Here is a 230,686-nt window from a genome sequence, read left to right on the forward strand (position 1 = left end):
TTATTTTGTGTTGGCGCTGTTTACCGGGGAAGTCCCATCGGGCCCGGATACGGGGACAAAGGCTGTTTTGCCGGCTTCGGGTGCCACAAACGGCTCGAAAGGAACAGACGTTAACGCTGACGTTCCTGCGGCAGGCAAGAGCGCCACAGGGACAACGGATCAACCGTCCGGCAGCAGTAACGGCGCAAAGACCGGCAGCGCTCCGGCAAAAACGGAGGGGACGGCCGCGGCAGGAGCTGCAAAAATCAAGGCGGACATACCGGCTGTTTCTTATTTTATGCTGCAATATGGCGTATTCAGCAATCAGGAAGGAATGGATGAGGCTGTAAAGGGACTGACGGCACAAGGTTTGGCCGCAACCACCTATGAGAGCGGGGAAGATTATCGAGTTTATGTCGGGATGGCTTCAGAACGTGGGGAAGCAACAGAGCTGGGCAAAAGCATGACTGGAATGGAAGTTTACGTGAAACAAATTGACAGGCCAGGGCTTTCCGCGATCCCCTATACAGGTGATTCAGCAGAAATTGTGAGTTTTTTCAAACAAACCGACGAACTCATTCGTCTAATGAATGCCGCAACATTAGAAAAGCTTAATAAGTCTTCCAAAAGCACTTCGGCTGACTGGGAAAATCTTCATCAGAAGTGGATTAAAACGGCTGCGGCAGCGGAGCAGGGAATGACGGACAAACAGCAAAAGACAGCGCTGTTAAAGGTAATTCAGCAAGTCAATAAAGCTGCAGTTGCTTACGGGGAATATGCCAAAAAACCATCCGATGCCCATTTGTGGTCCATTCAAAACACATTGATGGAAGCGGTGTTCATTCAAAAATCCTGGTTTGCTTCTATCGATGCATTGTAAAGAGAAACGTTGGAGCGTATAATAGAGCGAACGTGTCAAAAAATGGCGAGGGACGATGGAAGATGAAGAAAAATGGTTGGATCTTGCTGTTATTCATCATAATCGGATTACTGGCAGGCACCTTGGTGTCGCGCTGGCTCGCCCCCGTCCCTGGACTTTCGTTCCTGACTACAACCTCCGAAGTTCTATGGTCGCCCGCTGCGGATTTAATTGTTCTCAGCTATGACCTCACAATCCGCTTAAAGGTAAGCCTGCTCAGCATCATCGGGCTAATTGCAGCCATTTGGCTGTACCGCAAAATGTGAACATGCATAAGTAACCAATAGGAGTGCTACAAAGATGGATGCATCCCTTCCAACTCACTCGTTCCAAGTTCGCCAGCTTGTGCTGGCTTCATCATCTCCACGCCGGCGGGATCTGGTCGAATCGCTTGACCTGTCCTTGCCGGTTCTCATTTTGTCTACCGATGCGGATGAACAGACTCCAGCAGACTGGTCGCCGTCCCATATTGTCGAACAACTCTCGCTGCGTAAAGCAAGAGCGGCTGTTTCCATGCTGAGCGGCCAGGATGCGGACCGGTCTCTTATTGTCGGAGCGGATACGATTGTTGTAGTAGACGGGAACGTTTTGGGGAAACCTGCCAATGAGCGGGAAGCGCATGCGATGCTGTCCCTGTTACAAGGGAAGGAACATCAGGTATATACCGGGGTTGCCTGCCTGGAGACGGCTACGGGCCGGGAGCTTATTGCCCACCGAATGACCCGTGTCACGATGAAACCGCTTGATCCGGAACGGATCAAGCGCTACATTGCGACAGGCGAACCAATGGACAAGGCAGGAAGTTATGCGATCCAAGGGTTGGGAGCAGCGCTTGTGGACAGGCTGGACGGCTGTTATTTCAATGTAGTCGGACTGCCGGTCTCCCTGTTGTCGGATATGCTATCCTCCTTCGGCGTAGAAGTCATCTGATTCTGATGAGCTAAGAACTGATAATTTGCCACAAGAAAGCGGGAACTGGACATGGAAGCACGGCAATATGTGCTCAAGGATGTCCCTAACGAAGACCGACCAAGAGAACGCCTGATGACTGTTGGGGCAGAAGCGTTAAGTCATGCCGAATTACTTGCTATTTTGCTGCGGACCGGAACGCGAAGCGAATCCGCTGTGCTGCTGGCTTCACGTATTTTGAAAGAATGCGGCAGTCTGTACGGTCTGGTTGATATGAGCATTGACGAGCTTACGGCTATACGCGGCATAGGACCGGCCAAAGCCGTTCAGCTGCGTGCAGGCATAGAGCTGGGAAGACGTCTGGCGCGCAGTCAACAGAATGAAACATTTACCATTCGCAAGCCTTCTGATGCAGCGAACTTTATGATGGAGGAGCTCCGTTATTTAAAGAAGGAGCACTTCGTCTGTTTATTTTTGAATACCAAAAATCATGTCATTCATCATGAAACTCTGTCAGTTGGAACATTAAATGCGTCGCTCGTGCATCCCCGGGAAGTGTTCCGGGCAGCTATCAAGTGCAGCAGCGCGTCGATTATATGCATGCACAACCATCCCAGCGGCGATCCTACGCCGAGTCCGGAGGATATTACCCTGACGCGCAGGCTGGTGGAAGCAGGCGAGCTGGTTGGCATCGATGTGCTTGATCATCTGGTAATAGGTGACAATCGGTTTATCAGTTTGAAGGAGCAAGGTTGTATGTAATATAATAGGATGGATTGCCTTAAGAAGAGAAAGGAAGATTATCATGTTCGGTGGCACAAAGGATTTGGGGATTGACCTTGGAACGGCTAATACGCTTGTTTATTTAAAAGGCAAAGGGATTGTCGTAAGAGAACCCTCTGTGGTTGCTCTGCGTACAGATACAAAAACGATTGAAGCCGTGGGCGAGCAAGCCAAAAAAATGATTGGTCGTACGCCGGGCAACATTCGGGCAATAAGGCCGATGAAAGACGGTGTGATCGCGGATTTCGAAACAACCGCGACCATGATTAAATACTTTATTCGCCAGGCGCAGAAGCAGCGTTCATTTTTTCCGCGTCATCCGAATGTTATGGTATGCGTGCCATCGGGTATTACGGCGGTGGAGCAGCGGGCCGTGAAAGAAGCGACGGAGCAGGCGGGAGCGAAAGAAGCTTTCACGATTGAGGAGCCGTTTGCTGCTGCGATCGGGGCAGACCTTCCGGTTTGGGAACCCACAGGAAGCATGGTCGTCGATATTGGCGGCGGTACGACTGAAGTAGCGGTTATTTCGCTAGGCGGCATCGTAACGAGCCGTTCGATCCGGATTGCCGGTGACGACATGGACGAGGCGGTCATTCAATATATTAAACGCATGTACAACTTGATGATCGGTGAGCGTACTTCAGAGCAGCTCAAGATGGAAATTGGCTCTGCGCTGCCGTTGGACAAGCCGGAGACCATTGAAATCCGGGGCCGCGATCTTGTATCCGGTCTGCCCAAAACGCTGCCGATCTCTTCCGGAGAAATAACAGAAGCCTTATTGGACACCATTAATTCTATTGTGGAAGCTGTAAAAGTAACACTGGAGAAATGCCCGCCGGAGCTTTCCTCTGATATTATGGATCGTGGAATTGTGTTGACCGGTGGCGGCGCTTTGCTGCGCAACCTGGATAAATTGTTGGCCCGTGAAACGGGGATGCCGGTTATTGTGGCGGAAAATCCGCTGGATTGTGTTGCGATTGGAACTGGACGTGCGCTTGATAATATTGACTTATTTAAAACGCGGGGCGGCCCGGTTTCTCGTTCCAAACGATAAAGTCCGGATAGGAATCGGATGAGCGGAATGGACGGGTGATCATAATTGTTTAATTGGATGCGTAAAAGACGCATGTTTGTTCTGATGATTGGATTTATCGTTTTTGTTGCCGTGATGGGTTTCTCTATTGGCGACCGTAAGAAGCTCACCTGGCCGGAAAACTTTGTGCTTGATTCAAGCGCTTTTGTGCAGCAGTGGTTTTACAGGCCCGCAGGTTATATCGCGGGCTTGTTTGAAGATTTGGCCAACCTGCGGGATGTTTACCGGGAGAACGAAATCCTGCGCGTGAATGCGGCCAATTACGCCAGAGATTCGGTCAAATTCAATATAATCAAGGAACAAAATGAATCCTTGAAGGAGGATCTCGGTTTTACCGAGCGGCAGAAAGGCCTATATGAATATGAATACATAATCGCCCAGGTCGTTTCCGCCAGCAATGATCCTTACGACCAAACGATCCGTATTGATTTGGGATCCAAAGACGGCATTGAACTGAATATGGTTGTGATCACGACCAAAGGTCTGGTCGGGTTGATCAGCCGGGTGGATCCGTTCTATTCCTCGGTCATGCCGATTACGGATCTGGATGCCAATTCGCTGGATGCCAGTACCAAGCAAATACCGGCAACCGCGGAGAATAAGAAAAAGTCCTTTGGCATGATTGAAAGCTACCGCAAGGACACAGGCAAATTGGTTATGAGCAAAATACCCGAAAACGATCCCATTGCCAAAGGCGATACCGTGATCACGTCGGGGCTTGCGAATGTATTTCCACGCGGCCTGATCGTCGGAACCGTGGACTCTGTTCAGGTTGGCGATTTTGGTCTGACCAACACCGCAACAATAACGCCGGCGGCGGATTTTAATCATCTGACGGAAGTATTTGTGGTGAAAGTTCCCAATCCGGGAGAAGAGACGAAATGAGCATTCAACGAATCATTCTTGTGATGCTGCTTTTCTTTTTTTCGGAAGGAACTCTTTTTTACTGGCTGCTCCCGGATAATCTGGTAGGCCGCGTGGTCCCGCATTTCGTATTGGCGTTTGTGCTTTTGGCCGGGATGTACAGGGGCCGACATTCGGCGCTCCTTCTTGGCTTTTTCTTCGGCCTGCTGCATGATATTGCGTTTTACGGGCGGATTATCGGTCTTGATTCGTTTACATTTGCGCTTGTCGGGTATTTGTGCGGCTTGCTGCTGGAAGGCAGAAGGAGCACTCTCCTGATGGCTTTGACCATGATTGCTTTCTTTACTTTTTTGTATGAGACGATCATCCATTATATCTATCGCGTCTTCAAGCTCACTACCTTGTCTTATGAATGGGCCATCTTCCATCATATCCTCCCAAGTCTGTTTCTTCAGCTGTTGTTTGCATTGCTTATGTATGTGCCGGCAAGGCGATGGTTCGAGGGAAGTTTGAAAAAGAAGAAAGAAGATGAAGAGGAATAACCGGTCTAGGCAGGAATCGGGAGGTTCGGAAAAGAATCGTTAACTAGAGGTTGTTCAAAACGTCCGGTTCGCGTCTCATTCCATGTCTATTCAACCTTCTCGGTACTTAATTACGTACTTGTTGAACTCACATTCATATTCTGACAGAGAAGGAGGGACGAGCGTGACCGAGAAGCAGCATATTACAATAAAAGGTGTTAAAGAAGGGTTAGTATTCCTTCTCGACGACCAATGCGAATTTTCCTTGCTGCTTCAAGAACTGCAATATAAATTGGAAAAGTCGCATCAACAGCTGCTGACCGGTCCGATCGTTCATGTTCATGTGAAGCTGGGCACACGTCTGGCCAATGAGGAAGAGAAGGATCAGATTAAATCCGTTATTCGCAAGCAGGGCAATCTTATTGTCCAGTCGGTGGAAAGCGACGCGCAGGAGAAGCCGGAGATTGATGAAGGAAATAATCTTCGTGTATTGACGGGCATTATCCGATCCGGTCAAACAGTTGAGCATCATGGCAATTTGCTGCTAATGGGCGATTTGAATCCTGGGGGCTCGCTTCTTTGTACGGGCGATATATATGTTCTCGGATCACTCCGGGGATTGGCGCATGCCGGCACGGCAGGCAAGACGGAAGCCATCATTGCGGCTTCCCTGCTCAGACCCACCCAACTGCGGATCAGCGAAGTGATCAGCAGACCCCCGGATGAATGGATGACGGGCGATGCCGCGATGGAATTTGCCTATTTAAATGACGGCATGATGAAGATTGACAAAATGACGCAGCTGTATCGTATTCGCAATCAATCTTTTATTTTTAAAGCATAGAATGGCCGGATCCATAGAAGAGGGAAGAATCTTGTTACACCGCCATGTGAAATTCCCAGGTGCGAATTGGCATCGCGGGTCCTGTGCGGAGTATATGCCGTATCTTCTGGTACAACGTTACTTAGACTGCCAATTGAAGCGTCGCCTCCAGGGGAAGCTTTAATGGTTGCAGCGGGGGAGTGTTAAGCTTGGGAGAAGCGATCGTGGTAACATCGGGAAAAGGCGGGGTCGGAAAAACAACGACTTCAGCCAATTTGGGCACGGCACTTGCTTTGGTAGGGAAAAAAGTCTGTATGGTCGATACGGATATCGGGTTGCGCAACCTGGATGTGGTAATGGGGCTGGAGAACCGGATTATTTATGACCTGCTTGATGTTTCCGAGGGACGCTGCAGACTGAATCAGGCGCTGGTCAAGGACAAGCGTTTCGACGAGCTCTACATGCTGCCTGCGGCCCAAACCAAGGATAAGAACGATATCACCCCGGAACAGGTCAAAGATATTGTGCTGGAGTTGAAAAAAGAATTCGATTATATTGTCATCGACTGTCCTGCCGGAATTGAGCAGGGCTTCCGCAATGCCATTGCCGGAGCCGACCGCGCAATAATTGTTACAACTCCGGAGAACGCCGCTGTCCGGGATGCAGACCGGGTAATCGGCCTGCTGGAGCAGAACCAGATTTCCTCCAGGCTGATCATAAACCGGATTCGCGCCAATATGGTCCGCACGGGTGATATGCTGGATATTGATGAGATCTGCCAGGTGCTGGCTATCGATCTGCTGGGAATCGTTCCGGATGACGAGAAAGTCATCCGTTCAGCCAATGCAGGGGAGCCGACTGTAATGGATCCTACCTCCCGTGCAGCAATCGCTTACCGGAATATCGCCCGCCGTATGCTGGGCGATATGGTGCCGCTCATGCCGCTTGAAGAAAAGACCGGCGTTATGAAGCGTTTCCGCAAGTTTCTCGGGCTGGGCTGAATGCTGATCACCTGGAAGGCATACGGAAAATACGGTGCCGGGAAGCGATTGGTAGATGTGAGCATTCGAAATGGAAGAAGAACCGTTCAGCTGCCGGCTGAATGGTTCTTTTTAGGTTTGGCGCGTACAACGCCACTCCCAACATAAACAAGCCTTCGATCTCATATATATGAATGAACAAGCCTTGATGAGATGGAGGGATGGGCCATGGATACGAACAATGGCATCCGTCAACGCCGACAGGAGCGGATACGGCGGATTATGGAGCAGGAGCAGAACCAGAAGCTGGGCCAGACGGTGATACCGGTCCGCAGCTTTAAGGAGAAACAGCCGCTGTCTGTCAAGCCGCTTCCTGATCCCCACAGCGAGGAAAGAAAAGGAAAGTCCGATTTACACTTTCAGGAACAAGGCCCGGATCCGGAACAAATGTGGAAGGCGCAAGCCAATCCTTGGGAAAGCGTAGGCTGGGAGCTTGCCCCCAAACCCCACACCAAACTTCGAAACGTCCCGGCAAATCCCGGAGTGGATCACCCCCGCAAGCCATTTGTCATCCAGGGACTTTTTATTCAGAGCGCTGTCGCGGCTGCCATCTTCGTTATCGTGTTTGCGATGTTCCGTCTTGATACGCCGATTGCAAAACGCGGACAAGCGATGGTCACCTCAGCGCTGACGGAACAGATCGATTTCGGACAGGCCGCATCCTGGTATAACCGGATGTTCGCCGGAGCCCCTTCCTTTATCCCCTGGTTTCGGGACGGACATGAGGGAGAGTCCAGGCTCGCCGAAGGTGAAGTCGCGCTGGCAGTGGTTGCACCTCTTCCACAAGGAACAATTGTCCGCTCGTTTGCGGAAACGCTGAGCGGAGTGGAGCTGGCCGGGAGCTCCGCGGCTCCGGTTCTGTCGGCCGAAACCGGGCGGGTTCTGCTCGTGTCCGAAGAGCAGGATACAGGTAAAACCATTGTCATTCAGCATGCCACTGGGCGGATGACGGTGTATGGGCGGCTTGGACAGGTGAATGTAGCGGTGAATGACTGGGTTGAAGCCGGGCAATCTTTAGGAGAGCTGCCGGCAGCTCTGGAGGGCGGACAAAGCTTGTTATTTTTTGCGGTGAAGGAGAAAGGCCGGTACGTCGATCCCGCCGACATTATCCCGTTTGATTAGGTTGTACGGCATAAACTGGTCGGTTCACCCGCTATTTGTGCTGGTCATGCTGGCGTCCATTGCTACAGGTTATTTTGTCGAGCTGATTACCTTGTTTGCCATTGTGCTCGTCCACGAAATTGGGCATGTCTTGGCCGCGAAAGGGTTTGGCTGGACGGTCCATGAGGTGAAGCTGCTGCCTTTCGGCGGTGTGGCCGAGGTCGAGGAGGGCGCGAACCTGCCAGCCAGAGAGGACGCTATCGTAGCCATTGCCGGCCCGCTGCAAAATGTGTGGATGGGGGCATTGGCTTGGGCTTTTGGCGAAACGGGATTGTGGAATCAGGAATGGTCCCTCTATGTCATGCATGCAAATATAATGATCGGGTTGTTTAATCTGCTGCCAATTTTGCCGCTGGATGGCGGCAAGCTGCTGCAGGCTGCATTAAGCCGGATGATGCCCCATAGACAGACGCTTGTGTGGATGGGAAGGATCAGTCTGGTTCTTAGCTGTATGATGATCATTTTCGCCGTTATTCCCGCATTCCATGAACCTGGCGGAGGGATCCAGGCGAATTTGCTGGCGGTCGGGTTATTTCTGCTGCTGACAAACTGGACAGCCTACCGGCATATCCCGTTTCTCTTTATCCGCTTTCTGACACACCGTGCGGACGTCTCCTCCCGTTCGATGGCACTCGGCGGCTGGGCGCTGCCGATTGTGGTCTCGAAGCGTCATTCCATCGCCTCCGCGCTGCGTCTGTTCCGACGCGACAGCTATCATCTGATTGTTGTGATGGAAGAGCCGGGAAACATCGTCGCCGTGCTTCCGGAGCAGCAGTTGGTGAACGGTTATTTGGCGGAAGGAAAGGCTGACCGTGCAGTTTTGGAGCTTTTCATGTAAAATAAGACCCAGAACACCTACTGGGCAGGTGAAAATAAAAGATGAAGCAGATGCTTGTGCATAAAGAAAAGGACAGGCTGCAAATCGCAATTCTAGACAATGGCCGATTAGCTGAGTTCTATATGGAAACGGCAGACAAGGCCAATCAGCTTGTGGGCAGTATTTTTAAAGGAAGAATCGTGAATGTTCTCCCTGGCATGCAAGCGGCGTTTGTAGATATCGGACTGGCCAAGAATGCTTTTCTTTATATTGATGATGTGCTTCATCCCCATTTGGAGCAGCAGCCCAAAGAGAAGCCGGCCATTACCCAGCTACTGCGGGCAGGACAGGGAATTCTCGTGCAAGTCGTAAAGGAACCATTAGGCGGCAAAGGCGCTCGAGTGACCACGCATTTCTCGTTGCCGGGCAGATTTCTTGTGTATATGCCCCATGCCGCTTATGTCGGCGTATCCAAAAAAGTAAAAACGGAGCAGGAGCGTGCAAGGCTGCGCTCGCTTGGGGAACGGCACCGGGAGGCGGAAGAGGGCATCATATTGCGGACTGCGGCGGAGAGTGAAAACAGTGATGCCCTATTGGCGGATGTACGTTTTCTGCGCGAGCTGTGGCAGGGAATCCAAGCCCGAGCGACGGACGCGGCAGTACCTGCAGAGCTTCACCGGGAAGCCGGCCTTTCCCACCGCCTTGTGCGGGATTTGCTCTCCGTGGAGCTGGATGAGTTATGGATTGACGATCAGGACTTCTATACGGAAACGGAAGCCCTCATCAAACAAATGGCGCCAACCATGCAATCTCGTTTGAGGCTTTATGATCAAGCACATGCAAGTCACTCTTCGGTCGGACTTTTGAACCGCTATCAGGTTAACCATCAGTTGCAGGAGGCCTTCGATCGCCGCATCCGACTGGTCTGCGGCGGGGATCTGGTATGGGATCAGACGGAAGCCCTTACCGTAATCGATGTCAATACGGGCAGATTTGTCGGGTCGCGGGATCTGGAGGATACCGTTTTCCGGACCAATATGGAAGCAGCAGAGCAAATTGCCAGACTGCTCCGGCTGCGTGATATCGGCGGAATAATTATTATTGATTTTATAGATATGGAGCAGGAAACGCATCGCGAGCAGATCGCCCGCCTGCTGGAGGGGCTGCTGAGGCATGACCGCACCAAATGCCAAGTGGTTGGCTGGACCCGCCTCGGATTGCTGGAGCTGACCCGCAAGAAGGTCCGGGAGCATGCGATGAGCCAACTCCTGGAGATTTGCCCGGTATGCAAGGGTAGAGGAAGAGTGAATGCTGCAAAAGTGACGGGCAGCAAAACATTTTAATCGCATCCAAAACTTAATAATATAGTTGCTATTGTCTCTGTTCCTGTGATAATATATTATGGTGCCTGTGGATTAGGGATTTCCTTCTACAGCCATTTACCGCACAGAACAGGTTCACAAGTCCATCCGGTCCGCCGGAGGCACCTGCATCAGGCGAGTCTTCGACAATAAGGAGGTGCACTACATGTTCGCGATTATTGAAACGGGTGGTAAACAATACAAGGTTCAAGAAGGCGATGTTCTTTACATCGAGAAATTGAACGCCGGTGATGGCGAGAACGTAACGTTCGACCGCGTACTGGCTGTTTCCAATAAAGACGGTCTCGTAACCGGAACTCCGGTTGTGGCTGGAGCTACTGTTACAGCTACAGTTGAGAGACACGGCAAAGGTCAAAAAATTATCGTTTATAAATACAAGGCGAAGAAAAACTACCGTCGTAAGCAAGGTCATCGTCAGCCGTATACGAAAGTAACGATTGGCGCGATTAAGTCTTAAGTGAGGTCTGAGCAATGATTACGATCACTATTTTGCGGCATTCCGCCGAGAATTCACGAATCGTATCATTTGCGATTGAAGGACATGCCCAGTTTAAGAAGCCCGGCAAGGATATCGTTTGTGCAGGGGTTTCCGCCATTTCGGTCGGTACCGTCAACGCAATTGAAGAGCTTGCAGGCTTGGAGCTCCCGGCTTCTATGGACAACGGGTGGCTGCAGTCGGACATTCCGGAGCAGAGTGATCCCGCTGTGAACGAAAGGGTTCAGCTGCTGCTGGAATCGATGATTGTCATGCTCTCCACAATCGTGGCCTCATACGGGAAGTTCGTTCAGATCCGTCAACAAATTCGTTAACAAAGGAGGGTACAACCATGTTGAAACTGAATCTTCAGTTGTTTGCATCGAAGAAGGGTGTAGGTTCCACAAGAAATGGTCGCGACAGCCAATCGAAACGTCTCGGCGCTAAACGCGCGGACGGTCAAGTGGTAACAGCGGGCAGCATCTTGTTCCGCCAACGCGGAACTAAAATCCACCCGGGCAATAATGTAGGAATCGGCAAAGATGACACATTATTCGCATTGATCGAAGGCGTTGTGAAGTTCGAACGCTGGGGACGTGAACGCAAGAAAGTCAGCGTATACTCGGTCGAAGCTGCTCCGGTAGCTGCGGCAGTCGAAGTGCAATAATCAAGCTCGCCCCGGTCTGTACGCAGGCCGGGGCTTCCTTTTTTCCTTTAGCGTCTGCCGGGAAGCATGTGCTATACTGGTAAAGGTAAGGAAAGAATAGGAAAGTAGGATCGGTCCATGAGTCGCTATAAACTGATCAGGATTTGTGCAGCCGCATCGCTGCTGTTCCCAGCCGCTGCCGTTCTCATCTGGCGGTCTGAGCTTTGGCTTTTGGCCTGTTTCGTTGTCTGGTTTCTGGCTGCCGGATTGCTCTGGCTATGGTGTGATCGAAAAGAACAGGCTTGCCGTGAAGCCCGACTGATTCGTGAACTGCAAACATTATCCATCTCCACCTTAAATCATCACCGTCATGACTGGATGAACGATTTGCAGGTGCTTTATGGTTACATTCGGATGAAGAAAGCTGAGAAAGCTGCTGAGTGTGTGGAACAGATAAGGGAACGGATGATGATTGAGAGCAAGATCGCCAAACTGGGCGTTCCCTCGCTTGTCGTCTACCTCCAGTCCTTTCGTACGAGAATGCATGCTGTTGAACTGGATCTTGAAATCGACGGCGACCTGAATTTGGCCGAGCGTGGATTGGATGGACAACGCGCGGCTAGGACCCTTCAGGATATATTGGATGCCTACCGGCACGCGGTAGCCACAGGCTCAGGAGAAGTGGCCAAGCTGATGGTCGATCTGTCGCTCAACGAGAATACAATGACCGCTTCGTTTCATTATGACGGCGGAATGAATGATAAAGAGGAATGGAAGCATAAATGCAAGCGTGCGATAATCAATTCGCCGCTGAAAGCAGCCGGCACGGATGTCGAGCCGGATAACCTGACGCTCCATGCGGAGCTTGTGAAATAAACGGAGGCTGGGGCATGTTTGTCGATAAAGCGAAGATATTTGTAAAAGGCGGGGACGGCGGGAACGGAATCGTATCCTACCGCCGTGAGAAATATGTACCCGAGGGCGGACCGGCTGGCGGTGACGGCGGACGGGGAGCAAACGTTATTTTTCGTGTGGATGAAGGGCTTCGTACCCTGATGGATTTTCGGTACCAGAAGCATTTCAAAGCGGAAAAAGGCGAGCGCGGCAAAGTGAAAAGCATGCATGGAGCCAATGCGGAGCATATGATTGTCCGGATACCTCCAGGCACCATTATCATTAATGACGATACCCAGGAAGTAATAGCCGATATGACCCAGCATGGGCAAGAGATTGTTGTGGCTCGCGGCGGACGCGGCGGACGCGGCAACTGCCGTTTTGCTACGGTTAGCAATCCGGCGCCGGATTTTGCCGAGAATGGGGAAGAAGGCGAGGAGCGCTGGATTGTTCTGGAGCTCAAGGTGATGGCCGATGTGGGGCTGGTCGGTTTTCCAAGCGTAGGCAAGTCTACGCTCCTTTCCGTTGTTTCGGGAGCGAAGCCAAAAATCGGCGCTTATCATTTCACGACATTATCGCCAAATCTTGGCGTAGTCGAAGTTGGCGATGGACGCAGCTTCGTCATGGCGGATTTGCCGGGACTGATCGAAGGCGCCCATGAAGGCGTCGGACTCGGGCATGATTTTCTCCGACATGTTGAGCGGACCCGCGTCATCGTACATGTCATCGATATGTCCGGTTCCGAGGGTAGAGATCCTTTTGAGGACTGGAACAAAATAAATGAAGAACTGGCACTCTACAATCCCGTTCTGGCCGATCGCCCGCAAATTATTGCCGCCAACAAGATGGACATGCCGGACGCGCCGGATCAGCTGGAGCTGTTCCGCGAGCAGTTGGCTGAACGGGACGGAGGCATGAATTACGAAATTCTGCCGATGTCGTCTTTGACCAGGCAGGGCGTACAGGAGCTGCTGTACAAAGCAGCTGATCTGCTCGAAACGGTACCGGAAATGCCGCTTATCGATGAGGTAAAAGATGTGGCCGAACGTAAGGTTTATACCTTGGAGAAACAGGAAGACGAGTCCTTTACCGTCGGCAAGGAAAATGAAGGGTTCGTGGTACGGAGCGCTGCTATCGAGAAATTTATGAAACGCGTTAACCTGAACACGCATGACGCGGTCTTGCGGTTCGCCCGTACGTTGCGCAAGATGGGCGTCGACGCTGAGCTGCGGAAAATCGGAGCGAAGGACGGGGATTCGGTCCGGATCGGCGATTTCACGTTCGAGTTTTTTGAGGGCAGTGATTATTTTTACGAATAATACCTGCGCCACGATGGGATGGGCCGGAAGGATACCGGTTCATCTTTTTTTTTTTGATCCTTATAATATCATTCTCAAAATTGATTCAGGTATAATAGGCATTATGGTTTACATGGAATTGCCTATTGCCGCAACGCCGGATATTCGCTATAATGTCCACTATAGACGAACAGATGTCTTTCTTAGGAGGACTATCAGTGGCGGAACGATTTTTTATCGTCCGGGAGGACATTTTGCCTGAGGCGATTGTCAAGACGATTCAGGTTAAAGAGATGCTCCAGCGCGGGGAAGCGGCTACTGTTCACGAAGCGACTGAGCGCGCCGGCATCAGCAGGAGCGCTTTCTATAAGTACAAGGATGGCGTACATATGCTGAATCAGCTGGAGCGTGAACGCATTGTTACCATATCGATGGATCTGGATCACCGCTCCGGTGTTTTATCCAAAGTGCTTGGACTTGTCGCAAGCTCGGAGGGCAATGTGCTGACGATTCATCAGACCATTCCTCTTCAAGGTTTGGCCAATGTGGTCATTTCGGTGGATACTTCGCAAATGGGCAGCACACTGACGGAGCTGATGGAAGCCATCCGCAGGCAGGACGGCGTCCGCAAGGCGTCTGTGATCGGACAAGGATAGAACGAGTTGATGGAGGAGAAATCATGAAACCGGTAAAAGTTGGACTGCTTGGTCTTGGAACGGTAGGAACGGGTGTTGTCCGGATTGTCGAGGGACACCAGGAGGATTTGCAGAATCAGACAGGTTCTCCAATCGTGATTGATAAAATATTGGTGCAGGATGCCAGCAAGAGCCGTGCCGTGAACATTGATCCCGGCAAGCTGACAGAAGATCCCTGGGATATCATTCATGATCCCGATATTTCCGTTATTGTGGAAGTTATGGGCGGCATCGAGCTGACTAAAGGGTATATCCTGGAGGCGTTGGCCAGGGGCAAGCATGTCATTACCGCCAATAAAGATTTAATGGCCCTTCACGGACCAGAAATTTTGGCTGCTGCACAGGAGCATGGATGCGATGTCCTCTACGAAGCAAGCGTAGCCGGAGGCATTCCCATTATCCGTACGCTGGTTGAAGGTTTCTCATCAGACCGGATTACGAAAATTATGGGCATCGTCAATGGTACGACCAATTATATTCTGACGAAAATGACCCAGGAGGGAACGGTTTATTCGGAAGCGCTGGCAGAGGCCCAGCAGTTGGGGTATGCCGAAGCCGATCCGACCTCCGATGTCGAGGGACTGGACGCAGCCCGCAAAATGACCATTCTTTCCACATTGGGCTTCCGTTCGAATGTTGCTCTGGAAGATGTGGATGTGAAGGGGATTTCGTCGGTCAGCAGAGAGGATATCTTGTATGCCGGCCGGCTCGGTTATGTCGTGAAGCTGCTCGGTATCGCAGAGAGCCAGGATGACTTTATCAGTGTCAGCGTTCAACCGACAATGGTTAAGCATTCCCATCCGCTCGCCTCGGTCAACGGGGTGTTTAACGCGGTTTATGTATTTGGCGAAGCAGTCGGCGAGACTATGTTCTACGGTGCGGGGGCAGGAGAGATGCCGACGGCAACCTCTATCGTTGCAGATCTGGTAGCTGTGGTCAAAAATTTGAAGCTGGGCGTTAACGGCAAACAGGCTCTGCTTACCTACAAGTTGAAGAAACTTAAAACAGATGAGCAGATTTCGTCAAAATATTTTATGCTGCTTCATGTTGATGACCGCGCAGGTGTGCTGGCGAAAATCACGCAGGCCTTTGCCGAGTGCGAGGTGAGCCTGGAATCCGTTCTACAGCAGCCCAATGCGAGCATAACCGAAGCTGAAATCATTATTATTACCCATGACGCCAGTAAAGCGGCTGTAACCAAAGTATTGGACGCGTTCAAGCAGATGGACGTCGTCAAAAACATCAGAAGCGTTTACCGTGTGGAAGGCTGATAATAGGCCGCTTAAAGGTAACCCTTTTTTTAAGGAGCTTGGACAAGATGAGAGATCGTGAAGGGCTGAACCCTACCGGTTCATCCAAAGACTGCGTAACAAACAACCGCAGGATCATAGTAAAGGTTCCGGCAAGCACGGCTAATCTTGGTCCCGGATTTGATACACTGGGAATGGCGTTGTCCCTCTACTCCTGGATCGAAATGTCGGTTCCCCGCACCGGTGAAACGGTCATTGATCTGGTGGGTGATGGATGGGCAGGCATTCCACTGGATAAATCCAATCTTATCTACAAAGTAGCTCAGTTGGTATTTGCCGAAGCAGGCGTTGAGGTTCGTGAGCTGTATATTGCCATGTACAGCGATATTCCGCTCACCAGGGGGCTGGGGAGCAGCGCTACAGCGATTGTAGGAGCTTTGGCAGCTGCGAATGCGCTTATCGGCAGCCCACTGTCTGATGACCGGCTCTTCCAGATTGCCACGAAGCTGGAAGGACATCCTGATAATGTGGGAGCTTCGCTTTTTGGCGGAATCGTCGTTTCGGCGTGGGACGGCAAGCGGGCGGAAATGGTGCGACTTGAACCACACTCTGATCTGGAGGTGCTGGTGGCCATACCGGCTTTTCAATTGTCCACGGAGAAAGCCCGCGATGCTCTTCCTTCACAGATTGTGCGTACGGATGCTGTCTTCAATGTCGCCAGCAGCTCACTGCTGGTCGCCGCACTGGCAAGCGGCAATCTTGAACTGCTTGGCTATGCCATGCGCGACCGGATCCATCAGCCTTACCGTGCTGCGCTTATCCCGGGAATGACGGAAATACTGGACAAGGCTACCGACTATGGCGCCTTGGGCGCTGCTCTAAGCGGAGCGGGTCCAACGCTGCTGGCTCTGGTCGATACGAACAGTCTGCGCAAAGCGGAGCTGGAGCGGTTTCTAGTCCGGACGCTCGCCAAAGAGGGGATTCAGGCGGAAACGATGTGGCTGAAGCCATGCGGTGCCGGTCCGCAAATATCGGTTCTGCAGGATAGAGAAACTGGCGGATCTCTGCTGGAGCGAATTAAAGGAGAAGTTAAGGCATGATACGAGTAGCATGTTTGACACAGGGGTCGGTATCGGACGAGGCGGCAAGGTATTTGTTTTCCGGAACCGAGGTCGATTACAAGTATTATCGGATTATCGGGGATGTGTTCCTCGCAACGGCGGAAGGCACGACCGATTACAGTATCATACCGATCGAGAATACAATTGACGGATCCGTCAGCTTGCATACCGATTGGCTGATTGATGAGGTTAACCTTCCCATCCAGGCGGAATGGGTGTATCCTTCTATTCAGAACCTGATCGGCCCGCTTTCCGAATTGTCGGGAGACGATGGTGTGCTGGATTATAGCCGGATTACCAAAGTGATGAGCCATCCTGTTGCGATGGCGCAGTGTCTGCAATATTTGCGCAAGCATCTTGCGCATGCAAAGCTGGAACATGTCGGCAGTACGGCTGAAGCCGTAACCATTGTAAAAGATAATCCATTAAGCGGCTGGGCTGCTATCGGTCAGATTACGGCAGCCTGGAACAATGGTCTTGATGTGCTGGAGCGCGGAGTAACCGACCACGACAACAATTTTACCCGTTTTCTGCTTATTGGGCCCGAGCCGTTTTCCAGCAGACAGTCGGGTACCTATAAGACAAGCATCCTGATTACACTGCCGGAGGATTACCCTGGAGCGCTTCATCAAGTGCTTTCGGCCTTCGCCTGGCGCAAAATCAATTTATCGCGGATTGAGTCGCGTCCGACCAAGAAAAAGCTCGGCAATTACTATTTTCTGATTGATATCGAGATGTCACTGGATACGGTACTGCTCCCTTCCGCGCTCAGCGAAATCGAGGCGATCGGCTGTCAAGTCCGTACATTGGGCAGTTATCCCAGTTTTACTTACGAAGGTTAATATTTCTGGAGGTGTACTCACAAACATGGCAGAGCAGGTTATTTATTTAAACGGAGAATACGTCACCAAGGAAAATGCGAAAGTATCGGTCTACGATCACGGTTTTCTATATGGAGACGGTATTTTTGAAGGCATCCGCGTGTATAACGGCAATATTTTCAAATGCAAAGAACATTTGGACAGGCTGTACGATTCGGCGAAATCTATCATGCTGGACATTCCTCTTTCTTATGAAGAAATGGAGCAAGCGCTCGCTGAAACGATCCGACGCAATGAATTCCGTGACGGCTACATCCGTCTGGTTGTTTCGCGCGGTCCCGGCAATCTTGGACTGGACCCGAAACGCTGCCCGTCCGCATGGGTCATCATTATTGTCGAACAGCTGGCGATATACCCGCCTGAAGCTTACCGAGATGGACTGGTTTCCGTTTCGGTATCGCAGCGCCGCAATATTCCGGATGCCCTGAATCCGAAGATCAAATCACTCAATTACCTGAATAATATTCTGGTTAAAATTCAGGCAAACCTGGCCGGTGTTGGCGAAGCGATTATGCTCAATGCCCAGGGTTATGTAGCGGAAGGCTCCAGTGATAATATTTTCATTATCAAAAAAGGAATCGTCTACACGCCACCTTGCTATATTGGGGCGCTTGAAGGCATTACCCGCGGAGCGATCATCGAGCTATGCGATAAATTGGGCTATAAGCTCAAGGAAGAGCCATTCACGCTGCATGATGTTTTTATCGCTGACGAGGTTTTCTTTACAGGAACGGCGGCTGAGGTTATTGCCGTTCGCGAAGTGGATGGACGGACGATCGGTACGGGCAAGGCGGGGCCGATTACGACTCATTTACTTGAGGAATTCCGCAAAATCGTTGAGGTTGACGGCTATAAGGTATACGAGTAAACCTATTTACGGCTGGCCCGCTGCAGGGATTTCGTCCTGCGGCGGGCCATTTTTTTTTTTGAAGAAGAGGGTGGCAACCGCCTACCTTCCGCATAGGATGTAGGGATTGGTGGATGGGCGTTTGCCGTGATAGCCCATTAACTACAGACCGTGACAGGAGGTAAGTGGCAAGTGAAAATTCATATTGTGAAAAAAGGCGATACATTATACATGATCGCTCAAAAGTATGGCGTATCGTTGGAAGAGGTTGTTGAGCTCAATCCATCCATAACGAATGTTGATATGCTGGAGGTGGGGATGAAGATTAAAATTCCTGCCTCAAAGCCCGCGGATATGGACATTATGCATCAGCATGAGGTGAAGCAAGGGGATACGCTCTGGAAGCTGTCGAAAGCATGGGGTGTTCCTTTGAGCGACATGATTAAAGCAAATCCGCAGCTAAAAAATCCGAATGTGCTGCTGACAGGTGAAGTGGTCAACATTCCTAAAGCCAGCTCGCCGAGCCAAGTGCCGCAGATGCATCAGGAGCATCACGGAACAAATATTCAGCATGAGATGAACGAACAGCATGAGATGAATGAACAGCATGAAATGAACAAACAGCATGAAAATAATGAACAGCATCATGCTGCCGGTCATCATCTGCTTCATCCTGCTACGGTTATGCACGGCATGCAAGGGCTGATGGGCAAAATGTCGACAGCGCCTTTTTCAGGCAAAAAAAATACAGGACAAAAACCGAGCACGATGCCGATTGCTCAGGCGCCTATCCCGACCCCGGTACCCATGCCGCTTCCCGAGCCTGCCCCGGTACCCATGCCAATAGCAGAAAAACCGGTTGCGGAAAAACCGATAGCGGAAAAACCGATAGCAGAAAAACCGATAGAGAAAAAGACGTACCCGATCCATATCGAATACGAGAAGCACATCGATCTTTTCCAGCAATACGGAGTACCGGCTACAGAAGTGATGTCATTATACGAAATGCCCAATATGCCTGAGAATATGGCTCCTGTCATGCAGTCTCACGGCTACGGACATACCATGACATCACCGGAAATGACCGGAGGTTACGGCTATCCTATGCCGGTGAACGTAAGCCCTGCTGCGCAGGCGCCTGCCAACTGGTGTCCGCCGGGACAGGTGATGGGCTCATCAACATTGCCTTGGGGGGCACCGGTTTCTCCTATGCCGCAAACTCCGATGCACGGTTATTATGGAATGGAGAACGAAATGCTCTCTCCGGCAAGTAGTGGACCGCAAGGCGGCTACGGGTATTCCAATCCGACAGCGATATCTCCGTCCAATATGGCCCCGCAGGGAAGCGGCTACGGGAACTACGAACCGATGGCAGTTTCGCCAGAAATGACAGGTCCTTATGGAGGCGGCTACGGGTATTCCAATCCGACAGCGGTATCACCGGCCAATATGGCCCCGCAGGGAAGCGGCTACGGGAACTACGAACCGATGGCAGTTTCGCCTGAAATGACAGGTCCTTATGGAGGCGGCTACGGGTATTCCCATTCGACAGCGGTATCTCCGGCTAATATGGCTCCGCAAGGAGGCGGCTATGGGAACTACGAACCGATGGCAGTATCTCCATCAATGACAGGCGGTTACAGCTATTACAATCAGCCTGGCGTATCCCCTGCATCTGCGGACCCTTACAGTGCTTATGGCTACGGCGGTTACCCAAATGTCCAGTCCGCGATGGTCAGCGAGTCCGCATCTCCATACCCGTCCTACCATTATATCGGGAACGGTCAGGTTTCCACGCAACAACTGCCCGCTTCCGAAAAAAAACCATGCAGCTGCGGTTGTCATGATCGCGATAAAGAGAAGGAAGAAGAGAGCTTCGGCGAACAGATTCAGCCTGTCAAGCAGGCTAAGATCCGTAAGCCTGCTGCCAAAGCGTCCGTCCGTGTATCCCGCAATACCCGGTCGCAATCAAAAGCGAATCGTCGCGGCAACGCCCCTTGGATTAACCGATAGGATAAGGTATAACCGGCTCCACTCTCGTCAGCAAGCTTCGGGAGTGAGCCGGATTTTTACGGATGAAATGCCTGAATAACCATAATAAAACAAATAACGCATATTTCCTCCAGGCTGAAGGAATACTAGCAAAAAAGAATAAAGGGGAGTTCCTTCATGATGGAATTCAGCCTGTGGAAACAGTTGAAGAAGAGGATTCGCCGCCGTCGAAGATCTTTGTGGACATTGGGCACTATGCTGGTCCTGCTGGGTTTGTCACCCGCATTCGATGTTCCTGCCGCATCAGCGGCGGCCCATGATCAGAACGTTTCCGGCGCCCATACGGCGGTTCACGGTATATCCCCACAGACCGGGGTGGACAGCCAGTCCGGGGCTGACAGCGGAAGTGTCATCAAGCTATTGGCTGAATACAAAGGTCCAGTTAAGGTTATGCTGCACCGGACCTATGTCTGCGGCGAAGAAACCTCATCCCTGGGAACGGTGGACACCAGGGAAGTTTTGCAAATGCTCAAGCATCACCCGGAATGGACAGCTGTAAGGGGCGGGGATCATGAGGTGATCATGGAGCAACGGATGGATGATCTGTCAGAGGCCTGCAAAAGAAGAGCCTACATTGGCATGGATAAGGACGGAAATCTGTCCTTGTTTGATGGTCCGCCAAAAAAAGAAAAGGTTATGCGGACCTTTTTTCAGCTCGATGTTCATTATATGGAAAGCAGCCTGTCCAAGGATCGGATGGACGAGCTGTTGAACGGCATACGCATTAGCGATTTAGACGACTATAACAGCGTAATTTCCACCTTTAGCGACTATGCGAAAGACAAAAGCGAAAAGGTCATGAAAACTACGTATTGATGAACAGGAGCGGGGCGGCGAGCATAAATCGCGTGCCCCGTTTTTTGCTGTGCACAACAATTTTCTGACTCAAAATAACACCGGCGTATCTCAAAGCTTGGCACCGCCAATTTTCAACGCTGTGCGTTTTTTGTCATATCCCCATTAACAGTCCCGTGAAAGACAAAACGCGTGTTCTCATACTCCACTTCATTTGGTATAATGGGTGGTAGGCAAAAAAGGCCAATTGACTGAATAAGGAGAGATTAGGCCTTGCGAGTATTAGGAATCGATCCGGGAATTGCCATTGTAGGGTTCGGATTCATAGATAAAATCGGACATAAACTGGTTCCCGTTCAGTATGGATCAATTGAAACCAAAGCTCATACACCCCAGGAGGAACGGTTAATGCAGGTCTATGAATCGGCATGCTCTCTTCTTGATAAATACAAGCCGGATACCGTCGCGGTAGAGAAACTTTTCTTTAATCGCAATGTTACGACAGCGTTTGCGGTGGGGCAGGCCCGTGGCGTTATTATTTTGGCGGCCGCCCAGCGAGGGCTTCCGGTAGCCGAATATACGCCTCTGCAGGTAAAGCAGGCGGTAGTCGGCTACGGAAAAGCGGAGAAGCGCCAGGTTCAGGAAATGGTCAAGATGCTGTTGAAACTAAGCGCCATCCCAAAGCCGGATGATGTTGCGGATGCGCTGGCGATCGGTATCTGTCATGCCCATTCTGCCGTACTCACAGAGAAGATTAATGAGGTGACGCGTCGATGATCGATTTTGTGAAAGGCCGCGTTGTCCATTTGGATGCAGAATATGTAGTCGTTGATGTCCGGGATATCGGGTACCGGGTCTTTACCCCTAATCCTTATGCGTTTGCGGCAAGCGAAGAAGCGGTAACGATTTATACCCATCATCATGTCAGAGAAGATGCAACCTTGCTGTTCGGGTTTCAAAGTCGTGAGGAACAGTCGATGTTCCGCAGACTTCTGGAGGTATCCGGAATCGGACCGCGGGTAGCTTTGGGAATACTTGCGGGCGGCCGGCCGGAAACCATTATTGCCGCCATCCAGCAGGAAAACGTAGCTTTTCTGATGAAGCTGCCGGGGATCGGCAAGAAGACGGCGCAGCGGATGATTCTGGATCTCAAAGACAAGCTCGCCGCCGTCTCGACAGGAATTGGAAACAATGGAGCGTGGAGTCCGGAGGATGAGCTTGTCGCTGCCGGATCAGCTGAAGGCGGAGCTGTATGGCAGGAAGCGCGGGAAGCTCTTGGCGCCCTTGGCTATACACCGGCTGAGCTGGATCGCGCCTGGCACGGGCTGCAGGGTACTGTCGCTGCGGATGAGACAGTGGATGCGCTTATGAAACGCGCGCTGCAGCAGTTGTTCAAAGGCTGAGAAAAAGGAGGCAGGCGTGAATGGATGATCGGATTATTTCCGCTAACCTCATGATGGAAGACCAGGCGGTGGAGCTCAGTTTGCGCCCCCGTTACCTGGCTGAATATATCGGTCAAACGCAGGTGAAGGAAAATCTGAAGGTTTTTATTGAGGCAGCGAAGCTGCGTAAGGAAGCGCTGGATCATGTGCTGTTGTATGGCCCTCCCGGACTGGGGAAAACAACGCTTTCCAATATTATCGCCAATGAGCTCGGTGTAAATCTGCGCACTACAAGTGGACCCGCTATTGAAAGGCCTGGCGATCTTGCCGCCCTGCTGACGAATTTGCAGGAAGGCGATGTGCTGTTCATCGACGAGATTCACCGTCTCCACCGCAGCGTGGAGGAAGTGCTGTATCCGGCGATGGAGGATTTCTGCCTGGATATTATGATCGGCAAAGGACCCAGCGCACGATCCGTCAGGCTGGAGCTTCCGCCATTCACTTTAATTGGCGCCACGACCAGGGCAGGCCTGCTGTCGGCCCCTTTGCGCGACCGTTTTGGGGTAGTCAGCCGCTTGGAGTTTTATAATGTGGATGAGCTTGCTTATATTGTTACACGGGCGGCGGAAATTCTGGGCGTAGGCGTCATCGGCGAAGCAGCCGGTGAGATCGCCACCCGTTCACGGGGAACGCCGCGGATTGCCAACAGATTGCTGAAGCGGGTTCGCGATTTTGCCCAGGTGCGGGGAGACGGCATCGTTACTCATGATTTGGCGCAGTCTGCGCTTGGTCTGATTCAGGTTGACCCGCTTGGGCTGGATCAGATCGATCACAAAATGCTCCGTGCCATGATTTCCAACTACCGCGGGGGACCGGTGGGATTGGATACAATAGCTGCTACGATCGGTGAAGAAAGCCAAACAATCGAAGATGTATATGAGCCTTATCTGATGCAAATCGGGTTTCTCCAGCGTTCCCCCCGCGGCCGCATCGTTACTCCGCTTGCATATCACCATCTTGGCTTGCCGGTACCTCAGCGTTTAATCGGGGATGAAGAAAGCTAAGGGCTGATGATGACCCGTTTCATGTTCATTTGCCGGCAACGGCTGCAACAATAAGGAGGCGGTCTTCTCAAATGGGGAAGCGCGTGAAAGAAGACGTAGGCGAAAGGCTTACCGTTTTGTATGACGACATCTGCAATTTGTGTCTGACCACTGTAAGAAGGCTGAAGGAGCTTCGTTCCACAGCCGATTTGAGGTTTGTGTCGATTCAATCGCTGGAAGAAAACGAAGAGGAAATTCCGGGGATTCAAGGTTATTCCCGGGAACAGCTGTTAGCCAAGCTTCATGTTGTGGATCAAAGCGGAGCGGTTTATGCGGGAGCGGACGGCGTGATCCGGATTCTCCGGACGGTTCGTGGTTTGAAATGGCTGGCGTTCTTCTACCGCATACCCGGCATGCGGGGGCTGGCTGATATTTTATACCGTTATATAGCCGCTAGACGCTATGACTGGTTCGGTAAAGCAGACGATGGCTGTGCCAATGGGGCATGCACCCTGCCGAGGCGCGAATAAGCATAAGGGGATGGGCGGTTTGATCAAAGTCTTACGTGCAATAACGCGTTGGAAGAAAAATGAAGAACCCGTTCGCGGGAAGTTGCGTTACAAAAGAACACTCGCAGCAATGCTCGCGGCAGTAGTTGTCTTCTCTGTGGCGGCTGCGACGCCGTCACAAGGAGCTGTTCCTGCCCTGGATACGATCCGGGTAGGATTGTTTATGGATGTGCCCGGCAAATATACGCTGAATACGGCCACTGCTACGGTAACGGCTGCTGCACCTATTCAGGTGGGTCTCCGGCAGCCTTCCGGCGTTATTCCTTTATTTCAATCGTCTGCTGCGGAAACCATTCGTTTCACTCTGGACGACTACAAGCCGAAGGTGCTGGAGAGCAGTGAGTTCAAAGCGGCTTTAAGCGCCGCAAAACGGGTAAAGGCATTGGGAGGCACCGCCCTTCTGACCTCGGTATTCAAAAACAACGGAACGGTCTATCAGGTCCTCGAAGGTTCCTATGGAACGGCTGCGGAAGCCAAAGCAGCCGGCGATAAATGGCAGAAAGATGCAACAATCGCATCCCTTGGTGGACAAACTGAGATTACCGGCCCGTTACATTATGAAGCAGGATCATTCAAGACTCAGGCCGAAGCGTTGGCCGCTGCCAAATCCTTTGGTAATACAGGTGTGGATGCGTTCGCCGCTGTTAAATCAACCGGCGGGGCGGAAGCTTCTTACACTGTAATCGTTGGGGCTGCTGCCGAGCCGGCGGGTCTGAATGCCATCAAGTCACAAGCTGAACAAGCGGACAACGGACTGCCGCTCATCGCAGCCGATGCGGCAGCGACGTATATGGTGCTGCGCGGCGACCATACGTTGACAGAAACTCCAGACTCCGCTCAGATCCTATATTCCGTCCCTCAGTCAGAATCCAAGCTATGGTTGTCCACAACAGCCGCCAGTGGCCTGAAATTGACAGAACGGTATAGCCGTAGCTACCGGGGGCAAATCGAGCTTAGCGGGGTCAACAAGAAGCTGACCGTTATTAATGAGCTCCCCTTTGAACAATATCTTTATGCGGTTGTAGGTGCGGAAATGCCCGCCTCCTGGCCGGCTGAGGCGCTCAAGTCGCAAGCGGTAGCCGCCCGTACTTATGCGCTTTATCAAGGATTTAAGTTTCAAATCGCCCATGTCGTGGATACAACTCTCAGTCAGGTATACGGGGGAATCGGTTCCGAGAAGCCGACGACGGTCGCGGCGGTGGATGCGACCAAAGGCGAAATAATTATGTACAACGGGAAGCCGATCGAAGCGGTTTTCTCTTCCAGCGCAGGCGGACAAGCAGCTGACGCAGTGGAGATCTGGGGCAGTGAGGTCGGATATCTCAAAACGGTAGCAAGTCCTGATGAATCCTCGGAGAAAGGGCTCAAACGCTGGCATCGCGCCGTTCTGGCCAACGGTACCGCCGGTTATATCCGTGAAGATCTTCTGGAAGACAGCGGGCAGAAGAATGCGGCCGGCAAGCCGCAGATGCGGGTGAAATCCGACTCTGTCCAGGTAAGACCCGCTCCTCAGGTGGAGGAAAAGGTAAGTCCTCTGGCAACACTCTCGAAGGGAACTCTGGTGACCGTCATTGAAACGGTCACGGAATCCAATCAAATGTCCTGGATCCGTGGCCCCTACACCTCGGATGCGCTTCTAGCGCTTATGAAGGGAAAGACCTCGACCGCAGTTAGCGGTCCGGTCCAGACGCTGGAAGTAACCCAGAAGGGACCTTCCGGCCGTCCGACTGAGTTAAAGGCTAATGGTCAGAAGGTAGAGGTCAAAACACCGGATTCACTCCGCGGCGTTTTTGGCAGCCTGCCCAGTACTTTGTTCACAATTGATCAAACGGCCCGTTTGACGATTGTGGGAGCAGGAGAAAAGGTTAGCCAGCGGCCTGCCGACAGCGGCAAACTGATGGCTGCGGGAAGTGGTCAAACAAGCGAGCTTGGAGCAAATATGTATATTATGAGCGGCGACGGCACCGTTAGAGCCGCCACCAAAGAGCCGACATTCCGTTTTGTCGGTCATGGCTATGGCCACGGCGTCGGTTTATCCCAGTACGGAGCTCTTGGTCTTGCGGGGTCAGGGTATGACTATAAATATATTTTGAAATACTACTATAAAGATGTAACCATCGAGAAGGAATGACGAACTCCATCATGAATGTTGACGATTTTGATTTTGACCTGCCGGAATCACTGATTGCCCAGACTCCGCTTGCGGACCGAACCTCATCGCGCCTGCTCACCCTCTCTGCCAGAACCGGTGAGGTGGAGCATCGCCATTTCACGGATTTACTGTCGATGTTAAGCAGCGGGGATCTGGTCGTGCTGAACGACACGCGCGTCATGCCGGCCCGATTAGTTGGAGCCAAGGCGGATACCGGGGCGAAGGCAGAATTGCTGCTGCTTAAACAACTGGAAGGCGACCGCTGGGAAACATTAGCCAAACCCGGAAAAAGGCTGAAGACGGGAGCCGAGCTTGTTTTTGGCGAAGATCAGGACGGGGGGCCTTTGCTGAGAGCGGTTGTGGTGGCAGAAGGCGAGATGGGCGCGAGAATCGTTGAATTTCACTACAAGGGCATTTTCAATGAACTGTTGGACCGCTTGGGAGAGATGCCTCTCCCGCCTTATATCAAGGAAAGGCTTGACGACCGGGAACGGTATCAGACCGTTTATGCCAAACACGAGGGTTCAGCCGCTGCTCCGACTGCGGGGCTTCATTTTACGCAATCGCTGCTGGAGCAGATGCAGGCAAAAGGAATTCAGCTTGCTTATGTGACCCTGCATGTGGGACTGGGGACGTTTCGTCCCATGTCTGTCGGGCAGATTGAAGAGCATACCATGCATTCGGAATATTATGAATTGAGCGAAGAAACTGCAGCTGCGCTCCAGGCAGCGCGCGCACGCGGCAGCCGTATTATAGCGGTTGGAACAACTTCGGCAAGAACACTCGAAACGGTGGCAAACAAGTTTGCGGACGGACTGGTTCGGGGCTGCAGCGGGTGGACGGATATTTTTATCTATCCGGGTTATGACTTTAAGCTTGTCGATGCCCTGCTGACCAATTTTCATCTGCCGAAATCGACACTTGTCATGCTGGTGAGTGCCCTTGCCGGACGTGAAGCGATTATTAAGGCTTACCAGGAAGCCATAAATCGAGAATATCGTTTTTTCAGCTTCGGCGATGCGATGTTCATCTACTAGGATTGGAAGAGAGCAAATTGGCGATTACTTATGAATTGATAAAAACCTGCAAACAATCCGGAGCCCGACTGGGCAGAGTACATACTCCTCACGGGATTATTGAAACACCGGCCTTTATGCCGGTCGGTACCCAAGCGACGGTAAAGACGATGAGTCCGGAAGAATTAAAGCAGATGGATGCGCATATTATTTTGAGTAACACCTATCATTTGTTTATCCGCCCTGGACATGAAATAGTCAGGCAGGCAGGCGGACTGCACAAGTTTATGAACTGGGACCGGCCGATCCTTACGGACAGCGGCGGTTTTCAAGTTTTCAGTCTGAGCAATATGCGTAAAATCAAGGAAGAGGGTGTGGAGTTTCGCTCTCACCTGAACGGGGACAAGCTATTTCTTTCTCCCGAGAAAGCGATGGAAATACAAAATGCTCTGGGGTCGGATATTATGATGGCCTTCGATGAATGTGCGCCTTATCCGGCTGAATACGATTATGTGAAGAAGTCGCTGGAAAGAACCACACGCTGGGCGGAACGATGCCTGCAGTCTCATGCGAGGCCGCACGACCAGGGACTGTTCGCTATTGTACAGGGAGGCATGTTCGAGGATTTGCGGCGCCAAAGCGCGTCCGAGTTGACTTCCATGGATTTCCCGGGGTATGCTATTGGTGGACTAAGTGTAGGAGAACCGAAGGATCTAATGTACAACGTGCTTGAATGTACGGTTCCGCTGCTTCCAGCCGATAAGCCACGCTATCTGATGGGAGTCGGATCGCCTGACGCTCTGCTTGACGGCTCAATCCGCGGTATCGATATGTTCGACTGTGTTCTGCCGACCCGGATCGCCCGCAACGGCACCACCATGACAAGCAGTGGGAGACTCGTCATTCGAAATGCCAAATATGCTGAGGATTTTGGCCCACTTGATCCGGAATGCTCCTGCTATACGTGCAAGAACTATTCCCGCGCCTATATCCGCCATTTGATCAAGGCGGATGAAAGTTTCGGAATCCGGCTGACGACGATTCACAATTTGCATTTTTTACTGCAGCTCATGCGGAACGTTCGCAAAGCGATTTTGGAAGACCGGCTGCTTGATTTCCGGGATGCCTTCTTTGCTCAATACGGTCTATTTGAAAATACCAAGGGATTTTAGGGAAAGGGGTGAAACGATAATGACAGGAATCGCTTCTATTCTGCCATTCGTACTGATGTTTGCGGTGTTTTATTTTCTGCTTATTCGTCCGCAGCAGCGCAAATCGAAACAACGCAGCCTTATGTTGAACCAATTAAAGAAAGGCGATAAAATCGTCACAATTGGCGGAATGCACGGTACAATTTTGGAAATCACCGATGATATCGTGGTTTTGCGTGTAAATGACGCAACGAAAATCACGTTTGATCGCAGTGCTGTAAATAACATTACGTCAGCAAGCGCTGCCGTTTCTCTGGATAAGAAAGAAGAGCCAATTACATAATAAACAGGCTTATTGCAGGACAGGGCCGTTATCCGAAGTTGGATAACGGCTTTTTTCTTGCCCTGTATGTTCCAAGTAACGGAAGACTTTATTCCATTGTAACAAAATACCAATCGCTTTCCCGTAGAAGCGGCATCTGGGAAACAATACTGAGTCCGTTAGCAGCGGCCATATTAGCCAGCTCTTTCTCGCTTGGAAACGGGAATGGTTTTTTCTGAACAGGTGTGAAGCTGTTGAAATCATCGGTCAAAAAGGTATCGCCACTTTTTCTTCGAATCGGCGTAATAATGGAAACTGAACCTTTTTTAGAGAGGAATTCCCTCGCTTTTTTCAGTAACAGCTCGCGTTCCTGTGGTTTCACATCATGGAGAATATTGTTCAGCATGATCAGATCGACCGGTTCCTTAGGCCCTTTCCATGAACGGATATCGCCATGAACCAATTCAATCCGTCCGCCATGATAACGGCAAGCAGCTTTACTGGCTCTCTTGACCAGGGCCAAGTTCTGTTCTATGCCAATCAGCTTGAGCTTTCTGTACCTTCGGGCTAACCGGATCAAATTGACGGCTCGGCCGCAACCCAGATCGAGAATGGTTTTGGCGCCCTTTCGCCGCACCCATTGCGAAATTTTCGGATAAGCCAAAGTCTCAAGCATAACATCAGAAGGTGTTAAACGGGGAGACAAGCTGCTATTCCGGGGTTGTGCTTTCAATAGCTCTGGAAAGCGCAACAAAGTGGGAATATACACTTCCATCATTTCCTTCAACAGGTTTCCATTTTCTTCATCATTATCTGATGAGAAGTATTGCCTCATAATAGAGCTTGTCATAAATATTTCTCCACTCTTGTGAAGATGCCCGACTTCGACGCCCACTTCAGCCCATTGCTGCAGTAGAAAAGGGTCCAGTTCATACCGCTGCGCGATATGGGCAACCGTTCCTCCCTGGGAAAACCGTTCGAAGAGCATGGCCTTGTAACCTACATATGCATGCCAACTTGAAATGAAGGATGCGTTCTGTTTTTTCCATTTTTTGGCCTGAAAATATCGATTCCATTCAACAATGTGCTCTAACATGAGAGCACCTCCAATTTATGCGTATTAATCGGAACCAGTCTGGTCCTGTGATGTCAGGGCTATATCCTTGTGGCTGGCCTTTGTAATCTCTGGGTCAATATTGCCAGCAGGCAAGATTTAAATCTCGCGTTCTCGTACTTTGGTCTGATATCCCTGACATTATTAAATAAATACCGCCAATTCCAAGAGTTGAAACCTTGTCGTTTTTTTAAATCGGGGGAACAGCGCAGAGGGCGGAGAAACGCAAAAAAAACACGCTTTGGCGTAAACCAAAACGTGCGATAGGAAGTTTAATCGTCGTGGCCCTTCGGATTAATTCCGCTCCTTGCCAACAAAGCTGACATTGGCGGAGGAAGAACCCGATGTTACTTTACTGCGGCCTTTAGCAGAACCCTTGAGGGCACTCAGCTTCAAGCCTATTGTGGAAGCTGCGAGCCCGAGCAGCAGGCCTCCGGCCATATCAATCAGCCAGTGGATGCCCAGATAGAAAATCGCAAAGATAACGATTGCCGCGGTGATGGAGCAGAACCATGCCCAGCGTTTATTCCCTGAGCGTAGAGCGAGCACAGCAAGCGTCACCGATATGGAAGTGTGCAAACTGGGGAAACAGTTGTTAATGCCGGATAATGCCCGGTATTCAGTCTCGAAACTGGGAAAAGCGTCCAACATGAGAAACTGGACATTGGGATCATGCGCCCACACTTCATTAACCGGGAAAAATAAATAAAACGGAATAGCAACGAGATAATTTATCATGATGGCATAACATAACGCATAAAACATGCGGCGGGATTTATCCTGATGTGTATACAAACCGACTGAAGCTATGAGCATGGCCTGGAAAACGACTACATACATCATCGCCAAAAAAGTCGTCAGTATATCATTTTTGAAAAAAAGCTGCAGGTTTTCCACAAACTTGCCTTCAATCGACTGAAAAAAAGCTGTGAAATCGTATTGGATGTTCATGTTCTCTTCGATGGAAAGCTCATATTTATTGAAGAATAAAATCAGCATCAAGGCTACAAAATGAAGCAGGTACTTGCGGTTTGTGGCCAATTCCTTTACGAACAGACCGCCTATGCGAAGCGGGTTGACAAAAGAACCGTACCATAATAGTAATCCAACCGCTATTGTCGTATAAATGGCTACGGTTGTCATATTGTTAAACAGGATCATGGTCGTGCTTTCCCCCTAAAACAGTTTCTATGGCTGCGACTTAGTATAGCATATTTTAAAGGGAAGACTACAATTTCAAAAACTGTTCACGAATTGTCAATTATTTCGATTACATCCTTTTGGTATTTACACCCACCATACCGCCCAGCATCCCGCATAAGAGCGTCTCAACCAGCATAATGAAGGTTCGGCCACTAATCCCGGTATTGGTAGCCATAAAGCTGATGAACAGCACCAGCACGGCATAAAAAAGGCCGAGCATGCCACCGGAGTACCACCCGCGGCGTCCGGATCTTCGTCCGGATACGAAGCCTCCGGCAAGGGCTGCGCAGCCGTGCACAATCAGACTGTAGGAAGGCAGGTCGCTTTCCTGCATATTACCCCACCGTAACATGGCCGAGAGCAGAAGGGCTCCGGCAGCCAGCCATACCCCGGCATACAATAGTCCCGAAAGCATGGGCGCTTTCATATGCACATTAGGAACATTTTTCATCGGATTCATTCCTTGCAGCCTCCTCATGGAATTAAATTCTTAGCGGTACTCACTTCAGCCTTCTTCATGTGAAATTCGATTTATGGGGATGTACCGTCAAAAAAGAAATGGATTAGTACAACATATGGTCAAGCATTGCGAAATAGTACAAGTTGTGCCATCCTGATTCACTGCGGCGCGTTGCCGTGAAAATGTTTGTACTCCCATAATTTCGAAAGCCGGTTCTTCGTATGACGCCGGGCGCGGAGGGTGAGAATAGACCTTACGAACGGCTGATGCGCAACATAAGGTATCGGCTTGAAATCTTTGGGAGGACGTGATCTGGTGGACCTCTGGGAAATTACACTCCGCACCGTATTCATTTATTTCATGGTGTTCCTTACGCTTCGGTTTATGGGGAAAAGGGAAATCGGCAGGCTGTCCGTGTTTGACCTGGTCATTTCTGTCATGATTGCGGAAATTGCAGTCATCGTCATTGAGGACACCAAAAGACCGCTGCTTGATGGCCTCCTGCCTATGGCGGTGCTGGTCGCGATCCAGATCTGTACAGCCCTGCTGACATTGAAAAGCCAAACCATGCGATCCTGGTTCGACGGCAAACCATCCGTTGTCATTCAAGGTGGCAAGCTGGACCGTAAAGAGATGCGCAAGCAGCGGTATAATCTTGACGACTTGATGCTGCAGCTCCGCGAGAATAAAATCGGTACGGTTGCCGATGTGGAATTTGCTTTGCTCGAAACAAGCGGGAAATTATCTGTTATTGAAAAGCCCAGGTCATCGCCTTCTCTTGACGAAGCGGAGCAAGGAGAGCAGCAACCGGGAAGATCCAAGCGCTCGCAAGCACCTGATCCTTTTCCGAAAAATTTCAGGTTTGAGTCGCTTCCAGTTGCCTTGATTATGGACGGTAAACTGCAAAAGGATAATTTGGAGCTTCTCGGCAAAGACCGCTTCTGGTTAAATAATCAGCTTCGGCAGAACGGTGTGTATGATGTGAAAAAAGTATTCCTCTGCACAATCGACCATAAAGGTAAAATTTATATCGATGACGGGCTTAAATAGGAACGGTTCTTCCTCTTGTAAAGGAGGAGAAAGAACGGTTCTTTTATTTTCGCAACAAAAACTTACCGGAAAAATCTCCCAATTACAGGAAGGCGTGCCGCGTCATTGCGGTCGATGATCCGCAGCATGACCATCAGCAGCAAATAAACAAGAACCCCCGCGGTACAGGCGGCGAGCAGGTTCTGCCATAGGGCGGGAAGCACCTGCCGATTCATTGTCCACATCGCAACGGATCCCATAATTACCATGGCTGTTCCTACTTTCAGAAAGTCGAAAAGATTCATCCGGAAACGCACAAAGCGCATGACGCTGTATCCATGCAATGTCGTAACCATGGCGATATTGATATTGATCGCAATTAATGCGCCGTATATGCCAAGATCGGGATTAGAAGCCAGCTGCATGATCAGCAGCAGCTTCACAACTGCGCCAATGAAAGTATTCATCAAAGCTGTACCAGGTTTGTCCAGCGCCTGCAGGGCAGCCTGGAGCGGAGCCTGCAGGTAGATAAACAGCCCGATGGGAGCCATCCATTTCAGCATGGGAGCAATCTCCACATGATTGTACAACAAAAGGCAGATAGGTTCGGCGAACAGCGCCATGACGACAACGAACGGGGCGCCAGTGACAAGAGCCAAACGCATCGATTGATGAAGCCTTTTATGGATGGTCCCCCAGTCGCCTTTGGCTGCAGCTTCGGAAAGCGAAGGCACCAGCGATACCGCCAAAGAGTATGTAAGCGCCGTTGGCAGAAGCAGAATCGGGATGATCATTCCCTGAAGAGCGCCGTATTGGGCTGTTGCAATGCCTGTTGCAATTCCGGCAACGGCAAGTGCGCGGGCAATAAATATGGACTCCAGCAAGTAGGAGAAGGATCCAATCATCCGGCTTGCTGTAACCGGCAAGGACAGATTGATCAGTCTGCGCAGGATGGGCTTGCGGTAATCCGCTCCAAGGAGCTGCAGTTCAGTTTCATTCGTCAGCAAAACCCCGCTGGGTGCAGCAGCTTCTTCTTCAACCGGCAGCTTCTTCTGGCGGACATACTGCCACACGAGGACCAGGAGTCCGGCGATTTCACCGGCAACAACGCCGATCATCGCCCCGGCGGCAGCCCAAGCCAGCCCGTATGGAAGAAGGATTTTTGCAAACAGGAGGACAAAAACAATACGGAAAATCGTTTCGACGGTGGTTGAAACAGCGGTCGGAATCATATTTTGCTTGCCTTGAAAATAACCTCTGTATACGGAAGAGACACCGATAATCACAAGCAATGGACTCATCATGAGGAAGGTCTCGTAGACACGCTTGTCCGTCATCAGATGCTGGGTCATCCAGGGCGTAAGCAGAACGAAGGCAACCGTGAGCAAACAGGAGAGCACCAGAACAAGCCCCATGGCAGTCCGGAAGATTTGCTTCACCCGGCGATGGTCCCCAACCGACTCCGCCTCCGCAATCCATTTGGCGACCGCAAGCGGAATTCCTCCCGTAATCAGGGTGAGCAGCACAATCAGGAACGGATAACCGAGCTGATAGAGTCCTACACCTTCAGCGCCGATGATTCGAGGAAGCGCAATACGAGGGACAAAAGCAAGTATACGATTAATGATTCCTGCCGCAAGCAGGATCAGAGCGCCTTTAATAAACGTTTGCTTGGTCACGTTCTTCCCTCTTTCCTCGGAAATGGATTCAGTTTATATGTAGGCATGCGGACTAATGCCCGATTGTTGTCCTGTTTCATGTTTATGCGGAGCATGTCCGGTTCCATGCTGCCAATTTTTGGAGCGCAGCAGGAATGGCAGAGGAGGATAGCGAATAACTTACAGGATGCTGAAAAGCAATGAAGGAGATGAGCCAATGACAATAGAGAACGAAACGCCGATGACAAATGAGGAATGGGTAAGTACGATAGAATCTCTTTGTCAGAGCAAGGCTGAGGAGTTCAGGCTTGTTGGCTACGAATATGTCTCAGGCAAGGATATATGGGAATGCGTCAGCGAGAAGTATGCCAAGACCGGGGAGCCGATGATGCATCAGGTGGTCAATGATATTTTGTCGCTAAAAGTGATAAAATTTATGAATTTCATGACGATCAGCGCCTACAAGGGGACCCATTTTTAGAAGCGGGTCTCTTTTTTTTTGACTCGTTTTTATGGCATCGGTATAATAGGAATATTGACATGAGAAATTAAGGGGGAACTAAGGGGATTATGAACCGTCGTCTGCTAGCTTTTGTGCTCATCGTCGTGGTTTCTGTCGGCGTGGTAGCAGCTACAAGCCCGATGATCGTAGACAAGGTCAGGCTGGGCCTTGATCTGAAGGGTGGATTTGAAATTCTGTATGAAGCACAGCCGGTTGAAGCAGGTGGGAAGATTACCAAAGAGTCCTTGCTTGAGACCGCCAGAAGTCTCGAGGTGCGTGCCAACGCGACAGGCGTTGCCGAGCCGGATGTAACGACGGAAGGATCCAACCGGATCCGCGTCAAGATCGCCGGCGTCACCGATGAGAATAAAGTGCGTGATATTCTCAAGAAGCCAGCCGAGTTGACATTCCGCAGTGCCCGCGGCTGCGCGGAGGATGCAGGCTATTGCAAGGTGGAATTGCAGGGAAACGACTTCAAGCAGAATGGAGCGGATGTACGCCAAACCAATCTGAATGAATATGAAATATCCATTAAGCTGAAAGACAAAGACAAATTTGCCGAGATTACGCGGGAAGTTGCGAAATTATCGCCCAAGAATCAATTGGCGATCTATCTCGATGATAAAGAGCTCTCTGCTCCTAATGTTTCTTATGAAATCCCCAGCGATGAAGCCGTCATTTCCGGTAATTATACCCGTGAATCGGCTAATGAACTGAAGAATACGATCAATTTGGGCGCTCTGCCGCTCAAGCTGACTGAGAAATACACCCAGAGCGTAGGCGCGACATTGGGTAAGCTTTCACTTCAGGAAACATTGTTTGCCGGTGCACTGGCCACCGTCCTAATTTTACTGTTTATGATGATTTTCTATCGCCTGCCGGGCATAATCGCCAGCTTGTCCATCGTGGTGTTTATCTGGCTGCTGTTGTTATGTTTCAATCTGCTCAATGCTACCTTGACACTTCCGGGTATAGCGGCGTTCATATTGGGAATCGGGATGGCCGTCGACGCCAATATTATTATGGCGGAACGGATCAAAGAGGAAATGCGCAGCGGCAAAAGCATCATGTCCTCGCATAAAGCGGGTTCGAAAAACTCGTTCCGTACGATCATCGACTCCCATGTCACGACCGCTATTGCGGGAACGGTGCTGTATTTCCTTGGGACAGGCGCTGTAAAAGGCTTCGCGGTTATTCTCATTCTGACCATCATTGTTAGTATATTGAGCAATGTGTTCATTTCCCGCTTCCTCCTGTCCCTGCTTATTCGCAGTAATTTGGTGAAGAAACCGGGAAGTTTCGGAGTCAAGGAGGATGAGATCCGTGCGCTTTAATAAATTTGGTCATGACAGTTCCATTAAGTTCGATTTTGTCAAAAAAGCCCGTTACTTTTTCATTTTTTCGATTGCCATCACCGTATTGGGGATTGCATCGCTGGGAATTTTCGGAATGCATTACGGCGTTGATTTTCGCTCCGGATCAAGCGTAGATATCTCGGTTAAGAAAGATATGAGCGGTCAAAAAGAAGCCATCGAGAAATATTTGGCTGATAATGACTTCGGCAAGCCAAACCTGACTGTAGGTTCAAGCCGGGTAACGATCCGTTTTGACGACGTTCTTGATCCTGCCAAGGAGAAGGAGCTTAAAGCAGGCTTCGCCGAAAATTTTGACAAAGATGCATCTGCTGAAGTTAATACGGTCGATGTTGAAATTGCCAAAGAGCTGGAGCGCAATGCTTTGATCGCTATGCTTGTCGCAAGTATTGGTATTATGCTTTATGTCAGTATACGGTTCGAGTGGCGTTTTGCGCTTGCGGCTATTGTATCGCTTGTACATGATGCCTTCATCGTTATCAGCGTGTTCTCCATCTTCCAGCTGGAAGTGAATCTGCCTTTTATCGTTGCGGTGCTGACCATCATTGGTTACTCGATTAACGATACGATTGTTATTTTTGACCGGGTACGCGAGAATTTGCGGTTTTCCAAAATCAAAAAGCCGGCCGATCTGGATGATCTTGTAAATGCGAGCGTCGGACAAACCCTGGTGCGTTCCATTAATACCGTTTTAACGGTTGTTGTCGCAGCGGTGTGTCTGCTGATATTCGGCTCCGAAGCGATTAAATTGTTCTCGCTGGCCATTCTGATCGGACTTGTTTCCGGCGCTTACTCTTCAATTTTTATCGCAAGTCCGCTTTGGCTCGTGCTTAAAAAGAAACAAAAACCAAAAACGGCTGTAAAAACGCCAGCCGCTTCATAAGACTCATGGATTCAAATTACGATGGTTTAGGAGGCCCCCATGATAGCGAAGCAACGTTACGCTAAAGCGGAATCTGCGGCATGGACCGGACTTCTCGGAAATGTCTGCATCGCGGCGGTGAAAGGTGGAATTGGGGCGCAGACTGGCAGTAAAACATTGCTTGCCGATGCCTGCCGCTCCGCCTCCGAGGCTGCCTCATCGTTTGTCTCCCTCACCGGCATCAAACGCAGCCGGAGACTTGGCGCTCCTGATGCTCCTGTACCTGCGTTTAAGGGACGTACGGAAGCGGCTTCCGGGGTGATGGCTTCCATTCTTTTGATGATAGTCGGACTGGAAATCGGGATATCCGCTATCAAGTCGATTGCTGATGGCGTGAATAAAGGACCCGGCTGGCTGGCAGTTACAGTCGTCGTGATCGCTTTTGTAGTCAAGGAGCTGCTCTTTTCCGTTAAAGAACGGCGGACCGACTTTTATGCATCCCTGGCCGCTTTCGTTGGAACCGGTGCAGCTGCACTGGGCAAGCCGCTCGATCTGCCGGTACTTTATTATTTTGATCCTGCGGCCTCCCTGATTATTGTGGTCATCGTGTTTTCCAGCGGCTACCGGGTAGCCTCGGCTTCCGTGCTGAAGAACCGTTCCTGTGAGGTTGAGCCTGCAGACCTCAATGAATTCAAAGCAGCTATTCAGCGGATTGAAGGTGTTATCGCCGTTGAAGAGCTTCGCGTACGCGAGCATGGACATTATGTTGTCGGCGATATCGTGATCAGCGTTAATCCGCGGATCTCGGTGCTGGAGGGCAACGAGATTGCCAAGCGGGTCAAATATTTTCTGATGAAGCGGTTCAGTCATGTGACTGATGTATCCATTCATGTGGAGCCGTACGATCCGGGTTATCCTTACAAAACGAATCATGATCCGAATCAAGAACATATTCCTACGCTGTTGCAGTAGCAGCAGCGTTTTTTTTAATGAATGCCGGATGGAATCCGTGACTGTCCATGCCTGTCAAGGAAGGCGGGCCAATATAGTTAGGGAACGGTTTGGAGAAGGAGGGGGTCGTCTTTGATCAGATCGAAAACACGCTGGACTGTCGCATCTCTGGATGCCGCTGGCGAGGAGCAGGCTGTGAATCTTGCACGTGAACTGTCACTGTCAGCTTTGGTAGCCAGATTGCTGGTACAAAGAGGGTTTGGTGAGGTTGACAAGGCGCGGCGGTTTCTGCATGGGGGCGCCGAAGGCCTTTATGATCCCTTTCAGTTGAAAGGCATGAAGGAAGCCGTCATGCGCATCAGGTTGGCGCAGGAACGCCGAGAGATGATCCGTATCTTCGGTGATTATGATGCGGATGGCGTTTCTTCCACGGCGTTGATGACTTTTTTGTTCCGGCGGATGGGATTGATATTTGATTCGTACATACCGCATCGTACTCTGGAAGGGTACGGTCTGAATATTAATGCAATTGATCTTGCCGCTGAAGCCGGCGTTAAACTGATTGTAACGGTGGATACGGGTGTCAGTGCGGTGGATCAAATCGCTCATGCGAATGAATTGGGAATTGATGTGATTGTTACCGATCATCACGAACCTCCGCATACACTGCCGGATGCTTTGGCATTAATTAATCCCAAACAGGAGGATTGTCCGTATCCATTCAAAGGTTTGGCAGGCGTGGGAGTAGCCTTCAAGCTTGCCCAGGCGCTGCTCGGCGAACCGCCGCTGGAATGGTGCGATGTAGTCGCGCTTGGCACCATAGCGGACCTGATGCCGCTTACCGATGAGAATCGCGTTCTGGTTCGACTGGGACTGGAAGAGCTGCGCAAAGGGGACAAGCCTGGATTTCGTGCTCTGGCCGAGGTGACCGGAATAAAACTGGCCCAGATGAATTCGACGGGAATTGGATTTGGCATGGCTCCGCGGATTAACGCTGCCGGACGGCTGGATCATGCGAAGCGGGCTTTGGACCTGTTGACGTCATCGGATGATGAAACGGCCGCCGAATCTGCTTTTATGCTGGACACTTTAAACCGGGAAAGACAGCTTGTCGTAGAGACGATTGTGAAGGAAGCCGAGAAACAATGGTTGGACAAATGCCTTGCCTGTGCCGAGTCTGGCATCAAAGAGCCTTCTGTGATTGTGCTTGCTGCGGAAGGCTGGAATGTCGGCGTGGTCGGCATTGTCGCTTCTAAAATGATTGAGAAATGCTACAAGCCTACACTTATCCTCAGTATCGACAAGGAAAGCGGCCAATGCAAGGGATCGGCCAGATCCATCGCCGGGTTCGATCTGCATGCCGCCTTGACGGAATGCGAAGCGCTGCTGGATCATTATGGAGGTCACCAGGCTGCAGCAGGCATGAGCCTTCATGTGGATCATCTGCAGCAGCTGGAAGCCTCGCTGGGCCGGTTAGCCGATGAATGGCTTACGGACGATGACTGGATTCCGGGGACAATCATTGATTTGGAATGCAGGTTGAGTGATGCGTCATTAGAAGTATTGGAACAGCTGGAAAAGCTCGAGCCTTTCGGAAACGGCAATACGTCCCCCAAGCTTCTGCTTCAAGGAGCTGCTCTTGCCGACCGGCGTACCATGGGCAAGGAAAACAAGCATTTGAAACTATCGCTCAGAGGCGACGGAAAACTGCTTGACGCGGTCGGCTTCGGTTTCGGCTCTCTTTCGGACAAGCTGTCCGATGGAGCTGATCTTGAGCTGGTAGGCGAGCTGTCGATCAATGAATGGAACGGTCAGCGGCGTGTTCAATTTATGGTGGGGGACCTAAGAGTGCCCCATATTCAACTCTTTGACCGGCGGGATGCAGCTGGCAGCGATTCGCTGACTTCCCTGCAGAAACTGATCCGCAAGGAAGAAGCGGATACGGTTCTTGTGCTTGTGCCTTCACCGGTATGGCTGGATGCTGCGAGGAATTCTGAAACTTTTGCCTTGCTCGAAGAAATCCGTATGGTCACGTATGAAGAAGCGGCGACGGAGGAGCAGACGTGCACGAAACTGGTTCTTCTCGGGAGGCCGCCGTCCACAGACAAGCTGGCGGCTGTCTTGCGATTCTGTCCAGGCATTGAAGCGTTGTATGCCATGTATGGAGAGTCTTCTTATCCAGTGGATAAATCCGAGAAACCGCGGGCCGCTTCCAGGCAGGATAACCAAAAGCATACATCCGAGGCGCCATTATCGCGCACGGACCGCAAGCATTTTGGCCACTTATATCAGACTCTTCGCCGCGTTTGCCCGATACAGGAGGAAGGCGCTGCCGAACGTCTGGCCGTTATGATGGGCTGGAAGAAGGAAACGGTATCCTTCATGTTCAGCGTATTTCTGGAGCTGGAGCTGATAGTGGCTAATGGCAATGAGCTGGAGCTGCCGGCTAACCCTGTCAAAAAAGAACTCATTCATTCACAAGCCTATCGTGAGGCGCAGCGGCGCGAGGAAACCGAACAGATCTTGTTCGCCGACACTCAAACATTCGCCGGCTGGATCAATCAGCAGATGGACAAAACACAAACGTTAACTAGCCAAAGAGGAGTGGAGATTTCATGAATTTCAAGGATTATATTCGCATCATCCCGGATTTTCCGCAGCCGGGGATCCGGTTTAAGGATATTACGACGCTCATTAATAACGGACCTGTCTATCGAGCCGTAATTGATGCGTTGAGGGAAGCTGTCGCCGATAAACAGATTGATCTGATTGCCGGGCCCGAAGCGCGCGGGTTTATTGTCGGAGCTCCGCTTGCCATCGCCCTTGGCACCGGTTTTGTGCCCATCCGCAAAAGCGGCAAGCTGCCGGGCGAAGTGGTGGAAGCCAATTATGACCTGGAGTACGGCAAAGACAAGCTTGCGATTCACAAAGATGCCATCAAGCCAGGCCAGAAAGTGCTCATTGCCGACGATCTGCTTGCTACAGGCGGAACGATCGCGACGACGATTAATTTGATCAACCAGTTGGGCGGAGAAGTAGTCGGTGCAGCTTTCCTGATTGAGCTTGGTTATTTGGACGGCCGCAGCAAGCTTGGCGACGTGGATATTTTCTCACTGATTACGTACTGATTCTTTCCGGCTGGAAACTTTAACAGAATGTTCAAAAATACAGCAAGTCATTCACTAAAAGTTCGGAACGTCAATTTTAGCCACCCCACGCGGGAGGCGGAATATCTAAAAAAACACCGGAAACATCCTGTTCTGGTGTTTTTTTAAAATTTCAGAAAGTATTTTGGCCTATTCTTTTCTGATATTTCAATGGGAAGAAACTTATTGCGCCACTAAAGACGGTGTCAGCCGTTTCTTCTTGGTAGTGGGTTTATCGTAGCGGCCACTGACCTGCTGTAAAGTCACTTGTCAAAAACCTGTAACCAAGCCGCCATAGTTGACGCTGGGCCCTGACAGGGGGCATAATGAAGGGAAATAGAAATCGGGAAGGGACGTTTCATGGGCATCGAGCAGTTACTCAAACAAGCTTCCACCTATATGAAGGAACAGGATTTGCAAAAAATTCAGGAAGCTTATGATTTTGCAGATCAGGCCCATCACGGCCAAGTTCGTAAATCAGGAGAGCCCTATATCCTGCATCCTGTTGCTGTCGCGGAGATTCTCGTCCATATGCAGATGGATGTATTGTCGATTATCGCGGCTCTTCTTCATGATGTGGTCGAGGATACGACCGTTCCGTTGGAAGAGGTCCGTTCCCGGTTCGGGGAACCATGCGCTGCGGTTGTGGACGGACTGACCAAGCTGGAAAAAATCCAGTTCCGCTCCAAGGAAGAACAGCAGAACGAAAATTATCGTAAAATGTTTGTCGCGATGGCACAGGACATTCGCGTCATTTTGATCAAGCTGGCCGACAGGCTTCATAATATGCGCACGCTCAAATACCAGTCGGAGGAAGCGCAGCGACGGATTGCCTATGAGACGCTGGAGATTTTTTGTCCCATTGCAAACCGACTCGGTATTTCTGCGATCAAGTGGGAAATGGAAGATATCGCCTTGCGTTATCTGAACCCGCAGCAGTATTACCGGATCGCCAACCTGATGAAGAAGAAACGGACGGAACGGGAGCAGTACATCTCCGATGTCATCGGACGGATTACCGAGAAGCTGGAAGAGATGAATATCGAAGGCGATATTTCCGGCAGGCCGAAACATATCTATAGCATCTACAAAAAAATGACGACCCGGAGCAAGCAGTTTAATGAAATTTACGATTTGCTCGCCATCCGGATCATTGTGGACAATATTAAGGATTGTTACGCTACACTTGGCATCATTCACACGCTTTGGAAGCCGATGCCTGGCAGATTCAAGGATTACATCGCGATGCCCAAAGCGAATATGTATCAATCGCTCCATACAACGGTGATCGGACCGACAGGCGAACCTACAGAGGTGCAGATCCGGACTTGGGACATGCACCGGACATCCGAATACGGTATTGCCGCCCACTGGGCGTACAAAGAAGGCGCCGTCGTGCCGGGCGGTTATTTCGAGGATAAAATGACTCTCTTCCGCGAAATTATCGAACTTCAGCATGAAGCCAGCGATGCCTCCGAATTTGTGGAATCGCTCAAAATGGATTTCTTCTCGGATTTGGTTTTTGTATTTACGCCCAAAGGGGAAGTATTCGAGCTGCCTGCCGGTGCGGTCCCGCTGGATTTTGCCTATCGGGTTCATACGGAAGTTGGCAACCGTACCATAGGCGCCAAGGTAAATGGCCGTATCGTGCCGCTGGATTACAAGCTCAAGACAGGCGATATTGTTGAGATTCTTACCTCCAAGCACTCTTACGGCCCCAGTCAGGATTGGATTAAAATCGCCCAGTCCTCCCATGCGAGGAGCAAAATCAAACAGTGGTTCAAGAAAGAGCGCCGCGAAGAGAATGTGGAGAAAGGCCGCGACATGCTCGAGCGTGAGCTGAAGCGTCTGGGACTTGAGCCTTCGGCATGGCTCAGTGATGCGCAGCTGCTGGAGGCTGCAGGCAAATTCACGTTCAATGATATCGATGATATGTTGTCTGCGATCGGCTTTGGCGGCATCACCGCTGCTCAGATTTGTACCAAGCTGACGGAAAAGATGCGCAGGGAAGCCGAGGAAGCCAACCAGATCGAGCTGACCAATGAGAAGAAGGAAGTCAAGACTGCTCCTACTACGCGCAAGACGCGTCCCACTCACGGAGTCACCGTCAAAGGCCTTGATAATCTGCTTGTTCGTTTTGCACGCTGCTGCAATCCGATTCCCGGCGATGAGATTATTGGCTATATTACAAGGGGACGGGGCGTCTCGGTTCACCGGTCCGATTGCCAGAATATTCCCCTTGGGGAAGGCGGCGAAGAGGCGGGCCGGGTTATTGAAGTAGAGTGGGAGCAATCCATTGAAGCCAACTACAGCGTAGATATCGAAATAACCGGTCATGACCGCCGCGGATTGCTAAATGAAGTGCTGCAGGCCGTTTCGGAAAGCAAGACCAACATCTCCGCCGTATCCGGACGTTCGGACAAAAACAAACTGGCCATGATTCATATGACCATCCTGATCCGTAATCTTGAGCATCTGCAGTCCGTTGTGGAGAAAATCAAGCGAGTCAAGGATGTTTATTCGGTTCAACGGATCATGCAATAGACGAAAAAGAAGGGTTTAGACTTATGAGAGTAGTTGTGCAGCGAAGCAAACAGGCATCCGTAGCCGTCGATGGCGAAACTGTCGGTTCCATTGACAAAGGTCTGGTTCTGCTAGTGGGTCTTACACACGAGGATACCCAAGAGGATACCCGCTGGATGGCGGATAAAATTGCAAATTTGCGTATATTCGAGGACAACAGCGAGAAAATGAATTTATCGGTGCTTGACACCGGTGGGGACATTCTGTCCATCTCCCAATTCACCTTGTACGGTGACTGCCGGAAAGGCAGACGACCCAACTTTATGTCAGCCGCCAAACCGGACCAGGCGCAAATGCTCTACGAGCTGTTCAATGACGCGCTGAAGAACGCAGGACTTCAAGTGGAAACGGGACGCTTCGGAGCGATGATGGAAGTATCCCTGGTCAATTGGGGGCCTGTTACCCTTATTCTTGACAGCAGGCAGAAGGAATAAAGGCTGTGAGAGACAAATGGTTCCAATTCTGCAGGATGGGGCTTAAATTTGCAGCGCGTGGGCAACACTAGAAACCATATTGAGCAGGTCCCGACTTCCTGCGATACACTTCATGGTGAAAGGGGTTTATCCACAATGCACCAGTCCCGAAAGGAACAGGGAATCGAGCGGACCTCAAGGAGTCTGCTTCATCCCGACAGGCGGGAAGCCTTGATTTTCTCCGAGCTTGAAGCGGATACCGAAACCGCCGCGGAATGGATGAGCGGTGCACCGGTTCGCCGCCGCTCCCCGGGTGAGCACGGGCGTTAAAGAGGCGAAAAAGAGAACCATAAGCTTAGCTAAAGGTCAGTCCCTGTAAGCGATTTGGGCTCTTTTTTCGTTTCCATCCCATTCGCGAACCTTTATCTGCACGATGAAATGAAGGAAACGCTTTTATTTTTGTAATGAAACTGTAACTTGTTTTCAATGTTCCCATAACATGCTCCGCCTATAATAAAAGTCGACCCCCTTTTTTGAATATATTATTGATGGACCTACAACTCGTTTGTAGGTTTTTTTCTGTCCATTTTAAGGCCCTCCCTAAATTGTAGAGCCCTCCCTAAATCCCTCCCGAGGAGGGACCCCAAGGGTCTCCGACCCTCTGGACACCCGGAATGGTATAACGTTAGGCGCTCCAGAGAATCGGTTGTGTGTCACTTGCCTGCTAAGATCGTTTTTCGTCCCTTACGGGACACACTACACTATTGCGCTCCCGAGTCGCCCGTGGACTCCGTCCCAGAATAACGTTGGAGATACAGAGAGCGCTTGTAAAGGACAGTGGCGTTGGGATCGTTTTTCGTCCCTTACGGGACCCACTTCACCGTAGCGCTCCCGAGTCTCCCGTGGACTTCGTCCCAGAATAACGTTGGAGTTACAGAGAGTCTCCTGAAGGACAGCAGCGTTGGGATCGTTTTTCGTCCCTTACGGGACCCACTTCACTGTCGCGCTCCCGAGTCGCCTGTGGACTTCGTCCCAGAATAACGTTGGAGTTACAGAGAGCGCTTGTAAAGAACAGTGGCGTTGGGATCGTTTTTCGTCCCCTCCGGGACCCACTTCACTATTTGCGCTCCCGAGTCGCCCTTGGACTTCGTCCACTTAGGACGGGATTGACATATCAAAGTGCTGCTTCAACAGCGCGGGGAATGAACTTTTTTCAATATTTATTTTTGTGACGGTACCATGCTGCCATTGGGTTAAGGAACTGTCCGTCAACGTTATACTGCCGGCGTTTGTAAGTTTTGTCACTAAAGGTTTTTTATTAAAGGTAGACTCCGGGTGCTCCGAAATAATCTGTTTGATCGTACTACCCTCCGATATTTCAGTTGTTGTCTGCGCGGAATCGAATGCATAACCGAGTTTCCAATCCGTATCTTTATGTTTTAAGATCATCTCAAGGGTATAATCGCCATGCTCGTTGTTTATTTTTTTGACCCTGAATTGACCGTTTGCCGAAGATGTGACTTCCCCTGTTAGCGGTACAGGTCTGAGCGGCAGGTTCCCTCCAAATCCTGTATCGATTAGATATATTTGATCCTCATGCGTGAGAAGAATGGTGAAATGCGTTCTTCCGGTACCTGAATACTGCTGGGCCTCCTGGTTAAAAACAATTCCGCACGTTAGAACCGCGTTAAATCCATTTTCGATCAGGAAGAGGCACAATAACGGATTAAGTTCGTAACAGAGACCGCCTTCGTGGTTGATCAATATTTTTTCCATCAAATAATTTTTGGAAATAGCGTCCGTATTGTTTTTCAAGATGCGCAAATTTTCAAATGGAACAGTCTTTGCCATGTTTTCAAGAACATGATCCAGGTTTTCGAAGGTGATTTTTTCGCTAGCTGAAATACCGATTCTTTGACGAAATAAAACATTGAACTCACTCATTAATTATTCCTCCATTCATCCCGGATGATCGTCACGATCGGAAAACACTCGTCCTTCTTCTCGTATGCAAGCCGCGTCGTGCTGGCGAACAACAATCCTTTATTACAAGGATAAGTCCGAATCCCTTCTTCTACAATGACACAATATCGAAACTGTATCGATACAGTTGGCCTTTGTCCGGTATAATAAGTCAGAGGGGTGGAGGAAAGAAGCATGAAAAAATATCTGGATATTGTAAATGCGATAGAGCAGAACATCAGGGAAGGTACCTATCGTCCGGGACAAAAGCTGCCTTCCATTCGCAGTGCATCCAAGGAGTATAAGTGCAGCACCAGTACGGTTGTGCATGCTTATGCAGAATTGGGGAAGCGGCACGTCATTTATTCCATTTCGCAAAGCGGTTATTATGTCGTTGAAAAACCGGAGGATCAGGAAGGAGATGAAATACAGACCATCATTGATTTCGCTTCCGTGCTCCCGGATGTGAATGTGTTTCCGTATTTGGATTTTCAACGCTGTCTGAACAAGGCGATTGATTTATATAAGCATCAATTATTCACTTATGGTGATTCGAAGGGACTGGAGAGTCTTCGGCATACGCTTTCCTCCCATTTGGCACGGGATCAGGTATTTGCCAAGACGGAACAGATCATGGTTACTTCAGGTGCACAGCAGGCATTGGAAATTTTGGCGAAAATGTCGTTCCCAAATGGGAACTCGGCTGTTCTGGTGGAGCAGCCGGGCTATGATATTTATTTGCGGTATCTAGAGGCAGAGGGCATCCCGGTCAGTAGAATAACCCGTACTTCAGCGGGTATTGATCTAGATGATTTGGAGTTGAAGTTCAAGCAAGGCGGAATTAAGTTCTTTTATACAATGCCAAGATATCACAACCCGCTGGGCACATCGTACAGCGCAAATGAGAGGAAAGCGATATCCAGGCTGGCCAGCAAATACGATGTGTACGTAGTGGAGGATGATTATATGGCCGACTTGGGTGAAGAACGGGGATGGGATCCTATTTTTTCCCACAACAGAACGGCACACATCATCTATGTCAAAAGCTTCTCAAAGGTCATTTTTCCGGGTCTGCGGCTTGGTGCTGCGGTATTGCCGGAACATCTTGCGGAGAAGTTCCACTCTTTCAAAGCATACGGGGACACCTCGCTTCTGTCGCAGGCTGCTTTGGAGGTCTACATTAAGAATGGCATGTACGAACGGCACAAACGCATCATTGCGCCTCAATACGCAGCGAGGATTCGTGCCTTGAATGAAGCGGTCGAACAATACAATCATGCTGGATTGCTGCAAACATCGGATGTACGCTCAGGGATTTATGTACAGTTCAAGCTGCCGCAAACGGTTAACCTGGACCGGCTCATAAAAAGTCTGGAGAGCAGGAAGATCAGGGTGGTCTCGGGGAAAGGATTTTATTTAACGGACAATCCGGATCGGGAAAAATTTTTGCGGATCAGTATCTCCCGTGTCCATCCTGAACAAATCGAGGAAGGAATCAAGACGATCATCGAAGAAACGGAGCGGTTCTCCAAAGGATATCATGTAACCCCGTCCTAATATCCCAGATCCACTAACATTATGCTGGGACGAAGTCCACAGGCGACTCGGGAGCACAACAGTAAAGTGGGTCCCGCAAGGGACGAAAAACGATCATTGCAGGCTAATTCTCACACGCGCACTCTGTCCCGCCGACGTTATTCTAGGACGAAGTCCACAGGGCGACTCGGGAGCACAATAGGTGAAGTGGGTCCCGCAAGGGGCGAAAAACGATCATTGCAGGCAGTATCTGAGGGGCGATTCTGTGTAACTCCAACGTTATTCCATTCCGGGTGTCCAGAGGGTCGGAGACCCTTGGGGTCCCTCCTCGGGAGGGATTTAGGGAGGGCCTTAGGCATTCCCCCTTGACAGCCCCCATTCCCACCGCTACAATGATTGTTATATTGTGTCGATCCAGCGATGGGACCGCGCCGTTCAACCCGCACCGATTCAGAGAGGGATTCCTTGGCTGCAAGAATCCTTGGCGTGCATGAACGGACTTGACTTCCCGGAGGACAATCGGTGAACCTTGAATGAGCGATTTGCCCATTCTTCATTAGCCGGTCTGCGTAGTCGGGCGTTAACCGAATGAAGCGAATCTTTTCCGTTTATTGCAGCGGTCCGGATTCGAAATGTGGGTGGTACCACGGCAGCTTCGCCTAGCGCAGCTCTCGTCCCTTTTGCCTTTTTAGGCAGGGACGGGAGCTTTTTTGGTCTTCATGGATGAACGCAAACGCCGGTTTTTCAAAAAAGAGGTTTGGAATCGAAAACGATAACTAGGGGCTAAAGACAAAGGAGGCGCTGACCATGGCTTTTCAGAAACCGCCTGGCACACAGGATTTTCTGCCTGGTTCTGTAGAGAGATGGCAATTTGTAGAGAGCAAAGCGCGCGATATCTGCCGGCGGTTTAATTTCCGCGAGATCCGTACGCCGATATTTGAATTCACGGAACTGTTTCAGCGGGGTGTGGGCGAAGCAACGGATATCGTGGAGAAAGAAATGTATACCTTCACGGACCGCGGCGACCGCAGCATTACGCTTCGTCCGGAAGGGACCGCTGGCGCTGTAAGGGCCTTTGTGGAGAACAAGCTTTATGGCGAACCGGATCTGACCAAGCTGTATTATATCGGTCCTATGTTCCGGTATGAACGCCAGCAAGCCGGCCGTTACCGCCAGTTTCACCAGTTTGGCGTCGAAGCGCTGGGTTCAGTCTCTCCTTCGCTGGATGCCGAAGTGATTGCGCTTGGATACTTGTTTTACAAGGAAATTGGCCTTAGCGGCGTCCATGTGGAGATCAATTCGGTCGGAACCCCTGCGGTCCGTGCGGTGTTCCGCGAACAACTGCTCGGTTTTCTGAATCCAATCCGCGAGAAGCTCTGCAAGGACTGCCAGTCGCGGATAGACCGCAATCCACTGCGCGTGCTGGACTGCAAGGTCGACCAGCATCATTTTGAAGGAGCTCCTTCCATATTGGACAGCCTGGATGAGGAGTGCCGGAACCATTTCGATGCTGTGCAGCGCCACTTGAGCGATATGGACATTCCATTCTCGATTAATTCAAGGCTCGTACGTGGTCTCGATTATTATTCGCACACCGCATTTGAGTATAAGGCAAAAGGAATCGGAGCTATCGATACGATAGGGGGCGGCGGCCGCTATAATGGCCTTGTTGCCGATATCGGCGGTCCGGACCAGCCGGGCGTCGGACTCGGACTTGGCCTGGAGCGCGCCGTAATTCTGCTGGAAGCACAGGAAGTTCAGCTCGAACGTCTGAATGCCGTCGATGTCTATCTGATCGCCCTTGGCGAAGCGGCTGACCAGGAGCTGACGAAGGTGCTGCACCAGCTCCGGCAGCGGGGCATCGCGGCTGAACGCGATTACCAGGGACGCAAGATGAAAGCGCAGATGAAGTCTGCGGACCGTCTTTCCGTGAGGTACACGGCGATCCTGGGGGATGACGAATTGGCGAAAGGCGAAATCGCCCTGAAAGATATGACGAGCGGCGAGCAGCGGTTTGTCCCGCTTGACCGGCTTGCAGATGAGATTTTGAGCTAACAGGCAGTGCTAAATTATCGAACACAAAATAAAGGAGTCGACTCTAATTATGATGTTGAAAACTCATTCCTGCGGATTGTTAACGAAAAAAGAAGTAGGTCAAACTGTTACGTTGAATGGCTGGGTGCAGCGCCGCCGCGATCTTGGAGGCGTATTGTTCATTGACTTGCGCGACCGTACAGGCATTATGCAAATCGTATTCAATCCGGACTTCTCCGGAGATGCGCTGGCAATCGCAGACCGCGCGCGCAATGAATTCGTGTTGGCGGTCAAAGGCGAGGTTGTCGAGCGCGATGCCGAAACGGTCAACAAAAATATCGCTACGGGCGAGATCGAAATCCGCGTGACGGAAATCGAAATTATAAATGCCGCCAAAACCCCGCCATTCCCAATTGAGGATGGATTGGAAGTGGATGAGTCGATCCGTCTGAAATACCGCTATCTGGATCTTCGTCGTCCTGAAATGCAAAGAACGCTTCAGCTTCGCTCCAAAGCGGCCAAGATATTCCGCGATTTTCTGGACGAGGAAGGCTTCATTGATGTAGAAACGCCCATTCTGACGAAAAGCACGCCGGAAGGCGCCCGCGATTACTTGGTACCAAGCCGCGTCCACGCAGGAGAGTTTTTCGCGCTCCCGCAATCGCCGCAAATTTTCAAACAACTGCTGATGGTCAGCGGATTGGAACGTTATTACCAGATTGCCCGCTGCTTCCGCGATGAGGATCTGCGTGCAGATCGTCAGCCGGAATTTACTCAGGTCGATATCGAGACCTCATTCCTGTCCCAGGAACAGCTCCTTGAACTGATGGAAAAACTGGTGGTCCGTCTGCTTAAGGAAACGGTCCAGGTTGATATTCAGGCACCATTCCAGCAAATTACGTATGCCGATGCGATGAACAAATATGGCTCCGACAAGCCGGACCTGCGTTTTGGCCTGGAGATGGAAGACATCACCGATATCGTCAGTACAAGCGATGTGAAGGTGTTCGCAAGCGTAGCTGCAGGCGGCGGGGTAGTCAAGGCGCTCAATGCCAAGGGCTGCGCCAACTGGAGCCGCAAGGAGCTGGATGACCTGCAGCCGTTTGCTTCGCGTTATGGCGGCAAAGGATTGGCCTGGGTAACAGTGAAGGAAGGCGAATGGCGCGGACCGATCGTGAAGTTCTTCAAGCCCGAGGAAATTGCTTCGCTCACCGAGCGGTTGGGCGTGGAAGAAGGCGACTTGCTGCTGTTCTCGGCTGACAAGAAGAAGGTAGTTGCGGACGTTCTGGGTAATCTGCGCCTGAAGATCGGCAAGGATCTGGGTCTGATCGATGAATCAGCTTTCAAATTCGCGTGGGTTGTTGATTTCCCGCTGCTCGGCTGGGATGAGGATGCCAAACGTTTCGTGGCGGAACATCATCCGTTCACGCGTCCGAACGAAGAAGATCTGGCGCTGTTTGAATCCGACCCCGGACAAATCCGCGCACAAGCCTATGACCTCGTGCTTAACGGTTACGAAGTAGGCGGGGGATCGATGCGGATTTACAAACGCGAAGTGCAGGAAATGATGTTCAAAGCACTTGGCTTCACTCCCGAGGAATCGTATGAAAAATTCGGATTCCTGCTGGATGCATTTGATTATGGAACTCCGCCGCATGGAGGAATCGCATTTGGTTTCGACCGTTTGGTGATGCTGTTGACCGGCCGCACGAATCTGCGTGAAACGATCGCATTCCCGAAAACAGCCAGTGCGACGGACCTGATGGTCGATGCCCCGTCTGAAGTTGATATCAGCCAGCTTCAACAGCTGCATATCCGTACGCTTCCGAAGCCCGTCAAACAACCGGAAGCCGCGGCTGCCGCAGCGGGAACCGGAACCTCAGCCGAGTAGAATCGTCCGCAGGACAGGATTCGCTCTAAAAATGGCTTCAAAAATGATCGGAGCGGATTGTCTCTCTTAACGGCTTGCGGTTGTTGAAATGACAGATCAATGCCATTTAGGTATCTGCCCTGGCATCTCAACAGCAAGCCGCTAAGGGTGGAGGGCTGCTCTTTCTTTTGCAGGATTTAGGAGGTGCTGTACAGCATGCTACACCAATTTTCACGTACGGAGCTGGCGATTGGCCCCGAGGGGCTGGATATCATGAAGCGGAGTACCATTGCCGTGCTGGGCATCGGCGGTGTCGGCTCGATAGCCGCTGAAGCATTGGCGAGAACAGGCGTGGGCCGTATTATTCTGATTGACAAGGATGTCGTGGACATTACGAACATCAATCGTCAGATCCATGCGCTTACAACCACGGTTGGCCATCCCAAAGCGGATCTCATGCGCGACCGGATCAAGCTGATCAATCCTGACTGCGATGCGATTTCACTGCGGATGTTTTATACCGAGGAAACCTATGAGAAGCTGTTCGAGTTCGACCTGGATTATGTGGTGGACGCGTCCGACACGATTTCTTACAAAATCCATCTCATCAAGCAATGTCTGGAACGAAAGATTCCGATCATCTCGAGCATGGGCGCGGCCAATAAGATGGATCCTACAAAATTTCAGGTAGCGGATATCTCCAAAACCAGTATGGATCCGATTGCGCGTGTCGTACGCACCAAGCTTCGGAAGGATGGGATCAAGAAAGGCGTGAAGGTGGTTTTCTCAACCGAGGAGCCGCAAAAGCCGCGCGTGGATGTTACCCAAAGGATCGTGCCGGAGAACGCGCCGGAGATCCGCAAAGCGCAGCAGCCGCCAGCAAGCAATGCATTTGTCCCACCGGTCGCAGGTCTGATCATGGTAAGTGTCGTTGTAAAAGATTTGCTACATGCAGGAGGACAATAACCATGAACGCAGCATTAGTTAATAAATTGCGCCTTTCTCTGGATATGCGTGCCTTAATTCTTGAACCGCCTTCCGAGGAATATCTGGAGGAGCTCAGTATCAGCGGTGAAGCGGTGGCTTATGATGCGAAGCTTGCCGGCACGTATGGCTTTGTACTGCTCTTTGCTGCCAGCATCGCCGATCTGAATGAGCATGCTCCCATCGTGATGGAAGCGGCCGCGGACGATGCGATGATCTGGATCTGTTACCCCAAAGGCACTTCAAATATCAAGTCTGATTTAAACCGGGACCGCGGCTGGAATGTGCTCAAAGCCGCAGGCTGGGAAGGGGTTGCCCTCGTGTCGCTGGACGATACGTGGACGGCGATGCGTTTTCGCTCGCCCATCAAACCCAAAAGCTCCAAACGTCCGGCGAAGAAAAAAGCCGGTTCCGCTCCGGTTAAGGAACAGCCTCCGGCAGACAAGCAGGATTAACAAAAAAACGAGAATAAGAAACCGTTTCAGTGAAATCATGAGAAATGATGACATTGAGACGGTTTTTTTGCGTTAATCAACAAAAGTTGCTTTTGACAAACTTTTTTGTGGGTATACAATATAAAAAGGGAACAACGACAAGGTTCGGGCATACAGGTAAGGAGTAGATCAAGCATGCAATTTAGAGGTGAAGGCAAAATGAAAGAATCGGCACCGAAAATCAATAATAGCGGTTGGCGAAATGAACGTGCATCATCCTCTCTGCCGGAAGTATACAGGTCGATGAAAATCCCCAAAAACGGATCGTGGTTCCGGAAATTTCTCGCTTTTGCAGGGCCTGGTTACCTGGTTGCCGTAGGGTATATGGATCCAGGAAACTGGGCAACGGATATTGCCGGTGGTTCCATGTTCGGCTATACGTTATTATCCGTCATTTTTTTATCGAATCTGATGGCTATTGTCCTTCAGGCGCTTGCCGGCAAACTGGGCATTGTAACAGGGCGGGATCTGGCTCAGGCTTGCAAAGACCACTACAGCAAACCGGTTTCGATGATACTCTGGATTTTATGTGAGCTGGCGATTGCCGCTTGTGATCTGGCCGAAGTCATCGGCTCGGCAATTGCGCTCAATTTGTTGTTTGGCATTCCACTCATTGCGGGGATTATCATTACGGTCGTAGATGTGCTGCTTGTTCTGCTTCTGCAGAATAAAGGCTTCCGTTATATCGAAGCGCTGGTTATTACCTTGATTGTAACGATTGGCGGCTGTTTTTTCGTTGAACTTTTTCTGTCCAGACCCGAAATCGGCGGCGTGCTGAAGGGGTTCGTTCCTAGTGCAGAAATTGTTACGGATCCGAAAATGCTGTACATCGCAATCGGAATCCTGGGGGCAACGGTTATGCCTCATAATTTATATCTGCATTCTTCCATCGTTCAGACCCGTCAGTTCGAGCAAACAACATTGGGCAAACGCCAAGCAATCAAATACTCGACCTGGGACTCCACAATCGCTTTATTTTTCGCCTTGTTTATTAATGCCGCGATCCTGATCGTATCCGCTGCGACATTCCATACGACTGGGAATACGGGAGTAGCTGAAATAGACGATGCCTATCATATGCTGGCTCCTCTGCTTGGCACTGCCGCAGCGAGCATTCTGTTCGGGGTAGCGCTTCTGGCCGCAGGGCAGAATTCCACGCTGACCGGAACGCTTGCCGGCCAGATTGTGATGGAAGGGTTCCTCAACATACGCCTCAAACCTTGGCTGCGCCGGTTAATTACCCGGCTGATTGCCATAATTCCGGCAGTTATCGTCACCATGATATATGGTGAAGAAGGAACATTGGATCTTCTGATCCTCAGCCAGGTGATTCTGTCGCTGCAGTTGTCCTTTGCAGTCATTCCGCTGGTGCAATTCACCAGCGACAAGCTGAAGATGGGGGAATTCGCCAACCCGCTGTGGCTCAAAATTTTAGCATGGGTAGTGGCGGTTATTATCGCGGTGTTGAATATCTATCTTCTTGTCCAGACATTCAGCGGAGTATAAAGCGGGATGGAGACAGCAGCCCTCTATGGAATACGGCATCCGAAGTTTATCGGCGCCTTCTCTGTAGAGCGGCTGCTTTTTTGCTTCTAACCTGTTAAGCCCATTGCGATTAGTCGCTGGCGAACATTTGTGCTTGTATGGTATGATGACAGTATTATACAGACATCGGGGATTGAATTCGGATCTTAGTAAAGGTAGTGTTGCGAAATGGATTTATTCAGTTATCAGGAAACAGCCGACTCCTCCAAGGCCAGATTATTGGCGGACCGGATGCGTCCGCAGACCATAGATGAATATATTGGCCAGGAGCAGATTGTCGGCCAGGGCAAGCTGCTCAGACGGGCCATTGAAGCGGACCAGGTCTCTTCGATCCTGTTTTACGGCCCGCCAGGCTGCGGCAAAACAACGCTTGCCCATATTATATCCCGGAGAACGCAGGGAGAATTCGTGAAGCTCAACGCTGTGGATGCGTCGGTCAAGGACGTCCGCGCCGTTATCGAGGAAGCCAAACTGAACAAGTCCATGTACGGACGTAAAACCATCTTGTTCCTGGACGAGGTACACCGCTTTAACTCTTCCCGGCAGGATGCACTGCTGCCGGCAGTCGAGCAGGGCATCATAATTTTTATCGGGGCCACAACAGAGAATCCGTTCCATTATGTAAATGGCGCGCTGCTGTCGCGTTCGACGCTGTTTCAATTGGAGGCGCTGACGCGCGAGGATGCGCTTGAAGCGATGCGCCGGGCTCTGGCGGACAAGGAGAAAGGGCTTGGCTTCATGGATCTGCATGCCGAAGAAGAAGCGCTGCAGCATATCGCCGGCAAAGCCGGAGGGGATATCCGAAGAGCGCTTAACGCGCTTGAACTGGCGGCTGTGACCACGCCCTCCGAGCAGGACGGTTCGGTCCGGATCACGCTTGAGGTGGCGGAGGAATCAATTCGCATGCCTACCATCCGTGCGGATGAATCGACGCAATACGATGTACTCTCGGCTTTTCACAAAAGCGTCCGGGGCTCAAGCGATGCGGCGCTGTTCTGGTTTCTATATGCCGTAGAGAAGCTGGGAATGGATCCCATGACCTTCATCCGCCGTCTGATTGTCGCATGCAGTGAGGATATCGGTCTTGCCAATCCGCAAGCTATGGTTCAGGCGGTTACGGCTATGGATGCTTATCACAAAATCGGTTGGCCTGAGGCGAAATATAATATTGCTCAAGCCATTTTGTTTGCGGTGGAGAGCCCCAAATCCAATGCTTCAGCAGTGGCAATCGGCAATGTGATGAATACCATCGAAGCCATGGGGTCGGCCGAGGTACCGCTTCATTTGCGTGATACCCACTATAGCGGCGCGCAGCAATTGGGGCATGCCGGTTATCAATATCCCCATAACTTCCCCGGGCATTATGTGAAACAGCAGTATTTGCCCGATAAGATCCGCAGCAAATCGTTCTATGAGGCAACCGAGCAGGGGATGGAAGACAAGATCCGCTATAATCAGCAGCGTCGGAATGGGCGATAAACGTCGTCTTTCTTTATAAAAGTAAGCAATAGCCAGCAAAACGTGCATAAAGGGCAACCTTTACCGAATAATCATTACTACACACTCGAAAATGACGACATGCAGCGATCAGATGGTTTGACGTAAAGTTCGCATTCGTCTAATCTTAGATTATAAACTTTTATTATAATTTTCATGGCCAGAAGGAGGTGCACCTGTCGTTGCTACCGTCGTTTATACGGGCGACAAGCGGCAGACAGGGAATCGTTGAATAGTGACCCGTTACCCATATTGTGGAGTGGTATTCTGATTTTGTTGCTTGTTTTTTTGAACGGTTTTTTCGTAGCTGCAGAATTTGCAATGGTGAAGGTAAGGAGCACCCGGATCGACACACTTGTCCAGGACGGCAACCGCCGTGCTCGTTTTGCCTCCATGCTGACAAACAATCTGGATGCTTATCTGTCCGCCTGTCAGCTCGGCATAACGTTGGCCTCTCTAGGCCTTGGGTGGCTCGGAGAACCGGCGCTGAAGCACTTTATCGAACCTATACTGCTCAAGCTGGGTTCCAATGACACGGTAATCTCTACGGTATCATTTGCAATCGCATTCTCCATCATCACGTTTTTGCATATCGTGCTTGGTGAGCTGGCACCGAAAACAATCGCAATACGCAAGTCGGAAGAAGTGACGATGTGGACAGCCGCGCCGCTCATCTTATTCCGCAAAATTATGTTTCCCTTCATATGGTTCTTAAATGGCACCGCTAACTGGATGCTTACAAAAATCGGAATCGAACCGGCTTCCGAGCATACATCGGCGCATACGGAGGAAGAAATCCGTATTTTGATGAAAGAAAGCCATAAATCCGGACTCATTGACAACACAGAGCTCGCACTCGTGGATAATATATTCGATTTTGCGGAGACCAACGCCCGGGAAATCATGATTCCAAGGACCGAGATGGTTTGTCTGTACGCCAATCTCTCCTTTGATGAGAATCAGGCCATCGCGCTTAAGGAAATGCATACCCGCTATCCGGTATGTGATGGTGATAAAGACAATATTATCGGATTCGTCCATATAAAAGATATGCTGAAAGTGACGACGGCGCCGGGCATTTCCGATCTGCGGCAAATAACCCGGCCGATGACGACCGTCCCCGAATCGATGCAGATTAGTACGCTGCTGAAACTGATGCAGAAGAAGAAGACGCAGATTTCCATCCTGATCGACGAGTATGGGGGCACATCAGGCCTTGTGACGCTGGAAGATATCATGGAAGAAATCGTCGGAGAAATACAGGATGAATTTGATGAAGAACGTCCCGATGTGGAACGAAAGGATGAGTTTTCCCACTCCATTAACGGAATGATGCTCATCGAAGAAGTAAACAGCTATTTCGGCATCGACATTGAGAGCGATGATTATGATACGATTGGCGGCTGGATGTATGCCCAGATCGAGATTCCGCCTTCGCGGGACCAGATGGTGATTCACCCAGATGGCTATGAGTTTGTCATTGAGGAAACCGATCATTTGCGAATTTCCCGCATTCTCATCCGCAAGCGGTCTGAAGAGCAGTTCGATCCCATACATGAGCTTCAAGCCGGTACTGGCTAATCAAATATAATGACCAAAAGGGATTGTCCCCATCGTCGTTCATGATGGAGACAATCCCTTTTGTGCTGCCATATTCCGCGGTGCGGTCCTTTGGTTGGAATAGGTTACTCCTGTTGAACAGCATCTATGGTGCCGCCGCCCAAACAAACATCGCCAGCATAGAAAACTGCAGCCTGTCCGGGCGTGATCGCTTTTTGCGGCACATCAAATTGGACTTTCCCGGTCAATCCGCTGCCATCCAGCGTCAGGGTAACACCTTGATCCGGCTGGCGGTAACGGAATTTGGCGGTGCAGCGGAAGGCGCCTTCAGGCCTGGACGGAGAAATCCAATTGATGCCAGACGCTGTCAGCCCGGTCGAATACAAGCTTGGATGCTTGTCGCCCTGTACAACATAAAGAATATTTTCCTTCAAATCCTTGGCCGCTACGAACCAAGGCTCGCCATTTCCGGAGCCGCCGATGCCCAAACCCTGCCTTTGGCCCAGCGTGTAATACATCAGCCCGTCATGTCTGCCTTTTGTCTCGCCGCTTTCGATATCGACCATGGTGCCGGGTTTAGCCGGCAGGTAACCGCTCAGAAATTCTTTGAAATTGCGTTCCCCAATAAAGCATACGCCAGTACTGTCCTTCTTCTTGGCGGTTGCGAGGCCGAATTCTTCCGCGATTCTTCTCACTTCAGGTTTTGGTAAATGACCGATTGGGAACATGGCTTTAGCGAGCTGCTGCTGACTCAGTGCATGCAGGAAATAGGTCTGATCTTTATTGCCGTCCACACCGCGCAGCAATTGGGATTCGCCGCTTGGAAGCTGTTCCAGCCGCGCATAATGCCCGGTTGCCAGGAAGCTCGCTCCCAAATCCAGCGCTTTCTGAAGAAACTCGCCAAACTTGATTTCACGGTTGCACATGACATCGGGATTTGGCGTGCGTCCACGGCGGTATTCGTCAAGAAAATAGGCAAAAACCTTATCCTGATAGGCTTGCTCGAAATTGACGGTATAATAAGGAATACCGATCTGATCACAGACGCGGCGGACATCCTCGGCATCGTCCTCCGCGGTGCAGTGGCCGAACTCATCTGTATCGTCCCAGTTTTTCATAAATATGCCAATCACATCATAACCTTGCTGCTTCAGCAGAAGGGCAGTGACAGATGAATCCACACCGCCGGACATACCGACAACAACGCGAGTTTGACTGTTGCTCATTCCAGTTCCACCACCTTGATTATTACAATGGGTAGCCATTCTGTTATAGTAATAGAAGGTTGCCTCATAAGTTTCTTTATTGTAGCACAAAATAATAAACTTTTTCATGAAGAAGTCAAGCTTTTCTCCCCTAAAGCGCATTGCGTATGTTAACATATATATGTTATGGGAATACCATGATTTATAGGCCTTCAGCGTAACCAACATATTACGAAAAGATAGATCTCAAACAAAGAAGAGGTGTCGAAGTTGAAAATATCAACAAAAGGACGTTATGGACTTACGATTATGATGGAACTTTCCGCCAAATTCGGGGAAGGTCCAACTTCATTGAAAAGCATTGCGGAACGAAATAATTTATCAGAACATTATTTGGAGCAGCTGATTGCGCCCCTTCGAAATGCGGGGCTGGTCAAAAGTATCCGCGGGGCTTATGGCGGCTATATTTTGTCAAAGGAACCGGAATCCATTACATCGGGCGATGTGATCCGGATCCTGGAAGGGCCGATTTCACCGGTTGATTTCACCGAAGAAGACGACCCGGCCAAAAGAGATCTGTGGCTTCGTATCCGCGACAGCATTGCGGAGGTGCTGGATTCAACGACTCTTGCGGATCTGATCTCGTATAAAGAGAATGGAGAATTGGATTCGTATATGTTTTACATCTAAAGAAACATAAGCTTCACTCCTGGAATCAATAAGGATTAGAAGCGGGTAAGGGTGAAGAAAAAATGGCATATATATATCTGGACCACGCTGCAACAACGCCGCTTCTTCCGGAAGCGGCAAAGGCGATGATGGAGATCTATACGGGAGAACCCGGCAATGCTTCGAGCATCCATCATCTTGGACGGGCTGCGCGCCAGCGGATGAATGACGCCAGAGACACCATAGCTGAGGCGGTCGGATGCCAGCCATCGGAACTCATGTTCACTTCCGGCGGCACCGAAAGCGACAATGCGGCAATCACGGGCGCGGCCCGAGCAGGTAAGCTTAAAGGGAAGACACATATTATTACGTCGGCTGTGGAACATCACGCTGTGCTGCATACCTGCGAAGCGCTTGCCAAGGAAGGCTTCCGGACAACGATATTGCCTGTGGATGAAACAGGCCGCATTTCACCTTCTGATGTGGAGAAAGCCATCACCCCGGAAACGGCTCTTATTAGTGTGATGTATGCCAATAATGAGACGGGAACGGTTCAACCGATTGAGGAGATCGGTGATATTGCCCGCCTGCACGGGGTTCTTTTTCATGTGGATGCCGTACAGGCGCTTTCTATGCTGCCGATTGACCTCAAGCGGATGCCTGTTGATCTCATGAGCTTCTCTGCACATAAGATCAACGGACCGCAAGGAATCGGCGCTTTGTATATATCGAAACGCACCGCTATACTGCCGCTGCTTTACGGCGGATCGCAGGAAAGAAAACGGCGCGGCGGTACAGAAAATGTAGCCGGAATTGTCGGTTTCGCCAAATCGGTTGAACATTCTGTGAATTCATGGCCAGATAAGAAACTTTTTATGGACAAGCTTCGTTATAAATGGGTAGAGAGTATGCGGGCGATTGCCGGATCAGACCAACTGATCCTCAATGGTCACCACACCCAAAGAGTGCCGCATATTGTTAATTTGAGCTTCATCGGGATAAACAGGGAAACAATGCTGATGAATCTTGATCTCGAAGGAATCGCGGCTTCAAGCGCATCGGCCTGTACGGCTGGCGCACTGGAGAAGTCGCATGTGTTGGAAGCCATGGGTCTGCCGCCGCAGAGATTGTCTTCCGCTGTACGTTTTAGCTTTGGTTTGGGGAATACTTTGGAGGAGCTAGAAATCGCGGCGAAAAAAGTTGAAACTTTTTATAACCGGATTCGTACTAATGCCTAGGAGGCCTCCAAACCCTTTGATCCGACTACAGCATATGATTGGACTTCCTGTTATTGAAATCAGCAGAGGAAAACGTGTTGGTTATGTGAAAGACGTCTGGTTTAACGAACATTGGCAGCTTGATGGAATTGTACTCGAAGCAGGCAGGCGGTTCTTGACCGCAATGAAAACCGTCCGGTGGATGGATGTTCTAATATGCGGCGGAGACGCTGTTCTTATTATGAGTGAGGCCTCGGTCCGCAAGATGGAAGTCATTGAGGTCCTGCGAACTTTCCATTCCGGTCTCGTGCATCTGAAGGATTTGCCAATTGTTACGGATCGCGGCGAGCAGCTTGGCCGGGTATCGGATGTTTATTTTGAGGATTTACTGGGTACACAAATAGTAGGCTTTGAGTTGACAGATGGTTTCATAGCGGATTTAATGGAAGGCCGCAAGTGGCTGCCCATTCCGCAAGATTCCGATTTGGTCCTGCTCGGGGAAAATGCGATAATCGTTCCGGCCGGCATTGAAGCGTTTATGGAGCCGGTCGCCGCTTCTGATTCGGATATAGGGAGAAATGAAATATGAGATGCCCAAATTGCAACTCGAAAGATATCGGGAAAATCGGATCCCACCAGTATTACTGCTGGGGCTGCTTCATTGAATTGACAGTCAACGGCGACAAAATGTCCGTCTTTCAAGTGGAAGAGGATGGAACGTTAAGCTCCCTCGACGATTTGTTTTTTGAAGAGGAAATGCCGCAAATTCACGCAAACTAAAAATGGGAATATAAAAATAGACGAGCCTCCGGCCGTCTTTTTTTGTTTTGTAAAGCTCACAGTGATCAAGAAGCTCTCATAATCCCAAAGGATGATTTGTCCGCCTTGTACATATACTGTATGGAAGAAAAACTTTCGGACAGGTTTTCATAAAATGGGTGCAGGGGGACGCCGGATGGAGCGTTTTACGAAGAACCGTTTATTTGTTTGGCTCGTATATCTGATTCTGGGACTGATTTCCCTTTATTTATTGTTGCTGTTAAAACCCATTATTGTGCATATATACGGTTTTCTCAAAGCGGTGTTGACTCCTTTTCTGATTGCGATGATTGTGTCGTATGTGCTTAATCCCGTTGTCAATCTGCTCAATGAGCGGAAAATGCCCCGGACGATGGCGGTACTGCTGATCTATGCGGTATTCTGTGCATCGCTTACCGTCGTTCTGATCAACACGATCCCGATGTTCCTGGAACAGCTGCAGGAGCTGAACGAGCATATGCCTGACTTGACGATCCGTGCCCAAAATCTGGTCAATGATTTGAACAACACATCCTTTCTGCCCGAGAGCATCCGCAGCGGGATCAACAATTCTATTTACAAGCTGGAAAAAAAGGCTTCTGACGCCATCTTTGATTTTGTCAATAACATCGGCGCGATGATTAATGTGATCTTCATTGCTTTCATCATTCCGTTTCTGGCCTTTTATATTATGAAGGATTTTAATGTGTTTGAGCGGACGGTACTGACCTATGTGCCCAAAACGCACCGCAATCATGCCGTCAGATTGATTAAGGATATCGACAATGCGCTGGGCAGCTATATCCGCGGGCAGTTTCTCGTATGTCTCATTGTAGGCGTGCTGGCGTATCTCGGTTATTGGATGATCGGCATGCCCTATCCACTGCTGCTGGCAAGCGTGGTCGCGGTTACAAATATTATTCCATACCTGGGTCCTTTCTTTGGCGCGGCTCCTGCTTTGATCATGGCTTCGACAATCTCCATGAAAATGGTGCTCATGGTGGTTATCGTCAATACCGCCTGTCAGATACTCGAGAGCAATGTCGTTTCGCCTCAGGTTGTCGGCAGAACCTTGCATATACACCCGTTATCGATTATTTTTGCCCTTCTGGTCGGCGGCGAGCTGGCAGGTATGGTGGGTATGATTTTAGCAGTACCGATATTCGCTGCATTGAAAGTGGTTTTGCAGCATATGTTCGCTTATTATGTCAGACGAAAGACAATTTGACAGCAGGCCCGCTCTGTCGCTATACTAAATGCAAATAGTTAATTGCATCCTTGCCCAAAACGTGGATGAAACTTTAGTAGGCTGCAGCCCGTCAATCAGAGAAAGAATTCCTTCGCAGAGATCGTCTGCGCTGGCTGAGAGAATTCTTTGGCGAAGATCAGCTGAATGCTGGTTTCGGAGTGTGAACGAACTTCACCGGTTGGACCCGTTAGCGTCTGTTTGAGGAGATTGCCTTTATAGGAGATCAGCGGTATTTTGCACAGCTGGCATCCATGGGCAATAACCAGGGTGGTACCGCGAATGATTCGTCCCTGATTTTAGGGGCGTTTTTTTTATTTTCACTAATCGATGGAGGTTGAACCTTATGAAAGCCAGTGAAATTCGTTCCAAGTGGCTTGCTTTCTTTGAAAGCAAAGGCCACAAAATCGAACCAAGCGCATCGCTCGTTCCGCATAACGATCCTTCGTTATTATGGATCAATGCCGGGATGGCGCCGCTCAAGTCCTATTTCGACGGACGCGTGATTCCCGACAACCCGAGAATTGCCAATTCCCAGAAATGCATCCGCACGAACGACATTGAGAACGTCGGCAAAACACGGCGGCATCATACGTTTTTTGAAATGCTGGGAAACTTCTCGATCGGGGATTATTTCAAGGAAGAGGTTATCGCCTGGGCTTGGGAATTTCTGACCTCTCCGGAGTGGATCGGCTTCGAGCCCGACCGCCTGTCGGTTACCGTGTACCCTGAGGATGAAGAGGCTTTCCGCTATTGGAATGAGAAGATCGGACTACCGGCGGAGCGCATTTACAAGCTTGAGGAGAATTTCTGGGATATCGGGGAAGGGCCGTGCGGTCCCTGTACGGAGATATTCTACGACCGCGGCGACAAATACGGGGATTTGAGCGATCCCGAATGCTGGCCGGGGGGAGAGAATGAACGTTTCCTTGAAGTCTGGAACCTGGTATTCTCCCAGTTTAATCACAATAAAGACGGAAGCTACACACCGCTTCCGAATAAAAATATCGATACCGGAGCGGGACTCGAGCGTTTTGCTTCCATCCTCCAGGATGTGGATTCCAACTTCGATACCGATCTGTTCCGTCCCATCATTGATCGGACCTGTCAAATTGCGGGCGCTCACGTTACCTATGGCGTGAACACGGAACATGACATCGCCTTGAAGGTCATTGCCGATCACATCCGCACGGTGGCTTTTGCAGTCGGCGACGGCGTTCTTCCTTCGAATGAAGGGCGCGGTTATATTATCCGCCGCTTGCTCCGACGTGCGGTCCGCTATGGCAAATCGCTGGGTGTTGACCGTCCCTTCCTGCATGAATTGGTTCAGGTAGTGGGCGATATTATGGGCGTTTATTATCCGGAGATCGTAGAGAAGCGCGAGTTTATCGAGAAGGTTATCCGCACCGAGGAGGAGCGCTTCCATGAAACGCTGTCGGACGGACTTGCGCTGTTGGATGAGCTGGTTCAGTCTGCCAAGACGACGGGCGGGGAGGAAATCAGCGGTCCCGATGCGTTCAAGCTATACGATACGTACGGTTTTCCTTTTGATTTGACGGAGGATTATGCGGCAGAGCACGGCCTCCGAGTGGACCGCGATGGTTTTGATACCTCCATGGAAGCCCAGCGTGACCGTGCCCGGTCAGCGCGGCAGGATACGGGCAGCATGAACGTGCAGGGTGGTCCGCTTGCAACTATGACGGATAAATCGGAATTTATCGGATATGATGAACTTACGGCCGAAGGCGCCTCGGTCATCGCTATTATAAAAGATCAGGAGTCCGTGAACGAAGCTTCTGAAGGCAGCCGTGTTATGGTGCTTCTGGACAAAACGCCGTTCTATGCGGAAAGCGGAGGACAAATTGGCGATCGGGGTACGATTTCAGGAAGCGACTTTACGCTGCAGGTTGAGGATGTGACCAAAGCGCCCCACGGACAACCGGTCCATCATGCGATTGTCACAAGCGGATCCCTTCGTGTCGGTGATCGCGTACAAGCCGCCGTCAGCCGGCAAGCGCGTGAGGCGACGGTGAAGAATCACACAGCGACCCATTTGCTGCACCGGGCGCTCAAGGATGTGCTGGGCGAGCATGTCAACCAGGCCGGATCGTTAGTTGAGCCTGATCGCCTACGCTTCGACTTCTCCCACTTCGGCACGATCAGCGCCGAAGAGCTTAGTGACATTGAACGCCGGGTCAATGAGCAAATCTGGACCGGGACACCGCTTCAAATCGGTTACAAATCTTTGGCGGAAGCCAAAGCGATGGGAGCCATGGCGCTTTTCGGCGAAAAATACGGAGATGTTGTCCGTGTTGTGCAAGTGGGGGATTACAGTCTCGAACTCTGCGGCGGCTGTCATGTTGCCAATACAGCGCAAATCGGACTCTTCAAACTGGTCGGAGAAAGCGGAATTGGTTCCGGTGTACGGCGGATCGAAGCTGTAACCGGCCGCCATGCTTATCTTTATATGGAGAGCCAGCTGGACCTGCTGAAGCAGTCAGCAGGATTGCTAAAATCCAATCTAAGCGAAGTTCCAAGACGCATCGAAGCGCTGAACGGGCAGATCAAAGAACTCGCCCGGGAAAACGAATCGCTGCAAGGCAAACTGGGACGCATAGAAGCAGGTTCGCTGGAATCACAGGCGAAGACCGTCAATGGCGTGACCGTTCTGGCCAGTCAGGTCAGCGCACCATCCATGGATGCACTGCGAGGTATTGTGGATGAACTTAGAGCAAAGCTTGGCGAAGCGGTGATCATTCTCGGTGCTGTGGCGGATGACAAAGTCAATTTGGTAGCTGCCGTATCTCCCGAGCTTGTCAAGCAAGGCTATAACGCCGGAAAAATCATTAAAGCGGCTGCTGCTGCATGCGGCGGCGGGGGCGGCGGACGCCCGGATATGGCTCAGGCGGGCGGGAAAGATCCTTCAAAAATAGACGAAGCACTGCAAATTGCACAAGAACTGGTTCTATCCCAGTCAAATGTGATATGATGAGCTATATTACCGTTTTTAAGCGACTTGGAAAGTGAGGTGCTGGCGATGAGTTCCATGGACAAGACAATGAAATTCGACGTGAAGGCGGAGGGACCCGAGACTTCTTCTGAGGAGATACTGCTATCGGTATACGATGCGCTGCTGGAGAAGGATTATAATCCGATCAACCAAATTGTCGGTTATCTGTTGTCCGGAGATCCCGCGTACATTCCGCGGCATAACAACGCCAGAAGTCTAATTCGCCGTAAAGAAAGAGACGAGCTTATTGAAGAACTCGTACGCTCGTATTTAAGTCAGCACCGTACGTAATCTTCGAGTGAAAGAGGTTATCTGTCGTATGCGTCTAATGGGTTTGGATTACGGCGACCGCAGAATCGGTGTTGCCGTCAGTGACGCATTCGGCTGGACTGCCCAGGGACTCGGTATTGTCGAGAAGCGTCGTGACAACAGCGAAATGGATGCCATTGAACAACTGGTCCGTGAGCATGAAGTAAGCGAAATTGTGGTCGGTTTACCGAAAAACATGAATGGCACCATCGGTCCGCGTGGCGAAATTTGCATCGCATTCGCACAAACATTGCAGCAAAAGCTAAATGTACCCGTTCACCTATGGGACGAACGTCTGACAACCGTTGCGGCAGAGCGTACTTTGCTTGAAGCGGATGTTAGCCGGAAGAAGCGAAAGTTAGTGGTGGACAAAATGGCGGCAGCGCTCATTTTGCAAAATTATCTCGATTCTAAAACGAAAAGGTGAGGGTAACGATGACAAAGGACGACATGCAGTACGAAGAGCCGGAAATCATCTACATTCCAGATGAAGAAGGCAACGAGGAAGAATTCGAGGTTGTCATGAAATTTGAGGTAGATGGATCTGATCAGAAATATATGATGGTTGTGCCTTTAAGCGCGGATACTGATAACGATTCAGAAGATGCCGAAGAGGTTTATGCCTTCCGTTACGAGGAAGAAGGCGATGACCTGAAGCTGTACACGATCGAGAATGAAGAAGAGTGGAACATGGTTGAAGAAACCTTTAACACCCTTCTTGCCGAGATCGAGGAAAGCGAAGGCTAATTACATCAGTTTCGGATGAAGGGTGGGCATAAGGTGTCAACTGTCGAGAGAATTTCTGTTCTGAGAACGGCTTTCGGACAGGAAGTCGAGCTGATTGGCGAAGATGGACAAACAGAGCTGCTGCGTGTTGTCGCTGAGTTTCGGCTAGGCGCCTCTGATTATGCCGGACTGCAATCTGAGGCTATGCGCAAATCTGATGAAGTGGCTTTCTTCCGTGTACTTACAAGCGGCTCAGAGCCGACTTTGGAGTCCATCGAGGACGAGGATGAGTGGGAAGCGGTGGCGGAAGCTTTTGACGATTTGTGGTTTGACGGGGACCAGCAGCCTTAAACAGAGCGGGCTGCCAGGTGCGTCTGGCCTCGATCGGACACTGGTGAATAAGCCAATCATGAAGATGCAGCCAAAATCTCGTCCTGGCACGAGGGCTTGTATCTTCACATAGAAAAGGTCGGGGAAACAGGGAAACCTGTTCTTCTTCTGATGCTTCAAGGATGGGGGCGGCGCATGGCCGTCCTTTTCCGCGATTTTATAACAATGGAGGAAATATCCTTGGATCGATCAGACCAGCAGCCGGTAAACGAAAAGCCGGTTAAAAACAGAAATCGTTCAGCCGGGCCAAGCCGCGGGCGAATCACCTTTTGGGTGATTGTTTCCATCTTGGGCTTTTTCATTCTTCTTGCGGCAAGTGCTTTATTCTATGTTTGGAATGGCCTGCGGCCTGCCTCTCAAGGCGAAGCAAGGCAAGTTGAACTGAAGAAAGGGATGTCCCCTTTTAAGTTCGCTGAAACGCTGGAAGCCGAAGGAATTATTCGGGATTCTTTTCTTTTTAAGTATTATTTGCGACTCAAGGATGAGGGTCCGCGTTTCCAGGCGGGGGTATATGCTCTGAATCCGGGAATGGATAAGGACACCATTATTACTGTTTTGAATGCAGGAGAGACTTTGAAGAAAGAAACCATTCGTTTCACGATACCGGAAGGGTTTACGATTGAACAAATCGCAGATACTTTAAGCAAAGCGGGATATGTGGACAAGGAGGCATTTTTGAAGCTGGCGGATACGGACCGGAGCTGGGGAGACGCCGAGGCTGCCAGAGGCATCCCCAAAGACAAACCTTCCTTGAAGCACCGCCTGGAGGGCTATTTATTTCCGGAAACCTACGAGCTCGAGAAAGACAGCCAACCAGAAGCGATCATTATCAGAATGCTGATGGAGCTTGACCACAAGCTTGATTCACTGCCGGAAAATTGGGAAGAGCCCATGCTTGAACGTGGAATCGATTTTCATGCCCTGATGACGATCGCATCGCTGGTAGAGCGCGAAGTTGTGGTCGATGAAGAAAGGCCGATTGTAGCCGGAATTATCTATAACCGGCTTGACAAGGGAATGCCGCTGCAAATTGACGCTTCCGTTCAGTATGCGCTGCCAGCGCCTAAAGAACGGCTGCTCGAAGAGGATACCAAGGTGGATAGTCCTTATAACACGTACCGGGTGAAAGGGATGCCGCCAGGCCCCATTGCCTCGCCGAGCCTTAAATCCATTGAAGCCGCACTGTTTCCGGAAGACACCGATTATCTGTATTATGTAACCAAAAAAGACGGAAGTCATGAGCATCTGTTTGGCCGTACGCTCAAGGAGCATAACCGGAATATTGCCAAAAGCAAAGAGTCGGCAAAGCAAGGAGGGGCGAACAATGGCAACTAAACCAGAGCTGCTGACAACCACCTCCTCGCTGGATGAGCTTAAATGTTTGATAGAAGCCGGAGCAGATGCTTTTGTATTGGGTGAGGCGCGTTACGCCCTGCGTTTGCCGGGTGAATTTGATGTGGAGGCGATTTCCAAAGCGGTGGAGATCGCCCATCCCAAAGGCGTCTCCATCTATGCTGCCGTTAACAATGTTATGGATAACGCCGCTGTGGACACACTTCCTGATTATATTCGGGCTCTTTCAAATGCTGGCGTGGATGCTATTGTATTCGGAGACCCTGCCGTTCTGATGGCTGTGCGGGCAGCGGCACCCGAATTGAAGCTTCACTGGAATGCGGAGATGACCTCAACCAATTATGAGACAGCCAATTATTGGGGACGCCGCGGGGCTGTTCGAGTCGTGCTAGCACGGGAGCTCAATATGGATCAGGTGCTGGAATTCAAAGCAGGGACTAAACTCGAAGTGCAGGTTCAGGTGCATGGATTGACGAATATTTATCATTCCAAAAGACCGCTGGTGCACAATTATTTGCAGCATCAGGGACAGGCGGGGCCTGCAGAAGCAGCGGATTCCTCCATGCCGCAGGGAATAGCCCAGGGCACTTATGAGGAAGGCTTATATTTAATTGAGGTCGAGCGCCCTGATGAACGCTTCCCTATCTATGAGGATTCAAACGGTACGCATATTATGAGTTCGGATGACATCTGCATGATCGAGAACCTGCACGAGCTTATGGAAACCGGCATTGACAGCCTGAAGATTGAAGGACTGCTGAAATCGGCGGCATACAATGAAATCGTGATACGTAGTTACCGCGCGGCTATCGATGCCTACTGCGAAAGTCCTGCGGATTATGTTTTCCGGGAAGAGTGGCTTGATGCGATCAAAGCCGTGCAGGATCCGGCGCGTGAGCTTTCTTACGGTTTTTTTTATAAGGAACAGGTATATTGAAATCGGTCCAATCTAGAATAATCAGGAGGTGACAACCGTGACGACCGCTGCATCGCCACGCTATACCGGCAAACGTCATCGGCTCGCCAAACCGGAGCTGCTGGCGCCGGCAGGGAACTTGGAGAAACTTAAATTTGCCGTCCATTATGGGGCGGATGCCGTTTATATCGGCGGACAAAAATACGGCCTGCGCTCGGGGGCCGGCAATTTCACCTTTGAAGAGATGAAGGAAGGCGTGGAGTTTGCCGCCCGCTATGGAGCGAAGGTCTTCGTGGCAACGAATATATATGCCCATAACGAGGACATTGCGGGTTTGGAAGATTATCTACGCCATCTCCAGGAAGCCGGCATTGCCGCCATTATCGCGGCTGACCCTGTCATTATCGAAACTGCGCAGCGTGTTGCGCCCAAGCTTGAGGTGCATTTGAGCACCCAGCAATCGACTCTCAACTGGCAGGCCGTCAAGTTCTGGAAGGATGAAGGTTTGCCCCGCGTGGTATTGGCGCGTGAGGTGAGCCTGGAGGAGATCGCACAGATCAAGGCGAATGTCGATATTGAGATTGAAGCCTTTATTCACGGCGCTATGTGTTCATCCTTCTCCGGTCGATGCGTTCTCTCCAATCATTTCACGGACAGGGATTCAAACCGTGGCGGCTGCTCCCAATCCTGCCGGTGGAAATACGATATCTTTGAGGAAGACAAGCCCATGTTTGGAACCGAAGAAGATAAATTTACGATGGGATCCAAAGATTTGTGTATGCTGGCGGATATCCCTGATCTAATTGAGGCCGGCATCGATAGCTTCAAGATTGAAGGACGAATGAAAAGCGTCCATTACGTAGCGACAGTCGTCAATGCTTACAGGCAGGCTATCGATTCTTATATGGCCGACCCGGAGCATTATGAACTGAAGCAGGAATGGCTGGACGATATCAATAAAGCGGCAAACCGTCCGCTCAACAGCGGTTTTTTCTATGATACGCCCGGGCCGGAAGATCATATTTATGAGCCTGAAGAAAAACCGGCGCCTTACGATTTTGCCGGCGTTGTATTATCTTATGATGCCTCGACAGGTTTAGCCGTTGTCCAGCAGCGAAATCACTTTAAGCCCGGTCAAGAAGTGGAATTTTTCGGGCCGAAAGGAACCTTCTTCAAGCAAATCGTCGGTCCCATCACCGATGAAAAGGGAATCTTGCTTGAAGCGGCCAGACATCCGCTGCAGACTATTGTGTTCAAAACGGACTATGCGGTTCAGCCAATGGATATGATGCGCAAGCGGGTACGCCTTTAGTTAAGTCTATTTCTATGCCAGAAGTCTTGCCTTTCCGGAGAGTTTTATAACGGAAAGGTTTTTTTTGTGAGTTTTTGCCGAAATCAACTAACATTGATGACCTTGATTACCGATATATAGGATAAAGTGTTCATTAAACAGAAATGAAAGGGTGGGACATAAGGAGGATTCATGGGCCTGACTATTTTTGGCTGTACAAATTTTTTACATAGAAGCAAGCCTTTGAGAACGAGAAGGTTGACGGCAGACGTAAACTTCAATAACAAACAAACAATATATCAGGTGGTGTCTGGTCGATGAAATGGACGAACAAAGAAAAAAAGAAAGAGCTTGATGGCTCAGAAGCAAAGAAGAAGGATGCAACAAAAGAGAGTTATAGTTCATCGTTAAGCAATTTAAAAAAAATCAGATTGGGAAGCCCGCTGAAATCCGTGGGGATTAAATTATTTCTTATTATTTTCAGCGCAATTCTGGTGTGTGTCTTATTTGTCGGATTGTTCTCCTATTCCACATCCAAGTCGATTATCAAAAAGAAAGTGTCGGAATCAAGCTCCGTGGCGATCGCGCAATCCAAAGGCAAGCTGGATCTTATGTTCCGCAATTATGAAGACTTGACAATGCAGCTTATGCTCGACAAAAACGTTCAGGAAAATCTGCAAGTTCTGAATTCCTCGAAAGAAGAATATGCCAAATTCGAAGCGATGAAAAAATTGACCGACACGGTTCAAACTTATGTAATCGGCAATAGCACGATTGTAGGGGTATCAATTGTTCCCATTAATGCGGGTGCCATATCAAGCATAACGGTTGGCGGCAGCTCCGTTAATGCCGGGGAAGCCCAGCAATCGGAATGGATGAAGCAGGTTGTCGAGGGGGACGGCCGGCTTGTATGGCTGCCTACCAAAGTGCAGGGTTACTCCGGAAACTTGTCCGAACCCTCGTTTGCACTCAGTCGTGTCTTGAAGAATACGATCTCCAACGAGGGCAAATACATTATTGTTGTCGAAGTGTTCCTCAAAGAGCTTGGGACACAGCTGGAGGATTTGAAATTAGGCGACAACAGCGAGATTACGATTGTGACCAAAGACAACAAAATTGTTTACAGTGCGGACGAAGCGGAGCTGGAGAAAGATTCTCTGGTCGTTCTGCCTGACGATAGCAAATCGGCTGCCACCGGCTCGCTGCAGGTGAATGACAAGAACGGGGAAGAAGTTCTGGCCATGTATCATCAGTTCGCTACATTGAATTGGAAGATTCTCGGTACGGTTCCGGTGAAGGAGCTGGTGAAAGATGCCGCTAAGATTCGTGATTGGACCTGGATCATTGCCGCTATAGCTGCGGTTCTGGCAGCCGGGATCGGATTGCTTGTTATCCGTATGGTCGCTATGCCGCTCGGAAGACTTCGCAATCTCATGAATGAAGGCGAAAGCGGAAATCTGTATGTCAGGTCGAATGTGAAGACCCGTGACGAAATCGGCCAGCTTTCCCAAAGCTTTAACCAGATGATGGCTCAGATTACTGCCCTCGTTAATCAAACAACGCAATCTGCTCACGATGTGCTCAGCACAGCGGGCGAGTTGACGGATGCATCGAAAAAAACGGCTATATCCGCCAAAGAAATCGCGGTCGCTACCGAAGAAATTGCTAATGGTGCAACAAGCCTTGCCATGGAAGCGGAGAAAGGCAGCGATTTGACCAGCGAAATCAGTATTCAGATGAAGGAAGTTATGGATGCCAACCAGCAGATGGGCGTCTCCGCTTCCGAAGTCGAGAATGCGAGCCGTCAGGGTACAGTCTACATGAACAGTCTGATTGAAAAAACGGGATTGACGGAAGAAATGACACGTTCCATGGTTGAGAAGGTTGACCGTCTGAAGGACAGTACGTCCTCGATTCGTAAAATCCTGGATGTTCTGAACAATATTTCGAAACAAACCAATATATTGTCTTTGAATGCAACAATTGAAGCTGCGCGCGCCGGTACGGCAGGGAAAGGGTTTATGGTGGTGGCGGACGAAATTCGCAAGCTCGCCGACCAATCCCGTCAATCCATTGATGTAGTCGGCCAGTTTACAGACACGATCCAAAAAGAAATTGATGAGACGGTTAATGTGCTTTCCGATGCCTATCCGATTTTCCAGGAGCAAATTGGTTCGGTTAAGGAAGCAAACCAGATATTCTTGACCGTTCAAAGTCAGATGGGCCAGTTTGTCGATCGTCTCAGCTCGGTTACGGAATCGATCAGCGTGCTCGAACGTTCACAGCTTGTTTTGTCCGACGCGATGGGCAACGTCAGCGCGGTTGCCGAAGAATCTTCGGCAACTTCCGAGGAAGTGGCATCTTTAAGTAATGAGCAGACGAATATCAGCGAAGGACTTGTCGGCCTATCGGATAAGCTCCAAACGGTATCAACAGGACTCAAAGAAACGTTATCGCGATTCCGTACAGAAAAACAATAGAAGGCGGATAGGTGAAGAAGCCGGACAAGCTGTTGTCCGGCTTCTTGCTGTTATTTATCCTTTGTACTTTGGCCTGATAGCCAAAAGTTAGGTCATAACGGGGTCACAGTGCAATAAAAAGAGGCGGGACCCAGGGTCCCGCCTCTTCGCATGCCGACGCTCGTTTTGATTAATCGCGGCTTTGCGTGAAGATCATGATATACTTCAGCAACTCCAGGAGTGAAATGAGCGCAGCTGCTACATAAGTAAGGGCAGCGGCATTCAACACTTTAGCAACGCCCCGCTCTTCCTCATTGGAAATGAAGCCTTCGGATATCATCAGCTCACGTGCCCGGTTGCTGGCGTTATATTCCACGGGCAAGGTTACGAGCTGGAAGGCAACGGCACAAGTAAAGAAAAGAATGCCGAGCCCGATCAGTCCGGTCGCCTGGAACAGGAAGCCGGCAATCAGCATGAAAGGCGCAACGCCGGAAGCGAATCTGACGACCGGGAAGATGCGGTGGCGGACCACCAGCATCGGGTAATGCTGCTGATGCTGAATGGCATGGCCGACTTCGTGACAAGCCACAGAAACGGCGGAGATGGAGTTCTCGTAGTAGACCGGCTCCGATAACCTTACCACCCGCTGAACGGGGTCGTAGTGGTCGGAAAGTCTTCCGGGAACCGGCTCAACGGGAACATCATGAAGACCGTTGGCATCAAGCATTCTTCTAGCGGCATCATAGCCGGTAATGCCGCTCATTATCGGTACTTCGGACCAGCGGTTGAAAGTCCCTTTTACCCGAAATTGAGCCCAAAGCGACAAACCGAACGCGATAATAATCAGAAAGTCCATGGGATGGAATAGAAGCATGCTAAATCCCTCCATTATTTGGTTTACATGAGTCCGCCCTTATTCAAGAGCAGTGCCAGCGCTTCGACACATGCCGCTGTTTGGGGAACAAGACGTTTGAACACCTGCTTGGCCTGATGAGGTTTCATTTGGCTTAATACAGGTTCGAGCTCCTTGACATACCGCTGCAGCTGCTCCAAATGCAAGGAAAGGTCTGTAAGCTTGCTTGATACCTGTTCCTCGCGGGAAACCTTGTTCCACACGTTTATATTTTCCTTGATTTCTTCAAGTGAATATTTATCCTGCTTCATTTGTACAATACGTTTGAGACGAAGCAAGGTTTCATCACTGTACAATCGGTAATTTTTGGCTGAACGCGTTTCAGGCTGGATTAAACCAATCGAGGTATAGAAATCGATTGTGCGAGGGCTGACGTCGGCCATTTTCGATAAAACGCCAATACGGTATAAGGTTTTTTCCGCCAACTTTCCCACCTCTTTCTTTAAATAAAAGGCTGCTGCTGATTCTGTTCATGAAAGGTGCTTCACAACGCAAGAAAAGCGCTGCTGCGTTGTTACGGATGAAAACTACTCTTAGACTTATCTTATTATATGATACAGAAACTATAACCATACAGTCAAACGTAATGCTTTTAATTCGCGAAATGTTCAGAAGTTTTCACATTTTCGAATCGCAGCAATCGGATCACCTGCAGCGCTTAAACAATCCTGAGGCCATTGGAGAGCAATACCAAGCCCTTTTACATACCGACCTCCGCTAAATGCGAAGGATAATTCCCGAAATAGAACAATTTGAAACTGTACCCGTCAAAAAACTTAACATTTGAGTCCAATCATGTCTTGAATGTTTGATTTTTTTATAGGAATTCAAAAAAAATATTGTCAAGATAAGCTGTTCTGACTATAATGACATTAAGTCTTTCTTACAATGTTAAGTAACATTACACAAATGGGGAGTGATTGTCATGTTTAAAAAGTTGGTCTTGTCGATTGCAGCATGTTCTCTTCTTTTTCCGGCAATGGCGTTTGCCGAGGATTCTGCCGCAGATACGCTGAGTCTTGGGATCAACTCGATCTGGATTTTGGTTTCTGCAGTCCTCGTTCTTCTGATGCAAGGCGGATTTATCCTGCTTGAAGCCGGATCGACAAGAATGAAGAATGCCGGACATGTAGCGGGCAAAACAATCTTTACCTTAGGTCTTTGTTCCCTGGTATACTGGGCCGTAGGATATGGCCTGATCTTCGGAGGAGACAATGTCGATCATGCCATAAATCGTTTCATTGGATCCGGTGATTTCTTCTTCAATCCTTCTATTGTAGGTGAAACCGGTGATGATTATCCCTCCAGTGTATTTTTCATCTTTCAATTGGCATTTGCGGCTATCTCGCTGACCATAGCATGGGGCGGTTTTGCGGAACGAGCGAAATTATCCGCCTATCTCATTTTCAGCATTTTATTTACGGCTTTGATCTATCCTGTAGTTGCACATTGGATTTGGGGCGGAGGCTGGCTTGCCGAGGACGGCGCCCAGGATTACGCTGGTTCGACAGTCGTTCATTTAACTGGAGCGCTTGCGGCTTTAGCAGCAACAATCCTGCTTAAACCCCGTATCGGCAAGTTCAACAAGGACGGCTCCGCCAACGAAATACTCGGTCATAACCAAGTATTCAGTTCCCTGGCCGTATTGCTTCTGTGGGTCGGCTGGTTTGGATTCAACGCAGGCTCAGCCCTCACGGTAGGCGATGGATTCTTTGGTTATGTCGCGTTCAATACTCAGCTTGGCGCAGCAGCTGGCGCCGTGGCGGCACTGCTTATTTCCTGGCTGGTGAATGGAAAAGCAGATATCTCAACGATGCTAAACGGAGCGCTTGCCGGGCTCGTCGCCATCACAGCTTCCTGTGCGTTCGTTGATCCTTGGGCAGCGGTTGTGATTGGTCTGGTTGCAGGCGTGCTCGTATTTTACAGCGCGAAATTTTTCGAGAAAATCAAGGTGGATGATCCGATATACGCCATGTCTGTACATGGTGCCGCAGGAATCTGGGGTACCTTGGCGAATGGTATATTTGCAACCCAGGCATTGGCTGACCAAGTAGGCGTCGGTCAAGGCGGACTGATCGATACAGGAAGCTGGCACCAGCTTTGGGTACAACTGGAATCGGTTGTGGTCTGCGGCGCTTATGCGCTTGGCGCATCCTTCCTATTGCTTGGAATTATGAAGCTTGTTATGGGTTTACGCGTTACGGAAGAACAGGAAATTATCGGTCTTGACCTTTCCGAACATGGCACATACGGCTATCCTGAGCAAATGAAAAAAGCTCACGCAGAGGCATAAGCGATTATTCCGACATAAACAATCATACTGGCCAGAGGAGAGGGATGCATGAACGATTCAGTTTATGCCCGGCTGCTGGGACAAATCGGCGTCTGCGAGGATGCGGATGCGCTGCGCGGCTTGAGAGGTCAAATCCATGAACATATGGAAGCTCTGCTCTCTGAACGGACAGTCGAACAATTTTATATCGGGTTGAACGAGGTGCATGACGCTTTCATCAAGCGTGCGATCGTCCTCTCGGAAGCGCAAATGGCACGGATGGGGTATGGACCCCCACCCGTGCTTTACGCTTATGTATTGTTCGGCAGCGGAGGCAGGGAAGAACAGACAATGTCCAGCGACCAGGATAGCGGTATTGTATATGAAGATTCGGAAGATACAGCTCAGAAGGAAAACGTATCGGGCTATTTCAGGCGATTCTCTGATCACGTGGTGAAGCTGCTGAAGCATCTTGGTTATCCGCCATGCGATGGAAATGTCATCAGCTCCAATCCGGAATGGTGCCAGCCCCTGTCGGGCTGGGGCTCCAAACTGGAAGTATGGTACAAAGAGCCGGATTGGGAACGCGTCCGCTATTTGCTTATAGTTGCCGATTGCAGAATGATTTACGGGGATGCCGGGGTAATGGCCTCATTCCGGAATCAATTTAATGCCGGATTGAAAGAGAACCCCGATATTATAAGAAATATGCTGAACAATACAATGCGGCATAAGATGCTGGTCGGCATATTCGGACAGCTGCTTAAAGAACCTTATGGCGAAGATGCAGGCAGTCTCGATGTCAAATATGGGGCATATATTCCGATGGTTAATGCCATTCGGCTGATGAGCATCACAAGTGGGGTTATGGAAACTTCGACGCTGGCACGACTGCAGGGACTGCTTGCGAACAAGGAATTGACGGAGCGGGAAGCGGCGGTATACAAAGATACGTTCCGGCTCTTCCTGCGGATCCGGTTAATGGCCACGGAACGTTATGAAGGAGGACTATATACCAATAATGGCAAGCTCGCGGGCCGTAAGATGACCAGGGAGCTGACGGATCAGCTTAAGGCCGCCCTGCGCCAGGGCAGAAAGCTGCAGCGTCGTATCTATAAAGAAACGATAAGCAGGTTCTAGAGGCGAAAGGAGAAAACCATGAAGGAGCAAAAAGGCGTCGGTCGGATGTGGCATTTATATAAAATGGGCGGCATTACGCCGGCGATCGCTTCCATGATGGGTGCGCAAAATGCCCAGCAGATGGCTTTTATCCGTTCCATGTCCAAAGAGCAGCGCAAAGAGTCCATTCTGGATCAGCCGCTGAAAGAAATGGAAGTGATTGTGTTTGATTTGGAAACCACCGGTTTTTACCCGGCGAACGGCGATGAAATTTTGTCCATTGGAGCTGTGACCTTAAAAGGGGAGCGAATTATGGAAGAGCGTTCCTTCTATAGTCTAGTGAAGCCGGGACGCAAAGTACCCCGGCACATTACAGAATTGACGGGTATTACAAACGAAATGGTGGAAGGCGCTCCTGATTTAATGCAGGTTCTTCATGATTTTATGGAGTTTATAGGGAAACGGATGCTGATTGCGCATGCCAGCGGACATGACAGGCAGTTTCTGAATGCCGCGCTCTGGAGGACCTCCAAAGTGAATCTGACACATCGCGTGCTGGATACGATGATGGTCGCCAAATGGCTGAAGCCGGGACGCGAGGGATATGGACTGGATGAACTGCTTGAAGATAGCGGTATTCCTGTTACGCAGCGTCATCATGCATTTGAGGATTCCATGATGACTGCACAGCTCTGGCTGGTGTATCTTCAACAAATCTTCTCGCGAAACATAGTGACTTTGGGGGACTTGTACGCCTATTTAAGCAAGCACTAATGGATGGAATGCACGGTTCTCCCATCGGTATGGCTGGATGACGGGACAAGCCCTGTCCGCCAGCGATATGATCCAATAGGATGCGGCGCTCCCAAACTGCATGCCTTGATGATCCGCTTCCGATGGAAACGCAGGCTGTACAGGATGGGAATGATAAATGCCGACAAGCGATTGTCGGTTTTTTTGTATCCGGTACAGAGTATTGATCCAATCCTGAGGATGGAACGAAAAAGCTGCTGCCGTATCCGATGCGGTATTGCGTATGGGATAAACCGCCGTCACCCGGACGACGCCATCGGCCTGGTTTGCTGCCGGTCCGGGAAGGTCCCCGGCAAGAACGCCGCATGCCTCTTCGGGATAAGCGGACTGGCAGGCATCCAGAAGCTGGCTGCGGGTCTCTGCGGACAGTTCGGCTCTTTCCGTCCGGCTTGAACAGCCATGAGATACAAAGGGTGATCCTTCAATGCCCATCATGGACGCCTCCTTCATGTTTGCTTCATTATACATGAGAGAGGAATGTTTATTAAATGGCTGTCCTAGCCTTCCAACTGTTTCGGAGGGCGTATGAATGCCACTATCAGGAATAAGCCCGCAAGCGAAAGGAATGACACAACCCCGAACAGCAGCATGTCCGACTTTCCCGCCATCCAGCTGAACAGAGGCGGCCCGAATGCGACACCCAGAAATCTCAGACTGCTGTATAGTGAAGTAATCATTCCCCTGTGGGAACGATCTACAGATCCTGTGATCAGCGTGTTAAGGCATGGGAGAACCAGCCCGGTTCCGATACTGCTAAGCGTAGTGAAGCCAATCAGCGCATAGATATGGCTGTGCAGAAAAGCGCAGGCACCTAGAGAGAGGGTCATAATGCCCAGCCCGATAATCATCAGCCAGCGCATCAGCTTTCCATTGTTTTTGATGGTTCTGCCGGTCAGGTAAGCCGTAGCGACAAGTCCCAGAAGCGGGATCGCCAGAATGCCGCCCTTTGCTACTCCGTCAATTGAATAAGGCGGCTTCTCCAACAGGTCGGACAATCGGAAGAGGACGCCGAACAAAATAAACAGTCCGAGCGAGCCGGCAATAAATGATGCGGACAGCCAGCGCCCTTTTTTGCGGAACACCTTGACCGCATCGGATACATACTGCTTGAACGTCGAACTTTCCTTCTCGCGGGGAGGCTCTTTGATCATTACCTTCACTGCAACGAAGGATGCAGCGCAAAATATGGGAAAAGCAAACAACGGCGCGTACCAGACGATAAGGGCGAGGAGGGAGCCGAGTATGGGGCTGATTACTTTTCCTGCGCCATTGGAAGCTTCGATCAGACCCAGCGCTTCACTTTCCTGACCGTCCTTGTATTTGTCACCCACTAGCGCCATCGCGATCGGGGATGTACCCGCGGCTCCAATGCCCTGTAATGCCCTTGCCGTTATCAGAAAACCGTAGGAATGCATGATAGCAGCAATGCCCGCCCCGATTCCTGCTATACCATACAAGGCTAATGAAGGCAGCATAACCGCCTTGCGGGAGTACCGGTCCGATAAATAGCCCGCTGCGGGAATAACGATTCCGGCTGAAACGGAAAATAAGGTTATAACCAGACTTGCCTGAAAGCTGGAGATACCAAGCTTAGTTTCCATCTGGGGCAATATTGGAACAAGCATGGAGTTGCCGAGGACCAGAACCAGCGGAACAGAGGATAAAGCGATGTATTCCCGCCATTTGGAGCTTCCTTTGTCCTGCTTGTCAGTCGCGGATTTGTTTCCACTGGACTGTCCTGCGTCGCTGGTGCGCACTGGTGCAGGGGGCTTGGTGTTGAAACCGGATTTTGCTTTATTCATGATTATCTACGCTCCCGTGGAATCTGCTGAGTACCTATAACCAGTAATGTACCCCTTGACTTGAGCTTCCATTCCCCATCATGGTAACATGTAGAGGACCGGGGACGGTGCGATGAATGAATAGACGAGTCCCCTATACGATTATTCCGGACACTTTGGATCGATCATCTTTGTTCAGGAAAGGAAAGTAGGCATAAAATGAAACGGACATGGTTATGGCTCGCGGTTGTACTGGTTCTGGCAGGAGCCGCAGTGTATCAAAATAAAAGCAAGCAGAGCGAAGCTCTGTCTGCTTCAGCAGATATGAAACCCAAGCCCGGTTTCACAGCACCCATGCTTGAGCTGCCTGATTTGGACGACAAGCAGATCGCGATCGGCGGGGAGCGGGACAAGCTGGTTCTGCTCAACTTCTGGGCATCGTGGTGTTATCCTTGCGAATTGGAGGCGCCTGATATGGAGGAGCTGTCCCAAACCTATGAGGGAAGGATGGACTTGTTTGGGGTGAACGCGACGAGCTACGATAAAGAACGGCAGGCGAGGGAGTTCGTTGATGAGCAAAAGCTGACCTTCCCGATCCTCATGGACCGTGAAGGCGAAGCGACGGAGCTCTATAAAGTTTCTTCTTTTCCTACCAGCCTGCTGATTGACAGTAAGGGAATTGTGCGTGAGCGCATTACCGGCGTTATTTCCAAGCAGGAGTGGCAGGATCGGATTGATAAATGGCTGAAAGTGCAGGAGGATAAACAGGGACCTGCATGAACGCTATCGGACGAAAAAGCCCGGCCAAGGTCAGTGGGGATTTGAACCACTGACCTGGACCGGGCTTTTTTTTTGGATGACGGTTTACTGAAACGCTTAATGATTAACCAGGCCAAGCCGGACACGAGGCTGGTCCTCGCTGGAATCAACTTTATCCATATTCATCATTGCATAACGAATGCTGTCTACGAGCGCTTCCCAGCTGGCTTCAATAACATTGCTGGAAACGCCGACCGTATTCCAGGTGTTCTTGAAGTCGGTGGATTCGATAAGCACACGAACCTTGGCAGCTGTCGCATCCTTCTCGTCGATGACACGGACCTTATAATCAGCCAGATGAATATTGTTGATGCTGGGATAGAACTGAACCAGCGCTTTCCTGAGCGCATTATCAAGTGCATTGACCGGTCCATTGCCCTCGGCAGCCGTATAGACGGTTTGACCTGCGACATTGACTTTAACGATCGCTTCGGCGTTCATGCTCCCGTTGTTTTTTTCGACGAGCATTTTCAGCGACTCCAGCTTGAACAGCTCTTTCATCTCGCCGAATGCATCGCGCAGCAAGAGCTCAAGGGAGGCGTCAGCCCCTTCGAATTGGTACCCCTGATGCTCCAGCTCTTTAATCCGTTCCATGATCTGCTTCGTTTTCTCGTTATTGGCGTTCACATCCAGGCCCAACTCCTGCGCTTTGGAAATAATATTGCTTTGTCCGGCAAGCTCGGAGACCAGAATGCGCTGTTTGTTGCCCACCAGATTCGGCTGGATATGCTCATAGGTCTTGGAGTCCTTCATGATTGCGGATACATGAATACCGCCCTTATGAGCGAAAGCCGCATTTCCTACGTATGGCTGTCCAACCGGCATATTGACATTCGCGATTTCGCTAATATAACGAGCGGTCGTCGTGAGTGATTCCAACTGCTGGTCAGAAACGCAGCGGTAGTCCATCTTGATCTGCAGATTGGGAATGATGGAACACAGATTGGCGTTGCCGCAGCGTTCGCCGTACCCGTTGATTGTGCCCTGGATTTGGCGGGCCCCTGCCTGAACGGCAGCAAGCGTATTGGCTACGGCCAATTCACAGTCATTATGAGTATGAATGCCCAGCGGTGTAGTGAGCTCCGCACGGACGCGGGTGACGATATCGTGTATTTCCGTTGGCAGTGTACCGCCGTTAGTGTCGCACAGCACAACCCAGTCTGCTCCGGCATCCTGCGCTTTGCGGAGCACCGAGAGGGCGTACTCCGGATTATGCTTATATCCGTCAAAGAAATGCTCGGCATCGAAAATGGCTTCTACCTGATTTCTCTTCAAAAAGGCGAAAGAGTCATAAATCATCGCCAGATTTTCTTCCAAAGTGGTTTGAAGCGCCGTATGCACGTGGAAATCCCATGATTTTCCTACCAGCGTAGCTGCAGGCACGCCTGATTCCACAATTCGCAGCAGACTGCTGTCCTGATCCGCTTGGCTGAACTTGCGGCGCGTGCTGCCAAATGCGGTAAGTTTGGCATTGAGCTTAAGAGCCTTTACCCGCTGGAAAAACTCAATATCCTTGCTGTTGCTTCCCGGATTGCCGCCTTCAATATAATGAACGCCGAGCATATCGAGCTTCTGGGCGATTTTTAATTTGTCGTCCGCTGACAGGCTGATCCCTTCGCCTTGCGTACCGTCACGCAGCGTCGTATCGAAAACCGAGATAATGTTGGTCATTGCTTGGACGCCCTCCTCTATCCATTCTTTGCAAAGTGATAATTTCATATTATAGCATAAAGTGCTGATGACTGTCGCTAAACTGCCTGTGCCCGGGAATGGATTTTCTTGACGAAATTTTATGGTATGCTAACAAGAGAAGTTGGTGCTTAAATTTTGTATTAGGAGGTGCGAAAGCTATGAAGACATGCATGTCCTGCTATAGACTGGAGCAAACGGCACATGGTCTTGAACTATATCTATGTGCGGTTATTACCCGATATGAAACAGGCTGATGAAGATAAACAAATTAGAAAACACCGGATTATCATCCATGTGGATATGAATGCTTTTTATTGCTCCGTTCACGAGGCTGAAGATCCCGCCAGTTATAAAGGAAAGCCGACAGCGGTTGCCGGAAGTGTCGAGCAGCGCAAGGGGATTATTGTCACCTCATCCTATACCGCAAGAAAGAGGGGCATCAAGACCGGAATGACTGTGAGGCAAGGACTGCAGCTTTGCCCGGATTTGATTCTGATCAAGCCGGATTTTGAGCTGTACCGCAAATACTCGCACGGTTTTCTGTCGATTGCCCGCCAGTATACGCCGCTGGTAGAAATCACTTCCATTGACGAATGTTATCTGGACATTACGGGATCTTCGGCTTTCGGACAGCCTCTTGAGATCGCGGAAGATATTCAAAAGCGTATTCAAAGCGAATGGAGCCTGCCCTGCTCTATAGGCGTCGCTCCCAATAAACTGCTTGCCAAGATGGCGTCGGATATGGAAAAACCCAATGGCCTGACCGTGCTTCGGATAAGGGATGTGCCCCGTCTATTGTGGCATAAACCATGCGATTCGCTGTTCGGGATCGGAAGGAAGACCGGCGAGAAGCTAAGGAAACTGAACATCCATACAATCGGAGAACTGGCTGCGACAGAAGAGACACTGCTTGTCAAACAGTTTGGCGTTGCCGGTTCCTGGATGAAGGCGGCGGCGCATGGATATGATGATTCACGGGTCAATCCCGCCAGGGAGCCCAATAAGTCAGTTGGCCATACGACGACGCTGCCCCAGGATGTAACGAAGCGGCAGGAAGCCCATCGCATCCTGCTGAATCTCGCGGATCAGACAGGCAGGAGAATGCGGCGCCAGAAACTGGTTGCCTCAACGGTCCAGATTGTCATCCGCAAGCCGGATATGTCAACCGTGAACCGCTCCGCAACCCTCGATGTACCGACGGATACGACAGCTGACATACATCGCGAGGCATGCAGACTGTTCGATAAACATTGGCGGGAAGGGGACCCCGTAAGGCTGCTCGGCGTCACGCTGCAGAATCTTTCTTCCCGGAACGAAACAGCCATGCAGCTTGATCTGTTCAGTTATGAACAGCAGCCGCGAAAAGAGGCGTTGACCCGTGCGATGGACCTGCTTCGCGACAAGTTTGGGGAGGATGCGGTACTGACGGCGGGGATGCTGGGCAATGATCCGTCAACGCTGATCCGAAACAAGCGAATTCGCGGGACATCCTTGCAAACGGACGAGGATTTGTTATATAGTGATGAATAAGGACTGCTCATTTAAGTTTATATAAACTCAATAAGCTTACGCGCTTACAAAACTAAAAACTGATGCATGCCAGGCATCCCCGCTAGATTCGTACCAGGGTGCATGCATAAAACTTTATGGGAGGGAATACGATGTCGAAATTTACATGGGTTGAAAAAGATACGTGCATTGCTTGCGGAGCATGCGGAGCAACGGCACCGGACATTTATGATTACGATGATGAAGGTCTTGCCGAAGTCATTTTTGACGGAGACGCCAACAAAGGGAACACGGAGATTCCTGAGGATTTGTATGATGATTTGCAGGATGCGGCAGATGGCTGCCCAACCGATTCCATCAAAATAGCGGATGTTCCGTTTAATAATTAATAGAAGTAGCGTATATCCCGATGGACAGCGCGTACTATAGAAGAAGAATCCCTTTCTTGTTTCGACAAGAAGCGGGATTCTTCTTTTTTTATCGACATCTTTTATATTGCTAGTTTCTATAAACTTAACTAGAATAGATAATGGAAAAAGCAGTATTTTACATAATTAACTGGGTGAGAATTAAGGAGACAGGGGGTCTTTATGCTCAGACGAAAGTGGCTGCTTACATGGTTTGCGGGAGCGGTGATTTGTCTGTTCTGGTCATTCATCAGCAGTCTTGGTACCGGCGGCTCGCTTAACCGTTTGGAATCATCGCTGCAGGATTTGATTATGAAGAAAACGGATGTCCAAAGGGTGCCGTATGATGATATCAAAATCATCAAAATCGATCAGGATTCACTGGATCAGCTGGGGCAGTTTCCATGGGACCGGAGTCTCTATGCCCAGTTGATTACGTTGCTTGCGGACGCTGGGGCAAGGGCGGTCGCGCTTGACGTCGTGCTGGCTGAGCCGGGCCAGGATCCTCAGGGCGATGCAGCCATGACTGAAGTAATGAAGCAATATCCCAACGTTGTGCTTCCTGTAGTAATCAATTTTAAAGCACGGCAGGACGAAGTTAACGGACTGCTGACGGAATCGGTATCTTATCCCGCCTCAACGATCGGTTCCAGCCACGAACAACAGGGACATATCAACGTCCTTCAGGACAAGGACGGCACTGTCCGGAAGCTGACTGTGGGCCTAGCCAATCAGGAGGGCCTCATCATACCGGCTTTTAGCGTGAAGCTTGCCAACTATATGCTCGACAAGGATGAGCAAATTACCTGGAATCAGGATGACGGTCACTGGTACCGCGGCTTGAAGCGCCTGCCGACAGATTCTCGAAATCAGATTGCAACCGAATTTTATACGCAGCCGCGCGAGGCCATGAGCCTGGTTACGGGCTATGATTCACAATCCTTTTTCGACGTGCTCTCAGGTAATATTCCTCCCGAATATTACGAGAACAGCATTGTCTTAATCGGCCCGTATGCACCCGGACTGCAGGATGAATATTTAACTCCTCTGAGCACTTCTCTCAAAATGTACGGGGTTGAAATTCACGCAAACATGGTTCAATCTCTCGTAGCGGGCAACTTCTATACCAAGACCGGACCGCCTGTCACCTACACGCTTATCATTTTGCTCACCCTGTTTTCCCTGCTTCTGTTTGAGCGTTTTACCGGGGTTGGCTCTTTTATCGTGTATGGAGTGCTGACAGCCGCATTCTTCGGAATCTGGATCGGCTTCTATTATATGAATACCTTTATTGCGTTTACCTATCCGTTCCTGGCCTTAACGACGGCATTCATATGGGCGGTGGTCACGCATTATGTCATGGAACGGCGGGAACGCAGCCGGGTTACGAATATATTTGGAAGATTTGTGCCCCGGACCGTGGTGGATGAAATGCTCGCTTCCGGCGAGGATGTCAAGGTAGGAGGACAGCGTCGGGATATCAGCGTTATCTTCGTTGATATTCGCGGGTTTACGCCGATGTCCGAGAAACTGGAGCCGGAGCAGGTGATTCAAGTGCTTAACGAGTACCTGGATATCTGTACAAAAGCGGTATTCAAATGGAACGGAACGCTCGATAAATTTATCGGGGACGGTGTAATGGCGATCTTCGGCGCTCCGGTCGATCAACCCAACCATCCGGAGCTGGCGGTGAGGGCTGCTCTGGAGATGAAGCGGCAGTCCGCCGATCTTGAAGAGCGCTGCCTGCGCGAGATCGGAGTGCCTGTTCGTTTCGGAGTCGGCATCAACAGCGGGCCGGCTGTTGTTGGCAATATCGGCTCGCAGATGCTGCGGCTCGACTACACGGCCATCGGAGACACCGTTAATCTCTCTGCGCGGCTGGAGGCTAATGCGAAGCCGGGGCAGATCCTCATCAGCGAGGAAACGCTTGCCAGGGTATCAGGGCTTTTTGAAACGGTGACCATTGGTGAGATTAAGGTCAAAGGAAAAGAGTTGCCCGTACTGGTCACGGAAGTGGTCAGAGAACGGGACGAGGATTCGGCAAAGAATCTGACGGCTATTAAGGAAGGGAGAGAAGGAGCATGAGAAATAGAAGAATGCAGGTTCTGATGATTGCCCTTTGCCTGCTGTTGATTGGCGGGCCGCTGTCATTGTTGGCAGGAGGAGGCTCCGCATCCGCACAGGTATTGCGTGTAGCGGTAGTCAAATCGCTGGAAGGCACGGTGAGTGTGCTCAAATCCGGCGGGACGAAATCGTTTAAGGCATTCAAAAACATGAGCTTGAACGAAGGGGACCAGATTGCAACAGGCAAAGACAGCAGTGTGAAGCTGGAGCTGGCAAGCGAGGATGCCGACAAGGACAGTGTAACGATCGGCGCAAGCTCCCAGGTTACCTTTACCAAGCTGAAGGATAAGAGCGGAGCCAAAACAAAAATGAGCATATGGGCGGGTTCGCTCTGGCTAAAGGTCAAGTCCGTATCCAATGCCAATGACCAGTTTGAAGTGGAGACGCCCACATCCATCATGGGAGTGCGGGGGACGCAGTTTATGGTTGGCGTTGATCCTTTAACCGGGTTAACCCGTATTTTTCTCGCCTCGGGAGTTGTCCAGGCTTCTACGGACTCCAACCGGCTGAACCCGGATGAGAAGGAAATCGATCAAACACTTTTTATTTATCCCTCCCAGGAAATTGTCGAGGCGCGTGACGGCAATTCGGCGGATAATTTGCTGACCTCCATTTCAACGATTGACATTGAAGCGCTTGTTCGGCAGATTTCGCCGGAAATCATCAGGCAATTGATCGCAGATGCCGCTTCGATTAAACAGGAGAATGACGATTTCATAGCCGCTCAAAAGAAAAAAATGGAGTCTGGCAGCACGAATGAAAACGATCCTGCCCTGGGCGGCCTGAACCTAAATGATTTAGCGAAGCTGGAATCGGTAAAGCGCAATCTTGAAAATCTTGTTGGCTTGATTGCCCAAAAGGCAATCGAGCAGAATAAAATCTCCATAACGGAAATGGAAAAAATCATTCAGAAAGTCAATCAGGATGCAGGCAAAATCATCCTCGATCTCTCCAAAGTAGCCCCGCTGGAGCTGGATGAGAAACAGAAGCAGCAGGAAAAAGAAAAAGCGGCGCTTATCAAAAAGCAGCAGGAGCTTGCCGCGGCGAAACAAAAAGAGCAGGACAAGTTAAATGCCCAGAAGGAAAAACTGGCAGCCGCTATGAGAGCGTTGGAAGAATTGAATAAAAAGAAATTGGAAGAGCAGCAGAAAAAAGCGGAAGCAGATTTTCTAGCCGGTCTCTCGGACGAAGAGAAAAAACGTTATGAAGCTGACAAGAAATCGCTTCAGTCCGGGGAGGCTGCCCAGCCTGGAACGACATCTCCGTCTACCGGTGGTGGAGACGGAACGGTTCAGCCGTCCCAAACGGGCCTGGCATTTGACGATCCCGCTTTTGCGGGTGGAACGGCAACGGCCGGTGGATCTTCGCTTCCACTTGATCTGGCTGTGAAGCTTGGAGGATTCAACGGTTCAAGAAAGATTTACGGGTATCAGATCGAGGTGGAGTATACCAAATCGGTTTCCTCGTTTAATAGTATCAAGTTTAACGATGCCAATCAGATGCTCGCCTATCGAGGAGGGAACGGTATCTTTAAGGTGGAGCCAGAAGGCTTATCGGTAAGCGGGGCAGACAGCGTGGACGATGTGCGGGTTGTAGCAGGTACGGGAACGAAATCGACCGTTATCTATTCAGTCACTAAATTCAGCGGCAGCGCCGTCCAGATCAACGGAAATACGACCGTTGCGAAGCTGCCGTTCCTGGTCAACCGTCCTGCCGGCCAGAATGGCGCGGTAACAGTTCCAGTCACCTTCCACATCAAATCCATCACAGCGGTCGATGAGCAGGGCCGCACGATTGTGACATCAACCGGACAAGATCTGAATCTGAACGTTGCGTTCAATCCTCTAACTTAAGGAGCTGTGGCTGTATGAAAAAAATGACAAAAAACACGGCCCTGCTGCTGACGGCCGCAGCTGTGCTTGGAGCTTTCGGCCATTCATCCGCTGCGCAAGCCGCTCAAACGGGCGATTCATTGATTGCCAATAAGGCGCTGTATGAACTTCGGACGGAAGCCGGGACGGGGGAATACGCGCTGCGCGACGGGAATTTGCAAAGCGCCGCATTTCGGGGACCGGTGTCGCTGCTGTATGATGCGAAGCTGAAGACTTACCTGGCAGCAGATACGGGGAACCAGCGCCTGCGCACGATCAGCTCCGGGGACACGAAGACCTTCGCCGGCCTCGATATCGGACTGGATGATTATCAAGCCCCCATCGGCGCTCTGGCCGATGGCAGCGCGCAGTCGGCAGCCTTTAATCATCCTGCGGGTCTCGCCGCAGACGGCAAAGGGCAGATTTACGTGGCGGATTCGGACAATCATGCGATCCGCATCATTAACAAGGATGGATCGGTTCAGACGCTTGCGGGAAGCGGCGAGCTTGGCAGCGCGGACGGCCGGAACGCGGATGCCCGTTTCTATCATCCGCTGGATGTGGCTGTTACGGACGAGGGAATTGTTTATGTGGCCGATACCCTTAATCATGTCATCCGCAAAATTCAAAACGGCTCCGTCACAACGCTGAATGCGGCTTCGACACGCGCAGTGGAATATATACCGGGTGCGGTCGAGCCCGCAGGTGATTTCGCTGACGGTGCCTTGAAGGACGCCAAGTTCAATGAACCTAGCGGCTTGGCACTGGATCATGCAGGAAATCTGTATGTGAGCGATACGGGGAATCAACGGATCCGTTATATTGATTTTGCTAAAGGCACTGTAACAACAGTAGCAGGTGGCGGAAGTGCAGAAGCGACCTATGCTGCTTCCTCCCCGTATGCAGAAGGCGGCTATGCGGATGGCAAGGCGCTAAATGCCCGCTTCCATGCGCCTCGCGGCTTGACGGTGACACCTGATGGAGGCGTCTTGATTGCCGATTCCCTGAACCATGTCATTCGTTTGTTGAAATCCGGCGTGGTGACAACGGTTGCCGGCAGCGCGCAAGAGGCGGGCAGCACCAATGGTGTCGCCTATGCGGCTGAATTGAATCGGCCGACAGATGTAGTATGGATCGGCGGAAGTTCCTTTGCCATTGCCGATGCGGGCGGCAACAAGATCCGTATCGCGGCTCCTTACGCATTGCCATCTGGTGTAAAGGCTGGATCGGATGCCCAGATTCTGTACAATAACGCTGTGCTGCCATCGGATGCTCCACCTGTTGTGGTGAAGGATTCGACCTTCGTCCCTATGCGGGTGCTCACGGAGAAACTGGGCTTCAAGGTACAGTATACCGGTTCGAAAGCGATATTAAGCCGGGATGGTGTATCGTATACTGTCCAGGAAGGAAGCCTGAACGTAATGAAGACAACGGAAGGTCAATCGCCGCAGACACTTAAACTGACATCGGGGCCATTCCTTCGACAGGATCGGTTGTACCTGCCGGTCCGATTCTTCGCTCAGGAAATCGGACTTGATGTGCAGTGGCTCTCTGATGTGAGAGCGGTGCTCATCCGGGACAAGCAATTTTAATCTCCTCATCTCGAAACACCGGAATACCGGATAATCTAAAAAAAGGTTAAATTTATGGCCGTCCGATGCGAAATCGGGCGGTCTTTTGCCGATATAGTAGATAGCTCGGATTTCTTGGGAGGGATGGCTATGGAACAGCAGGACGATATGTCGTATTTGAAACGTTATGTACAGAACCATCCTGATAATCGAATGGCATGGTACTTGCTAGGAAAACAGTATGTTAATGAAGATAAACAAGCGAAAGCGAATTATTGCTTCCTGAAGTCAGGCAGCATCTATGAAGCATTCGAGCGCAAGCAGCACCCGCTGGCAAGCGAGCCCCAGCAGTTGATCGCACAATGGAACCGGCGCAGGCGTATGAAGCTTCTTGCATTGCGTTCAACGATTGCGCTCCTTCTTCTGATTGGTGCGGTTCTGACCGACCCTTTCAGAGGCGATCACAGCAACAACAGCAATCTAACGGGCGAACAGGCAACCGAGGCAGCTGGCGAACCGGTGGGGGAAGATAAGGGAACCGCGCGCGATGTTCGCGTGGTCTTCGTGAAGCCAACGGACCCAAATGGTGTGGGAAAAGCGATGGGCGCCCTTATGAGAAACGGTAAACAATCGGCCGATTTGGGACTTGCCGCCATGCTGGAGGAGGAAGGAAGCTGGAGAAAATGGATGGGGAATACCCGCATGCTCCTGTCTGCCAAGCGGCAGGGGAGCGGTCAGGCCTATAACGTTGGCATGCTCGACGCAAAAACCTGTGACTGCCAGCCCAGTGATGCCGCCGGCGCCAGGAAGGCTTACAGCAGTTGGAGCAAGCAGCAGGAGCAGCGATGGACGCTGTCAAGTACGGTAGCGCAATACCGGAACCTGTTTAATCGTTGGCCGGACAAGATTGACGATATGGTAAGACCCTATCCCAATAATATCCTGTCGGGGGAAACCCAAGCGATGCGGATGATGTTTACAGAGGTTCTCCAGAAGCTAAAGGCTTCGGAAGGCTTAAGCAGCGGAGCAGCTGCAGGCGGATCTGACCGAACAGCTTCGGGGAAGAATGCGAGCACAAGTCCGGTTGAAGAGCTGTCGCTTCCGGATAAGCCGTTGTCCATCATTATTGATCAGGAGCGCCACAAACTGGCAGTCGTAAGCGGGGATGTCATTGTCCGCAGCTACAATGTCGGACTCGGAGGAGAGAAGACGCCCTCCGGTAGTTTCACGATAAGCGAGAAAGTGAAAAATCCAAACGGACGCGATGATGGCGAGTTTGGAAGCAGGGGAATGACTCTGTCCGCAACGCGATATGCCATTCACGGTACTGACGAGCCCGGGAGCATTGGCAAGGATGAATCCCATGGCTGTGTCCGGATGGGCAAAGCGGATGTGGAGGAATTGTTTGATCTGGTGCCTTTGGGGACCAAGGTCGAGATCGGCAGCGGTCAGCTTCCGGCGTCCCCATCCAAGCCGGCTGACGAGCGTTTCCGCTTGCAGCCGATGCAGGATGAGACCAATCCGGATGTTGTGTATCGCTGGTTGAATTGATTATTGTTCTACTATTTGTAAAACCGCCACAATGACGACGATCAGGACGATAACGGCACCGATCCACAACAGCGCTTTTTTGTTTACTTCATCTTTGGGCTTGGATTTTAAAATAGGTGGTTTCTTCTTGGCTTGGCTCATGTGGATCAACCTTTCTTTAAATGGGTAATAGGATGTGATCCCATTGTAACCGTTTTCCTTTAAGCCCGCAATGATAAGAAAGACAGCCAAATTGCCCGCTTGCGCAGATGATCGACGCGCCGGGCTCTTTCTTTTTCCAGTTGAACACGTTAAAATGTTGCATAGAGCCAGCATGATGAACGGAGTGAAGATGTTGTTGTACAAGTCAGTTGCCAAACCTTTTTTGTTCCGGATAGATCCGGAGAAAGCCCATCATCTCGTTATAGACGGCCTGCATTCCGCCAGCCGCGTACCTGGAATTCCCGCAATGATGCGGTCGATGTACGGCGTCAAGGAATGCCCCGAGCTTGCGGTTGATGTATTCGGTGTGTATTTTCCCCATCCCGTTGGGCTTGCGGCCGGCTTGGATAAGAATGCCAAAGCAGTCGGCATGTTTGCCAATATCGGCTTTGGGTTCGCGGAGGTCGGTACCGTCACCCCCAAGGGACAAGCCGGCAATGAGCTGCCCAGGCTGTTTCGTTTGCCCCCTGACGAGGCACTGGTCAATCGTATGGGATTTAATAATGAAGGAACCGCCGCAATGGCGCAGCGGCTCTCAAATGTCAAGGATCGGCGTATTCCGATCGCTGTCAATATCGGCAAAAATAAATCAACGCCCAATGAGCTGGCGCATGAGGATTACCGCGCTTGCCTTCAAGCTTTGTATTCCTATGGCGATTTCTTTGTCGTCAATATCAGCTCGCCTAACACGCCCGATCTCCGTGCATTGCAGCATGGCGACGAGCTGCGGCTGCTGCTCTCCACCGTCATGGAGGAGATGCGGGGGCAAGCGAAGAGTCACGGCGGTACGGTAAAGCCAGTTCTGGTCAAGATTGCTCCGGATATGACAGATGAGCAGCTCAGGTATACGGTGGAGACAATAGCCGCTAGCGGAGTAAACGGTATTATTGCATCGAATACAACGCTCAGCCGCGAAGGACTGTCCCATCCGAATGCACAGGAGACCGGGGGTCTCAGCGGAAGGCCGCTAAGGGAACGTTCCACCGAGGTGATCCGCGAGGTGTACAGGCTGACCGGCGGCAAGCTGCCCATTATTGGATCTGGGGGCATCTTTACGGCAGACGATGCATACGATAAAATTCGCGCCGGCGCCAGCTTGGTAGAGATCTATACCGCTCTTATATACCGCGGTCCGGAGCTCTTGAGGGAGCTGACGCGAGGTTTGAAAGAACGTCTGCACAAGGATGGCTATCATTCGATTGCGGAAGCAGTTGGTGCAGATCACAGGTGACTGACAGGAGGCGGCTGGATGGACGGTAGAGATTGGGGCCTGTTTTTGCAGCCTTATGAACAGGCTGTTGAGGAATTGAAAGTGAAGTTCAAGACGCTCCGGACGGAACTGAAAACAAGAGAGACTTACGCACCGATCGAATTTGTTACCGGACGGGTAAAACGCATCTCCAGTATTCTGGAGAAGGCAAAGCGCCTGAGCGTCCCCATGGAAAACATCGATACCGGCATTGAAGATATTGCCGGTATCCGCATCATGTGTCAATTTGTGGACGACATTCACCGGGTGGCGCAGCTGATCCGCAGCCGCAAGGACCTGACGCTCGTGTTTGAGAAGGATTATGTGACGAATTTCAAGGACAGCGGCTACCGCAGCTTTCATATGATTGTAGAGTATCCCGTACAGACCGCGATAGGACTCAAAATTGTGCTTGCGGAGGTACAGATACGGACCTTGGCGATGAATTTCTGGGCAACGATCGAACATTCCCTTAATTATAAATACAAAGAAAGCCTGCCGGATGATGTGCGGGCAAGGCTCAAGAAAGCGGCGGAAGCGGCATCGGTGCTGGACTCGGAAATGTCAAGCATCCGCAAGGAAATACTTGACGCCCAGCGGGATTTCGAAGAGAAATCCAATATGGTGTCCAGCGTTCTCAGTGATATCCAGGATCTGTATTTCTTTCATCGGGTGAGGGAGGCCGTGCAGTTTCAGCTGCGGTTCAACGAGCTTTGGGAGAAAGAAGACGGGTATGCCATACGCATGCTGGCTGATGAAATCCGAACGGCGCTGATTAAGGTGAAGAAAAGCGGGGGTTCCTAAGTGGCGGATGAGATGCGGTATGATGAACGGCTGGTTCATTTTATCGTACTCTTTAATGTGGATGAAGATTATTTCGAATGCCATGAAGTCATGGAGGAGCTGTGGCTGGAAGAAGGACGCAATACATTGTATCAAGGCCTGCTTCAAGCGGCTGTCGGGCTTCACCATTGGCGGAACGATAACTTCTCGGGAGCGGTAAAGCTGTTTGCACAGGCGGAGAACAAGCTTGCGCCTTATCCGCCCATTCTCCTGGGTCTGGATTTGGCGATGCTTCGCCATGATATTGCAGTTGTGCTCGCGCCTCTTCGCATCTGGGTTAACGGCGGTGGCAGCTTAACCGGCCGGATATCCGCACCAGGGGAAGGCAGCATGGAAGAGGAGAATGGTCATGCAGAAGCGCATGCACCTCCTCCGTTCACGGCATTTCGGCTGACTGTCGTAGATCAGGAACTGTTGGCGCTTGTCGAAGAGATGTCGCAAATCCCGCACGAGGACCGGCTGCATGCCGGAGACGATTCATAAAATGCTTCTATCAGGCATAGTCCGCTGTTGATGCTCGTTCACCCTAACCGTCTGCCGCTGGCTTGCATCCAAGAAGGAGCGAAGCTTAGGTCAGGCGGTTTATTGCTCAATAAGCGATTCCTTGTTAAATAGATAAAGTTGGCGGTGATGACTGGCTTGTGAATGAGCGGCTCACCGGTTGGAGGTGGAGTTAAATGGCGAAGAGAATGAGGTTGGACAAGCTGCTGGCCAATATGGGCTGCGGCTCGCGCAGTGAAGTGAAAGTTGCGATCAAGCAAGGCCGCGTGAGTGTTGACGGGGTTTGCGTCAAGGATCATGGGATGACACTTGATCCTGAATCGGCTGTTGTTCAGTTTGATGACGAGCGGGTTATGTACCAGGAAGTCATTTACGTTATGATGAACAAGCCGCAAGGGGTTATCTCCGCAACGGAGGATAAGCTGGATCAGACTGTTATCGACCTGCTTGAACCGGTGGACAGGGTGCTTCAGCCATTCCCGGTGGGCAGGCTGGATAAGGACACCGAAGGTTTGCTGCTGTTGACGAATGATGGGCGTTTGGCCCATGAGCTGCTGTCGCCTCGCAAGCATGTACCCAAGACATACGAAGCTGTCGTGCTGGGAGATGTCGCCCAAGAGGATGTGGAGTCATTTGCTGAAGGCGTCACATTGGACGATGGATATGTAACAATGCCTGCAAAGCTGGTGGTCAACGGGCAGGAAACCTTGGAATCCGGGGCCGTACAGAGCCGGATTACGCTGACGATCCACGAAGGCAAGTTCCACCAGGTGAAGCGGATGTTTGAGTCTGCCAGCAAGAAAGTGACTTTCCTCAAACGGGTAGCCATGGGGCCGCTGAAGCTTGATCCGGCTCTCGCACCCGGAGAATACCGGCTGCTTGCGCAAACGGAGCTTGCGCCGCTGCTTGCAATTAAAGAAGCGAAGGTCAAGAGCAGATAAGCGGTCTGTCTATACGGACCTGCGATACAGCGCCTGCAAGGGCGCCAGTAAGATTGAAAGGAAGTTGGACCAGATGTCGATTAATTATGATTTGATCGCGCTTGATGTGGATGGAACCCTCCTTACAGAAAATCATACACTGACGACGGCGGTCCGCGATTCCGTCCGCGAAGCCGCTTCCCGGGGAGCGGAAATCGTATTGTGTACCGGCCGCGGCCTTAATAGTGCGCTGCCAGTCCTGGAGGCGTTGGGTCTGTCAGGAACGATGATAACGCATAATGGAGCGGCTACAATGGATGCGGACCGCCGTACCGTCTTTCATCAATATGGTGTTTCAGAAAATGAGCTTTCCGGTTTCCGGGAATACTGCCTGCGGGGCGGTCACCATTTCGATGTAAGCACCGCTTTTGACTTGTTGATTGAAAGCATCACACCGGAAGCGGAGGAAATGTACAACAGATTTGAGATAAAACCGCTTTGGCGTGAAAGAGAGGCACCGCTTCCGGAGGGGCTGATTAAATTCACGGTGTTTGGCAGCCTGCCGGAACTGGACCGGATAGAAGAGGATTGGAGCCTGTGGGAAGAGGGCCTTCAGTATGTGCGGAGCGGGGAATATTTTATCGATGTGCAGCATCGTGAGGCAACCAAGGCTGCGGCACTGACGCGTCTGGCTCAGGTGCGTGGCATTGACAGCTCGCGGGTGCTGGCCATCGGCAATTATTTTAACGATATCGGGATGCTTTCCTTCGCTGGCCTTGGTGTGGCGATGGCCAATTCGCCGGAAGCGGTCAAATCGGCTGCCGATCAGGTAACCCTCTCCAACGAAGAAGATGGTGTGGCGCTTACGCTGCGCTCTTTCGCTTGGTGAAGGAGCCCGGCTCGCGCCGGTCCCCAGGAACGAAACCAAGTGAATCTCTGTTCGCAGATCCGAAAAAACCGCCAAGGCAACTCCTCAGGCGGTTTTATTCTTAACCCATTTCTATGGTAGGACTAGTATAAGAACCCTCGGGTAATGATGACCAGCAAGATGAATAAAACCAGGATTCCGCCAACTGAAGTAAATCCGCCGAAGCCGCCGCCGTATACACCGGACATGCAAATTCCTCCCCTAAAGGTATTTCCGGTGCCGTTAACTGATATCCATGATGTTCTTCCGGCACACGGTTTACCGTATCATATGAAAATTTCTCTTCGAGTGATTGGACAGTTGCCTGGGGAGTGGAATTATTTAGGTGTATGTCCTGCCGACGCAGGCTTCTATTTAAGATTACAAGCTGCAAGAGAGATGCCGGTGTATGCCAAATGCCGGTTATACGGCTTGATCACGACGAGAAACGGCGCAGCCCCTTTGGCAGATGATTCTTGATCAGGCCCGAGCTGGCTTTGCCCCATCCCAGCGGCAGACCATCTACGGCGACGAGTCCCCATCCGCTGCTTCCAGTCTCAGCGGCCAAAGTCTCGCCATGCAGATAGGCGGCAATCTCGGGAGCTTCGGGCGGGTATGTCTGCATCCACGCAGCGGTTTGCGCCGGTACGGCCATAGCCAGCGCATGGCCCGGCTCCAGGCGGTTCTTTCGGATATCGCCCAGGTGCAGACCGGGGCGGGGGACCTTAAGGCCATTCAGGTCATTTGCCCGAATGGGGCTTGCTCCGCTTCCGGGCAGATGCGGCAGCCAGTATAGGGCATCGCCGAAGCGCAGCGGCTCGCCGGGCCCAAGCGCAAAACCACCTGGAAGCGTGGTGTCGATGAACCCTTGCGCGAGCGCCATGTCCGCTGCCAGGCTTGCGGCTCCAGCTGCCGGATGGCTGTGCCTGTCGCGATTGTTCCGGCCTGGCGATTGGTCACGGGCAGGTTGTATCTCGCAAGCTTGCGCTGCCTGGCCTCTGGAGGCTTTTTGCAGGACAGCGATAAAATGACCTTCTCCCCGCTGTTCATGCGGCCATACCCGTTCAGTCTTCACGATACTGAACAGCGGATATTTCGCACAGAAGGATTCAAGTGCTTCTTCATTTTCCTGGCGGTTGAAAGTACAGGTGGAATAAACCAGCCTGCCGCCTGGCTTAAGCAGTATCGCGGCATGGTCCAGAATATCCTTCTGCCGGGCCGCGCACATGGCAACATGCGATTCTGACCATTCGTTAACCGCTGCTTCGTCCTTGCGGAACATCCCTTCGCCGGAGCAGGGGGCATCCAGCATGATCCTGTCGAATAGGCCGGCAAACCGTCTGGACAACTCTTCCGGGCTGGCGCAGGTCACGATGATATTCGCGATTCCACAGCGCTCTGCGTTTTCGCTTAGAATTTTGGCTCGGGCCGGATGAATCTCATTGGCGACCAGGATACCGCGTCCGAGCATTTTTCCGGCAATTTGGGTTGTTTTTCCTCCCGGCGCCGCCGCCATATCGAGAATAAACTCGCCCGGCTGCGGCTCCAGCAGCTCGGCTGCCGTCATCGCAGAAGGCTCCTGAATATAATAAAGACCCGCGGCGTGATAAGGATGCTTGCCGGGCCTTGTCGATTCATCGTAATAATAGCCGGTTGTGCACCATGGTACAGATTCAAGCCTGAACTGACGGACCGCTTCGACAAGGAGCGGATACCGCCCGGCGAGCTTGAATGGATTCATGCGAAGACCATAGGTCCTGGGCGCATCATAGCTTTGAATAAAGGCATCGAAGCCGGTTGGCAGAAGCTGCTGCATTTGAAGGCTGAAGGCCTCCGGAAGTTTAACGGGCACGGGATTTTGACTCCTTTTAAAATGGAATAACTTGATAGACTCTGCTTCTTTGTGTAAGACATTATATCATAAGATATGAATAAGGCAGTGGTCATGAAGAGAAAAAAGGGAGCCTGATTCATCAGGAAGAAAATGATATTTATCCTCGAATCCGCAACAATCGATTAAGCACTTCGTGGTATAATTTGAAAAAAGGATCGATGAAACAAGGTGGCTCGGACTAGCCCATCAAAAGGAAAATGGAAGGTGACGGCCATCTATTGTATAGATTCATGCGGATGGTCTTCTTTGGACGGCAAAAGGACGGGGAGGACATGCAATGACGAAATTGAACCATTTTATCCGGCTTTGCGTAGCCATACTGCTTGTTATCGGGATCATTTATATGGGGTCAAGAATCAATTTTATCTTTATGCCAATTTTTTCGTTGTTCAGCATTATCATTGTGCCGTTAATGTTATCTGTATTTTTCTATTATTTACTCCGGCCTTTAGTAAATGTGATGGAAAAATACAAGCTCAACCGAACGCTGTCGATTCTGCTGATTTATTTTGTGATTGCCATTATATTGGTCGGTTTCAGCATCGGCGTGTGGCCTTCCTTGCGAACACAGCTGTTTAATCTGGTGGATAATGCGCCTAATCTGTTCAACTCCTTAAGTGAGCAGGTAGAGGAATTGGAGCAGAATGGATTTCTGGCTGATTTTTTTCCTGAAGATTTTAGCCCTTTGTCCCGGTTAACGGAATTTCTGAATAAAGGCTTCGGGGTCTTGACGAATTATTTCACAAGCTTGTTTTCGATCATTTCCAATTTTGCTGTCATTCTGTTTATTTTCCCGATCATTCTCTTCTATATGCTCAAGGAAGGCGGGAATTTCGGACGGAAAATCGTTAGTTTCATTCCCAAACGTTTCCGTGATGACGGCAATGATGTAATGGACGAAATCGATAACGCGCTCAGCGGTTTTATCGTGGGCAGGGTGATTGTTAATTTATCGCTCGGGGTCTTGATGTATGTGGGTTTTCTTATTATCGGGCTGCCGTATGCACTGCTGCTGACGGTAGTTGCGGTTATTATGAATTTCATTCCCTTCGTCGGCGCGATTCTCTCGGCCGTTCCGATAGTGATTATCGGATTTATCGAATCGCCATCAACAGCGATCTGGTCCCTGGTTATTATTCTGGTCGCCCAGCAAATACAGGATAACCTGATAGCGCCTTATATTTTTGGCAAGCAGCTCGACATCCATCCGCTAACCACCATTATTCTCGCACTTGTCGGAGGAGATTTGGCGGGAATTATAGGTATTCTACTCATCATTCCGGTATATATGATTCTGAAGATCATTGTTACGAAAATCTATCAATTATTCATCAAACAACGTTGGGAAGATGCGTAAAATCAGGCGAGTATGATGCTGTACTTACCTGGATTGAAGAACTGAAATTTGCAGGAAAAGAGTGGTTTACATGATTCGAGCGGTTGTATTTGATTTTGACGGATTAATTATTGATACGGAAACACCTTCCTATCATGCTTTCTGTGAAGTATATCGCGAGTATGGGGCGGAGTTGCCCTTTGAAATGTACGCCAAATGCGTAGGCACGACATTCGAGCATTTTGATCCTCATCTTTATCTATCCGAATGTGTGGGAGAGGCCATCGATCCGAAGCTGGTCAACACCCGGTTTAGAGCTGTTTATTCAAGACTCATGTCTGAATCGGCGCTCCGGCCCGGAGTGGTGGAGTATTTGCAGACCGCGCGTAAATTGCAAATCAAAACAGCCATTGCCACAAGCGCAAGCTTGTCGTGGGTCGAGCCTTATCTGCAGCGGTTCGAGTTAAAGGATTATTTTGATCACATAACGACAGCCGATGATGTTTCCAAGGTGAAACCTGATCCCGAGCTGTATCTTCAGAGCTTAAGCAAGCTTGGCGTCGCGGCGGAAGAAGCGATTTCTTTTGAAGATTCGCTCAACGGCTTCAAGGCGGCCAGAGCCGCTGGGCTCAACTGCGTAGTGGTTCCCAACGAAATGACAAAACAGTTTGCATTTGCAGATTATGATCTAATGATGGATTCCATGGCAGACCGGAGTCTCGAAGAGGTTATTCACTTGCTGAGCCGGGTCAATGAATCAAATAGAAGTGGGACGTGAGCACATGGATCGGATTGCTGTGATTTCAGATATTCACGGGAATATTCCCGCGTTGGAAGCGGTATTGGCCGATATCAGGCAGAGGGGGATTACCACGATATACTGCCTTGGTGATTTGGCCGGCAAAGGTCCGGGATCGGACGAAGCCGTTGACCGCGTAAGAGATGCCTGCACGCTCGTAATAAGAGGCAACTGGGACGAGAATATGGCCAGGGACAGCGAATATCCGCCGATTGTCTGGCATCAGAACAAGCTGGGAGCCCGGCGTCTGGACTATCTTAGAGAACTTCCGATCATGATTGAGCTGCATATGAGCGGCCGGTTGATCCGGCTTTTCCACGCCTCTCCCCGAAGCGTCCATGAACGGATCCAGCCCTGGGATTCGCATGAATCCCGCTTGTCGTTGTTCCACGCTTCGGAATACAGCAGCTATGCCGGGGAAGCGGATGTGGCCGGCTATGGGGATATTCATAATGCTTTTGTGCAGCATTTGGACGGAAAAGCCTTGTTCAATGCCGGAAGCGTCGGCAATCCATTGGAGATGACGCAGGCCTCTTATGCGATATTGGAGGGGCGGCTGAATGGCAGGGATCTGGCTCCTTTTGGCATCCAGCTGGTGCGTGTGCCTTACGATATCGAGCTCGCTGTCCAGCAGGCGGTAGAGGCACAGATTCCGGAGCTGGAAGCTTATGTTGTAGAATTGAGAACGGCTGTATACCGGGGGAATCAAAAGAAGACCGCGGAAAAACGGTAACTTCGTCAGGATTTGTTCTTCGCAGTTATATAACGGATGGCCTCCCCGACATCTTCGGTTTGCAGCAGGAGCTTCTCCTGGTCAAACAACAAGATCGTGGGGAATCGCTGGATCCCGTAGATTTTTTTGAGATCCACAATATATTCTGGTTGGTACATCATCGAGCTAACACCGCCTTGAAGACCGCTGCCTGCTTCATTCAGGAACTGGTCCATTATTTTCTGATTGAGAGGAGCGCTGCTCTCGTCACCCAGTATGGTCACATGTATGGATCCTTTCCCCCGGGCAAACAGCCCAAGGCGCTCCAGCGCCTCTTCCTGCCGTATCGTAAGAATAATGATTTCCTTAGGCGGTTCCTTTGAAGATTTGGTATGGGCTGGTTTGAGCTCCACCTTCTGTCCGACACGCAGATCGGAAGCGGACGCAGAATCGCCATTTTCTTTGTGGATATTTACAGATGGGGTAAGCTGGACTTGAAGCTCCACGCCATAGTCGTTAATATCCGGCCCACGGGTATGGCGTTTCTCCCATTCGGAAATGTCCACGGTCAGATTCCGGTTATCCAGGTCAATGGAGCTGACAAATCCAACCATCTCCTGGTCCTTATAGTGACCGTAAGGATAGGTTCCATTACTCCGGCATCCAACTATTATGAGAAGGCAGACTGCGAGTCCGAAAACCGCAATGCAGCGGCTTTTTGTCATGACATCCACCCTTTTTATATTTATTTACGTGAACGGATAACAAAAAGTTATCGGCTTACTGGAAAAACTTGAAATTCTGTATGAGTTGAAAGGGCTCAAACCCTCGCCTTGACCGAGCGGGCATATTCGGATGGCGACATGTCCATCGCGGATTTGAACTGGCGCGAGAAGCTGTGGATGCTGCTGTAGTGCAGACGTTCGGCGATTTCCGAGAAATTGTACTGCTCCTCGCGGATCATCTGACGGGCCTGATCGATCTTCAGGCTGCGGTAGAACTTCATAATGCTTTGGCCGGTCTTCTTCTTGAACAGCGCTAGCGCATGGCTTTTGCTGAGGTTGAAGTTTCTGTAAATCTGTTCGAGATTCAACTCTTCATAGAGGTGGTTCTCCATATAGGCGGTCATTCGTTGAACAAGATTATCCTCGCTTTTTTCCTTGGTGGCACCGGAGAGGCGCTGCTCGGAGCGTGTCGGGCTGCTTCCATGCAGCAGCTGGATCAACAACAGCTCCAGATGAATTTTGATCAGCTGCTCTGATCCGACCGGAGCATCGGCGCGCCGGACCAGCGTATGATCCCGCGGATTGTCAAACGGGGGCATGAAGGCGGCGAAGCCGCTTTTGACAAGCTGGGACAGGATTTCCCGCTGCCCCTCGTCCAGCGTGAAAATTTTATTTTCAAAAAAAGCCATTTCGGCCGAGCGGCACACAAAGGAAACAATAATGACATTCGGGGCGATTTTGTTATTGGCCCATACGCCGTGAAATTCATTGGGTTTGTGAAAGATCATATCGCCCTGCTTCAGACAATACCCCTCGGTATCCGCAAAAACTTCCATTTCCCCTTTATCCACATAAATGAACTCCCAGAAATCGTGTTTTTCCCCTTCGAAGGTGAAATCCTTGGCAAATTCAAAGTAATGAAACGAAATGATTTGTTTGATGGAAAAAGCCTCGTAGAGCCTCGTTCTGGCGAAGCGGTTATCCTTCATGAGCGGCCCACCTTTCGATATGAATCTATTATAGCACCCGGCGATCAAGACGAGAAAGGCAAGACTATTTGAAACATCCTCCGGTCTTTTTGCTAAAGATCATCCGTCATCGAGCAGGTAGAATGGAGCTAATGCTGCTATGAAAACGTGCTTGTAAGCATAAGGCTTGAGGAGAGGAAGAATACACATGAATGTGCTGGCTGTAGGCTGCCATCCCGATGATCTGGAGATTGGCTGCGGCGGAACCCTGGCGAAGCTTGCTTCACAAGGACATGAAATTACGATGGTGCATGTAGCTAACGGCAATAAAGGTCATAAGATTATCCCGCCTGCGGAATTGGCAGAAATTCGGGAGCAGGAGGCCAAGAAAGCCGGCAGCTTGATCGGTGCCGAGGTCATTAGTTTAAACAGGCCCGATCTGATGGTGAAATCGGATCAGGATGAATTGATTTCATTATTGGCAGGCGTGATTCGCAGGGTACGTCCTGATTTCATCATTACGCATCCGCCTGAGGATTATATGAAGGATCATATGGAAGTATCGCGGGCGGTATTTGATGCCAGCTTTGCGGCTACAGTTCCTCATTACGAAGCGGACGGCGGGCATCCCGCGGCTGCAAAGGTAGCACCGATATATTATATGGATACGCTTGCAGGGGTTGGTTTCCTGCCCACCGAGTATGTGGATATTTCAGATTTCATTGAAGTGAAAATTCAGATGAATGATAGCCATCAGAGCCAGATCAAATGGTTGTATGAGCATGACGGTATCGATTTTCTTGATTTTGTGCGGACCGTATCCAAATTTCGCGGCCTGCAGTGCGGCAAAGCCTATGCGGAAGGCTTCAAGCAGTGCCAGGCCTGGCCGCGTCTGACGACAGAGCGGCTTCTGCCATAATTGAGCCGATCTGCAAGATCCGGATGACATGTACTGAATATTACAGAATTGGAGCGTGAGGAATTTGAATTTCATGCAAACGTTAAAGGGATCGCTTCTGGAAGGTTTCTATCCGGAAGGCTGGGATATGGAGCGTATCGACCAATGCTGTTCGCATGATCCGGCATCCATTGAGGAGCCTCAGGATTTCTGGCATGCCGAATTTCAGCCGGTGTCCTGCGATGAGGTGCAGGAGCTGGATGTGAAAATGGGGCATGAGATCGCGAGCGAAATCCGTAAAAGCAGGGATGCGGGACGCAAGCTTGCCATTATATTGCCGGCTGGGCCGATGGGCATGTACAAATGGGCCGTTTATTTTCTGAAGGAGTGGCAGGTAGATTGTTCGCATGTCCACGGCTTCAATATGGATGAGTGGAGCGACGGGGAAGGGCGGACGCTGCCTTCCGACAATCCCGGCTCCTTTCAATATGCGATGGAGCAGGCTTTTTACGGGCCGCTTGGCGCGCTAACCGTACCTGCAAGCCAGCGGAATTTTGCCACAGCCGATCAGCTGCCTTCCTATGCTTCCAAGATAGCCAAGCTGAAGGAAGAGGGGGCCGAGCTCCTCACTGTCTTCGGAATTGGCCGTATGCTTCATATTGCTTTTTGGGAACCGCATTTTGCTGGGGAATTCGATAGCGAAGCCCAGTGGCGCGAGCAGACGCACCGGATCGGCGCCAAGCTGCACCCGCTGACGATTGAACAGAACGCCATCACCAGCTTCAAAAGCCGGACCACACATGTGCCATGCCGGGCAAACACCGTCGGACCGGGTTTGTTTCTCCAATCCGACCGGATTATAGGCGGCTGCGACGGCGCACTGGGCCGCGGCATGCAGTGGCAAGGACTGTCTCTATGGACAACCTTGCGCTATGGCCCGGATACGTGGCTTCCATCCACATTCATGCCGACACTGCCGGGCAAATTATTTTATTTAAAAGAGCTCGCCGGCCCTCTTCATGCAGAGATCAATTAGCCGCCTGATCCTGGCAAACCGGAAACGGGTTGCTAGATAGTATTTCATGAAAAAAAAGCGAGAGGAAGAGAGAAATCTCTTCACTCGCTTTTATGTGCAGGGACTAAAATGGGGGAACGGACATCTTTCGTTTTCGTTCCTGCCGCTGGTTATCCGGTTTTTATGTTTGTGCGGGTGCCGCCTGAGGCTTCCTTATGGAATAGCTTCCGCAGATAAGGCTTGGCGTAATAATCAATGCCCAGTCGGCCGCCATTGGCGCCTGCTATCATAATGAGCCCGCCAAGCAGGACCAGCCAGGGGTTCGTGCTGATTGTTCCGGCGAACAAGAACATGAAGTTCATCAATAAGCCGAAGAAAGCAGCAGCTGCCGTTAAAGCTCCTAGAATCAATCCGATGCCAATCAATGCTTCGCCAAGGGGAATCATGAAATTGAACAGCTTGACATTGGGCAGCGCAAAATGTTTAAGGAAGGCGGTGAAGGTCGGATAGATGACCTCGCCGGTCTGATCGGCTACCGGCTTGGCGACAGCACCAGTCAGGTAGCCTTTCGCGTCAAAGCCATTCGCCAGTTTGTGGTATCCGGCGTATAACCACTCCCAGCCAACATACAATCGGAGCAAAAGCATGAGTACAGCCGCATAAATATTTTCCCTCAAAAATTTCATAATCATCCTCATTCAACCCTCTCCATATTGGATTACATTCTGCACAGTTCGATGGGGCAGTTCTCACATCGGCAGATGTTTTGCAAATAACCCCGGTCATGTATGGCGATACATCCATCCTCTACCGAAATAATGCCGTCTTTCTTCATATCACTCAGCATCCGGTTCACACTTTCCCGGCTGGTTCCGATCATGTCGGCCATCTGGGTATTGGTCAGCTTCCTGCTAATGAAGGTCAGGTTATCGCGTTCCACTCCGTAGGTGTTGGACAGCCGGATCAATAAAGAGCAGAGCGCGCCAGACTTCCCGAAGAGCATCAGATCGCGGAATTTAGCTTGTGTCATCCGGTGCTGCAGTCCCATCCATTTCATGAATTCGATAGCCAGATCTCCATGCTGCCACAGTAGAACTTCCAGGTCCTTCTGCAGAATGACGCCGATTTCGCTGTCTTCCATCACTTCGGCATTAAAGCTGTGTACGGAATCGTGGAAAGGGTCCATCTGACCGAACAAATCGCCGGCAGGATGCAGATGCAAGGTGAGCATGCGGCCGTTATCAGCCGATTTGGTAATATGGATCATTCCCTTTTTGACAAAATAAAGCTTATCCGACACTTCGCCCTCCCAGAACAGATGCGAGCCCGCAGTGGCAGACCGTGGATACATGATGCTTTGAAGCCGCTGCATGCTGTCAGGGGAGAAGAATTGACTGATGCCCGCATGGGCCTTCATATCCTGCTCGTGCTTTCGATTCATTACACTTTGTATACTCATTGCCACGCCGCCTTCTCGTTAGGTTCTGACTTCATCATAAAGGAAAGAGAGGGCTGCTGTAATCGGGGAAAGACCTTATATTGGAATAGGGAATTCCCGTAATCTTCGTGGAAATTGCAGACAATGGCAGCCGAAAACACCCTGATTTGCTTGGATGATAGGGCATGTTGAAGTTTAAGAAAAACTTTATGTTTAACCACATTTCTTTTTTAATTGTTTTCCTTATCCTAGAGTGAATGAAGGGTTAGGAGGAAACTAAGATGAAGAAATGGTTTTTTTGGCTTGTTATACTTTTACTGCTTGGCTATGGATTAGCCCAACACAAATTGAGAGTCGTTAACGATAAACCACCACAAGAAGACAATCAAGCTCAAGAGATAATTTCTCAAAAGAACGAGGTTTCGATTAAGGTAACAAAAAATCAGATTTACAAAGGCAATTTGTTGTTGGTCAATAAGGATCATCCTGTGCCTCCAGTGGGGGAAGAGTCCGAAGAAGCGGTCAATCTGTTTCAGAATAAGGAATTGGTGAAGGGATTCGGTTTGCTGGATAATACGATTCAGTTATCGCCAAGATTGGTGCAAAAATTCTCAACAATGATTGAGACCGCAAAAAATGATGGAGTTAGTCATTTTTTAATCAGCAGCGGCTATCGGGACGACAAACAACAACATCAGCTCTATCAACAAATGGGTGCTGAATATGCTTTGCCAGCAGGCTATAGCGATCATAACTTGGGTTTATCGCTTGATATTGGATCTACGCAAGCGGAGATGAATCGAGCGACTGAAGGAAAGTGGTTGAAAAAAAACGCATGGAGATACGGGTTTATCTTGCGTTATCCGAAGGACAAAACAGCAATTACAGGCATTCAGTATGAACCTTGGCATTTTCGCTACGTTGGTTTGCCGCACAGCGCATTTATGGAGGAAAAGAATTTTGTCTTGGAGCAATATCTGGATTTCTTGAAAGTACAGAAGACCATTACGACTACTGTAGATCACCAAATATATGAAATCACATACTATCCTGTTTTCAAAAATACAACTATCTCTGTGCCGGCGGATGGACGATATGAGATTTCAGGCAATAATATAGACGGTGTTATTGTGACCGTAAATCAGGGATCATGAGTCTCAAAAAGGTGAGGATGGCGTATGAAACCTAAGAAAATGTTGATTGATATTTATATCCTAGTGCTGTTTACTCTATATGTGTACGCGTTATTCAAGATTATTCTATTTAAGTTCGGCTCCATCGATATGACATTTCTCTGGCATCAGCTTAAGCTGATTCTGGGGAACCCTGATAATATCAGATGGCAATTTCAAAAAGGTAATCTAGTTCCCTTTAAAGAAATATCTAGAGCGATCCATACTATATCGAGCCATGGACTAATTAACCTAGTTGGGAATTTCGCGATATTTATGCCTTTCGGAATCTTGCTTGGGCTAATGTTAAGAAACAAAAAAATATCTTTTATAGGATCGTTCACACTTTCTTTAGGTTTAAGTCTAATCTTGGAATGCGCTCAGGCGTTATTTTCTATTGGAAGTTTTGATGTCGATGATCTCATACTAAATTCCAGTGGAGGCTTGATTGGTTTTATTATTTTCAAAATATTCGCTAATTTAGTGACTACATCAAGTGTTAACCAAGCAAGAGGGAGGCCCATCTGATACAATTTAAGCAATACTAACGCGATACAGGGGTGGAACGTATGAAGTCGATTACAATTCTGATAGCGGATGATGAAGCAGAGATTGCCGATCTGATTGAGCTGCATTTAGAAAAAGAGGGTTACCGCTGCATTAAAGTAGCTGATGGACAGGAAGCTATTTCAACTGTTCAGTCACATTCCATTGATTTGGCGATTTTAGATATTATGATGCCTAAACTGAATGGCTATGAAGCAACAAGGCAAATTCGAGCGCAGCATCATCTGCCTATTATTTTTTTAAGTGCCAAAGCGACTGACCTCGATAAGATTACAGGACTGGTAAGTGGAGCGGATGATTATGTGACCAAACCATTCAACCCGATGGAATTGGTTGCTCGTGTGAATGCACAGTTGAGGCGTTCCAAGCAGTTTAATCAACCCATGCAAGCGAACAAGCTTGCTTTGGAGGCAGGAGGATTGGTCATCTATCCCGAAGAACGCACATTATTCCTTTACGGTAAGCCAATTGAACTAACTCCAAAAGAGTTTGATATTCTGTATCTGCTAGCCAGTTATCCAAAGAAAGTCTATAGTGCGGAAAACATTTTTCAACAGGTGTGGGGCGATGCATACTATGAAGGCAGCAATACGGTGATGGTGCATATTCGTACCTTGCGGAAAAAGCTTGGAGAAGATATTCATAAAAACAAACTGATCAAAACTGTTTGGGGGGTGGGATATACATTCAATGGCTAAAATGATCCGAAGCTTTCGATTTAAAATGATTCAACTCTTTGGTATTAGCATGCTTTTTTCCGCTGCCGTTACCTATTTACTCTATAAAGCTATTCAACTCTATTATTATACGACCAAATTCGAAAATCCATTGACTAAAATTCGTTATTTTATGAGAGATATTGGGGATGTTAACTTCTTTATGCTTATTTTTATTCCTCTCTCTTTTTTGTTTTTCTTTCTCCTCACCAAACGTTATGCAACTTATTTTCATGAAATATCCAACGGGATTTATCAACTTGCGAATGGCGATTTCAACAGTCGTATACGTATTCCATCCAATGATGAATTTGGGGATATTGCGAGAGACATCAATCTGGCAAGTGGAAAATTGAAGCAAGCTTTGGAGAGAGGAGATTTTGCGGAAAGCAGCAAGGAACAATTGGTCTTGAATTTAGCTCATGATTTGCGTACGCCGTTGACTTCGGTTTTAGGTTATTTGGATTTCATTCTTCAGGACGATCAACTGACCGCAGAACAAATCAAGCACTATACGAGTATTGCTTATACCAAGTCCCAACGTCTAGAAAAGTTCGTTGACGAGCTATTCGAAATCACTCGAATGAACTATGGCAACCTTCCCATTGAAAAAAAACCAATCGATCTAAGCGAGCTTCTCATCCAATTAAACGAGGAATTATATCCTGTGTTTGAGAAAAATAACCTAACAACTCGATTGAATGTGACTCCTCATTTGACTATTTGGGGTGACGGAGAGCTGTTGGCACGTGTATTTGAAAATCTTTTGACGAATGCCATTCGCTATGGAAAGGATGGTCAGTATATAGACATTAATTGTAATCTTGATGCAGAAAATTTGGTGATTCAAGTGGTCAATTATGGAGATTGTATTCCCCCGGAAGAGCTGCCGCATATCTTCGATATGTTTTATACCGGCGATCAAGCGCGAACTCATCGTGAGGGGAGCACGGGCCTTGGCTTGTCTATTGCGAAGAATATTGTAGCGCAGCATCAAGGTACAATTTCGGCTGAAAGCAGTTTAATTCGTACTTTATTTGAAGTCCGTTTCCTGCAAAAAATTGCATCCGAAGCACTCGGTTAACTATTGTGTCGATCATTTAAGGAAAATTTTATATTTACCCCACTTTTTTATTTAACAGCCTGCCCTATTCTAAATGTATGAATGGGGAGGAGGAATCTGTGAATGAAGAAGTGGGGTTTTTGGCATGGCTTCATGGTGAAGAGAAAAATAATAAAATGGATTCGCAAGGATTCAGCGGCTGCATGGATATTTCTCGCACCGAGCGGTATCGGATTTGCGTTGTTCTACCTTATTCCGTTTGCCATGGGATTGTTCTACTCCTTCATGGACAGTACGGTCAACGGCGAATTCGTTGGATTGGATCATTACCGCGAGCTGATTGCGAGCAATTCCTTCCGTAAGGCGTCATCCAATACTTTTTATTTTAGCGCGGTTAGTGTTCCGCTTATACTTGCGCTGTCGTTAGGCTTGGCGATGCTGTTGAATAAAAATATATATCTGCGCAAATGGCTGCGAACTGCATATGTACTCCCGCTTGTTGTACCGGTCGCCTCGATTATTCTGATTTGGCAGATACTGTTTGATTGGAATGGCTCCCTGAACGCCTGGCTGAGCGGCTTCGGCTTCGAACGTGTGGATTGGATGAAGACCGATGCAGCCCGAAATGTAATCATTATCGTTTATTTATGGAAGAACGTCGGCTATAACGTGATCTTATTCTTGGCAGGACTGCAGCAAATCCCGAAGGATTATTACGAAACCGCCCAGGTTGAAGGGGCAGGACGTTTACGGCAGTTTAGCAGTATTACACTTGTCTATCTAACATCCACGATGTTTTTTGTAGTCATCATGTCGATCCTTAACTCGTTTAAAGTATTTCGGGAAACGTACTTGATCGCAGGCGATTATCCGCATGACAGTATATACATGATGCAGCACTTTATGAACAACATGTTCACATCGTTAGATATTCAGAAGCTGACTGCCGCGGCGACCTTGATGGTCGGCTGTATTCTTCTGATCGTTATGGGATTGTTTGCGCTTGAACGCCGGTATCGGCAGTTCATGGAATAGGGGGAAGGGGCCGTGCTGGTTACCAAAGTATTGCAAAAAAGTGCGCTAACGGTCGTCATGGGCGCTATAGCAATCCTGTTATTATTTCCGATCGTAATCACTTTCACTAATTCGCTCATGACAGAACAGGAAATTGGCATCAATTATGGACCCATTGGGCAGATGAACAAAGCGGCTGAAGGGAGAACAAGTCCTTACGTGAATTTAAAGTTGCTGCCGGATCAAGTGACCTTGGAGCAGTACGGCAAGGTGTTGGTGGGCAGTCCCAGATATCTGGTGATGTTCTGGAATTCGGTCTTTATGGTGGTGCCAATCATCACAGGACAGACCCTAGTAGCAGCACTCGCTGCATACGCATTCTCCAAGCTGCAATTTCGCGGACGGGATCACTTGTTTCTCGTCTATGTCTTGACGATGCTCATGCCATTCCAAGTAACGCTGGTGCCGAATTACATTATGGTGGATAAGCTTGGTCTGCTGGATAGTCCGAGTGCGATTATATTACCTGGTATTTTTGCAGCTTTTGGTGTGTTTATGCTCAGGCAGTTCATGCTGGATATTCCATATGCCTACATAGAAGCCGCCAAGATTGATGGAGCCGGTCATTTGCGAATTTTCTATAAGATTATTATGCCGATGATCAAACCGGGTCTGGCTGCACTTGTTATCCTCTTGTTCGTCGATTATTGGAACATGGTGGAGCAGCCGCTTATTTTTCTGGACGATCCGTTCAAGCAGCCTCTGTCGGTTTATTTATCCAGGATAAATGGTGACCATGGGATTGCTTTCGCTGCATCTATGCTTTACATGGCTCCGATGGTGCTGCTGTTTATGTATGCGGAAACGTATTTCATTGAAGGCATTCAATTGTCAGGCATTAAGGGGTAATTTTTGCGAAAAGGAGAAGTCGGGATATGGAGTTAGAAAAAGAACTGGGTGATCGTAGGCGCAAACGAAGCATTCAAGTCGTGTTCATTGTTTTTATGGGATTGTTAATCTTTTTTACATTGTTCAGCAACACGCTGCAGTCGTTGACCTTGCCCAAAGTGAGAACGGAAAAGCCGGCTAGTGGAAGTCTAGTATTTACGCTCGAAGGTAGTGGTATACTGCAACCGCTCGCCGAAGCGAGATTATCTAACCCTGCCGGCTGGAAGGTCCAGAAGATTCTCGTAAAAGAAGGAGATCGTGTGAAGAAGGGACAAAAGCTAATCATTTATGACAGCAAAACTGCCAAGCGAGAACTGGAAGACGAAATAACCAACCTGAACAAACAGAACATTGAGCTGAAAAATATTCAGGATCAATACATACAGTCGACCATGGAAGGGGACGAACGCCAGATTCGGAAGGTAAGACGCGATATCGAAACGAGTAAACTTAATCTAGGCACACAGGAGCGTAAAATTAATGAACTGAGAGACCTTCTCATAAGCCAACAGGAAATCACCGCTCCTTTCGATGGTATTATTAACAATTTGAATGCCGTTGAGGGGTTAACATCAGCGGGAGAACCGGATGTCCTTATTTCGAACAGCAGCCTAGGTTATCGATTGGATATTTCTGCCGATTCAACGCTGCTGTCCAGCTTAGGGATTTCGATCGGAGAGAAGATAGAGGTCGAAGTACAACCTTTCCAAAAACAACAAACCCTTACGATCAAAGGCATGATTGTTGAAGTGGCGAATGCACAATCGCGTACCGAGAGCTCATCTGGTAAAGATGCTGGCCAGACCCTAACGATCCCTCAGAAGGCTCTTCGCATAAAGGTCGTTAATTCCGAGCTGAAAGGGGGTGAGCAGGCAGGGATCAAACTAGAGAAACGCTCACACCAAGAGGGATTTGTTATCTCCAATGAGGCTATTCATCAGGACCGTGACGCCATATTCGTTTATAAAATTGAAGAGCAGAAAGGTGCTTTAGGCAATATCTATGTTGTCCGTAAAGTCCGAATCCAGTCTAGTGAAACAAATGGCAAAGAAACGATGATTCGAGCGGATAGCCTCTATGAGGACGACCTGATTATTATGGAAAGCAGTGAGCCTTTACAAGACGGAAACCGTGTTCGTCTGTAATAGTTAAGCATGAATGCAATGAAATTATAGGAGGAATTCATCCGATGAAAAAGTGGCTGTGTATAATATGTTGTGCTATTTTAATCGCGTCAATGACCGCATGCAGTTCTGGGGGCAACGGTGAATTGGCAAGTACGGAGAAACCGGTAATCAAAGAGGGGAAAACGGTCGTTACTATGGCGATGCAAATATGGCCTTCGGCGATGCAAGAATATAGAGCATTTTACCAGGCAGTAGAGAAAAAGTTTGAAGAAAAGTATCCGGACTTCGATCTGCAAATTCAGATTTCAGAGGATTATGAAAAATACATAAAAACGACGAATACAGCGCTGCTATCAGGGAAAGGGCCGGATATCTTCGAAATAAGCAGTTTGCCTATCGACGATTATGTGAGCAAAAAGCTTCTCCTGAACATGGATGAGTCCATGAAGCAAGACAAAACGCTGGCTAAAAGTGATTTGCAAATGAACATTTTGGATGTATTGAAGCAGGATGGCGGTATGTATGCCATGCCTTTAGGGTTCTCCCTGCGGGCGTTCATAGGCGATGGGGACAGTATTAAGAACACAAATGTCGACGATAAGCATTGGACCTGGAAAGAGTTTGAGGAGACATCGAAGAAACTGGGGGGAAACGGCACGGAACGCCGCTATGCTTTAGCGAATGACCCGCCGGAATTCCTCCTTCAAGAAATGATTGTGGATAAATACTCAGAGTTCGTTGATCATATAGCGAAAAAGGCAATGTTCGACTCTCCCTTATTCGTGGAAGTGTTGAAACAAATTAAAAAAATGTACGATGATAAAGTCATGACTTCTGAACCGGCGGATATAGGCAAGCAAATGTTCTATTCTACCGTTTTGCGGTCGCCGGCGGACTTTATCAATGTTCTACATCAATTCTACTCAAATCCGAAGCTGATGCAGAAACCAGAACAAAAAGGTGGAACGAGGATTATCACCGAATCTCGGTTTGCGATTCAAGCCAAATCTTCGGTTAAAGAGGAAGCTTGGAAGGTTATTTCCTTCTTGTTATCCGAAGAAGGGCAATCCCTGCAAGAAAGACAAGGGTTTTCACTGCTTAAGTCCGTGAATGAGAAGCAACTGAACGACATTCAGAAACAAGTTAAAAGTGGAGCGTACAAGCTTCCAGACGGGAAAGCACCCAAGGTTTCGGACGAAGAATTTACTCAGTTCAAACAATTCATTCATACAGCGAATAACTTTGCGATGGTGGACGGTAGGGTGATTTCCATTATAGGAGATGAGTCCAGAGCATTCTTTAGCGAACAAAAGTCTGCGGAGGAAGTAGCCAAGCTGATCCAGAATAAGGTGACAACCTTATTAAACGAGTAGGAAGCTTTGAAACTGAAGCAGCGCACCGAATGCGCTGCCCCCTTAGATTTTATCAATAATAAGTATTCCACACATGTGGAGTGCTTATTGACACTTGACCCTCACACTAATGTCAGCGAATATAATGTAACCGAATCGTTCATGTGGGGGCGCTAAAGGATGAACATTGGAGAACTTGCAGTCCGTACCGGGGTTAGCATCCGTTCGCTTCGTTATTACACCTCTCATGGATTGATCATACATTGAGGAGGAAACTGACATGCTCAAGATTGCCACCATTATCGGAAGTACACGTCCGGGACGAAACGGAGAAACCGTAGGACGCTGGGTGTACGAGATCGCGAACAAACGCAGCGATGCTGAATACGAACTCGTGGATATCGCAGATTATCATTTACCATTGCTTGACGAACCGATGTCGCCGGTCATGGGCCACTATACAAAGGAGCACACAAAGGTTTGGTCGGAGAAGATCGCTTCATTCGACGGATACATTTTCGTAACGCCGACGTACAACCGCGCAACATCGGGGGCGCTCAAGAACGCCATCGATTACTTGTACAAGGAGTGGAACAACAAGGCAGCCGGTCTGATAAGCTATGGAGCGTCTGGCGGCAGTAGCGCCATGGACAGCCTGAGATTGATTTTGTCGGAGCTCCGAATAGCCCACGTTCGTTCACAGGTGAGCTTTTCTCTACACACCGATTTCGAGAACTACCGTATTTTCAAGCCGACGTCGCATCATGAGAGTGCGGTTAACGCCATTCTCGACGAGGTTGAAGCATGGGGAGGAGCATTGAAGACACTAAGAAACACAGGAGTCGATGTCGTATAAAAAGATTGAACCAACTCCCGGGCGGGGCTTGCATCGATTGGGCCCTGGTTAGTTATACGAAATTTTGCCGCTTAAAGGCATGGACTTGACCGTCTGTGTCTTTTTTTGTATCTGAATGAACCTTGCGGCATTTCCCCGAAATGAATTTCAGGGATTTCCCTTACTTACAAACAGGCGGTCATTGCTTACAATGTGGAGTAGCTGACAAACCACTCATTAAACCGTGGAAATATAAAGGAGGCCTCCATTATGGAAAATCTGGCGGATATCGCGATTGAACGGGAACTAAGCGCGCTATGCAGCCGCGCCGATGCCGATTTTGCCGCATTGGCGGGACTTCGGAAGAGTGAGCGGCAAGCGAAGTGGGAGTATCTGTGGGGCAGCCGGAGCCTCCGGACGAGACAGATGACGGTGGCTTCCGGCATCGGGCTCGCTGGCATGGCCATCCGGCATGGATCCGTCTGCCGGATCGATTCCCTAAGCGGCTTAATGAAGCCAGCCGACTGCCCGGTCATGCTTGCGGAGCACTTGAAGGCGGCAGCGGCCTTTGCACTTGTCGCGACAGGAGGCCTGAATCCTGAAGGGATATTGTTTATAGGGAGAAGAACGGACAAGGCATTCAGCGATGATGAGATTACAGCAGTAGCCCAACTGGTTGCCGGTATCAAAAAGCTGTACTTGCTATAGATTCATTACGAAGACAAAGGAAGCATTCGTGCGTCTTTTGTATTAAACTATAAATAGAGATTATGATACTGCCAAAAAAGCGGCTGGAGGTGCCTATGATCAAAATCATCATTGTCGACGATCATGTGATGGTTCGTTCGGGGCTGCGTATGCTGCTGAGCGGCAAGGAAGATATTGAAGTGATTGGCGAAGCATCCGAAGGAGATGAGGGAATCCGCAAGGCTGTTGAACTTCGTCCTGACGTTGTCCTTATGGATTTGAGCATGCCCAGCGGCAAGGATGGCCTGACTTCTGCCGCAGAGCTCAAGGCCGAGCTGCCGGATATTGCGATCCTGATTCTCACGATGCATGACGACGACGAGTATCTGTTTCGCGCCATCCATGCGGGAGCTGCAGGATATGTGCTCAAGAGTGCGCCCCATGAGGAGCTTCTTGGCGCCATTCGCGCCGTTTCCAAAGGGGACGCCTATCTGTACCCGACCGCGACCAAGCGGCTGATGAAGGAATATATGGAGCGGATGAAACGGGGAGAATCCTCGGACCAGTTCGACTCGCTATCGGAACGGGAGCGGGAAGTGCTGACTTTCACAGCTAAAGGCTATGCCAATAAGGAAATCGCGGAACAGCTGTTTATCAGCGTAAAGACAGTAGAAACCCATAAAAGCAATGTGATGGAGAAGCTGGGGTTCAAGTCTCGCCCCGAGCTTGTCAAATATGCGCTGAAGAAGGGGCTGCTGAACTTTGAGTAACGCTTCCAAAAAGCAGGACACGGAAGAGATTGGACAGCATGTCAAGATGCTGCTGTCCAGTGTGGACGAGGTCGTTCAGGACGAGCAAAGCCGCAGAGCGATCAAGCAATCGCTCAAACAGCTGGCTGATGTAAAATTCGCCCTTGATGAATCGTCGATCGTTGCGTTAACGGACCATAAGGGACGCATCCAATATGTGAATGATAAGTTTTGCGAAATCTCCCAATATGACCGGGAAGAGTTGATTGGCCGGGACCACCGGGTCATTAATTCGGATTTTCACGACAAATCGTTCATGCGGGAGTTGTGGGAGACGATCAGTTCCGGAAGCGTATGGTTTGGAGAAATCCGTAACCGCGCGAAGGATGGCAGTCATTATTGGGTGAGTACGACTATTGTGCCCTTTGTCGATGAGGATGGCAAGCCCTATCAATTTCTTGCAATCCGCAATGAAGTGACAAGACTCAAGCAGGTGGAGCAGGAGCTTCAAACGATGATTTCGAATGTGATACGAATTCAGGAGGACGAGCGGCGAAGGTTTTCCCGTGAGCTTCATGACGGTATCGGTCAAAGCCTGTTTTCGCTGCAAATACAGCTTGACCGCTTTATTTCCGACCAGGGGAAAAACAATAACGAGCTGCAGCTTATCCGCGAATCCGTTTCCTCCTTGATGGCGGATGTTCGCGGCCTGGCCTGGGAACTGCGTCCGTCCGTGCTGGACGACCTCGGGGTGGTGCCGGCGATCCGTACGTATATCGAGAATTATTCGGACCATTACGGGATAGAGGTGACATTCGACTGCAATCTCCGCAGAAGGCTTGATGTCCAGGCGGAAACGGCGATTTACCGGATTATCCAGGAAGCGCTGACCAATATCGCCAAGCATGCCGATGTATCGGAAGCTAAGGTGCACCTAAGCGAGACCGACTCGGAAATTAAGGTGCAAATCAGCGACAGCGGCCAAGGTTTCGATACACAGACACGGTCACAGGGAGTTGGTCTGTTCAGCATGGAAGAACGCGCCCGCATTGCCGGCGGCCAGTTTCAACTGGAATCGACGAAGGAAGAGGGAACGACCCTTACGCTTATTATTCCGCTTTAGACAAACCTGATCACGCACTAGGATGTCATACGAAACCAAACCCAGCAGTTCGATTAATGGCCTTGCGCCGTTAGCCGGGCTGCTTTTCCTATTGCAAAAATCAGGCGTCGCTTGTGACGAAGCTCACAGCCGGTATGGCTTCAAGCTGGTAGCATCTATCTCAAGAACTTCTTAGATCCATGTAAAGGATGGTTGACGGTTGGCGCTTGAGAAAGGAGAGCTGCGAATATGATGTCAGGGGTAATACTGGCTGGCGGTTTGAGGGGCAGACAGGATGGCGAGCCGATTGCGCTGCTTCCATTCGCGGGGGAGATCCTGCTGCAAAGGCAGATCAAAGAGCTTCGGAAGGTTTGCGACGACATCCTGATTTCCGTCGATGAACCAAGGCCGTTTCTGACGGCGGTGGAAGCGGACATCCGCATTATAACGGATTTTTACGCTGGAAAAGGACTGTTGGGTGGCATGCATGCAGGTCTGAGCCTGGCAAAATATTCGTCCGTATGGATCGTTGGCTGCGGAATGCCTTTCCTGTCGGCCAAAGCGGCTCTTATTCTGAGGAAGCTCCAACAAAGCGGCATAGATGCAGCCATACCGGTATCCGGCGGTTATCGCTCACCCCTTCATGGCGTATACAGCAAAGATTGCGCTGCTCACATTCAGCGGCTGATGCTAAATGAAAATGCAACGCCTGAATTGCTGATGGATACGCTTCATATCGCCGAAGCAGCCGAGGAGCTGTTTATGGCAGCAGGGATAAATCCTCATTTTACGATGGACCTGGACAGTGTGGATGCTTACCGCGCAAGTGCCGTAAAACGAAATATCCAATTTCAATGACGAAAAGAGGAGTAACCATGACCAATTATGAGGACCAAACGCCAGATAATTTGCAACAAGAAGCTGCCGGTCATCCGGGTGGAGAATCCGGCTGCGGGGGAGCGGTCAAGGAGCAGGATAAGCCCTTGAAATCAAAATGTCTGCATAGCTGCAGCAATTGCCAACAGAAAATGAAAGCGCAAGAAAATGCCGGATGAGGGCAGGCTAAGAGTATATCTTCAGGCATACGGGATTTGTCAAGGCGGTTTTACTCAGCAAATTCTCATAATATTTTAATTAACTTGTTTCATTGCGCGTGGTAAAAGGGTTTCTCCTCCCCATGGGAAATAGTGGTGGTTTGAAGCTGTGTTATGGTGATTGCAGATCATCACCACATTCAAACTTACCAGCGGGAGGAATTATTCGATGAAAAAAAATGATATGAGTCGTATGATAATGGGAATCGGTTTTAGCCTGACCGTCGCTTTTTCCGGAAGTATGTTTGTTGTGCCGCATTCTGCCCACGCGGCTGTTTCATCCGCTTCAGCAGCTGACAATGTGATTGCGACAGGAAAACAGTATATCGGCGTACCTTATCAATTTGGAGCTCAATCGGGGATAACCACCGCATTCGATTGCTCCTCGTTTACACAATACGTATTCAAACAAATGGGAATAGAGCTTCCCCGCTCTTCGAAGCAGCAGGCAGAGGCAGGTACAGAGGTATCCAAAACTCAACTGCAGCCAGGTGATTTGGTATTCTCGGATACAAATAGAGACGGAGTGATCAATCATGTGTCTATTTATATCGGAGACGGTCAACTGCTTCATACGTACCGGGTCGGCGTAGGCGTCACGGTTTCCGAATTTGCCGGAAGCGCCTGGGAGAACACCTATGTAACGGCTCGTCGCGTCATTCCGGCAGACAGCGTATCTTCACCGGCAGAGCGTTCATCCGAGTCGACAACTTCAGAGACGCAAGACGATCCATCACAGACTGCTCCTTCAACAGATCAGACAGATAAAGTAGATCAGTCATTTTCAGTCCCTTCGGAAAATGAATCCGACGAGTATCCAACCCGTTGGAGTGAGGGCCGAAACAAAGACTTCGGCAATGGGAAAAACGATAAATTTGGCAAACGGTATGGCTTTCAATAAACCAATGAATATAGATTGCTTGACTGAGAAACCGCCGGTATGGCGGTTTTTTTTTGTTTCTTCCCACGATTTTGAAATGTGTGTTATTATAGAAATTCAGCCGATGATGCTAGGAAAGATAGTGAATATAAGATAGTTAGCTGCTTTACATTTTATCATCAACCGCAATGGTTAGGAGAAACAGCATAAGATGTCCACATCAAAGAAAAATCAAAAGACGCTGCGGTTTGCCCTTATTCTCGGGGCCTTTTCAGCGCTTGGTCCACTTACGATTGATATGTATTTGCCCTCATTTCCTGAAATCGCAGATGATTTCGGTACCAAAGCCTCATTAGTCCAACTCAGTTTGACGGCTTGTCTCGTCGGTATGGGACTTGGCCAGTTGTTGATCGGTCCGCTGAGTGATGTCTACGGAAGGCGAAAACCGCTGCTTGTTGGTCTTGTCTGCTATTTAATCGCCTCGTTTGTTTGTGCGTTTGCCCCGAATATTACGTTCTTCATTGCCGCCCGGTTTATTCAAGGCTTTGCCGCATCCGCTGGTATTGTCATCTCCAGAGCTGTTGTGCGTGATTTGTACAGCGGCCATGAATTAACCAAATTTTTTTCCATGCTGATGCTGGTCAATAATGTGTTTCCGCTTATAGCACCTGTGGCCGGCAGCGGCGTTATCGCATTTACGGCATGGAACGGCGTGTTTATCGTGCTGGGCCTCGTTGGGATCCTCCTTGCAATGATTGCCGGATGGAAACTGGAGGAAAGCCTCCCGATGGACAGACGGGTTACAGCGGGACTGGCCAAGCTGTTTTCAAACTTTCTGGTGCTATTGAAGGACCGTCAGTTCACAGGTTATGCGCTTGCGCAGGGGATCATGATCGGCGGGATATTCGCTTATGTATCCGGTACGCCTTTTATTTATCAGAATATATACGGTGCTTCTCCGCAATTATTCGCCTTGTTGTTCGGATCGAACGGGATCAGCTTGATCATCGGGTCGCAATTGGTTGGCCGTATGACACATCGGGTGTCGGAAAGCCGGTTTCTCCTGATCGGGCTGCTGCTTGCCGGCGCAACAAGTCTGGCCGTATTGCTGGTTATTCTTCTCCAGGGTCCGCTTTACCTGCTGGTTGCCTTGCTGTTCATATTCGTCGCATCCATCGGGATGACATCGACAGCTTCCTTCTCGCTAGCGATGGAAACGCAGAGCCATATTGCAGGAAGTGCATCTGCTTTGCTGGGATTGTTCCCGTTCATTATTGGGGCGATTGTTTCACCGCTTGTGGGGATCGCCGGCGAATATACAGCTGTTCCTATGGGCGTGATATTGCTGTCGACAAGCCTGCTTGCCCTGCTTGCTTATTTTGGACTGGTCCGTAGACCTAAGAAGCAGACCGCTTCCTGAAGACAGGCAACTCCATTGAAACGACTTCAACCCGCTTCTGACAAGAAGCGGGTTTTTTTGACTTGCGTTAAACGGATGGGCAGACGGACCGCAGTCAACCGACATTTTTTATAGACTTATTTTTGAAATGGTTAAACAAAATGTGACCGATCGACGTTGTGGATTGTGTATAGGCAAAGGGGGCCAAACCATTATGCATAATCATTCGCTCCGGCCGGGCGGAGATTTTTCCCAAACGTATCAGCTTTACGGCGGCATGCTGTTTAAAATCGCCATGATTTACCTCGGCAACAAAGGGGATGCGGAAGAAGCCATGCAGGAAACATTCATCAAGCTGCTGTACCGCTCGCCTGAATTCAATAATCGGGAGCATGAGAAAGCATGGCTCATCAAGGTGCTTACGAATCAATGCAAGAACATGCTCGGCAGCCTGTGGCGAAGACGCGTTGTGAAGATGGAGGGAATGGATGACTATACGAATTCCGCCAGCGACCGGACCGTGATTGAGAATGTGATGCGTCTTCCTTTTAAATATAAAGCGGTGATCCATCTCTATTATTACGAGGATTATGCAATCAGACAGATTTCAGAAATTATGCAAATCAGTGAATCTGCTGTGAAGATGCGCTTGCAGCGCGGCAGACAGCTGTTAAAAATGGATTTGGAAGGGGACGAATGAATATGAAACGTGATGAATATAAAATAGCATTTCATTCCATTAAGCCGGACACCGGTATGCAGCAGCGCCTGGAACAGGGATTATTGCATCAAAAGCCCGTTCAAACCCGCAGTAACCGGCGGTTTACCTATATTGCAGCTTGCTTGCTGGTTCTCATTTGCGCGGGAATCGCCGCTCCTGAGGTATGGAAAATCACCAACCGTTCTTCTTCGACTGTCATGCAGCCAGCCGGTCCGGGGAATACGGGAGCTGTAACGCCCCCGATAAAAGGGCAGGCCGATCCCCATCCGATTACGATTCCAGCGATGAAGCTTCCTGATACCTCCAGTGAATCGGCAGATATGGTAGGTCTGGTTGTCTATAACGGAAACATCTATACGCAAACCAGCACCCGCATTGAGCCGGAAGCCGCCAAACAGCTGCTGGATGAGAAGCTGGGCCGAACGAAGGCAGGAATTGATGAGTGGAGCAATCAAACGGATTATACGGAACTGGCTTCCACTATCGGAGAAACGGATATTTACTCCGTAAAAGGCTACGACAGCGGGTTTAGAATAATGTCCTATCAAGTGGTGGAAGGAGAAATTTATGCGGAATTGTACGAGCATCTTAACGGGATCACGGTCACCAAAGGCGAAGATTTAATCGGGAAAACAAATCTGCTGGGTCATGTGGAATCGGCAAAATGGCAAAGTTATGACAGCTGGAATTACAGCAAACCGGAGTTTAACAAGCTGCAAACGGGTCCGGCGCTTCAAACGTTTCTGGAAGCTTTGTATGAAGCAAGTCCTGTTGATGCAGACTTCTTATACAAGGCGGGGATTTACGATAACGGAGAAGAGAAGCAGAAGGTGCTGTACCTCAAGCTTGAGGATCAAACGGAAATCACCTTGTGGTTGTTCAAAGGAAATTATGTGAAATATTCGAGCGCTCCGGTTTTTTTCCAGATGAAGCCCGATCCGTTCTTGGCATTCTGGGACAGTTTACAGCCTTAAGGCCGCTGGGGAGAGCAAATAAATCCGCTATGCAGCCAAGTCTGGAAGGGAATCCGGAAAATCTGGCGAATAAGAACAAAACAAGAACGTTGGATGGCGATAATGTGACGAAAAGATCTGCGGTTTCGACAGCCTCAGGTCTTTTCGGAAATGGAGGAAAGCGAGGTTGCGTTATCAGGACATCGGAAGCTCCAGGAACGCCTTTGGTTACGCCCGAATTCTTCGAAGCCGTATTGGATGCTTTCCGCCGCCGGCATCCGCCTGCTATTCAGGAAGCTTACTTGCTGCTTGTGGCCTCTGGAGGGAAACTGCAAGGGATTCGCGCGATATGCGGAAAACTATATTTTACGTTTCTGGAACCGGACGGCAATCAGCTGATGGTAACAGCGTAAGCGTTCTTTCGGCAGCGGAATTTTTCTTCGGCAGTCTGTATGGTTTCGCGGCAGCTGTTCGTTTATGTAAAGAAACAATCAGCCGGATGCATATCCGCGAAAGGAGTGTCGAAGCTGCCGGTTCGGCGAATAGGCGTCTTGTTGGAATATAATTCAAGGAGGCTAAAGGATCATGAAGAAAAAAGCATTGTTAAAACGCATTGAATGCGCCTACCTTCCGGTGACCGATGTTGCCGCATCGGTTGCCTGGTACGAGCGTGTGCTTGGCTTGACCCTTCGTTCGCCGCTAAAGCCGGGCCGCGGGGCGATCATGATCATGGACAGCGGACAATGGCTGTTCTTGCTGCCAAGTGTCGGAGGACATCCGCTGCATTTTATGACAACCGGCTGGGCAGAGGATGGCTCGCCCTTTGAGATGTTTCCGATATGCTTCGAAACGGAGGATATCCGGGAATTGGATCAATCCCTCCGGGAATCTGGCGTGTGGACGGAGCAGGCGATTCGCGATGAAGGCGGCTGCGGGCTGCAGTTGGACTTCAAGGACCTGGACGGCAACAAATTTCAAGTGTGGCAGCTGCCGGTTCAAGCTGAATTGCCAGCTCAAGCGGAAGTGCCGGTTCAAGCCGAATTGCCAGCTCGGTAAAACAGGTCCGCAGATTTATATTTGCTTTTTCAACTATTCATGTTAGTATAAAGCCAATCGAATAGGATGTATCACTAGGGGAGCCAATATGGCTGAGATTGAAGAGTTATTCAAACCCTTTGCACCTGATCTGGATAATACCAGCGTAGGGAAGTGGTCACTCAATGCAGGGTCTTTTCAGCATTATTTTTGATGCGTTTGCCTGGTTGAATAACGGCCGCCTTCTTACCTGGAGGGCGGTTTTTTTGCGTTCTTATCCATGCTTGCGTTAGAGGAGGCTGATGATGGTTTGACTGTGCTGGAACTGCATATTATCTCGGATGGACAGAATAATTTGGACAGATTTACGGAAATTGCGCAGAACATTCACCCTTATATCACAGCTTTCCATCTGCGGGAACCCCGGCGGAATGCTTGTGAACTGTGGCAGGTCGTGCAGGCTATGCTGGCAAGAGGCGTGCCGGCAAACAAATTGATGATTAACGACCGGATCGATGTAGCATGGGCGGCCAAATTGCAAGGAGCACAGCTTTCCTATCGGAGTTTGAACGTGCGGGACGCCAGAGCCGCATTTCCCGGTTTGCGGCTGGGTTGTTCCGTGCATGAACATGAAGAAGCTCTTCTGGCAGAAGGGCAGGGGGCGGATTTCCTGCTGTATGGCCATGTGTTCGAGACAGCCTCCAAGCCTGGGCAGCAGCCCAGGGGGATTTCCGCGCTGGAGCAAATTGCCGGAAGCGTGAAGATTCCCGTTATCGCCATAGGAGGAATATACCCGGATCGCGTGCATGAGGTTGTGGCGGCAGGTGCTGCGGGCGTGGCCGTTCTCTCAGGCGTCACGCAAGCTGCGGATCCTCTCGTTGCGGTCAAGAAGTATGCAGAAGCTTTAAATAAGGCGAGGAGACAATGAAGATGACGAGAAAATATGACGCCATTATTGTGGGCGGAGGGGTGATCGGCAGCTCAATTGCTTACCATATGGCAGCCAGAGGGCTGAAGGTCGCGCTGCTGGAGCGGGAACGTCTTGGCGGGCAGGCCTCAAGCGCTGCAGCCGGCATGCTGGGCGCACAGGCGGAGATCAGTGAGCCAGGTCCCTTGTTCGAGCTGTCCCGCCGCAGCCGGTCCCTTTTTCCCGAGCTGGCCATCCGGCTGAGGGAGCTCAGCGGAATCGATATCGGGCTGGAGCGCAAGGGGCTGCTGCGCGTGGCAACGACAGAGCAAGAGATGAACAGCCTGCTGCATACGATTGAATTCCAGCGTGGAGCAGGAGAACAGGCGGACTGGCTGAGCGGTAATGAAGTCCGGCGGCTTGAGCCGGGGTTATCGCCGGATATTCTTGGCGCCATGCTCGCAGAGGGAGATGGACATGTACTGGCCCCGGAGCTGTCCCTTGCTTTTGCCAAAGCAGCAGCGGTGCTGGGTGCGGATATTCGCGAATATTCGGAGGTCCAATCGCTAGTTCTTGAGCAGGGCGCCGTATCAGGGGTCCGCACCCGGGACGGTACGCTATACGGGGAGCGTGTTGTGATGGCAGCTGGTACCTGGAGCGGTCCGCTTCTTGCACAGGCGGGACTTGCCTGTCCCATCTATCCCGTTCAGGGCGAATGTTTCTCGGTGCTTTCGCATGCGCCCCTGGTGAAGGCCACGATCTTCGGGCATGGCTGCTACCTCGTTCCCAAGAAAGGCGGGCGGCTGATAGTCGGAGCAACCATGAATGAACATTCCTATGACCGCAAAGTTACGGCGGGAGGAATCGGCGGGCTGCTGGCGGCCGCTATCCGGCTGTTGCCGGGCATAGCGGCTGCGGAATGGGAGAGCGCCTGGTCGGGGCTGCGCCCCCAAACGGCAGATGGTCTTCCTTTCATCGGCGGACATCAGGACCTGTTGCACGTGTATGTGGCCGCCGGCCATTACCGTAACGGGATTCTGCTTAGTCCCATAACCGGGCAGCTGGCCGCAGACTGGGCGGAGGGGAAAGCGGCGGAAGGTGATTATTTGGAAGCATTCCGACTGGACCGTCCGCTTCCCAAAACAGAAAGGGTGAACCAAGATGAATTTGCACATTAACGGAGAGAATGTCGAAGTGCCCGTTACGCTTGTATTCGTTCAAGATTTGCTGCTTCATTTCGGGCTTGAAGAGAAAGTGGTCATTGTCGAGCTGAATGGGAACATTCTGGAGAAAGCCGATCACCAGACAACTCGTTTGTCGGATGGAGACCGCATTGAGATTGTCCATTTTGTAGGAGGTGGCTAATTTGTTGAAGATTGGCGCGCATGAATTCCATTCCCGGTTATTGCTTGGCACAGGAAAGTTCCCGAGCTTTGACATCCAGAAGCAGGCGGTTGAAGCGTCAGGAACGCAAATCCTGACGTTTGCCGTCCGAAGGATGAATATCTTCGAGGCCAGCCAGCCTAATTTCCTGGAAATGCTGGATGTTGGCCGCTTCACGCTGCTGCCGAATACGGCCGGAGCCAAGACGGCGGAAGAGGCGGTGAGAATTGCCAAGCTGGCCAAGGCATCAGGGTTATGCGACATGATCAAGGTCGAGGTGATCGGGGATTTCAAGACGCTGCTGCCCGATCCTCTGGAGACGCTTAAAGCCTCGGAGATCTTGCTGGCCGAAGGTTTCACGGTGCTCCCTTATACCTCCGACGATGTTCTGCTGGCCAGACGCCTGCAGGATCTGGGCGTTCATGCGATCATGCCCGGAGCATCGCCGATTGGAACCGGCTTAGGCATTATTAACCCGCTGAATCTCAGCTTCATTATCGAGCAGGCAACAGTTCCGGTTATTGTTGATGCGGGTATCGGAGCACCGTCGGATGCAGCCATGGCGATGGAGCTTGGCGCCGACGGCGTGCTGCTCAATACGGCGGTTTCCGGGGCTAAGGATCCGGTCAAGATGGCCATGGCAATGAAGCTGGCGATTGAAGCGGGAAGGCTCGGACAGGAGGCGGGGCGGATTCCGAAGAAACGGTACGCGTCTGCCAGCAGCCCGATGGAAGGATGGAGCTGCAATTGAACGGGCGTTATTCCAGGCAGGAGCTGTTCCCGCCGATTGGATCCTCCGGGCAGGAAGTGCTCGGGAGCAAGCATGTTCTGCTTATCGGAGCAGGAGCGCTTGGGACGGGTAACGCAGAAGCGCTCGTACGTGCGGGGATTGGTAAGCTGACAGTTGCAGACCGTGATTATGTGGAGTGGAGCAATCTACAACGCCAGCAGTTATTCAGCGAAGAAGATGCACAACGGAGGATGCCTAAAGCGATTGCGGCCAAGACGCGTTTGCAGGCGATTAATTCCGAGGTGGAGATCGAAGCATTGGTTATGGATATGACAACCCGCGACATCGAACAGTCGGTCGAAGGCGTTGATCTCATAGTGGACGCTACGGATAATTTTGATACGCGACTGCTAATCAACGATATTTCAATGAAGCATCGGATTCCCTGGATTTACGGGGCTTGCGTAGGCAGTTACGGCATTACCTATACGATTCTGCCCGGCGAAACGCCCTGTTTGAACTGCCTGCTCGAAACCATTCCTGTAGGAGGGGCGACCTGCGATACGGCAGGCATTATCAGTCCTGCCGTGCAGATGGTGGTCGCGTATCAGACGGCGGAAGCGCTGAAGCTGCTCACGGGGAACCGCAAGGCGCTTCGCGGCAGGCTGACTTCCTTCGATCTATGGACCAATATTCAATCGTCCATTGCCATAGAGAAGCTGAAAAAAGAGAGCTGCCTATCCTGCGGCGCAAGTCCCGCTTATCCGTATCTGTCGGCGGCGAACCATACGCGGACAGAGATCCTTTGCGGCAGGGATACCGTGCAGATTCGTCCGCCTGCTCCAATGAAACGCGATCTGGAAGCGGCAGCAGCTAAGTTGTCCAGACAAGGCGAGAAGGTGGAGTCCAATGGATATCTCGTCACGCTGCATCTTGGTGCCCGCAGGCTGGTGCTTTTTGAGGATGGCCGGGTGCTGGTACACGGAACGAATGATACGGCGGAAGCCAGGAGCCTGTACCACCGTTATTTGGGATAACATTCCAACGGTTGGCGGGTTGGGGCGGCAATCATGGGTTGAGAGGTTCGGGAGGGGAATATACGAATATGCATGAACAAGAAAAAGCAAATGTGTTGCCGGATCAGGATCCAGTCTATCTTACCGTCGGAGTGGAAGAGAAGCTGCCGGTGCATAAAACAGTACTCTATGGCTTGCAGCATGTCTTTGTTTCCAACGTGTGGCTGGATCCCGTATTCGTTGCGGCGCTGATCGGGCTGCCGATGGCGCTTGCCGCCAATATGGTCAATGCGATCTTCATTGCGGCGGGACTGGTTACCCTTGTACAGGCGACACGGCTGGTCAAGCTTCCGGTTGTACAAGGGCCATCGGCCGCATTCGATTCCCTGTTGATATCCTCCGGCAAGGATAACGGGCTTGCGGCAGCGGGCGGCGGCATCGTTTTGAGCGGACTTATCGTATTTGCTTTAGCTGTTACGGGCGTCCTGGGACGATTGAAATCGATTTTTACGCCGGTCGTTTCCGGTGCGGTCATTCTGGTGGTCGGCATTGCGTTATCCGGCTTCACTCTGTATGAATTTCTGGGAGGCTCACCGGATATGGACACCTTTGCTACTGTCCCGGTGCTGACGATGTCTGTCACGACGGCGCTGGTTGTCATCCTGCTGTCGGTGTTTGCCAAAGGATTGCTGCGCTCCTTTGCTTTTCTGATCGCGCTGGTGGTAGGCGATCTGATCGCTTTTGGATGGGGCAAACTCGATTTTTCCTCCGTTGCGGAGAAAAGCTGGCTTGGCATGCCGCATTTTCTTCCTTATGGCTCTCTTACTTTTGACTGGCCGACTTTCGCGGTCTTCTTCTTCGCCTATATGGTTGCCGTCATTGAAGCAATGGGCGTCTATCACGCGGCCTCGGATATGGTGCGCGTTCCGTTGACGGCCAAACAGATCCGGTATGGATTCTCGGGTGAAGCAGCCGGATCGATTGCCTCCACGCTGATTGGCGGATTCCCTACAACCGCGTACGCGCAAAATGTCGGTCTTCTGCGACTGACGGGAATGGGCTCGCGTCATGCAGTTACTGCCGCCGGAGTGATTTTTCTGATCCTTGGCTTTGTGCCCAAAGCCGGCGCGCTGCTGGTCGTTACACCGGGGGCTGTAGTGGGGGGACTGTTCCTGCCCGCGGCGGCATCGCTGATTTATTCCGGTGTCGGTATACTCGGCCGCATGGCCAAGACCGAAGCCAATTTCGCTATTGCCGGCCTGTCGATCCTGCTGGCGATATCGCTGCCGCCGATTTTTGAGGGTGCCGCCGGCTTTGCCGGCAAGTTTTTGTCCAATACGATTATGGTTGGTGCTCTGACCGCTATTGTTCTGCAACTGGCGCTGGTCAATATACCCGGGTGGCTTAGGATGCTGCGCCCTAAACCAAGGGAGGCGAGCTCATGATTGCCGATTCCGATATTATGGTACAGGATATCCTGGCTTTTATGGAGCGTTTCGGGAGTCTGACTGCGGATGAGGCTGCCGGTACGATTGTGTATGAAGCTTTCAATAAGCTGGCGCTTCAACTGTTCCGGTACCAGTTTCAATATAATGCGCCGTACCGCAAATATTGTCAGGCGCGCAGGAAATCGCCATTGAACGTCCGGAGGTGGGATGAAATTCCGCCGCTCCCCGTGTTGGCTTTCAAGGAGCTGACTTTATCCTGCGAACCTCCCGATGAAGCGGAAGCACTGTTTATGACCAGCGGGACTACCCATGCCGACATGAGAGGGTGTAACTATCACCCTACCTTGCGGGTTTGGGACAGATCGATGGCATTATCGTTCAAGGCTTATGTCCTGCCGGATACCGAAAAGATGACGATCTTGGCGATCTCGCCGGGCAGCGATCAGAACCCAAACTCATCGTTGTCCCGATATATGAGCCAAGCTGTGAAGTTGTATGGGAAGTCGGACAGCCGGTTCTTCCATCACGCCGGCTCGGGACTGGATATGGAGGCGCTGGCATCCGCGCTGCAGGCGGTTCGGGGCTGCGACGAGCCTATTCTAATTATGGGTACCACCTTCTCCTATGTTCATTTTCTGGATTACTGCAGGGACCGCGGACTCGCATTCGTTCTTCCTGCGAACAGTGTTCTGTTTGATACCGGTGGTCTAAAAGGGCAGGCACGGGAGGTATCGGCCCATGAGCTGTACCGGGATTTTTCCTCTATCTTCGGCGTCGGATGCAGCCGGTTCGTGAATATGTACGGGATGACGGAGCTTAGTACCCAACTGTACGACCGGACTCTGCTGCACCGTAATCCGGATGCGGATGGACAGTTTTACCAGAAGAAATCCGGTCCCGCCTGGGTCAGGACGCTTGTTCTTGATCCCGGCACGCTTGAACCGGTCGGGGAAGGGAACTCGGGCATTCTGGCGCATTTCGATTTGGCGAACTGGAACGCCGTTATGGCGGTATTGACAGAGGATCTCGGCGTTATGACCGGGAACGGGTTGGTATTGGAGGGCCGGCTTCAGGGTTCGGAAGCGCGGGGCTGCTCGGTAGCCGCCGATCAATTATTGCAGGCGGACCGGCATGAATAGCCGGTATTTGGCGGAGGAGCCAGTCACCGGGCAACCGCAGGACATTACTGTATATCCCGTTTATGCCGTACCAAGGGGAATCACCTTCGAAGCTTATACGGAGTGGAAGATTGTAACGGCTGAAGGGACGCTCATTCTATCCTTTCCACTGCTGACCCCTGCCAAGATTCAAGAGATCGCGACAATGGTGAAAACCCGGCGAACAGCATATCTGGCACGCCTTGGCTGCGGCCGGATTGTTGATATTATTGATGCTGCCGTGCAGCAGTGGTTGAATCCGCAATATGAGCTCCGCAGGCGGGCGGAGAGCTGGCTCCCGTCTATTACCGGCTATGATGCAGGTATGATCAAGCTGGAGCTGAAGCGGTATATGCGCTTGTTCCGCCGCAAGGAGCTGCTTCGTTTTCTTGATGAGGAGCTGGAATCGGCAGCTCTGCTGGACGAATTCCGCCCCCGCAAATCCGGGGGGATGAGCCGCGCCTACGGGCCGGAGCTTATCTTTCAGGTAAGCTCGGGGAACGTTCCGGGTCTGCCCGTCTGGAGTCTGGTCATGGGTCTGCTGGTCAAGTCGGCCAGTCTCATGAAGACGTCATCCTCTGAGCCTCTCATGGCGGTATTGTTCGCGGAATCGCTTCGGCAAATTGATCCGGAACTTGCGGATTGCATAGCCGTTCTTCCCTGGAGAAGCAGCTGTCACGAACTTGAAGCATCCGCGATGGAAGCGTCGGAGATGGTCGTTGCCTATGGCTCGGATGAAGCGGTCAGGCAGATCCGCAGCAGGCTGCCGGACCATAAGCGTCTGGTCAGCTACGGCCATAAAATAAGTTTCGCTATGGTCGGGAAGGAGGCGCTGACTCCCGATCGCTATGTCGATACGGTATACAAGCTGGTTAAGGATGCCGGTACCTACGATCAGCAGAGCTGTCTGTCGCCCCATTCGGTCTTCGTTGAAGAGGGCGGTGCGGTGTCGGCTCGGCAGGTTGCACAGCTGCTGGCCGCAGAGCTCCAGCGTCTCCAGCTCAAGCATCCGTTGGCCCCTATAACGAGGGAAGAAGCGCAGGCGATTCAAGCGCTGCGCAGCCGTTATGAGCTGGCAGCATTGGGCGGTTCGGGAGGCTCCGTGTATGGAAGCAAGCCGGGTACGGAATGGACGGTCGTTTATCATCCGGGAGGAGAGCTTATGGCGTCACCCTTGAACCGGACGGTTCATGTCATCAGCTGTCCCTCGCTTGAAGAAATAATTCCTTCTCTGTCCCGCCATCGGCGGTATCTGCAATCAGCGGGAATTGCAGTTGGCCCGGAGCGTCTTCAGCGGCTCGCCGATGCACTGGGCGAAGCAGGCATCAACCGGATTTGCGCTATCGGACAAATGACGCGCGCTGCGGCGGGCTGGCATCATGACGGCCGTTATAATCTGTTGGATTTGCTGCGCTGGACGGATTTGGAATGGAGTGCTGAGCAGAATGCCGAGTCTTATGACCCGGATGCCGAGCAAGGATGACAGGAGGGAAACAGGGCATGGATTTCCGGAACAAAATCGTTCTCGTAACCGGCGCCAGCCGCGGCATTGGTGCTGCGATTGCGTTGGCATTCGGAGCTTTGGGCGCAGTTGTCATCGTCAATTATCTGCGCAGCGGGAAGCTTGCGGATGAGGTTGCACAGCGGATTGATGAAAGCGGTGGCGAGGCAGCAGCCATGCAGGCGGATGTGACGAATGAGGATGAGGTGCGGCAAATGATGGCCGCAATTACGGATAGCTTTGGCGGTGTCGATATCGTGGTAAACAATGCGCTCAGCCACTATAGTTTCAACCCGAAGACGCGCCAAACCGCCTGGAGCATCGATTGGGCAGATTATCAGCGTCAGCTGGACGGCAGCCTCGGAGGCGCTTTTCATATTTGCAAAGCGGTGATACCCATTATGAAGCAGCAGGGGGGAGGTCGAATCATTAATATGGTGACCAACCTGATCGATTTTCCCGTGGTGCCTTACCATGATTACACAACTGCAAAAGCCGCCCTGCTCGGCTACAGCCGCAATCTGGCTGCGGAGCTGGGCGCGTTCGGTATAACTGTCAATTGCGTGGCGGCCGGATTGACACAAGGTGCGGATTCCAGCCGCGCCACACAGGAGGATGTGCGTGAAGCGATTATCCGCTTGACCCCGCTCGGGCGGCTCGCCGTACCGGAGGACATAGCCGGGGGCGTACTAATGCTCGCTTCCGGGTGGGGTTCATTTGTTACCGGACAATGTTTGCGGGTCGATGGCGGATTGGTTATGGTCTGAAAGAGGCGTGGAAAGAGGAGAGGAGCATCGGGCAATGAAAATTGGCAAAGCGTTAACGATTGCCGGCTCGGACAGCGGAGGCGGAGCAGGGATTCAGGCTGATATCAAAACCTTCCAGGAGCTGGGCGTATACGGCATGTCAGCCATCACAGCGGTCACCGCCCAGAACACGCTTGGCGTTCAAGGCGTGTATCCCATGAGTGTGGAGGCGGTAGCGCGGCAGCTGGATTCGATCGGCACCGACCTCAGGCCGGATGCCCTGAAGACGGGCATGTTGTTCAGCGGGGAATTGATCAAGGCGGTTGCTGGCAAAGTAAAGCAGTATGGCTGGCAGCATCTGGTGGTCGATCCCGTGATGGTAGCCAAGGGAGGATCGCAGCTGCTGAAGGCGGAAGCGGTCGATACGATGATCAGCCATCTGATCCCGCTGGCTACAGTCGTCACACCGAATATACCGGAAGCAGAGGCGCTTACCGGCATCCGGATCAGCAGCAGATTGGACAAGATGAAAGCCGCCCGGGCGATCTGTCAGATGGGCGCAAGATATGCCGTCATCAAAGGCGGACATGAGGAAGGGGATGAGAGGCAGGCGGTGGATCTGTTCTCAGACGGAGAATGGTATGAAGAATATGCCGGTCCACGAATTGATACTCGTCACACGCATGGTACAGGCTGCACCTTCTCCGCGGCGATAGCCGCAGAGCTGGCCCAAGGCAAGCCGATCCGCGAAGCGGTGCGAATTGCCAAAGCTTATATCCAGGCGGCTATCTCTCATTCGCTCCACATTGGCGGCGGGAGCGGGCCGACCAATCATTGGGCATACCGGTTGGAGGAAAGAGAGCCTGTCCATGAATAAACAACCGTATAAGAGTGACATCCGCCGCAAGCTCCGCTTGTATCTGGTTATGGGAAGCATAAATACAGCCGGTCATCCGGTCGAGGTGCTGCAGGCTGCTATCAGGGGCGGCATCACAATGTTTCAGTTCCGCGAGAAGGGCAGCGGTTCCCTGGAAGGCCAGGCTAAATACAGTCTGGGCAAGCAGTTGCAGCAGGTTTGCCGGGAGAGAGGCATTCCTTTCATCGTCAATGATGATGTTGAGCTTGCCCTTGAACTGGAAGCGGACGGCGTGCATATAGGACAAGAAGACGGACCGATTTCCGTCATCCGCCGCCAGATCGGCATCAAGCTTCTCGGGGTATCGGCGCACAATGTAGAAGAAGCAAGACTCGCCCTGGAGCAAGGGGCCGATTATTTGGGTGTGGGACCGATGTATGTCACGCGCTCCAAGCCCGATGCGAGGGAAGTTCAGGGACCGCAAGTTATTCAGCGGATCAGGGAAGCCGGGATAGCCGTACCGCTGGTGGGCATAGGCGGCATATTCGCTGCCAATGCGTCTTCCGTGATGCAGGCCGGAGCGGATGGAATTGCTGTGGTATCGGCCATCACTCAGGCGGCGGTGGTGGAAGAAGCTGCGCGCCAGTTGCTTGCCGTAACGATTTGAGAAATGGAGAATTTAATTTGATGTGGGTCATCCAGGGGGATCTGGTTGGCCTATTTTGGTTAACGACATAGGTTTGATGAGTACGGCCAGCGGTCCATGTGTGAACGTTCAATTCCCTCGATTGGTTACCTGCCGGGTTGACTTTTGATGAAAGGTACAGTAGGATGATTTTTATATTAGTAAATTAGTAATTTAATAAATTACTAAATCACTAATAAAGATTTCATAAAATCGGGGAGTGTAACCATGAAAATTCCAACCACTTTAAAACATAAACCTGTTGTCGTCTCAGAAAATTATGAGCAGGTCGACGGCCGATACGCACGGAATACGGATGCAAAAGGTCTATCCCTTGGCTTGGCCCAGTGGAATGACAGGGGGAAGGTCGATATTTCGGCTAAAGTATGGCGCTATACAGGAGAAAAATGGTCAAGACAGTCAGAGGAACTGCCCATGCATCGTGTTCTGGACCTTGCCATTTTGATTTGCAGTTCCACCTTGTATTTTCAGGATGCATACCGGTTCCCGAAACTATACGATCCCGATAACACGATGATTGAGCGTATCGGGCTGCAAGGGGATGCGATGAATGTATCGGTATGTGCCGACAATCCCATGATCGACAATGATATTAAACTGTTTGCGCAGGCACTTAGCGATGATGGCGAAATGGTCGGGGAACGCCTTCGCATATTATCCCGTCTGCTAAATGAAATGGGGTATTGATTTCAATCACCGGAATTCCAGAAGGAGTGTGTCTTAATGAACAACCTGGAAGAAAATAGATTGTCGCTTGACCGGAAATTGACCGCCTCTGAGGAAACACTGGTTTGGAAAAAACCGCTCTCTCATAAGGCCAGCGAAGCAGAACGGCGTCTATGCCAAGAAATAAGGCGCAACTGGAATCGCGGGGAAATGAAGATCGCCACTATTCTGTTGGAGGGCGATGCCGGATCCGGCAAAACGCAGTTAGCCAAAGCGTTGTCGGCCGAATTAGGGCTGCCCTATACGAAAATAACCTGTTTTGCAGATATGGACAAAACCGATATTATTGGCGCAATTTTGCCCGTTATCTCATCGGAACGGATGGAGAAGCTGGAATCCGCCGAACAAGCGGTTTTGAAGGCTTTGTATGAGAGCGACGGATTTCAAAGCACGACAGAAGTCGTGATGAATGTCCTGGGAATAACGCAGGAGCAGGCTGCCCTGAAGATGAAGCAGCTGCTTGAGCTGATTGAGCGGAACGCGGGGGATGAAGCGGTCGAATATCGATTTTACCCTTCCGAAATCGTCAGAGCTTTTAAAAATGGCTATCTACTGGAAATTCAGGAACCAACTGTGATTCGCGATGCTGCTGTGCTAATGGCGCTTAACTCGGCATTGGAGCTGGATGGCAGCATTAACCTTCCGACTGAAACCGTCCATAGACATCCGGATTTCATCGCGGTGATCACAACGAACCGCAGTTATGCGGGAACCAGACCACTGAACGAAGCGCTGCGCGACAGGGTTCAGCATTCGGAAAAGATGGATCTGCCCACCAAGGAAGTCATGATCGAACGGGCAGCGGCAAAAACCGGTTATAAGGATGAGAAAATGTTGGATGTTCTAGCGGATATTATTATCCGTCTGGATCAGACAGCCCGGGCTAATGCGATTAAAGGCGTAGCGGGGATGCGTTCATATTTCTATTGGGCGGATGCCGTTGCCGGAGGGGCCTCTGCCAAAGAATCCCTATATCATAAAGTCATCTATAAGATCACAACCGACTCGGAGGAAATCAAAATCCTGGAAGAAGCGCTAAAAAATCAGGGGTTGTTGGCTAGTTTGGAAGAAGTTGAAGCGGAAATGCTAAAAAAAAAACGAATTTTTGATTCCATAGAGATCCAGACCTGGGGTGACATCGACGAGACCGGTTTTGAGCATAAGAATCAGACAGAGGTTGACGGTATAGCTCTAAAGAAGTCATCGGACAGTGATGAAAGTTCTTCGAGCGTTACGGATGATTCCACCACAGTGGAAAGATCGGATAAGGTGGAGAACGGCTTCACCAGCTATCAACCGGCTAATCCCGAACCGATGACTGAGGATGCGAAACAACAAGAGCGGGATTTCCGCAAAAAGTTGAATCGGAACGCCCGGGAGGTAGTATCCGATACGTTGCATAAAGGAGTTAAACTTATTGTTCACCGTCCGGAGTTCGTACTGGACAATGTACGGGAATATGCCAGCCTGAGCAAGGAGCTTATGCCCGTCGTGCGGGAAATTGCCAGAAAAACACTTCCGCTGCTGGAGCATGAAAATGCAGTCGAATATGCGAGGAATCAATATTATGGCAGTAAATTTCAAGCGGATAGTGTGGCATACCGTGATTTTAGAACGTTTGCGAAGAAGCGTCCTCCGGCAGAATCGCCTTCCCTCGCGGTCGGCCTGAGGGTGGATGAGTCCGCATCCATGTCAGCTTTCGGAAGATTGGAAGCGGCTAAACGTGCGGTAATAGCTGTCTATGAATTTTGTCAGCTTTGTCATATTCCAGTGTTGATCTATGGTGATACAGCGGATACATCCAAGCTGGAGCAGATGTCCATCTATGCCTATACCGATTGGGATCGGAGCGATCCCTCTGATCGCTTCAGGCTTATGGGGATTCAGGCCAGAAGCAATAATCGCGATGGAATGGCCCTGAGAATTATGGCAGAGCGCTTAGCAGGCACAAGTCAGCAGACGAGATTGTTGATTAATATAAGTGACGGGCAGCCCAAAGCAATGGATGATTATTCCGGAAGTTATGCAGCCCAGGATATTCAGCAGACCATCGCCCATTATGAGCGCAAAGGAATCACTTTCCTGGCTGCCGCAATCGGTCAGGACAAGAATCTCATTAATCAAATTTACGGGAATGAGAGGTTTTTGGATATTACAAATCTCCATGAATTCCCTGCCAAGCTGGTACGGATGATTGCACGTTATTTGTAATGTTCATGACAATATGCCAGTGGTAAAGGAGAGAACCGGGCATGGATAAGAACAAACGCAAGGAGCTCCTGGAGGAATACAAACAGATGAAGACGTTTATGGGTGTCATCCGAATCACTAACAAGGTCAGCGGCAAAATGTACGTAGACAGCTATCCCAACCTGAAAAACAAATGGCTGACTCTTCAGGCTCAACTGGATATGGGAAGGTTCGCTAATGCCAAGCTGCAGGCGGATTGGAAGGAACTCGGGAGCGAAGCATTTATTTATGAGGTACTGGAGGAGAAGGAAACTGAGGGCGTTGCCGACGTCCGCTGGGAGATCAAGCAATTGGCAAAGCATTGGCTGGACAAATTGCAGCCTTATGGGGACAGAGGATATAATAAACCACAAGAATGATTGTGATATTTTAGAGGCTCCTGCTGATCGTATTGGCGGGAGCTTTTTTTTGATCGTAAACAAGGGCTAGCTATATTCACATCTATATGGAAATTGCATAGAAAAATAGGGTGAGCTAAAATGATTTTAGCTGGTATGAGAGTGGTGAGTTGGCTGGGCAAAATGGAAAAGAAATTTACACATAATGAATATGCATCTCTTGAGGGTATGTGTTTCAAGCTTCGAGATGTTGAGCCTGTCAAGAACCAAGCGAATGAATGGGAATTAAGGCTTCATTTTATCGAATCCCACATGATTCTGGTTGCGGCAAGCGGCCAAGGCTGGTTGAAGGTTGATGGGCAATTCACCGAAATCCGACAGGGCAGTGTTTACATTTGTAACCCGGGTCAACTCGTTGAAGCAGGCGTGCACAACTTTGATGAGCGGGGATTCTATTTATTGCGGTTCGATGTTTTGGAAGATGCAGTTTCTTCGATCCCTGAGCTGCAGATTATTAAGAAAAGCAGTTCGTTCCCGGTAAAAGGGGAAGTTCACGTAACATCCCCGGTTTCTGTTCATGCCCTGTGCGATACCATTTATCAATGTTTGCAGGACGAGGATCAACTAAAACGGTTTCGCGGTCAAATTCTCTTTCAGGAACTGCTGCATACTATTCTGCAAGATGCCCGTCTTGTACGGGAAAATAACTCGGAAACAGCCCTTGATTATATTAAAGGTTATATCGAGCAGCATCATCAGCAAGAACTTACAATCGATCATTTGGCCAAGGTGGCAGGAATGAGTCCCCGTCATTTTATGCGGCTATTCAAAAAAAGGTATGGCTGCAGCGCGATCGACTATTTGTCCGTTTTCCGAATTGAGCAGGCACAACAGCTGATGAGGACGGGTGGGCAGAATCGTCTTCGTGATATTGCGCGACATGTAGGCTACCAGGATGATATTTATTTTCGGCGCAAATTTAAACAGGTTTCGGGCATGCCTCCAGCGGCATTTATGAAGAACAGCAGAAAAAAAATAGTCGCGTACGATTTCCTGAACATTGGCCAATTAATCCCGCTTGTCATTAATCCTTGCGCCGCACCGGCCGATCACCCATGGACAGATTATTACAAACGAAAGTATCATATGGAATCCATGCTTCCGTTAAGCTCTAATCCATTAATCAAGAGAGAAGAAATTCGGCTTGCTGAACCTGATTTCATTATTGGTATCGACATTCTTGTATCTCCCGGGGAACAGGACAAGCTGGGTGAAATCGCACCTTCATTTTTTGTGCCTTGGGTGAAAAACGATTGGCGTCACCATTTGCGTTTAATTGGGCAGTTTCTGGACAAGACAGCGGCAGCGGAGATTTGGCTTGAAAAATATGAACGAAAAGCTCTCTTCGTAAGAGAGCAGGTGAACCATGTATTCAAGGAAGACAGTCTCCTCCTGTTGAGAATCACAGGTGACCAGTACAATGTTATGGGCAATAGGAGCTTGAGCACAGTATTTTATGACGATCTTCATGTTATACCCGTGGGAGGCATCGATCTTCAGAGGCCGGATCAGCAGATAACGTTGGAGCAGTTGGCGGAGTTGGATCCGGATCGTTTATTGATCATTGTAGATGAAGACATGCAATCTCAATTAAGCTGGCGGACACTCATGAACGCGAAGCTATGGAACGATCTTAAAGCGGTCAGATACAGCCAGGTGGACTGCCTGCCTTCCTATCCTTGGATAGAATATACGGCTTTCACCCATGAGCTTATGCTGGATGAAGTGTTAAAGATTTGGCGGGATCGTGCATGAAAAAAAGTCATTATCGTCAATATTCCGTAATTGCAAATTCATCTATACTCCGTATATATGATAATGATAATCAATTTTAATTAGAGATTGTCATAAATAAATCAAATATTCAGGAGGATCATTTTAGAATGAAGAAGCAGCGAAGTTTGATCACAGGGTTAGTTATTTTATTGTTCGTTATGCTTATTACTGCTTGCGGAGCTGAAAATGAAGGGAATTTAACTGGTAATGCCGGAAATTCAGCCGGGAAAGCTGACCATACAGGAGAAGAGGCAGCCGCCGTAGATACACAGCACGTGGTTTCAACTTTAAAAGGAGATATTAGTATTCCAACTGAGCCCAAGAGAGTCATCGGACTTTCGGTTGTCTACCCGGAGTTGTTATACGCACTTGGCGTTGTACCTATTGCGATTCAAAACTATCATCAGGATTTTCCGTCCTATTTAAAGGAGCCCTTTAAAGACACAATCAAAATGGGAATTGCCCAAACCCCTAACTTTGAAGCCATTCTGGCTTCCAATCCGGATTTAATTATTGCCCCTTCCTGGTGGTCCGATAAAGATTATGATCAGCTTTCCAAAATAGCGCCAACTGTCCTGTTGCCTCAGAGGGATGATTGGCGTGATGAGCTGCGGGATATAGCCAAGGTTTTAGGCAAAGTCGAACAAGCGGACGAGGTCATTCAAGATTTGCAAGCGAAAGAAACGGAAGCCAAGGAGAAACTTGACTCCTTAGTTGGTGACGAAACAGTTATGTATATGATGATTATGGCGAAGGAGATCGTTATCTATGGAGAAAATATCGATCGGGGAAGCTTCATCCATAAGAAACTGGGGCTAAAGCCGATTGATGATTATCCACAGAGTGAGTTAAGTATTTCCATTTCATTGGAGAAGATCCCGGAATATAATCCTGATCATATCATTTTGCAGTTGGATGATGAGTCCAATGAAGAAGTTCAGAACAGATACGAGGAAATGCGGGATAGCTCTTTGTGGAAAAATATGACGGCCGTAAAGAAGGATCAGATTCACATCATGGGAGGCAAGGAATGGTTCAGTCTCGGCATGTCTCCACTTGCAGATCTTCATGCTATTGAAGACGTCCTTGATGCTTTTGAGAAATAGATTCGAGTAAGGGGAGGGTACGCTATGAGCACGGTAGATTTCCGACAATTGGAAGAGAAGTTTTTCCTTACTTTGCGTGAGCCTGAAAAAACCGTGCTTGTCGTCCCTGCCACCGATCTGTTAAACGTTGAGGTAATGAAGGATGTAATTGATACATACAGCAAGCTCATCAAAGCAAGAGAACGTTCGGCTGCCGCAGCTTTTTTTACCACCTGGTTAGCAGGGGTATGCGGTGCGATGCAATATATGCTGTATCGAGGCGACAAGATGCTTTTGGATGTATCCTTATCTAATTTATCCGTACAATTATATAAAGGAGATCACTATCCCCTTTTTTCATTTAAAATCAACGAAAAGCGATTTAACCAGGTTCCGTTAGTGGATCATGATGACGGGTACAAGAAATTGCTCGATTCTTTTTATAGAGAACAGGTAACGCCTGTTATTCAATTGTTGTCCCAACTGGCCTCCATTCACGTTACTGCATTATGGGGACAAATCGTTTATGCCTTACAGGCTCAAATGGAAGAAGAGCTGGCCGCAGCTTCTGGAGAAGAGAGTAGAACATGGATCAATAATACGTATAAATTGCTCATACACGATGTCGATGCCAGTGCATTCGGGCTCCGCAACAACCCGTTTAATAGGAAACCAGCCTACATAGAACACCCCACTATCCCTAATCAAAGAATGTTAATGAAAACAGCTTGCTGCCTCGCTTATTGCTTGGAAGGCGATTTTGGCTACTGTTATACTTGTCCTAGATTAAAAGCAAAGGACCGGGCACTGAAGCCCTTTTCTTGATGTTCCTAAAACATAGGCAATTATAGTCCATGAATGTTGATCATTTCGACAAAGGCCTCCAGTGCCTTACTGTTAAATTTTTCCTTGCGGCGTACGAAGCTTGTAGTAGTAAATCTGTACTTCTCAGGTATCGAACGGGAACCCAGGGTATTGTATTCCCCGGTTAAAACAGAGGACGGCAGCAAAGTGGAGGCAAGCCCTGCCCGGACAGAGCTGAGAAGCGTGTCCAATGAACTGATTTCGATAAAATTTGTTAGTGGTATCCCTTCACTGCGCAGCCACTGCTCCAGTATAGAACGAAAATGGCTACCTCTTGGGGAGACGGCCCATTTCATATTGGGGAGATCGGCAAGCGGACCCGCATTATTTTTTGATAATAGTACAATCTCTTCCTGAATGGAATAATCGACATTTAATCTTGCCTTTTCATCCAGTATTTCTAAATTCCCTGTCAGAAAAGCTCCATCTACTTGATGGTTCATTAAATGGTTCAGTAGCTCAGATGTGTTTCCGGTAATTAGAGTGAGCATCACGTCGGGGTATTTGCTTTGAAAAGTAGTGAGGGTGTTCATAAAATTACCGCATGTCGCTGTCTCGGCCACTCCTATAGTCAGCATGCCGCTGGGGTAAGATTTTTCCCGTACGTTTTTGATCGCTTCATCAGCCAAGTTCAAGATTGTCAATGCATAATCGAGGAAAGCCGTTCCCCGATCTGTTAACGAAACGCCTTTGGGATGTCTATGAAATAGAGAAACCCCCAGCTCTGCCTCAAGCTTGCGAATCCGGGCGGTCACGTTTGACTGCACGTATTCCAGACGCTTGGCCGCGCGAGAGATGGAGTGTTCCTCGGCTACGCTCACAAAAACTTTGAGATCCGTCAATTCCATCGCATATCACTCTCCGTAACTGGTATCAAAAAAAATGATACATACATGAATAACTATCATTATACGTTATTTATTTGTTGCGTTACAATCATAGTGAAAAACCTGCTGCGTCCGTCAGTGGTTACTATGAAAATTGGGGAGATGAAGAAAATGGATAGGATGACAAAAGCGAAAAAACTTTTAATACTAATTGGAAGCCCCCGCCGAGCAGGTAATTCCGCCACACTTGCGGAAGCTGTGAGGCGCGGTGCGGAGGAGGCTGGCATACAGGCGAATGTGCGTTTTATAGACGATTTCATATCTAGTTTTCTTCGTGATTGCCGGGAATGCCGGCTTGATAATGGAGAATGTGGCATAACGGATCAATTCCGGAAGTTATTTTTCGATGATTTTCTCCCTTCAGATGGATTTGTGCTATGTTCCCCCATATATTGGTATGGCTTGTCTGCCCAGGCAAAGGCGTTTTTTGACCGCACCTTCTGCTATTACGCTGCTTCTTATCCGGACTCCGAACGGATTATGGAAGAAATGTCCGCCAAACGAATCGGGTTAGTGCTGTCATCCGAAGAGACATATCCCGGCGCAGCGCTTGGCATCACTCATCAGATACAGGAATTCTCCCGCTATACCCGTTCCGAATTTATAGGCGTTGTTCGGGGAGTGGGGAACAGCCGAGGGGAAGTGGAGTCGGATCCAAGCTTGCCAGTCGCGGCAGCAGTACGACTCGGGCAGCAATTCTTTGAGCTCAACTATACGGACTATAATATGAATACGGTGCGAAGCAGTCGCGTATGGCCGAAGAACGAATGATGGAGGAGGAATGACTATTGGTTGAATATACTTGTCAATAGTTATCCCTATGCAGTTGTGGAAGAGTAATCTGTGAAAGGAGGAAAAGGGGCTGGCCCATAATCAAAAGCCAGCCCTTTTATATATGCGTTTGAACCAGATTTGAGCTGTTCCTTTCCCGAATCAGCACAGTCGAAATAATCACAATAGAGACAAACACCAGAACCAGCGGGATAATAAAGATGGATGAATCATAGCCTTCAATGAACAGCGGGAGCAAATATCCGATCAAGGATGCCGTAAGCGAGATAAAGACGTACAAGCTTGCGCCGAATCCGGTACGGCCTGCGAACATGCGCTGCACATATCCCATCGCCACCCCGTACAGGATGGACACGAAGAACGAATAGATCGGCTGAATGAGGAAAAACACGATCAGCGGTGAGTGCAGCACATAGACCGAATACGTAAGCAGCGCCCCAAGCCCGCCGAGCAGGATAATTTTTCGGCTGCCGTATTTAGCCGCCCAGTATCCAGCAATGGTCATAAACAGCAGCTCGAATACGGCTTGCGTACTCCAAATATACGACATATACTCCGGTTTGCCGAATAACGATTTGACAACAAGCGGCAGATACAATCCGCGAATGGCATCGGCGCATGCCAGAAGCAGCAGCGCGATTAGCATGATGAAGGAAAACGGCTCACTTGCCCCTGAACTTGCCTGCTTCTTGTCTTCCACGCGCTCCCGATAGAACAACAACAGGAGAACAAGCATGGCATAACCCGTAAAATTCCCCCACAGAACCCCCTGGAACGTAGCGATCAAATACAGATTAGCACCAACGAGCAGCCCGCAAAAAAATCCCACGCTGTATGCGGCGCGCAACCAGATTTGCGCCATTTCCAAAATATCCCCGGCCAGCCTGGCAAAATGATTCCGCGATATAGCGAACAATTGGCCCATAATGAGTCCTGATGGCGCGCTCACCACACACATTCCGATAAGGGCCTGGGTATAACCTTCGGCGCGCATGTAGATCAACAAGCCGACAAGACACAACGAAGCCGCGGCAATCACCAGTTTTTTTCGGCTGCGCAGCTTATCGCTAAATAGTCCGACGGTAATCGTCGTTCCCATGTTGAGCAGCAGCGACACCACGAAGATGGACACCACTTCGCCCTTCGACAGACCGATGCTGTCACTCATATAGATGGCATTCATCGGGGCTAACGTTCCCATACCGATTCCATAGCAAAATAACGTAAGCAGCATCCTGCCGGATTCTGCGACCTGAAAGAAACGTTTTAAATCCTCGGCAATCCGCATTTCATCCTGCTCCAATCTCCTCATGTTTTTTGCAAATTCGAACAAAGCGTATCTCACTTTCCTCATAATGTCCAGAATAAAACCTTATTTTTTTCGGCCTCATCCAATGGGGAAAGTCTGATTAGGCTTAGGGATCCCTCCGCCCAAAGGCTGAAAAGTTTTCATTCTGCAGACAGTTTGGCGCGATTGGACATTCCGATATAGTAAAGCTATCCAATTCCATTAGGAGGCTTAACATGAGCGCGCAAGCCAAACTTAAATTGAAAAAGGACGTCGCTCCTTATGAAAAATCCAACCTGAAATCCAGCTTATGGCAAGTAGGCAACACGGTCGTTCCTTTTTTTCTGCTCTGGTATCTGGCTTACGTGAGTATATCGCTCTCTTACTGGCTGACGATAGGCTTGAGTATCGCAGCCGCAGGCTTCCTGATCCGGACCTTTATTCTCTTTCACGACTGCTGCCATCATTCGTTCTTCAAGAGCCGGCTGGCCAATGAAATTCTGGGTACGCTGACAGGAATTCTGACGATGTTTCCGTATCACAAATGGAAGAACGAGCATGCCATCCATCATGCAACCAGCGGCAACCTCGACAAACGGGGAACAGGCGATCTATGGATTCTGACCGTGGACGAATATGCGGCAAGTCCGTTCCATAAACGTCTGGCTTATCGTCTATATCGCAATCCGCTTGTTATGTTCGGCCTCGGTCCGCTCTACATCTTCGTCATCGCCAATCGTTTTAATGCCAAAAAAGCGAAATTAAAGGTCCGTCTCAACACATACCTGACCAATGCGGCGGTCATTGGTATTCCGCTGCTCATTTGCTCGCAGATTGGGTGGCAGTCATTTCTGCTCATTCAAGGACCGATATTTTTGTTGTCAGGTGCTGCGGGAGTATGGTTGTTTTATGTGCAGCATCAGTTTGAGGACACCTACTTCGCTCAAGAACCGGAATGGAATTTTGTCAGCGCAGCAGTGGAAGGAAGCTCGTATTACAAGCTGCCCGGATGGCTGCAATGGCTGACAGGGAATATCGGCTTTCATCATGTCCATCATCTGAGCCCAAAGGTTCCGAATTATAATTTGGAAGCAGCACATAACCATACACCAGCTCTCCAAGCCGCCCCTACCATTGATATTCCCGCTAGTCTGAAAGCGATCCGTTATCGGCTGTGGGACGAGAAGAACACCCGATTTGTCGGCTTTAAAGAGGCCCGGTCGATGTCCGGCGAGAGCAGGCAGCAGTAGCCTGTAAATATAACCATGAAGCAAAGGAGCAGACGCAAATGAATAGGGAAACGGAAACGATCTTGACCGGTACTCATCTCAACAAAAGCTTTGGAAAACACGATGCGGTTTGCAATCTGGATCTGGTCTTGGAACCCGACACCATCTATGGCTTGTTTGGCCGTAATGGAGCGGGTAAAACAACACTGCTCGATATGTTAACAGGCTCGTCGTTTCCAGGCAGCGGAGAAATCACAGTCTCAGGAAAACGTCTGCACATGGGGGATACTCCCCGGGACATCTGTTATGTGAGGGAACGGAACCTGTTTATCCGAAACGCCAAAATAATGGAGATTCTTGAGGTCGCCTCTGCCTACCACAAATACTGGGACTGGGCTTTCGCCCATGAGCTGGTTAAAATCTTCAAGCTAAATCCGAATAAGAAAATCAGTCAGCTTTCCAGAGGAATGGAATCGATGGTCGGAAATCTGATCGGGCTCGCGAGCCGGGCGCCTATTACCCTCTTTGACGAGCCGGTTCTCGGTCTGGATGTGCTGATGCGCGAGAAATTTTACCGGCTGCTGGCTGACGACTGCGCCAAATATCCGCGTACGGTTCTCCTGTCCACGCATCTGATCGATGAAATAGCTGAAGTCGTCGAGAAGGTCTATGTCATGGAGGCAGGGAGTATTCTGCTTCATGACGAGGCGGATAACATCCGGAATCAATCGCATGTCATTAGAGGCGACAGGGAAGCTGTTTTGGCTTTTAAGGAGGGAAAACGTGTTATCCATCAGGAGTCTGACGGCAACAACGACCTGCTGGCTGCCATATATGACAAGATTGGAGATGCGGATCGTGCGAAGGCGGCTGAACAAGGCATATCCATTACGGGTTTGCCGCTGCAGAAATTTTTTGCTTATTTAATTGAGGAGGGCGATCGCGTTGGCTAAATCGTTTATGTTCGTCAAAGCATCCTATCTGCAGCTGCGCCTGTATTTGTTCATTATGTTGGGTCTTATTGCGTCGAGCATCGTCGCAAATGTCGTGATATACCTGTCCATGGGGGACGATAGCAACAACACATCCGTATCTATAGCAAATATGTTTACGATTTTCCTGCTGTTAGCCCCCAGCATCCTTTCCTCCATCTTTTTCAAAAAAATGATGAATCTGGGCGCATCGCGCAGACAATATTATTCAGGTCTGATCCGTGTCTATGTTCTGCTGGCTGCCGGATTTGCCGGACTTAATCTGGTTTGGCTGAAGCTTGAAACGGACTATCTTCGCGAGTATGGGGAAAATTTCAATATTCTGGAGATTTTCCACTGGAATCAATTTGGCAGTTGGGGAATGTTCCTATATCAGTTCGGGGCCTATATGATGCTGATGTCGTTGTTGACTTTGCTGTTCTCCGGACTCCGGCACCCAGCAGGCTGGGCTATCTGGATTGCATTGATCGCTGCGATTCCTATAGGCACATCGGTGCCTTCGCTTCGGCCGGGTGTGGCGGATGGATTTCGGGCGCTGCTCTTCAACAATTCTCTGCAGGAGGGATTCTCTCTCACAATGAGTTTCAGTCTCTTGTTCCTGATTGGCGGATGGCTGTTTACAAGAAGACGGACAGTCTGAATGTGGAGAAGGATTTCTTGCTTGCTAAAGAGAATGGGTAAGCCAGGGGATGTATCCCTATGAATCAGCACCTTCTTATTGGAGGAACGGCCACATGACGGAGGTGCTGGCGCATGTCCAAAATTTTTTTGGGCGCACTTCTACCCGGGCGTAAACATACCATATCCCACAGGGCTAACGCCTAGATTCTTTCAAGAGGGGAATGGCTGCAATTGGCAATTTCGTATATGGATTATACTTCGCCTTCAACACAATTTACGTATGATTTGAGCAAAAATAATTTTTTCACAAAAGATGACCGGAATTTGATTAATGTTTTATCCATCAACCAGCTGAGCACACTCGGTAATACTTCCTTGCTGGATATTTATCTGAGCAAAGGAAATGTGATTGAGCCTCATACCCACCAGAACGCCACTGAATTGGTGTACTGCATATCGGGTGCGGCAACTGTGTCGATTGTCAATCCATTTACTCAAGAGCTGCTAAATTTTCCGATTCAACCGGGTCAAGTGGCGAATGTGCCTCAGGGCTGGTGGCATTATGAAGTCGCGACAGAGGACAACACGCATTTGCTGGCTATATTCGATGCGCCTATTCCTGAATTTATCCCGGGCTCTGATTTACTGCGGTTAACGCCGGCAAATGTGCTGGCACATACCTATTGTCTGGATGAAGCGAAAGTAAAGGAAGCGCTGGCCCCTATTGCCAAAACGGTTGTTATCGGACCGCCAGCCGATTGCAAGAAGCCATCAACCAGACCCTACAACGAACCTGCCTACGCCCGGCAGCCCCAGCCCGAGTATGCTCAGCAAAGGGGACTAAATCAGAACCCGTATGCTCAGGAATACGGATATCAGCATAGGGTGCCTAGTTATTATCCGCAGGCTCAGCCTGTAAGCGGAAACGGGTATACTCCTTATTAATTCAAATATTTACCTGAAATAGTAATTCGTGATATAGTTAACCGTAATGGGGCTCGGGAGCGATTTGATCCTGGTGCTCTTTTTTTTATAGAGGTTTGGCAGCCATATATCATATCGGCGGGAGAGTGTTTTATACTTGCAAACAGAATTCAGGAATAAGCCTAATGATTTGAAACTGTCCGGACCCGAGGGACTTGGGGGATGGCTGGTGCTTGTGCAGATCGGACTGTATTTTACCGTTCTCAACCTGATTAATCAATTGTTCCGATATACCATCCCGGCATTTGCTCCTGATACCTGGGAGTTATTAACGGACAAGGATTCTTCGGTCTATCATTGGCTGTGGGCACCTTCTCTTATCTTCGAGGCCCTTTATAATATCTTGCTTCTGCTATTCAGTATCTTTATCCTTGTCTGCTTTTACCGGAAAAAAACTATACTACCTGTCCTGATGATCTGTTTCTACAGTACGGGACTGATTGTGGTCATCCTGGATTATATACTGCTTAACCAGATCCCTGCGCTAAAGGAAGTGCAGGATACAGGCTCAACTAAAGTGATCATCCGCTCCGTTATCAGCTGCGCGATTTGGATTCCGTATTTCCTTAAATCAAATCGTGTGTCCCGTACATTCGTAAGGTGACATGACATTGTTCACAATGGCAGTGCTCAACCGCACTGCCAGGTTGTGTTTTTTTGCGTTCTTGACTTAGGGTATGCTACACTTTTCGTAGATAGCTGTGTTATGGAGAGGAGCATCTGCACATGCTTGTCCATGAAAGGCATAATACCATTTTGCAAAAGCTTCATGAGCAGCAGTCGGTGAAGGCAGCTGAATTGATTACCTTGTTCAACGTTTCATTCGAAACGATACGGCGGGATTTGGAATATTTGGAGAAAGAGGGATTCCTGAAGCGGGTACATGGCGGAGCAACTCTTCCGGCTGCGGATTACCGCAAGGAGCTTCCATTTACGGTACGGGAGCTCAAGCATATCCAGGAGAAAAGAGAGCTTGCGCAGACGGCTGCAGGTTTTGTGACAGAAAGCCAATCGCTTTTTCTGGATGTCAGCACGACCAACACCGAGCTTGCCCGCGTCCTGATGAAGCAATTCGAGAAGCTCACCATATTGACTAATTCCTTTCAGATTGCCTCTATGCTTATGGTCAAGCCAAGCTTCACGATCATCTTTGTCGGGGGAGTAGTGCGTAATTCGGAGCAATGCGTAGTAGGTGATATGGCTGAAATGTTTATTTCCCAGTTCCATGCCGATCTGTTCTTTATGAGCATCAGCGGGATATCGCTTACGGAGGGAATGACAGACTACGGAATAGCCGAAATTCAGCTCAAGAAAAAGATGCTGACACGTTCCAAAAAAATTATTGTACTTGCGGACAGCAGTAAGTTCGACGCAGTTTCACTGTCGCCTGTGTGCAGTTTTCAGGAAATCGACAGGATCGTCACGGATTCCAAAATCAGCGACGACATAGTGCACAGATACAAGGAAAATGGTATCGAAGTGGTCCGCTAAGCACCACTCGATCCTGATAACGATTTGTAAGCTTCCCGTATAGGGAAGCTTTTTTTGTTTTTTTTCCAGGATTGACAGCGGATAATCGGGATGATACGATTTGGGTTGTGTGTTGTGATAAATTGTGTTTGTGTGTGTTAATGTGTATTTTATAGAGAGGGGTTTTGATGGGAAATGATCTCCGTTATAATGGTGCTCGCTTCAGGCACAGCCCATGCAATTTGGAACATGCTGGCAAAGAAGAGCGAAAACAAGCAATTTTTTTTATGGATCATTTATATTCCTGCCACGCTTCTTCTTCTGCCTTCTTTTCTGGAGGAAATAATTAAACCGGCTACGCCCCAAGGTTATTTGCTGCTCCTGTTGTCTTTGATTATTCAAGGTTGTTATGCTTTTTTTCTTTCTCAATCGCTGACATACGGTGATATGTCACAGGTGTACCCAATGATGCGGGGAATTGCAACATTATTAGTACCGCTGATTGGTGTGTTGTTTTTGAATGAATCCTTATCCCCTTGGGGGTGGATGGGCCTCATTTGTATCGTTCTTGGTTTCTGTATCACGAGCGGGATGAATTTCTCGCGTAGCAAAAACGTCATTCCGCTGCGCGTCATTCTCTTGACGATCGCAGTCGGCATGTGCACTATGAGCTATGTACTGGTGGATAAAATCAATCTGCAGCATTTTTCACCTGTCGTGCTTCTGGAGGTTTCCAATATCGGTTTTATGCTGGGCCTTATGCCTTTTATCCGTTTTAAGCAGGTCCGCTGGAAGAAAGAATGGAAGGAGAACGGGGTCGTGCTCATGATGGGATCCATTTTATCGCCAGGTTCTTATTTGCTGTTCTTGTTCGCGATGAGCCTGACTCCTTTGACTTATGTGGCGCCGCTAAGAGAGATTGGTACGGTAATCGGCACGCTTGCGGGTATTTATCTGTTGAAAGAAACAAAAGAACTATCGCGGCTGGTATCAGCGGGGATGATATTTGCGGGAATTTTGTTGATCGGCATTTGGGGACTTTAGATTCTCATTTGCGTATATTTTTTTCTGCTCTTGAACGCAGTTGACTTTATATGAATAATAGAAGTGAGAGGTTTACAACGGGAATCCGGCGAGGAAAGGAGATGGAACGTGAATAATAATCTGATTGAAGCTTTCAAGGAACATATCCCGCTTCTGCAGGGCTGCATAAGCGTGGAACCTATTCTAAAAGGCTATTCTTCGGATAACAAATACCTTGTGCGCATGCGAGATGACACTTATTTGCTGCGCAGCTTCGATTTGGCGATGCTGAATGCAAAAGAAGCTGAATATGAAGCCTTGATCAACATGATGGATCGGGGGGTGCTTTGTTCCAGGCCGTTGGAATTTGGCTCGCTTCCGGCCCATCATACGGGTTATATGGTGTTGACCTATGTGGAGGGGGAAGAAGCGTCCGATGTTCTGCCCGCCCTTTCGGAAAGTGAACAGCTGCAGATAGGTATAGCGGCAGGGCAGGAGCTTTATAAAATTCATGAATATGAAGCACCGGGCGATGTGTTTCCATGGTATGACCGGAAAATGGCGAAGCATCGGGGATATCTCGACAAATACGCCGCTAGCGGGATCAAAATCAGGAACGATGCCCGGCTCTTGGCGTTTATCGATGATCATCTGGAGCTGATGAAGAACCGTCCCAACCGGTTTCAACACGACGATTATCATGTCGGAAACCTGATTGTGAAGGACAGGAGGCTTGCGGGGGTTATTGATTTTAACCGTTGGGATTGGGGAGATCCGCTGCATGATTTCCTGAAGGTGGGGATGTTCAGTGCGGAAGTGAGCATTCCTTTCTCCATGGGGCAAATCCGCGGTTATCACGCGGGACGCGAGCCGGAACTTGATTTCTGGCGGCTGTATTCATTGTATCTTGCCATGTGCCTGATTTCATCCATCGTCTGGATTCAGCAGGTGAAGCCGGAGGAAACCGATATCATGATGGCTAAAATTAACAAGGTGATGGCGGATCATGATGATTTCGGTCGGATCATACCACGGTGGTATACCGGATCATTCGATTTTTAAGGGGAGAGTTAATCTTGGGAGATGTTGAGCTGGGACCACGAGGCGGGGGCGAATCCGTCTTAAGCCGGAGGCAGGATTATTTAAACAGCCTGACCGTTTTGTCGGATTGGATTGACTGGGAGATTGTGAAATCTCGATTTACCGTGGATGAGGTTACCGATGAAGCTTTTATCAGCAATATTAGCATTATTCCGACCGTAGGCAGTAAATATGTCATGATTCAATTGGAGAATGGCAGATGGGAGCTTCCTGGTGGAACGCTGGAACCAGGCGAGCATTACAAGGATGCGCTGCAGCGCGAAGTGCAGGAGGAGCTTGGGGCAAACCTGTTGACCTACGAAATATTCGGGCATTTCAAATGCCGTTCTATCGCAGAGAAGCCTTTTAGAGCGCATATTCCTCATCCACATTTTATCCGATTGGTTGGATTTGGCGAGGTTGAGCTTGTGGGAAAACCATTGAATCCGCTTGATGCGGAGCAGGTAGCCGTTGTGGATGTCGTGGATATTGACGAAGCTGTGCGGAGATTGGAGGCAGGGGGCCGCTACGATATTGCCGATCTATACAAGCTTGCGCATTATATCCGGTCTGAGAAGGGTTAGGTGCCATCAGTGGAAATATTCAACCTGAACGAGATGGGATCCTCATGGGAATGCGTATCTCTTTAACGGTGAGCGGATAAGTATTTATAGAAAAGAAACAAGGCTTTAATATCCCTTTAGTTTGGGCATCAAAGCCTTGTTCCCTATTACCTAGTTCTGATTCCCGTAATAACGGGCAAGCTCAATGATCATCGCACCCATCCGCTCATTCTCCGGAGCGATGATCCGCTCGATGCCTTGTTCCCGTAATGCCTCTGCCGTCACTTTGCCGACAGCGACAGCAAGCGTTCCGGCTTCAAAGCCTGCTTTGACGGATGACAGCAGGTTCCGGTTCCGCGCAAACTCGAAGAAGAAGCGCACCTGTATAGCAGCTGTGAAACATACCGCATCCACATGGCCGTCGGCAATTTCCTCACATAGCTGAAGGGATATTGCGCTATCCGGGGGGATATGCAGATAGGGCATGACCTGCCGTACATTGGCTCCTTTTTGCTGCAGGAATGCAATCAATGGCGGCGAAGGTTCCCCATGCAGCTGGACCATGACGTCCTGTCCGGCAAAGTCATAGTCTTGAAGGGCATGGATGAGACCCTGGACGGTCCCGTCTTCGTCCACCACAACAGGAGTGATCCCGTTTTTTTTCAGCAGCGCAAACGTTTTGTACCCTCTGGCTGCCACCTTGGCCTGACCGATCCTGTCCAGAAGCTGGGGGCGGATTCCGATGCGTTCCGCTTGACTCAGCATCGTATCCAGTCCGCCTCCAGTTGTGAATATCATCCAATCGGACCGATGCTCCTGGATATGAAGCAGATCCTGCCCCATCCGTTGGTCGGCATCGATCAACGTTCCCTGCTGGGGGCGGACAAGCGCAATTCCACCTTGTTTTTCAATAATGGCGCTAAGCTCATCCGTTTTTCGCGAGCCTGTAATGACAACCGTCTTTCCCTCCAGGCCTCTGGCCATCATCTGTGCTCCTCTCTCTGGTTGCGTCCGTACCTATAACCCGAATGGAAACCATGTTCGTTCAAGCTTTCGCTTCCTTATTGAACAATAGCAGGATATTCGGCAAATATCCAATCTGAATTATTTATGCTTTAGCAGCAGTTTCCCTTATAAAGGGTTCGCGTGAAACGTGTCTCCGCCTTCCACTGTACCAGACTTGAACCCCTTGTAGAACCAGCGTTTGCGCTGCTCGGACGTGCCATGCGTGAAGCTCTCCGGCACCGCATAACCCTGAGCTTTCTTCTGCAGGGTATCATCGCCCACAGCGCTTGCCGCATTCAGCGCCTCATCCAGGTCTCCTTCTTCCAGTACATTCATATCTTGGGCATGATGGGCCCATACCCCAGCGTAATAATCTGCCTGCAGCTCGACACGGACCGAATTTTCATTGGATCCGCCACCCATATTCGTATCCAGTAAAGTCTGTACATGATGACCCACTTCATGAGCAATGACATAAGCCATGGCAAAATCTCCGGGTGCGTGGAATTTCTGCTGAAGCTCATCATAAAAGCTGAGATCGATGTACAGCTTATGGTCGCCTGGACAATAGAAAGGACCGACCGATTTGCCGGCTGACCCGCATGCGGACTGGACGCTATTGGTATAGAGGACGAGCACCGGTTTTTCGTAGACCAGATTTTGCTCCTGAAACAGCTCTGTCCATACATCCTCTGTATCGGCCAGAACGACGGAAACGAATTCGGACAGCTCTTTCTCCTGCTGGCTCTCTTCATAAGGAGCGCCTGAATCCGATCCCGTAAAGGAACCGAGCAGATCGGACGGATTGCCGCCGAAAAGCAGGACGACAACCAACAAAACAACACCGCCGATTCCGCCGCCGATTAACGTTCCGCCACCGCGGCCTCTGCGGTCTTCTACATTCGAGCTTCCTCTTCTGCCTTTCCATTGCATCGTGTCGCCCCCCCTGTAGGATATCAATCATCGTTTCTTCCATGTCATTACCCGTGTTGGAGTTGTTTATACCTGCCAAAATACCCTTCCTAAAACGACCCATCGTGTAACGGAAGCGAATTTCCCTAATTATGAATTTGATTCACGGATTATGCTATATTTAAAACAAGGAATAATTTCCAATCCTGCAGAATCACTAGATAAAGAGAAACTCCAAAGTTATCATAAATAAAAATGAGTATAAGGAGGTATTATGAACGCGGGGAATAATAATAAAAAATTGCGCGAGTCATTTGAACAAGCAGCGAATATTTATCAACAGGCACGTCCGGATTACCCGGAAGAATTAAGAAATACAAATTACGGCATCTGCACTGACAAACAGGAGCCTTTTATATTATAAATCAGCTTGAAATAGCCGTAATGGATTTTTCTTGAAAGCCAGTAGATGACAGATTACTGATATTGAGAAAGGTGAGAGCTATGCTGAAGGACGATCAGTTTTGGATCAGTGATGATAAAGCGAAGCTGGACATGAGCGTAATCAAGGGTTATTTGGCACGAAGCTATTGGGCTGGACAGCGGCTGGAAGAGATCATTGAGCGATCCGTTCAAAATTCGCTCTGTTACGGGATTTACCGTGCAGAAGGGCAGGTCGGTTTTGCCCGTGTTGTAACAGATGACGCTACAATCTACTATTTATGCGATGTATTTATTGATGAGGAGTTCCGGGGGATGGGACTGGGCAAAAAACTGGTCCAGTATATCACGCAATCCGAAAGGTTCAGAAACATTCCAGGGATGTTGGGAACGAGGGATGCGCATGAACTTTATGAGCAGTTTGAATTCAGAAGAGACGGCGATATATTGATGCGAAGACGTCCTGACCATATGAGAAGCTAATAAATGGGTTCCGGATGGAGCTAGATGTTGGAGCAGAACAAAAAACAAGCCCCGGAGCGATCGCTCCGGGGCTTGCCTGTTGTTAGTCAGACACACTTATGGTGTTACAATGCCGCTTGGACCGGATAAGGCATTGGAAGCAGGATTGCCACTGGCCGCGACCGATAGGACATACACTTTATAACTGCTGCCGCTGGTGATGGCCGCGCCGTTAACGTCTTTGTCGCTATCGTTGGTCGTGGTGCCTGTTCCTCCGTTAACCTGGATGAAATAAGCGGCATTGTTCGCAGCTTTCAGGTCAAACGCGCTGTCGGAAGGAACGATCATAACAGCGTAATAAGCGATTCCCGTTTGATTTTGCGGTTTGTCGAAGTTAACTTCAATTTTGCCGTTATCCGCGATTTTGGCTGACAGATTCGCTACACTGGCGATCGAAGTGTTCAGCGTAATATCAGCGGAAGGAGCGGACAGCGCATTATTTCCATTATTGGTGCCGGCTCCGACCGTAAGGATAAATACACGGTAGCTGACGCCATTTTGAATCTTGGCTCCATCCACATCGCGTGCGCCTGCATCCAGATTCAGTCTCAGATTGCTGCCGGTTTTGTTGACAGTCGTATAATTGGAGCTGGTGACAGAAGCAGCCGAAAGCAAGGTGAAGTTGCTTGCGTTTGCGGTTTTGACGACCAACACGCGATAATGGCTGATATTCCTTTCGTCACTGGCTTTGTTGAATGTCACCAGCAGATCGCGGCCGTCAGCATGATCATTGACGTCAGTTGCGGTGACGGAGGTTGCCGCGCCAATGCTGGTGTTGTCCTCTAATGTAACCGCCGGGGACGGGGATGACAAGGCATTGCTTCCATTGAAGCTGCCCCCACCCACAGAAAGGACGAATACCCGGTAACTGACGCCATTTCGGATGGTATCCCCATTAACATCCCGGGTTCCGGATGCAAGGATCAAGCTTAGCGTATTGTTGGTTTTGTTGACCTGGGTATAGTTGGAGCTTGACACTTCATTAGCTTTGTTCAGCGTGAAATTATTTGCATTGGCTGTTTTGACGACCAAGACACGATAATGGGAGATATTGGTCTCATCGTAAGCTTTGTTGAAGCTGACGAACATATCTCTGGCATCCTTGTAATCACTGATATCGGCTGCCTTCACATCCGTTACGGCCGTCAAGCTCGCACTGTTTGTCAACATGACGACGGGGGAAGGAGCAGACAGGCTGTTTATCCCCTTATAATCGTTCGTGCCTACCGATAATACAAATACCTTGTAGCTGGCGCCGTTCACGATTTTATCGCCGGTTGTGTCTTTCGCACCGGAAGGCAGGGACTGCGTGATATTATTGCCTGTTTTGTTTACCGCCGTAAAAAGCGTGCTTGGAAGAGCATTCGCGGTCGAGAGGGAGAAGCTGTCAGCAAATGCCGTTTTCACGACGAAAATACGGTACTGGCTGATTTTGGATTCATTGGCAGCCTTGTTGAAGATAACCCTCATATCCCGTCCATCATTATAATCGCTGACATCGAATGCGACAACGCTGCTGGCGGCTTCGATATTGGAGTTCTTAGTTAATACGACATCGGCAGATCCGCCGGATAACGTGTAATTGCCGGTATTATTGTCATTGGAGACTGACAGCACGTATACCCGATAGCTCACGCCGCTTGCAATGGCTGCTCCATCGGTATCGCGCGCTCCTGAAGAAAGCGTCTGGATGAAATTGCTGCCTGATTTGTTCACCGCCGTGTAATTGGAGCTTGCCGCAGCGACCGCCTTGGCCAGCGAGAAGTTCCCTGCGTTGACTGATTTGACGACCAGTACACGGTAATGATTGATTTTCGTTTCATCTGAAGCTTTTGTGAAACTGACCTGCAGATCGCGGCCGTCGCCGTAATCATTGACATCATTAGCTTTGACATTGGTAACCGCCGGAGCAGCCGCATTGCCGCTAATCATAACAGTCGACGAAGCTTGTGAGAGCGCGTTCTGGCCGTTGGCTTTTCCTATAGCCAGCACATAGACGGCATAGGCTTGATTGACTTGAAGCAAGTCGCCATTCACATCCCGTGCTTGCGCAGACAAGGTTATGGTTTGGTTTTCGCTATAGGGCACGGCAGTCGTGTAGTTTCTGGAGTTGACGGACAAAGCCGTCGCCAGTCCAAAGCTTGAGGAATTGGATGCTTTTACGACCAGGATGCGGTAATGATCGATTGCCGACTCCGTATTCGATTTGCTGAAGCTGATCTCCAGATCGCTGCCGTTCCCTTTTTTTCCAACCACCTGTGCGTACACATTCGAAGGTGGCGAAACGATGCCGGAAGTCTTGATGTATACGCTCTTTGATCCCGCGTTCCAATCGACTTCCGCGCCCATAGCTTCGCTGACAAAACGGACAGGAATCATTGTTCTGCCGTTTATCAGTTGGGCAGCAACATCCAGCGTGACTGTTTCGTTATTAATAGTAGCGGTCTTGGATCCCAGTTTCAGAACGATCGTTGTATCGTCCCTGGTTGCCGTTACTGTCTTGGCTTTGGCATTCCAATCCACTGTAGAATCGAGCACTTCAAATATAGCCCTGAGCGGCAGCAAAATACGACTGCCGACGATCTTCGGAGCCTGATCGGTGGCAAGCTTCACGCCATTCACATAAACAGTAGTTGTTGGGGCTGCAGCCTGTGCTTGTGTTTGAAACAACACGGAGAACATCAGTATACCTGCAGCCAGAGTAATCATTAACTTTCTCAACTCGCTCACCCTCCAGGTTTTCGTATCTTTTCTCTTCGATATCTAAAGACGCGTGCCGGTGGTTTAATGTTTCTCGATTTCAAAAAAAAAGTGATGGCCAATGATCGCCGGCATATCGATTTGCGTACATAAGAGGGAAGATATGAATTCGATGGTGAAAAATGAATGTTTTAGGAGAAACAGGAAGGATATATAGAGAGAGAAATCCATATAAACGTAAACTGGTTCATCTCCTTTTTGTAAAATAAAATAATTTAGGTTAATTTAATGGCTTAAAGGTTCAAACAGGCATTATAATATAAAGGAACAAATTCACAAAGACTGGAGACTCTTAGGATGTACAGAATGGCAAGCTTTTGTTTATTGATATTCTGCCTCCTGTTTGCGTCAGCCTGCGACAACAGCAGAACCGGCTCCGGTTTGGTCCATGAAGATGGCGGAGCGTCAAACGGGAAACCGGACGGCTATTATGCGAATCAAGTGATGATTGCTTACGAGCAGTCTATTATAGAAGCCATTAATAAAAACAGATTTTCTCTTGTTGAGGGCCTGCTGGACGAAGAAGGTCCTTTGTACCAGGATCAGAAGAAGCTTGTTGCTTATCTGAACAGAAAGCAGATCAAGGAGAAGCTCATCCGTTACCAGATCAGAAGTATTCAAAAGACCAATGGTGTCTACAAGTTTTATGTCATTGAGAATACTGAACTCTATCATCCCGACCGTGATCCGGAAGTTTTTGAATACGAGTGGATCTATACGGTTAAGGAGGATGCAGCCCGAGGCGTAGCGAAGGTATACAGCATCGAGAAATGGCATCGCTGAAATGAGAGATGTGCCTTCAGCGGCCTGCACATACGAACAACGTCCGTGATTCGGCAGCAGCGGGACATCATATCCAGCAGCTAAGAGAGGAGCCCGATCTTATTGCCAGACTGGTCCTATCAAACTTTATTCCGTCCCTTATTGTTCAAGCTTCCGGCCCGAGCGGCAAGATCCTTGACGCTTCATGCGATGGGAAGCCTGAGCGCCATACCCGGAGGTTCCCTTGTCATCCGCACATTGGGCCATATGGAAGTTTCTCCGCTGCTCCAGCAGCAACGGGACGGAGTCCAATTTACATATCCGGTGGGACTAAGCGGGGGGACTGACCCCAACGGAATCGCGCACCGTGCCTTGGCACAATTCGGTTTTGGCTTCATGGAGATAGGTCCGGTCACAGTTCAACCGGTCCGGCACGAAGAAGAGATAACAAGAAATACAGACGGCGAGGCGCTGATTTATTCCGGAGAGCTTGAGAATGACGGACTTGGGGCGGTTGCTGGCAGAATGAATCGCAAGCAGGGCCACAGGCTGCCTGTTTTTTTTCGTATTCGGCCGATGCGGGGATCTTCCGAGGAGCAGAAGATAATTGAAATCAGACAGCTGCTGGAAGGACTTGCGCCCTACGCTGCCGGATTCTACCTTGATTTCTTTGAGGATTGCACAGAGATGGACGGACAGAGAGCAGCAGCATACATGCTTGACATCATGCGGGCCGCGCGGAAGCTGGTTCCTGCTAAACCTCTGTTTCTTTATATTCCGCTTGAGATGCCCGATGCGAAACTGAGAGATCTGATCCATTTGCTCAGCTTGAACGGGATGTTAAGCGAAGGTATCATTCTAGGGGATAGCCTGCAATCAGAGCGAGGCTTTGAGATCGGAAAAAGCGGCAAGCAGCCAACGATTCACAAGCTCGCCCTGTTGAGGCGTGAAATCGGCCCGCAGGCTACCCTTATCGCATCGGGAGGTATTCACGAGCCGCAAGATGCGCTGGACTGTATCGATGCGGGAGCGGATCTGATCCAGATTCATAGCGGTCTTGTGTATTCGGGTCCGGGACTTCCCAAGCGCATAAACGAAGCGCTGCTTCACCGTATCGTCACGAAGAGCGAAGCGCAGCCGCGGCCCCCTTTCTGGTCAGGCTGGGGCTGGATGTGTTTATTGGGTCTGGGCATGATCATCGGAGGCATCATCGCCTGGGTCATCGCTTCTACAACCGTTGTTCTGCCCTACGATACCGCGTTCTTATGTATGACGCCAGCCGCGCTTGCGTCTGTGAACGAAAGGCTGATGCCATTTATGTCGCATGACCGTGTAACGCTGGCCGGGACAATGATTTCCATCGGCATTCTTTATGGCCAGCTTGGGTGGCATGGGCTCCGGAACCGTCTTCACTGGGTGCGGACAGCACTGATGGCTTCCGGAATCATCGGCTTCAGCAGCTTCTTTCTGTATCTCGGATACGGCTTCTTCGATCCTCTGCATGCTGCGGCGGCATTGATTCTGCTGCCGATGTTCCTGTTTGCTATGCGCGACCGGGTGGAATGGCCTTCCCGCAGCCCGGTGAATATTTGTAACGACCGGGTGTGGAAGATGGCCCAGCGTGGACAGTTCATGATGGTTGCGCTTGGTTTTGCCCTCGCGATCGGTGGGGTAACCATCTCCATAATCGGTATAACGCATGTTTTCGTGCCGGAAGATCTGGAGTTCCTGATGACAAGCGCTGCCGTACTGGGTGAAGCCAATGACAATTTGCTTCCTTTAATCGCCCATGACCGCGCAGGATTCGGAGGCGCATTATTATCCGATGCCATTGCGCTGCTGGCGGTGTCGCTTTGGGGCATCGGCCAGGGCCAGCGCTGGCTGTGGTGGACCTTGCTGGCTGCAGGGCTGCCAGCATTTATAGCGGGATTCAGCGTTCATCTGCAAATCGGCTATACGGATCTGCTTCATTTGTCCCCTGCGATTGTAGCGCTGCTGCTCTATGTGCTTGGTCTGATCTGGCTGTATCCCTATATGGTGAAATCGGCCGCTCCCCGTGACGTACCCCGGGAGCCGGCGACTGAAGGAGTCTGCTTGAAGTGATGAAGGCGTGGAAAGGTTTGTTGTGGTTTGGCTGGAACCAGGCCCTGTGCTGCGTGTTTGCCGTCGTTATTTTTGCTTCCATGGCGGTGACTAAGGTAGTGACGGTTCCATATATCCCCCGGTATGACCTCATTCTGCTTCTATGCATCCTGACCCAATATCTTATGGTCAAGTATAAGTTGGAAACGGTAGATGAACTGAAGGTCATTTCACTTTTTCATCTGATCGGATTGGGACTGGAGCTGTTCAAGGTCAATATGGGGTCCTGGGCATACCTGGAGCCGGCCTGGACCAAGATAGCGGGAGCCCCTTTATATAGCGGCTTCATGTACGCAAGCGTAGCAAGTTACATTTGCCAGGCATGGCGGCGCTTCGATTTGCAATTTTTCAATTGGCCTCGGGGATGGATCGTCGTTACGTTGGCGGTGCTGATCTATGGCAATTTTTTTACGCATCATTATATCTATGACTTCAGGTATGCGATAATGGCGGTATTGGCTCTTGTGTTTTATAAGACCTATGTGGTTTTTCATGTTGCAAACATAAGGTTGAGGCAGCCGATCCTGCTGTCCTATGTGCTTATTGCCTTTTTTATCTGGGTGGCGGAAAATATTCTTACGCTGCTTGGGGCATGGACGTACCCGGAGCAGCGGGCCACATGGCAGCTTGTCCACTGGAGCAAGGTAACCTCATGGTTTTTGCTGGTCATCATCAGTATTATGATTGTCGTCCAGCTCAAGCATGTGAAGTATAGAATCGGGCGGCAGACAAACCGAAATCCCGATATAAAAATCGAATCGGATTAACAGCAAAGAGGGGAAGACGCACCAGATGAATGAACTGGAATTTGAAACGTATACCGATGCCTACCTGGAGCAGGTTAGACATACCTATAACCATTATGTTGAGAATACAACGATTTCCTTCGATCTGAAGCCGCTCACTCAAGATGAAATGCGTGGAGCAATCATGCCGCTGAATGAGTCCTACCGTTCCTACATTATCAAGAAGGACCATCTTTATGCCGGATATATATTGATAACACAGCATCGCAAAAAAGCTGCCTATAACGCAACCGGAGAAGTGACGCTTTATCTGGATGCAGCGCATACAGCGAAGGGGATTGGCCCCCAGGCGCTCGATTTTATCGAAGTGGTGGCCAAAGCGTTGTCCTTCCATTCCCTTATTGCCACAATTTGCGCAGAGAATGAGAGCAGTATCCGATTGTTCGCGAAGCAAGGATATGAGCAAATTGCTTATTTTAAAGAAGTCGGCTTCAAATTCGGACGTTGGCTGGATGTGGTCTCCTATCAAAAACGTTTTCCTATTGAATGAAATTCCCGGTGATTGTATATTTATACACAACAATACATTCACCAGGAGGCTGGATTAAATGTACAGAAATATTGAAGAGCTTGCACTAAACGGCTGGCCCGCTCTGCAGACGACGCTAATGGACGGTTGGCTTCTGCGTACAGCGGAAGGGTATACGAAACGTTCCAATTCCGTCAGTCCGCTTTATGGCGGAGGAGAGGATTCCACGGAAGTGATACGCAAACGGATCCGGGCGGCGGAGCAATTCTATAGAACTGCGGGACAAGATGCCATATTCAAAATCACGCCATTTGCCCAGCCTGAGATTCTTGACATGCTCCTTCAGGAGGATGGCTATGACAAAGTGGAGCCCTCCAGCGTGAGACTGCTGGATGCGGAGGCTTTCCCCGAACCGGGGAAGCTATGGCCAGAGTTTGAAATGCGGCTTGAAGAGGTGCTGAGCGATCGCTGGCTTCATAACATGGCAAATCTGAATCAACTGTCTGAACCAGCTTTGGAAACAACCCGCAAGCTTGTTGTGGGCTCCTTGCAGCGGAAGTGCTTCGCTACCTTGTCAGTGCAAGGGGAGCCGGCAGCATGCGGGCTCGCCGTATTGGAGCGGGGATATATAGGACTTTATGACATTGTGGTCCATCCTGCTCGCAGGTCTCGCGGTATTGGTCAGGAACTGATCACCCAGCTGCTTCAATGGGGAAAAGCAGTCGGCGCTGACGCTTGTTATTTGCAGGTTGTTCAGAGCAATACTCCGGCTAACCGTCTCTATGACAAGCTGGGTTTCAAAGAAATCTATTCCTACTGGTACCGGGTCAAACGAAGCGGGTCCAACGAGCTTTAATCGATCGGCTTATGCACATGACATTCGCAATTGACAAGGAGGATGAGGATGAACAATGATCTGAATATACGTTCAACTGTTGAACAGCTTGGTTTGAAGGCGGTTATTTTTGATTTGGACAACACCTTATTGAACCGGACGGCAACCTTCCGGCGATTTTCGGAAAAGCTGATGGATCATTATTTTCCGGATCTCTCACCCGCTGACCGGGAAATCCGGATTGAATTCATCCGAACAGCCGATCAGGATGGTTACAAGAACAAGCCGGTCCTGTTTGCGGAGCTGGCTGCGCATGAGCTTTTTCCCTGGAACCCGGCGCCTCAATCGCAAGAACTGCTTGCTTTCTACGAGCGTGAATATGTCAACAGCTCGGTCCTGATGGAGTCGGCTGTCGAACTGCTGACACACTGTCGCAGGAACTATAAGCTGGGTTTGATTACGAACGGTCAGACCCGAATTCAATACGGGAAAATGGATCTTCTTGCTATACGTGACCATTTCGACCATATTTCAGTTTCCGAAGAAGCCGGCGTGAAAAAGCCAGACCGGCGAATCTATGAGCTGTCGCTCTCCAAACTCGGTGTTCGCCCTGAAGAAGCCGTCTATATCGGCGATCATCCCGTCAATGATATTGAAGGTGCTGCCGCTGCTGGCATGCATACCCTGTGGATGCGGCAGAACCAGCCTTGGGCGGAGCATATTACAGCGAAGCCTCTGGCATCCGTGGGGACATTGCGCGAATTGATTGATATCTTCTAATAGAATCCCTCATAAACCTTTTTTTGAACACGCTAGATTCCTCGTACATATACAGGTTTTTATCAGGAGTTGATTCAATATAGTTATGAAGCTGTTTGTTGCCCTGATAACGCTGGCGTATACCGTTCTGCTGCTCTACTGGATGTTTATCGGATTTGGCCGCTCCCAGTATCAGGCTGGGGAATATCATTATAATCTGGTGCCGCTTACAACCATCAGAATGTATGTTCAATACGCGGACCATTTCAATGTCCGCAACTGGCTCGTTAACGTGGTCGGCAATGTGGCGGTGTTTGTTCCGTTTGGCGTTTGGCTGCCGTTTTTATTCCGCATCCGGTTCTTTCCTCTCCTTTTTCTTTTTGTTGTCGGACTTTTCGCCCTGGAATCTTTGCAGCTGCTCCTCCGCCGGGGTACCTTCGATGTCGATGATGTGCTGCTCAATACGATTGGTATTATAGCCGGCTATCTTCTGTATACAGCTGGCAGGAAGTTGGGACTGTTTGGACACAGGAGGCATGGGAAACATGTATAAAGCGATACTATTTGACCTCGACAATACCTTGCTGGATTATGATTTTAGCGAACAGGATTCCATGAAGAGAACGATTGAGCATCACCGTCAGGAACTTGCCGATTTCCAGTGGGATCTCTTCCGGAGCACTTTTGGTCCGATCAATTGGACCTATTGGATCGAAAGGGTACAGCGGAATTTGACCATCGGCGAAGTGCTGCATTATTCGTTCCGCGATACGCTGGAGCAGCTCGGTCATGACCACGCGATCTCCCCCCGGTTGGCTCAAACTTACTGGACGTTGTTCTGCTCTACCTGTCACCTTATGGAAGGTGCGGATGAATTGCTCGGCAAGCTGCATGGCAGCTACAGGATGGGCATAATCTCCAATGGAATCGGGGAGGCGCAGAGGGGCCGATTGAAGAAAGGGATGCTGGACCACTACTTCGACCATTTGTTTATTTCCGATGAAGTGGGTTTCTATAAGCCTCACCGGGAAATTTTTGACACAGCCGTACGTACGCTTGGCGTTGATCATTCGGAAGTGCTGTTTGTCGGCGACTCCCTGCAGGATGATTATCATGGCGCGGCGGGAGCAGGCATTGATTTCTGTTATTACAACCCGCTGGCGAAGCCGCTCGGACAATCGCACAGACCGGCTTATATGATTCACAGCTTGTCCGAGCTTATTCATATGGATACACATAATCAATGGATCAAGAGAACGGCTCCGTGATGGCGAATACCTTGTACGTGACGGATCTGGATGGGACGCTGCTGAATGAAGATCAGGAAATAAGCGAAGAAACCAGAGTCATTCTGAGTGAGCTGATCCAGCAGGGGATGCAGGTCACCTTCGCGACCGCCCGATCGATGGATTCGGCAGCCAGGCTGGTTGCGGGAATTGCGTTCCGATTGCCCATGATATTCTTTAACGGTGTGTTTATTTACGATCCGGCTAATCGCAGCTTGCTGCAATCCAACCTATTGTCCGCTGAAACTTCAAGGGAGATGGTATCCACCTTTGAATCCAGCGGACTTCACCCGCTTGTCTATACGATGGACAGCGAGGGCAGAGCTCATGTTTACTATAAGGGCATATTCAACCCAAGCGAGGAACGTTATATCACGAGCCGGCTGGAAACTGGCGATTCCAGGTTCAGACTGGTGAAGCATTATGAGGATGCGCTAGGCGAATCGGTCATTACTGTCATTGCCGTAGGCACGAAGCAGCAGCTTGACCCGAACCATGATATTTTGCACCGCCGGGACGAACTGATCTGTCATTACGGTCCGGATATTTATGCACCGGGCTACCATTGGCTTGAGATTGCCGACAGCAAGGCAAATAAGCGCGAAGCGGTTGAATTTGTTAAACGCAGCATCAGAGCGGAGCGCCTGGTGTGTTTTGGCGATAATTTGAATGATTTACCGATGTTTGCCGCCGCTGACGAGAAGTATGCGGTCGCAAACGCGCATGAGCGGGTCAAAACCGCTGCCACTGGCATCATTTTGTCCAATGCGGAGCATGGCGTTGCCCGCTATTTGCAATCCCTCTCGGGCAAGGGCAGCGCATAGTCTTCGAACGGATCATTATTTCTGCTACAATGATAGGAAAGACGAGAGAAAGCAGAGGGAGCGACATAATGAATTTCAGACCATGTATTGATTTGCATCACGGTAAAGTCAAACAGATCGTTGGCGAAACATTGGGAACCGACCAGCAACAGGTGGTGGAAAATTTCGTTTCTACTCATGATTCTGCTTATTATGCGGAGATGTTCAAACGCGACGGGCTCACAGGCGGACACGTTATTATGCTGGGCGGCGGCAACGAGCAGGCTGCACAGGAGGCGCTTCGGGCTTATCCCGGCGGGCTGCAGATTGGAGGCGGAATTACAGAGAATAATGCCGCCCGTTATCTGGAAGCGGGAGCGTCGCAGGTTATTGTTACCTCCTACATTTTCCCGGGTGGCAGGCTGGATATGAATCGCCTGCAGGGCATGGTGGCGGAAGTCGGCAAAGACAGACTGGTTATCGATCTAAGCTGCAAGCAACGTGACGGGCAGTGGTTCGTCGTAACCGACCAGTGGCGAACATTCAGTGACTTTGAGGTGAATGAAGCAAACCTCCGTGAGCTGGCAGGCAGCTGCAGCGAGTTTCTCGTTCATGCTGTGGATGTGGAAGGCAAACGAACCGGTATTCTGGAAAGTCTGGTCAAGCAGCTTGCGGAATGGGTCACACTCCCTACAACCTATGCGGGCGGAGCACGATCGCTTGCAGATCTGGAGCTGTTTCACCGGCTGACGGAGGGCCGTCTAGACATTACGATCGGCAGTGCGCTCGATATTTTTGGAGGCAATCTGTCTTATTCCGATGTTATCGCAACTTGCAAAGAACTGGGCAATGAAACTGCCAAAGCAAATAGAGGGAAAGCATGACCTATCATATTCGGGTCCGTCCGACAGCTCTTATAATCGAGCACGAAGCTGTTCTTCTCGTGGAATACGAGGATGAAGAAGGCGTTCATTATAATTTGCCAGGCGGTGGAGCAGAACCGGGAGAGACGGTCATTGAAGGCGTGCTCCGTGAATTACGGGAGGAGACGGGTGCGGAAGCGGACATAGGTCCGCTTGCTTTTGTGTACGAATGCGCTCCTCACAAGCAGTCCGGTGAATATCCGCCGGATACGCCGCATGCCTTGAATTTGATTTTTGAATGCACACTGAAGAAGGATTCCCATCCGATGATGCCTGACCGGCCGGATCCGAGCCAATCGGGCGTCCGGTGGATCCCGCTTGCGGAACTTGGTTCTGTGATGCTTTTTCCCAATATACGTGAACATATTATTCGATACGCCAGGCAACGCCATGCGGTTGAATTCATTGAAGACCATCAGCTGCCCCGTTACGGTAATTCGTAAACAATAAGAATGAATCTTTGGCACTGAAAAGGAGAATCCGTCATGATCCCTGTCAAATTGCCGCGCGAAGAAAAGGACGCCATAATTGAACAACTGGTGGATTTCTTCCGTGAGGAACGTTCGGAAGTGCTTGGCCATATCGGAGCGGAGCAGATTGTCGATTTCATGCTTCGGGAAATTGCCCCTTATGTTTACAACCGCGCGATTGAGGATGCGCGTAAGGTCGTATTGGAGAAAAGCTCTTCGATCGAAGAAGAATTATATGCTCTGGAACGAAGAACCCGGTAACGAAGCGGCTGGCAGCAGTCTGTCAGTCTGCCTCAACGAATCCGTGAGAGAATCGGAAATGCTGCATCAATAGAAGAAAAGGGGAATGATGGATGGATAGTAAAACAAGGTTTTCCGATCGAGTGGATGCTTATGTGAAATATCGGCCAGGGTACCCGAGCGAGGTTCTGGATTTCTTGTATGCAAAAGCCGGTTTTCGGCAGAATGGTGTAATTGCGGATATCGGCTCCGAAACCGGAATTTTCTCCCGCCTTCTACTGGAGCGGGGAAGCACCGTATATGGGATTGAACCGAATGAAGAGATGAGGCAGGCGTCCATCAGGCAGCTTGCCGGAAGTTCGCTTGAGGAGCGTTTCATTGCGATCGATGGTTCAGCAGAGCATACGACACTTGCGGATCATTCCATCGATTCAGCCGTTTCGGCGCAAGCCTTCCATTGGTTTGATATCGAGCAAGCCAAGGTAGAATTTGCGCGTATTATCAAGCCCGGCGGAATGGCTGCACTGGTCTGGAACAGGCGGAAGGTGGACAGCGATCCGTTTGCGGCCGCTTACGATAAGCTGCTCATGCGGTATGCCAGCGATTATGACAAGGTGAAGCATACCCGACTTGGGTCGGAGCAGTTCGCTTCTTTTTACCGCAATGGTGAATACGGCTTGGAGCTTTTTGCGAACAAACAACTTTTCAATCTGGAACAGCTGGAAGGGCGTACGGCTTCTTCTTCCTATACACCTTTGCCCGGTCATCCCGATCATGTCTTTTTCTATGAGCAGCTGAAACAGATATTCATTGATCACCAGCAAGGCGGACAAGTGGCTTTTCATTATCAGACTGAGGTTTATTATGGATTTGTGTAAGGAGCAGGCATTTGGAAGGAGCAATTGACGTTATGATACTGGAGACAGCCGTCTTGCATGTGAAGCCAGAGCTTGCTGATTCTTTTGCCGCGAGCTTCAGGAAAGCCTCGGCGATTATTTCTTCGATGACAGGCTATATCAGTCATGAGCTTCAGCGCTGTGTTGACGCAGATAAAGAATATCAATATCTGCTGCTGGTTAAATGGGAAACACTGGAGGACCATGTAGTGGGATTTCGAACTTCGCCGCAATATCTGGAATGGAAGCAGCTGCTTCACCATTACTACGATCCCTTTCCTGTGGTAGAACATTATGAGCGAATCCATCTGAATTAAAGGAGCGGCGCAGATAGTGAAAACCTTGTCCACTTATACCATTTGGCTGTTCGATCTCGACGGAACGCTCACAGATCCAAAGGAAGGGATCACGAAGTCAGTCCAATATGCATGTTCCAAATTCGATATTCCCGCGGACGATCCGCAAACGCTGGAGACCTTCATTGGACCTCCTCTGGCGCTTTCGTTTCGGGAGCAATTTGGATTCTCTGAGCAGGATACAAAACAGGCGATTGCCTATTACCGCGAATATTTTACCGACCGGGGTATCTTTGAGAACAACGTGTACCCCGGCATTACCGAGCTGCTAACCTCATTGACAAGTCAAAGGAAGCGGATAATGGTCGCGACCTCCAAGCCGCATTCGTTTGCCCAGAGGATTTTAAAGCATTTTGATTTAGAGCAGTATTTTGAACACATTCACGGCAGCGAGCTGGATGGAACCCGTTCGGACAAAGCCGAGCTCATCGCTTATATGATCCGTCAATATAATATTGATCCACTACAGACCGTCATGGTTGGCGACCGCAAGCATGACATGATTGGAGCTGTTCGCAACCAGGTTCTCGGAATCGGTGCGGGTTACGGTTACGGGAATGAGAAGGAGCTTATGGATGCCGGAGCCTCCTATTATGCGCCCACGGTAGATAGCTTAAGGGAGTTGTGTGATTTTTCCTCCGATTCACGCTTTATATCCTAGTTATCTCTCATCATTCACGATATGGTTGCCTGTCAAGACGCTGTCGAATTCCATATATGGCGCAACCACATGCCGTTTCAACCCGCCTCTGCTGATTCAGCAAAGTACCCGATGAGAAAGTCGCGAAACTTGCGCGCAGCAAGGGATAGGTACCGCTTCTCATGCCATACAATTTGGAAATTGCGCTGGCAAACGGGGAACTCAATATGCAGCAAGCGCAGCGGGGAGTTCGGGCCACCGCAATTTCCTACAAGTGCAACACCAAGCCCGGCCCGGACAAGATTTGCAATGCCGGCAGGTTCGTCGACACGGCAGACGAAGTTAGGAGTTAGCCCAGCTTCTTGAAATAACAAATCGTTCATTTTTTGAAAAGGAAAACCCTCCTTGTATCCGATAAACGGATCCTCCGCTAGCTCGCTCAAACGGATGCTCTTTCTCCCGGCAAACCGGTGTCCTTGGGGAACAGCCAAATAAATATCTTCCTTAAAGACGGATACCATACTAATGTCGGGCCGATCGATCGGCATCGCCGTAAAGCACATGTCGACCTCGCCCGTCTCCACCAAATGCGTCATTTCATCCATCGAAGTCTGTGTAATCCGAAAGTTGACTTTGGGATGAAGCGCGAGAAATTCGCCTAGCGCCTCCGATAACCGGTCCAGCGTCGATGTCGCGAGGTGGATGCTCCCTTGTTCAAATCCCGCCAGCTCGGACACTTCTTTCCTTCCTTCTTCTAATAGGGCGAGTGCCTTCTCGACTTTTTCCAGAAACGCCTTGCCGAACACATTAAGGTGAATCCGTCCTCTATGCCGGTCAAACAAAGGAACCCCTACGTCTTCCTCCAGTCTTGAAATCGTCTTGCTCAGTGCAGGCTGCGCGATGTGCAGCTCCTGGGCTGCCTTCGTCATGTGCTCCATCCGGGCTACCGTTCGAAAATACCTCAATTGCAGAAGCTCCATACCCATTTCCCTCCCATATACCCGAGTATATAACCATTATGGTTCAAGATATATTTTTGTTTATTTATATGTGATTGTAAAATAAAGCATGTAAGGAAAGCAATACGCTGTGTGTACAAAATATTACTTAGGGCAGAAAGGAGAGTCCACCGCTATGGAAGCTGCTGTCCTGCAATAAACGGGGTGAAGCTGGTTCGGATTCTGGCCAGCCTTCACGCTGGTCATTTCCGTCATGAGTGCAACGATACACATTATTAATTGATGGGAGAAATCAAAATGAAACCACAAAACATTGGCATTATTTTAGGGAGCACACGCCAAGGACGCGTAAGTCCGCAGGTAGGAAATTGGGTTAAAGAAATTGCCGATCGTCGCGGAGATGCGAATTATGAAATCGTGGATATCGCAGATTTTCAATTGCCTTTTTTCGGAGAAGGCACGGGTGAGGAGCCTGGATTATTCGCTTGGTCAGAAAAGCTTTCCAACTTGGACGGTTTCGTATTTATTGTCCAAGAATACAATCACAGTATTACAGGGGCATTAAAAAATGCACTCGATTCAGCACGGGACGAATGGAATAATAAGGCGGCCGGCATCGTTAGCTACGGTTCAGCGGGCGGAGCCCGCGCAGCCGAACATTTACGCGGTATCTTAGGAGAATTACTCGTAGCGGACGTTCGCGCACATCCAACGTTTTCGATGTTTACGGATTTTGAAAACTTCAAAACATTTAAGCCTGCCGATCTGCACGTTGATAAAATAAACCTGATGTTAGATCAACTTATCGCTTGGAGCGGCGCATTAAAAACGTTAAGGTAAACGACACAACAAATAGGAATAAACAGGGGGAGGATTATACAATGAGAGCAGCAGTATTTCGTTCGGTCGGCGGACCCGAGGTCATGGAGATTATGTCGTTGCCCGATCCACAGGCCGGTCCAGGGCAAGTCAGGGTCAAGGTGAAAACGGCAGGGGTACAGCATTACGATTGCAGCGTGCGGAGCGGCTGGACCCCGCAGGGCGTCACCATTGAGCTTCCGCAAATTCCGGGCAACGAGTTCGCGGGCATCATCGATCAAGTGGGCGAAGGTGTTACCGGCTTTCACGCAGGCAGCGAGGTGCTCGGTTTCGGGCTATTGAATTGTTACGCTGAATACGTGGTCGTAGGCGCTGACCAAATCGTAAGCAAGCCCGCCAGCATGACCTGGGAAGAGGCAGGCGGGCTGACCGGCAACGGCCAGGGCGCGTATATCGCCATGAAAGCGATTGGCGTTGGACCGGGTGATACGGTGCTGATCCATGGCGCGGCCGGATCGCTTGGCGCCTTTGCGGTACAGTTGGCTAAGGAGTGGGGGGCCAAGACGATCATCGGCACAGCCAGCGAGAGCAACCACGACTATTTGCGCTCGCTCGGGGCTATCCCGATTACGTACGGGGAGGGGCTTGTCGAACGAGTGAGGGCGCTGGCACCGAACGGCGTCGACGCCGCGTTCGATACGGCAGGGGCGGAAGCGGTGCGGGCCTCGGTCGAATTAGTGAAAGACAGGAACCGTATTTGTACCTTTGTCGCTTATGACCTGATCGAGGAGCTTGGTCTTCGCGTCATCCGTGGCGAACGTTTGGCAGCCCGCCTTGCAGAACTGGTTGAACTGCATTCAAAAGGTAAACTGCACATCCATATCCGGCAGACCTTCCCGCTGGATCGGGCCGACGATGCGCACCGGGCCATTGAAACGAGACACGGCCGCGGGAAGATCGTCCTCACCATCCAAGTCTAAATATACTTGAAGTAGTCCAAATGGAATATAGTTACCACCTTGAAGCGGAGAGTGTATCTCCGCTACTTGATGTGTGCAAATAATGCGGATTTAGCTGCACATTAATCCGAATGTCCAAATAAAATATACCCCATAAGAGCATGAACATGGTACACTGAAAAGGGTCATGTACATCCTAAAGCGCAGGCAGCAGGCCCTGATCTCTTCACCAATTTATGCGGGAGGTTATTCGCGATGGATAATTGTACAGTCGTTACAAAACCAGCGCTAAATCTGGTTGGTATCAGTTACTGCGGTCCGTACTCGACATTTCCTGATGAAGCCATTCTTTTGCAGAGCGAGTTTCTCTCAAGAAAACACGAATTAAATGGTGAGGTGAAGTCCACTGCGCTGTACAGTCCTTATTTCGGCAATGAGGTATTTGCAACCTATTGGGCGAGCTTCGAAACGGCGCACATGGAAGCAGTGCCAGACGGAATGGTGCAGTTTATCATTCCTGAGCATACTTATGCCATGGTCACATGCACAAACAAACGGATTGGCGAGGGCTACGAGCAGTTGTCCGCATGGATGAACGAGCAGCAGCTGAAGAAAAGGGAAAATGCCGTTTCTATAGAAATTTTTTATATTGACGAGCATCTGGAAGAGGAAGCCGTCGACCTCCTTGTACCCATTGAGGAACAAGAAGGACAGACTATACTCGAAGAGAGATTCGGAAATCAATAGAATCAACCAGAAGTGGGGATGATTGAAAGAACGGACGCGTTCTGCCAATCGCAATGACCCACTTTTTTGCTCTCGTTTTTCAGATAGAGATAACAGAATATTTTGAAAAACTGAGCCGGGAGGTAAAGCATTTGAACCACGCTGCCCGATTGGAATGGAAACAGAAAATAGATATAGGCGGAATCGATATGTATACAGCCATTGGAACTCATGCTTAACATCAAGAAAGGTCGTTCATGATAAATAAAAAACAGCTGTCGCTATATGACTTGTTCATTCGCGGAGCGGCAATGGGTCTTGCGGCAGGTATTGGCCTTGGATTGCTGCTGAAAGCCATGGAAGCAGCAACGGGCATGCTTGTATATACCCTGCTGCTGAATGTTGATTTTATTGCATTTCTGCCGGCAGAAATGCCGGAAGCTTTGGAGTTTGCTCTCCATCTGGCCGTTTCAGTACCGCTGGGAATTCTCTATCTCTGGTTGGTTCAGCGCCTGGGCATCCGCCTGTGGCCGGGGCTTGCGCTTGGACTGTTGACTGCCTGCCTGTGGGTTCCGCTCACGCTGGCTTCGAATAAGGTTCCGGCCATTGATGAAGGTCTGGCGCTGCTGTTATGGACGGGAGCGCATCTTGTTTATGGATGCTTGCTGGCCCTTTTTGCAGGGAAAAGATACTAACAGGAGGGACTTATGACGATATCCATACATATTATCGATGCATTCACGAACGTTAGATTCAAAGGGAACCCGGCTGCGGTCTGCTTGCCTGCTGCGGAGCTTTCAGAAAGACAGATGCAGCAAATCGCGGCTGAAATGAATCTGTCCGAAACCGCTTTTCTCCTGCCTTGCGATGATGGCAGCTACTCTCTGAGATGGTTTACGCCTCTGAGCGAAGTAGACTTATGTGGTCACGCTACATTGGCAAGCGCTCATTATCTTTGGGAGAACGGAAAGCTGGGCTTGCAGGAGCCTGCGCGTTTCCACACGCGCAGCGGATTGCTGGGTGCTGAACGCATCCGGGACGGGATCAGGATGGACTTCCCGTCGGAACCGGTTGTACAGACAGCGGCGCCTGAAGAGCTTATACATGCTTTGGGTTTGATTCCCCGGTATGTTGGCCGTAATCGGATGGATTATTTGGTTGAGGTCGACAGCGAGGAAACCGTCCGCTCGCTTCGCCCCGATTTTGCCCTGCTGGCCAGAGTCGATGCCCGTGGCATCATTGTGACGAGCAGGTCGCAGGATTACGCGAATAACGGTGTGGATTTTGTGTCACGCGCGTATTTCCCGTCGGTTGGGGTGAACGAAGACCCCGTTACAGGCTCTGCCCATTGCGCGCTTGCTCCTTACTGGCAGAAGAAGCTGCGCAAGGACGAGCTGCGCGGCTATCAGGCTTCGGATCGCGGAGGATATGTGCAGCTGCGGACTGTGGGTGAACGTGTGTTTATTACCGGGCAAGCCGTTACGGTGCTAAAGGGCATTATGGCGGAATAACCGGAACTTCAGGATCCGCGAATTGATGTTAAATCCCTGAAAGGCGGCTATCTCATCATGAAACGAAAATTGGTTATCAGTGATATCCATGGCTGTTATGACGCTTGGCTGCGGCTTCTGGAGTTGGTGGATTATGATAAAGAAAGAGATCAGTTATTGATACTGGGCGATTACGTGGATCGTGGTCCTAATAGCCGCGAGGTGCTTGAGCATCTGATTTATTTGCGCGATGTGCATGGAGCGGTTGTACTGCGCGGCAATCACGACCAGCGCCTGATTGATCTTGTCCAGCATGCGGATGAAAAGGTGATCGGCAAGTTTCTGGACCATGGCGGAGCAGCAACTGCCAGGAGTTATCTCAATTTATCGGCGAATGGCGAAGATGATGTGACAGCTCAGACCATCAAAGAAATGATAAGCGTCATACGGAACGAACATGCGCATCATATTGCTTTTCTGAACAGCCTCCCATACTATGCCGAGGACAGCCATCACATCTATGTGCATGCAGGACTGAACCCGGATTACCCGGATTGGAAGAAACAGCCGCTGCAGGATTTTTTAACGATCAAGGAGCCGTTTATTAGCCAGCCGACAGTTGCCTTGAAGACAGTTGTGTTCGGACATACCCAAGCAAAGGCCATTCATGGGAGCCCGGATGTCTGGTTCGGCGAGGGAAAGATCGGCATTGACGGGTTTGTGCTTTCGGAATGCAGCTTAATCTGCTCGAAATTGATTGGAAGGGTCGATACCGGACCTATAAAACGGGCTTTCACATTTAAGTGAAGGCCCGTTTTTATTTTTTTGGGGGGATGGGAGAGTTGTATATTTCCAACAAGCTAGATATAATACCTATTATATCTATGCATAGATAATCTAGGTATAGGGGGCAAGGATGATGGATGAAAATTAATAAAGAGTTATTGAAGGGCAGCACTGTAATTATGATTCTGACTATGCTTAACCGCAATCCTATGTACGGCTACGAGATGATTAAGGAAATGGAGCGGCAGTCCGGTGGGATTTTCAGTTTGAAAGAAGGGACGTTGTATCCGATTCTTCATTCATTGGAAGCGGAAGACTGGGTAGAGGCATACTGGAGCGAGCATGATGGACGCAGAAGGAAATATTACCGGATTACCGATAAGGGGGGCGGGCAGCTGCAAGACAAAAAACAGGAATGGATTGTTTTTCGTACTGCATTGGATCGTATGATCGGGGAGGGAGGAGTATGATCACCATTCATTCCCATCCACAGGTACAGAAGTTTCTGCAGGCGGTATGCCAGGAGATAAAGGCGGTTGAGCTCCACAAGGAGATCAGAGAAGAACTAACGATACATATAGCGGACAGGGTGGAAGACTTGCTTCAGCAGGGGGAAGATGAAGCGCATGCTGTTGAGCTGGCTGTCGAGGCCATGGGTTCTCCTAGAACAATCGGCCGGGACATGCACCGCATACATCGGCCGATCATGGATTGGGGATTGGCTAGTCTGCTGGTTCTGGTCATCGGGATGGGGTTATTCGCGATCTATGCGATTCAAGTTTCGGATTTTCCTTATACACGTAATGAGCGTTTATTTGAAAAAAAGCTGATCTTCACTTTTTTTGGTTGTCTGGGACTCATAGGGTTGTGGTTTTTTGATTACCGGAGGCTGATGCGGTATTCTAATCTTTTGTTTGTTGCTGCTTTGCTGGTGATGTTCGCAGGCAATGTATTCCGCTCTACTATTAACGGAAGTGCCTATATGCATGTATTTGGTATGCCCATTGATGTGATGACCATCGGTGCCTTCATGCTTGTTCTTGCGCTTCCGGGGATGAAGCTCCCGAAATATTGGACAACCGGAGAAACAGTCATTCGATGTGTATATTTATTGGGGGTTCCCCTCGTTATTTATTGGGCAGCACATAGTTTTTCATCGGTTTTTTTATATCTTGGCGCAGCGACTGGTTTTTTATGGTTTAATCGGCGCTCCGTGCATCAATTTCTCGGCATCATCGGAATGTTCAGCATGGCTGCTTTCGCTATCGTATTGTCCTTCAAGACACAGTTTGCTTATACGATGCTGCGATTAACGTCGTTTCTTTCGGAAGATCAGCACGCAAGCTACCTAACCTCTCTATCTTTAAAGGTTATTCGTTCGGCAGGCTGGTGGGGCCACGGGTTCGCTGCTTCGGATCTTAATCTTCCTTTTCAGTACAGCAATACGATGTTCATTTATATCATCTACAGCTTCGGTTGGGCAGGCGGTCTGGTGATAGGTGCCATCTCGGTTTTATTTATTGCCAGGATTGCCGCACTCGCCCGAGAGGTCCGGGATGATTATGGCAGGCGGTTAATTGTGTTGTTATTGATCGTGATGGGGATTCAATTTGTTCTGCCTATGCTTATGGGAGTAGGACTTGCTCCATATATCAGTATAACATTGCCATTCCTAAGCTATGGCAATACGCTGCTGCTGCTTCACTTTGGTGCAATTGGTCTGATTTTGACCGTCTATAAAAGGAAGAATATGATCAGAAGCTCGAACGGCTGGATGCCTCGAAAGTTTGACATATGATACATTCAGGAAAATAGAGCTGCAATACGGATACCTCTCATTGAAGAAACCTAGATTAATTAGGTACAATGTGAGGTTTCTTTGTGTGCGCACACCTTTCGGTTGACAGTCAGTTACGAGCGCGATGAGACTTAACAGAGCGAATGCTTAAACGATGTCAAAATTTTTGAAGAATTAGTCACAGCATTCTGGTGTACTTTAGCTTCCCAAACCCCTCGTACGAAGAAGGTCCCAATCACGATTTTGGTCGGGCTTCTTAGGAGATCGTGAAAAAACTTCAGATTATATGCTCGAACAACAGGAATATGATATTCGGAGTTTCAGATGGTCTTCAGTTACTAAGTTTCGAATAATGAGAGGGTAAAACGTTTGATTCCATAAAGAAATTGAATTCGAAAAAAATTTGCCAATATTTCGCAACTATTCCAAGTAGTGTGTCGTCTTATTTGTCAATGTACTCAAAATGGACTGTCGGCAGACAGCCTTTCGCGTTGGGGGCAAAAATAGAGCAGGGGAGATATTGTATGAAAATTTCAAAATGGTTGCTGGCTTTGTCGTTCTTATTGTTGCCTTTTACTTACGCAGGATCGAGCATCACTTCGGCAGAAGGACTGGGGGCTATGGAATCTCCTTCCGTTAAGGAAAAGTTGGTCTTGGTAATGGGGGGCGCCAAGATGATCCATAACGACGTAACTTACCAATCCGCTCAGCCTGTAACCAGCAACGATGGCAGAACCTATATCCCGTTTAGTTCCATAGCAGCACGTTACGGCTATAGCATTACTTACGATGCATTGAAGAAGGAATCCATTGCGAAAAGCGCTCAACATGAACTCGTCTTCAAAGCCGGTAGCGGTTTCGCCATTCGGGATGGTGTAAAGACCAAGCTGGCCGGCATTCCATATATTTCGAAAGGCTACTTGATGGTACCGCTTCGTTCTTGGGGCGAGATGGCCGACAGCACAATCGCGGTCGTCGGCAAGCAGATTACGCTGAAATGGTCGATAGCGGTCATGCCGCAAAAACCAATGGCAGATTTCGAAGTTCAGCCCGCTGAGATTTATGCAGGACAAACGGTGGTCACATACGTGGATCACGCTACGAATACGACCGGTCTGCCTTTCGTGGAGGAACGTTGGGACGGACGAATGGATATGTTCCTTATGCCGGGCATCTACACGGTCACGAGAGAAGTGGAAGACAGCAACGGTGTCTGGAGTGATCCGTACTCCGTCACCGTGACGGTGAAAGCACCAAACCAGCCTCCGGTAGCGGACTTTGCTACTGACAAGACGCATTACCGAATTGGCGAAACCGTCCATTACAAAGATATCAGTACCGATGACGAGAACGCTATCGTCCGCCATACGTTTACGGGCAACGACAACGCATTCTTTGAGCCAGGCGACAAAATCGTCACGCTGGTAGTTGAAGATAAGCACGGGCTGACATCCACCATAGTGAAGACGATTACGGTCATGAATGAAGTTCTCTATACGCGAGATGAGTATGACCGCCTTTTCACAGCGGCTGGCGATATCTATACGATTGACGGTCAAGCTGTGAGGAGCTTTCCGGCGTATAAATACAAGATCATATCGGAATCAGCCCAAATGGTTCGCAGCAACAGTCCGGAAACGCTGGTTCAAGAAGGAATTGAATACTATGCTCAAATGACCGGTAAAGTAAGGTTCATGTTCCATAATGTCAACAAGATCGGCTACCCCGTCACCATTCATCTGTTAGCGACCAATATGGGGAATTCCACCGTAAATTATAACAAAAGTACAATGGGCATGGGCGGGCCAACACCATCACCTGAGTTGGCAGGCAAATTATCCACCTCCCGCTATCTGACCTCGCTGGTAAGCGATCCTGCAGAGGAATGGTCGGCGATCCGTCCAGGCGAGACGAAGGAAATTCTTCCCGAGATTGCGAAGTCACCGTTAAAGCCGGGGGATTCATTTAGCTCTTATGTCGATGTTTACTCCGATAAGGAGCTGCTATATAACATTGTCGTTGTTGCTGCGGGCAAGGATGCGGTGACCGAGCTGCCTAACCTTCAAGTTATGCCGCGGGATGGCAAACATGTCAGGGGTACATTCTACAAGGCGGACCGCTCTATCGATATTGAAGATCAGCTCGGCATTACGCAGCAACTTATCCAGATCGGCGAGAAGACAGTCGATACGATTCTGGACGGTATTGACGAGACGACGGGGCAGCTGGAGTATAACCTCGGGAACTACGGCGTGCTGTACCGCATGCATCTGTCACGTGTCGCGCCACGCACACTAATCTCGTTAAATGCAAGAGGCGGTTTATATACAGGAGCTTTCCTTGTCAATGGACAGCTCGTAACAGTCGCGAACAACCAAGCGCTGAGAAGCAGTGACCAGGCTGCCGTGCTATATCGAACGGGAGATAGCGAGGAGTCTGTTGACATCGTCTTCACCATCGCATCGGGAAGCAACCTGCCCGTCGCGATGACATTCACACCGCTGCCGCCGCTTCGCCTGTAATGAGGCAATCAGAAACAAATAAAACAGGAGAGCGTTGAAAGAAGGAGATGCTTGATGAGGAAGTACGCTTTTCCGAAACCCGGAATTAATCATACAATTCAAAAGATCATGATTTATGAAACGAAAAATAATGGAGTGTTTCTGTATCTATATCTATCACAAAAAGATATACCCTCGCATAATGATTTATGGTTTGAGTATATGCAAGATGCCGAGAAATTTAGCAAGGCATATTTTCACACTAATGAAGGCGGCTGGGTTATGATTGACGATCCCCATGAAGGCTGCCAAGACGATCTAATAAGACCCATTCGGCGGTGCAAAGATAATTCTTATAAATTGCATGAGGATGGTGTTTGGAAAGATATCGAGTTCTAATAGATAACTTTCAAATCATACATTACGGAATAGAGTTGACATTGTGTATATCATCCTGTAAAACAACCTGTGCATGATAGTTTAACGGAGTTACAGTATGATACTTTATGATCACTGAACAATTGGAGCGGAAACCAGACGTAACGATGACAAAAGGACTGATTGGGGGTTTTACATCCCCAATCAGTCCTTTTTGGTTTTTTTTTATTCCACGCCTCTGGGAGGGCATCTATTTGAAAATAAGGGATTGCTGCATTCGTTGCATAACGGGTTCGCCAATAATCCCGATCCGCCAGAAGGCGACACCTTTCAGATCATAACGTTTGGCCAAGCCGATTTTGGCATTGACGGTGTCGGGATTCTCGCTGTCCAGGGAAATGCCCAGAACAAGCTTGTTCTTTGGCACCTGTTTGAGTGCCATGACAATAGCCTCATCCACCTTTTTCATCGGCTCGGGACCTTTCGTATACGTATAATCATAGGCCATGATCACGATCTGATCGGCGTAAGCCGCAAGCTTCTTGTAATCATACCCTTTGTAAGAGCTATTCAGCGGATGTAAGGCCAGCGTCAGTTTCAAATTCCTGGGGGTTGCTTTCTCGTCCAGAAGACGTACAAATTCAGTAAAGGAATGCTGCACCTTGGCGGCATCACCCGTTAATCCAAGACCTTCAAAATCAAGCGTAATTCCTTCGAACTGCTTCTCCGCAGCCAATTCAACGATACTGTCGATTGTGCTGGCTCGCAAAGTGGAATCTTCAAGAATTTTCGTCAGCTCACCTTTGCCGTCTGTCGAGACGACCATCAGCTCTGGCGAGGTGCCGATTGCCGAAGCCGAGGTAATGATGGACTCCGGCGTTGTTTCTCCTGCAGAAGGCGGCCAGTAAAAGTCCTTGCCCTGCAAAGTCAACTGACCTCCTGCATCGATGCGCGCCCAGCCAAACGAGACGGAATCCAATTGGTTGATAAATCGTCGCTCATCATAGGATGAAATGGCATAAAAGCCCAGAGTGTACAGGTCCTCTTTTGGGGAGGTGATCGCAACCGTGCGGGTTTTGGCGTCCCAGCTTACAGTCGCTCCGAATTGGCTGCTGAAGAAACTGAGCGGTACAAGGACAGATCCGCCGTGGGAAAGAGGGGCAACCGTAAGTGGTTGGGATTTCCCGTTTACGGTCGCGGTTTTGCTCTTCATGCGCAGGATGATGGTTTGGTTTACGCCGTCTATGGATTTGGTAGCCACGATGCTTTGGGTCTTGGCCTGCCACTCGACCGAAATCTGCATAGCTTCGGCAATGGCGCGGAAAGGAACCATCGTAGTGCCTTGAATGACGATAGGGTCTGCCGGGAAAGGCAGTGGATAGCTGTCGAGAAGAATAGACGGCGGTACCGAAGCGGCTTCCGCTTTAGAGGATGATCCATAGCCGGAGAGAAGCAGGAAGGAAGAGCAAAGAATAAGGGCGATCTTTCTGGACTTACGCATCAATGTGTTCGCTCCTGTCTAATTCTAGTAATCTCTTAATTATAACAGGACGATTTCATAGAACAAAGTAAATGGGAAAAGCCGGAACCTAAAGAATTATTTAAAATCCCCCCAAAAAAGAGGCTCCCACATGAGTAAATGGATCTCTGCCTGGATGCTCAGGCACGAAGATTTTGTTTGGTTCCATCCTCGGATGAGCGGTTTCTCGAACGTTTCATGGAGGAATGAAGCGTAACTTTATTTTTGCCTGTGGTTTTGGACCGGTACATAGCTTCGTCAGCCAGCTTCACAACTTCTTCAGCCGAGATGCCGCTGCGTGAGCAGCTCACGCCAATACTGACTGTAACGATGCTTTCTTGTTCCACCCGGCTGCGGATGACTTCCGCGACATTCTCAGGCTTAACACCGGCAGCCGCGACGAGACCAAGCAACTCCTCGCCTCCGTACCGGCCGGCCAACCCGATTCCAGCTGTCTCCTCCCTGATAATATCCGCGACCTGCTTGAGCACAATATCGGCACGATGATGGCCTTCTGTATCATTTAGCATTTTGAAGTTGTCGATATCGCAAAAAATAATGGCGATCCGTATATTCTCACCCATCAATTGCGCCGCTTTTTTGTTGAAATGCCTCCGGTTGTACAAGCTGGTCAACCCATCCGTAATGGAGGATTGAAAGGTCGTGAACAGTCTCTCCAGCACCCAGTCGAACAGCAGCAGGAACAGCAGACCATAATAAACAACCGGCAGTAGTTGGGAGAGTATGACAAGCAACGGCTCGCTGCCATGAAACACATAGCTGTCGGCCAGATCGGATAACTGATACATGAAATAAACGATCAGACTGGCAGAGTAGCTAAACCGCCGGTCGATCCCCTGCAAATTAAGCAATATGATAAAGTTGATGACCAGGCCGTAGAAATTCAGTGCGAGCAGGGACAATTCGGACCCGTAGGAATGATTAAACATTTGCGGCTCCAGCGCGACCTGTAGGGCTGCAACCGCGAACAGACCGATAATCAACAGAAGAAAGGGCATGCCCTTTAATCGCGTTGAAGGCTGCGTGTACAATTTCATGAATACAAAGTTTATAATAATAAAAGCCAGATAGCCCGTAATGGCATAAGACAACTTCAAATAAGGCGAGTGCGATAATCCGGGAAAAGCGAGACTGACAAGCGCTCCTTGCTGTAGAATAACAATAGAAAGCACCACAATGAGCATGCGGTGAGTGGTATTCCGGCGATAGCTTTTATACAGGCGGACCGACATGAACAGCGTCAGAACAAGAATGGTCAAAACGCAAGCGGAAGCGAAAGTTTGTCCGGCAGGTCCGGCAAGCCACTGTAAAATGATCATGTTATTACCACCTAGCGAAGTTGATATGACCCTTTATGCTTCCTGTGGAAAATTTGCCGGGCAGATAACTTTACAGAAACATATGTTCTAGTATATCATGTTTTTTATTGGCCGAGAAGAGTAGTGATCGACACTTGCGAAGCTGCGTTTTCCTCACGGGAAACGCCAAAAGCATAAGCTTACGAAGCCGCGTTTCCCTCACGGGAAACGCCAAAAGTATATGCTTACGAAGCCGCGTTTCCCTCACGGGAAACGCCAAAAGTATATGCTTACGAAGCCGCGTTTTCCTCACGGAAAACGCCTTAGGAGGACAAAATGAACATATTACAAGCTTTGTTTTTTCCGCCGGACCAACCTGGCGGGGTGTCCTCGATGGTACCTTATATTCAAGAGCGTTTCAACAAAATGGGCTGGCAGATGGAGCTTTTCTCCATTCCCAAACGGGTGAGAAGCAAAGGCCAGGATGCTGTCCGTTTCGATACATTTGATATTCGCCGTTATGAAGGAAATCCGATCATCGATAAATATATCCAGACGTACAGGGACTATTTATGGTGGACGCGGATGCGGATTACGAAATCCTATGATCTCATCCATGCGCATCATCCTATAGCGGCGCTTGCGATGAAGGAGCTTTACCCGGAAATGCCGCTCATCATGACCATTCATTCCAGTTATGAAAGGGAACTGATCCTGAATGGAAAAATCAGGGAAGGCGGACTGGAGCATCAATTTCTGACCTCGATTTATAGCGAGCTGGAAGCCAAGGCGGACCGGATTCTGACGGTATCCGAGTCTTTCCGCACTTATGTCAGTCCTTATATCAAGAATCCTGATGCCATTAAAGTGATCCCGAACGGATTCGATGAGAAGCGGTTTCGGCCGATTTCTCATGAGAACGAGGTGGTGCAGCTGATTACGGTTTGCCGTCTGGTTCCGGCTAAAGGTCTGGATATTCTGCTTCATGCCTGTGCGGGGCTGAAAGCAAAGGGGCATGCCTTTGTGCTTCATATTATAGGCGACGGTCCGATCCGGCCTGAGCTGGAGATGTTGGCACAGCGTCTGAATTTGTACGATGACATCATTTTTTACGGATATATGCTCCATCCTGAAGAGTTTATGCCGTTCTTCGATGTTTTTGTTCTCCCATCGCGCGCCGAGGCTTTTGGATCGGTATTTGCAGAGGCTGCTCTTTGCTGGCTGGCGCTAGTGGGCACCAATGTAGGCGGAATTGCGGAACAAATCGATGACGGCGTCAATGGCCTGCTTGTTCCACCGGAAGATCCTGACGCTTTGTGCGATGCACTGGAAAAAATGATCAGCGACCCCAGCTTCCGCTACAATCTGGCGCGTGCCGCCTGGAATAAGGCGAAGAAGGTTTATTCGCTCCAGCGCGTCATCTCGCAGCTTAAGGCGGTCTATCTGGAGGTCCATCCGGAAACCGAAGCTACGCCATAACCGAAGCCAGGAGGTATTAAAACAAAATGAGCGTCCCGTTCCGTTTTATTCACGCGGCCGATCTGCATGTGGACAGTCCTTTCCAGGGTCTTCCGGACGCTCCTGCTTATGTGCGGGACACCCTGACGGATTCCACCTTTCAAGCCGTGCAGCGGCTGGTGGAAACCGCTATCATGGCTGAGGTTGATTTTGTCGTGATTGCCGGCGATCTCTATGATGGAGCAGACCGCTCTCTCCGCGCTCAGCTCGCGCTGCAAAAGCAGTGGCAGCAGCTGCACACCCATGGTGTGCAGCTATTTGTCATCCACGGTAACCATGATCATCTGGGAGGCAGCAGAGCGAATTTAACCTTGCCCGAAACCGTGACGGTATTCGGCTCCAAACAGATGGAATATGCACCGGCTTACCGGAAAGACGGAGGACTGGCGGCTTACGTCTACGGAAGGTCCTATGGTGACCGCGCCGTAACGGAGAATATAGCCCGCAGCTATCGTCCGCTTCCGGACGGGCCGTATCATATTGCTCTGCTCCACGGTAATGTGGACGGAAATCCGGCTTATGATCCGTATGCGCCATGTTCGCTTCCGGAGCTCGCCTCCGCCGGGTTTGACTACTGGGCACTGGGGCATATTCATACCCGCGCCGTATTGCACCGCTACCCCCATGTCGTATATGCGGGAAACACCCAAGGAAGGCATGCGAGAGAAACCGGCGCTAAAGGTTGTTATATCGTCAACGTAAATGCTGCCAAGGAAACGGAGCTGACGTTTGTTCCTCTCGATGCCGTACGATTTGGACAGTTTGAAATGTCCATTGAAGGCATAGAGCATGAGCAGGCTCTTCTGGATTCGCTGGAGCTTAAGCTTTCGGGCGTGCTGGCTGAAAATGGGAATCGGCCGCTTGTCGTCAGGCTGCGGCTGACAGGCAGAGGAACATTGCATCATAAGCTGACGGATGCTGTATTTGCGGCAGAGCTGCTGGATGGACTGCGCCAGCGCATGGAACATACAAGCGAAAGATGGCAGCCTGGAGATCCGCCGTGGTGCTGGGTGACGGCGCTGGAGACAGCGACGGGCGCAGCGCTCGATCTGGAAGCCGCTGCCGAGGAAGACAGCTTTGCCGGCGAACTGCTGCGCGGGGTTTTTGCGATGGAAACGGATGGAGCGAGACGTTTGGATCTGATGGAGGAATCGCTTGCGCCGCTGCTGGCCAACGCCCGTATGCGCAAGCTGGTACGGACCCGGATGGAGGAGCATTCGCTTGACTGGCTTCTGCAAGCTAAGGAGCTTGCTGCGGGATTATTGATGGAGGAGAGCGAAGTTGCTTCTCCGGCTGTAGCGAAGGGAAAGAGCGAAGGAGGGGACGCGACTTGAAATGGATCGGTCTGCATGTGGAAGGTTTTGGCAAGCTTGGCGATTTCCGCTGCAGCTTCGACGCTCCGGTGACGGTCATTTATGGGCCAAATGAAGCTGGGAAAAGTACCATGCTGGCGTTTATCCGTTCGATGCTTTACGGATTTGCGACCAGGAAGAATCCCGCTGAAAGGCTGGAACCGACAGCTGGTGGGCGTCATGGCGGAAGGCTCCAGTTCCAGGACTCATCCGGTCAGTCATACATACTGGAACGATTCGCCAAAACGATCGGCGGAAAGCTGTCTGTTCGTCCATTTGGCAATCCGTCGGCAGGATCGGATATAGAACGGATATACCCGGGAAATTCAGCGGGATCAGAGCTGCCGGAGCTTTCGCAAGGGATGTGGGAGCAGATGTTTCTTGGCGGGGTAAACGAGCGGATCTACCGTCAGCTGTTTGCCGTTACGCTCACCGAACTTCAGGCCATCGGCATGCTGGAAGGCGATGAGCTGGGCAAGCAGCTTTATCATGCGGGCTGGGGCGGCGGCTCCGCGATTGCAAGCACAGAGAAGCTGCTCAGCGGGCAATTGGACGGCTTATTCCGCCCACGGGGCAGCAATCAGCAAATCAATCGTCTATTGAAGGAACTGGATGCGGCGGAGACGCAGCTCCGTCGTCTGGAGGATGGGATCAACTCCTATAATGAGATGGCGGACGGACTGGCGGCTTCGGAACGGCAGCTTCAAGAGCTGGAGCAGCGCCTGCCCGCCTTGCGCAGCCAGGCGGCGCTGCTGAACAGAGCTCTGAAAAACAGGTCATTATGGATTGCCCGAACTGCTCTTGTCCGTGAGCTGGGGGAACTCGCTGCTACTAAAGTGCTGCCCTCGGATATCCGCAGAAGATGGGAGCTATGGACCGTGGAATATGACCGTTCATCGGCTGGTCTGCGCAGTGTCCGCCAGCAGGCAGATGAAATCGGCCGTGAGCTGGACGGTCTGACTTACGATGAACATTTAATTGAGGCTGTCGATGAGATCGAAACTCTTCTGCTTTCGGTGGAAAGAATGAGTGCTTTAGGCGTGGAACGCAGGGAAGCGGAAGCGGAGCTGCGCGAGCATAGCGAGGCGCTTGCCCGGCTGTTGACCCGGATCTCACCGGATTGGACCGAGCAGCATCTGGGCCGTTTCCGGATTGCCGTAGCCGACCGGGAGAGAGTGAGGGAGGCGAGAGCCGCGATGTCCGAAGCGGCGAAAGCCAGCAACCATTCGGAGGCCGAGCTGCGCTCCACGCGTGAGCAGATTCGCGAGGTGCAGGCGCAGCTGGCCGAGATCGATGATGCGGCGGGTGCTGGAAGCTCCCGGCTGAGCGAAGCGATGTCCGGGACGGGCAGCGGCGGACTGCTTGATGCGGAGACAGGTGCAGTGGGCGTAGACAGCCGGAACAGGGAAGCGGCTGCTGAGCCTTTCGCGGGAACCGGCGGGCTGTATCTGCTGCCGGCTACGCCTGAAGCGCTTCGTCATGCTGCGCGGACGTTCGAAGACGCGTGGCGGGAGCTGGAGCTCTCGCAGCTGCGCGCCGGGCAAGCGCAGCAAGGCGATAGTGGCGCAGGCGCTGCCGGTCGCAGCGGCAGCGCGGCGCTGTGGTCCGCGGCGCTGGCGCTGGCTGCAGCAGCGGCGCTGCTCTTCGCGGCCGGCTGGCCCACGGCCGCTGCAGCAGCAGGCGCTGCCGCGCTGGCCGTCGCGGCATTCGCGCTGCTGCGCCAGCGCGAAGCGCGGCAGGCCGCGGCTGCCCGCGCAGGCCGCGGCCTGCCGCGGCCTGCGGCGGGGCACGCGCCTTCGGCGGCTGCGGCCCAGCTCGCCGCGGCGGAGCAGGCCCTTGCGGCGGCGCTGCGCGGGCTCGTCAGCGAGCCGGAGGCGGTGCTGTCCGCGCTGCTTGCTGGCGGCGAAGCCCCTTCCGCACGGGGCGGCGCAGCGCACACTCCCGCGCCTGCAGCAGGCGCGGACAAGCCCCATGCCGCATCGCGCGCATACCGCCAGGAAGCAGCCGCTGGCATAGCGGACAGCGGCAGCGGAGAAGCGGATCGGCTGCAGCACACGCACGCGCACGCAGCCTCCCTTACGCTGCTGGAGCAGCTTCGAACGGCGATTGACGCCCGCCTTGACCGGTTGCGCGCAAGCCAGCACAGCGCGCAGCGCAGAGGAGAATTGCAGCGACGCCTATCGCGGCTTGCCGCTCTGGAAGCAGAGCAGCGGCAGCAAAGCGTCAATGCAGCGGGACATGCCCGTACCCTGGAAGGCGAGTGGCAGGAATGGCTCGCCTCGCAGACACTTCCGATTACACTGTCCCCAGAGGCTGCTATGGAAATATTTGATTTGGCAGAGCAGGCCGCGCTCCGGCAGCAAGCTCGCAGCCGAATTATACAGAAAACCATAGGGATGGAGGCGCAGCTGTCGGAATTTGAGGCAGCCGTAAAGTCGCTCGGGACCAGATTCCCAGCCGTCAGCAGAGGCTTTGGCGCAGCAGATTCCGGGCTTTCTCTGAGACTGCTGCACAGCGAAGCCGCCCGGCATAAGGCGGCGAGTGCCCGCGAACTGGAGGTAAAGGCGGAGCTTGCGAGGCTCCGCCAGCAGGAACATGAATTGCAAGAGACATTGAACCGCCTCAGTGATGAACGGCGTGACTGGTTTTCCGCCGTATCGGTGGACAATGAGCCTGATTTTGTAGAGGCGGTAAGCCGTTCCGAGCGCCGCCGCGAAATTGAGCCGGAACTATACAGGCTGGAAGCGGAATTGGATGCGGGATTATCCCCGGATGAGAAGAAACAGCTTGAACTGTGGTACAAGTCCGTGGACGGAGCCCGGCTGGAGGAAATGGCCCAGGAAACGCAAACCGCAGCAGCGGAAGGGGAAAAACGGCGTAACGAGCTGATGGAAACCATTGGTCGCCAGCGGCAGACGATGGAGCAGCTTGAGCGGGGGAGCGACAGGGCCAAACTGGTTGCCCAGCGGGAAGAAACGGCTGCAATTCTTGTTCAGCTGGTGGACCGTTATGCAGTGGCGGCGGCGGGACTGACACTGGTCCGCCGCACGAAGAGACTGATGGAGGAGCAGCGGCAGCCCGCTGTCCTCAAGGAAGCTTCGCGTTATATGGCAAGAATGTCGAAGGGGAGGTATAAGCGGATTCTGGTTCCCGAAGGGGAGCAGACCATCCGCCTTGAGACGCCGGACGGCCAGATTGTGGACAGTATCTATCTGAGTCGTGGAACGGCAGAGCAGCTATATTTGAGCATGCGGTTCGCGCTTGCTGACGAAGCGGCAGCAGCGGTGGAGATGCCGATGATTCTGGACGATCTTTTTGTTAATTTTGATGGATCCCGGCTGGAAGCGGCTATTGATCTTGTCGGGGAGCTTGCAGGACGCAGACAAATTATTCTGCTAACCTGCCATGATCACATCCGTGACAGGATCATGGAAAGGCTGGAGCACGCCAGACTGGTTCAATTGAGTTCCTAGTACGCGGCAATCCTGGACAGGATGATTATTTGCCAAGGGGGGCGGGCTGTCTCATCAGCAGATAAAGCCATCCGAGGCTGATGAGGCCGAATAGCGGATAGAGTGTGGACAAAAGCGGGCCAAACCCGATTTGACTGGCTGCATAGCAGATCGCCAAAACAATGAGGGTAATCCGGGTGTGAGACATATTCAACCGTTCCCGTAACTGCAGCGTCAGTCCGTAGATATCGGCAACAAGCGTCGTGAAGATTTCAGCAAAAATCAGAATGATGTAGATCCATTGCAAGCCATGGCCCAGTTCGCGGGCTATGCCGCCCATTGGGATGGCAAACTGCTGGATACCCGGCATGTACAGCGACAAGGCCATGTGCCCAGCTATCAGCATGAAGCCGATACCGATGCCGCCGGCCCAGGCGCCGCCGATAATAATTTTACGGTCTCGCACCTGGGCGCCAAGGGGAACAAGCACGGCCTGGGACATGGACAAATTGAATGCGGCATAAAGCAAAGGCGAGGCCCAGACGGCAATAGGGGAATAGTCGCTTGACAGGATCAGCCATCTGCTGGCCCCAGGTGTATTCAGGGTGTCCACAACGATGATCAGTGTAAAAATCAGCATAAGGGGAACGACGATGGAATTGATCGTGAGAATGGCGCTCATCCCTTTACGAACAAGAAAAAAACAGCCGACTAACGTAATCAGCAGTCCTGTTTGGTAAGAGATATTCCAGTTCTCCGTAAATATCGTACCGGCTCCGGCAAGCATGACGGCATTGACGCCAAGCAGGACAACCAGCATGAAATGGCTGACCCAGCGTCCGAAACGTTTGCCAAACAGCTGTTTGTTGACATCCTCATAGGACTTGGCCTTAATGTCGCTTGCAATGAGCATCATTTTAGCCCCGAGCCAAATAAAAATGATCGTTGATAGTAAAATAGTAACGGCGCCCAAATAGCCGAAACGCGTGAAAAACTGTAAAATTTCCTGTCCGGTGGCAAATCCCGCACCGACAATGGTACCCATATAGGTAAACGCTATTTGCATGACTTTTCCGAATCTTTTCATACCGTTTCCGACCTGCCTCTCGTTCGCACTTACCAACAGGATATGTGCGAACGGGGACAAGCATGACACTTAGCGTATGAAATTGAGATTGGATTATGTCTGCCTAACTATCTGCGAACAGTTTTATGGAAATGATTTTGTTGTTCTCAGGGTCCAAATCCAGCTTCAAAAGGGCATCTTTCGCTTTGTATGCCAGCACACTGGCAGTATGGGTGTCCGGTTTGCCCAGAAGATTCAGAGCCGACTTTTCGGGATCTCCTACACGCAGGCCGTTCAGCCCGGTGGAGGCTTTGCTGTCAAAGACTTCGATGAATTTAACTTTCTTGTTCTGGCCGAATCCGATGGAATACCCGCTGTATTCATGAACAGTCAACTGATCGCCGCCATCTTCGAAGGTATAGCTCTCGGCAGGTTTGCCCAGCGATTTGTCCAAATCGGATTGGAGATCCAATACGGCGATCTGTCGAAGCATTGGCGCTTGGGGATCCCATTTCTTCTCGGCATTGCTTTCGGAAGCTGTGTTCTTTAAAGTTGTGGATTCGGTTTTGGCATCCGCTTCGGACTTTTCATTATCCCCCGAAACGTGAATAACGGGGCTTTCCCCGTTTGTTTTGCTTTTATTTATCGTTTGCTGCGGACTGTCCGTAGGTGTGGAATTGCCGTCAGCTTGTCCGTTCGGCTGGGAATTGCCGTCGCTGATGGAAGAAGGTCCGCCTGTTTGAATCTGGCACCCGGCAATCATTAGGGACAGCAGAGCGGCCGACACCAAACGGACTGCGATGCGGGATTTCAGACTATTCACTTGCCAACACACCTCCTGCGTTTTCATTGCGCCAGTGGCCCTGGCGTATCCGATAATAATTAGACGTCTGACAAGGGCTGAAAGTTGCATGCCGGAGGTGGAAATTGCTTCAATGAGATGGACTTGTCTTGCGGAGTTGGCCTTGCATATGGTACTTTTAACGTAAAAAAGGTGTTCGGTGGAGGGAAAGCGATGGAACGATTAAAAGAACGGATATTACACGAGGCTACCGTCATTAATAATGATGTGCTTAAGCTCGATGCGCTGCTCAACCATCAGGTAGACCCCATTCTTACAATGGAGATGGGCAAGGAATTTGCCAGTCGTTATGCAGGCGAAGCGATTACGAAAGTCATAACGGTTGAATCGTCAGGTATACCGGTTGGTTTTACGACGGCTTTGGCCCTTGGTGTACCACTTTTATTCGCACGGCGGAAGAAGACGCTGATCGCGGATCCAGACGCATTCACGGAGCGCGTACCTTCATTTACAAAAGGTATCGTGACGGATATTATGGTATCCCGCCAGTTTCTGAACGACAGCGATACGGTGCTTTTCATAGATGATATTATCGCCAATGGGGATGCTGCTCGCGGACTTATTAAAATTATTGAACGCTCCGGCGCAAAGCTGGCTGGTCTTGGCATCGTAGTTGAGAAATCCTTCCAGGCAGGCGCTCGCACCATACGGGAGCAAGGAATTCGGGTGGAATCGCTTGTCCAGATTGCTTCTCTTGAAGGCGGAAAAATTCAGTTTCTGTAGGCTTGGCAGCAAATAAACCAGCATCAACACCTTTTCGATTCAGACTTTTTGCCTTATAATGTTCTTATTGACCGAGGGGAGGCACAAAAGCATGGGGAATCTTTCTGCAGATTTTTTAGAAACCAAGTTGTCCGACGCCAAAAACCACTTTGAGCGAGCGCTCGATTGCAAGCATACCGAATTTGATGACTTGTATCCTTATATGATCGAGCATCCACAATTTTTTTGGTACAAACGCTATGTTGCCTGGTCTGAATTATTGACAATCGTCAAGTTGTCCGAAGAGCTGGAGATGGATTGGAAGACGCAATTTACAGTCAAGCAAGCGGATTATATTTCAAGTCGTGTCATGTCTTCGCGTGTATTGGACGAATGGTATGAAACCATAGACTCCAACGAAACGGTAAGCTGATAATACAATATTTTTGCGCAAAGAGACCTCAATGGGCAATCTTGGTCATTGGGGTCTTTTACATATAAGCGATAGCCGGAAGGGAGGCGAAGCGGCCCATGATATCAGAGGAACAATTGGATGCCTACCGCTTGGAAGGCACACAGGTCCGCGTTGTCCGTGATGCGATTGAAGACAATGATGTAACCGGCATTGTCGTCGCCTGGGATGATGAGGTCGTAGCGATCCGGCGGCCGAACCGGCGGATCGTTAAAGTAAAGCGGGATTATATCATCGAGCCGGCATCCGCTCCCCGCTCCAGCCAATGGGAATAACGAAGAATTTGAGGAGATCCGCAGCGGATGCAGATCTCTTTTTTCTTGGGCTGCTTACAGGCAATATTTTCAGCTTCTGATCATCTTTCCCTGTAAACCCATAAATACTCGTCGAATCCATGTGGAAGACAACGCCTCTTTCATTTAATAGCGATCAGGAGTGAACATGTACGTGAAAAAGAAAAATAAATTAATCATTATGATCCTCACATTGCTTGTCCTGTTTATCATTTCCCGACTGGATCCTGATTTCCTCAAGGAAGAACCTGCTGCGCCGGTTTCAAAGCAGGCGGACCACACCATACATTTTCCGGCTGAGCGTTTCCCGGAGACGGCAAAGCATATCGAGGAAGCCATTGCCGCCGGGAAATCGGCTGTCTGCACGATTGACCGCGAGGGAGCGGAAGACAATCGGAAAGCATCGCTGAGAGGAATCGCGACCAAGAAGGGTTATGACCGTGATGAATGGCCGATGGCTATGTGTGCAGAAGGAGGGGAGAATGCCGATATTGCGTACATCAGCCCCTCTGACAACCGTGGAGCAGGCGCATGGGTCAGCAACCAGTTGGAGGATTATCTGGACGGGACACGGGTCATGTTTATTATGGAATAAAAGGGATACCCTGCTTGCATGCATCCATTTCCTGATTTTGTTCATCTTCTTTTGAAACCTTCTGGTATATCAAAGCGTAGAAATGAGCAAACCTTGAAAGGAATGGAGGAGATTTATAATGAAATGTCCCGTATGCGAAGACGTGAGAATGCGCGAGGTGGAGAAGAGCGGCGTGACCATCGATGTCTGTCCGGAGTGCAAAGGGGTATGGCTGGACCGGGGTGAGTTGGACAAGCTGACAAGCGGCTTCCGTGAAACCCGCAGCGAATATGACCGCCTGGAGCGTTCTTCTTATGACAGCCCGGACAATCGTGGATACAGAAACGATGACCGTTCAAACAATTCACATGGTGGCAAAGGATACGACCAGAATGGAAAGCCTTACAAGAAAAAGAAAAATATGATGGATGTTTTCGGCGATCTATTCGACTGATCCCTCTCTCAGGTTGTCCCGGTGAACGGTGACCCGCAAGAAGGACACTTTGAAAAAAAAGTGACCAACTTGCGGGTCATTTGTGTTTTAATCGAAGTAACGATAAGAGTGTGGAGTAAGAAATTAGGAAATTTGTAATCGTACCTTGTTCACAAAAGAGGGTAGAAGGAGGACTTGATTGATGAAGACTAAACCGAATGTGGTATATGTATTCAGTGACCAGCACCGGGCGGAAGCGACCGGGTACAGTGGCAATCCCGATGTCCTAACACCGCACCTGGACAAGCTTTCCCAAGAGTCTGTCGTTATGAAGTTAGCTACTTCCAGTGTCCCTTGCTGCTGTCCCTATCGGGGGACGCTGCTGACTGGCCGTTACCCTCTGACTCATGGTGTGTTTACGAATGATGTTCATTTGAATCACCAAGCGGATTCTATAGCAGATGCATTTAAGAAGGAAGGCTATCAGACGGGATATATCGGAAAATGGCATGTGAACGGAGGGGGACGAAGCGGCTTTATAGCGCGGGATGACCGTCAAGGTTTTGATTATTGGAAGGTGCTGGAATGCACGCATGACTACAACCATTCTTATTATTATAGCGATGAGCCCATTCAATTGAAATGGGACGGCTACGACGCAGAGGCGCAGACCCGGGATGCCCAGCAGTATATACGGGATCAAAAGGAGCCATTTTTTCTTGTGCTGTCATGGGGACCGCCGCATAACCCCTATCATACGGCGCCAGAAAGATTTAAGGCCATGTACGAGCCAGCAAAGCTGACAATCCGGCCGAATGTGCCTCCAGATGCCGGAGACGCGGCGCGTCAGGATCTGGCCGGTTATTATGCGCATATCTCGGCTCTTGACGAATATGTCGGCGATTTGCTTGAGACGCTGCGCGAAACGGGGTTGGAGGAGAATACGATCTTCGTGTATGCATCCGACCACGGGGATATGAATGGATCGCAAGGAACGATGCGCAAGCAGTGTCCTTGGGAGGAATCCATCCGGGTTCCATTTATTCTGAAGTATCCGGCTGTTCTGGGGCGGCAGCCCAAGGTTATAGAAGATCCGTTCAACAGCCCTGATATTATGCCGACTTTATTGGGTTTATGTGATATCCCGATACCCCAGACGGTTGAAGGAACGGATTATTCCCCCTTATTGCGTGGAGAACAAACCAGTATCGCAGAAGGGGCACTTATTGCCTGTATCCATCCTTCGGGCGAATACCACAGGGGTGCGGGCGGCCGGGAATATCGCGGAATCCGGACAAAACAGTACACATATGTCCGTGATTTGAACGGACCCTGGCTGCTTTACGACAATGAAATCGATCCTTATCAGCTTCACAATTTATGCGGCGCAGCTGAAGCTGCAGAATTACAGAAGAGACTGGACGAGCAATTATGTACCATGCTTGAGCAGCGCAGAGACGAATTTTTGCCTGGAGAGATCTACATGGAACGCTGGGGTTACCCGATGGATGAAACAGGAACGGTTCCATACAGCCCCTGATTAAATCAAGGATTGCTGAAATATATCTATCAACATGATGGATATATTTCGGCAATAATTATTGAGTATTTTGAATTGTGGAACTTTATGGTGGATGATTGACTTCGGGTTGCCCGGGTGATAAGATGAATCTCGTGGTTAAGAGATACAGACCACAAGAATTACCAATATTTGCGGTCATGGCGGAATTGGCAGACGCGCTGGCTTCAGGTGCCAGTGGTAGCAATACCGTGGAGGTTCGAGTCCTCTTGACCGCACCACTTTATCAGTAACAGATTTCTAAACTGCTCATTCGGGCAGCTTGGGAATCTTTTTTTTATATGTTCAACAAGTTCAGATTAGTGCACAACATGGAAATCCGAACCGATATCCATATTAGATTCAGTGGTTAATTGGTACATATGTATTTCACTTTAAGTTCTTCCATTTTTCTTCGCTAACTTTGTAAGAGCTCCATTTCCCTTCGGGCGGAGTTTCAAACCTTCCATAATGTTGTCCTGCCTTGAAATAACCCAAGATTGTTGGTTTTACCTCCACATGTTTGTAATAGCATTCTCGATGTAGGCTTTCAAAGTCTTGATGAACAAGCGCATGGCGTATCCGACATATCTGTCGCTGCGGTAGATCAGACAAATGTCCAGAGAAGGCGTAGGATTCCTCAGTTGCACGACTTTGATATTTGGATTACAAAGATTATGCAGTAGCATTCGCGGCAGTACACATGTGCCAACCCCGCTCTGTACCATCTGGAGAATGGAAGGTAACGTTGTCATCACCATATGTGGCTTCAGAGTAAACCCATTGTCCATGCAAAAGCGGTCGATCAGCTTACGGTATTGATGGTCGGGTGGGAACATGACCATTTTCAAGGCATTCAGCCTGTTCAAGGGGATGAAGCTCTCTGTGGCAAGGGGATCATTTATATTTATCGCCAGTGAGAACTCCTCGTGAAACAGGGGAATTGACGAGAGACGTCCATCAATAACAGGTCCAATGGTTACACCGACATCGATGCTTCGGTCCAGAACTTGTTCTGTTACTTTCATGGATTCTAGAAGGGACAGCGAGATGGTGGGGTAGGATTGGTGGAAGTTCAGTAGCAAGGAATAAAACAAGAGATCTGCGTCACCGGGTAAAACGCCAATGGATAGTGATCCGCCTTGCATGTGCTTCAAATCAGCAATGGCGTCGCTCGCTTGCTGCAGATGCCCCAACACGGCAGCACCATGTTCATGAAGAATCGATCCGGCTTCTGTAAGGACAATTGATTTTCCCACACGATCGAACAACAGTACCCCGAATTCTTCTTCCAATCTCCTTATCTGCTGGCTAACGTTGGGTGGGCTGACTCCCATTTTTTCGGCTGCTCTCGTGAAGTGAAGCTCTTCACAAATCGCCATAAAATACTGTAGTTGTTTTAACTCCATTGCTAACACCTGCTTTCAATTGCTGCGCTGAGTGCATGTCAAAGATTATTGTCACCTCCTCTCCTTTTTCTGTCAATGAATAATCGTTAACTCATACTTAACATTCCGGTAACACGTACTGCATTGATGGAAGGCTCACTGAGACATATACTAGGAACATATTAAGCGTTTTTTACTGCAAAGGGAGGGAATTAACATGTCTGAAGTGATTATCAACACTGCAAAAACCGCACGTCAAGTGTTGCTGCAGCAGGTGCAGGCTATCCCAGAAGAACTGTTCGACATTCAACCGGCAGGTTTCAACAATACAATCCGTTGGAATGTCGGCCATATGATTTATTGGATGGATATGTATTCTACCCTAGGCTTCGGCTCTCAGTCGGCGGCCTTACCGGATTCATATTATACGCTGTTTAGCTCTGGAACAAAGCCATTAGATTGGACGATTGCTCCTCCATCGAAGGAAGAGTTGGTCGAGATGTTATCGGCGCAGCTTTCCCGTCTGTCTGAGGTGACACCTGAAATGCTTGACGAAAAGCTTTCAACTCCGTTTGCCTTAGGACCGTTCCAATTCAACACATCAGGAGAGTTGTTAAACTTCAAACTGATTCACGAAGCTTTTCACCTTGGAACGATATCTAGCCAGTTAAAGGTCCTGTCACGCTAACAAATGAATAGCAAGAGCCCTTGATCATGGACAGCTTTCTGACTCGTGAATCATGCACTAGAAGGATCAGGAATCAGACGTTCATCGAGATTTTCACGCTTATGTTTTCTGTTGCAATAAAATCCCCAGCAACCTGCCCTTTAGTTTGAGGCCGCCCGATAGATCCTGCGGCGGCCTCATGATGTTTTTGTTGAGCTATCGTTCTCCGTTATTTAGATTTTCATAAGATAATTTTCTCACTTCAAGTGGCCCATTTATCCGAAATCTGGCATCTTTTATGATTTCCTCAGCAAGTTCATCAGGCGGCTTACGTTCGGCGTCCAGCAGGAATGGCACATTGGTCGGCGACTTCATCAACTTATCCCGAAGGAAAAGCGAACGGTGGATGTATTGCGCATCTCCTCGCTGATTGAGTCGGGCGGCCAGGGTATCCGGTTCTGCGTGCAGCACAACATAGTGGAGAGTTGCATCGAAATCCGATAGCTGGTCATAGAACCATTGCAGTTCGTCTTCAACGACGAAATCGATAACTACGTCTAGCCCGTCCTGGAGTAAGTTTCGCGCCACCGCAACGATATGAAGCCAAGCCAGCCGGAGTCGTTCCTCCCAGGGCGGCTCGGTTTCCCCTCGGTAGATATGGAGAAGGAGATCACCCTCAATCAACGCACATTGATTCAACGCGTCGGCAAGAGTCTTGGAGACGGTTGATTTCCCTACGCCAAGTGGACCAGAGATAAGATAGACTGCTACTGATTTTTTGATGAAATGCATAAGATATTCCATTCCCCCGTTAGCGTTACCCGATAGCGTAATGCAACTTGAGGTAACTTCATTTTAACATCTTAACATTAACTCAAATTCAATTTCGTGACGAACAGATATCCCTTCGAATCCCATCATCGGAATTGAAGGTTTGCGTTACAGATGTTATATGTTAATAGTCCCCTTATCTTATCTTAGATTCATACATTTTCCGCCCTCCTAACATCAAATCCAATATTAGGTATTCTATGATTGTATTGAGCAGTTCTGCCCATTCTGCCCATTCGCTCATTAAAAAAAGGAGGCCTCCACGCCTTCGCTTGGGCTTCGACCTCCAAATTATATTCCATTTCCAATTACTAATTAACGAACCTACGCGCGTAGCATGTAATGCTTAAAAAGGAGCCCAATTTTAATTTAATAACTAAGAAAATACTTTATTTTCTTCTGACACCGGTTGGCCTATTTTCCTTAATTGGGAGATAGAACGGTTGCCGCCAAGCGCATCGCTGCCTCAAAGCTCCACAATTTTGTTCGCGATATTTTTGCAAAACTCGCTATCGTGCTCTACAAAAAGGATGGTTGGGGAATGTTCCAGCAGCAGTTCTTCGATCTGTACCCGGGAAATGACATCAATAAAATTCAACGGTTCGTCCCACACATGGAGATGGGCTTTCTCGCATAAGCTCCTTGCGATCAATACCTTCTTTTTCTGACCGCCGCTGAATGACGTTAAATCCTTATCGAATTGTGTGCGTGAAAAATCCAATTTCCTTAAAATCGCTTTGAACAAGCTCTCGTCGATCCCGCTTGCAACCGCGTAATCGCTCAAGCCGCCCTGGAGCTGCGAGGTGTCTTGAGACACATAGGAGATGAGGAGCTGACTACCTTTGCGGAACGTTCCGGTAAAATCGATATCCTCGCCGCGGATCAGCTTTAGGATACTTGATTTTCCTGATCCGTTCGGTCCCGCCAGCGCAATTCTATCCCCTTGTTCAATGGTAAAGGTCACGCCGCTGCAAACGGTATGGTCCCCATAGCGAATCGAAACCTTATCCAGTTCGACCATCTGTTTTTTATTGTAAGCAAGCTGGGCTATTTTCAAGCTTTCCGAGCTTTCGATATTTTTTAACAGCTTGGAACTTTCCTCAATTGCGGAATGCTGTCTGTGTTCGATCGATTTGGAGCGTTTCATCATTTTGGCTGCTTTGTGTCCCACATAACCTTTATCCACTTTCGAACCGGAATTCCGGACGCCGTTTTTTGATTTCTCCACTTCATGCGACCAGTTATTCGTTCTCTTGGCGGCATCGGACAGCCGATTAATGTCTTTTCGCAGCTTTTCATTCTCGGCCAACTCATAGTGATCCTGCCTTTTTTTATTCTCCCACCATTCAGAGAAATTACCTTTCTGGACCTCAATATTTGTTTTGTTGATCGAAAGTATATGGTCCACACAGTTGTCCAGAAACGCGCGGTCATGCGATACCAAAATATATCCGCTCTTGGTTCTCAGGTAATCACTGACCAGCTTTCGTGCATGAATATCCAGGTGATTGGTCGGTTCGTCGATGAGAAGGAAACTGTTTTCCTTCAAAAACAAGGTGGCCAGCAATACTTTCGTTTGTTCCCCGTTTGACATGGATTCGAACGGCCGGTACAACACATCCTCAGATACCTTCAACAGCGTTAACTCGCGGACGATCTGCCAGTATTCATAGTCAGGATAAATACCGTCGATCACATCCAGCGTATTGTTTTCCTTATGTTCCACAGGGAAAGGAAAATATTCAAAGCTGACACTTGCTGAAATGTCCCCGCTGTATTCGTATTTGCCAAGCAGCAGCTTGAGAAACGTGGTTTTGCCCCGGCCGTTCCTTCCCGTCAGACCTAAGTTCCAATCCGTATTCATTTGAAAGCTGACATCTTCGAATATATTGTCATAGCTGCCGTCATAGGCAAAAGTCAGGTTCGTCACATTGATTAAAGACATGGACTATAACCTCCTAAAAAAAAATGAGCTGCAAGAAAGTTACCCCTTCTTGTAGCTCAAATAAATACGGCAAATCCAACCCTGTTCCAGGTTAGAAAGCGCGTCTATCTATTGAGTGAAGAGAATAGAGTAACTTTCCTGCTCAAAAAAGAATAAAACAGCTGCTGTTTTATCTTTCAAATCATAAGCAAGAAATATTACACTATTCTTCACATCTCCCGTCACTTAAGTTGAGGTTATTCTAGCATATCACCTGTGATCTTTCAACCAACTGAACTAATTTCTAATTCTCGTGTTCTTATTTTTTTGATATGCTCTAACTGGGTTTACATTTTGCGACATTTTTCGCGGGTATACATTCGCGCATTTGTGCATCCCCTGTGGAGCAAGGAGAGAATGGACATGCGGCATATCGGCTTACGAACAAAATTGATAGCGGGCTTCATCGTGCTGGTTCTGCTGCCGCTGCTGTTAGGCGGATTAACGGCATCCACCTATATCAGCCGGGAATTGAATGGGCAGGTGACGAAGATTACGGCGGAACGCCTGCATCAGGTCAACATGAATATCGAGCGTGAGCTGCTTTCCATGTCAAAGATTACGAATTTCATCCGGATTGACGATAATATCCCCAAGGCATTGGAAAGCCCTCTGACGAGCGAGAGGGACATGCTGCACTGGGTTCATCTGATGGATCAGAAATTCATGCAAATTTCCACAATGGCTGTCAACGAGCCGCTCTATATCTCGCTGCTGGACTTCAACGGTCACATGTATTCGAACTGGACCCAGTCGAGGCAATCGCTGGATGCGGTAAGAAGCTCCAATTGGTTCAAACAAACGCTGGAGCAGGACGGGTATCCCGTCTGGAGTCTGAATCAGGATAATTATATGGTTGCCGGCGGCCAGGGGCTGATTACACAATCGATGGTGATCAAGGATCAATATTTGAAAAAACAGCTTGGCGTCCTGGTGGTCAGCCAGCCGGTAGACCCGTATTTGAACATTCTGCAGACCCAGGATCCTTCTCTGAACAGCATCGGCTTCATCGTGGACGAGAGCGGGCGAATTCTGGGGGAGGACATTCCTCGCCTGCAGCAGTTGTATCCCTCCATCGAACCTGCACTGATAAGCGGTTCAAAGAGTACCGATACGATGCTGAACGGGCGGTTGACCTCCGTTAGCCATTACGGCATTGCGCTTACCGACTGGCGGGTCGTACAGGCCTTCTACTATGACGATGTATTCAGTAATTCGAAGAGAATTGTAGTTTGGATGATTAATGTGTTCGTGATCAGCCTCCTGTTCTTTTTCCTTCTGGTCATTGTCGTGTCCAATGTGTTCACCCGACATCTGAACCGGCTGCGCGTAACGATCAAGCTCATCGAGAGCGGCCAACTGGATGAGCGTTACGATGTGAGGACACGCGATGAGATCGGTTTGCTGGGTAAAAGCTTCAATCTCATGGTCAGCCGGCTCCGTTCTTCTATGGAAAGGGAGGTCGTGCTGGAGCGACGCAAGGAGCAGGCCAAGCTGGAAGCGCTGCAAGCGCAGATCAATCCGCATTTTTTGCAAAATACCTTAAATACGCTTAAGTGGATGTCCATTATGGCAAAAACAGAGCCGATCACCGAGATGCTGATGGCGCTGGGCCATCTGCTGGATGTCAGCATTCACCGGGGCCAGGAGAAAATTACGCTGGCGGAGGAGCTGGATAACGTCCGGCGTTTCCTGGTGATCCAGAAATACCGCTTCGGCGACACGATCCGAATCGTGGAGGAGGTTGATCCTCTGACTCTGGATATGCTGGTGCCGAAGCTGTCCCTGCAGCCACTGGTGGAGAATGTGTACAGCCACGGCGTGTTCGGGGAAAGCGGTGGCGAGGTGATAATACGGACTGTGCGGGAAAGTGACGTTGTTCGCCTTGCAGTCATCGATAACGGGAAACTTGTGTCCGCCGAACGGTTCGACGAGGTGCGCCAGCATCTGGACGGGACAGGCAGAGGAAGTTTTTCCCGCATCGGACTAAAGAATGTGCACCAGCGCATCCAGTTGATGTACGGCCTGCAGTATGGCCTTACGATCAGCCGCGACGAAGAGCATAACTTGACGAATGTCTCCATTACAGTTCCCGGAGAGGAGAAGTTTGACCATGACAACCAGAATAGCGGTTATTGATGACGAGGTTTTTGTCCGCAAAGGAGTGACTTCGAGTATAGATTGGAAGCGTTATGATATCGAGGTGGTGGGAGAAGCCGCTAACGGTCAGCAGGGACTGGAGCTTATTCGCCGCAGTCATCCACACATCGTATTGACGGATATCAAGATGCCGCAGATGGATGGGCTGGAAATGGCCCGGATTGTAAGAAGTGAATTTCCGGAGATCAAGATTTTATTTATGAGCGTGCTGACGGACTTCGAAACGGTCCGTGAGGCGATTCGGCTGAATGCAGCGGATTATGTGCAGAAATTTTTGGTCCAGCCCGAGAATTTGCTGGAGATTGTGCTGGAGATCAAGAAATCGCTGCCTCAGGAGGCGCATACTGAGGAAGCCCCTCCTCAAGAAAAGGTTCTTCCTTCCCTGGAATCTTGCGCCGCTTCCTTCCGGCCCGAAGTGCGGCAGGCGATGAATTATGTGAAGCAGCATTATGCAGAGCCGCTACGCGTTCAGGATGTGTCAGCAGAGGTAGGCCTCAGTGAGAATTATTTCAGCTTTATGTTCAGCAACGAAACAGGAACCACGTTCAGTCAATATGTCCAGGAATTTCGGATTGCCCAGGCCAGGACACTGCTGGAGGAAGGAAAGACCAAGTGGTATGAGGTCAGCACTCGGGTCGGTTTCGACGATCCCAAGTACTTCACCAAGGTGTTCAAGCGCTACACCACCCTCACGCCAACTCAGTACTACCGTAAATACGCCGGCATTCATCCAATCATAGAATTTTCCCCTAAATCGTAGAATAGACCCATTTTAGAAGAAAATTCACCCGAAGATGCACACAATACTCCTCCAAATCGAAGGGTATTGTGTTTTTTGTCCTCCTGGTTTTCCGTACAATTTGATTACGGAGCTTATGGGGGTGAATGTTATTAAACGCAACCGAAAACAAAAAGAAAGCATGACCGGTTGGCTTTTCATTCTGCCAAGTCTAATCGGGTTTCTCCTGTTTACCCTTATTCCGGTCCTGCTGTCCCTGCTGCTCAGTTTTACCAACTGGAATTTTCTGAGCGGAGCGGGTTCGATTCATTTTATCGGTCTGGACAATTATGTCAAGATGTGGGACGATGCTCGTTTTACCGCCAGTCTGCGCAATAATGCTCTGTTTACGCTGACTGTCGTTCCCTCTGTCATGCTGCTGTCGCTGCTGGCGGCCATTGCTCTCAATAAGAGCGCTTACCTGAAATCGCCGATCCGGCTGATGATCTTCATGCCTTATATCTCCAGTATTGTGGCGGTATCGATTGTTTGGGGTATTCTGCTGAATCCGTCTCAGGGCCCGGTTAATGCGCTGCTCCATTCAGTGGGCATCGCCGATCCACCGGGATGGCTGGCCAGCTCGGCTTGGGCGCTGCCGTCGGTAATCCTGATCACGGTGTGGATGAATATCGGTTACAACATGATTATTTATCTGGCGGGATTGCAGGGAATTCCCCAGGATCTGTATGAAGCGTCAAGCATTGACGGCGCAGGGGTATTTCGTCAATTCAGAAGCGTGACTCTGCCGATGCTGTCCTCGACCACTTTTTTCGTGATGATTACCACAATCATTAACTCCTTTCAGGTATTCGCACTGGTCTTTATCATGACGCAAGGGGGACCGGGTACGGCAACAACCGTCATTACCTTCTATATCTATCAGGCTGCTTTCAGCTTCTACGATATGGGATACGCTTCGGCCATGGCATGGGTATTGTTTGCTGCGATTCTGCTGATTACCTGGATTCAGTGGCAGCGTCAGCAAAAATGGGCGCATGAATAAGAAGGGGGTGACATGCCATGCGTACGGAAGTACGGAATCGAACGGCTAAACTATTGATTACGCTTATATTGCTTGCGGCAGGCATCCTGATGATTCTTCCGTTCCTTTGGATGCTGTCCACGTCGTTTAAGCGGCCTTTGGAAGTATTCCATTATCCGATCCAATGGATCCCGCCTTCCTTTCAGTTTGAGAACTATAAGAAGGTATGGCTGGGCAGCGATCCATTCTGGCTGTACTACTGGAATTCCATTAAAGTGACCGTGACATCGGTTGCGGGGACAGTGCTGATCAGCTCGGCGGCAGCTTACGGGTTCTCGCGCATTTCTTTCCGCGGAAGAGACGCGGTCTTCTTCCTTTACCTGGCTACGCTGATGATTCCCGATCAGGTAACCCTGATACCGCGGTTTATCGTGTTTAACTATATGGGCATTTACAATACGCACTGGGCGCTGATATTACCGGGACTGTTCATGGTGTTCGGCACCTTCCTCCTGCGGCAGTTCTACATCACGCTGCCAAAGGATTTCTCGGAGGCTGCCTTTATGGAGGGAGCGGGTCATGTACGGATCTGGCTGCAGATCATCATGCCGCTGGCCAAGCCTGCGCTTGTCTCCCTCATTATTCTGAGCTTCACGCAGCATTGGAATGATTATCTCAATCCGCTGGTATTCCTTTCGGACAAGAAGCTGTATACGGTCCCGGTTGGTTTGACCAATTTTATTGATGACATGGGAACCGAATATTCACTCATGATGGCAGCATCCGTAAGCTCCATTTTACCGGTTATTATTCTGTTTCTGTTCGGCCAAAAATGGTTTATCCAGGGTGTCGCTTCAAGCGGCGTGAAAGGATAGAAAAACAAATAAGGGGAGGAAGTAAAAAGATGAAAAAAATGAGTAGCGGTCTTGTGCTTATGTTGTGCGTAGCCTTGCTGCTGAGTGCATGCTCAGGAAACAATGGAAATGAAAAAACGGGGGAATCGAACTCCGGCAGCAACAGCGATACGGTTACCCACCTGAAGTTCTGGGGTGCGATTCCGGAGGAAAATGGTCCGAAGCAGGCTCTTGACACCTGGAATGCGGCAAATCCGGATATTCAAGTCGAGTACGTCCGTTATATCAATGACGAGGCGGGCAATACGAAGCTGGAAACGGCGTTGCTGGCTAAAGGGGAAATTGATCTGTTCATCAATTACAGTATGGACAAGCTGGTCAAACGCATCCAGGCTGGAATGGCCGAGCCGCTGGACACTTATGTGCAGAACGACAGCTTCGATTTGAAGGACCAGTTCGGCGAAAATGCCATCGTCAAGATGGAAGACAAGACGTATTATATTCCCGCTATCATTCTGAATGATTTTGTCTCGATCAATAAATCGATGCTGGATGAAGCAAATCTGCCGATTCCTACCGATTGGACCTGGGACGAATATGTGTCCTATGCTTCCAAGCTGTCCAAAGGCCAAGGCAACGACAAGGTGTGGGGATCGTTCGTGAATGGCGCCCAGCCAAAAATCTTCGAATATATGGATAAAGCCGTCAAGACGGAGCTTGGTGCCAACGCCATGTACAAGGAAGACGGCAGCAGCAACTTCGATAATGCGGCATTCAAGAAATATCTCGATGTCATGTTCCAAATGGAAAAGACGGATAAATCGCAGCCGCCTTATGCAGAGGCGAAAATGTCCAAGATGGAAGGCTCGCGTATGTTCCTTGGCGGCCAGGTTGCCATGAACTGGGTCGGTACGGCAAGTCTGCGCGACATCAAGAACCTGGAGAGCTATCCGCATGACTTCGTGACGGCATTCGCTCCTCCACCGAAGATCTCGACATCCAGCAAAAATATCGGCGGCGGCACAGGGTATCTGGATTATGTCACCATCAATTCCCAAACCAAAAATAAGGATGCAGCCTGGAAATTCATGAAGTGGTATGTAACGGAAGGCAACGAGCCGTTGATTGCAGGAGGACGGGTTCCTGCCTGGAAGCATGCGGATCAGGACAAGGTAGCTGAGTTGATTCTGGGCGACAACGCAGAGAAGCTTTTTGATATCAATTCGTTCAAGGCGGTTGCTTTTGGCGTGAAAGATTTTGTGGTGGATACGAAATTCGACAAATATCCCGAGCTTCAAGTAATTACTAACGAAGAAGGCGAACGTGCGCTGATCGGCGACGAGACGACTGCCGAGGCTGTCGCCAATATGAAAAAACGGGCCGATGAGCTGCTCGGGAAATAAAAAAGGGGGAAATGCGACTATGAATACGGAAACCTATCGTTATTCGGCCGACGTGCCAGTTGTTGCGGACATCGATGTGCTTGTAGTGGGAGGAGGGCCGGCGGGTATCGCCGCCGCTCTCGCTTCTGCCAGAGCAGGCGCGAGGACAGCGCTTGTGGAACGTTACGGATTTCTGGGGGGGAACGCGACAGCAGGTCTGGTCGGCCCTTTCATGACCTCTTTCAATGGCGACAGCAGCGAGCAGTTGATCAAAGGCGTATTCGATGAGCTTGTATCGCGTATGGTCGAGATCGGCGGCGCGATCCATCCGCGATATGTGGATGCAGGTACCTCATATGCCGGTTTTTTCCAGAAAGGGCATGGTCAGGTAACGCCTTTCGATCCGGAAGCCGTCAAGCTGGTCGCTGCGGAAATGATGGAGGAGGCGGGTGTGAAGCTGTTCCTGCATTCCTTTTTCATGGAAACGATCGTCGGGGACGGCGGGGTTGAAGGAGCCATTATTCTGAACAAATCCGGCACTCAGGCAATTCGTGCCAAAGTCACGATTGATTGCAGCGCGGATGCCGATGTCGCATTTCGGGCGGGCGCAAAGACCGAACAGGGGCGCGTTTCCGATGGACTGACCCAGCCGATGACGATGTTCTTCCGCATTGCAGGTGTGGAGGATGAGAAGGTGGAGCAGTATATCCTCGATCATCCCGATGAGATCAGCCCTTTCTCCGATATTGTGGAAGCGGCCCGAAAAGCAGGCAAATGGACGATCAACAAGGATCAGATCGGATTATATAAGACAGTTCAGCCCGGTGTATGGCGGGTCAACACAACACGCATATCCGGCAAAGACGGGACGAAGGTGGAAGATCTGGTCCATGCCGAGCTGGAAGGAAGAAGGCAGGTATTCTTCCTGATGAATTTCTTCCGCGCGAATGTGCCCGGGTTCGCGAACGCTTCTCTCGTGGATACCGCTTCACAGGTCGGAGTCAGGGAGACGCGCAGAGTGGTCGGCGAATATATGCTGACGGCGGAGGATCTGATAACAGGCAAGCCCTTCGACGATGTTGTAGCTTTATATTCTTACCCGATCGATTTGCACAGTCCTACCGGCGGTTCGGTGGAATTTGACGAGAATTTCCATACAGCCAATGTTTATCAGCTGCCATACCGTATCCTGGTTCCGGTAGAGACGGAAGGTTTGCTGGTAGCCGGCCGTTGCGTATCCGCTACCCATGAAGCGCATGCGGCAATACGCGTCATGCCATGTGCGTTCGCACTCGGCCAAGCGGCAGGCGCAGCTGCAGCAACGGCTGTGAAAACCAGCTCCCGTCTGCGGGATATCGAGATCGGCATTCTTCAGGAAGAGCTGATCAGACAGGATGTTGTGCTGCCGCAAAATCTGAATCTGGGAGCAAGGGACTGATCGCAAGGTAAATAACCGCCGCAAAGACGCATGCATGATCAGAAAGAGAGGATGGACAAGATGGAAAAAATGAGAACCGCTGTCATTGGATTGGGTGTGATGGGCAGGCAGCATCTGCGTATCTACAAGGAAATGGAAGGCGTAGAGCTCGTTGCCGTCCACGACATCAATGAATCATACGCACGGCAAGTAGGCGAGGAATATGGCGTACAGGCAGTCAGCAGTGCCGAGCAGCTGTTTGCCATGGAAGAACTGGATGCGGTCAGCATCTGCACCTCTGATGAGCATCATTACGCCCTTGCGAAGCTTGCCTGCAAGTACGGGAAGCATGTACTGATGGAGAAACCGCTGGCAACTGATATCGGACAGGCATCAGATATCGTCAGGATGGTCAGGGACTCCGGCATTGTAATGATGGTCGGTCACACGCTGCGCTGGGATCCGCGTTACTACCGTGCCTATGAGGCGGTTCGGGCCGGAAGCATCGGCGCTCCCTTGCATCTGTTCGCCAGAAGGCTGAATTCTTACGCCAACGGCAAACGTATTCAGGGAAGAACAGGAGTCCTGATGTTTCTTGGCGTGCATGATATTGATGCGATCGAATGGGTGACAGGTGACCGCATTGTTGAAGTGTACACGGTAGAGGTCAGCAACCGCCTGAAGGAATACGGTACCTCCGACGCTTCGCTATCCACTCTCAAATTCGCATCGGGCGCGGTGGGGCTGTATGAATGCGGCTGGGTGCTTCCCGATCATTATTCGGAAATCGATGCCAAGCTGGATATTGTCGGCACCGCTGGCGTTGTGAATGTCCATGTGCTGGATCAGAATATCAAGGTGCACACCGATACGCGGGAGCATTATCCCGATACCGCCTACGGGGTGGAGTTGTATGGCCGGATAAGCGGGATCATGCGGGAGGAGCTGGCCTCCTTCGCCCAAGCGGTCCGCAGCGGCGCCAAGCTGCCGATCTCCGTAGAAGAAGCATACCGCGCCGTCTATATCGCCGACTGCATGGAACGTTCAGCGCGGGAAGGAAAGCCGGTCAGTATAGGAAGTGAGCTGCCTTGAGAATGAATCTTGCGTCCCTCCAAGGCAGAATCATTGTTTCCTGTCAGGCGTTAGATAATGAGCCCTTATACGGTGCCGATCATATGGCGGCCATGGCCCGTGCAGCCGAAGCCGGAGGGGCGGCAGCGATCAGGGCTAATACGCCGGCTGACATCGCTGCGATCCGTAAGGCAATTAACTTGCCGGTGATCGGATTGTACAAGCGGGTTTACGAACAGTCGCCGATCTATATTACCCCTACAATCACAGAGGTACGCGAGATTGCCGAAGCGGGCGCCGATATGGTGGCTTTCGACGCTACAAACCGGCAGAGGCCGGATGGCTTATCGCTGTCTGCTTTCATTGCCGCTATACGCCTCGAGTTCCCCGGCCTGCTCCTGCTTGCCGATGTCTCCACCTTCGAAGAGGGAATTCAGGCTTTCGATCTGGGCTGCGAAGCGGTCTCGACGACGCTCTCGGGATATACGCCCTACAGCAAGCAGCAGTCCGGACCGGATGTGGAGCTGGTTCGCTCTCTGGCAGGCTTATCGGGACGACCGGTGTTTGCGGAGGGCCGTATATGGACACCTGAGGAATGCATGGCTTGCCTGAATGCCGGCGCGTACGCGGTTGTAGTCGGGACGGCGATTACACGGCCACAGGAAATAACGCGGCGGTTTGCCCATGCTGCTGCTGGTCGGGCATGAGCGGACTGGCTGTCGGCGTGGACATTGGTGGGACACGGATCCGCACCGCTCTGGTGGAGCGATCCGGCCGTATTGTGAAGCATCAATCTGTACCGACTCCCGCTGCACTTCAACGTCATGAAGTCATGCAGGCTGTTCTTCGGAGCATCAGCTGGATGATCGCTCAGGCGGAGGAGCTGGGACGGGAGGTCAAAGGCATCGGGATCGGCAGTGCCGGACAGATCAATGCGGACACCGGTATTGTTGAATTTGCAGTGGATACACTGCCGAATTGGCAGGGAACCCCAATACGCCCGTTGGTTCGTGAGCTATATGAGCATATTCCGGTTTGGGTGGATAACGATGTGAACGCTCTGGCGCTTGCGGAGAAGGTGTACGGGAAAGGTCAGGAATATTCGCATTTCGTATGTCTGGCTCTGGGAACCGGCATAGGAGGAGCTATCGTGGAGTCGGGCCGGCCGGTAAGGGGCTGCTTCGGTGGGGCAGGCGAATTTGGACATCTGTCGGTTAACTTCGAAGGCCCCCGGTGCAGCTGCGGCAATTACGGCTGTCTGGAGCTTTATGCTTCGGGGACAAGCATGGCAAGACTGGCCCGCGTAGAGCTTGAGAAAGCCGGACGTCTCGGTCAGGCTGAGATCGACCGTTATTCGGCGCATGAGCTGCTGCGTGACTGGGCAGCAGGGGAAGAGCCCGCGTCTATAGCAATGACTACCGTCATTCAGGCACTTGCCACAGGCATAGCAAGCATCATTCATATCTTTAATCCGCAGGTGGTCTTCATCGGCGGTGGCGTGGCGGATGCAGGAGAGGCGCTGCTGACTCCTTTGCGCGAGGAAACGCACGAACGCACATCGCCAAAGATGAGCGAAGCCTGCGAGATTCTCCCCATCTCCTTGGGGAGCCGCGCCGGAGTTATGGGCGCTGCCGCCCAAGTATGGACAGAAGGCGGCAGCAAAAGCATTGTCAATATGGATGGAGTTTGAGGCGGCCCTCGGCGCATGAATTGCAGATGGGCTGGAAAGCCTAATCCCATAACGGCAAAAGGATGAGCAGCGCGGGCGCGCATCGCCGAGCCGCCTGCAGGATTTCCGGTACGCGAGCAGCCTGATATGCCGAAAGAACACAGTCCAGGGTTGGGCGATATGCAGCATTAAAAGAAGCAATCGGATTAAGGAGGCATATAGATGAGCGAAGAATTTCTCAAGGAACATTCGAGAGTCTATTCCGACTTGTCAACGGTGGAATCTCAACAAAATGACCTGGTGCTTGAAGAGTTCCCGGAAGGTCCTTACGGCGCATCCATAATCTCCGAAAATCTCGGAAAAAGCACGCCATGGCGGATATCCCAGCGGACCTCACATCGCTTTGATTATGAAAATCACGCCTTACATGAAGGCATCAATCGCGGGTACCCCGGACAAGATGTGTTCGATTCCGACATACCGGATACCGTCGACAAACCAAGAACAGATGAAGCCGAGTGATATGCATATCTATCATTAAACCCCCAGCCTTCTCAAGGGCGGGGGTTTAATGATATGAGAAACGTCTGATAGCAGGAAACCAGATTTTTTGCCACAATGGATGCGATCCATAGCTGAAACCCTTAGCCGTGTGCAAGGGTTAATTTGGAATTTCCGCTCAGAATGCCCATTCAGATTTCATCCTTCTAAGATGAATCCGTTATAAGGTGGCCGTTTAGCGCTTTATTTATTCTAACATTTAACTGATTCGCCCTGGTGGAGCCTAATATCGTTTTCCCACTGCATTCGTATCGATTTTCCGGAAAACAAATCCTGATTGTCCGATACCTGAACATGCAGATGCGGTTCGCTGGAATTGCCGGAATTGCCGCATTGACCGACAGTGTCTCCTTTGGCAACTTTGTCGCCGGCTTTTACCGTAACCGATCCTTTCTTCAAATGAGCCAGAAAGCTGTATTCCCCGTTGCCGTGATCAATGACGACCACATTCCCCGCAGGCTGGTCAGGATTCATTTGTCCGGGTATATTATCATCGATATCGTTCACGATCTCGACCACTTTCCCATCCTGTGGCGCTGAGATTTCCTCGCCGAATGCATAATAACTCTCGTTTATTTTTGGATCGCCATTATATGAATAGCCATCCTTTACCTGGATCATATCGCTGGCATAACGCTGCGTTTCCTCTTCGTAATGATAATTGGCCAGAACATTCTCCCCGCCCCAGTATACGAACCATTCCCCTTTGAATGGCAAACTGTACACCCGTTTCGTCGGTGAGGAGTCCGTCTCCGGAAAGCTCTGCAGCGGTATGGCCTGAAGCATTGTGATTTCATTTTTTTCGCCCATTGTGAAAATCAAACCCAGTTTTTGATCCTGATTCGTAAACGTAACGTATTGCCCTTCATTCACGGACAGCTTCGATTCCGGTTTCCATGATTCAACACTGACCATAATTTTTTTCAGTTCCGTCTCCAGCTCCGCCAATGTCAACTGTTGCTTGAATGCTTCACTTAATTGTTCATAAATCTTCGGGTAGTCGCCGTCCAGAAGAGCTTGTGCAACTTGCTGCGCATTGAGCTTTGCTTCTAATATATCTGGCTTTGTGCCTGAATTTCCTGGCGTATTCGATCCAGCCTTACCGGCTGATTCAGCAGGCGGTCCTGCTTCCGGTTTCTTATCACCGTTTCCGCAGCCCGTCAGAACCACAGCCGTTAACGCCAATGCTGTAAATAGTTTGATTTTCATTCTCGCACCATCTTTCATTAGTATGTAATCATCATATCCTTCTAATCTTATGACCCTCAGAACAGGGTCTTATTTCCGTCTTAATTCCGGCTTGCGATAAATTAAGATTCCGTTAAGACAGCAGCCGTTCTCGCAGGTCACAGGCATGGTAAAATATAAGCACACGCATGCCAAAGGAGAGACTACGAATTGAACAATGGTTCCATTCTTCTGGTGGACGACGAGCAGGCGATTCTTCAGATGCTGGAGACCGTTCTGCGCAAAGAAGGTTTTGTCCACATCGACAAAGCAACTACGGCGGAAGCGGCTATTACTTCCTGTGAGCAGCATCATTATGATCTTATTTTGCTGGATGTGACGCTTCCGAATATGAGCGGTTTGGAAGCCTGTCCTTTTATAAGGCGGATCACGGAAGCACCTATTTTGTTTTTGAGTGCGAGGGCAACGGATTTTGATAAGCTGTCGGGATTTGCCGTAGGCGGCGACGATTATGTAACGAAACCGTTCAACCCCCTTGAAATCGTGGCACGCATCAAATCGCTTCTGCGTCGTTCGCGCAAGCATGCAGTGCCTGCGAGAAAGCCGGCTGGAACGGTGCACGATTTTGGCCGTTTCCAAGTCAATGAGACCGCTGCCAAGCTGCGGGTTCAGGGAGTTCCTGTAGGATGTCCTCTTCTTGTTTTTCAATTGCTGCTGTTCTTTTGCAAAAACCCGAATCGGGTGTTTACAAAAAGCGAGCTCTACGAGCGGGTCTGGGGCGACCAGAGCATCAGCGACGATAATACCGTAATGGTTCATATCCACCGCATACGCGAGAGGATCGAGACGGATCCTTCGCAACCGGAATTTTTGGTTAATGTCCGGGGACTGGGTTACAAGCTGGTCTGGAAGGAAGACGCTCATGAACGTTAAATGGAGGCTCACCTTCCGCATCATTGCCTGGTTTTTGCTTGTCGGCTTCATTCTGTCCGTCATCGCAGGCGGGATCCTGTACTGGACCTATCATCAACTGATGCGCATCGAGGCAGACCGCGATTTTGGGAATGTTGGACTCTCCCGGCTGGTCGACACGATTAGAACCGAAGGCGGCGATCTAAAGTTTGACTCCGAAATGCTTGAAATCGTCCACCGTAAAGGAGGGTGGCTGCAGCGGATCGACGAAAGCGGACATGTAACCGATGCTTTTTATACGCCTCCGGATGTACCGGATTCTTACGGTCCGGGCGAATTAAATGCCTATTGGATGAGGGAGGCTCCATTTCCTTACGATATCTATTTATGGATACAGGAGAAGAATGGCGTTACCCATACCCTGTTGTATGGGGTGAAAAAACAGGCGGATCCGCTTCTGAAGCAGCTGGCAGATCGGGGTTCCATTGCCGGGAGAACGATAGAGCTGCCCGAAAATTTGGGAGAGAAACTACGGGAGAGCGGTTCCTGGCTTCAGATCCTTGATGCGGATGGCGATGAACTGGCATCGTCCAATAAGCCGTCAACAGGAGCACTCGAACGTTTCTCTATTCAGGATATAGCGCTTCGATCCTTCTATCCCGACCGATATGGCACTAGGCAGTTTACCCAGTATGACCAGGCAACCGAACGGACCTGGGTACTTACTTCGCCATTGGCCGGCAATCTGCCGGAAGCATCACCGTTCATCGATCCGGTAAGCAAAGTGCTGGCTGTTGGAATCGGTCTTCTTCTGCTTGCGTCGATGCTGGTTTTCACGATTGTTTCCTATTTATTCGGTCATAGCTTCGGTGCCCCGATTATTCACATGATCAAGTGGCTGCGTTTGCTGAGGGAAGGCAGTTATGTAGAACCTGCAATGCCGGACGGCACCCCGAGAAGTTTGAACCGCCACGGTAGAAGGAAACGAAAATACCGCATATACGGGGATGTGATCCATTCCCTGGATTCACTGTCGGAAACGCTCCGCATCAACAAACGGAAGCAGGCGGAGTATGAGCGGAATCGGGAAGAATGGATTGCAGGAGTCTCGCATGATCTGAAGACGCCGCTTTCCTCCATTAAAGGTTACGCTCATATGCTGGAAGCCGAGACGTATGAATGGGCAGCGGATGAAGTGCGTTCATTTGCAAAGGTCATATTGGATAAATCCACGTATATGGAGGGTCTGATCAATGATCTGACCCTAACCTATCAAGCCCGGAGCGGAAGTGGAGCACCTTCTTTGGAAGAGGTGGATCTGAACACGTATATCGCAGAAGCGGTACGTGAATCTTCCTTCCACCCCCAATATCGAAAGAAGCGGATCCGTTTTGTTCCCTGGAATCGTGCTGTGATTTACTCCGTATACAAGCCGTGGTTCCAACGGATCGTCGACAATCTGGTTGCCAATGCCCTGATGCACAACAGGGAAGGAACGATCCTGACGATTTCGGTTAGTGCCGCTGCAGGAGGGGGGGTTACCGTTGCTTTCGCGGATGACGGGGAGGGGATGGACGAGCAGACGGCTTCCCGGCTGTTCGAGCGTTATTACCGCGGGCTGGATACAGAGAGCAGAGCGGAAGGCACCGGCCTGGGGATGGCTGTGACCAAGGCTTTGACGGAAGGGCTTGGCGGAACAATTGAGGTGGAGACCGCCCAAGGCAGCGGTACTGTAATTCGGCTGAAATGGGATTCGTCAGACCAACTCAAGCCATAGTCAGGACGCAAAGCGGGAAAATATAATATTGAATGTCAAAGGAGAACATCCCATTGAAGATGCTCTCCTTTTCTAGTGTAAATAGAACGAGTAGTTGGATCATCATTTGCTACTTTTTTTAAATGTAACTTGTTGATAATCCGAATATTGTCCATCATAATCCGTTAATGGTCAATTGTTCTCCGGCTGCTTCCTTAGTAAAGTTTAAGCATACGAGGAAAGGAGAACGAAGCCATGAATAAGAAAATCTCACAAGCTACGGTCCGGGAGGAATTCGTTGAAATTCCCACTTACGGGGTTGGAAATCCGGATAAAAATCCAATGTTCCTGGAAAAACGCGTCTATCAGGGCAGCACGGGGAAGGTTTATCCCCACCCTGTGATTGATAAAATAAATGATGACAAAGAAATGAAGACCTATCGCATGATTATTCTGGAGAATGAATATCTGCGGATCGAGGTTATGCCGGAAATCGGCGGACGCATTTACCGCGCCGTGGACAAGACGAACAACTATGATTTTGTTTATTATAACCGCGTGATCAAGCCCGCTCTCGTAGGCCTTGCGGGTCCCTGGATCTCGGGGGGGATTGAATTCAACTGGCCTCAGCATCACCGGCCCAATACGTATGGAGCAGTCGAATGCACATTCAGTGAAAATGTGGACGGCAGCGCTACGGTGTGGGTCAGCGAAATTGACCGGATGTACGGAACGAAAATGACTGCAGGGTTCACCCTCCAGGCAGGAGCGGCTTATCTGGAAATTCATGCCCAATTGTACAATCGTACGCCGGAACCGCAGACTTTCTTATGGTGGGCGAACCCGGCCGTTGCCGTCAATGATCATACCCAATCCGTATTTCCTCCGGATGTGCATGCCGTATTCGATCATGGCAAACGGGATGTGTCGCGTTTTCCTGTCGCGACAGGAACCTATTATAAAATGGATTATTCGGCAGGAGTGGATATCTCCCGTTATACGAATATACCGGTTCCTACCTCCTACATGGCTTACCGTTCCGATTATAATTTTGTCGGCGGCTACGACCATTCGGTTCAGGCGGGTTTGCTTCATGTAGCGAGCCATCACATTTCTCCCGGGAAAAAGCAGTGGACCTGGGGGAACGGCGAATTTGGTCAGGCCTGGGACCGCAATCTGACCGACGAGGACGGCCCTTATATCGAGCTGATGACGGGAGTCTATACAGACAACCAACCGGATTTCACATGGCTGCAGCCGTATGAAGAAAAGTCGTTTACGCAGTATTTCATGCCCTACAAGGGGGTTGGGGTCGTGAAGAATGCTTCCCGGGATGCTGCGGTCAATCTGGAAGTCGATCGCGCTTCCGGTACAATAGAAATCCGGGCCTACACGACGTCGCGGTTCGAAAGAGCATCAGTGGAGCTTTCAAGCGCCAGCAGCGGGTATCTGCAGCAGGAGGTGGACCTTTCGCCGCTTGAAGCATTCACGAAATCACTCAAGCTGCAGGGAGATGATCAAGCTCATGATCTGATTCTCTCCGTACGCGACAAGTCCGGACGCTTGCTGGTCCAGTACCAGGAGAAGGAACCGGCTATCGAGAAAATGCCTGATGCGGCAAAGCCGATGCCGCTCCCACAGGAGCTGCTGACGGTAGAGGAGCTTTTTCTGGCGGGGCTTCATCTGGAACAGTACCGGCATGCGACGTTCGAGCCGGAAGATTATTACCTGGAAGGATTGAAACGAAGCCCCGGCGATATCCGCATCAATGTTGCATATGGAACGCTTCTGCTGCGCAGGGGTCTACTCACGGAAGCCGAGGCTTGCTTCCGGCATGCGGTCCAAACCTTAACCGGGCGCAACGGCAATCCCTACGATAGCGAAGCCTATTACCAGTTGGGCCTTGCGCTCAAGCTTCAGGAGAAGGACAGCGACGCCTTCGATGCGCTTTATAAATCGGTATGGTCCGCCCAATGGCAGGACAGCGGATATTTTACGTTGGCTCAAATTGCGTGCAGCCGGAGCGATTTTCAGGAAGCGCTGGAGCTGGTCGAGCGTTCACTCATCCGCAATGCGCGGAATTACAAAGCGCGCGATCTAAAGGCGGTCCTGCTGCGGAAGCTGGGAAGGCCTGAAGAGGGTGCAAGGTTTGCCTTGGAAACGATTAGCCTTGATGTTGCCGACTTCGGCGCTTATTATGAAAGGTATCTAAGCCTTAAGGACAATGGGCAGCCGGAAGCAGCGCAAGGCGTCTTGTACAGCTTCAGGACACTGATGCGCGGCAATGCGCATAACTATTTGCAACTGGCAGCCGATTATATCGGCAGCGGGTTGTATGCGGAAGCGGCCGCAGTCCTTGAAGATGCCCTGCCGGAGCATGCAGCGGATGCGTATCCGATGGTGCATTATACCTTGGGATACGTACTTGGCAAGCTTGGACGGCAGGATGAGGCGGAAGAGCGTCTCAAAGCAGGGCAGGCAGCCAATTCCGATTATTGTTTCCCTAACAGCCTGCTGGATCTTCAGGTGCTGGAATATGCTTTGAGGCAAAATCCCGACGATGCCCGTGCTCATTATTATTTGGGCAATTTGCTCTATGACAAGAAACGGCACCAGGAAGCGATCGGGCATTGGGAAAGCTCAACCAGGCTGGATGAGACCTTCCCGACCTCCCACCGCAATCTGGCACTCGCCTATTACAACAAGCACAGCGATCCCGGCAAAGCGCGCAAATACCTGGAGCTGGCATATGCCGCTGACAGAAGCGATGCCCGTGTCCTGTATGAGCTCGATCAGCTGTACAAGAAGCTTGGCGTCAGCGCCCGGGAGCGCCTTGATCATCTGAACACCAATCGGGATCAAGTGGATCAGCGCGATGATTTGTTCGTGGAATATGTTACCCTTCACAATACAATACGTAAGCATGAGGAAGCGCTCAGCCTGCTTCATTCCCGGAAGTTTCATCCCTGGGAAGGAGGCGAAGGCAAGGTGACCGGTCAATACGTGCTGGCTCATGTGGAGCTTGCCAGACAACTTCTTGCCGGCGATGCGTATAAAGAAGCTGCTGACATGCTGGGCAAAGCCCTTGTCTATCCTGTAAATCTCGGCGAAGGCAAGCTCGCCGGCGCTCAGGAGAACCCTGTCTATTATTATCTGGGCTGCGCGCTTGAAGCCGATGGACGACAGGAAGAAGCGAAGCAGGCTTTCCGCGCGGCATCGCAAGGAATCGGGGAGCCGGCGGGAGCGATGTTTTATAATGATCAGCCGCCGGAAACGATTTATTACCAGGGTCTTGCCTGGCTGAAGCTGGGAGACGGCAAGGAAGCTGCATCCCGTTTCAACAAGCTGATCGATTACGGGGAAACCCATTTGTTCGACCAGGTGAAACTTGATTATTTTGCCGTATCGCTTCCGGATTTTCTTGTATTCGATGACGATTTGAACAAGCGCAATGAAATTCATTGCCGTTATATGATCGGACTTGGGCTGTCTGGCCTTGGCCGGGCGGAGGAGTCTCAGGCACAGCTCGATGAAGTGCTTCGCCTTGAACCCAATCATCAGGGCGCCATCACCCACAGCCTAATCCATCAGTCATTGGATGCTTAGCCCTGGAGCCACTCCTAAAACCACAAAGAAAGGTGTGCTGTCATCATGACTGCCAACCACAAATCAAGCGAGCTTGCAGGAAAATTAATTCCGGATACGATGAATGCCATTGTCGCTTATGCAGCCGGTGATTACCGTTACGAGCGCAGACCAGTGCCGCAGGCGGGACCGGGTGAAATCCTGATTGAAGTAGAAGGGGTCGGCATCTGCGCCAGCGATGTCAAAGCTTACTCGGGAGCGCCGATGTTCTGGGGTGACGAGAATCAGCCCGCTTATGTCAAGGCGCCGGTCATTCCCGGCCATGAATTTGTCGGACGCATCGCGGCAGTCGGCGAAGGCGTGACGAAGCACGCCGTGGGGGAGCGGGTCATCTCGGAGCAAATCGTACCTTGCTGGGACTGCCGTTTCTGCAACCGCGGGCAATACTGGATGTGCGAGAAACATGATATTTACGGTTTCCAGAGCAACGTCAACGGCGCTATGGCGGAATATATGCTGTTTCCGAAGGAAGCGATCGTTCATATGGTTCCGGATCAGCTGACGCTGGAAGAGGCCGTGCTGATCGAACCCTATGCGTGCTCCATGCATGCCGTTCAGCGTGCCAAAATTGAGCTGGGCGACGTGGTTGTCATTGCGGGTGCGGGCACTCTCGGCCTCGGCATGGTCGCCGCGGCCAAATTATCCGGTGCGGGCACTCTTATTGTGATGGATCTGTTCGATGACCGGCTGGAAACAGCGAAAGCATTCGGGGCCGATATCGTACTGAATCCTGGTCAGGTAAATGTAGTGGAAGAGGTCAAGAAGCTGACAGAAGGTTATGGCTGTGATGTCTACATTGAAGCTACCGGACATCCCACGTCCGTTGTCCAGGGGCTTGCGATGATCCGCAAGCTGGGCCGCTTCGTTGAATTCAGTGTTTTCAAGGATCCTGTAACGGTGGACTGGAGCATTATCGGCGACCGCAAGGAACTGGATATTTTGGGTTCGCATCTGGGCCCATACTGTTATCCGATCGTTATCGACGGCATTGCCAAAGGAAGTCTGCCGACCGAAGGCGTTGTCACCCATAAGCTTCCGCTGACTTCATACAAAGAAGGTTTCGATCTGGTCAAAAAAGGGAAAGACTGCTTGAAAGTGCTGCTGATTCCCGGTGCAGCGGAGTAAGCGATGAATACGGCATTCATAAAGGTTATGCTGGTGGATGACGAGCCGCTGGCTCTGGAGCATTTGAAGCATCTTGTTCCCTGGCGCGAGTTGGGTTTCGAAATCATTGCCGAGACCACTTATCCTCAGCAGGCAGTGGAGCTTCACCGGAAGCTGCGCGCAGACATTATATTTGCGGATATCAAGATGCCGGGCATGGATGGACTGGCTCTCAGCAAAGCTCTATTGAAGGAGGCGGGCGGCACGAAGATTGTGCTGCTCACCTCCTACAAGGAGTTCGATTATGCCAAAGAAGCGCTGAAGCTCGGCATTTCCGATTATCTGGTCAAGCATGAGCTGAGCAGCTCCCAGCTGACAGTGGTACTGGAGCAGATGAAGGAGGAGCTTAAGCAGCAGGAACGCAAAGGAAAACTGATTCGCCGCCAATTGTTTCAGGAGCTTATGAAGGGCAGCAGACCTGCAGAGCAGCAAAAGCAGCTCTGGGCAGAGAACGCGGATGCCAAGAGCCGGTTTCTGCTGATACTGGCAGGGGTCGATCTGCCGGTCGGCCCTTTTTCCGCATTACACTCTTATGCTGCGCCGAATCAGCTTCAGATCCCGGATGTGGGGACAGCCGACGGAATCCTGAATTATGATACGATCCAGCTGGAGCCTTGCCGATGGGCGATAGTCGCCACAGTCGCGGAGAAGGATGGGTATGCCCAGCTTCAGCCGCTGGCGCTGTCCATTATACGGGACCTCCAGCAGCGTTTTCGGAAAGCCACCGGCGAAACTTTGTCAGCCGTTGTATCGCTGAATGTATGCGGGCTTGACGGCATGCGTCAGCTTCTATCGCTTTATGAGCGCATATTCGCCTATACGCCTTTCTTTGGCAGAGAGAGTGTGATGCATCCGGATTCGGTTCTATTCGGAGAAGACAGAGATATGGAGCATTCAAAGGAATGGGTCAATCAGGTCCTGCATGGTCTGGAACGCCTTGAGGACACGGGTGAAGCGCTTATTGCCAACGCTTTCGAGCTGGAGATCGGAAGAGTCCATCTTAAAGCGGTCTATTGGCTGGGCGATAAACTGCTGAGTGCTATTCTCGCTTTCCGGACGGAGCGTAATTTGCCCGTGCCGGCTGAGCATGGCAGCGGGAATTATACATTCCGGGAGATGAGCGAATATTTGCAAGGTCTTTACCGGGAAACAGTTACTGACTGCAGAAAGCTGCTTAACGGACGATACTCGCGTAAGGTGAGGGAAACACTGCAGGCGATTGATGACCGGTACGCCGAAGGGTTGACGATCGAGGAGCTTGCCGCGCAGGTCGGAATCAGCGGGGACAGGCTGCGCCGCATGTTCAAGCAGGAGACGGGAACAAGCCCTCTGGATTATTTGACCCAGGTGCGGATCAGGGAAGCAAAGAAGCTGCTGCAGTCCGAGAAATACAGGATCAGCGAAGTGGCCGAAAAAGTAGGGTACCGGGACAGCCAGTACTTTAGCCAGGTATTCAGGAAAGCGGTGGGTGTAAACCCGCTGATGTATGTGAAGCGTGGAGGACCACAGCATGAGAACGAAGATTAGAACCAAGCTTATTGGCGTTACCTCCATTATATTGTGCATCTCGCTGCTCTTGAGCGGGTTCTTCACGTATTATTATGTGACCCGGATTATCCGTGAGCAGTCGATTCAGGACAGCCTGATCAAGTTGTCCCAGAATGCGCTGCAGCTCCGCCGTATTCAGGAGCAGACGAGGGAAATCGCCGAATATATCATTGTCGACTCGGAGATCCAGAATCTGATTCAACAGGAAACGCCGCTCGACATGGAGGAATCTTATTTCCACAAGCTGGATGTCCAAGAGAGGCTGAAGAAATTTACCGCTTTGAATGATTATATTATGAACATCGTCATCATTCGTTCCGATGGCGAGGTGTTTTCCAATAAAAGCGGATATGCCGAGTATTTCTCCTCTTACCAGGAGCAGCCCTGGTTCCGTCAAATGCGTGTACCCGACTCCGGTATGCGTTTTTCTGTTTCCCATGAGTCCTATTTTGTAAACCGCCTCCATCCGGCGATCAGCTATGTGGTTCCCTATAAACGGATCGGTGAGGAGGAACCGGCTGCTGTCAACACATTAATCATCGATATCAAATACAACCAGCTTGTGAGCACGATGGAGCAAAGCCTGGGGAATTACGACCGGATCATGCTGCTCAACCGGCTGGGACAAACGCTGTATGACAGCGACAAAGGCGAAATTCCGGCGCAGGCGCTGCAACTGCCGGAGGACGGACAAGAGCTGCCGGAATGGGAGGAGAACGCGGACTATCTGAACATCTACAATCGTTCCATGCTGGAGGACTGGGTCCAGGTCGCGGTTATTTCCAAGGACAAGCTGTTTGCCAAGCTCAAATCCATTCTGGTGTTCTATGTGCTGATACTGACCTTCAGCCTCATTCTGACCTTGTCGCTGATGCTTCCATTCGTGTCCAGAATGATCCGTCCTCTATCGCGGATGGTCTCGGCTATGAGGCGCGTATCTGAGGGGGATCTTAGCAGCCAGGTTTCCATTAAGAGTGGTGATGAGCTGGAGATTCTTGGAGATGGTTTTAACCGCATGGTGAAGCAGCTTCAGGAGCATGTGCAGTTGTCCGTAGAGAATGAAGAAGCCAAGCGGGACATGCAGGTGAAGCTGCTGATGGCCCAGATCAACCCCCATTTTATATACAACACGCTCAACAGCGTCATATACCTCTCCCATGCCAACCGCAGCAGCGAGGCGGTCGATATCACGCGATCGCTCATCGGGCTGCTTCAGGAGTCGATCCACAGGGGCGACCATGCTTTCTTCTCGACGCTTGGGGAGGAGATCCGAATCGCCAACCGGTATATCGATATTCAGGCTATCCGTTATCCGGAGCGCTTCCAGGTCATTTGGGAGATTGAAGAAGGACTGGAACAAGCTCAGATGCCCAAAATGATTTTGCAGCCGATTATCGAGAATGCGTTATTTCATGGGATATGTTCGGAGTACCGGACGGAGCTTGGCTACATTCGGATATCCGCGCAGCGTGCAGACGACAGCATGGAGCTGACTATTGCCGACAACGGAAAAGGCATGCAGCCGGAACAACTGCAGCGGCTTGCCTCCATGCAGGGAAAACAGAAGTCTTCCTCCGAGAACCAAGGCATTGGACTTGCCAATATCAGAGAGCGGATTCATTACCATTACGGGAAACACTATGACCTTACGATTGCGAGCGGGCCTGGCCAGGGCACGAGAGTAACCGTCCGGATTCCTCTCCAGCCTGCTAAATTATAGGCAGAAGGCTAACACACCCGAATTTTCAACAAAATACCCGGAATGTCCCGGTAAGGACCTCCTGATCATCCGCTATACTTACGTTGTAAACGTTGACAAGGGTGTCGGTCAAACAACCAGAGAAAAATGAGGAGGAACAACAATGGGTTTGAAGCTGAAAAAACGCAGCACGGTTATGGCCAGTCTGCTGCTGGCTTTGACGGTCGCGCTGACAGGCTGCGGGGGCGGCAACAATGCAGAAGGAGGAAACGATCCGGCTGCATCCGGAGGGAATGGGGAAGCGACTTCTCCCGAGAACATGAAAGCCACGATTAAAGTATGGGACTGGGACGAAGCATTTCTAAAGTACATGATTCCGGAATTCAACAAAGTATACCCCAATATCAAAGTAGAATATTCCATTGTCAATAATGTGGATTATTTGCAGAAGCTGCAAAGCGGCATTGCATCCGGCTCTGAGGTGCCGGACGTGATTCTCGGCGAAATGACCTACCGCGGCCAGTTGTTTGACCTGGGCGTATTGGCCAATCTTGAAGAAGCGCCATACAATATGGACAAAAGCCAGCTGTTCGACTATCTGATTCCGCTGCTGTCCAACAGCAAAGACGAGCTGGTTGCGGTTGATCAGCAGATTACACCTGGAGGACTTGCCTTCCGGCGCGATCTTGCCAAGGAATATCTCGGTACGGACGATCCTGCTTTGCTTGAAGGCATGTTGAAGGATTGGAACGCTTTTACTCAAAAAGGAATTGAAGTCAAAGATAAAAGCGGAGGAAAAGTCGTCATGATGTCGGGCCTTGGCGATGCGTTCCGTGTCCTTTACGGGCAGACGGCAAGCGATTACATCAAAGATAAGGAAATTGATCTGACATCGCGGGTCAAAGGGCCGCTTACCGACTTGTTCAACATGCGTGACGCGGGTATTCTCGGCAAGCTGGAGACTGATACGCCGGCCTGGTCCGCATCGTTCGCCAAAGGCGAAACGATCTTCTACCCGCTTGCGCCGTGGGGTCCCAAATGGGCCGTCGCAGCCAATGACAAAGAAGGCAAGGGACGCTGGGGATTGGTGAAAGCTCCTGGCGGCGGTACGACAGTCGGCGGAACATCGGTCAGTGTATACAAGGACAGCAAAGCCAAAGAAGCGGCATGGGCCTATGTGAATTTTGTTTATCTCTCCCGTGAAGGCACAAGCAAATCGTTCGAGAAATTTGGATTCCCGCCAGGCGTCAAGTCTTTCTACGAAGACAATGATTTGATCGAGAAAGGTTCGGAATACGATGAATTCTTCGGCGGCCAGAATTTGATGAAATATTTCTACGAAAATGTAGTTCCTGAGATGAAAGGTCAGTCGCAGACCAAATACGAAAGCTTCGTCGTGAATACCTTCAATATGCTTTATCCCCTGTTTACGAAGGACGCGACCATCACGGCGGACGCCGCGCTGCAAAAATATATTGCTGAGGTCAAGAATAAAGTACAGGGTGTCACGGTAAAATAGACCGCCTTCTTGTACAGCAGGGCAGCCGTTCGCCCGTTCAAGCTTCCTTTTATCGGGAGCGGGATCGGAAGAAGCGGCTGCCCTTTTTTGTTCCAAATTGAAGTTCTCGGGGCGGGATCATGGAGGGATTAGGATGAAAAATACAAGCGCGGGATACTCCCGCAAAATTCAAATATGGCCATATTTGTTTGCACTTCCTTTTGTGCTGAGCTATCTGGCTTTTCAGCTGTATCCGGTTATTTACTCCTTCTTCTTGAGTTTGTATGACTGGAATGGCGTATCGGACAAGGAATTTATCGGTTTCGGCAACTATTCGGATCTGCTACTTCGGGATCCGCTCTTCTGGAAATCGTTATGGAATACGATTATTATCATGCTGCTTGCCATTCCGCTCACGATCGGGATCGGCCTGCTGCTGGCCAATTTGACCTTTCAGCTTGTGAAAGGCAAACGTTTTTTTCAAACCGCAATTTTCACCCCTTATATCACAACGCCAGTGGCGATCGGATTTATTTTCTCTTATATGTTCGATTGGCAATCCGGCATACTCAATCAGATTCTGCTGAAGCTTGGGCTGCTCGGCGAGCCCTATTACTGGCTGCAAACTCCGTTTACCGCTCAATGCATCATTGCACTAATGTTCATTTGGAAAAACTTCGGCTATTTCATGACGATCTACCTGGCGGGGATGACCGCCATCCCACAGGATGTATACGAAGCCGCGAAGATGGACGGATCCTCCAGCAGGAACACCTTCTTCAAGATCACGCTGCCGCTTCTTAAGAATATCTCGATCTTTCTTATCGTAACGACCATTATTACCGGCTTTCAGCTCTTCGATGAGCCGAAGCTGCTTTATGGGGGATGGAGCGCCAATTCCGTAGGCGGACCGGACAATGCGGCGTTGACGGTCATTTGGAAATTTGTCGACAACACCTTTATTTCCGATTCGCGTCTGGGCTATGGATCGGCAATTGCTTATTCGCTGTTTGTATTTATTGTTCTGTTCTCTTTGATCAGCTATCGCGTTACAGCGGGAAAGGCGGACAAAAAATGAAAATCATTTCTCGTGCGTTTCTGATCATCCTGACGATCTTGTCGTTGTTTCCATTCTATCTAATGATCGTGATGTCTACCCATTACAATGAAGACTTGTTCAAGGGGCTGCCGCTCCTGCCGGGAAAATATATGGTGGAGAACTTCACGGCCGTGTTGAAATCGAATTTCCTGCAGGTGTATGCGAACAGCCTGATCGTGTCGGTCAGCTCCGTTGTTGTTGCGGTGCTGTTCAGCGCGCTGATCGGTTTTGCAATAGCCAAATATAATTTCCGCATGAAAAAGGCCCTCTATTATTTCATCGTCGTTACCATGATGGTTCCATCGCAAGTCGGTGTCATCGGCTATATCACGGAAATGCGTGTGCTGGGGCTTGGCAATACGTTGTGGCCCATTATTCTGATCTGGTTTGCGTTTCCTTTCGGCGCTTTCTTCATGTCGCAGTTTATGCAGGATACGATTCCCAATGAAGTGATGGAATGTGCCCGCATTGACGGCTGCTCGGAGCCGCGCATCCTGTTCCAGATCGCATTCCCGCTGATCAAATCCGGCCTGGGTACCCTGGCAATTCTGGTATTTGTCTGGTCATGGAATAACTATCTGCTGCCGCTGGTCACGATTAATGACAGCCGCTGGTTTACCATTCCCGTGTTTGTTTCCAACCTTGGTATCGTGCACCGGACGGATTACGCTGCAAGAATGGCTGCGCTTGCCATGACAACGATACCGCTCCTGATTATTTTCGTATTGGGCTCGAAAAACTTTATTAAAGGCGTTACAGCCGGAGCTGTGAAAGGCTGACGCTTATCCATTGAAGGAGGAATCACAAATGACGCATGAAATCCCGATTGATCCCATGTGGCGGTTCCAGCTTGATCCCGGTGAACGGGTGCAGGCGGAGAGCACAGCGGTCGACCAGCTTGAATCGCGTATCAGCGTACATGGCTCCTGGGAGGAGCAGGGTTATGGAGAGCGGTCCGCCCACCAGCCGATTGGAACATGGAAGAAGAAGAAGGAATACACCGGCACGGCCTGGTACGGTACGGTCATTGACCTGCCTGAGTATTTGGAGGACTATCATTTTCGGCTGATTATCTCCGGCGTCCACTGGCAGACAGCCCTATGGGTGAATGGGCAGGCTGCTGGACAGCGCCAATCCCTTGTCAATGATCATTGTTACGAGCTCGGCGAAGAGGCTAAAGCTGGCGGCAGCTGTGAGCTCCTCATCCGTGTTAATAACGAAATGAGGATGGAAATGGAAGAGACCCACATCCATTCTTATCATACCGCAACGAACTGGGGCGGCATTACCGGAGGAGTCCGGCTGGAAGCGGTGCCCCGGGTCTCCATGCGCGAGATTACGCTCACTCCGGATGCGGAGCGCAGGCAGATCGGCGTTGTCGCGAAGCTCGGCGGGAACGCAGCTTCCGGGGAATCCGCCCTCTACTCCGTGGAAGTCCGGGTGAAAGTGAACAACGGGCTTACAGTTATTGGTGCTGCTCAGCCGGATGAAGAGGGGACGGCGGCTGTCGAGCTTGAACTTGGCCTTGAAGCGGAATTATGGAGTGATTCCAATCCGCAGCTGTATACGGCTGATGTCTTCCTGAAGCGGGAAGGCCGGATTGTAGATGCCCAAACCCGGCGATTTGGACTGCGAAACATGAAAGCGGACGGTACAAGGCTGATGCTCAACGGTGAGGCCGTTTTTCTGCGCGGTTATGTGGACTGCTGCGTATTTCCGCTTACCGGTTATCCGGTATGGGATATCGAAGTTTACCGCAGGCAGTTCCGGATCGCCAGGAGCTATGGCTTTAACCATGTCAGGCTGCATGGCTGGAGTCCGCCGAAGCCTTTCTGGCTGGCCGCGGATGAGGAAGGGATGCTGGTGCAGACGGAGCTGCCGCAGTGGTCCAGGCATTATCGCACCCGCTCGCGCGATGCGGATTCCGAAGCTCATTCGTTCTATCGTCAGGAGCTGAAGGAGCTGCTTGGCGCCTTGAATGAGCATCCTTCCTTTGTGCTGCTGTCCATGGGCAATGAGTTGATCGGCAAAGAAGGGCATGCGCAGCTTAATGAGCTGGTTCGGGAAGCCCGCGAAACCGATCCGACCCGCTTGTATACGGACAATACCGGATTCGGCCACCTGCCGGAAGGTGACCGGGAAGGGGATTTCTATATCCCGACCTTGAACTGGCATCCGCCGGTCAATACCGATTTCGCGGCAACGCCGGACACGACGCAGGATTTTGCAGCGGTAACCCGGCTTGGAAGCAAGCCGATGCTGGCTCATGAGCATGGCCAGTTCACTATGTATGTAAGACCTCAGGAAGAGGAGAAATACACCGGTGCTCTGGAGCCGTCGTGGCTGTCCTATATCAATGAGAATCTGCAGTACAAGCAGTGGGAAGGCCGGCTTCCCGAATTTCAGCGCATTACCGGCTCTCTGCTCATGGATTGCCTCAAAGAGGCGATGGAGCGGGCGCGCCGGACACCGGATCTGGCAGGGATTCAACTGTTGGATATCCGCGATTTTCCCGGACAGGGACATGCGACAACCGGATTTCTGGATGTGTTCTGGGATGAGAAGGGGATCACGACACCGGAAGCTGTCCGCGCATTCAATGGGGAGACGGTACTGCTGATGCGCAGTGGAGGAAGGACCTTCTTCGAAGGTGAGCAAGCGAAGCTAGCGCTGGAAATTTCCCACTACGGCAGTGGAACACTGGATGAAGCGCTTATTAACTGGAGCTTTGCGGATCAGGACGGGGTTTTGGCCAGCGGAATTGCTGAAGCCGGTTCGATCGAGAAGGGCCGGACAACCCGACTTCAGCCGATTGCTTTTGTGATGCCGGAAGGAACAGCCGGGAAAATCAAATTCTCGGTTGCGCTGAGCGATGGCTCGCGGGCGATCAATGCCAATGAATGGAGCTTCTGGGTGTTTCCGCGGGTATTTCCGCAGGAGCACAAAGGGCAGGTCCTTACGAATATCGACAATGTACGCACATTTCTCCAGGATGCCGTATACAGTCAGCAGATCGGCATCCACTGGTTGAGCTACAGAGTGGAAGCTGGCACGAAGCTTATTATCGCGGACCGCATGAGCAAGGAGTTGCTGCAATTTATGCATGATGGCGGCAGCGTTTGGCTCATGCCCGCCAAGGACGCGCTGCAGGACAGCATCTCCATCCACCACCTGCCGATTTTCTGGAATTATCTCTGGTTCCCCAATCAGAGGGGCACGACGATGGGACTTATTCTTAACGAGCATCCGGCACTGGGCCGGTTTCCGCATGAAGGGCAGACCGATTGGCATCTGTACGGGATGACCGAGCATTCTGTAGCGGTGAGTCTGGATGCGATGCCTTCGGTGGAGCCGATCGTGGAGGTCATCGATCATTTTGCCCGCATGAAACGGCTGGCATCCGTGTTCGAATGCAGGGTAGGAGCAGGAAAGCTGTTCGTTTCGACGCTCCGGCTGACGGACGAGGATGTATGCAAAAAGCCAGAGACACTCTTTTTGTTCCACGAAATATTTACTTATTTGATGAGTGAAAAATTCTCGCCGGCAGCCAGGATCAGTGCAGCCGAGCTGCTCGCACAGTTTCCGATTGCCGGCGTGAGCTACGATGTGATTTAGCCATAAAATCATTGCAGAAGGCTGCTGAACTGCGTATGGTCAAATAAACGTGAAACCCCGTTTTTTTAAGATGGGGTTTTTCTTTTTGCTTACGGGTCGTTACTTTTAGCAAAAACAGAGAAAATGAGAATGAATCCGTAATTTAAAGCCTGTTTATTTTGGGCCTGCGGCGTTATAATTCAGATGAATAAAGCGCTTACATATTATGGGGCGCTACCGAATTGAATGAACGTTTTATGAAAGAAAATCCCGGCATCAAGGTCACTTATGAGGGAATGCCGGGCAATCAGTTTTCTGATTTTATTAAAACCCGCCTGGCAGCCAGAGACGCTTCAGATGTCATTATGCTCCACCCGGGCTTAAAGGAGGTTGTAGGTTATGGCAAAGCAGGCTATTTGCTGGATTTATCCAATGAAGTTTGGATTTCCAATTTTTCGCCGGCTTCGCTGAACAGTCTTCGATCTGATGACAGCGTTTACGGAATACCTAATGACATGGCTGCTTTAGGTGTCTATTATAACAAAGAAATTTTCGCTGAGCTGAAGCTGGAATTCCCCAGGAACTGGGAAGAATTCATCACCGCTTGCGAAGCTATACACGCTTCTGGCATTACGCCGATTTCGATTGGAACAACGATGGCTGGATGACGCTAGCCGCCTTGTATGCAATCACTCTAACGACGGCATATAAAGCGGTACCGGATTTCGACAAGAAGCTTAATGCCGGAGAAATGACATTCGCCGATGGCTGGAGGGCAGCGGCGGAGATGTGGTTTGCTTTGAAAGAGAAAGGCTACTTGACGTACAAGAGTACAGGCATCAGCCTGTATCAGGCCATGCGAACCTTCGCTACCGGCAATGCGGCTATGTATATTGACGGCAATTGGTCGCTAAGCGGCATTCTGGCTGCCAATCCGAAGATTCAGGTCGCGATGATGCCGTTGCCGGCAAACAAGCCGGCGAGCCTGTCGTTGCATGTGCAGCAGTCGGTACTTCATGGACGATTAACAAGAACTCCAGGCAGATCGATGCAGCCAAACGTTATTTGGCCTTTTGGTCGCAAGAGGATGTACAGCGGATATGGGCCAGGAGCGAGCAATCCTTCATGACAATAAAAGGGGCAGTCAGCGATATCGCGCCGGAGCTTCAAGACTATTCGGTTGTCCTGGCAAGCGGCAGCAGGATCAGGTCGAAAAAACAATAACCGTCAGGAAACTTTCCTGACGGTTATTGTTGGTGCTTTTTTTCCAAGCTGCGGGGGAGGATTGCAATTAAGGCGGGGGATGATATAATTTCAGATAAGGAAACTTGATAGGATAAGGAGCGTTATATGAATTATATAGTTGCATTTGTTTTTGCCATTGCGATTGTCATTGCTCTCATCCCGCCTTTGCGCAAGCTCGCGCTGAAGATTGGTTTTGTGGACAAGCCCCAAACCAACAATGAACGTAAAATTCACCGTGAGCCGATTCCCTTGACTGCAGGTATTGCAATATATGTGGCTTTTGTCCTTTTATATCTGATTTTCGTGCATGACAACTGGGTCAAAACGGGAGCGATCCTAGGCGGAGGTCTGATTATCCTGATTATCGGCCTCGTGGATGATTGGTATAAGACACATGGCAAGGAATTTGCCTCGCTGCCGAAATTTGTCGTTCAGATGGGCGCAGCGATTCTGGTCTACAGCTCGGGAATCGTGTTCAGCGGATTTGAGAACCCGTTTACCGGCAGCTATTACATGCTTCCTGAAATTTTCCAGTTTCTCTTCACCGTCCTGTGGATCTTCGGCGTCACAACCGTCATCAACTTTACGGATGGCATTGACGGACTCGCCAGTGGATTATCCGCCATATCGGGAGGAACACTGCTTGTCGTCGCACTTGTGATGGGGCAGAGCGAATCGGCCATGATGGCTGCCATTCTTGTGGGCGCTTCGCTGGGGTATCTGCGCTACAACCGGCCGCCTGCCAAGGTGTTCATGGGAGATGCCGGTGCGACCTTTCTCGGTTTTATTCTCGCTGTAATTGCGCTCAACGGGGCTTTCAAGCAAGCGACGGTGCTGTCCCTGTTCATTCCGATTCTGGCGCTTAGCGTCCCGATTCTCGACAATCTTCGTGTTGTCATTTGGCGCATGATGAAGGGCGTACCCTTCTATAAAGCAGACGCGTCGCAAGCGCATTATGTACTGCTGAAGACCGGGATGAAACCCGTTCAGGTCGTATCGTTTCTGTATTTGATCAATATTTGTACAGGCCTGTTTTCCATCATATT

General features: G+C 50.2%; 224 protein-coding genes, 1 tRNA gene and 1 riboswitch (2 of these 226 running past the window's edge). Of the genes, 193 read left to right on the plus strand and 32 right to left on the minus strand.

Translation table 11 applies throughout. The features are described 5' to 3' along the window. From IEY46_RS05040 to yajC, 32 genes are all read left to right on the plus strand, one after another. A protein-coding gene (locus IEY46_RS05040; protein ID WP_188989731.1) for an SPOR domain-containing protein crosses the window boundary here: on the plus strand, positions 1-859 show its 3' portion. 629 nt of this gene lie to the left of the window's left edge; the window shows 859 of its 1,488 coding nt (coding positions 630-1,488); the start codon falls outside the window, past its left edge; it ends in the stop codon at positions 857-859. A 62-nt stretch (positions 860-921) separates the two neighbouring features. Next, a complete protein-coding gene (locus IEY46_RS05045; RefSeq protein ID WP_188989733.1) occupies positions 922-1,164 on the plus strand; it encodes a DUF4321 domain-containing protein in 243 nt (80 codons plus the stop codon). Between the two features lie 34 nt (positions 1,165-1,198). Then, positions 1,199-1,828 carry a Maf family protein gene (locus tag IEY46_RS05050; RefSeq protein WP_188989735.1) on the plus strand — a complete coding sequence of 210 codons (630 nt, stop codon included), beginning with the start codon at positions 1,199-1,201 and terminating at the stop codon, positions 1,826-1,828. Between the two features lie 51 nt (positions 1,829-1,879). Then, positions 1,880-2,569, plus strand: a complete 690-nt coding sequence (radC, locus tag IEY46_RS05055; RefSeq protein WP_188989738.1) for a RadC family protein — start codon at positions 1,880-1,882, stop codon at positions 2,567-2,569. Between the two features lie 43 nt (positions 2,570-2,612). Continuing rightward, a complete protein-coding gene (locus tag IEY46_RS05060; protein ID WP_188989740.1) occupies positions 2,613-3,644 on the plus strand; it encodes a rod shape-determining protein in 1,032 nt (343 codons plus the stop codon). A gap of 45 nt (positions 3,645-3,689) precedes the next feature. Beyond that, positions 3,690-4,568: a rod shape-determining protein MreC gene (gene mreC, locus IEY46_RS05065; protein ID WP_229750072.1), complete on the plus strand. Its 879-nt coding sequence runs from the start codon at positions 3,690-3,692 to the stop codon at positions 4,566-4,568. Then, positions 4,565-5,089 (plus strand): rod shape-determining protein MreD, encoded by a 525-nt coding sequence (mreD, locus tag IEY46_RS05070; protein ID WP_188989745.1) that lies wholly within the window; start codon positions 4,565-4,567, stop codon positions 5,087-5,089. The genes mreC and mreD overlap by 4 nt, the downstream gene beginning before the upstream one ends. A gap of 163 nt (positions 5,090-5,252) precedes the next feature. Beyond that, positions 5,253-5,912 (plus strand): septum site-determining protein MinC, encoded by a 660-nt coding sequence (gene minC, locus IEY46_RS05075; protein WP_229750073.1) that lies wholly within the window; start codon positions 5,253-5,255, stop codon positions 5,910-5,912. Between the two features lie 188 nt (positions 5,913-6,100). Then, positions 6,101-6,892, plus strand: coding sequence for a septum site-determining protein MinD (minD, locus tag IEY46_RS05080; RefSeq protein WP_188989749.1), 792 nt, complete (start codon positions 6,101-6,103; stop codon positions 6,890-6,892). A 207-nt stretch (positions 6,893-7,099) separates the two neighbouring features. Continuing rightward, positions 7,100-8,053, plus strand: a complete 954-nt coding sequence (locus IEY46_RS05085; protein ID WP_188989751.1) for a M23 family metallopeptidase — start codon at positions 7,100-7,102, stop codon at positions 8,051-8,053. After that, positions 8,046-8,930, plus strand: a complete 885-nt coding sequence (locus tag IEY46_RS05090) for a site-2 protease family protein (RefSeq protein WP_188989753.1) — start codon at positions 8,046-8,048, stop codon at positions 8,928-8,930. The genes IEY46_RS05085 and IEY46_RS05090 overlap by 8 nt, the downstream gene beginning before the upstream one ends. A 41-nt stretch (positions 8,931-8,971) precedes the next feature. Further along, positions 8,972-10,252 carry an Rne/Rng family ribonuclease gene (locus IEY46_RS05095; protein ID WP_188989755.1) on the plus strand — a complete coding sequence of 427 codons (1,281 nt, stop codon included), beginning with the start codon at positions 8,972-8,974 and terminating at the stop codon, positions 10,250-10,252. A gap of 184 nt (positions 10,253-10,436) precedes the next feature. Further along, complete coding sequence (gene rplU, locus IEY46_RS05100; RefSeq protein WP_188989757.1) at positions 10,437-10,748, plus strand: 50S ribosomal protein L21; 312 nt, start codon at positions 10,437-10,439, stop codon at positions 10,746-10,748. A 14-nt stretch (positions 10,749-10,762) separates the two neighbouring features. Beyond that, complete coding sequence (locus IEY46_RS05105) at positions 10,763-11,101, plus strand: ribosomal-processing cysteine protease Prp (RefSeq protein WP_188989759.1); 339 nt, start codon at positions 10,763-10,765, stop codon at positions 11,099-11,101. Positions 11,102-11,118: 17 nt separating this feature from the next. Beyond that, the gene (gene rpmA, locus IEY46_RS05110) at positions 11,119-11,433 is read left to right on the plus strand and encodes a 50S ribosomal protein L27 (RefSeq protein WP_188989761.1); all 315 of its coding nucleotides are present in this window, start codon (positions 11,119-11,121) and stop codon (positions 11,431-11,433) included. A gap of 117 nt (positions 11,434-11,550) precedes the next feature. Then, positions 11,551-12,288, plus strand: coding sequence for a Spo0B domain-containing protein (locus IEY46_RS05115; protein WP_188989763.1), 738 nt, complete (start codon positions 11,551-11,553; stop codon positions 12,286-12,288). Positions 12,289-12,302: 14 nt separating this feature from the next. Continuing rightward, on the plus strand, positions 12,303-13,625 hold the full coding sequence (gene obgE / locus IEY46_RS05120; RefSeq protein WP_188989765.1) for a GTPase ObgE: 1,323 nt from the start codon (positions 12,303-12,305) through the stop codon (positions 13,623-13,625). A gap of 197 nt (positions 13,626-13,822) precedes the next feature. Then, positions 13,823-14,260 carry an ACT domain-containing protein gene (locus IEY46_RS05125; protein ID WP_188989767.1) on the plus strand — a complete coding sequence of 146 codons (438 nt, stop codon included), beginning with the start codon at positions 13,823-13,825 and terminating at the stop codon, positions 14,258-14,260. Positions 14,261-14,283: 23 nt separating this feature from the next. Beyond that, positions 14,284-15,570 (plus strand): homoserine dehydrogenase, encoded by a 1,287-nt coding sequence (locus IEY46_RS05130; RefSeq protein WP_188989769.1) that lies wholly within the window; start codon positions 14,284-14,286, stop codon positions 15,568-15,570. A gap of 47 nt (positions 15,571-15,617) precedes the next feature. Beyond that, complete coding sequence (gene thrB, locus IEY46_RS05135) at positions 15,618-16,649, plus strand: homoserine kinase (protein ID WP_188989771.1); 1,032 nt, start codon at positions 15,618-15,620, stop codon at positions 16,647-16,649. Further along, the gene (gene pheA / locus IEY46_RS05140; protein ID WP_188989773.1) at positions 16,646-17,512 is read left to right on the plus strand and encodes a prephenate dehydratase; all 867 of its coding nucleotides are present in this window, start codon (positions 16,646-16,648) and stop codon (positions 17,510-17,512) included. The genes thrB and pheA overlap by 4 nt, the downstream gene beginning before the upstream one ends. Positions 17,513-17,537: 25 nt before the next feature. Next, a complete protein-coding gene (gene ilvE, locus IEY46_RS05145; protein WP_188989775.1) occupies positions 17,538-18,419 on the plus strand; it encodes a branched-chain-amino-acid transaminase in 882 nt (293 codons plus the stop codon). 171 nt (positions 18,420-18,590) lie between these two features. Beyond that, positions 18,591-20,411 carry a LysM peptidoglycan-binding domain-containing protein gene (locus IEY46_RS05150; RefSeq protein WP_188989777.1) on the plus strand — a complete coding sequence of 607 codons (1,821 nt, stop codon included), beginning with the start codon at positions 18,591-18,593 and terminating at the stop codon, positions 20,409-20,411. A 156-nt stretch (positions 20,412-20,567) separates the two neighbouring features. Continuing rightward, positions 20,568-21,266, plus strand: a complete 699-nt coding sequence (locus tag IEY46_RS05155; protein ID WP_188989779.1) for a BofC C-terminal domain-containing protein — start codon at positions 20,568-20,570, stop codon at positions 21,264-21,266. A 252-nt stretch (positions 21,267-21,518) separates the two neighbouring features. Then, a complete protein-coding gene (ruvC, locus tag IEY46_RS05160) occupies positions 21,519-22,022 on the plus strand; it encodes a crossover junction endodeoxyribonuclease RuvC (protein WP_188989781.1) in 504 nt (167 codons plus the stop codon). After that, entirely contained in the window at positions 22,019-22,648 is a 630-nt protein-coding gene (gene ruvA / locus IEY46_RS05165; RefSeq protein ID WP_188989782.1) for a Holliday junction branch migration protein RuvA, read from the plus strand. The genes ruvC and ruvA overlap by 4 nt, the downstream gene beginning before the upstream one ends. A 20-nt stretch (positions 22,649-22,668) precedes the next feature. Beyond that, a complete protein-coding gene (gene ruvB / locus IEY46_RS05170; protein WP_188989784.1) occupies positions 22,669-23,691 on the plus strand; it encodes a Holliday junction branch migration DNA helicase RuvB in 1,023 nt (340 codons plus the stop codon). A gap of 71 nt (positions 23,692-23,762) precedes the next feature. Next, entirely contained in the window at positions 23,763-24,200 is a 438-nt protein-coding gene (locus tag IEY46_RS05175) for a thiol-disulfide oxidoreductase DCC family protein (RefSeq protein WP_188989786.1), read from the plus strand. A 19-nt stretch (positions 24,201-24,219) separates the two neighbouring features. Further along, complete coding sequence (locus tag IEY46_RS05180) at positions 24,220-26,370, plus strand: SpoIID/LytB domain-containing protein (RefSeq protein WP_229750074.1); 2,151 nt, start codon at positions 24,220-24,222, stop codon at positions 26,368-26,370. A gap of 11 nt (positions 26,371-26,381) precedes the next feature. Next, on the plus strand, positions 26,382-27,428 hold the full coding sequence (gene queA / locus IEY46_RS05185; RefSeq protein WP_188991684.1) for a tRNA preQ1(34) S-adenosylmethionine ribosyltransferase-isomerase QueA: 1,047 nt from the start codon (positions 26,382-26,384) through the stop codon (positions 27,426-27,428). 17 nt (positions 27,429-27,445) lie between these two features. After that, positions 27,446-28,579 carry a tRNA guanosine(34) transglycosylase Tgt gene (gene tgt, locus IEY46_RS05190; RefSeq protein ID WP_188989788.1) on the plus strand — a complete coding sequence of 378 codons (1,134 nt, stop codon included), beginning with the start codon at positions 27,446-27,448 and terminating at the stop codon, positions 28,577-28,579. Positions 28,580-28,598: 19 nt separating this feature from the next. Beyond that, positions 28,599-28,901, plus strand: coding sequence for a preprotein translocase subunit YajC (gene yajC, locus IEY46_RS05195; protein WP_188989790.1), 303 nt, complete (start codon positions 28,599-28,601; stop codon positions 28,899-28,901). 88 nt (positions 28,902-28,989) lie between these two features. On the opposite strand, the gene IEY46_RS05200 is transcribed toward yajC, so the two are convergent. From IEY46_RS05200 to IEY46_RS05210, 3 genes are all read right to left on the minus strand, one after another. Beyond that, positions 28,990-29,976, minus strand: coding sequence for a class I SAM-dependent methyltransferase (locus tag IEY46_RS05200; RefSeq protein WP_188989792.1), 987 nt, complete (start codon positions 29,974-29,976; stop codon positions 28,990-28,992). 312 nt (positions 29,977-30,288) lie between these two features. Continuing rightward, complete coding sequence (locus IEY46_RS05205; protein WP_188989795.1) at positions 30,289-31,155, minus strand: phosphatase PAP2 family protein; 867 nt, start codon at positions 31,153-31,155, stop codon at positions 30,289-30,291. Positions 31,156-31,264: 109 nt separating this feature from the next. After that, entirely contained in the window at positions 31,265-31,657 is a 393-nt protein-coding gene (locus IEY46_RS05210) for a TIGR04086 family membrane protein (RefSeq protein WP_188989797.1), read from the minus strand. A 315-nt stretch (positions 31,658-31,972) separates the two neighbouring features. Between IEY46_RS05210 and IEY46_RS05215 the strand changes: the two genes are divergently transcribed. Continuing rightward, positions 31,973-32,707, plus strand: a complete 735-nt coding sequence (locus IEY46_RS05215) for a YetF domain-containing protein (RefSeq protein ID WP_229750075.1) — start codon at positions 31,973-31,975, stop codon at positions 32,705-32,707. A 62-nt stretch (positions 32,708-32,769) separates the two neighbouring features. Here the strand turns inward: IEY46_RS05215 and spoVB are convergent, their stop codons facing one another. Continuing rightward, a complete protein-coding gene (gene spoVB, locus IEY46_RS05220; protein ID WP_188989799.1) occupies positions 32,770-34,365 on the minus strand; it encodes a stage V sporulation protein B in 1,596 nt (531 codons plus the stop codon). A 196-nt stretch (positions 34,366-34,561) separates the two neighbouring features. Here spoVB and IEY46_RS05225 point away from each other — a divergent pair, with 196 nt between their 5' ends. From IEY46_RS05225 to IEY46_RS05265, 9 genes are all read left to right on the plus strand, one after another. Further along, entirely contained in the window at positions 34,562-34,825 is a 264-nt protein-coding gene (locus tag IEY46_RS05225; RefSeq protein WP_188989801.1) for a post-transcriptional regulator, read from the plus strand. An 89-nt stretch (positions 34,826-34,914) separates the two neighbouring features. Next, on the plus strand, positions 34,915-36,180 hold the full coding sequence (gene secD / locus IEY46_RS05230; protein WP_188989803.1) for a protein translocase subunit SecD: 1,266 nt from the start codon (positions 34,915-34,917) through the stop codon (positions 36,178-36,180). Further along, on the plus strand, positions 36,161-37,102 hold the full coding sequence (gene secF, locus IEY46_RS05235) for a protein translocase subunit SecF (RefSeq protein WP_188989805.1): 942 nt from the start codon (positions 36,161-36,163) through the stop codon (positions 37,100-37,102). The genes secD and secF overlap by 20 nt, the downstream gene beginning before the upstream one ends. 39 nt (positions 37,103-37,141) lie before the next feature. Then, the gene (locus IEY46_RS05240) at positions 37,142-38,053 is read left to right on the plus strand and encodes a cation diffusion facilitator family transporter (RefSeq protein WP_188989808.1); all 912 of its coding nucleotides are present in this window, start codon (positions 37,142-37,144) and stop codon (positions 38,051-38,053) included. Between the two features lie 111 nt (positions 38,054-38,164). Next, entirely contained in the window at positions 38,165-40,651 is a 2,487-nt protein-coding gene (gene recJ / locus IEY46_RS05245) for a single-stranded-DNA-specific exonuclease RecJ (protein WP_188989810.1), read from the plus strand. Further along, on the plus strand, positions 40,648-41,160 hold the full coding sequence (locus tag IEY46_RS05250) for an adenine phosphoribosyltransferase (protein WP_188989812.1): 513 nt from the start codon (positions 40,648-40,650) through the stop codon (positions 41,158-41,160). The genes recJ and IEY46_RS05250 overlap by 4 nt, the downstream gene beginning before the upstream one ends. A gap of 378 nt (positions 41,161-41,538) precedes the next feature. Further along, the gene (locus IEY46_RS05255) at positions 41,539-43,722 is read left to right on the plus strand and encodes a RelA/SpoT family protein (RefSeq protein WP_188989814.1); all 2,184 of its coding nucleotides are present in this window, start codon (positions 41,539-41,541) and stop codon (positions 43,720-43,722) included. Positions 43,723-43,745: 23 nt separating this feature from the next. Beyond that, positions 43,746-44,195, plus strand: coding sequence for a D-aminoacyl-tRNA deacylase (dtd, locus tag IEY46_RS05260; RefSeq protein ID WP_188989816.1), 450 nt, complete (start codon positions 43,746-43,748; stop codon positions 44,193-44,195). Positions 44,196-44,330: 135 nt separating this feature from the next. Beyond that, positions 44,331-44,504: a hypothetical protein gene (locus tag IEY46_RS05265; protein ID WP_188989818.1), complete on the plus strand. Its 174-nt coding sequence runs from the start codon at positions 44,331-44,333 to the stop codon at positions 44,502-44,504. Positions 44,505-45,329: 825 nt separating this feature from the next. On the opposite strand, the gene IEY46_RS05270 is transcribed toward IEY46_RS05265, so the two are convergent. Beyond that, on the minus strand, positions 45,330-46,118 hold the full coding sequence (locus IEY46_RS05270) for an arylamine N-acetyltransferase family protein (RefSeq protein ID WP_188989820.1): 789 nt from the start codon (positions 46,116-46,118) through the stop codon (positions 45,330-45,332). 213 nt (positions 46,119-46,331) lie between these two features. Between IEY46_RS05270 and IEY46_RS05275 the strand changes: the two genes are divergently transcribed. From IEY46_RS05275 to IEY46_RS05310, 8 genes are all read left to right on the plus strand, one after another. Continuing rightward, positions 46,332-47,693: an aminotransferase-like domain-containing protein gene (locus IEY46_RS05275; protein ID WP_188989822.1), complete on the plus strand. Its 1,362-nt coding sequence runs from the start codon at positions 46,332-46,334 to the stop codon at positions 47,691-47,693. 786 nt (positions 47,694-48,479) lie between these two features. After that, positions 48,480-49,727: a histidine--tRNA ligase gene (gene hisS / locus IEY46_RS05280; RefSeq protein ID WP_188989824.1), complete on the plus strand. Its 1,248-nt coding sequence runs from the start codon at positions 48,480-48,482 to the stop codon at positions 49,725-49,727. A gap of 49 nt (positions 49,728-49,776) precedes the next feature. Beyond that, complete coding sequence (gene aspS, locus IEY46_RS05285; protein WP_188989826.1) at positions 49,777-51,597, plus strand: aspartate--tRNA ligase; 1,821 nt, start codon at positions 49,777-49,779, stop codon at positions 51,595-51,597. A gap of 195 nt (positions 51,598-51,792) precedes the next feature. Continuing rightward, on the plus strand, positions 51,793-52,542 hold the full coding sequence (locus IEY46_RS05290; protein ID WP_188989827.1) for a tRNA threonylcarbamoyladenosine dehydratase: 750 nt from the start codon (positions 51,793-51,795) through the stop codon (positions 52,540-52,542). Positions 52,543-52,544: 2 nt separating this feature from the next. After that, positions 52,545-53,015, plus strand: a complete 471-nt coding sequence (locus IEY46_RS05295; protein ID WP_188989829.1) for a hypothetical protein — start codon at positions 52,545-52,547, stop codon at positions 53,013-53,015. A gap of 198 nt (positions 53,016-53,213) precedes the next feature. Then, a complete protein-coding gene (locus IEY46_RS05300; protein ID WP_188991688.1) occupies positions 53,214-54,560 on the plus strand; it encodes an Nramp family divalent metal transporter in 1,347 nt (448 codons plus the stop codon). A 207-nt stretch (positions 54,561-54,767) separates the two neighbouring features. After that, positions 54,768-56,078 carry a replication-associated recombination protein A gene (locus tag IEY46_RS05305; protein WP_188989831.1) on the plus strand — a complete coding sequence of 437 codons (1,311 nt, stop codon included), beginning with the start codon at positions 54,768-54,770 and terminating at the stop codon, positions 56,076-56,078. 246 nt (positions 56,079-56,324) lie between these two features. Beyond that, a complete protein-coding gene (locus tag IEY46_RS05310; protein ID WP_229750077.1) occupies positions 56,325-57,677 on the plus strand; it encodes a hemolysin family protein in 1,353 nt (450 codons plus the stop codon). A gap of 104 nt (positions 57,678-57,781) precedes the next feature. On the opposite strand, the gene mnmA is transcribed toward IEY46_RS05310, so the two are convergent. After that, the gene (gene mnmA, locus IEY46_RS05315) at positions 57,782-58,882 is read right to left on the minus strand and encodes a tRNA 2-thiouridine(34) synthase MnmA (RefSeq protein ID WP_188989835.1); all 1,101 of its coding nucleotides are present in this window, start codon (positions 58,880-58,882) and stop codon (positions 57,782-57,784) included. A gap of 249 nt (positions 58,883-59,131) precedes the next feature. Between mnmA and cymR the strand changes: the two genes are divergently transcribed. The 14 genes from cymR to IEY46_RS05385 all read left to right on the plus strand — a co-directional run bounded on the left by cymR (position 59,132) and on the right by IEY46_RS05385 (position 73,266). Further along, entirely contained in the window at positions 59,132-59,551 is a 420-nt protein-coding gene (gene cymR, locus IEY46_RS05320) for a cysteine metabolism transcriptional regulator CymR (RefSeq protein WP_188989837.1), read from the plus strand. A 62-nt stretch (positions 59,552-59,613) separates the two neighbouring features. Then, complete coding sequence (locus IEY46_RS05325; RefSeq protein WP_188989839.1) at positions 59,614-60,768, plus strand: cysteine desulfurase family protein; 1,155 nt, start codon at positions 59,614-59,616, stop codon at positions 60,766-60,768. A 16-nt stretch (positions 60,769-60,784) separates the two neighbouring features. Beyond that, positions 60,785-61,336, plus strand: a complete 552-nt coding sequence (locus IEY46_RS05330; protein ID WP_188989841.1) for a PRC-barrel domain-containing protein — start codon at positions 60,785-60,787, stop codon at positions 61,334-61,336. Further along, positions 61,333-61,527 carry a YrzR-like zinc ribbon domain gene (locus tag IEY46_RS05335; RefSeq protein ID WP_188989843.1) on the plus strand — a complete coding sequence of 65 codons (195 nt, stop codon included), beginning with the start codon at positions 61,333-61,335 and terminating at the stop codon, positions 61,525-61,527. Before IEY46_RS05330 ends, IEY46_RS05335 begins: the two co-directional genes overlap by 4 nt. Positions 61,528-61,702: 175 nt before the next feature. Beyond that, positions 61,703-62,773: an AI-2E family transporter gene (locus IEY46_RS05340; protein WP_188989845.1), complete on the plus strand. Its 1,071-nt coding sequence runs from the start codon at positions 61,703-61,705 to the stop codon at positions 62,771-62,773. Between the two features lie 364 nt (positions 62,774-63,137). After that, a complete protein-coding gene (gene alaS / locus IEY46_RS05345) occupies positions 63,138-65,780 on the plus strand; it encodes an alanine--tRNA ligase (RefSeq protein ID WP_188989847.1) in 2,643 nt (880 codons plus the stop codon). A gap of 48 nt (positions 65,781-65,828) precedes the next feature. Further along, the gene (locus IEY46_RS05350) at positions 65,829-66,092 is read left to right on the plus strand and encodes an IreB family regulatory phosphoprotein (RefSeq protein ID WP_188991690.1); all 264 of its coding nucleotides are present in this window, start codon (positions 65,829-65,831) and stop codon (positions 66,090-66,092) included. 28 nt (positions 66,093-66,120) lie between these two features. Beyond that, the gene (gene ruvX, locus IEY46_RS05355; protein ID WP_188989850.1) at positions 66,121-66,537 is read left to right on the plus strand and encodes a Holliday junction resolvase RuvX; all 417 of its coding nucleotides are present in this window, start codon (positions 66,121-66,123) and stop codon (positions 66,535-66,537) included. Positions 66,538-66,545: 8 nt separating this feature from the next. After that, positions 66,546-66,857 carry a DUF1292 domain-containing protein gene (locus IEY46_RS05360; protein ID WP_188989852.1) on the plus strand — a complete coding sequence of 104 codons (312 nt, stop codon included), beginning with the start codon at positions 66,546-66,548 and terminating at the stop codon, positions 66,855-66,857. Positions 66,858-66,890: 33 nt separating this feature from the next. Beyond that, a complete protein-coding gene (locus tag IEY46_RS05365) occupies positions 66,891-67,187 on the plus strand; it encodes a DUF1292 domain-containing protein (RefSeq protein WP_229750078.1) in 297 nt (98 codons plus the stop codon). A 219-nt stretch (positions 67,188-67,406) separates the two neighbouring features. Further along, positions 67,407-68,561, plus strand: coding sequence for an endolytic transglycosylase MltG (mltG, locus tag IEY46_RS05370; RefSeq protein ID WP_229750079.1), 1,155 nt, complete (start codon positions 67,407-67,409; stop codon positions 68,559-68,561). Next, positions 68,551-69,516 (plus strand): peptidase U32 family protein, encoded by a 966-nt coding sequence (locus tag IEY46_RS05375; RefSeq protein WP_188989859.1) that lies wholly within the window; start codon positions 68,551-68,553, stop codon positions 69,514-69,516. Before mltG ends, IEY46_RS05375 begins: the two co-directional genes overlap by 11 nt. A gap of 37 nt (positions 69,517-69,553) precedes the next feature. Then, positions 69,554-70,807, plus strand: a complete 1,254-nt coding sequence (locus tag IEY46_RS05380) for a peptidase U32 family protein (protein ID WP_188989861.1) — start codon at positions 69,554-69,556, stop codon at positions 70,805-70,807. A gap of 296 nt (positions 70,808-71,103) precedes the next feature. Continuing rightward, positions 71,104-73,266 (plus strand): methyl-accepting chemotaxis protein, encoded by a 2,163-nt coding sequence (locus tag IEY46_RS05385; RefSeq protein WP_188989863.1) that lies wholly within the window; start codon positions 71,104-71,106, stop codon positions 73,264-73,266. A gap of 169 nt (positions 73,267-73,435) precedes the next feature. Here IEY46_RS05385 and IEY46_RS05390 read toward each other — a convergent pair whose 3' ends face one another. Then, positions 73,436-74,119 carry a zinc metallopeptidase gene (locus tag IEY46_RS05390; protein WP_188989865.1) on the minus strand — a complete coding sequence of 228 codons (684 nt, stop codon included), beginning with the start codon at positions 74,117-74,119 and terminating at the stop codon, positions 73,436-73,438. 23 nt (positions 74,120-74,142) lie between these two features. Beyond that, a complete protein-coding gene (locus tag IEY46_RS05395) occupies positions 74,143-74,583 on the minus strand; it encodes a MerR family transcriptional regulator (RefSeq protein ID WP_188989867.1) in 441 nt (146 codons plus the stop codon). A 500-nt stretch (positions 74,584-75,083) separates the two neighbouring features. Between IEY46_RS05395 and IEY46_RS05400 the strand changes: the two genes are divergently transcribed. From IEY46_RS05400 to IEY46_RS05410, 3 genes are read left to right on the plus strand one after another with little or no spacing between them, the layout of a single operon-like run. After that, positions 75,084-76,451: an ammonium transporter gene (locus IEY46_RS05400; RefSeq protein ID WP_188989869.1), complete on the plus strand. Its 1,368-nt coding sequence runs from the start codon at positions 75,084-75,086 to the stop codon at positions 76,449-76,451. A 48-nt stretch (positions 76,452-76,499) separates the two neighbouring features. Next, positions 76,500-77,570 (plus strand): DUF294 nucleotidyltransferase-like domain-containing protein, encoded by a 1,071-nt coding sequence (locus IEY46_RS05405; RefSeq protein ID WP_188989870.1) that lies wholly within the window; start codon positions 76,500-76,502, stop codon positions 77,568-77,570. An 18-nt stretch (positions 77,571-77,588) separates the two neighbouring features. Beyond that, positions 77,589-78,323, plus strand: a complete 735-nt coding sequence (locus IEY46_RS05410; RefSeq protein WP_188989872.1) for a 3'-5' exonuclease — start codon at positions 77,589-77,591, stop codon at positions 78,321-78,323. On the opposite strand, the gene IEY46_RS05415 is transcribed toward IEY46_RS05410, so the two are convergent. Both IEY46_RS05415 and IEY46_RS05420 read right to left on the minus strand, forming a co-directional pair. Beyond that, complete coding sequence (locus tag IEY46_RS05415) at positions 78,309-78,797, minus strand: M67 family metallopeptidase (protein ID WP_229750080.1); 489 nt, start codon at positions 78,795-78,797, stop codon at positions 78,309-78,311. The genes IEY46_RS05410 and IEY46_RS05415 overlap by 15 nt on opposite strands. Positions 78,798-78,859: 62 nt before the next feature. Next, entirely contained in the window at positions 78,860-80,164 is a 1,305-nt protein-coding gene (locus IEY46_RS05420) for an MFS transporter (protein ID WP_188989876.1), read from the minus strand. 198 nt (positions 80,165-80,362) lie between these two features. Here IEY46_RS05420 and IEY46_RS05425 point away from each other — a divergent pair, with 198 nt between their 5' ends. Then, positions 80,363-80,923: a TlpA family protein disulfide reductase gene (locus tag IEY46_RS05425; RefSeq protein WP_188989878.1), complete on the plus strand. Its 561-nt coding sequence runs from the start codon at positions 80,363-80,365 to the stop codon at positions 80,921-80,923. A gap of 96 nt (positions 80,924-81,019) precedes the next feature. Here IEY46_RS05425 and cimA read toward each other — a convergent pair whose 3' ends face one another. After that, the gene (cimA, locus tag IEY46_RS05430) at positions 81,020-82,633 is read right to left on the minus strand and encodes a citramalate synthase (protein ID WP_188989880.1); all 1,614 of its coding nucleotides are present in this window, start codon (positions 82,631-82,633) and stop codon (positions 81,020-81,022) included. Between the two features lie 261 nt (positions 82,634-82,894). Here cimA and IEY46_RS05435 point away from each other — a divergent pair, with 261 nt between their 5' ends. The 6 genes from IEY46_RS05435 to IEY46_RS05460 all read left to right on the plus strand — a co-directional run bounded on the left by IEY46_RS05435 (position 82,895) and on the right by IEY46_RS05460 (position 91,687). Continuing rightward, the gene (locus IEY46_RS05435; protein WP_188991692.1) at positions 82,895-84,184 is read left to right on the plus strand and encodes a DNA polymerase IV; all 1,290 of its coding nucleotides are present in this window, start codon (positions 82,895-82,897) and stop codon (positions 84,182-84,184) included. Positions 84,185-84,315: 131 nt separating this feature from the next. Then, positions 84,316-84,552, plus strand: coding sequence for a ferredoxin (locus IEY46_RS05440; RefSeq protein WP_188989882.1), 237 nt, complete (start codon positions 84,316-84,318; stop codon positions 84,550-84,552). 201 nt (positions 84,553-84,753) lie between these two features. Further along, positions 84,754-86,655 (plus strand): CHASE2 domain-containing protein, encoded by a 1,902-nt coding sequence (locus IEY46_RS05445; protein WP_188989884.1) that lies wholly within the window; start codon positions 84,754-84,756, stop codon positions 86,653-86,655. Beyond that, entirely contained in the window at positions 86,652-88,547 is a 1,896-nt protein-coding gene (locus IEY46_RS05450; protein WP_188989886.1) for a FecR family protein, read from the plus strand. Before IEY46_RS05445 ends, IEY46_RS05450 begins: the two co-directional genes overlap by 4 nt. A 14-nt stretch (positions 88,548-88,561) precedes the next feature. Then, positions 88,562-90,157, plus strand: a complete 1,596-nt coding sequence (locus IEY46_RS05455; RefSeq protein WP_188989888.1) for a stalk domain-containing protein — start codon at positions 88,562-88,564, stop codon at positions 90,155-90,157. 129 nt (positions 90,158-90,286) lie between these two features. Beyond that, positions 90,287-91,687: a L,D-transpeptidase gene (locus IEY46_RS05460; RefSeq protein WP_188989890.1), complete on the plus strand. Its 1,401-nt coding sequence runs from the start codon at positions 90,287-90,289 to the stop codon at positions 91,685-91,687. Here the strand turns inward: IEY46_RS05460 and IEY46_RS05465 are convergent, their stop codons facing one another. After that, positions 91,688-92,032, minus strand: a complete 345-nt coding sequence (locus IEY46_RS05465; protein ID WP_188991862.1) for a hypothetical protein — start codon at positions 92,030-92,032, stop codon at positions 91,688-91,690. On the opposite strand from IEY46_RS05465, the gene IEY46_RS05470 reads away from it, so the two are divergent. The 5 genes from IEY46_RS05470 to IEY46_RS05490 all read left to right on the plus strand — a co-directional run bounded on the left by IEY46_RS05470 (position 92,022) and on the right by IEY46_RS05490 (position 96,290). Then, the gene (locus tag IEY46_RS05470; protein WP_188991694.1) at positions 92,022-93,119 is read left to right on the plus strand and encodes a quinone-dependent dihydroorotate dehydrogenase; all 1,098 of its coding nucleotides are present in this window, start codon (positions 92,022-92,024) and stop codon (positions 93,117-93,119) included. The genes IEY46_RS05465 and IEY46_RS05470 overlap by 11 nt on opposite strands. 18 nt (positions 93,120-93,137) lie before the next feature. After that, the gene (gene yjbM, locus IEY46_RS05475; protein ID WP_188989892.1) at positions 93,138-93,941 is read left to right on the plus strand and encodes a GTP diphosphokinase; all 804 of its coding nucleotides are present in this window, start codon (positions 93,138-93,140) and stop codon (positions 93,939-93,941) included. Further along, positions 93,942-94,463, plus strand: a complete 522-nt coding sequence (locus IEY46_RS05480; RefSeq protein WP_229750081.1) for a DUF309 domain-containing protein — start codon at positions 93,942-93,944, stop codon at positions 94,461-94,463. A gap of 194 nt (positions 94,464-94,657) precedes the next feature. Beyond that, the gene (locus IEY46_RS05485; RefSeq protein ID WP_188989894.1) at positions 94,658-95,422 is read left to right on the plus strand and encodes a pseudouridine synthase; all 765 of its coding nucleotides are present in this window, start codon (positions 94,658-94,660) and stop codon (positions 95,420-95,422) included. A gap of 73 nt (positions 95,423-95,495) precedes the next feature. After that, positions 95,496-96,290 (plus strand): Cof-type HAD-IIB family hydrolase, encoded by a 795-nt coding sequence (locus IEY46_RS05490; RefSeq protein WP_188989895.1) that lies wholly within the window; start codon positions 95,496-95,498, stop codon positions 96,288-96,290. Between the two features lie 122 nt (positions 96,291-96,412). Here IEY46_RS05490 and IEY46_RS05495 read toward each other — a convergent pair whose 3' ends face one another. Both IEY46_RS05495 and IEY46_RS05500 read right to left on the minus strand, forming a co-directional pair. Continuing rightward, the gene (locus IEY46_RS05495) at positions 96,413-96,517 is read right to left on the minus strand and encodes a dihydroorotate dehydrogenase (RefSeq protein WP_188989897.1); all 105 of its coding nucleotides are present in this window, start codon (positions 96,515-96,517) and stop codon (positions 96,413-96,415) included. 227 nt (positions 96,518-96,744) lie between these two features. Then, positions 96,745-98,160, minus strand: a complete 1,416-nt coding sequence (locus IEY46_RS05500) for an RsmB/NOP family class I SAM-dependent RNA methyltransferase (protein ID WP_229750082.1) — start codon at positions 98,158-98,160, stop codon at positions 96,745-96,747. Between the two features lie 319 nt (positions 98,161-98,479). On the opposite strand from IEY46_RS05500, the gene IEY46_RS05505 reads away from it, so the two are divergent. The 3 genes from IEY46_RS05505 to IEY46_RS05515 all read left to right on the plus strand — a co-directional run bounded on the left by IEY46_RS05505 (position 98,480) and on the right by IEY46_RS05515 (position 101,070). Next, complete coding sequence (locus IEY46_RS05505; protein WP_188989899.1) at positions 98,480-99,559, plus strand: AI-2E family transporter; 1,080 nt, start codon at positions 98,480-98,482, stop codon at positions 99,557-99,559. Between the two features lie 70 nt (positions 99,560-99,629). Continuing rightward, the gene (locus tag IEY46_RS05510; protein ID WP_188989901.1) at positions 99,630-100,316 is read left to right on the plus strand and encodes an HAD family hydrolase; all 687 of its coding nucleotides are present in this window, start codon (positions 99,630-99,632) and stop codon (positions 100,314-100,316) included. 4 nt (positions 100,317-100,320) lie between these two features. Next, positions 100,321-101,070: a metallophosphoesterase family protein gene (locus tag IEY46_RS05515; protein WP_188991700.1), complete on the plus strand. Its 750-nt coding sequence runs from the start codon at positions 100,321-100,323 to the stop codon at positions 101,068-101,070. Positions 101,071-101,075: 5 nt separating this feature from the next. Here the strand turns inward: IEY46_RS05515 and IEY46_RS05520 are convergent, their stop codons facing one another. Then, positions 101,076-101,774 (minus strand): hypothetical protein, encoded by a 699-nt coding sequence (locus IEY46_RS05520; RefSeq protein ID WP_188989903.1) that lies wholly within the window; start codon positions 101,772-101,774, stop codon positions 101,076-101,078. A 95-nt stretch (positions 101,775-101,869) separates the two neighbouring features. After that, entirely contained in the window at positions 101,870-102,763 is an 894-nt protein-coding gene (locus IEY46_RS05525; protein WP_188989905.1) for an AraC family transcriptional regulator, read from the minus strand. Between the two features lie 187 nt (positions 102,764-102,950). On the opposite strand from IEY46_RS05525, the gene IEY46_RS05530 reads away from it, so the two are divergent. Together IEY46_RS05530 and IEY46_RS05535 are read left to right on the plus strand one after the other, a co-directional pair. Beyond that, complete coding sequence (locus IEY46_RS05530; RefSeq protein WP_188989907.1) at positions 102,951-103,661, plus strand: PIG-L deacetylase family protein; 711 nt, start codon at positions 102,951-102,953, stop codon at positions 103,659-103,661. 73 nt (positions 103,662-103,734) lie between these two features. Further along, entirely contained in the window at positions 103,735-104,676 is a 942-nt protein-coding gene (locus tag IEY46_RS05535; protein WP_229750083.1) for a sugar phosphate isomerase family, read from the plus strand. Between the two features lie 149 nt (positions 104,677-104,825). On the opposite strand, the gene IEY46_RS05540 is transcribed toward IEY46_RS05535, so the two are convergent. Both IEY46_RS05540 and IEY46_RS05545 read right to left on the minus strand, forming a co-directional pair. After that, positions 104,826-105,347, minus strand: a complete 522-nt coding sequence (locus IEY46_RS05540) for a DoxX family protein (protein WP_188991702.1) — start codon at positions 105,345-105,347, stop codon at positions 104,826-104,828. A gap of 26 nt (positions 105,348-105,373) precedes the next feature. Further along, positions 105,374-106,114 (minus strand): Crp/Fnr family transcriptional regulator, encoded by a 741-nt coding sequence (locus tag IEY46_RS05545; protein WP_373288766.1) that lies wholly within the window; start codon positions 106,112-106,114, stop codon positions 105,374-105,376. Between the two features lie 260 nt (positions 106,115-106,374). On the opposite strand from IEY46_RS05545, the gene IEY46_RS05550 reads away from it, so the two are divergent. The 38 genes from IEY46_RS05550 (at position 106,375) to IEY46_RS05735 (ending at position 141,017) form a co-directional block, all read left to right on the plus strand. Next, complete coding sequence (locus IEY46_RS05550; protein WP_188989913.1) at positions 106,375-107,247, plus strand: M15 family metallopeptidase; 873 nt, start codon at positions 106,375-106,377, stop codon at positions 107,245-107,247. Positions 107,248-107,271: 24 nt separating this feature from the next. Next, positions 107,272-107,793, plus strand: coding sequence for a VanZ family protein (locus tag IEY46_RS05555; RefSeq protein WP_229750084.1), 522 nt, complete (start codon positions 107,272-107,274; stop codon positions 107,791-107,793). A 41-nt stretch (positions 107,794-107,834) separates the two neighbouring features. Further along, the gene (locus tag IEY46_RS05560; RefSeq protein ID WP_188989915.1) at positions 107,835-108,530 is read left to right on the plus strand and encodes a response regulator transcription factor; all 696 of its coding nucleotides are present in this window, start codon (positions 107,835-107,837) and stop codon (positions 108,528-108,530) included. After that, the gene (locus tag IEY46_RS05565) at positions 108,523-109,632 is read left to right on the plus strand and encodes a HAMP domain-containing sensor histidine kinase (RefSeq protein WP_188989917.1); all 1,110 of its coding nucleotides are present in this window, start codon (positions 108,523-108,525) and stop codon (positions 109,630-109,632) included. The genes IEY46_RS05560 and IEY46_RS05565 overlap by 8 nt, the downstream gene beginning before the upstream one ends. Positions 109,633-109,764: 132 nt before the next feature. Further along, positions 109,765-110,646 (plus strand): carbohydrate ABC transporter permease, encoded by an 882-nt coding sequence (locus tag IEY46_RS05570; RefSeq protein WP_373288784.1) that lies wholly within the window; start codon positions 109,765-109,767, stop codon positions 110,644-110,646. 57 nt (positions 110,647-110,703) lie between these two features. Further along, complete coding sequence (locus tag IEY46_RS05575; protein WP_188991706.1) at positions 110,704-111,534, plus strand: carbohydrate ABC transporter permease; 831 nt, start codon at positions 110,704-110,706, stop codon at positions 111,532-111,534. 26 nt (positions 111,535-111,560) lie between these two features. Next, positions 111,561-112,718: an efflux RND transporter periplasmic adaptor subunit gene (locus IEY46_RS05580; protein WP_188989921.1), complete on the plus strand. Its 1,158-nt coding sequence runs from the start codon at positions 111,561-111,563 to the stop codon at positions 112,716-112,718. Between the two features lie 44 nt (positions 112,719-112,762). Further along, complete coding sequence (locus IEY46_RS05585) at positions 112,763-114,073, plus strand: ABC transporter substrate-binding protein (RefSeq protein WP_188989923.1); 1,311 nt, start codon at positions 112,763-112,765, stop codon at positions 114,071-114,073. A gap of 159 nt (positions 114,074-114,232) precedes the next feature. Next, the gene (locus IEY46_RS05590) at positions 114,233-114,319 is read left to right on the plus strand and encodes a MerR family DNA-binding transcriptional regulator (protein WP_188991707.1); all 87 of its coding nucleotides are present in this window, start codon (positions 114,233-114,235) and stop codon (positions 114,317-114,319) included. Positions 114,320-114,332: 13 nt separating this feature from the next. Next, on the plus strand, positions 114,333-114,908 hold the full coding sequence (locus IEY46_RS05595) for an NADPH-dependent FMN reductase (RefSeq protein WP_188989925.1): 576 nt from the start codon (positions 114,333-114,335) through the stop codon (positions 114,906-114,908). Positions 114,909-115,157: 249 nt separating this feature from the next. Further along, complete coding sequence (locus IEY46_RS05600; protein ID WP_188989928.1) at positions 115,158-115,595, plus strand: hypothetical protein; 438 nt, start codon at positions 115,158-115,160, stop codon at positions 115,593-115,595. A 95-nt stretch (positions 115,596-115,690) separates the two neighbouring features. Continuing rightward, the gene (locus IEY46_RS05605) at positions 115,691-116,344 is read left to right on the plus strand and encodes a response regulator transcription factor (protein ID WP_188989929.1); all 654 of its coding nucleotides are present in this window, start codon (positions 115,691-115,693) and stop codon (positions 116,342-116,344) included. Positions 116,345-116,390: 46 nt separating this feature from the next. Then, positions 116,391-117,446 carry a sensor histidine kinase gene (locus IEY46_RS05610; protein WP_188991709.1) on the plus strand — a complete coding sequence of 352 codons (1,056 nt, stop codon included), beginning with the start codon at positions 116,391-116,393 and terminating at the stop codon, positions 117,444-117,446. A 228-nt stretch (positions 117,447-117,674) separates the two neighbouring features. Further along, positions 117,675-118,283, plus strand: a complete 609-nt coding sequence (gene mobA, locus IEY46_RS05615; protein ID WP_188989931.1) for a molybdenum cofactor guanylyltransferase — start codon at positions 117,675-117,677, stop codon at positions 118,281-118,283. Between the two features lie 17 nt (positions 118,284-118,300). Beyond that, the gene (locus IEY46_RS05620; RefSeq protein ID WP_188989933.1) at positions 118,301-118,480 is read left to right on the plus strand and encodes a hypothetical protein; all 180 of its coding nucleotides are present in this window, start codon (positions 118,301-118,303) and stop codon (positions 118,478-118,480) included. Between the two features lie 208 nt (positions 118,481-118,688). After that, positions 118,689-119,420: a C40 family peptidase gene (locus IEY46_RS05625; protein WP_188989935.1), complete on the plus strand. Its 732-nt coding sequence runs from the start codon at positions 118,689-118,691 to the stop codon at positions 119,418-119,420. Between the two features lie 190 nt (positions 119,421-119,610). Beyond that, a complete protein-coding gene (locus tag IEY46_RS05630; RefSeq protein WP_188989936.1) occupies positions 119,611-120,819 on the plus strand; it encodes a multidrug effflux MFS transporter in 1,209 nt (402 codons plus the stop codon). 193 nt (positions 120,820-121,012) lie between these two features. After that, positions 121,013-121,498 (plus strand): RNA polymerase sigma factor, encoded by a 486-nt coding sequence (locus IEY46_RS05635; RefSeq protein WP_188989938.1) that lies wholly within the window; start codon positions 121,013-121,015, stop codon positions 121,496-121,498. Positions 121,499-121,500: 2 nt separating this feature from the next. Beyond that, positions 121,501-122,493, plus strand: a complete 993-nt coding sequence (locus IEY46_RS05640) for a hypothetical protein (protein WP_188989940.1) — start codon at positions 121,501-121,503, stop codon at positions 122,491-122,493. Between the two features lie 29 nt (positions 122,494-122,522). Then, positions 122,523-122,885: a hypothetical protein gene (locus IEY46_RS05645; RefSeq protein ID WP_188989942.1), complete on the plus strand. Its 363-nt coding sequence runs from the start codon at positions 122,523-122,525 to the stop codon at positions 122,883-122,885. Positions 122,886-123,057: 172 nt separating this feature from the next. Next, positions 123,058-123,528 (plus strand): VOC family protein, encoded by a 471-nt coding sequence (locus IEY46_RS05650; protein ID WP_188989944.1) that lies wholly within the window; start codon positions 123,058-123,060, stop codon positions 123,526-123,528. A 66-nt stretch (positions 123,529-123,594) separates the two neighbouring features. Beyond that, positions 123,595-123,697, plus strand: a riboswitch (TPP riboswitch). A gap of 126 nt (positions 123,698-123,823) precedes the next feature. Next, positions 123,824-124,435 (plus strand): thiamine phosphate synthase, encoded by a 612-nt coding sequence (locus tag IEY46_RS05655; protein ID WP_229750198.1) that lies wholly within the window; start codon positions 123,824-123,826, stop codon positions 124,433-124,435. A gap of 2 nt (positions 124,436-124,437) precedes the next feature. Beyond that, a complete protein-coding gene (gene thiO / locus IEY46_RS05660; protein WP_188989948.1) occupies positions 124,438-125,592 on the plus strand; it encodes a glycine oxidase ThiO in 1,155 nt (384 codons plus the stop codon). Then, positions 125,576-125,779: a sulfur carrier protein ThiS gene (thiS, locus tag IEY46_RS05665; RefSeq protein WP_188989950.1), complete on the plus strand. Its 204-nt coding sequence runs from the start codon at positions 125,576-125,578 to the stop codon at positions 125,777-125,779. Before thiO ends, thiS begins: the two co-directional genes overlap by 17 nt. A gap of 1 nt (position 125,780) precedes the next feature. Then, positions 125,781-126,548: a thiazole synthase gene (locus IEY46_RS05670; RefSeq protein WP_188989952.1), complete on the plus strand. Its 768-nt coding sequence runs from the start codon at positions 125,781-125,783 to the stop codon at positions 126,546-126,548. Then, on the plus strand, positions 126,545-127,564 hold the full coding sequence (locus IEY46_RS05675; protein WP_229750086.1) for a thiazole biosynthesis adenylyltransferase ThiF: 1,020 nt from the start codon (positions 126,545-126,547) through the stop codon (positions 127,562-127,564). Before IEY46_RS05670 ends, IEY46_RS05675 begins: the two co-directional genes overlap by 4 nt. Positions 127,565-127,632: 68 nt before the next feature. Then, on the plus strand, positions 127,633-128,988 hold the full coding sequence (locus tag IEY46_RS05680) for a uracil-xanthine permease family protein (RefSeq protein WP_188989956.1): 1,356 nt from the start codon (positions 127,633-127,635) through the stop codon (positions 128,986-128,988). Further along, a complete protein-coding gene (locus IEY46_RS05685; protein ID WP_188989958.1) occupies positions 128,985-130,130 on the plus strand; it encodes a LuxE/PaaK family acyltransferase in 1,146 nt (381 codons plus the stop codon). Before IEY46_RS05680 ends, IEY46_RS05685 begins: the two co-directional genes overlap by 4 nt. Further along, positions 130,123-131,631 carry an acyl-CoA reductase gene (locus IEY46_RS05690; protein ID WP_188989960.1) on the plus strand — a complete coding sequence of 503 codons (1,509 nt, stop codon included), beginning with the start codon at positions 130,123-130,125 and terminating at the stop codon, positions 131,629-131,631. Before IEY46_RS05685 ends, IEY46_RS05690 begins: the two co-directional genes overlap by 8 nt. 17 nt (positions 131,632-131,648) lie before the next feature. Beyond that, a complete protein-coding gene (locus IEY46_RS05695) occupies positions 131,649-132,416 on the plus strand; it encodes a 3-oxoacyl-ACP reductase (RefSeq protein WP_188989962.1) in 768 nt (255 codons plus the stop codon). Positions 132,417-132,450: 34 nt separating this feature from the next. Next, the gene (gene thiD, locus IEY46_RS05700) at positions 132,451-133,272 is read left to right on the plus strand and encodes a bifunctional hydroxymethylpyrimidine kinase/phosphomethylpyrimidine kinase (RefSeq protein WP_188989964.1); all 822 of its coding nucleotides are present in this window, start codon (positions 132,451-132,453) and stop codon (positions 133,270-133,272) included. After that, positions 133,265-133,918: a thiamine phosphate synthase gene (gene thiE / locus IEY46_RS05705; RefSeq protein ID WP_188989966.1), complete on the plus strand. Its 654-nt coding sequence runs from the start codon at positions 133,265-133,267 to the stop codon at positions 133,916-133,918. Before thiD ends, thiE begins: the two co-directional genes overlap by 8 nt. A 246-nt stretch (positions 133,919-134,164) precedes the next feature. Next, positions 134,165-134,644: a DUF6530 family protein gene (locus IEY46_RS05710; RefSeq protein WP_188989968.1), complete on the plus strand. Its 480-nt coding sequence runs from the start codon at positions 134,165-134,167 to the stop codon at positions 134,642-134,644. A 36-nt stretch (positions 134,645-134,680) separates the two neighbouring features. Continuing rightward, positions 134,681-136,894, plus strand: a complete 2,214-nt coding sequence (locus IEY46_RS05715; RefSeq protein WP_188989970.1) for an AAA family ATPase — start codon at positions 134,681-134,683, stop codon at positions 136,892-136,894. Between the two features lie 41 nt (positions 136,895-136,935). Then, entirely contained in the window at positions 136,936-137,292 is a 357-nt protein-coding gene (locus tag IEY46_RS05720) for a GIY-YIG nuclease family protein (RefSeq protein WP_188989972.1), read from the plus strand. A 120-nt stretch (positions 137,293-137,412) separates the two neighbouring features. Beyond that, on the plus strand, positions 137,413-139,086 hold the full coding sequence (locus IEY46_RS05725; protein WP_188989974.1) for an AraC family transcriptional regulator: 1,674 nt from the start codon (positions 137,413-137,415) through the stop codon (positions 139,084-139,086). A 128-nt stretch (positions 139,087-139,214) separates the two neighbouring features. Further along, complete coding sequence (locus IEY46_RS05730; RefSeq protein ID WP_188989976.1) at positions 139,215-140,213, plus strand: ABC transporter substrate-binding protein; 999 nt, start codon at positions 139,215-139,217, stop codon at positions 140,211-140,213. Between the two features lie 24 nt (positions 140,214-140,237). Beyond that, the gene (locus IEY46_RS05735) at positions 140,238-141,017 is read left to right on the plus strand and encodes a hypothetical protein (protein WP_188989978.1); all 780 of its coding nucleotides are present in this window, start codon (positions 140,238-140,240) and stop codon (positions 141,015-141,017) included. A 20-nt stretch (positions 141,018-141,037) separates the two neighbouring features. Here IEY46_RS05735 and IEY46_RS05740 read toward each other — a convergent pair whose 3' ends face one another. Beyond that, on the minus strand, positions 141,038-141,904 hold the full coding sequence (locus IEY46_RS05740; protein WP_188989980.1) for a LysR family transcriptional regulator: 867 nt from the start codon (positions 141,902-141,904) through the stop codon (positions 141,038-141,040). 150 nt (positions 141,905-142,054) lie between these two features. Between IEY46_RS05740 and IEY46_RS05745 the strand changes: the two genes are divergently transcribed. Next, a complete protein-coding gene (locus IEY46_RS05745) occupies positions 142,055-142,714 on the plus strand; it encodes a flavodoxin family protein (RefSeq protein ID WP_188989982.1) in 660 nt (219 codons plus the stop codon). Positions 142,715-142,832: 118 nt separating this feature from the next. Here IEY46_RS05745 and IEY46_RS05750 read toward each other — a convergent pair whose 3' ends face one another. Further along, a complete protein-coding gene (locus IEY46_RS05750) occupies positions 142,833-144,038 on the minus strand; it encodes an MFS transporter (RefSeq protein WP_229750087.1) in 1,206 nt (401 codons plus the stop codon). Positions 144,039-144,259: 221 nt separating this feature from the next. On the opposite strand from IEY46_RS05750, the gene desA reads away from it, so the two are divergent. From desA to IEY46_RS05795, 9 genes are all read left to right on the plus strand, one after another. Beyond that, the gene (desA, locus tag IEY46_RS05755) at positions 144,260-145,273 is read left to right on the plus strand and encodes a Delta(5) desaturase DesA (protein ID WP_188989983.1); all 1,014 of its coding nucleotides are present in this window, start codon (positions 144,260-144,262) and stop codon (positions 145,271-145,273) included. Between the two features lie 38 nt (positions 145,274-145,311). Then, positions 145,312-146,205 (plus strand): ATP-binding cassette domain-containing protein, encoded by an 894-nt coding sequence (locus IEY46_RS05760; RefSeq protein WP_188989986.1) that lies wholly within the window; start codon positions 145,312-145,314, stop codon positions 146,203-146,205. Then, on the plus strand, positions 146,198-146,884 hold the full coding sequence (locus IEY46_RS05765) for a hypothetical protein (RefSeq protein ID WP_188989988.1): 687 nt from the start codon (positions 146,198-146,200) through the stop codon (positions 146,882-146,884). Before IEY46_RS05760 ends, IEY46_RS05765 begins: the two co-directional genes overlap by 8 nt. A gap of 212 nt (positions 146,885-147,096) precedes the next feature. Then, positions 147,097-147,810, plus strand: a complete 714-nt coding sequence (locus tag IEY46_RS05770) for a cupin domain-containing protein (protein WP_188989990.1) — start codon at positions 147,097-147,099, stop codon at positions 147,808-147,810. Positions 147,811-147,946: 136 nt separating this feature from the next. Continuing rightward, positions 147,947-148,453, plus strand: a complete 507-nt coding sequence (locus IEY46_RS05775; RefSeq protein ID WP_188989992.1) for a DUF2569 domain-containing protein — start codon at positions 147,947-147,949, stop codon at positions 148,451-148,453. Between the two features lie 122 nt (positions 148,454-148,575). Next, positions 148,576-149,340: a DeoR/GlpR family DNA-binding transcription regulator gene (locus tag IEY46_RS05780; RefSeq protein WP_188989993.1), complete on the plus strand. Its 765-nt coding sequence runs from the start codon at positions 148,576-148,578 to the stop codon at positions 149,338-149,340. Between the two features lie 174 nt (positions 149,341-149,514). Beyond that, positions 149,515-150,363 (plus strand): SMR family transporter, encoded by an 849-nt coding sequence (locus IEY46_RS05785; RefSeq protein ID WP_229750088.1) that lies wholly within the window; start codon positions 149,515-149,517, stop codon positions 150,361-150,363. Positions 150,364-150,471: 108 nt separating this feature from the next. Beyond that, positions 150,472-151,404, plus strand: a complete 933-nt coding sequence (locus IEY46_RS05790; RefSeq protein ID WP_188989995.1) for a phosphotransferase family protein — start codon at positions 150,472-150,474, stop codon at positions 151,402-151,404. Between the two features lie 14 nt (positions 151,405-151,418). Then, positions 151,419-152,006 carry an NUDIX hydrolase gene (locus IEY46_RS05795; RefSeq protein WP_229750089.1) on the plus strand — a complete coding sequence of 196 codons (588 nt, stop codon included), beginning with the start codon at positions 151,419-151,421 and terminating at the stop codon, positions 152,004-152,006. A gap of 150 nt (positions 152,007-152,156) precedes the next feature. Here the strand turns inward: IEY46_RS05795 and IEY46_RS05800 are convergent, their stop codons facing one another. Beyond that, a complete protein-coding gene (locus IEY46_RS05800; protein ID WP_188989997.1) occupies positions 152,157-152,969 on the minus strand; it encodes a uroporphyrinogen-III synthase in 813 nt (270 codons plus the stop codon). Between the two features lie 147 nt (positions 152,970-153,116). Then, positions 153,117-153,923, minus strand: coding sequence for a KPN_02809 family neutral zinc metallopeptidase (gene ypfJ, locus IEY46_RS05805; protein WP_188989999.1), 807 nt, complete (start codon positions 153,921-153,923; stop codon positions 153,117-153,119). Between the two features lie 253 nt (positions 153,924-154,176). On the opposite strand from ypfJ, the gene IEY46_RS05810 reads away from it, so the two are divergent. Together IEY46_RS05810 and IEY46_RS05815 are read left to right on the plus strand one after the other, a co-directional pair. Continuing rightward, positions 154,177-154,326 (plus strand): hypothetical protein, encoded by a 150-nt coding sequence (locus IEY46_RS05810; protein WP_188990002.1) that lies wholly within the window; start codon positions 154,177-154,179, stop codon positions 154,324-154,326. Between the two features lie 80 nt (positions 154,327-154,406). After that, positions 154,407-154,826, plus strand: coding sequence for a GNAT family N-acetyltransferase (locus tag IEY46_RS05815; protein WP_188991717.1), 420 nt, complete (start codon positions 154,407-154,409; stop codon positions 154,824-154,826). Positions 154,827-154,922: 96 nt separating this feature from the next. Here IEY46_RS05815 and IEY46_RS05820 read toward each other — a convergent pair whose 3' ends face one another. Next, entirely contained in the window at positions 154,923-157,586 is a 2,664-nt protein-coding gene (locus IEY46_RS05820; RefSeq protein WP_188990004.1) for a copper amine oxidase N-terminal domain-containing protein, read from the minus strand. Positions 157,587-157,922: 336 nt separating this feature from the next. Here IEY46_RS05820 and IEY46_RS05825 point away from each other — a divergent pair, with 336 nt between their 5' ends. The 15 genes from IEY46_RS05825 (at position 157,923) to IEY46_RS05895 (ending at position 169,033) form a co-directional block, all read left to right on the plus strand. Beyond that, positions 157,923-158,408, plus strand: coding sequence for a TcaA NTF2-like domain-containing protein (locus tag IEY46_RS05825; protein WP_188990006.1), 486 nt, complete (start codon positions 157,923-157,925; stop codon positions 158,406-158,408). A gap of 102 nt (positions 158,409-158,510) precedes the next feature. Continuing rightward, positions 158,511-160,490, plus strand: a complete 1,980-nt coding sequence (locus IEY46_RS05830; RefSeq protein WP_188990008.1) for a dihydroorotate dehydrogenase — start codon at positions 158,511-158,513, stop codon at positions 160,488-160,490. Continuing rightward, the gene (locus tag IEY46_RS05835) at positions 160,490-161,296 is read left to right on the plus strand and encodes a DUF817 domain-containing protein (protein WP_188991719.1); all 807 of its coding nucleotides are present in this window, start codon (positions 160,490-160,492) and stop codon (positions 161,294-161,296) included. The genes IEY46_RS05830 and IEY46_RS05835 overlap by 1 nt, the downstream gene beginning before the upstream one ends. Positions 161,297-161,321: 25 nt before the next feature. Next, entirely contained in the window at positions 161,322-161,825 is a 504-nt protein-coding gene (locus IEY46_RS05840; RefSeq protein ID WP_188990010.1) for a GNAT family N-acetyltransferase, read from the plus strand. 58 nt (positions 161,826-161,883) lie between these two features. Next, a complete protein-coding gene (locus tag IEY46_RS05845; protein ID WP_188990012.1) occupies positions 161,884-162,660 on the plus strand; it encodes a GNAT family N-acetyltransferase in 777 nt (258 codons plus the stop codon). A 48-nt stretch (positions 162,661-162,708) separates the two neighbouring features. Next, positions 162,709-163,419 (plus strand): HAD family hydrolase, encoded by a 711-nt coding sequence (locus IEY46_RS05850; protein WP_188990013.1) that lies wholly within the window; start codon positions 162,709-162,711, stop codon positions 163,417-163,419. Positions 163,420-163,504: 85 nt separating this feature from the next. Continuing rightward, entirely contained in the window at positions 163,505-163,951 is a 447-nt protein-coding gene (locus IEY46_RS05855) for a VanZ family protein (protein ID WP_188990015.1), read from the plus strand. Beyond that, on the plus strand, positions 163,944-164,666 hold the full coding sequence (locus IEY46_RS05860) for a YjjG family noncanonical pyrimidine nucleotidase (RefSeq protein WP_229750090.1): 723 nt from the start codon (positions 163,944-163,946) through the stop codon (positions 164,664-164,666). The genes IEY46_RS05855 and IEY46_RS05860 overlap by 8 nt, the downstream gene beginning before the upstream one ends. Continuing rightward, the gene (locus tag IEY46_RS05865; protein ID WP_229750091.1) at positions 164,642-165,508 is read left to right on the plus strand and encodes an HAD family hydrolase; all 867 of its coding nucleotides are present in this window, start codon (positions 164,642-164,644) and stop codon (positions 165,506-165,508) included. The genes IEY46_RS05860 and IEY46_RS05865 overlap by 25 nt, the downstream gene beginning before the upstream one ends. A gap of 68 nt (positions 165,509-165,576) precedes the next feature. Then, positions 165,577-166,371, plus strand: coding sequence for a phosphoribosylformimino-5-aminoimidazole carboxamide ribotide isomerase (gene hisA, locus IEY46_RS05870; RefSeq protein ID WP_188990019.1), 795 nt, complete (start codon positions 165,577-165,579; stop codon positions 166,369-166,371). Next, the gene (locus tag IEY46_RS05875) at positions 166,368-166,853 is read left to right on the plus strand and encodes an NUDIX domain-containing protein (RefSeq protein ID WP_188990021.1); all 486 of its coding nucleotides are present in this window, start codon (positions 166,368-166,370) and stop codon (positions 166,851-166,853) included. The genes hisA and IEY46_RS05875 overlap by 4 nt, the downstream gene beginning before the upstream one ends. A gap of 42 nt (positions 166,854-166,895) precedes the next feature. After that, positions 166,896-167,141 carry a DUF2164 domain-containing protein gene (locus IEY46_RS05880; protein ID WP_188990023.1) on the plus strand — a complete coding sequence of 82 codons (246 nt, stop codon included), beginning with the start codon at positions 166,896-166,898 and terminating at the stop codon, positions 167,139-167,141. A gap of 92 nt (positions 167,142-167,233) precedes the next feature. Beyond that, on the plus strand, positions 167,234-167,998 hold the full coding sequence (locus IEY46_RS05885) for a class I SAM-dependent methyltransferase (protein ID WP_188990025.1): 765 nt from the start codon (positions 167,234-167,236) through the stop codon (positions 167,996-167,998). 32 nt (positions 167,999-168,030) lie between these two features. Then, on the plus strand, positions 168,031-168,333 hold the full coding sequence (locus tag IEY46_RS05890) for an antibiotic biosynthesis monooxygenase family protein (RefSeq protein ID WP_188991723.1): 303 nt from the start codon (positions 168,031-168,033) through the stop codon (positions 168,331-168,333). Positions 168,334-168,349: 16 nt separating this feature from the next. After that, a complete protein-coding gene (locus IEY46_RS05895) occupies positions 168,350-169,033 on the plus strand; it encodes an HAD family hydrolase (RefSeq protein WP_229750092.1) in 684 nt (227 codons plus the stop codon). A 77-nt stretch (positions 169,034-169,110) separates the two neighbouring features. Here IEY46_RS05895 and IEY46_RS05900 read toward each other — a convergent pair whose 3' ends face one another. Further along, entirely contained in the window at positions 169,111-169,992 is an 882-nt protein-coding gene (locus IEY46_RS05900; RefSeq protein WP_188990027.1) for a LysR family transcriptional regulator, read from the minus strand. A 276-nt stretch (positions 169,993-170,268) separates the two neighbouring features. On the opposite strand from IEY46_RS05900, the gene IEY46_RS05905 reads away from it, so the two are divergent. From IEY46_RS05905 to IEY46_RS05950, 10 genes are all read left to right on the plus strand, one after another. After that, on the plus strand, positions 170,269-170,811 hold the full coding sequence (locus IEY46_RS05905) for an NADPH-dependent FMN reductase (RefSeq protein WP_188990029.1): 543 nt from the start codon (positions 170,269-170,271) through the stop codon (positions 170,809-170,811). 41 nt (positions 170,812-170,852) lie between these two features. Then, positions 170,853-171,770: an NADP-dependent oxidoreductase gene (locus IEY46_RS05910; RefSeq protein WP_188990031.1), complete on the plus strand. Its 918-nt coding sequence runs from the start codon at positions 170,853-170,855 to the stop codon at positions 171,768-171,770. Between the two features lie 234 nt (positions 171,771-172,004). Continuing rightward, positions 172,005-172,496: a GyrI-like domain-containing protein gene (locus tag IEY46_RS05915; protein WP_188990032.1), complete on the plus strand. Its 492-nt coding sequence runs from the start codon at positions 172,005-172,007 to the stop codon at positions 172,494-172,496. 236 nt (positions 172,497-172,732) lie between these two features. Then, a complete protein-coding gene (locus IEY46_RS05920) occupies positions 172,733-173,170 on the plus strand; it encodes a hypothetical protein (protein WP_188990034.1) in 438 nt (145 codons plus the stop codon). Between the two features lie 12 nt (positions 173,171-173,182). Further along, complete coding sequence (locus IEY46_RS05925) at positions 173,183-173,986, plus strand: PhzF family phenazine biosynthesis protein (RefSeq protein ID WP_188990036.1); 804 nt, start codon at positions 173,183-173,185, stop codon at positions 173,984-173,986. 57 nt (positions 173,987-174,043) lie between these two features. Beyond that, entirely contained in the window at positions 174,044-174,772 is a 729-nt protein-coding gene (locus IEY46_RS05930; protein ID WP_229750093.1) for a metallophosphoesterase family protein, read from the plus strand. A 116-nt stretch (positions 174,773-174,888) separates the two neighbouring features. Further along, on the plus strand, positions 174,889-175,221 hold the full coding sequence (locus IEY46_RS05935; RefSeq protein ID WP_188990038.1) for a PadR family transcriptional regulator: 333 nt from the start codon (positions 174,889-174,891) through the stop codon (positions 175,219-175,221). Then, the gene (locus IEY46_RS05940) at positions 175,218-176,549 is read left to right on the plus strand and encodes an FtsW/RodA/SpoVE family cell cycle protein (RefSeq protein ID WP_188990040.1); all 1,332 of its coding nucleotides are present in this window, start codon (positions 175,218-175,220) and stop codon (positions 176,547-176,549) included. The genes IEY46_RS05935 and IEY46_RS05940 overlap by 4 nt, the downstream gene beginning before the upstream one ends. A gap of 524 nt (positions 176,550-177,073) precedes the next feature. Then, a complete protein-coding gene (locus IEY46_RS05945) occupies positions 177,074-179,071 on the plus strand; it encodes a copper amine oxidase N-terminal domain-containing protein (protein ID WP_188990042.1) in 1,998 nt (665 codons plus the stop codon). 54 nt (positions 179,072-179,125) lie between these two features. Further along, positions 179,126-179,449: a hypothetical protein gene (locus IEY46_RS05950; protein WP_188990044.1), complete on the plus strand. Its 324-nt coding sequence runs from the start codon at positions 179,126-179,128 to the stop codon at positions 179,447-179,449. Positions 179,450-179,678: 229 nt separating this feature from the next. Here the strand turns inward: IEY46_RS05950 and IEY46_RS05955 are convergent, their stop codons facing one another. Further along, positions 179,679-180,929 carry a stalk domain-containing protein gene (locus tag IEY46_RS05955; protein ID WP_188990046.1) on the minus strand — a complete coding sequence of 417 codons (1,251 nt, stop codon included), beginning with the start codon at positions 180,927-180,929 and terminating at the stop codon, positions 179,679-179,681. A gap of 158 nt (positions 180,930-181,087) precedes the next feature. After that, a complete protein-coding gene (locus tag IEY46_RS05960; RefSeq protein ID WP_188990048.1) occupies positions 181,088-182,287 on the minus strand; it encodes a GGDEF domain-containing protein in 1,200 nt (399 codons plus the stop codon). Between the two features lie 315 nt (positions 182,288-182,602). On the opposite strand from IEY46_RS05960, the gene IEY46_RS05965 reads away from it, so the two are divergent. Genes IEY46_RS05965 through IEY46_RS05975 form a run of 3 tightly spaced genes read left to right on the plus strand, consistent with a single transcriptional unit; the run spans position 182,603 to position 188,609 of the window. Beyond that, positions 182,603-183,745, plus strand: coding sequence for a glycosyltransferase family 4 protein (locus IEY46_RS05965; protein WP_188990050.1), 1,143 nt, complete (start codon positions 182,603-182,605; stop codon positions 183,743-183,745). A gap of 26 nt (positions 183,746-183,771) precedes the next feature. Beyond that, the gene (locus tag IEY46_RS05970; RefSeq protein WP_188990052.1) at positions 183,772-185,118 is read left to right on the plus strand and encodes a metallophosphoesterase family protein; all 1,347 of its coding nucleotides are present in this window, start codon (positions 183,772-183,774) and stop codon (positions 185,116-185,118) included. Then, positions 185,115-188,609 carry an AAA family ATPase gene (locus tag IEY46_RS05975; protein WP_188990054.1) on the plus strand — a complete coding sequence of 1,165 codons (3,495 nt, stop codon included), beginning with the start codon at positions 185,115-185,117 and terminating at the stop codon, positions 188,607-188,609. The genes IEY46_RS05970 and IEY46_RS05975 overlap by 4 nt, the downstream gene beginning before the upstream one ends. A gap of 25 nt (positions 188,610-188,634) precedes the next feature. Here the strand turns inward: IEY46_RS05975 and IEY46_RS05980 are convergent, their stop codons facing one another. Together IEY46_RS05980 and IEY46_RS05985 are read right to left on the minus strand one after the other, a co-directional pair. Then, positions 188,635-189,675, minus strand: coding sequence for a YkvI family membrane protein (locus IEY46_RS05980; protein ID WP_188990056.1), 1,041 nt, complete (start codon positions 189,673-189,675; stop codon positions 188,635-188,637). Between the two features lie 103 nt (positions 189,676-189,778). Further along, positions 189,779-190,477 (minus strand): hypothetical protein, encoded by a 699-nt coding sequence (locus IEY46_RS05985; protein WP_188990058.1) that lies wholly within the window; start codon positions 190,475-190,477, stop codon positions 189,779-189,781. A 192-nt stretch (positions 190,478-190,669) separates the two neighbouring features. Between IEY46_RS05985 and IEY46_RS05990 the strand changes: the two genes are divergently transcribed. From IEY46_RS05990 to IEY46_RS06020, 7 genes are all read left to right on the plus strand, one after another. After that, a complete protein-coding gene (locus IEY46_RS05990) occupies positions 190,670-191,239 on the plus strand; it encodes a xanthine phosphoribosyltransferase (RefSeq protein WP_188990060.1) in 570 nt (189 codons plus the stop codon). 91 nt (positions 191,240-191,330) lie between these two features. After that, positions 191,331-191,651, plus strand: coding sequence for a hypothetical protein (locus IEY46_RS05995; protein WP_188990061.1), 321 nt, complete (start codon positions 191,331-191,333; stop codon positions 191,649-191,651). A 98-nt stretch (positions 191,652-191,749) separates the two neighbouring features. Next, entirely contained in the window at positions 191,750-191,965 is a 216-nt protein-coding gene (locus IEY46_RS06000; RefSeq protein WP_188990063.1) for a hypothetical protein, read from the plus strand. 172 nt (positions 191,966-192,137) lie between these two features. Beyond that, positions 192,138-192,578, plus strand: coding sequence for a NucA/NucB deoxyribonuclease domain-containing protein (locus IEY46_RS06005; protein WP_229750094.1), 441 nt, complete (start codon positions 192,138-192,140; stop codon positions 192,576-192,578). Between the two features lie 118 nt (positions 192,579-192,696). Beyond that, on the plus strand, positions 192,697-193,011 hold the full coding sequence (locus IEY46_RS06010; RefSeq protein ID WP_188990067.1) for a TFIIB-type zinc ribbon-containing protein: 315 nt from the start codon (positions 192,697-192,699) through the stop codon (positions 193,009-193,011). Between the two features lie 181 nt (positions 193,012-193,192). Next, positions 193,193-194,530: a sulfatase family protein gene (locus IEY46_RS06015; RefSeq protein ID WP_188990069.1), complete on the plus strand. Its 1,338-nt coding sequence runs from the start codon at positions 193,193-193,195 to the stop codon at positions 194,528-194,530. Between the two features lie 173 nt (positions 194,531-194,703). Continuing rightward, positions 194,704-194,790 (plus strand) — tRNA-Leu (locus IEY46_RS06020). Positions 194,791-195,057: 267 nt separating this feature from the next. On the opposite strand, the gene IEY46_RS06025 is transcribed toward IEY46_RS06020, so the two are convergent. After that, on the minus strand, positions 195,058-195,957 hold the full coding sequence (locus IEY46_RS06025; protein ID WP_188990071.1) for a LysR family transcriptional regulator: 900 nt from the start codon (positions 195,955-195,957) through the stop codon (positions 195,058-195,060). 196 nt (positions 195,958-196,153) lie between these two features. Here IEY46_RS06025 and IEY46_RS06030 point away from each other — a divergent pair, with 196 nt between their 5' ends. Next, positions 196,154-196,624, plus strand: a complete 471-nt coding sequence (locus tag IEY46_RS06030) for a DinB family protein (protein ID WP_188990073.1) — start codon at positions 196,154-196,156, stop codon at positions 196,622-196,624. Positions 196,625-196,819: 195 nt separating this feature from the next. Here the strand turns inward: IEY46_RS06030 and IEY46_RS06035 are convergent, their stop codons facing one another. Together IEY46_RS06035 and abc-f are read right to left on the minus strand one after the other, a co-directional pair. Further along, positions 196,820-197,395, minus strand: coding sequence for a P-loop nucleotide/nucleoside kinase family protein (locus IEY46_RS06035; protein WP_188990075.1), 576 nt, complete (start codon positions 197,393-197,395; stop codon positions 196,820-196,822). A 505-nt stretch (positions 197,396-197,900) separates the two neighbouring features. Beyond that, on the minus strand, positions 197,901-199,379 hold the full coding sequence (gene abc-f, locus IEY46_RS06040) for a ribosomal protection-like ABC-F family protein (RefSeq protein ID WP_188990077.1): 1,479 nt from the start codon (positions 199,377-199,379) through the stop codon (positions 197,901-197,903). A 402-nt stretch (positions 199,380-199,781) separates the two neighbouring features. On the opposite strand from abc-f, the gene IEY46_RS06045 reads away from it, so the two are divergent. The 10 genes from IEY46_RS06045 to IEY46_RS06090 all read left to right on the plus strand — a co-directional run bounded on the left by IEY46_RS06045 (position 199,782) and on the right by IEY46_RS06090 (position 210,253). Continuing rightward, a complete protein-coding gene (locus tag IEY46_RS06045; protein WP_188990080.1) occupies positions 199,782-201,557 on the plus strand; it encodes a sensor histidine kinase in 1,776 nt (591 codons plus the stop codon). After that, positions 201,532-202,338 carry a response regulator transcription factor gene (locus IEY46_RS06050; RefSeq protein WP_188990082.1) on the plus strand — a complete coding sequence of 269 codons (807 nt, stop codon included), beginning with the start codon at positions 201,532-201,534 and terminating at the stop codon, positions 202,336-202,338. Before IEY46_RS06045 ends, IEY46_RS06050 begins: the two co-directional genes overlap by 26 nt. 115 nt (positions 202,339-202,453) lie before the next feature. Next, complete coding sequence (locus IEY46_RS06055) at positions 202,454-203,359, plus strand: carbohydrate ABC transporter permease (RefSeq protein WP_188991727.1); 906 nt, start codon at positions 202,454-202,456, stop codon at positions 203,357-203,359. Positions 203,360-203,376: 17 nt separating this feature from the next. Then, on the plus strand, positions 203,377-204,213 hold the full coding sequence (locus IEY46_RS06060; protein WP_188990084.1) for a carbohydrate ABC transporter permease: 837 nt from the start codon (positions 203,377-203,379) through the stop codon (positions 204,211-204,213). A gap of 29 nt (positions 204,214-204,242) precedes the next feature. Next, on the plus strand, positions 204,243-205,595 hold the full coding sequence (locus IEY46_RS06065) for an ABC transporter substrate-binding protein (protein WP_188990086.1): 1,353 nt from the start codon (positions 204,243-204,245) through the stop codon (positions 205,593-205,595). 19 nt (positions 205,596-205,614) lie between these two features. Beyond that, entirely contained in the window at positions 205,615-207,012 is a 1,398-nt protein-coding gene (locus IEY46_RS06070; protein ID WP_188990089.1) for an FAD-dependent oxidoreductase, read from the plus strand. A gap of 60 nt (positions 207,013-207,072) precedes the next feature. Next, positions 207,073-208,083: a Gfo/Idh/MocA family protein gene (locus tag IEY46_RS06075; protein WP_229750096.1), complete on the plus strand. Its 1,011-nt coding sequence runs from the start codon at positions 207,073-207,075 to the stop codon at positions 208,081-208,083. A 2-nt stretch (positions 208,084-208,085) separates the two neighbouring features. Continuing rightward, positions 208,086-208,769 carry an N-acetylmannosamine-6-phosphate 2-epimerase gene (locus tag IEY46_RS06080; protein WP_188991729.1) on the plus strand — a complete coding sequence of 228 codons (684 nt, stop codon included), beginning with the start codon at positions 208,086-208,088 and terminating at the stop codon, positions 208,767-208,769. Next, positions 208,766-209,752: an ROK family protein gene (locus IEY46_RS06085; protein ID WP_188990093.1), complete on the plus strand. Its 987-nt coding sequence runs from the start codon at positions 208,766-208,768 to the stop codon at positions 209,750-209,752. The genes IEY46_RS06080 and IEY46_RS06085 overlap by 4 nt, the downstream gene beginning before the upstream one ends. A 201-nt stretch (positions 209,753-209,953) precedes the next feature. Further along, positions 209,954-210,253: a hypothetical protein gene (locus IEY46_RS06090; RefSeq protein ID WP_188990095.1), complete on the plus strand. Its 300-nt coding sequence runs from the start codon at positions 209,954-209,956 to the stop codon at positions 210,251-210,253. Between the two features lie 231 nt (positions 210,254-210,484). Here IEY46_RS06090 and IEY46_RS06095 read toward each other — a convergent pair whose 3' ends face one another. After that, positions 210,485-211,501, minus strand: coding sequence for a peptidoglycan DD-metalloendopeptidase family protein (locus tag IEY46_RS06095; protein WP_188991731.1), 1,017 nt, complete (start codon positions 211,499-211,501; stop codon positions 210,485-210,487). 189 nt (positions 211,502-211,690) lie between these two features. On the opposite strand from IEY46_RS06095, the gene IEY46_RS06100 reads away from it, so the two are divergent. The 13 genes from IEY46_RS06100 to IEY46_RS06160 all read left to right on the plus strand — a co-directional run. After that, the gene (locus IEY46_RS06100; RefSeq protein ID WP_188990097.1) at positions 211,691-212,413 is read left to right on the plus strand and encodes a response regulator transcription factor; all 723 of its coding nucleotides are present in this window, start codon (positions 211,691-211,693) and stop codon (positions 212,411-212,413) included. After that, the gene (locus tag IEY46_RS06105; protein WP_188990099.1) at positions 212,403-214,169 is read left to right on the plus strand and encodes an ATP-binding response regulator; all 1,767 of its coding nucleotides are present in this window, start codon (positions 212,403-212,405) and stop codon (positions 214,167-214,169) included. The genes IEY46_RS06100 and IEY46_RS06105 overlap by 11 nt, the downstream gene beginning before the upstream one ends. Positions 214,170-214,403: 234 nt before the next feature. Continuing rightward, positions 214,404-217,754 (plus strand): DUF5107 domain-containing protein, encoded by a 3,351-nt coding sequence (locus tag IEY46_RS06110; protein ID WP_188990101.1) that lies wholly within the window; start codon positions 214,404-214,406, stop codon positions 217,752-217,754. Positions 217,755-217,799: 45 nt separating this feature from the next. Further along, positions 217,800-218,918, plus strand: coding sequence for an MDR/zinc-dependent alcohol dehydrogenase-like family protein (locus IEY46_RS06115; protein ID WP_188990103.1), 1,119 nt, complete (start codon positions 217,800-217,802; stop codon positions 218,916-218,918). Positions 218,919-218,921: 3 nt separating this feature from the next. Then, the gene (locus tag IEY46_RS06120; protein ID WP_188990105.1) at positions 218,922-220,484 is read left to right on the plus strand and encodes a helix-turn-helix domain-containing protein; all 1,563 of its coding nucleotides are present in this window, start codon (positions 218,922-218,924) and stop codon (positions 220,482-220,484) included. Beyond that, on the plus strand, positions 220,468-222,225 hold the full coding sequence (locus IEY46_RS06125; protein ID WP_188990107.1) for a cache domain-containing sensor histidine kinase: 1,758 nt from the start codon (positions 220,468-220,470) through the stop codon (positions 222,223-222,225). Before IEY46_RS06120 ends, IEY46_RS06125 begins: the two co-directional genes overlap by 17 nt. A 142-nt stretch (positions 222,226-222,367) precedes the next feature. Further along, the gene (locus tag IEY46_RS06130) at positions 222,368-223,723 is read left to right on the plus strand and encodes an ABC transporter substrate-binding protein (RefSeq protein WP_188990110.1); all 1,356 of its coding nucleotides are present in this window, start codon (positions 222,368-222,370) and stop codon (positions 223,721-223,723) included. A 133-nt stretch (positions 223,724-223,856) separates the two neighbouring features. Further along, positions 223,857-224,780, plus strand: coding sequence for a carbohydrate ABC transporter permease (locus tag IEY46_RS06135; RefSeq protein ID WP_188990112.1), 924 nt, complete (start codon positions 223,857-223,859; stop codon positions 224,778-224,780). Continuing rightward, on the plus strand, positions 224,777-225,580 hold the full coding sequence (locus IEY46_RS06140) for a carbohydrate ABC transporter permease (protein ID WP_188990114.1): 804 nt from the start codon (positions 224,777-224,779) through the stop codon (positions 225,578-225,580). The genes IEY46_RS06135 and IEY46_RS06140 overlap by 4 nt, the downstream gene beginning before the upstream one ends. A gap of 28 nt (positions 225,581-225,608) precedes the next feature. Beyond that, entirely contained in the window at positions 225,609-228,416 is a 2,808-nt protein-coding gene (locus IEY46_RS06145) for a DUF8487 domain-containing protein (RefSeq protein ID WP_188990116.1), read from the plus strand. Positions 228,417-228,637: 221 nt separating this feature from the next. Then, positions 228,638-229,063 (plus strand): ABC transporter substrate-binding protein, encoded by a 426-nt coding sequence (locus IEY46_RS06150; RefSeq protein ID WP_188990118.1) that lies wholly within the window; start codon positions 228,638-228,640, stop codon positions 229,061-229,063. Then, complete coding sequence (locus IEY46_RS06155; protein WP_188990120.1) at positions 229,000-229,524, plus strand: extracellular solute-binding protein; 525 nt, start codon at positions 229,000-229,002, stop codon at positions 229,522-229,524. Before IEY46_RS06150 ends, IEY46_RS06155 begins: the two co-directional genes overlap by 64 nt. 221 nt (positions 229,525-229,745) lie before the next feature. Continuing rightward, positions 229,746-230,686: the 5' portion of a glycosyltransferase family 4 protein gene (locus IEY46_RS06160; protein ID WP_188990122.1), read on the plus strand. The gene runs 16 nt beyond the window's last position; 941 of the gene's 957 nt are visible here — the first part of the coding sequence; it begins with the start codon at positions 229,746-229,748; its stop codon lies off the right edge, out of view.

The organism is Paenibacillus nasutitermitis, assembly GCF_014641075.1.
GTDB lineage: Bacteria > Bacillota > Bacilli > Paenibacillales > Paenibacillaceae > Paenibacillus_Z > Paenibacillus_Z nasutitermitis.

What these genes read in the sequence shown, in the direction of transcription:
- IEY46_RS05900 (WP_188990027.1), bottom strand. Translation starts at nt 169,992, where the DNA reads ATGGAGCTTCTGCAATTGAGGTATTTTCGAACGGTAGCCCGGATGGAG.
- IEY46_RS05930 (WP_229750093.1), top strand. Translation starts at nt 174,044, where the DNA reads ATGAAACGAAAATTGGTTATCAGTGATATCCATGGCTGTTATGACGCT.
- IEY46_RS05635 (WP_188989938.1), top strand. Translation starts at nt 121,013, where the DNA reads ATGCATAATCATTCGCTCCGGCCGGGCGGAGATTTTTCCCAAACGTAT.
- IEY46_RS05130 (WP_188989769.1), top strand. Translation starts at nt 14,284, where the DNA reads ATGAAACCGGTAAAAGTTGGACTGCTTGGTCTTGGAACGGTAGGAACG.
- IEY46_RS05740 (WP_188989980.1), bottom strand. Translation starts at nt 141,904, where the DNA reads ATGGAATTGACGGATCTCAAAGTTTTTGTGAGCGTAGCCGAGGAACAC.
- IEY46_RS05360 (WP_188989852.1), top strand. Translation starts at nt 66,546, where the DNA reads ATGACAAAGGACGACATGCAGTACGAAGAGCCGGAAATCATCTACATT.
- IEY46_RS05535 (WP_229750083.1), top strand. Translation starts at nt 103,735, where the DNA reads ATGCAAACGTTAAAGGGATCGCTTCTGGAAGGTTTCTATCCGGAAGGC.
- thiS (WP_188989950.1), top strand. Translation starts at nt 125,576, where the DNA reads ATGAATTTGCACATTAACGGAGAGAATGTCGAAGTGCCCGTTACGCTT.
- IEY46_RS05650 (WP_188989944.1), top strand. Translation starts at nt 123,058, where the DNA reads ATGAAGAAAAAAGCATTGTTAAAACGCATTGAATGCGCCTACCTTCCG.
- IEY46_RS05200 (WP_188989792.1), bottom strand. Translation starts at nt 29,976, where the DNA reads ATGTTAGAGCACATTGTTGAATGGAATCGATATTTTCAGGCCAAAAAA.
- IEY46_RS05115 (WP_188989763.1), top strand. Translation starts at nt 11,551, where the DNA reads ATGAGTCGCTATAAACTGATCAGGATTTGTGCAGCCGCATCGCTGCTG.
- IEY46_RS06115 (WP_188990103.1), top strand. Translation starts at nt 217,800, where the DNA reads ATGACTGCCAACCACAAATCAAGCGAGCTTGCAGGAAAATTAATTCCG.
- IEY46_RS05335 (WP_188989843.1), top strand. Translation starts at nt 61,333, where the DNA reads ATGAGATGCCCAAATTGCAACTCGAAAGATATCGGGAAAATCGGATCC.
- IEY46_RS05690 (WP_188989960.1), top strand. Translation starts at nt 130,123, where the DNA reads ATGAATAGCCGGTATTTGGCGGAGGAGCCAGTCACCGGGCAACCGCAG.
- IEY46_RS05800 (WP_188989997.1), bottom strand. Translation starts at nt 152,969, where the DNA reads ATGGCCAGAGGCCTGGAGGGAAAGACGGTTGTCATTACAGGCTCGCGA.
- obgE (WP_188989765.1), top strand. Translation starts at nt 12,303, where the DNA reads ATGTTTGTCGATAAAGCGAAGATATTTGTAAAAGGCGGGGACGGCGGG.
- IEY46_RS05590 (WP_188991707.1), top strand. Translation starts at nt 114,233, where the DNA reads ATGAACATTGGAGAACTTGCAGTCCGTACCGGGGTTAGCATCCGTTCG.
- IEY46_RS05810 (WP_188990002.1), top strand. Translation starts at nt 154,177, where the DNA reads ATGAACGCGGGGAATAATAATAAAAAATTGCGCGAGTCATTTGAACAA.
- IEY46_RS06060 (WP_188990084.1), top strand. Translation starts at nt 203,377, where the DNA reads ATGCGTACGGAAGTACGGAATCGAACGGCTAAACTATTGATTACGCTT.
- IEY46_RS05375 (WP_188989859.1), top strand. Translation starts at nt 68,551, where the DNA reads ATGGCAACTAAACCAGAGCTGCTGACAACCACCTCCTCGCTGGATGAG.
- IEY46_RS05455 (WP_188989888.1), top strand. Translation starts at nt 88,562, where the DNA reads ATGAAAAAAATGACAAAAAACACGGCCCTGCTGCTGACGGCCGCAGCT.
- IEY46_RS05255 (WP_188989814.1), top strand. Translation starts at nt 41,539, where the DNA reads ATGGGCATCGAGCAGTTACTCAAACAAGCTTCCACCTATATGAAGGAA.
- IEY46_RS05905 (WP_188990029.1), top strand. Translation starts at nt 170,269, where the DNA reads ATGAAACCACAAAACATTGGCATTATTTTAGGGAGCACACGCCAAGGA.
- IEY46_RS05940 (WP_188990040.1), top strand. Translation starts at nt 175,218, where the DNA reads ATGATCACCATTCATTCCCATCCACAGGTACAGAAGTTTCTGCAGGCG.
- IEY46_RS05560 (WP_188989915.1), top strand. Translation starts at nt 107,835, where the DNA reads ATGAAGTCGATTACAATTCTGATAGCGGATGATGAAGCAGAGATTGCC.
- IEY46_RS05630 (WP_188989936.1), top strand. Translation starts at nt 119,611, where the DNA reads ATGTCCACATCAAAGAAAAATCAAAAGACGCTGCGGTTTGCCCTTATT.
- IEY46_RS05610 (WP_188991709.1), top strand. Translation starts at nt 116,391, where the DNA reads ATGCTGCTGTCCAGTGTGGACGAGGTCGTTCAGGACGAGCAAAGCCGC.
- IEY46_RS05060 (WP_188989740.1), top strand. Translation starts at nt 2,613, where the DNA reads ATGTTCGGTGGCACAAAGGATTTGGGGATTGACCTTGGAACGGCTAAT.
- IEY46_RS06085 (WP_188990093.1), top strand. Translation starts at nt 208,766, where the DNA reads ATGAGCGGACTGGCTGTCGGCGTGGACATTGGTGGGACACGGATCCGC.
- thrB (WP_188989771.1), top strand. Translation starts at nt 15,618, where the DNA reads ATGAGAGATCGTGAAGGGCTGAACCCTACCGGTTCATCCAAAGACTGC.
- IEY46_RS06045 (WP_188990080.1), top strand. Translation starts at nt 199,782, where the DNA reads ATGCGGCATATCGGCTTACGAACAAAATTGATAGCGGGCTTCATCGTG.
- IEY46_RS05565 (WP_188989917.1), top strand. Translation starts at nt 108,523, where the DNA reads ATGGCTAAAATGATCCGAAGCTTTCGATTTAAAATGATTCAACTCTTT.
- IEY46_RS05715 (WP_188989970.1), top strand. Translation starts at nt 134,681, where the DNA reads ATGAACAACCTGGAAGAAAATAGATTGTCGCTTGACCGGAAATTGACC.
- IEY46_RS05945 (WP_188990042.1), top strand. Translation starts at nt 177,074, where the DNA reads ATGAAAATTTCAAAATGGTTGCTGGCTTTGTCGTTCTTATTGTTGCCT.
- IEY46_RS05725 (WP_188989974.1), top strand. Translation starts at nt 137,413, where the DNA reads ATGATTTTAGCTGGTATGAGAGTGGTGAGTTGGCTGGGCAAAATGGAA.
- IEY46_RS05645 (WP_188989942.1), top strand. Translation starts at nt 122,523, where the DNA reads ATGCAGCCAAGTCTGGAAGGGAATCCGGAAAATCTGGCGAATAAGAAC.
- IEY46_RS05420 (WP_188989876.1), bottom strand. Translation starts at nt 80,164, where the DNA reads ATGAATAAAGCAAAATCCGGTTTCAACACCAAGCCCCCTGCACCAGTG.
- IEY46_RS05950 (WP_188990044.1), top strand. Translation starts at nt 179,126, where the DNA reads ATGAGGAAGTACGCTTTTCCGAAACCCGGAATTAATCATACAATTCAA.
- IEY46_RS05490 (WP_188989895.1), top strand. Translation starts at nt 95,496, where the DNA reads ATGTCGATTAATTATGATTTGATCGCGCTTGATGTGGATGGAACCCTC.
- IEY46_RS05760 (WP_188989986.1), top strand. Translation starts at nt 145,312, where the DNA reads ATGAATAGGGAAACGGAAACGATCTTGACCGGTACTCATCTCAACAAA.
- IEY46_RS05400 (WP_188989869.1), top strand. Translation starts at nt 75,084, where the DNA reads ATGTTTAAAAAGTTGGTCTTGTCGATTGCAGCATGTTCTCTTCTTTTT.
- IEY46_RS05425 (WP_188989878.1), top strand. Translation starts at nt 80,363, where the DNA reads ATGAAACGGACATGGTTATGGCTCGCGGTTGTACTGGTTCTGGCAGGA.
- IEY46_RS05710 (WP_188989968.1), top strand. Translation starts at nt 134,165, where the DNA reads ATGAAAATTCCAACCACTTTAAAACATAAACCTGTTGTCGTCTCAGAA.
- IEY46_RS05405 (WP_188989870.1), top strand. Translation starts at nt 76,500, where the DNA reads ATGAACGATTCAGTTTATGCCCGGCTGCTGGGACAAATCGGCGTCTGC.
- IEY46_RS05990 (WP_188990060.1), top strand. Translation starts at nt 190,670, where the DNA reads ATGGAACGATTAAAAGAACGGATATTACACGAGGCTACCGTCATTAAT.
- IEY46_RS06120 (WP_188990105.1), top strand. Translation starts at nt 218,922, where the DNA reads ATGAATACGGCATTCATAAAGGTTATGCTGGTGGATGACGAGCCGCTG.
- thiO (WP_188989948.1), top strand. Translation starts at nt 124,438, where the DNA reads ATGACGAGAAAATATGACGCCATTATTGTGGGCGGAGGGGTGATCGGC.
- IEY46_RS05780 (WP_188989993.1), top strand. Translation starts at nt 148,576, where the DNA reads ATGCTTGTCCATGAAAGGCATAATACCATTTTGCAAAAGCTTCATGAG.
- IEY46_RS05295 (WP_188989829.1), top strand. Translation starts at nt 52,545, where the DNA reads ATGAACGCAGCATTAGTTAATAAATTGCGCCTTTCTCTGGATATGCGT.
- IEY46_RS05695 (WP_188989962.1), top strand. Translation starts at nt 131,649, where the DNA reads ATGGATTTCCGGAACAAAATCGTTCTCGTAACCGGCGCCAGCCGCGGC.
- mreD (WP_188989745.1), top strand. Translation starts at nt 4,565, where the DNA reads ATGAGCATTCAACGAATCATTCTTGTGATGCTGCTTTTCTTTTTTTCG.
- IEY46_RS05545 (WP_373288766.1), bottom strand. Translation starts at nt 106,114, where the DNA reads ATGAGTATACAAAGTGTAATGAATCGAAAGCACGAGCAGGATATGAAG.
- IEY46_RS05925 (WP_188990036.1), top strand. Translation starts at nt 173,183, where the DNA reads ATGACGATATCCATACATATTATCGATGCATTCACGAACGTTAGATTC.
- IEY46_RS05570 (WP_373288784.1), top strand. Translation starts at nt 109,765, where the DNA reads ATGGTGAAGAGAAAAATAATAAAATGGATTCGCAAGGATTCAGCGGCT.
- IEY46_RS06135 (WP_188990112.1), top strand. Translation starts at nt 223,857, where the DNA reads ATGAAAAATACAAGCGCGGGATACTCCCGCAAAATTCAAATATGGCCA.
- IEY46_RS05495 (WP_188989897.1), bottom strand. Translation starts at nt 96,517, where the DNA reads ATGTCCGGTGTATACGGCGGCGGCTTCGGCGGATTTACTTCAGTTGGC.
- IEY46_RS06145 (WP_188990116.1), top strand. Translation starts at nt 225,609, where the DNA reads ATGACGCATGAAATCCCGATTGATCCCATGTGGCGGTTCCAGCTTGAT.
- IEY46_RS05550 (WP_188989913.1), top strand. Translation starts at nt 106,375, where the DNA reads ATGAAGAAATGGTTTTTTTGGCTTGTTATACTTTTACTGCTTGGCTAT.
- cimA (WP_188989880.1), bottom strand. Translation starts at nt 82,633, where the DNA reads ATGACCAACATTATCTCGGTTTTCGATACGACGCTGCGTGACGGTACG.
- IEY46_RS05525 (WP_188989905.1), bottom strand. Translation starts at nt 102,763, where the DNA reads ATGAAGGATAACCGCTTCGCCAGAACGAGGCTCTACGAGGCTTTTTCC.
- IEY46_RS06140 (WP_188990114.1), top strand. Translation starts at nt 224,777, where the DNA reads ATGAAAATCATTTCTCGTGCGTTTCTGATCATCCTGACGATCTTGTCG.
- IEY46_RS05745 (WP_188989982.1), top strand. Translation starts at nt 142,055, where the DNA reads ATGGATAGGATGACAAAAGCGAAAAAACTTTTAATACTAATTGGAAGC.
- hisS (WP_188989824.1), top strand. Translation starts at nt 48,480, where the DNA reads ATGGCTTTTCAGAAACCGCCTGGCACACAGGATTTTCTGCCTGGTTCT.
- IEY46_RS06090 (WP_188990095.1), top strand. Translation starts at nt 209,954, where the DNA reads ATGAGCGAAGAATTTCTCAAGGAACATTCGAGAGTCTATTCCGACTTG.
- IEY46_RS05595 (WP_188989925.1), top strand. Translation starts at nt 114,333, where the DNA reads ATGCTCAAGATTGCCACCATTATCGGAAGTACACGTCCGGGACGAAAC.
- mnmA (WP_188989835.1), bottom strand. Translation starts at nt 58,882, where the DNA reads ATGAGCAACAGTCAAACTCGCGTTGTTGTCGGTATGTCCGGCGGTGTG.
- IEY46_RS05585 (WP_188989923.1), top strand. Translation starts at nt 112,763, where the DNA reads ATGAAAAAGTGGCTGTGTATAATATGTTGTGCTATTTTAATCGCGTCA.
- IEY46_RS05105 (WP_188989759.1), top strand. Translation starts at nt 10,763, where the DNA reads ATGATTACGATCACTATTTTGCGGCATTCCGCCGAGAATTCACGAATC.
- queA (WP_188991684.1), top strand. Translation starts at nt 26,382, where the DNA reads ATGAATGTTGACGATTTTGATTTTGACCTGCCGGAATCACTGATTGCC.
- IEY46_RS05510 (WP_188989901.1), top strand. Translation starts at nt 99,630, where the DNA reads ATGATTCGAGCGGTTGTATTTGATTTTGACGGATTAATTATTGATACG.
- IEY46_RS06075 (WP_229750096.1), top strand. Translation starts at nt 207,073, where the DNA reads ATGGAAAAAATGAGAACCGCTGTCATTGGATTGGGTGTGATGGGCAGG.
- IEY46_RS05205 (WP_188989795.1), bottom strand. Translation starts at nt 31,155, where the DNA reads ATGATCCTGTTTAACAATATGACAACCGTAGCCATTTATACGACAATA.
- IEY46_RS05955 (WP_188990046.1), bottom strand. Translation starts at nt 180,929, where the DNA reads ATGCGTAAGTCCAGAAAGATCGCCCTTATTCTTTGCTCTTCCTTCCTG.
- rplU (WP_188989757.1), top strand. Translation starts at nt 10,437, where the DNA reads ATGTTCGCGATTATTGAAACGGGTGGTAAACAATACAAGGTTCAAGAA.
- IEY46_RS05910 (WP_188990031.1), top strand. Translation starts at nt 170,853, where the DNA reads ATGAGAGCAGCAGTATTTCGTTCGGTCGGCGGACCCGAGGTCATGGAG.
- IEY46_RS05410 (WP_188989872.1), top strand. Translation starts at nt 77,589, where the DNA reads ATGAAGGAGCAAAAAGGCGTCGGTCGGATGTGGCATTTATATAAAATG.
- dtd (WP_188989816.1), top strand. Translation starts at nt 43,746, where the DNA reads ATGAGAGTAGTTGTGCAGCGAAGCAAACAGGCATCCGTAGCCGTCGAT.
- secD (WP_188989803.1), top strand. Translation starts at nt 34,915, where the DNA reads ATGAACCGTCGTCTGCTAGCTTTTGTGCTCATCGTCGTGGTTTCTGTC.
- IEY46_RS05210 (WP_188989797.1), bottom strand. Translation starts at nt 31,657, where the DNA reads ATGAATCCGATGAAAAATGTTCCTAATGTGCATATGAAAGCGCCCATG.
- IEY46_RS06110 (WP_188990101.1), top strand. Translation starts at nt 214,404, where the DNA reads ATGAATAAGAAAATCTCACAAGCTACGGTCCGGGAGGAATTCGTTGAA.
- IEY46_RS05965 (WP_188990050.1), top strand. Translation starts at nt 182,603, where the DNA reads ATGAACATATTACAAGCTTTGTTTTTTCCGCCGGACCAACCTGGCGGG.
- IEY46_RS05460 (WP_188989890.1), top strand. Translation starts at nt 90,287, where the DNA reads ATGGAACAGCAGGACGATATGTCGTATTTGAAACGTTATGTACAGAAC.
- IEY46_RS06055 (WP_188991727.1), top strand. Translation starts at nt 202,454, where the DNA reads ATGGGGGTGAATGTTATTAAACGCAACCGAAAACAAAAAGAAAGCATG.
- ilvE (WP_188989775.1), top strand. Translation starts at nt 17,538, where the DNA reads ATGGCAGAGCAGGTTATTTATTTAAACGGAGAATACGTCACCAAGGAA.
- alaS (WP_188989847.1), top strand. Translation starts at nt 63,138, where the DNA reads ATGAAAGCCAGTGAAATTCGTTCCAAGTGGCTTGCTTTCTTTGAAAGC.
- IEY46_RS05505 (WP_188989899.1), top strand. Translation starts at nt 98,480, where the DNA reads ATGACGAAATTGAACCATTTTATCCGGCTTTGCGTAGCCATACTGCTT.
- IEY46_RS05825 (WP_188990006.1), top strand. Translation starts at nt 157,923, where the DNA reads ATGTACAGAATGGCAAGCTTTTGTTTATTGATATTCTGCCTCCTGTTT.
- IEY46_RS05785 (WP_229750088.1), top strand. Translation starts at nt 149,515, where the DNA reads ATGATCTCCGTTATAATGGTGCTCGCTTCAGGCACAGCCCATGCAATT.
- IEY46_RS05730 (WP_188989976.1), top strand. Translation starts at nt 139,215, where the DNA reads ATGAAGAAGCAGCGAAGTTTGATCACAGGGTTAGTTATTTTATTGTTC.
- IEY46_RS06095 (WP_188991731.1), bottom strand. Translation starts at nt 211,501, where the DNA reads ATGAAAATCAAACTATTTACAGCATTGGCGTTAACGGCTGTGGTTCTG.
- IEY46_RS05885 (WP_188990025.1), top strand. Translation starts at nt 167,234, where the DNA reads ATGGATAGTAAAACAAGGTTTTCCGATCGAGTGGATGCTTATGTGAAA.
- IEY46_RS06050 (WP_188990082.1), top strand. Translation starts at nt 201,532, where the DNA reads ATGACAACCAGAATAGCGGTTATTGATGACGAGGTTTTTGTCCGCAAA.
- IEY46_RS05880 (WP_188990023.1), top strand. Translation starts at nt 166,896, where the DNA reads ATGATCCCTGTCAAATTGCCGCGCGAAGAAAAGGACGCCATAATTGAA.
- radC (WP_188989738.1), top strand. Translation starts at nt 1,880, where the DNA reads ATGGAAGCACGGCAATATGTGCTCAAGGATGTCCCTAACGAAGACCGA.
- IEY46_RS05325 (WP_188989839.1), top strand. Translation starts at nt 59,614, where the DNA reads ATGGCATATATATATCTGGACCACGCTGCAACAACGCCGCTTCTTCCG.
- IEY46_RS05735 (WP_188989978.1), top strand. Translation starts at nt 140,238, where the DNA reads ATGAGCACGGTAGATTTCCGACAATTGGAAGAGAAGTTTTTCCTTACT.
- IEY46_RS05580 (WP_188989921.1), top strand. Translation starts at nt 111,561, where the DNA reads ATGGAGTTAGAAAAAGAACTGGGTGATCGTAGGCGCAAACGAAGCATT.
- ypfJ (WP_188989999.1), bottom strand. Translation starts at nt 153,923, where the DNA reads ATGCAATGGAAAGGCAGAAGAGGAAGCTCGAATGTAGAAGACCGCAGA.
- IEY46_RS06000 (WP_188990063.1), top strand. Translation starts at nt 191,750, where the DNA reads ATGATATCAGAGGAACAATTGGATGCCTACCGCTTGGAAGGCACACAG.
- IEY46_RS05265 (WP_188989818.1), top strand. Translation starts at nt 44,331, where the DNA reads ATGCACCAGTCCCGAAAGGAACAGGGAATCGAGCGGACCTCAAGGAGT.
- IEY46_RS05605 (WP_188989929.1), top strand. Translation starts at nt 115,691, where the DNA reads ATGATCAAAATCATCATTGTCGACGATCATGTGATGGTTCGTTCGGGG.
- IEY46_RS05520 (WP_188989903.1), bottom strand. Translation starts at nt 101,774, where the DNA reads ATGACAAAAAGCCGCTGCATTGCGGTTTTCGGACTCGCAGTCTGCCTT.
- IEY46_RS05960 (WP_188990048.1), bottom strand. Translation starts at nt 182,287, where the DNA reads ATGATCATTTTACAGTGGCTTGCCGGACCTGCCGGACAAACTTTCGCT.
- IEY46_RS05155 (WP_188989779.1), top strand. Translation starts at nt 20,568, where the DNA reads ATGATGGAATTCAGCCTGTGGAAACAGTTGAAGAAGAGGATTCGCCGC.
- IEY46_RS05270 (WP_188989820.1), bottom strand. Translation starts at nt 46,118, where the DNA reads ATGAGTGAGTTCAATGTTTTATTTCGTCAAAGAATCGGTATTTCAGCT.
- abc-f (WP_188990077.1), bottom strand. Translation starts at nt 199,379, where the DNA reads ATGTCTTTAATCAATGTGACGAACCTGACTTTTGCCTATGACGGCAGC.
- desA (WP_188989983.1), top strand. Translation starts at nt 144,260, where the DNA reads ATGAGCGCGCAAGCCAAACTTAAATTGAAAAAGGACGTCGCTCCTTAT.
- IEY46_RS05840 (WP_188990010.1), top strand. Translation starts at nt 161,322, where the DNA reads ATGAATGAACTGGAATTTGAAACGTATACCGATGCCTACCTGGAGCAG.
- IEY46_RS05600 (WP_188989928.1), top strand. Translation starts at nt 115,158, where the DNA reads ATGGAAAATCTGGCGGATATCGCGATTGAACGGGAACTAAGCGCGCTA.
- IEY46_RS05845 (WP_188990012.1), top strand. Translation starts at nt 161,884, where the DNA reads ATGTACAGAAATATTGAAGAGCTTGCACTAAACGGCTGGCCCGCTCTG.
- IEY46_RS05445 (WP_188989884.1), top strand. Translation starts at nt 84,754, where the DNA reads ATGCTCAGACGAAAGTGGCTGCTTACATGGTTTGCGGGAGCGGTGATT.
- IEY46_RS05385 (WP_188989863.1), top strand. Translation starts at nt 71,104, where the DNA reads ATGAAATGGACGAACAAAGAAAAAAAGAAAGAGCTTGATGGCTCAGAA.
- IEY46_RS05860 (WP_229750090.1), top strand. Translation starts at nt 163,944, where the DNA reads ATGTATAAAGCGATACTATTTGACCTCGACAATACCTTGCTGGATTAT.
- IEY46_RS05515 (WP_188991700.1), top strand. Translation starts at nt 100,321, where the DNA reads ATGGATCGGATTGCTGTGATTTCAGATATTCACGGGAATATTCCCGCG.
- IEY46_RS05970 (WP_188990052.1), top strand. Translation starts at nt 183,772, where the DNA reads ATGAGCGTCCCGTTCCGTTTTATTCACGCGGCCGATCTGCATGTGGAC.
- thiD (WP_188989964.1), top strand. Translation starts at nt 132,451, where the DNA reads ATGAAAATTGGCAAAGCGTTAACGATTGCCGGCTCGGACAGCGGAGGC.
- IEY46_RS05555 (WP_229750084.1), top strand. Translation starts at nt 107,272, where the DNA reads ATGAAACCTAAGAAAATGTTGATTGATATTTATATCCTAGTGCTGTTT.
- IEY46_RS05175 (WP_188989786.1), top strand. Translation starts at nt 23,763, where the DNA reads ATGGGGAAGCGCGTGAAAGAAGACGTAGGCGAAAGGCTTACCGTTTTG.
- ruvX (WP_188989850.1), top strand. Translation starts at nt 66,121, where the DNA reads ATGCGTCTAATGGGTTTGGATTACGGCGACCGCAGAATCGGTGTTGCC.
- IEY46_RS06015 (WP_188990069.1), top strand. Translation starts at nt 193,193, where the DNA reads ATGAAGACTAAACCGAATGTGGTATATGTATTCAGTGACCAGCACCGG.
- IEY46_RS06080 (WP_188991729.1), top strand. Translation starts at nt 208,086, where the DNA reads ATGAATCTTGCGTCCCTCCAAGGCAGAATCATTGTTTCCTGTCAGGCG.
- IEY46_RS05920 (WP_188990034.1), top strand. Translation starts at nt 172,733, where the DNA reads ATGATAAATAAAAAACAGCTGTCGCTATATGACTTGTTCATTCGCGGA.
- IEY46_RS05485 (WP_188989894.1), top strand. Translation starts at nt 94,658, where the DNA reads ATGGCGAAGAGAATGAGGTTGGACAAGCTGCTGGCCAATATGGGCTGC.
- secF (WP_188989805.1), top strand. Translation starts at nt 36,161, where the DNA reads ATGAGATCCGTGCGCTTTAATAAATTTGGTCATGACAGTTCCATTAAG.
- pheA (WP_188989773.1), top strand. Translation starts at nt 16,646, where the DNA reads ATGATACGAGTAGCATGTTTGACACAGGGGTCGGTATCGGACGAGGCG.
- IEY46_RS05240 (WP_188989808.1), top strand. Translation starts at nt 37,142, where the DNA reads ATGATAGCGAAGCAACGTTACGCTAAAGCGGAATCTGCGGCATGGACC.
- IEY46_RS05305 (WP_188989831.1), top strand. Translation starts at nt 54,768, where the DNA reads ATGGATTTATTCAGTTATCAGGAAACAGCCGACTCCTCCAAGGCCAGA.
- IEY46_RS05890 (WP_188991723.1), top strand. Translation starts at nt 168,031, where the DNA reads ATGATACTGGAGACAGCCGTCTTGCATGTGAAGCCAGAGCTTGCTGAT.
- IEY46_RS05275 (WP_188989822.1), top strand. Translation starts at nt 46,332, where the DNA reads ATGAAAAAATATCTGGATATTGTAAATGCGATAGAGCAGAACATCAGG.
- IEY46_RS06130 (WP_188990110.1), top strand. Translation starts at nt 222,368, where the DNA reads ATGGGTTTGAAGCTGAAAAAACGCAGCACGGTTATGGCCAGTCTGCTG.
- IEY46_RS05850 (WP_188990013.1), top strand. Translation starts at nt 162,709, where the DNA reads ATGAACAATGATCTGAATATACGTTCAACTGTTGAACAGCTTGGTTTG.
- IEY46_RS05085 (WP_188989751.1), top strand. Translation starts at nt 7,100, where the DNA reads ATGGATACGAACAATGGCATCCGTCAACGCCGACAGGAGCGGATACGG.
- IEY46_RS05720 (WP_188989972.1), top strand. Translation starts at nt 136,936, where the DNA reads ATGGATAAGAACAAACGCAAGGAGCTCCTGGAGGAATACAAACAGATG.
- IEY46_RS05045 (WP_188989733.1), top strand. Translation starts at nt 922, where the DNA reads ATGAAGAAAAATGGTTGGATCTTGCTGTTATTCATCATAATCGGATTA.
- IEY46_RS05685 (WP_188989958.1), top strand. Translation starts at nt 128,985, where the DNA reads ATGATTGCCGATTCCGATATTATGGTACAGGATATCCTGGCTTTTATG.
- IEY46_RS05350 (WP_188991690.1), top strand. Translation starts at nt 65,829, where the DNA reads ATGAGTTCCATGGACAAGACAATGAAATTCGACGTGAAGGCGGAGGGA.
- IEY46_RS05540 (WP_188991702.1), bottom strand. Translation starts at nt 105,347, where the DNA reads ATGATTATGAAATTTTTGAGGGAAAATATTTATGCGGCTGTACTCATG.
- IEY46_RS05835 (WP_188991719.1), top strand. Translation starts at nt 160,490, where the DNA reads ATGAAGGCGTGGAAAGGTTTGTTGTGGTTTGGCTGGAACCAGGCCCTG.
- ruvB (WP_188989784.1), top strand. Translation starts at nt 22,669, where the DNA reads ATGGATGATCGGATTATTTCCGCTAACCTCATGATGGAAGACCAGGCG.
- IEY46_RS05530 (WP_188989907.1), top strand. Translation starts at nt 102,951, where the DNA reads ATGAATGTGCTGGCTGTAGGCTGCCATCCCGATGATCTGGAGATTGGC.
- IEY46_RS05865 (WP_229750091.1), top strand. Translation starts at nt 164,642, where the DNA reads ATGGATCAAGAGAACGGCTCCGTGATGGCGAATACCTTGTACGTGACG.
- IEY46_RS05995 (WP_188990061.1), top strand. Translation starts at nt 191,331, where the DNA reads ATGGGGAATCTTTCTGCAGATTTTTTAGAAACCAAGTTGTCCGACGCC.
- IEY46_RS05095 (WP_188989755.1), top strand. Translation starts at nt 8,972, where the DNA reads ATGAAGCAGATGCTTGTGCATAAAGAAAAGGACAGGCTGCAAATCGCA.
- IEY46_RS05340 (WP_188989845.1), top strand. Translation starts at nt 61,703, where the DNA reads ATGGAGCGTTTTACGAAGAACCGTTTATTTGTTTGGCTCGTATATCTG.
- IEY46_RS06010 (WP_188990067.1), top strand. Translation starts at nt 192,697, where the DNA reads ATGAAATGTCCCGTATGCGAAGACGTGAGAATGCGCGAGGTGGAGAAG.
- IEY46_RS06035 (WP_188990075.1), bottom strand. Translation starts at nt 197,395, where the DNA reads ATGCATTTCATCAAAAAATCAGTAGCAGTCTATCTTATCTCTGGTCCA.
- IEY46_RS05935 (WP_188990038.1), top strand. Translation starts at nt 174,889, where the DNA reads ATGAAAATTAATAAAGAGTTATTGAAGGGCAGCACTGTAATTATGATT.
- IEY46_RS05435 (WP_188991692.1), top strand. Translation starts at nt 82,895, where the DNA reads ATGAAACAGGCTGATGAAGATAAACAAATTAGAAAACACCGGATTATC.
- IEY46_RS05815 (WP_188991717.1), top strand. Translation starts at nt 154,407, where the DNA reads ATGCTGAAGGACGATCAGTTTTGGATCAGTGATGATAAAGCGAAGCTG.
- IEY46_RS06125 (WP_188990107.1), top strand. Translation starts at nt 220,468, where the DNA reads ATGAGAACGAAGATTAGAACCAAGCTTATTGGCGTTACCTCCATTATA.
- IEY46_RS05980 (WP_188990056.1), bottom strand. Translation starts at nt 189,675, where the DNA reads ATGAAAAGATTCGGAAAAGTCATGCAAATAGCGTTTACCTATATGGGT.
- IEY46_RS06065 (WP_188990086.1), top strand. Translation starts at nt 204,243, where the DNA reads ATGAAAAAAATGAGTAGCGGTCTTGTGCTTATGTTGTGCGTAGCCTTG.
- IEY46_RS05450 (WP_188989886.1), top strand. Translation starts at nt 86,652, where the DNA reads ATGAGAAATAGAAGAATGCAGGTTCTGATGATTGCCCTTTGCCTGCTG.
- IEY46_RS05290 (WP_188989827.1), top strand. Translation starts at nt 51,793, where the DNA reads ATGCTACACCAATTTTCACGTACGGAGCTGGCGATTGGCCCCGAGGGG.
- IEY46_RS05415 (WP_229750080.1), bottom strand. Translation starts at nt 78,797, where the DNA reads ATGATGGGCATTGAAGGATCACCCTTTGTATCTCATGGCTGTTCAAGC.
- IEY46_RS05440 (WP_188989882.1), top strand. Translation starts at nt 84,316, where the DNA reads ATGTCGAAATTTACATGGGTTGAAAAAGATACGTGCATTGCTTGCGGA.
- IEY46_RS05855 (WP_188990015.1), top strand. Translation starts at nt 163,505, where the DNA reads ATGAAGCTGTTTGTTGCCCTGATAACGCTGGCGTATACCGTTCTGCTG.
- IEY46_RS05620 (WP_188989933.1), top strand. Translation starts at nt 118,301, where the DNA reads ATGACCAATTATGAGGACCAAACGCCAGATAATTTGCAACAAGAAGCT.
- IEY46_RS06105 (WP_188990099.1), top strand. Translation starts at nt 212,403, where the DNA reads ATGAACGTTAAATGGAGGCTCACCTTCCGCATCATTGCCTGGTTTTTG.
- thiE (WP_188989966.1), top strand. Translation starts at nt 133,265, where the DNA reads ATGAATAAACAACCGTATAAGAGTGACATCCGCCGCAAGCTCCGCTTG.
- mobA (WP_188989931.1), top strand. Translation starts at nt 117,675, where the DNA reads ATGATGTCAGGGGTAATACTGGCTGGCGGTTTGAGGGGCAGACAGGAT.
- IEY46_RS05575 (WP_188991706.1), top strand. Translation starts at nt 110,704, where the DNA reads ATGGGCGCTATAGCAATCCTGTTATTATTTCCGATCGTAATCACTTTC.
- IEY46_RS05625 (WP_188989935.1), top strand. Translation starts at nt 118,689, where the DNA reads ATGAAAAAAAATGATATGAGTCGTATGATAATGGGAATCGGTTTTAGC.
- rpmA (WP_188989761.1), top strand. Translation starts at nt 11,119, where the DNA reads ATGTTGAAACTGAATCTTCAGTTGTTTGCATCGAAGAAGGGTGTAGGT.
- IEY46_RS05680 (WP_188989956.1), top strand. Translation starts at nt 127,633, where the DNA reads ATGCATGAACAAGAAAAAGCAAATGTGTTGCCGGATCAGGATCCAGTC.
- IEY46_RS05050 (WP_188989735.1), top strand. Translation starts at nt 1,199, where the DNA reads ATGGATGCATCCCTTCCAACTCACTCGTTCCAAGTTCGCCAGCTTGTG.
- yjbM (WP_188989892.1), top strand. Translation starts at nt 93,138, where the DNA reads ATGGACGGTAGAGATTGGGGCCTGTTTTTGCAGCCTTATGAACAGGCT.
- IEY46_RS05250 (WP_188989812.1), top strand. Translation starts at nt 40,648, where the DNA reads ATGAATTTCAAGGATTATATTCGCATCATCCCGGATTTTCCGCAGCCG.
- IEY46_RS05225 (WP_188989801.1), top strand. Translation starts at nt 34,562, where the DNA reads ATGACAATAGAGAACGAAACGCCGATGACAAATGAGGAATGGGTAAGT.
- IEY46_RS05390 (WP_188989865.1), bottom strand. Translation starts at nt 74,119, where the DNA reads ATGCTTCTATTCCATCCCATGGACTTTCTGATTATTATCGCGTTCGGT.
- aspS (WP_188989826.1), top strand. Translation starts at nt 49,777, where the DNA reads ATGATGTTGAAAACTCATTCCTGCGGATTGTTAACGAAAAAAGAAGTA.
- yajC (WP_188989790.1), top strand. Translation starts at nt 28,599, where the DNA reads ATGACAGGAATCGCTTCTATTCTGCCATTCGTACTGATGTTTGCGGTG.
- IEY46_RS05915 (WP_188990032.1), top strand. Translation starts at nt 172,005, where the DNA reads ATGGATAATTGTACAGTCGTTACAAAACCAGCGCTAAATCTGGTTGGT.
- IEY46_RS05875 (WP_188990021.1), top strand. Translation starts at nt 166,368, where the DNA reads ATGACCTATCATATTCGGGTCCGTCCGACAGCTCTTATAATCGAGCAC.
- IEY46_RS06030 (WP_188990073.1), top strand. Translation starts at nt 196,154, where the DNA reads ATGTCTGAAGTGATTATCAACACTGCAAAAACCGCACGTCAAGTGTTG.
- ruvA (WP_188989782.1), top strand. Translation starts at nt 22,019, where the DNA reads ATGATCGATTTTGTGAAAGGCCGCGTTGTCCATTTGGATGCAGAATAT.
- IEY46_RS06070 (WP_188990089.1), top strand. Translation starts at nt 205,615, where the DNA reads ATGAATACGGAAACCTATCGTTATTCGGCCGACGTGCCAGTTGTTGCG.
- IEY46_RS05640 (WP_188989940.1), top strand. Translation starts at nt 121,501, where the DNA reads ATGAAACGTGATGAATATAAAATAGCATTTCATTCCATTAAGCCGGAC.
- IEY46_RS06025 (WP_188990071.1), bottom strand. Translation starts at nt 195,957, where the DNA reads ATGGAGTTAAAACAACTACAGTATTTTATGGCGATTTGTGAAGAGCTT.
- hisA (WP_188990019.1), top strand. Translation starts at nt 165,577, where the DNA reads ATGAATTTCAGACCATGTATTGATTTGCATCACGGTAAAGTCAAACAG.
- IEY46_RS05300 (WP_188991688.1), top strand. Translation starts at nt 53,214, where the DNA reads ATGAAAGAATCGGCACCGAAAATCAATAATAGCGGTTGGCGAAATGAA.